We start from the raw sequence: 200,294 nt of genomic DNA, 5'->3' as shown, positions 1-200,294 counted from the left end.
GGGACGAACCGTGGGCGTTGAGCAGGTACTGGACCGTCTTGACCCGCTCGCCGCTCGCGCCCTGCTGGACGGTCGGCCAGCTCGTGGTCGGCGGCGGATTGTAGCCGCTGCCCTTGGCGAAGTTCTGGAGGTCGGTGAGGGTGCCGTTGAAGGTGTCCTGGTCACCGGGGAAGGTGCCGGAGTCGGCGTACTGCCAGATCGTCTGGGCCGACCAGCCGGCCGGCAGCGTGCCGGGGCTGCTGCTGTAACGGGCCACCCACAGCGGGTTGGTGGCGCCGAAACCGCTGTTGTTGCCGGTGCACGACGTCCACCAGTCGGTGGTGGTGTAGATCGTCGGGTAGCGCCCGGTCCTGGTGCGCACCTCGTTGCTGAAGTCCCGGATCCAGCTCACCATCGCGCTCTGGCTCAGCCCGTAGCAGGTGGCCCCGTACGGGTTGTACTCGATGTCCAGGGCGGGCGGCAGCGTCTTCCCGTCGGCGCTCCAGCCGCCTCCGTGGCCGACGAACCAGTCGGCCTGCGCCGTACCGCTCGAATTGTTCGGCAGCGCGAAGTGGTAGGCGCCGCGGACCAGCCCGGCGTTGTAGGAGCCGCTGTACTGCTGGGAGAAGTTCGGGCTCGTGTACGTGGTGCCTTCGGTGGCCTTGACGTAGGCGAAGGCGGCGCCCTTGCTCTTGACGGACGCCCAGTCGACGTTGCCCTGGTAACCGCTGACGTCGAGACCGGCCGGGCCCGTGCCGACGGCCGCCCGCGCCGCGGCCGACAGCGTTCCCGCGCCCGGGCTCCCGAGCCCCGATCCGGCGTGGTCCTGATCCGGGTGCGTCATACGGGTCGGGGTGCCGCGGCCGTCGGCGGCGGCGGTCGACGCGGAGGCGGTGCCGGGCAGGACCAGCAGGGTCACGGCGGCGGCCAGCAGCCCGGCCGCGCACGCCGTCTTCCAGCCCGAGCCCGTACCGCGGGTGGCTGGCCTGAACCGCGAGGGGGTGGTTGCGGACATGATGCTCCCAGGGGTGTGTGGAGGGGGACACGCTCTGACGCGCTGAGCCGGGGGTGTAGCGGTGCGGTCGTCGGCGGTGGGAGTCGGGGTGGGGGTGCCGGGACTGTGAGCGGCCGGTGAGCCCGGTCGGGGCGGCGTCACCAGAGCACGGACAGCACATCAACTCCTCTGCGCCGCAGGCTGTGTCGACGCGCGTCAACCTAAGGGACGGATTGACATGGCCGCAACACGTTCCGGCTCTCGGGGCCCGTGCGGGGGACCGCGTAGGCGCTCGGCCCGCGGGGGCCGGCGAGCGGCGCGCGCCGCGTCGGCGACCATGGATCCGTGGACGAGTTCGAGCGGGCGTATGCGGCGGCGGTGGCCTCCGGCGCGGGGGCGACGGCGGAGGAAGCCGCCGTGGACGCGGCGGCGTCGTTGCTGGCCGCCGCGGGTGAGCGGTGGGAGGGCGCGGCCGGGAAGCTGGCCGGGCGGGTGGTGCGGGAGTGCGGGGCGCGCGGGTGGGAGCTTCGGGACCTCGTACGGATGGCGGGGCGGGAACTCGACGCGCGGCACGAGCGGTTGGCGCGGGCCGCGGGGGACGGCGAGGAACCCTTCCTCGCGGAGTTCGCCCGCAGCGAGCGGCTCGACCGCTTCAGTACGGCGACGGCCCTCGTGGAACTGCTCTGCCTGTACGGGCGGCTGCCCCGCATCACCCCCCTGACGCCGGGCCCCGCGTCGGCGGCCCCGGCCACCGGCCCGCACTCCAAGATGCTCGCCCGCATCCGGGCGCTGCTGGCGAAGGCCGAGTCCACCGGCTTCCCCGAGGAGGCCGAGGCGCTGTCGGCGAAGGCCCAGCACCTGATGGCCAGGCACAGCATCGACGAGGCGCTGGTCGCGGCCACGGGAGCGCCCGGGGCGCCGGGCCGGGGCCCCGGCGCGTGCCGGATCGGGGTGGACCGCCCGTACGAGGGCGCGAAGGCCCTGCTGCTGGACGCCGTCGCGGCGGCGAACCGCTGCCAGGCGGTGTGGGCGGCCGACTTCGGCTTCTCGACGGTGGTCGGTTTCGCGACCGACCTGGAGGCCGTCGAACTCCTCTACACCTCGCTGCTCGTCCAGGCCGACCACGCTCTGCGCGGCGGCACCTCGCGCTCGCGCGACTTCCGCGAGTCCTTCCTGATCGGTTACGCGGGCCGCGTCCGCGAACGCCTGGCCGCCGCCACCCGGGAGGCCCAGGCCGAGACCGCCACCCCGCCCGCCGACCTGCTGCCCGTCCTCGCCGCCCGCGAGGTCGACGTACGCGACGCGACCCGCCGCATGTTCCCGTCCACCACCACCTCGCGGCTCAAGGGCCGCGACGCCGAGGGCTGGCGCCACGGCGAGGCGGCGGCCGACCGCGCCCGCTTCTGAGCCCCGGCCCCACCGCTCGTCCCAGGAGAGCCCCCGCCCGGCCCCCACGGTCGCGTCCGCGTGGACGCCCTCTCACCGCCGGTGACCGCGTACGCCCGCCGTCCGCTCGCTGATCGGCGGTGTTCAGCCGACCGGGCCCGTCGTCGCGCGCGGCCCCACTCACTGATCGGCGGTGTTCAGCCGACCGTGCCTGTCGTCGCGCGCGGCCCCACCGCCGGTTCGAGGAGCGACAACGTCCGCCGTCGCGCGTCGAGGCCGACGCGAATGCCGACCGGCATCGGCAGATTCGGACCGGCGTGCCCGAACTCGACGTTGCCCAGGACCGGGATGTCACGGTCGCCGAGGACGTCGAGGACCAGCTCGGGCAGGGTCGGGGACGCGCCGGGCTCAAGTCCGCCGATCCCGCCCGGAACGCCCACGACCATGCCGGAGATCCGGTCGAGGACGCCGGAGTGCCGCAGCACTTGCAGATAGCTCCACACGTGCGAGGCCAGGCCGCCCGTCTCCTCCCAGAACAGCACCGCGCCGTCGAACCGTTCGAGCGGCAGCGCGAACCGCGTCGCCTGCGCCAGCACGACGCGGTTGATCACCCCTCCGATCAGACGGCCTTCGGCACGGCCGGGACGCCAGCACTCCCACGACGGGCTCGCGGGCAGCGCGCCGATCGCCTCGGTACAGGTCAGCAGCCTGGAGTAGAGCTTCTCGAGTTCCGCCTGGCGCGCAGCGGGCGCGGACCGCCAGTGCCCGCCGAAGCCGGGGACGGCCATGTCGGCGTGGAACCCGACCAGGCCCGTGCGTGCGTGGAGCACCAGATGCAGCAGCGAGATGTCGCTGTAGCCGAGGATCGGCTTGGGGTCGGCCCTGATCGCCTCGACGTCGATCAGGTCGAGGTAGCCGAGCGCCGTCTGGCCGCCGTCACTCGCGACGATCGCGCGCACCTCGGGATCACGCAGAAGGCCGTTGAGCTCTGCGGCGATCTCCGCCGGTGCGGCCGCGCTCCACCAGTGGCTTCGGCCCGCTTCGAGCAGCGGAGCCCGGCGCACGCGGAATCCCATCCGTTCGAGCACCGCCACCGTCCGCTCGACATGGGGCTCGTGCGCGGCGGACAGCGGACCGGACAGCGCCGCGAGGACCACGAGATCCCCGGGCCCCAGCGCGCGCGGTCGCAGCGGGTGAGGCGGTGCGGAACCGGTCATGGCGTCAGTCTCGCCGCTGCCCCTGGAGGCGGTCACGCGATTTACGCCGGTCGTCCGCCCGAGGCGGCCACTGCTCGGCGCGGTCGACACCGGGTGCCGCTCAGGACGACCGGCCGCCCCGGCGCGGGGCCACCGCGTACGCCACCGCGCCGACCGCCGTCACGCCGAGACCGGCCAGCACCGAGGCCGGGGGGAGGCTCGCGGCCAGCACCGCGCAGCCGGTCAGGCCGACGACCGGAACGGCCGGGTGCGGCCGGCGCTCGTCCGCGCCCAGTCGCAGGGCGCTGGCGTTGGCGACGGCGTAGTAGACGAGGACGCCGAAGGACGAGAAGCCGATCGCCCCGGTCAGATCGGTGGTCGCGGTGAGCGCCACGACCAGGGCGCCCGACCGCCGCCTCCGCCCTGACCGGGGTCCCGTGGCGCGGATGGACGGCGGCGAGCGCGTACGGGAAGTGCCGGTCGCGTGCCATCGCCAGGGTGGTACGGGAGACGCCGAGGATCAGCGCCAGCAGGGAGCCGAGGGCGGCCATGGCCGCGCCGACGCGGACCACCGGGGCCAGACCCGGCACCCCGGCCGTACGGACGGCGTCGGTGAGGGGCGCGGCCGAGCGGGCCAGGGCGTCGGGTCCGAGAACGGTCAGCAGGGCGACGGCGACGGCCGCGTAGACCACGAGGGTCACGCCGAGCGCCAGCGGGATCGCGCGGGGGACGGTCCGCGCCGGGTCCTTCACCTCCTCGCCGAGCGTGGCGATCCTGGCGTACCCCGCGAAGGCGAAGAAGAGCAGACCGGCGGCCTGGAGCACGCCGTGCGGGCCGGAGGCGGCACCGTCCCACGCCAGCCGTCCCGCGTCGGCCCGCGTACTGGTCAGGCACGCGGTGACCGCCGCCGCGAGGACCGCGAGGGTCACCGCCACGATCAGCCGGGTCAGCCAGGCGGCCTTCCGTACGCCCAGGCAGTTCACGGCCGTCAGGGCCACCACGGCCGCGACCGCCACCGCGCGGCGGTGCTCGGGCCACGCGTACGCCCCCACCGTCAGCGCCATCGCCGCGCACGAGGCCGTCTTGCCCGCCACGAAGCTCCACCCGGCCAGGTAGTCCCAGAGGGGGCCGAGCCGCTCCGTGCCGTACACATACGTCCCGCCGGAGCGCGGGTGGCGGGCCGCCAGGCGCGCCGAGGACGTCGCGTTGCAGTACGCCACGACGGCAGCGACCGCCAGGGCCGCGAGGAGCGCGGTGCCCGCGGCGCGGGCCGCGGGAGCGAACGCCGCGAAGACCCCGGCGCCGATCATCGCCCCGAGGCCGATCACCACGGCGTCCCCCACACCGAGGCGCCGCCTCAACTCTCCCGCCGCCGCACCCGTCACGCCCGCATGCTCCCAGCCCCCTGGCGCCCCCCGCGATCCCCGCCGACCACATTTCCGCCCCCGGCCACGCCGTGTTCACCTCCGGCGGCCGCGGCGGCGGGAGCCGCGAGGTCCCGCGCCGGTCAGTGGCGAGCGGCGGGCCCGGCTGCTGCAACTGGCGGGAGGTCGGGGGGCGTCCTGGGGGGAGGGGGCGGGTGGGAACACCGGGGGGTGGCATGGGCCGACGGGTGCCGGACGGGGTGGCGGACTGGCTGCGGGCGAGGGACCCGGCGCCGGGCGGGTCGAGGACGACGGGGCCGAAACCGTGGCTGCGGGCCGACGTACCGGGAGCGTGTCCCGTACCGGACAGAGAGCGCGCCTGGACCGAGCGGTGGCTGCGGTGGTGCGCCGAGGAGTTCGGGCCCGCGACCGCGCACCGCGAGATCGCGCTGCCGGGCTTCGTCCCCGCGGACTTCAGCGGCACGCGGGAGCGGGTCGAGCCGCTGGTGCGGCGGATCGGCGCGGTGATGGGCGCGGACGTCTCCGGCGTCCGTGTGCTGCTGGTGGACTTCCCGGAGCGGGTCCCGGGCAAGAGGCACCAGGTCGGTGAGTACCGCAAGGTGCTCGGCCGGGCGGTGATCGAACTGGACCGCGGCGTGGCCGCGCGGCCCGACGCGTTCGCGGGGCTCGTCGCCCACGAGCTGGCGCACGCCCGGCTGGTCGGCGAGCGGCGGGTGGCCGGGCTGGGCATCTCCCGCGCGGAGGAGGAGCGCCTCACCGACCTGGTGACCGTCCACCTCGGCATGGGCGTCCTGACGGCCAACGCCGCGGACGACTACGTGAAGGCGGCCGGGTACTCGGTGGTGCCGGTCGGCGATCTCACCGACCGGATGCTCACCGGCCGCGGGGACGAGCCCTGGTACCGGATGGGGTACCTGAGCCCGGCGGAGTACGGCTACGCCCTCGCCTGCTGGAGCACGGCGCGCGGCGAGACGGACCCGCCCTGGGCCCGGCGGCTGAGGGCGAGCGTGCGGGACGCCTTCGTACGGGGCCTGGCGTACCGGGCCGCGCGCTGAAGGCGCGTCCTGGGAGGGCACCCGCCGTGGGGGGGAGGGTGCCCTCGGACCGCCCTGGGCGTAGGGACCCGGAGGGTTGTCGACGCGGGTGACGGGTGGCTGGTGGTCAATACGCCTAGACCGTCAGGGGGTCGAGGACCATGGGGCGGACCCGGCCCTCGATCATGGCGCCGAGGCCCTGGACGGCGACGGTGTCGGGGCGGGGGGCGATGTGGACGGGCATGCCGGTGGCCTGGCCGAGCATGAGGTCGAGGCCGGGCATGAGGGCGCTGCCGCCGGCCAGCATGATGCCCCGGTCGGCGAGGTCGGCGACCAGGTCGGGCGGGCAGGCGCGCAGCACGGTGGTGATGGCGTCGAGCACGGAGGTGAGCGGGGTGCGCATCGCGTGGCGCACGCCCTCGGTCTCGACGAGGACGGAGCGGGCGAGGCCGCTGACGACGTCGCGGCCGTGGACCTCGGTGGTGACCGTCCCGCCGGTGCCGGGGGAGCCGAGCATCTGGTGCAGCGGCCGTACCGACTGGCTGGGCAGCATCAACTCGTGGTGGTTGCGCAGGTGCTGCACGACCGCGCGGTCGATGGCGTCACCGCCGACCGGCACCGTCTCCGCGGCCACGATGGACCCCAGCGACAGGACGGCGACCTGCGTCGTACCGGCACCGCACACCACGATCATCGTGGCCTCGGGGTGCTCGACGGGCAGCCCGCAGCCGACCGCAGCGGCGATCAGCGTGTCCACCAGCTCGACCTTGCGCGCGCCGAGCCCGTACAGCGTCTCGATGGCCGCGCGCCGCGCGATCGGCTCGCTGCCGTGCGGCATGCACACCGCGGCGCGCAGCACCGGCATGCGCCGCCACCGCTTGCCGAGCTTGTCGCCGAGCACGTGCTTGAGCATGCGCCGCGCCATCTCGATGTCGACGACCGCGCCGCCCGCGACCGGCCTGGCCACCCGGATGTGCCCGGGGGTGCGCCCGGCCATCTGCTCGGCGCGCTCGCCGACCGCGATCAGCGCGCCGGTGCGTACGTCGACCGCGGCCACGCTCGGCTCGTCGGCGACGACGCCGACGTTGCGGACGTAGACGCGGGTACGGGCGGCGCCGATGTCGACGGCGACGGTGCAGCGGCGGAGCTGTTCCAGTGTGGGGCTCGTGTACGTCACAGCCGGCCCCCGGCGCCCGGGGCGGAGGTGCCGTGCCGCCCGCCGTGCGAGCCGCCGTGCGACCCGTGACCGTGCCCGGCCGGTTCGTACGTGGCCAGCGCCCAGATGATGAAGACGTCGATGGCGATCATGACCACGGCCCAGACCGGCTGGTACGGCAGGAACATGAAGTTCGCCACCAGGTTGAGCCCGGCGATCAGGATGCCGCCCCAGCGCGCCCAGGCGGAACCGGCCAGCAGGCCGAAGCCGACGAGGACGGCGACCACGCCGAGCGCCAGGTGGATCCAGCCCCAGGACGTGACGTCGAACTTGTAGACGTAGTCCCGCGTGGAGACGTACACCGAGTTCTTCCTGATGCCGACGATCCCCTCCAGGATCGCCAGCGCGCCGCCGAACACCAGCATCATCCCGGCGAAGACGGTGCCACCGGCGGCCCACGCGGACTCGCGGGGCGTGGGCGGCGGGGGTGTGTACCCCGGCGGGGGCGGCGGGGTGGGCGTCTCCTGGCTCATACGGGCTCCCGAGAGTGCGTCAGCGTCCACGGCGGGACCGAATCCGACTATGACCCGCCTTAATGACAAAAGGATCTGACGTCCTGTCGGATACGGCGACCGGTGATACGCCGAACGGGGGCGGGGCCGCGCCGAGCGGGTGACGCCGTACCGCCGACCGGGGCGGTGCCGCAGCGCCCGTCGCGGGCCCGGCGCCCCTGACGGGGCGCACCCCGTGCGGCGGGCGCTACCCGGCGGAGCCGTCCGTGTCCTCCAGACGGAACCCCACCTTCAGCCCCACCTGGTAGTGCTCGACCTCGCCGTCCACGATGTGCCCGCGGACCTCGGTGATCTGGAACCAGTCGAGACCGCGCAGCGTTTGCGCGGCCCGCTTGACGCCGTTCCTGACGGCGGCGTCCACGCCTTCGTGCGAGGTGCCGACGATCTCGGTGACCCGATAGGTGTGCTCGGCCATGACGGACCTTTCCTTCGGAGGTCCCTCCACCGTGCCGCAGACGGGCGCGGCCCGCATCACCGCGGGACGCATCCGTCCCGTTCCGTCCCGGACGGCTCCGCCGGGGCATCCCCTTCACCCCGAATCGGGCATATTATCCTCAAGTGGACGATGTGCGGACTGTGACCCCTTGGCCCACCGCCATGATGCGCTGGGTCCCGGCCGCCATGATCGTCGGCGGACTGGTCTTCGACCTCGTCACGCCCAATCCCTACACCGGCGACACGATGCTGGCCGGAGCCTGCGTACTGGCCGGCGCGATCCAGTCCGCCCGCATCGCGGTCCTCACCTGTCTGGCGTCGCTGGTGGGCGTCTTCGTGCTCACCGTCCACGGCGGCATCATCCGCGAGGGCGTCGGCGTGGCCGAGATCCTGAACGTGGTGCTCTCCGCCGTCATCGGCCTCGCCGTCAACCGGGCGCTGACCCGTTCGGGGCGGCGGCTCGCCACCGTGCGGGACGTCGCCGAGTCGGCCCAGCGCGCCCTGCTGCCCGACCCGCCGCCCCGGATCGGCCCGCTGGCCATAGCCGCCCGGTACGAGGCCGCCCAGAGCGGGGCGCGGATCGGCGGTGATGTCTACGCGGCCGAGCAGACCCGCTACGGCGTACGGCTGCTGATCGGGGACGTGCGCGGCAAGGGGATGGGCGCGGTCGCCAGCGTCGCGGTGCTGCTCGGCGCCTTCCGCGAGGCGGCCGACGAGGAACCCGACCTGCCGGGCCTCGCGCGGCGCCTGGACCGGGCGCTGGACCGGGACCGGGAACGGCGCGGCGGCGGCAGCGGCGAGGAGTACCTGGAGGGCTTCACCACCGGGCTGCTGGCCGAATTCGTCCACCGCCCCGAGGACCCCGAGGAGGTGTGCGACACCCTGCGGCTGCTCAACCGCGGCCACCCGCCGCCGTACCTGCTCGACGGCGGCACCGTACGTACCCTCGAAGCCGCCGCCCCCGACGTGCCGTTCGGCATGAGCGACCTCGGCGGAGTCCGCACGGTGCCCGAAGAGCTGGCCTTCCCGCCGGGCGCCACACTGCTGCTGGTCACCGACGGCGTGACCGAGACCCGCGACCGCGAAGGCGTCTTCTACGACCCCGAGATCCGGCTCTCCGGCCTCGGCCCGGTGACCGGCCCGCAGCACGCCATCGACGTCCTGCTGCGGGACCTGGTCACCTGGACCGGCGGCGCGCCCGTCGCCGACGACCGCGCGGTGCTGGCGGTGAGCCTCAGCCAGCCGTGAGACCCCCGGACAGCTAGTGGTGGAAGGCGGTCGCCACGTTCTCCGGGCGGTTCAGCGGGTGCGGCTGGCGGCGCAGCTCCGGCAGCAGGCGGCCCAGGTCCTCCATCAGCAGGTCCGCCAGGTCCTCGGAGAAGCCGTTGCGGCAGACGATGCGCAGCACCGCGAGATCGGTGCGGTCGGCCGGATAGGTGTACGCCGGGACCAGCCAGCCGCGTTCGCGCAGCCGCCGCGACACGTCGAAGACGTCGTAGTTCTCCACCCCCGGCGCGGTGGTGAAGGCGAAGACCGGCAACTGGTCACCCGCGCTGACCAGCGTGAAGTCCTCCAGCTTCGCGATCCGCGCCGCCAGCGACATCGCCACGTCCCGGCTGGCCTGCTGCACCGCGCGGTAGCCGTCCCAGCCCAGCCGCAGGAAGGAGTAGTACTGCGCCACGACCTGCGCGCCCGGCCGCGAGAAGTTCAGCGCGAAAGTCGGCATGTCACCGCCGAGGTAGTTCACCCGGAAGACCAGCTCCTCTGGCAGCGCCTCCGTGTCCCGCCACAGGGCCCAGCCCACGCCCGGGTACACCAGGCCGTACTTGTGGCCCGAGGTGTTGATCGACGCCACCCGCGGCAGCCGGAAGTCCCACACCAGGTCCTCGTCGAGGAACGGCGCGATCATGGCGCCGGACGCGCCGTCGACATGCACCGGGATGTGCGTACCGGTCCGCTCCTCGTACGCGTCCAGCGCCGCGCAGATCTCCGCGACCGGCTCGTACGACCCGTCGAAGGTCGAGCCCAGCACGGCCACCACACCGATGGTGTTCTCGTCGCACAGGGCGAGCGCCGACTCCGCGTCCAGGTGCAGCCGGTCGCCCTCCATCGGCGCCAGCCGCGCCTCGACCTCCCAGAAGGCGCAGAACTTCTCCCAGCACACCTGCACGTTCGCGCCCATCACCAGATTGGGCCGCGCGGTCGCCGGATAGCCGGGCGTGCGCCGCATCCAGCGGCGCTTGAGCGCCATCCCCGCGAGCATGCACGCCTCGGACGAGCCGGTGGTCGAACAGCCCACCACCGAGCTGGGGTCCGGCGCGTTCCACAGGTCGGCGAGGATCGCCACGCAGCGGCGCTCCAGCTCCGCCGTACGCGGGTACTCGTCCTTGTCGATCATGTTCTTGTCGGCGCACTCCGCCATCAGCACACTGGCCTGCGGCTCCATCCACGTCGTGACGAACGTCGCCAGATTCAGCCGCGAATTGCCGTCCAGCATCAGCTCGTCGTGCACGATCTGGTACGCGGTGTGCGGCGGCATGGGTCCGTCCGCCAGCTTGTGCTTGGGCGGAGCCGTCATCCGGCCGTCGACCGGGTCCGCCTCACCGAAGAACGGGTTGACGGCGATGTTGCGGGCGGAGTCCGTGCCTTTGTGCAGTGACATGTCAGCCTTCCGTGGCGAGCCCGGCAGCGCGTGCGCGGGCGTCTTTCCCGACCCGCCCAGCCTGCACCCGCCCGCCGCCCCGCGCCCGCTCCCGCCCCGGAACTTCCCCCAGGAGACTGGGCCGCGCGTCCGGCTCAGGACTCGGTGAGCACGAGCCACTTCCTGCCGTCGATCAGCTCACGGACGGCGTCCAGGTGACCCGCGTGGCAGGCCGTCTCCACCGTGACGTGCAGGATCGCCTCGCGCAGGTCCCGAATGCCGCCGTCGGGCCCGAAGAGTTCGGTCGGCCACCAGGCCGGGGCGGCGCTCGGCGCCGTCGAGGTGATCACGGCGTCCGCGAGCGTCGTCTCCTGGCGGTAGAGGTCGAGCACGCCCTTGGCCGAAACCTCCGGGCCCACCTTCCAGGCGTCGTCGGGGCCGGTCAGCGCCGCGTCGATCACGGCCTTCTCCCCGGCCACCACCCCGCGGAACCAGAAGCGCTCCACGTCCAGCGCGAGGTGCCGCACCAGCCCCGCGCAGCTCCACCCCGACGGCAGCACCGGCCGGTGCAGCGCCTCCTCGTCCAGCCCCTCCAGAATCCCCAGCACGTGACGCCGCTGGGCGTCCAGGTACGACAGCAGCATCGTGGTCTCGGGGTCCGGGGACGAGGTGTCCTGCATGGCATCCTCCTTGAGGTCCGCGACGCCCAGCATTCCACCGGGGTACGACAAGACCCCGGACCGGGCGCCGCCCCTCAGGTGCCCCGGACCCCATGCGCCCCGCGGGGGCGGCTACTCGCGGGCGAGGACCACGGCGGTGCCGTACGCGCAGACCTCGGTGCCGAGGTCCGCGGCGTCGGTGACGTCGAAGCGCATCATGAGGACGGCGTTGGCACCGCGCGCCTTGGCCTGTTCGACGAGGCGCTCCATGGCCTGGTTACGGGTCTGCACCAGTGTCTTCGTCAGGCCCTTGAGTTCGCCGCCGATCATGGACTTCAGCCCGGCGCCGATCTGACTGCCCAGGTGCCGCGAGCGGACGGTGAGGCCGAAGACCTCACCGATGACCCGCTCGACCCGGAAGCCGGGCACGTCGTTCGTCGTGACGACAATGATCTCGGCGCCCTGCTCCTGGCCGCCGCCGTACTCTTCGATTCCCATATCGGCAGCCTGCCCCGCACCTCCCCGCTCCGCACCCGCGAATACGCCGACGCGGCTATTCCAGGCGGGGGGCCTGGACCGGGGCGGGACAGATGCGCTGGCCCTCGTGGTCGAAGACGTACAGGTGGGCGAGGTCCACCAGCAGGGGCACGCGGTCACCGCGGCGGACGCGGATGTCGGGGCCGGTGCGGACCACGAGGTCGCCGGTCTGGGTCTCGGGCGCGCCCAGGGGGCGGTCCATCACCGTCACCGGAGCGCGGCCGGGCGCGTGGTGGGGCCGCGGCGGGACGCCGCCGCCGTTGGAGCCGCCGTCCCGCGCCGGCACCGACGCCTGGATGCGCCGCGCGGCCTTCTGGGCGAGCTTGCCGAGGCTGGTGCCCGAGCCGTTCGCCGCGCGCCGGGTGCCCGAGCGGGACGGCGCCTGCGCGGGCCGCGGGGCCTCCAGCTCGGGGACGACGGCGGGCCGCGACCCGGTGTTGAGGTGCACCAGCGATTCGTGGCCCTGGTACTCCACGTGCTCGACGATCCCGCTCAGCACGACCTCGCCCGCGTGCGCCTGGCTCGGCTGCGCGATGCGTACGGCCTCCGAGCGCAGCCCGACGATGATGCGGCGCCCCTGCTGGATGCGGAGCATCTGGTGGTCGAGGCTGAGCGGTTCCGGCATGCCGAGCCGCTGGCGGCCGAAGTCGATCCACATGCCGCCGCCGAGCGGCGCCAGGACCGTCGCCTGGAGGAGATTGATCCGGGGCGTGCCGACGAAAGCGGCGACGAACACGTTCTCCGGCAGGTGATACGCCTCACGCGGCGTGCTGATCTGCTGGAGGACACCGCTGCGCATGATCGCGACGCGGTCGCCCAACGACATGGCCTCGGCCTGGTCGTGCGTCACGTACACCGTCGTGACGCCCATGCCGTGGGTCAGCCGGGCGATCTCGGCGCGCAGGTGCGCGCGCAGCTTCGCGTCGAGGTTGGACAGCGGCTCGTCCATGAGGAAGACCGAGGGGTGCCGGGAGATCGCCCGGCCCATCGCGACCCGCTGCCGCTCGCCGCCGGAGAGCTGTCCGGGGTAGCGGTCCAGGATCTCCTCGATGCCGAGGATGCGGGCGGTCTCGTCGACCCGGGGCCCGTGCTCCTCACCGGGCATCTCGAAGCGCAGCGGGAAGCCGATGTTCTCCCGGCTGGTCATGCTGGGGTACAGCGCGAAGTTCTGGAACACCATCGCCATCCGGCGGTCGCCGGGTGCGAGGTCGTTGGAGTACTCCCCGTCGAGCAGCAGCTCGCCGGTGGTGATGTCCTCCAGACCCGCGATCATGCGCAGGACCGTGGACTTGCCGCAGCCGGACGGGCCGAGCAGCACCAGGAACTCTCCGGGTGCGATGTCGAGCGAGAACCGGTCCACAGCAGGCGACGGCTGCTTCGGGTAGTACTTGGAAACTTCGTGCAGTGCGATGGCGCGAGTCATAACGGGAGCCGCCAGGTGGTCGGACGCGGTGACGGGGCACGTGGGGGGAGAGATGCCAGACTTGCGAAACTTAGGGTGGTGCGTGGATGACGCTGCGGAGAAGGTAGTGCACCAACCGCAGGTTGCGGAACGTTTGTATCAACACTGGATTGATAGTTTTGGTCCGTGACGACCATCGCGCTCGGCCCGAGCTGGCTCGACCCGGACCATCTGATCAACACGTACGGCCTGTGGGGCGTACTGCTGATCGTGTTCGCCGAGTCCGGGCTCCTCATCGGCTTCTTCCTGCCCGGAGACTCACTGCTGTTCACGACCGGTCTGCTGGTGGCGACCGGCACGCTGCACCAGCCGCTCGCGCTGGTGGCCGCGCTGATCGCGGTGGCGGCGGTGCTCGGCGAACAGGCGGGATATCTGTTCGGCCGCAAGGTCGGACCCTCGCTGTTCCGCAGGCCCGACTCACGCTTGTTCAAGATGGAGAATATCGAGAAGGCACATGCCTTTTTCGAGCGCCACGGACCCAAGGCGATCGTGATGGCCTGCTTCGTGCCCATCGTACGAACGTTCACCCCAATCGTCGCAGGCGTCAGCCGAATGAACTACCGCACCTTTGTCACCTTCAACCTCATCGGCGCGACACTGTGGGGTGCGGGTGTCACCGTACTCGGATACTGGCTCGGCCAGATCGAATTCGTGCACAAGAACATCGAAGCGATGCTCGTCCTGGTCGTGCTGCTCTCGGTGGTGCCGATCGGCATCGAATACCTGCGGTCGCGCGGCAAGGCGAAAAAGGAGGCCGTGATTCCGGGGGCGGGCGCCGGTGCGGGCCCGGCGGCGGGCGGCCCCGAGCCGGTTCCGGCCGCGCCGCGCACCCCCGGCCGGCACCGCGCGCAAAAGCGCTGACCTGCGGGAACCGACGCCGTAACGGGGGAACGGGGGCGTCGGCGGGATTCCCGTGATTCACAGGATTCACAGAAACGCGGATTGCGGAAAGGAGAGCACGACCGGTGTCCGACGACGGAAAACCTGAGTCGGACGAGGTCCGCTCCGAATTCACACCCCCCACAGGCACCACATTCCCCCCGGTCGTCACGGGCAGCGCATTCGCCCCGCCCGGCGGAACGGCGGGAACAGCGGGAACAGCGGGAACGCCCGGAGCAACAGGAGCACCGGGAACAGCCGGAGCTTCCGGAACAACGGGTACGACGGGCCCGACAAGCCTCACCAGCACCACCGGGAGCATTCCGATGGTCGTCCTGCCGCCCACCGACGCGCGGTGGCAGGACCGGATGCGGGCCATGGTCCGCATCCCCGTCACCGAGCGCCCCGCACCCGAGACCCCCGCGGACCGCCAGGAAACCGCGCACCTGGTCCCCGTACCGCGCGTCCTCGACCTGACCCTGCGCATCGGCGAACTGCTGCTCGCGGGCGGCGAGGGCGCCGAGGACGTCGAGGCGGCGATGCTCGGCGTCAGCTACGCGTACGGACTGGCCCGCGTCGAGCCGAACGTCACCTTCACGCTGCTGGGCATCTCCTTCCAGCCCTCGCTCACCGACCCGCCGCTGACCATGAGCCGCACGGTGCGCCGCCGCGGCACCGACTACACCCGGCTCGCCGCGGTCTTCCAGCTCGTCGAGGAGATCACCGCGCACGAGGCGACGCTGGAGGACGCGTACCGCCGGCTCGCCGAGATCCGCCGCAACCGGCACCCGTACAGCTCCTGGGCGCTCACCGGCGCCGCCGGGCTGCTCGCGGGCGCGGCCAGCGTCCTGGTCGGCGGCGGCCCGGTCATCTTCGCCGCCGCCGCGCTGGCCGCGATGCTCGGCGACCGGCTCGCGTGGCTGCTCGCCGGGCGCGGGCTGCCGGAGTTCTACCAGTTCGCGGCGGCGGCGATGCCCGCCGCCGCGATGGGCGTCCTCATCGACCGGTACGCGCACTGGATCCCCGGCGCCAACGGCGTCCAGGCGTCGGCGGTGATCACCGGCGGGCTCTTCGCGCTGCTGCCGGGCCGCGCGCTGGTCGCCGCCGTCCAGGACGGCCTCACCGGCTTCTACATCACCGCCTCCGCCCGGCTGCTGGAGGTGATGTACCTCGTCGTCGGCATCGTCATCGGCGTCACCGTCATCCTCTACGCGGGCTTCACCACCCTCGGCGCCGACCTCAACCCCGACCAGGCGCTGCGCGCGTACGACCACCCGTGGGTGCAGCTGCTGGCCGCGATGGTGCTGACCCTCGCCTTCGCGGTGCTGCTCCAGTGCGAGCGCGGCGTCCTGCCGCTGGTCACCCTCAACGGCGGCATCGCCTGGACGGTCTACGGCGTCCTGCACCAGCAGGCGGGCGGCAACCAGGTCGCGGCCACCGCCGCCGCGGCCGGACTCGTCGGCCTCTTCGGCCAGTTGATGGCCCGCTACCGGTACGTGTCCGTGCTGCCGTACGTCACCGCCGCCATCGGCCCGCTGCTGCCCGGATCCGCCACGTACTTCGGGCTGCTCGCCCTCACCAACAACCACTCCGACCAGGCGTTCACCCTGCTCACCCGGGCCGCCGCCCTCGCCCTGGCCATCGCCATCGGCGTCAACCTCGGCGGCGAGCTGGCCCGCCTGGTCCTCAAGCCGCCGGGCCCCGCCGCCCCGCGCGGCGCGGCCAAACGCACCCGCGGCTTCTGACCCCGCTCGGGCACGGAAACGCCGGGCGGCCGACACGTCATCAGCGACGTGCCGGCCGCCCGGCGTTCAGGTGCGGCGGGGCTTCAGTGGCCCGGGCCCTGCTCCTTCAGACGGCGGAAGGACTCCTCGATCTCCGTCTCGGCCTCGGTGCGGCCGACCCAGTTGGCGCCCTCGACGGACTTGCCGGGCTCGAGGTCCTTGTAGACCTCGAAGAAGTGCTGGATCTCCAGCCGGTCGAACTCGCTGACGTGGTGAATGTCACGCAGGTGCTCCACGCGCGGGTCCGACGCGGGCACGCACAGCACCTTGTCGTCGCCGCCGGCCTCGTCCGTCATGCGGAACATGCCGATCGCCCGGCACGTGATGAGGCAGCCGGGGAAGGTCGGCTCGTCCAGGATGACCAGCGCGTCCAGCGGGTCGCCGTCCTGGCCGAGGGTGTTCTCGATGAAGCCGTAGTCGGCCGGGTAACTGGTCGAGGTGAAGAGCCTGCGGTCCAGGCGGATACGACCGGTCTCGTGGTCCACCTCGTACTTGTTCCGCGAACCCTTCGGGATCTCGATCGTGACGTCGAACTCCAAGGCCCTACTCCTCCATGATCAGCGCATACTGCGGGTGATTAAGTGTCTCCCACGCATGTGGGTGGTCGCGAAAGGGGCTGGTCGGGGGTGCCGCACGGCAAGACGTGGCAGGTCGTGGCGGGGTCGGCCGCGATAGGTCTGGCGGTGGCGGCCGGGGCGGTGGCCGCGGCAGGCCCGTGGGACGCAGGCCAGCGTACGGCCGAGCGCGAGCACGCGGCCGGCCGGGACCACGTCGTGGCCTCGGGACCGCGCACCGCCGTGCCCACGCCCCGGATCACCCCGCCCGCGCCCTCCGCCGCCCCCGTACTGGCCCCGGTACCCGCCGCCGCGCCCGGTACGGGCAAGGGCTCGTCCGCCGGTACGCCGCCGGACCCGGCGGCCCTCAAGGCCCTCCTCGACCCGCTGATGGACGCCGACGGGCTCGGCACCGTACGCACCGGGACCGTCATCGACGTGGCCACCGGGACCGTCGTGTACGACCACCGGGCCGGCACGCCGTCCACCCCCGCCTCCACCACCAAGCTCGCCACCGCGACGGCCGCGCTCGGCACGCTCGGGCCCGGCCGCCGCCTCACCACGACCGTGGTGGTCACCGCGGCCGGCCGGGTCGTCCTGGTCGGCGGCGGCGACCCGACCCTCGAACTCGGCGGGCTCGCCGACGACACCGCCGCCGCGCTCAAGGCGCGCGGCACCACGTCCGTACGGCTCGGCTACGACACGTCCCTGTTCAGCGGCACCGCGCTCCACCCCATCGGGCCCAACGAGAACCTCGCGCCGGTCACCGCGCTCATGGTCCGCGAGGGGCGGCTCGACCACAGTTCGAGCGGGCCCGCACAACGCGCCGACGATCCGGCCGAGTCGGCCGCCGACGCCTTCGCGGACCTGCTGCGGGAGCGGGGGATCAGGGTCAAGGGCGAGGCGGCGCCCGCCAGCGGGCACGGGGGTACGCGGCTGGCGGCCCATCAGTCCGCGCCGCTGTCGGAGCTGGTGGAGCGGATGCTGACCGACAGCGACAACGACGTGGCCGAGGCGCTGGCCCGGCATGTGGCCCGCGCGCTCGGGCGGCCCGCCAGTTTCGCCGGGGCGGCCAGCGCCATTCCCGACGCCCTGCGGCGGCTCGGGGTGCCGCTCGCCGGCGCCGCCTTCCACGACGGGAGCGGGCTCGACGGGGACGACGCGCTGTCGGCCACCACGCTGGCCCGGATTCTCGCGCTCGCGGCGAGTCCCGCGCATCCCGAGATGCGGTCGGTCCTGACCGGGCTGCCGGTCGCCGGTTTCACCGGCACGCTCGCCGACCGCTTCCGGGGCGCTGGGGGCGCCGGGGTGGTCCACGCCAAGACCGGGACGCTCACCGGGACCAACACGATCGCCGGCACCGCCGTGTCCCCCGCGGGGCGCCTCCTCGCCTTCGCGTTCCTCACCCACGGCACGGATTCGCCTGGCGGCGCGCAGAAAGCCCTCGACCACCTGGCCGCCGCCCTCACCACCCACCCCTAGCCCGCGTCCCCGATGTCCTCAATCGCCGGACGGGCTCGAAGAAACGGGCGCGGGCCGCGGGCTGGTGTCCTCAATCGCCGGACGGGCTGAAACATTGCTTCCGGCGAGTCCGCCAGGCCCTGGCTTCGTCCGCGAACGCCGGTCGGGCTGAAACGTTGCTTCCGGCGAGTCCGCCAGGCGCTGGCGTCGGCCTTGAATGACGTCTCCGGGTGGGGTGCCCCCCCGGCAGGGGGAAGGGCGGGTGGGTGGGGGGAACAGCCCCGCCGGCGTTTGAGGCGGCGTTAGCCGGAGGGGCTGAAGCCGTATTTCGGGGGGCGGCCGGAGGGGGAACCTGTTGGTGGGGGAGCCCAAAGGGGGAGCGGCAACGTACCGTGAAGGCATGACGAGCATCGGTGGAAGCGAGATGGTCGACTGGAACCTCGCCGTGGCGACCGCGCAGCGGTTGACGCGGCCGGGGCCTGAGGTGAGCCGGGACGAGGCTCGGGCCATCGTGGCGGAGCTGCGGGCGCACGCGCAGGAGTCGGAGGCGCACGTCAGGGAGTTCACCCGGATGTACGGGGACGCGGAGGTGCCACCGCACGGCACCCCGGTGCTCATCGTGGACCGGGCGGGCTGGGTGAAGGCCAACGTGGCCGGGTTCCGGGAGGTGATGAAGCCCCTGCTCGGAAAGATGCAGGCGCGCCGCCCCGGCGGCCCCGGCGGAGTCGTGCTCGGCACGGTCGGCGGCAAGGTGACCGGCGTCGAGGTCGGCATGCTGTTGAGCTTCCTGTCCTCGCGGGTGCTCGGCCAGTACGAGACCTTCGCGCCGCCGAGCCGCGACATGCCCGCGGGACCGGTCAAGCCGGGCCCCGGCGAGTCCCGTGCCGGACGGCTGCTGCTGGTCGCGCCGAACATCGTGCACGTCGAGCGCGAGCTGGACGTCGACCCGCACGACTTCCGCCTGTGGGTGTGCCTGCACGAGGAGACGCACCGCACCCAGTTCTCCGCGGTGCCGTGGCTGCGCGACCACATCGAGGGCGAGATCCAGGCGTTCCTCGGCGAGACCGAACTGGACGCCTCGACGGTGATCGAGCGGGTCAGGGAGGCCGTGCAGTCCTTCACCGGCTCCGGCGGCGGCAAGGAAGAAGACGCCGACAAGGACCGCGACGAGGACCGCAGCCTGGTCGACCTGGTGCAGACCCCCTCCCAGCGGGAGATCCTGGCCCGGCTGACCGCCGTGATGTCGCTGCTCGAAGGCCACGCGGACTTCGTGATGGACGGCGTGGGGCCCGAGGTCGTGGCGACCGTCGCCGAGATCCGGGAGAAGTTCAGCCAGCGCAGGGCCAGCGGGGCGGGCCGCCTGGACCAGGCGCTGCGCAAGCTCCTCGGCCTGGACGCCAAGCTCCGCCAGTACCGCGACGGCGAGCGCTTCGTCCGGGCGGTCGTCGACGAGGTCGGCATGGACGGCTTCAACCGGGTGTGGACCTCGCCCAACACGCTGCCCACCAAGGCGGAGATCGCCAAACCCGCCGAGTGGGTCGCGCGGGTGCACAGCCGTAGCGAATCGTGAGGGCGTAACCGCTCATGAAGGCCGTGTCCGCCCTCGGGTTCACCCGTCCGAGGGACCGTAGGCGCAGGGTAGCGCGTGCGATGCTCGGGTAAGCCCCGAGCTTCTGTCACCATCTGGATACCCTGCGTCACTTCGGCGCTTTCCTCATAGCCTCCTCAGGAGGGAAACCGGACATGGGACCCCACCCCACGGTCGCGGCGATACGCCTGGCGGTCCGCCGCGTCCTGCACGACGTCCTCACCGCGTCCACCGACCCGCACCCGTTGGTGCTCGCCGCGTGCAGCGGCGGAGCCGACTCCATGGCGCTGGCCGCCGCCCTCGCTTTCGAAGCACCCCGGCTCGGCGTGCGCGCCGGAGCCGTCACCGTCGACCACGGCCTCCAGGCGGGCTCCGCCGGCCGCGCCCAAGAGGTCGCCGGGCGGCTGCGCGGCCTCGGCCTCGACCCGGTCGACGCGATCGGCGTCACCGTCGGCCGCCAGGGCGGTCCCGAAGCCGCCGCCAGAGACGCCCGGTACGCGGCGCTCGACTCCGCCGCCGAATCGCACGGCGCCGCCGCCGTCCTGCTCGGCCACACACGTGACGACCAGGCAGAAACGGTGCTCCTGGGCCTCGCCCGCGGCTCCGGCACCCGCTCGCTGGCCGGAATGGCCGCGGTCTCCGGTACCGGCGGCCGGTACCGGCGCCCCTTCCTGCTGCTGGACCGCGACACCGTACGCAAGGGCTGTCTCGCCCAGGGCATCACCGTGTGGGAGGACCCGCACAACCACGACCCCGCGTACACCCGCTCCCGCGTCAGACACGAAGCCCTGCCCGTCCTGGAGAAGTCCCTCGGCAAAGGCGTCGTCGAGGCGCTGGCCCGCACCGCGCAGCTCTCCAGGGACGACGCCGACGCGCTGGACCAGTGGGCCGCGGACGCCGAGGCCGACGCGGCGGGCGACGACGGCAGCCTGGACGCGCTGCGGCTGCACGGCCTGCCCGCCGCCGTACGCCGCCGCGTCCTGCGCCGCGCCGCCATCGCCGCCGGCTCGCCCCCCGGCTTCCTCTTCGCCCGGCACATCGAGGAGGTCGACCGGCTGGTCACCGGCTGGCACGGACAGAAAGCCCTCAACCTGCCGGGCGGCGTCGCCGTTCTCAGGGCCAATGGCAGACTGGTGTTCTCGCCGTCGTAGAGCTGCCGTCGCCCAGCGACCCGGGAGCCGACTACTTGAGGGACATACCGCGCAGTGAACGAGAACGACATGGGCGCCGATCTTGAGAAAGTGCTCATCTCCAAGCCAGAGATCGACGCGAAGCTCAGCGAGCTCGCCGCGCAGATCGACCGGGACTACGCGGGCAAGGACCTGCTGATCGTCGGTGTCCTCAAGGGCGCCGTGATGGTGATGGCGGACCTCGCACGGGCGCTGTCGAGCAACGTGACGATGGACTGGATGGCGGTGTCCTCCTACGGCGCCGGCACCAAGTCCTCGGGTGTGGTGCGCATCCTCAAGGACCTGGACACCGACATCGCGGGCCGTGACGTCCTGATCGTCGAGGACATCATCGACTCCGGGCTGACGCTGTCCTGGCTGATCAGCAACCTGGGCTCGCGCGGCCCCGCCTCCCTGGAGGTCTGCACGCTGCTGCGCAAGCCCGAGGCGGCCAAGGTCCAGCTCGACGTGAAGTACACCGGGTTCGACATTCCCAACGAGTTCGTGGTCGGATACGGCCTGGACTATGCGGAGAAGTACCGCAATCTCCCGTTCGTGGGCACACTCGCCCCGCACGTATACGGTGGCTGACTCCCGTCGGCCCGCCGCCGGCGGTCCGGCGCGGCACAGTCATGACGTCGGCCACACCCCGTTCGGCCCCGGGAACCCCAGTCGGTTTCCCGCCGTTGGAGCAGGGGAAGGCGGGATTGTTAACGGTCGGCGGCAACCTCGGGTGACAATGCTGGGGTACCGTCCGAAGGTCGGGTCATACACCGGCATGCACGCGCGGCCAGCAGGCGGCGGTGCCTCACTGTGGCAGGAGGGACGGGGCGACTTCGCCCCGCATGGATGGACGTGAAGCGCTATTTCCGTGGGCCAGTCATGTGGATCGTGCTGGCTGTCCTCGCCGTGGTCGTGTTGATGCAGGTCGTCGGGTCCGGCGGCGGCTACAAGACGGTGGATACCGGCGAGGTTCTACATGCGATCGAATCAAACCAGGCCAAGTCCGCCGAGCTGACGACAGGCGACGACAACTCCATCAAGATCCAGCTCAGGGACGGATCCAAGGTCGAGGGCAGCTCCAAGGTCCGCGCCAGCTACATCGGCAACCAGGGCTCGGCCATCGCCGCGGAGCTGCAGAACATCGTCGACGGCAAGGTGAAGGGGACCACCCTTCCCGACGGTTACACCGTCTCGCCGTCGAAGCAGAACGCTTTCGTCGGCATTCTGCTGTCGCTGCTCCCGTTCGTCCTCATCGTCGTGGTCTTCCTGTTCCTGATGAACCAGATGCAGGGCGGCGGCTCGCGCGTCATGCAGTTCGGCAAGTCCAAGGCGAAGCTGATCACCAAGGACACGCCGAAGACGACGTTCTCCGACGTGGCCGGTTGCGACGAGGCGGTGGAGGAGCTCCAGGAGATCAAGGAATTCCTCCAGGAGCCCGCGAAGTTCCAGGCCGTCGGCGCCAAGATCCCCAAGGGCGTGCTGCTGTACGGCCGTCCGGGTACCGGCAAGACCCTGCTGGCCCGCGCTGTCGCGGGTGAGGCGGGCGTGCCGTTCTACTCGATCTCCGGCTCCGACTTCGTCGAGATGTTCGTGGGTGTCGGCGCCAGCCGCGTCCGCGACCTGTTCGAGCAGGCCAAGGCGAACGCCCCGGCCATCGTCTTCGTCGACGAGATCGACGCCGTCGGCCGGCACCGCGGTGCGGGTCTGGGCGGCGGTCACGACGAGCGCGAGCAGACCCTCAACCAGCTCCTGGTCGAGATGGACGGCTTCGACGTGAAGGGCGGCGTGATCCTCATCGCCGCCACGAACCGGCCCGACATCCTGGACCCGGCGCTGCTGCGTCCCGGCCGTTTCGACCGGCAGATCGCGGTCGACCCGCCGGACCTCCAGGGGCGCGTGGAGATCCTCAGCGTGCACCAGAAGGGCAAGCCGGTCGCACCGGACGTCGACCTCATGGCCGTCGCCCGCCGCACCCCCGGCTTCACCGGCGCCGACCTGAGCAATGTGCTCAACGAGGCGGCGCTGCTGACCGCGCGCAGCAACAAGAAGGTCATCGACAACGCCACGCTGGACGAGGCGATCGACCGCGTCGTGGCCGGTCCGCAGAAGCGCACCCGGATCATGTCGGACAAGGAGAAGAAGATCACCGCGTACCACGAGGGCGGACACGCCCTGGTCGCGGCGGCCTCGCCGAACTCCGACCCGGTCCACAAGGTGACGATCCTGTCCCGCGGCCGCGCGCTGGGCTACACGATGGTGCTGCCCGACGAGGACAAGTACTCCACGACGCGCAACGAGATGCTCGACCAGCTCGCCTACATGATGGGCGGCCGGGCGGCGGAGGAACTGGTCTTCCACGACCCGACCACCGGCGCGTCGAACGACATCGAGAAGGCCACCGCGACCGCCCGTGCCATGGTCACGCAGTACGGCATGACCGAGCGGCTGGGCGCGATCAAGTTCGGTTCCAGCGACTCGGAGCCGTTCCTCGGCCGTGAGATGGGTCACCAGCGCGACTACTCGGAAGAGGTCGCCGGGCTGGTGGACGAGGAAGTCAAGAAGCTCATCGAGACGGCGCACAACGAGGCGTGGGAGATCCTGGTCGAGAACCGGGACGTCCTGGACAACCTCGTTCTGAACCTGCTGGAGAAGGAGACCCTGAACAAGGAGCAGATCGCCGAGATCTTCGCTCCGATCGTCAGGCGTCCCCCGCGTCCGGCCTGGACGGGCTCCGCCCGTCGTACGCCGTCCACCCGCCCGCCGGTGCTCTCTCCCAAGGAGCTGGCACTGACCAACGGCTCGCAGCCGGCCAACGGCATCACGACGGGTTCGGTCAGCACGACCAAGCCCGTCGCGGAGCCGGTCGACCGTCCCGAGGACGGCACGCCGGAGAGCTGACCGGCGCGAGCCGGTCAGGCACGAGAACAGGCAGTCCGGGCCGGACCCGGAATGCAGGCAGTGGCCCCAGGGTTTTAACCTTGGGGCCATTGCCGTTTTTGGGCCAGCTTTCCCACTTCGCCGAACTTCGGAGGAACGAGGCATCATGACCGACCCCGTGACGATCGACGGCGAGGGTTCGATCGGCGAGTTCGACGAGAAGCGGGCCGAGGCCGCGGTGCGCGAGCTGCTGTACGCGGTCGGCGAGGACCCCGACCGGGAGGGCCTGCGGGAGACCCCGGCGCGGGTGGCGCGCGCGTACAAGGAGATATTCGCCGGGCTCTGGCAGACGCCGGAGGACGTGCTGACCACCACCTTCGACCTCGGGCACGACGAGATGGTGCTGGTGAAGGACATCGAGGTGATGTCGTCCTGCGAGCACCACCTGGTGCCGTTCGTCGGCGTCGCGCACGTCGGCTACATCCCGGCCGTCAGCGGCAAGATCACCGGCCTGTCCAAGCTGGCCCGGCTGGTCGACGTGTACGCCCGCCGCCCGCAGGTGCAGGAGCGGCTGACCACGCAGGTCGCCGACGCCCTGATGCGCATCCTGGAGCCGCGCGGGGTGATCGTGGTCATCGAGTGCGAGCACATGTGCATGACGATGCGCGGGGTCCGCAAGCAGGGCGCGAAGACCATCACCTCCGCCGTACGCGGCCAGCTCCGCGACCCCGCGACCCGCGCGGAGGCGATGAGCCTGATCCTCGGGCGCGGCTGACCGGGCACGCGGCTGACCGGGCACGGGCTGCCTCCGGGCACGGGCCTGCTCGGGCAGGGGCCTGGCGGCTCCGGTAGGCACGGTGCGGTACCGGGCCGCCATAGCCGTTACGTAGACGCGCCGTAGCTGTCACAGTTGCGTTGCCCGCGAAGGAACCCACAGACAGGGTTTCGCGTCCTACTGGGCGCCACTCACTCGCTCGTACTGGACCCTGGTGAAGCATGTCCGCTGACCGTGCCTGTGCCCCGCGTTCGCGCCGCTGGCGGCTGCGACCCTCCGCCGTCCCGGGGATCATCGGCAGCGCCGCCGCGGTCATCGGGCTGCTGGACGTGGTCTCCGCGGTCTTCCCGGCCTTCCGCAACGGCCGGATGCACCACATGGCCGCGGTCTTCCCCGGCACCGTCAGCTCGCTCGCCGCCGCCACCGCGGTCGTCACCGGCGTCCTGCTGCTGATGCTCGCGCACGCGCTCAAGCGCGGGAAGGTCCGCGCCTGGTGGGCGGCCGTCGTGCTGCTGCCGGTCGGCGCGGCCACCCAGCTCGTCTACCGGCACTCGATCTTCGGCGCGCTGGTCTCGCTCGGCCTGCTGTGGGTGCTGATCTCCTACCGCGACGAGTTCACCGCGCTGTCCGACCCGCGCACCCGCTGGCGGGCCCTGCTGAACTTCGTCGGCCTCAGCACCGTCGCTTTCTCCCTCGGCCTGGTCATCACCAGCGCCCACCCGTCCTCCGAGCGCGGCAACCCCGGCTTCCTCGACCGCTGCGAGCACGTCCTGCTCGGCCTGTTCGGCTTCGAGGGACCCGTCACGTACACCAGCGACCGGGTCAACGACCTGGTCGGCTACTCGCTGGGCGGCCTCGGCCTGCTCATCGCGATCTCCACCGCCTTCCTCGCGCTGCGCCCCGGACGCCCGGTCGCCGAGCTGAGCGAGGCCGACGAGGACCGGCTGCGCGCCCTGCTGGCCCGGCACGGCGCCCGCGACTCGCTCGGCCACTTCGCGCTGCGCCGCGACAAGTCCGTGGTCTTCTCGCCCAGCGGCAAGGCCGCCGTCTGCTACCGCGTGGTGTCCGGCGTCATGCTCGCCAGCGGCGACCCGATCGGCGACGTCGAGGCATGGCCCGGCGCCATCGAGCAGTACATGGAGCTGGCCCGCGCGCACGCCTGGCTGCCCGCCGTCGTCGGGTGCAGCGAGACCGGCGGCGAGGTGTGGACCCGCGAGACCGGCCTGGACGCCCTGGAGCTGGGCGACGAGGCGATCGTCACCACCTCCGCCTTCACCCTCCAGGGCCGCGCCATGCGCAATGTCCGCCAGATGGTCAAGCGCATCGAGCGGTCCGGATACGTGTGCCGGGTACGCCGGGTGCGGGACCTCAGCGAGGACGAGAAGCACCGCGTACGGCTGGCCGCGGACGCCTGGCGCGGCACCGACACCGAGCGCGGCTTCTCCATGGCGCTCGGCCGCTTCGGCGAGGAGCTGGACGGGGACTGCGTGGTCGTCACCGCGCACAAGGACCGCGAGCCCGGCGCCCCGCACCCCGAACTGGGCGACCTGCGGGCCGTGCTGCACTTCGTGCCCTGGGGCGCGGACGGCATGTCCCTGGAGCTGATGCGCCGCGACCGGGCCGCCGACCCCGGCCTGAACGAACTGCTGATCGTCGCCGCGCTCCAGGAGGCGCCCGCCCTCGGCATCGCCCGCGTGTCGCTGAACTTCGCGATGTTCCGCTCCGCGCTGGCCCGCGGCGAGCGGATCGGCGCGGGCCCGGTGCTGCGCGGCTGGCGGGGTCTGCTGGTGTTCCTGTCCCGCTGGTTCCAGATCGAGTCGCTGTACAAGTTCAACGCGAAGTTCCAGCCCGAGTGGGTGCCGCGCTTCCTGGTCTTCCCCAACTCCCGTGATCTGCCCAGGATCGGCTTCGCCATCATGCAGGCCGAGGGCTTCGTCACGCTGTCCCTTCCGCTGCCCGACGCCGTCCAGCGTTTCCTGCCCGGGCGCGCCACCCGCCCCCCGCACCGGCACAAGCCCGGCTACGCGACGTCGGTGGACGCGACCGAGCGGAGTGCGGTGGCGTAGGGCGTAGCCCCTACGCTGGGCGCATGAGTACGTTGCTGGGCCGCGTCAGGCCCGTCGGACTGCCGGAGTGGGACCGCTGCGCGGTCATGGGCGTGGTGAACGTCACGCCCGACTCGTTCTCCGACGGCGGGCGGTGGTTCGACCCGGAGCTGGCCGTCAAGCACGGCCTCGATCTCGTGGCGCAGGGCGCCGACATGGTGGACGTGGGCGGCGAGTCCACCCGGCCCGGCGCCAAGCGGGTCGACGAGGCGGAGGAGTTGCGCCGGGTCGTGCCGGTGGTGCGGGAGCTGGCCGCGGCCGGGGTGCTGGTCAGCGTCGACACGATGCGCGGCTCGGTCGCCGAGCAGGCGGTCGCCGCGGGCGCCCGGCTGGTCAACGACGTGAGCGGCGGCCTCGCCGACCCCGCGATGGTCCCCGCGGTCGCCGCCGCCGGGGTGCCGTTCGTCGTCATGCACTGGCGCGGCCAGAGCATCGACATGAACAACCGGGCCGTCTACACCGACGTGCTCGGCGAGGTCGTCACCGAACTGCGCGCGGGCCTGGACCGGGCGGTGGCCGGCGGCATCGACCCCGGCCTGGTGATCCTCGACCCGGGCCTGGGCTTCGCGAAGACCGCGGACCACGACCTGACGCTGCTGGCCCACCTGAGCGCGCTGCGCGAACTGGGCCGTCCGCTGCTGGTCGCCGCCTCCCGCAAGCGGTTCCTCGGCCGCATCCTGGCCGGTGACAACGGCGAACCGCCGCCCGCCAGGGAACGCGACGCGGCCACCGCGGCCGTCACCGCGATCGCCGCCCGCGAGGGCGCCTGGGCGGTCCGCGTCCACGAGGTGCACGCCAGCGCCGACGCCGTCCGCGTCGCCCGCGCCATCGAGATCGGGGGGGTCCGCGCATGACGCCGCGCACCGCGGAGGCCCGCGCCGTCGAGCGGGCCAACCAGGCGTTCTACGACGCCGTGGAGACCTCGGACCTGGACGCGCTGGAGTCGGTGGTCCTGGACGGGCCGCTGGCCGAGTCGGTGGCCGTCGTGCACCCCGGCTGGCCGGTGCTGCGCGGACGCCGCGAGGTCATGCGGTCGTACGCGCTGATCATGGCCAACACGGATTACATCCAGTTCTTCCTGACCGACGTGGAGGTCGCCGTCGACGGCGACAGCGCGGTGGTCACCTGCACCGAGAACATCCTGACCGGCGGCCCCGCCGAGGAGGACGGCTCCGCGGGCTCGCTCGTCGGCGGCCTGGTGGTGGCCACCAACGTCTTCCGACGCACCGCCGACGGCTGGCGGATGTGGGTCCACCACGGCTCGCCGGTGCTGGCCGAGGACGACGACGAGGACGACGAGGACGGCGAGGGCCCCGGCGGATCCGGCGGTCCCGGCGACGATCTGCTGGACGACGAGGGCTTCGACGGGACGGCGGGAGCGTGACCGCGGGCCGCCCGTGACCGGCTCTGTCGGTGACCGACGGTAGATTCGGAGCAGACGACGGGGCGGACCGCCCCGTCCGCCGCCGGCCGGGACACCCCGGACGGCGGCCGTCCGACCGACCGGCGGGAGAGAGTTCGTGGATCGTGTCACGCTGCGGGGCCTGAAGGCCCTGGGCCACCACGGTGTGTTCGAGCACGAGCGCGAGGACGGCCAGGTCTTCGTCGTGGACCTCGTGCTGGGCCTCGACACGGCCCCCGCGGCGGCCGATGACGACCTCACCAGAACCGTGCATTACGGTGTGGTCGCCGAAGAGGTCACGGCCGTCGTCTCCGGCGAACCGGTCGACCTCATCGAAACCCTCGCCCAGCGCATCGCCGACACGTGCCTGGCGCACGACGTCGTGCAAGAGGTCGAGGTGACCGTGCACAAACCGGACGCGCCGATCACCGTGCCCTTCGACGACGTGACCGTGACCATCACCCGGAGGCGCCCGTGAACTCCCCCCGTCGGGAGCACGCCCACAAGCCCGCGTTCGACCCGACCGTGCAGCCCGTACCGGCCTCCGTGGTCGCGCAGGTCGACGCGGCGGACTTCACCCTGAACAACCCCAAGACCGCGGTGATCGCCCTCGGCGGCAACCTCGGCAACCGGCTGGAGACCCTGCAAGGCGCGGTCGACGCGCTGGAGGACACCCCCGGCGTCCGGGTCAAGGCCGTCTCGCACGTGTACGAGACCGAGCCCTGGGGCGTCCCCGAGGGCTCCCAGGCCGCGTACTTCAACGCGGTGGCGCTGGTGCGCACCACGCTGCCGCCCGAGTCGCTGCTGGAGCGCGCCCAGGCCATCGAGGAGGCGTTCCTGCGGGTGCGCACCGAGCGCTGGGGGCCGCGCACCATCGACGTCGACATCATCGCGTACCAGGACGTGGCCTCCGACGACCCGGCGCTGACACTTCCGCACCCGCGCGCCCACGAGCGTGCCTTCGTGCTCGTGCCGTGGTACGACGTGGACCCGGCGGCCGAACTGCCGGGGCACGGCCCGGTCGCGGAACTGATCGGGGCGGTCGGCTCCGCGGGGGTGCGACGGCGCACGGACGTGGAACTCCGGCTGCCCGAATAATCGTTGGGACCTGCGTACCGCGCATCCGCCACGGGCGGGCGCGGGCGGACGAGCGTACACAGGCGCGCGGACGGCGCACTGCACAGAATGTGGAGGCGGGCACTCGGTGAGGACGCTGCGGATCAGGACGCTGGCGGGGCTCTTCGCGGTGGCGGGCGTGCTCTCATGGGCCGCCGCGCGGCTGTGGGACCACGTCGGGACGCTGCCGGGCGTGCCGGTCGCCGCGCCGATCGTGCTCGCGCTGATCGCCGTCGCGCTCCTGGCCACCGCGCTGTCGCTGCGCGCCCGGCTCAAGGCGCAGCGCGAACGGCACCCGGGCGCCAAGGGCGTCGACCCGCTGGCCGCCGCCCGCGCGGTCGTCTTCGGCCAGGCCAGCGCCCTGGTCGCGGCCCTCGTCGTCGGCATGTACGCGGGCACCGGGCTCTACCTGGTGATGTACGACCTCGACATGGACCCGCGCCGCCAGCAGGCCATCTACGCGGGCCTGGCCGTCGTCGCCGGGATCGCGGTGATCGCCGCCGCGATCTTCCTGGAGCGGGTCTGCCGCCTCCCCGAGGACGACGACACGGTGCCGCGCGGCACGACCCCGCACCGCCGCTGACCCGCGCCCGAGGTGCCCGTGTCCCGGCCGCACCTCCCGCCCCGGGGTACGTATCCCACATCCTGAGACGTATCCGACACTCGTGGTCCCCGCCGTTGCGGGGCCGACGCCACCACTCGGACGTCCGGCTTGACCGGCGGGCGGGTGGCGTGGTTCAGTCCGCTACGTGAGCGAACCCGGATGGCATCTGCACCGGAAGGTCCACCTGGACCTCGTCCGGTACGCGGGCTGCATCTGTACGACCGCGCGCTGACGCGCGCCTCCGACGTCCTTCGTTCATCTTTCGCGTCGTAGCCGCAGCCCCGGCCTGATTTTCGTACGAACCCGGCACGCTTCATTCTCAAGGGATCTCTCGTACGCACGCCCCCGCTGCCCGCCGACGCGGCGTATCCCCGGGTGGTGTCCCTTGAATTCCGCTGCTCCCTCGTCCGAACCCGCCGCCGCTTCCGCCTCCGCCGTGTCCACTGTCTCCACCGCGCCCTCGACCGCTCCCGCCGCTCCCACCGCCGCCGATCTCCTCGACTTCGCCCGCAAGGTGGCCGCCGACCCCGCCGTCGTCGGCGATCTGCCGCTCGACCCCGAAGGCCGCACCTGGGTACGGCTGGAGGGCCCCGGCGGCGCGGAGGCGTGGCTGATCGGCTGGCCGCCCGGCGCCGAGACCGGCTGGCACGACCACGGCGGCTCGTACGGCGTCTTCGTCACCGCCGCCGGTGAGCTGACCGAGCAGTCGCTGTCCGTGCCGCTGCCCTCCGAGGGCTGGCGCTCCCTGGAACTGGCCGAGGGCCTGGACCGCAGGCGCGTGCTGCCGGAAGGCGTCGGCCGCGCCTTCGGCCGCAACCACGTCCACCAGGTCACCAACAGCTCCCCGTCCTCGCACGCCGTCTCGGTGCACGCCTACTACCCGCCGCTGCCGCTGATCCGCCGCTACAGCCGCAAGGGCAGCACGCTGCGCCTGGAGCTGGTCGAGCGCCCGGAGGAGTGGTGACCGCGCTCGACGCGCGCCTGGCGGCCGTACGGGCCCGGCTGGACCGGCTGGGCCCCGAGGCCGCCGCCCGCGCCGCGGAACACGACGGCGCCCTGCTGGTCGACATCCGCTACGGCGCGCTGCGCGACCGCGACGGCACGATCCCCGGCGCCGTCATCGTCGAGCGCAACGAACTCGAATGGCGGCTGGACCCCGAGGGCACCCACCGCCTCCCGCAGGCGACGGGCCCCGGCCTGATCGTCGTCGTGATCTGCAACGAGGGGTACGCGTCCTCGCTCGCCGCCGCCTCCCTCCAGGACCTCGGGCTGCGCGCGGCCACCGACCTGGACGGCGGTTTCCAGGCGTGGCGCGCGGCGGGCCTGCCGGTCACCGCGCCGGACGGCACCCCGACGGTCCCCACCGCGCACATCGCGGCACAGGCCGAAGGCGCTTTCTGATCCCGCTACTGATCCCGCTACCGATCGCGGCTCTGATCGCGGCACTGATCCCGTCGCGGGGAAGCTCAAGATCAAATTCCCGGAGTGCGTCGGGGAATACCCCAACAACCCCTTCCGTGAACCGGAGTTGACGTCGGACCCAGGTCGCCGAACCTGGGTATCGGCGCCGCCGTAATCGCCCGCGCGGGCCCGGCACCGGACCCCGCGCCGGGCCCAACGGGGGCGGCCCCGGGGCCCGGTGGGGCGGCGCGCGCGGGGCTCGGCGCCGCCGCGGCGGCACATGAGGACGGCATTGGCCGACGGCACATGGGGGGACACATCGTGCAGCGCCGAATGCCCTCCGTATTCGCCGGACGAATCGCCGTGAGAATCCGCCCAGATATTCGGGACCCGCCTCCCCACGATCCCTTCACACACGCTAAATTTCTGGCCATGCCCCGTGGACGTCACCGCCATTCGCAGCCGCTGCACCGGATGCTGCCGCCGCTGACCGTCGTCGGCAGCGCCGCGGTCCTCGCCGCCGCCGCCCTGTTCTCCGGCGATACGGGCGTGATCCGGGTGCTCACCGTCGCCACCGCGCTGACCGCGTGCGCGGGCGCCGCCCTCGCCCGCACCTGGGACCGCTCCGCCGGCCGTACGGTCGCCGAACTCGAAGCGGCGCGCGTCCGCGAGGAGTGGCGGACCGACGAGCGGGCCGCCGAGTTGGAGACGGACCTGGAGGAGTCCCGCGAGATACGCGGGCGCCTGGAGAAGAAACTCCGGGCCAAGCGCGGGGAATTGGCCAGGCTCCGTACCGAGCACGCCGACCTGCTCCGCCGGTACGCCACCGCCGAGAGCGAGCGCGCCCAGGTGCTGGAGAGCCGCCGTCAGCTCCAACTGGACTCCGCCCCGCGGCAGCTCGCCCTCACCGGCGGTGCCTCGCCGGTCGGCCCCGCCGCCTTCCTCAAGGCCGATCAGGCGCTGCGGGACCTCGGCCGCAACGCCGCCCGCCAGCAGGCCAGGCGCACCGTCGAGGACGCCCGCCGCCGCGACACCGCGGGCCCCGAGGACGAGCCGCAGGGCCGCCACGCGGCGGAGGCCGAGAGCCACACCCGGACCGCCGCGCCCGCCACGTCACCGGCCGGACTGCCGGTCCGCGAACACCGCCTCGTCCCGGCCGTCGCCGCCGCCGTCCTGCCCTACGCGCAGCCCCAGCGCTCGCCGGGCGCCCCCGGCGGCAACGGCAGCCGGGCCATCGGCGGCTTCGACTTCTTCGGCACGCAGAAGCCCGCGGGCGGTGCGGACCCGGAGGACGTCTCCGAGGTGGACGCGCTGGACGACGTGGCCGACCTGGACGACGTCGTGGGGGACGAGGCCGTCGCGGAACACGCCCAGGCCGTCGCGGAGTCGGGCCCCGAGGTCATCGACCTCACGGCCCATGACGAGACCGAACAGCTCGACATGTCGGAACTGCGCGCCCAGGCCTGACGGCGCGGGGGATTCACGCCAGCGGACGCACGTCCAGCGCGGCCAGCCGCCCCGGCTCGGTGACGATGTCGACGGCCGTGATCCGCCCGTCCGCCGCCGAGACAGCGAAGGTCAGGACCCGCGCGTCCGCGGTGTCCAGGTCCACCGCCGCCGCCACGAGTCCGTCGACCAGCACCAGCCGCGCCGTGGAGGCCATCGCGGCGTAACTGACCGCGCCGCGCGCGACGTTGGCCGCGCCCCGGCGGGTGGAGGTGACGCCGGGCCGCCCGGGGACGTCGGAGCGGACGGTGACCTCGGGGTCCAGGACCGCGAGGAGCGCGTCGAAGTCCCCGTCGCGCGCCGCGGCGAGGAACGCCTCGACGGCCGTGCGCCGCAGCGCCGGGTCGGGGTCGGAGACCTCGGTGCCGCCCTGGACGCGGCGCCGGGCGCGGCTGGCGAGCTGGCGGGCGGCGGCGGGGGTGCGCTCCACGATGGGCGCGATGTCGTCGAAGGGCACGGCGAACATGTCGTGCAGCACGAAGGCGAGCCGTTCGGCCGGGTCCAGGGTCTCCAGGACGACGAGCAGGGCGAGCCCCACCGAGTCGGCCAGCAGGGCCTGCTGCTCGGGCCCCGGCGCGGGCAGCGTCACCGCGCCCACGTACCCGTACTCGTATCCGTCCGGCGCGGTGATCGGCTCCTCGCGGCGGGTGCGGCGCGAGCGCAGCATGTCCAGGCAGATCCGGCCGACCACCGTGGTCAGCCAGCCGCCGAGGTTGCGGACCTCGGCGGCGTCGGTGCGGTTCAGCCGCAGCCACGCCTCCTGGACGGCGTCGTCCGCCTCGTCGGCCGAGCCGAGCATCCGGTAGGCCACGGCCCGCAGATGGGCGCGGTTCGCCTCGAACCGCGCCGCCAGCAGCTCTCTGTCGTCCTTGCCGTCGTGCCTGCCGTCTTCCAGGCCGTCGGGCACGCCGTCGTGCCCACCGTCGTCCAAGCCGTCGTCCATGGGTGCGTCCATCGGTCGGTCCTCCGTCACATGCCGTCACTCTCCTGACGGACCAGTGACCCCGAATGTGACGCGCGGACCGCCCGGCGGCGCTACTTGTCGACGTCGCCGACCACGAAGAACATCGACCCGAGGATCGCGACCATGTCCGACACCAGCGTGCCCGGCAGCAGCACCGCCAGCGCCTGGATGTTGTTGTACGACGCGGAGCGCAGCTTCAGCCGGTACGGCGTCTTCTCGCCCTTCGACACCAGGTAGTAGCCGTTGATGCCGAGCGGATTCTCGGTCCACGCGTAGGTGTGCCCCTCGGGGGCCTTGAGCACCTTCGGCAGCCGCTGGTTGATCGGCCCCGGCGGCAGCTCCGCCAGCCGGTCCAGGCACGCGTCCGCGAGGTCCAGCGCGTTGTGCGTCTGCTCCAGCAGCACCTCGAAGCGCGCCAGGCAGTCGCCCTCGGTCCTGGTGACCACCCTCAGGGTGTCGCCCAGCTCCCCGTACGCCAGATACGGCTCGTCGCGCCGCAGGTCGAAGTCGACGCCGGAGCCGCGCGCGATCGGCCCGCTGACGCCGTACGCGTGCACGGCCTCGCGGGACAGGACGCCGACACCGCGGGTCCTGCCGCGGAAGATCTCGTTGCCGAGCACCAGGTCGTCGAAGCGGCCCATCCGCGACCGCACCCCGGCGACCGCCTGGCGCACCCGCCCCTGCCAGCCGTTGGGCAGGTCCTCCTTCAGGCCGCCGACCCGGTTGAACATGTAGTGCATCCGGCCGCCGGAGACCTCCTCCATCACGTGCTGGAGGTTCTCCCGCTCGGAGAAGGCGTAGAAGATCGGCGTGATCCCGCCCAGCTCCAGCGGGTACGAGCCCAGGAACATCAGGTGGTTCAGCACCCGGTTCAGCTCCGCGAGCAGCGTCCGCGTCCACACCGCGCGCTCCGGCACCTCCATGCCGAGCATCCGCTCGACCGACAGCACCACACCCAGCTCGTTCGCGAACGCCGACAGCCAGTCGTGCCGGTTCGCCAGCATCACGATCTGCCGGTAGTCCCGCGCCTCGAACAGCTTCTCCGCGCCCCGGTGCATGTATCCGACGATCGGCTCCGCGCTGCGGATCCGCTCCCCGTCCAGCACCAGCCGCAAGCGCAGCACCCCATGCGTGGACGGGTGCTGCGGCCCGATGTTCAGCACCATGTCGGTGCCCTCGGCCGCCCCGCCGACTCCGATCGTGGTCTCCGTCATGCCGCCATCCTCTCAGGACTCCCCGCCCGTATCCCACGGGCGGTGCCGGGCCCGCGGGCTCAGCGCGCCCGCGGCGACCGCCGTGCCTCCGCCGAGTCCTGAGCCGCCGCCAGGACGCCGGTCACGCCGACCTCCGTCACCAGCCAGGTGAAGTCGCCGAGGCCGCCGCGGGCGGTCAGTTCGGCGGCCTCGCCCGCGGCGGCGAGGCCGCGGACGTAGGCGGCCGGGTCGGCGGCGGCCAGGGCGAGCGGGGGGCGGGCGGCGGAGAGGCCGAGGGAGCGCAGGGCGGCGCGTTGGGGGAGCGCCGTGCCCGGCAGGGCGTCGAGGGCGACATGGGCGGTGAGGTCGCGGGAGCCGTCGGGGACGGGCTCCACCTGGCGGCCGTCGCGGTAGCCGGTGAGCGTGCCGTACGGGGGCCGCGCCGCGCGCGTGTGGGCGTAGTCGACGGCGACGGCCGCCCCGGCGTCCAGCGAGCCGACCGCCTCGGCCCAGGCGGCCTCGCGCGGCAGCCCGATCTCGGCGCGGGCGCCGGGCTCCGGCGACGGCGGCCACCACCGCTCCAGCCACCGCGCGTCGGCGCCGCGCACCGGCTCGCCGAGGCGCTCCGCGCCGTCGGCAGGGCGGACCAGCACCTGGCGGGGCACGCCCGCCCCGTCCGTCTCGGCGACGTCGAGCGGCACATTGTCCAGCCACTCGTTGGCGAAGAGCAGGCCGCGCACACCGCGCGGCGGCCGGTCGCTCCAGGTGATCCGCGGGTCGAGGCCCGGCGGGCGCGGCGCGCGTTCGACGGCGTGGACGCGTACGCGGCCGGCGACCGGCGCGGGGAGCGCGGCCAGCACCCCGGAGCACAGCTCCGCGCGGCCCGCGCCCATGTCGGTGAAGGCCAGCTCGGCCGGGTGCCCGAGGGCCGCGTCGACCCGGACCAGCAGCTCGGCGACGGCCCCCGCGAAGAGCGCGGAGGCGTGCACGGAGGTACGGAAATGCGCCGCGGGCCGCTCCCGCACGAAGAAGCCCTCGGGGCCGTACAGGGCGCGGTCCATGGCCTCCCGCCAGGGCACCCACCGCTCCCGCCACTCGCTGTCCACGGGGTTAACGGTACGTGTCCGGTGAAGTGTGCCTGCTCACAGGGGAACCTTCCTGACCTGGAGATGCGTCGAAGGCTTGAGCGGGGTGTCTCTCGGGGCCGGTAGTGTTCCGGAGATACCACAGGCGCCGCGACGGCGTGTGCAGCGTGTGTGCAGTGCAGTGAGGGAGTGGACAGCGGATGACTGCCGGAAACGACGGCGCCCCTGAGAACGACGACCCGTTCGGTTATCTCTACCGGTCGGAGGGGGGCGAGCAGCAGCCCGAGCAGGCCCCGGTGCAGCAGCCGGGCATGCCGCGTACCTCGCACCACCAGATCCAGCGGGTCGGTGAGCGTCGTCCGCAGCCGCCGCAGACACCCTCGGGCTACGGCTACCCGCAGCAGCAGTCGCCCTCCGGTTACGGCTATCCGCAGCAGACCCAGCAGCAGACGCAGGCGTACGGCCAGCAGCCCGGCCAGCAGCAGTACGGCGGCCAGCAAGGGCAGCAGGGCCAGCAGGGATACCCGGGCCAGCAGGGTTATCCCGGCCAGCAGCCTCCCGCGCAGCCCCCGCACACCCGTCGCGCGGGCGGCGGCGGCCAGCAGGGCGGCGGCGCGCCCAACCGCAAGGGCCTGCTGATCGCGGCGGTCGCCGTGGTCGCGGCCGTGGCCATCGGCATCGCCTTCGCGATGACCAACGGCTCGGGCGACGGCGACAAGAAGGCCAGCGACAAGCCCTCCAGCCCGGCGGTCACCTCGGCCGCGCCCACGGAGACGACGCCGTCGGCCTCCGCGGAACCGACCCCGTACGACTCGAAGAAGACCGACGCCTCGACGCTCGTCCTGACGGGCGGCGCGCAGACGAGCACCGAGCACCCGGGCGCGAGCGCGGCGGGCGGCACCTATGTCGACCACCTGACGCAGGTCGGCGCGACCGTGACGTGGACGGTGACGGTGCCGAAGGACGGCCCGTACACGCTCTTCACGTACTACGGGAACGCGGGCGACGACGCGACGCTCACCCTCGGGGTGAACGGCAAGGCGCGCAGCGGCCCCGTCAATCTGAAGAACTACGGCCACTACACGGACTGGGCGAAGGCGTGGAACAACCACACCTACTCCTGGATCGACCTCAAGGAGGGCTCCAACACCGTGACGCTGAGCTGCCAGCAGGGCAATCAGTGCGCGGTCAACCTGGACCAGTTCGAACTCAAGCAGGGCCAGGTCACCGAGTAGCCGCCGCCGGGGCCCGCCCTCACACCGCCGCGCCGGGCTCCGCGGGCACCACCGTCACCTGGGGCAGCAGCTCCGCGTAGACGGCCGCGTCGAATTCGCCCGCCGCGGGCGCCGCGACCGTGGCCGCCGACAGCGCGACCGCCCGCGCCAGCCGCCGCGGCCACGTCAGGCCCTCCGCGAGCCCGGACAGCAGCCCCGCCACCGCCGAGTCGCCCGCGCCCGTCGGATTGCCCGCCAGGCGCGCGGGCGGCAGCGCCTGCCAGCCGCCCTCCTCGGTCAGCGCCAGCATCCCGTCCTCGCCGAGCGAGGCGGCCACCGCGCGGGCGCCGCGCCGCCGGGCGTCACCGGCCGCGCGGGCGGGCTCGGAGAAGCCGGTCAGGCCGGTCAGCTCCACCGCGTTCGGCTTGATCAGGTCGGGGCGCGCGGCCAGCCCGCGGCGCAGCGGCTCCCCGCTGGTGTCCAGCAGCACGAACACCCCGGCGGCCCGCGCCTCGCGCACCAGCTCCGCGTACGCGCCCACCGGCAGCCCCGGCGGCAGGCTGCCGCACAGCGCCACGGCCGTCGCGCGGCCGTCGGCGAGCAGCGCGCGGTAGCGCTCCAGGAACCCGCCCCACTCGCGCGGGGTGACCGTGGGCCCCGGTTCGTTGAACATCGTCGTGTCGCCGGTCGTGTCGTCCACGACGCCCACCGTGCGGCGGGTGGTGCCCGCGATGGGCACCAGCGCGTCGGTCAGCAGCCCGTCGTCGTACTCGGCGGCCCGCTCGGCGAGCCGTTCGCGCAGCTCGGCGCCGACCGGGCCGCCGACGAAGCCGGTGACGACGGCGGGGCGGCCGAGCGCGGCCAGCACGCGGGCGACGTTGAGTCCCTTGCCGCCGGGGCGTTCCGCGGTGTGGGTGACCCGGTGGGTGGAGTGCGGTCGGAGCGACGGGACCCGGTAGGTCACATCGAGGGCGGCGTTCAGCGTGACGGTGATGATCACCTGACGATGATGACAAAAGTACGGCGGTCGGCCCAGTGCGCGCCGACCGCCGTTACGCAGCTTTTAGCGAGAATCCGCGAAAATCGGGTGAACTCACCGCCCGGACGCCCCCGCACACGCCTGCCGGGCGCCCCCGAACACACCTGCCGGGCGCACCCTCCGGCGACGGCTAGTCGGGCCGGACGACCCACTCGCCCTTGCGCATGACGCCCACCAGGTCGTACGCCGCGTCCAGCACCACCAGGTCCGCGTCCTTGCCGGGCTCCAGCGTGCCGATGCGGTCGTCCAGGCCGAGCAGCCGCGCCGGGTTGGTGGAGATGGCGCGTACGGCGTCGGTCAGCGACAGCCCGTCCAGCGTGACGGCCCGCTTGAAGGCGGTGTCCAGGGTGAGCGTCGACCCGGCGATCGAGCCGCCCTCGACCAGCCGCGCGACCCCGTCGAGCACCTCGACCTTCATCGGGCCCAGGTCGTAGTGGCCGTCGCCGAAACCGGCCGCGTCCATCGCGTCGGTGATGAAGGCGACCCGCCCGGCGCCCGCGCTCCCGAAGGCCAGTTCCAGGACGGCCGGGTGCAGATGCGTACCGTCGTTGATCAGCTCGACGGTCACCCGCTCGTCCTCCAGCAGCGCCGCGATCGGGCCGGGCGCGCGGTGCTGGAGCGGCGGCATCGCGTTGAACAGGTGGGTGGCCACGGTCGCGCCCGCGTCGATGGCCTCCAGCGTCTGCTCGTACGTGGCGTCGGTGTGGCCGATCGCCGCGATCACGCCGAGGTCGGCCAGCAGCCGTACGGAATCGATTCCGCCGGGCAGTTCGGCCGCCAGGGTGACCATCCGGACGGCCCCGCGGCCCGCCTCGACCAGCTTGCGCACATCGGCCGGGTCGGGGTCGCGCAGCAGCGCCTCGTCGTGCGCGCCCTTGCGGCACGGCGAGATGAACGGGCCCTCGTAGTGGATTCCGGCGAGGTCGCCCTGCTCCACCAGCTCGGCCAGCAGCCCGGCCTGCTTGGCCAGGACGTCCAGCGCGTTGGTGACGGTCGAGGCGACCACCGTGGTCGTGCCGTGCGCGCGGTGGGTGCGCACACCGGTGAGGATGTCGTCGGCGGTGCCCGAGGTGAAGGACGCGCCGCCGCCGCCGTGGTTGTGGATGTCCACGAAGCCGGGCACGACGGTGTGGCCCGCGAGGTCCACGGTGGCCGTCGAGACGTGCTCGTCGGCCTCGTTCGCCGCGATCCGGGTGCCCTCGACGGTCAGCCGGCCGCCTTCCACCACACCTGACGGCAGGACCACACGGGCACCCGCCAGCACCGTGCGCTGCGTTGTCGTTACGGGGGCCATCAGGCGGTTACCTCCACGGAGAGTAGATCCCAGGCGAGCAGGCCGGCGCCCAGGCATCCAGCGGTGTCCCCCAGCGCGGCGGGGACGATGAGGGGGAGTTTCTGGAAGGTGATACGTGCCTCCACGGCCGCGCGCAGCGGCCCGAAGAGGGTGTCCCCGGCCTCCGCGAGCCCGCCGCCGATGATCAGCACGCGCGGGTCCAGAAGGGTGAGCCCGGTGACCAGGCCGTCGGCCAGCGCGCCGATCGCCTCGCCCCACACCGCGAGCGCCCGCGGGTCGCCGGTCTCGACGGCGCGCGCGCAGTCCGCGGCGTCCGCGTCCGGGTCGCCGCTCGCCTCGGCCCAGGCGCGCGAGACCGCGCCCGCCGAGGCCAGCGCCTCGAGACAGCCGCGCTGCCCGCAGCCGCACTCCGGGCCGCCGGGGCGGACCACGATGTGCCCGATCTCGCCCGCGTAGCCGTGCGCGCCCGCCTCGATCCGGCCCTCGATGCCGATGGCGCCCGCGATGCCGGTGCCCAGCGGGAGGAAGAGGAAGCGGTCGGCGCCGTTGCCCGCGCCGATCCGGCCCTCGGCGAGGCCGCCGGTGCGGACGTCGTGGCCGAGCGCCACCGGTACGCCGTCCAGCCGCTCGGACATCAACGCCCGCAGCGGGACGTCCTTCCAGCGGAGGTTCGCGGCGTAGACGGCGATCCCGTTGACGTCGTCGACGATGCCGGGCACCGCGACCCCGGCCGCGGCGGCGGGTTCGCCGTACTCGCGCACGCCGTGGTCGCGCAGTTCGGCCGCGAAGTCGAGGATCGCGGCGACCACGGCGTCGGGGCCGCGTTCTCTGCCGGTCGGACGGCGCGCCTGGTGCAGGAGCGTTCCGTCCGCGCCGACCAGCGCGGCCTTCATTCCGGTGCCGCCCACATCGAGAGCGATGACATGTCTCACGGGGACAGTGTCGCGGCTAACACCTAAAAAGGTCTAGTCCACTCCGCGAGGAAAGATCACGCGTCAGGCGGCGTTTGCGGAGCAACGGGACACTCGGGCGCGCCGCGACGGGACATCCGGGGGACACACGACGGACGCCCGCCGGACGTACGCCGGTTCCGTGCCGCTTTCCGGGCCGCTTTCCGGGCCGGTCCCGCGCAGGTCGCGTGCCGCTCGCGTGCCGGTCTCCCGCCGGTCCCGGAGCGCGCCCGTCGCCGGTCCGCGCGCGGACCCGTTGCGCAAGCGATACCACTCATGGTGTAGACCTTGGGCAAAGGTGTGGGGAAGACTCGACGCTTCCGTAGCGGTACGCGAGCAAGTGTGCAAGAAGGCGGTAGGAACGGTGCAGCGGCGACGACTTCACGGCTTGGCGGCGATCGGCATCACGTCGGCCCTGGCGATCACCACTCTTACGGCGTGCGGCAACAGTTCACCGCTGAACAGCGACGTCACCCTGCACTTCGTCGCCGCCGACTACGGCGACCCGAAGACGAACAACAGCTCCAAGACGTACTGGGACGACCTCGCGCGCTCCTTCGAGGCGCGCAACCCGCACATCAAGATCAACGTCGAGATCATCGACTGGGACCACGTGGACGACAAGGTCGCCCAGATGGTCAAGGCGAACAAGGCCCCCGACGTCGCGCAGATCGGCTCCTACGCGGCCTACGCCGCCGGCAAGCAGCTCTACAGCGCCGACGAGCTGTTCCCGATCAGCATGCAGTCGGACTTCATCCCCTCGATGGTCAACGCCGGTTCCGTGGACCGCACCCAGTACGGCATACCCTTCGTCTCCAGCTCGCGCATGTTCTTCTACAACAAGAAGCTCTTCAAGAGCGCGGGCATCAAGCACGCCCCCGAGACCTGGGACGAGCTCAAGGCCGACGCGGTCAAGCTCAAGGCCGACGGCGTGAAGGTGCCCTACGGACTGCCGCTGGCCCCCGAGGAGGCGCAGGCCGAGTCCCTGATGTGGATGCTCGGCGCGCAGGGCGGCTACACCGACACCGTCGGCAGCTACACCTTCGACTCCGCGCCCAACGTCGAGGCGTTCGCCTGGGTCAAGAAGAACCTCGTCCAGACCGGCCTGGTCGGCCCGACCGACCCCGCCAAGACCAACCGCCGCGACACCTTCGCCGCCTTCCTGGCCGGCAAGGCGGGCATGGTCATGGGCCACCCCACCCTGCTCACCCAGGCCAAGGCCGCCGGTATCGACGTCGGCGTCGTCCCGCTGCCCGGCCAGAGCGGCCCCAGCAGCGACACCCTCGGCGTCGCCGACTGGATGATGGCGTTCAAGCAGAACGGCAACCGGGACGCGGACGGCAAATTCCTCCAGTTCGTCTTCAACGAGCAGAATTCGCTGAAGTTCCTCAACCAGTACGGGCTGCTGCCGGTGACCATCACCGCGTCCCAGGCGATGCGGAAGAACCCGGCCAACAAGGACCTGGTCCAGTTCCTGAACCTGCTGCCCGACGCCGTGTTCTACCCCGTCAACAAGACCTCGTGGGGCCCGGTCAGCGACGAGGTCAAGAAGAACATCGGCCAGGCCGTGCACGGCGACCCGAAGACGGTCCTGTCCGACCTCCAGCGCTTCGCGCTCACGACGGACTCCGGCAAGTAGCGGCCCTCGGCGGTACGGTGACGGCCGTCGGGTACGCCGACGGCCCGACCGCACCGACAGGGGAGAGGGGCGCCATGACACGGGAAGAACCGCTCTCCGCGCGCGACATCGCCGTCCTGGCCATCGCCGCCCGCACCTGGACCGGACCGGGACCGCGCGAACGGGCCATACGCGAACGCCTCGGCATGTCCCCGACCGCGTACTTCCAGCTCCTCAACGCCCTGCTGGACGACCCCCGGGCCGTCGCCCACGACCCGGTGACGGTCAACCGGCTGCGCAAGGAGCGCGACGCCCGCCGCGACCTGCGCTGACGGCCCGCGCGGGGCGCGCGTGCCACCGTACGCCGGGCATGCGCCCGGGGGACGCGGGTAGGGTCGGCTGCATGGCCTCCGCCGACATCCCCGCCCCCACCACGCCCGAGGGAAAGGAAGGTCTCGCGGCGCTGCTCGCGCGGCCGGAACGCGCCGTCGTCGCCCTTGACTTCGACGGCACCCTCGCCCCGATCGTGCCCGACCCCGAGCAGGCCCGCGCCCACCCCGGCGCCGTCCCCGCCCTCGTCAGGCTCGCCCCGCACCTCGCCGCCGTCGCCGTCGTCACCGGCCGCCCGGCGGGCGTCGCCGTACGCTACGGCGGCTTCGCCGGGGTCGCGGGACTCGAACACCTCGTCGTGCTCGGCCACTACGGCGCCGAGCGCTGGGACGCGCCCACCGGCTCCGTCCACACCCCCGGCGACCACCCCGGCGTCACCTCGGTCCGCGCCGAGCTGCCCGGCTTCCTCGACCGCAACGGCGCCTGGCGCGGCACCTGGGTGGAGGACAAGGGCCGCGCGGTCGCCGTCCACACCCGCCGCGCCGAGGACCCCGACGCCGCCTTCGAGGCGCTGCGCGGTCCGCTGGCCGAACTCGCCGCCCGGCACGGCCTCATGGTCGAGCCCGGCCGCTTCGTCCTCGAACTGCGCCCGCCCGGCGTGGACAAGGGCGTCGCCCTGGCCGCCTACCTCCGCGAGGTCGGCGCCGGCTCGGTGCTCTACGCGGGCGACGACCTCGGCGACCTCGCCGCCTTCGCCGCCGTCCAGGCCCTGCGCGAGGACGGCCTGCCCGGCCTGCTCGTCGCCAGCGCCGCGCCCGAGACGCCCGAGGAAGTCCTCCGCGCCGCCGACCTCGCCGTCCCCGGCCCCGAGGGCGTCGTCTCCCTCCTCGACGCCCTCGCGGACGCCCTGGACTGAGCCCGGACCCGGTGCTCAGCCGTCCAGGGCGTGCAGCTGGTCCAGGAACCAGCGGGACGGGGGGAGCGCGGTGGCCGCGTCGGCGAGGCGCTTGGTGCGCTCGGCGCGGTCCGCCTCCGGGAGGGTGAGGGCCGTGTGCAGGGCGGCGGCGGTCTCGCGGATGTCGTACGGGTTGACGACGATCGCGTCGTCGCCCAGCTCGGCGAAGGCGCCCGCCTCGCGGGACAGCACCAGGGCCACCCCGTTGTCGGAGACGACGGGGACCTCCTTGGCGACGAGGTTCATGCCGTCCCTGATCGGGTTGACCAGGGCCACGTCGGCGAGCCGGTAGGCGGCCAGGGAGCGGGCGAAGTCGTCGTCGACCTTGAGCAGCACCGGCTGCCAGTCGGGCGTGCCGAATTCGGCGTTGATCTCCTCGGCCAGCCGGGCGACCCCCTCGGTGTACTCGCGGTAGACCGCGAGATCCTGCCGGGAGGGGTAGGCGAAGGCGACGTGGACGACCCGGCTGAGCCATTCGGGGTGCTCCTGGAGGAGCTGCCGGTAGGCGAGCAGGCCGCGCACGATGTTCTTGGACAGTTCCGTACGGTCCACGCGCACGATCAGCTTGCGGTCGGCACCCGTCTCCGACCGCAGCCGCGTGATGCGCTCGGCGACGTCCGGGCGGTGCGAGCGCTCGCGCAGGAAGTCGCCGTCGGCGCCGAGGCCGTGCACGCCGAGCCGGGTCGTACGGCCGCGGTGGGTGACCGCCCGGCCGTCGTCGCGGAGCGTGGCGCCCAGCACGCTGACGCAGCACGCGGCGAAGGCGTCGGCCCAGCGGCGGGTCAGGAACGCGGCGCGGTCCGCGCCGAGGATGCCTTCGAGCAGTTCTGCGGCGATGTCGTCGGGCAGCAGCCGGAAGTAGTCCGGCGGCGCCCACGGGGTGTGCGTGAAGTGGCCGATCCGCAGGTCGGGGCGGCGGGCCCGGAGCAGCGCCGGGACCAGCGACAGGTGGTAGTCCTGCACCAGGACGTGCGCGCCGTCCGCCGCCTCCTCCGCCAGCGCCTCGGCGAACGCCTCGTTGTACGCCTGGTACGCCGCCCACTGGCCGCGGAAGTCCTCGTCGAAGAGCGGCTCGAACGGCGTCTGGTAGAGCAGGTGGTGGACGAACCACAGCACCGAGTTGGCGATGTCGTTGTACGCGGCCTCGAAGACGCTCTCCTCGACGGCGATCATCCGGGCGCCCGGCTCGCCGACCCCGCGCCGTACCGCCTCACGGTCGCCCTCGCCCAGGGCCGCGCACACCCACACCGCGTCCGCCTCGGGGCCGATCGCGCTCAGGCCCGACACCAGGCCGCCGCCGCCGCGTCTGCTGCTCAGCTCCCCGTCGTCCCCCAGCGCATACGAAACCGGCCCCCGATTCGAAGCGACCAGAATCCGTGCCGCACGCGTTTCGACCATGCCGCCAGCCTAGCCGCGTGGGCTCCGCCCCAAACGTCGTGGACCCTCCTGCTCCGTAGGAGACCGCGCCGGTCAGCCCCGCGGCCCCGGCGGCGCGGGGGCCTGGCGGGGGAGCCGTCAGGCGGCGCGGCGGGCGAGGTATTCGGGGAGGTGGGCCATGGGCGGGCGTTCGTCGACGTCGACGGGGTGGGTGAGCGGGGTGAACCCCCCGGAGGGGTCCCGGTGGAACTGGGTGAGGCGGGGGCGGACCAGGGGCGCCCGGGACAGCCGCAGGCTCGCCGTGCGATAGATGGCGGCCGACATCCGCCCGAGCGCCTGCCCGTCCTGATGCCGGTGGTGCCGGACGCCCACGTCCACCTGCCCGAGCGCGTCGAGCCCCGCCAGGGACAGGGCGTCGATGAGCATGCCCAGTTCCACGCCGTACCCGACGGGGAACGGCAGCCGCTCCAGCAGCGAGCGCCGCGCCGCGTACTCCCCGCCCAGCGGCTGGACGAAGCCCGCCAGCCGCGGCCAGTGCAGATTGAGCAGCGGCCGGGCGACCAGCTCGGTGACCCGGCCGCCGCCCGCCGGCACCACCGCGCCGCCGGTCTCCAGCGGCCGGTCGTACATCGCCTTGACCAGCTCCACGTCCGGCTCGGTGAGCAGCGGCCCGACGATCCCCGACACGAAGCGCGAGTCGAACGAGCGCAGGTCCGCGTCCACGAAACAGACGATCTCGCCGCGGGTGACCAGCAGCGACCGCCACAGCACCTCGCCCTTGCCGGGCAGCGCGGGCAGCCGCGGCAGGATCGCGTCGCGCTGCACCACCCGCGCCCCGGCCCGCGCCGCGACCTGCGCCGTACGGTCGCGGGAGCCGGAGTCGACCACGATCAGCTCGTCGACCAGCGGCACCTCGTCGGTCATCAGGTCGCGGCGGATCGCCGCGACGATCTCGCCGACCGTCGCCTCCTCGTCGAGCGCGGGCAGCACCACGCTGACCGTGCCCTGCGGCCCCGCGGCCCGCTTCGCGGCGAGCAGCAGGTCGAGCGGCCGGTCGGCGGCGGACCAGGACCGCCGCTCCAGCCACCGCTCCACCTCATCGAGCACGGTCCCGTCCCCTTTTCGTACGGTGGGAGCCCTCAGAAACCAGCCGGACGGCCGCCCCAGCGGCCATCTCGCCGTTCGGACGACTATCTCAACTGTCACGCTTGTCGGTTACAGTCTTGAACAACGCGTATGACCGCCGCATGCCGGGGGTCGTAGCGCGGGACAAACGCGTCGCCGCCGCACAGAAGGCGGGCAGGCGCCATACCGCTCATCCAGAGGGGCAGAGGGAACGGCCCGTTGAAGCCCCGGCAACCCTCCCGCCGACCGCGAGGTCACACGGTGGGGAAGGTGCCAATTCCGTCTTGTGGCGACGTACGTCACAAGGAAGATGAGGAGAAAGGGCCTCGCCATCATGGCTGTGCAGACCGTCGCCAGCACCCACGACAGCACCAGCACTCCCCCCTTCGGACCCGCCTCCGCGCTGTCCTGCCGGGAGTGCGGCACCCGCTTCCCGCTGAGCCCGGTCTTCGCCTGCGAGGAGTGTTTCGGGCCCCTCGAAGTCGCGTACGACCTGCCGCTCGGCGACCCCGAGTCGCTGCGCAAGCGGATCGAGGCGGGACCCACCAGCATCTGGCGGTACGCGCCGCTGCTGCCGGTCCCCGCCGACGTCACCGACAAGCCCAACCTCCACCCGGGCTGGACCAAGCTCGTCAAGGCCGACAACCTCGCCCGTGAACTGGGCATCACCGGCGGCCTGCACATCAAGGACGACTCCGGCAACCCGACGCACTCCTTCAAGGACCGCGTCGTCGCCATCGCCTTGGAGGCCGCCCGTACCTTCGGCCTCACCACGCTCTCCTGCTCCTCCACCGGCAACCTCGCGGGCGCCGTCGGCGCCGCCGCCGCGCGCGCCGGTTTCCGCTCCTGCGTGTTCATCCCGCACGACCTGGAGGCGGGCAAGGTCGTCATGGCCGCGGTCTACGGCGGCGAACTGGTCGGCATCGAGGGCTCGTACGACGACGTGAACCGCTTCTGCTCCGAGCTGATCGGCGACCCGATCGGCGAGGGCTGGGGCTTCGTCAACGTCAATCTGCGGCCCTACTACGGCGAGGGCTCCAAGACCCTGGCGTACGAGATCTGCGAACAGCTCGGCTGGCGCATCCCCGACAACCTGGTGATCCCGATCGCGTCCGGCTCCCAGCTCACCAAGATCGACAAGGGCCTGCGCGAGCTGATCGCGCTCGGCCTGGTCGAGGACAAGCCGTACAAGATCTACGGCGCCCAGGCCGAGGGCTGCTCGCCGGTCTCGGCGGCGTTCAAGGCGGGGCACGACGTGGTGCGGCCGGTGAAGCCGGACACCATCGCCAAGTCGCTGGCGATCGGCAACCCGGCGGACGGCCCGTACGTGCTGGACATCGCCCGGCGGACCGGCGGCGCGGTCGACGACGTGAACGACGAGCAGGTCGTGGACGCGATCAAGCTGCTCGCGCGCACCGAGGGGATCTTCGCGGAGACCGCGGGCGGGGTGACCGTGGGGGTGCTGAAGAAGCTGATCGAGACCGGGCAGCTCGACCCGGCCGCCGAGACCGTCGTCCTCAACACCGGCGACGGACTGAAGACTTTGGACGCGGTGGCACCGACCACCGGCCCGACCGCCACCATCCGCCCGACCCTTGACGCGTTCCGAGAGGCTGGCCTCGCATGAGTGCTTCTGTTCGTATCCCCACCATTCTCCGCACCTACACCGGCGGCCAGGCCGAGGTTCCGGCCGAGGGCGGCACGCTGGCCGAGGTGATCGACTCGCTGGAGAAGAATCACGCGGGCATTTCGGCGCGCGTTCTCGACGACACCGGAAAACTCCGTCGTTTCGTGAACGTCTATGTCAACGACGACGATGTTCGCTTTTCCGACGGTCTCGCCACCGCTGTCCCCGACGGCGCGAGCGTTTCGATCATTCCGGCGGTAGCGGGCGGCTGATCAACTTCCCGTAACGGCCCGGCTACACCTGCCGTTTTGTGCCCCATTCACCCTTTTGCGGTGGATGGGGCACAGTGCTGTACGGGGGCCGGACCGGGCCGAACGGCCGTGTCCTGGGCGGTAGTTGAAAGGTTGTACTGTTGCCACGGGCAAGTTGCCGCCGCGAACGGTCAGTGCGGCGATTTATCGCCAAATTCACGTGTGGATTGTCGCATAGGCGACGTATGTCCGGTCCGAGATGCCCCGCCATAGCGCCCTATTCTGGTGTATTTCCGATCGGTCGCTCCCCGAATTCTCGTCCGATTGACCTGTTGCAGAGGGCATCCGTGCAGATACATTCAGCCGCGGTCGACGCGTTCCGGCGCACACCACCAGGGATCCCCTGTCGCTCAGACAACGGCTTCCCCGGCGGTGAGGTCTGACCCGGACCCGCGGAGTGCGGGGCCGCGATAGGGCCAGTAATAGGGGAGTTAGGAATGGCTCAGGGCACCGTCAAGTGGTTCAACGCGGAGAAGGGCTACGGCTTCATCGCGGTCGACGGTGGTGCGGATGTCTTCGTCCACTACAGCGCGATTCAGATGGACGGTTACCGCACCCTCGAAGAAGGCCAGCGGGTCGAGTTCGAGATCTCGCAGGGTCAGAAGGGGCCGCAGGCGGACATGGTCCGGCTGGCCACCGCCTGACGGCCCGGCGCGCTCGGCGACCGACACGACGCACTCACGCACCAAGGGTCCGTACCTCTTAGGGGGGACGGGCCCTTCGTGCGTGGCCCGGAGTTGTCCACAGGCGCTTGCACTCGATGGGGTCGAGTGCTAATCATTGGCGTTAGCACTCTCCTAGTGAGAGTGCTGAAGGACCGGGTCGGTGAGGCCCGCCCGGCCGCCGGGAAGGAACCGGCGACCAGGTCGGCCGTCCGTCGCGGGCACCACACGGTCCGAGCCGTCGCCCCCTGCTCCGGTGGGGGAACCCCAGTCCGCGGAGGACACTTCACATGGCAAAGATCATCGCGTTCGACGAGGAGGCACGGCGCGGTCTCGAGCGCGGGATGAACCAGCTCGCCGACGCCGTCAAGGTCACCCTCGGCCCGAAGGGCCGCAACGTCGTCCTCGAGAAGAAGTGGGGCGCCCCCACGATCACCAACGATGGTGTGTCCATCGCCAAGGAGATCGAGCTCGAGGACCCGTACGAGAAGATCGGCGCGGAGCTGGTCAAGGAGGTCGCGAAGAAGACCGACGACGTCGCGGGTGACGGCACCACCACCGCGACCGTCCTGGCCCAGGCGCTGGTCAAGGAAGGTCTGCGCAACGTCGCGGCCGGCGCCAACCCGATGGCCCTCAAGCGCGGCATCGAGAAGGCCGTCGAGGCCGTCTCCGCCGCTCTGCTGGAGCAGGCCAAGGACGTGGAGACCAAGGAGCAGATCGCTTCGACCGCCTCCATCTCCGCCGCCGACACCCAGATCGGCGAGCTGATCGCCGAGGCCATGGACAAGGTCGGCAAGGAAGGCGTCATCACCGTCGAGGAGTCGCAGACCTTCGGGCTCGAGCTTGAGCTCACCGAGGGCATGCGCTTCGACAAGGGCTTCATCTCCGCCTACTTCGCGACCGACCTGGAGCGTATGGAGGCGTCGCTCGACGACCCGTACATCCTGATCGTCAACTCCAAGATCTCCTCGGTGAAGGACCTGCTCCCGCTGCTGGAGAAGGTCATGCAGTCCGGCAAGCCGCTGCTGATCATCGCCGAGGACGTCGAGGGCGAGGCCCTGTCGACCCTGGTGGTCAACAAGATCCGCGGCACCTTCAAGTCCGTCGCCGTCAAGGCGCCCGGCTTCGGTGACCGTCGCAAGGCCATGCTCGGCGACATCGCCATCCTCACCGGTGGCACCGTCATCTCCGAAGAGGTCGGCCTCAAGCTGGAGAACGCGGGCCTGGACCTGCTCGGCCGCGCCCGTACCGTCGTCATCACCAAGGACGAGACCACCATCGTCGACGGTGCCGGTGACAGCGACCAGGTCGCCGGGCGGGTCAACCAGATCCGCGCCGAGATCGACAACAGCGACTCGGACTACGACCGCGAGAAGCTCCAGGAGCGCCTGGCGAAGCTGGCCGGCGGCGTGGCCGTCATCAAGGCCGGTGCCGCCACCGAGGTCGAGCTCAAGGAGCGCAAGCACCGCATCGAGGACGCGGTGCGCAACGCGAAGGCCGCCGTGGAAGAGGGCATCGTCGCCGGTGGCGGCGTGGCCCTGCTCCAGGCGACCGCGGTCTTCGAGAAGCTGGAGCTCGAGGGCGACGAGGCGACCGGTGCCAACGCCGTGAAGCTCGCGCTGGAGGCCCCGCTGAAGCAGATCGCCGTCAACGGTGGTCTCGAAGGCGGCGTCATCGTCGAGAAGGTGCGCAACCTGCCCGTCGGCCACGGCCTCAACGCCGCGACCGGTGAGTACGTCGACATGATCGCCGAGGGCATCATCGACCCGGCGAAGGTCACGCGCTCCGCGCTCCAGAACGCGGCCTCCATCGCCGCGCTGTTCCTCACCACCGAGGCCGTCATCGCCGACAAGCCGGAGAAGGCCGCCCCCGGCGGCGCTCCGGGCGGCATGCCCGGCGGTGACATGGACTTCTGATCCACGGGGCGCGAGCCCGGATCAGCAGGACCGCACGACGGCACCCCCCGGTCACCCGGGGGGTGCCGTCTTTGTGTCCGGCGCATTGTTCGGAACAATTCACCAAGACTGTCCCAAAACGGGGCAATTTTGAATTACCGTCAGATGCCGGTAGCAGGACAAGTACGGGGGGTACCGGGGTCAAACCTGCTGCTAGGCTCTCATTGCTTGGCAAGTGTCATGCGCAAGTGTTCCGCATTTTTGTTCGGATTTGAAAGAGATTCCGCAAATGGCGGCCCCTCGCCTGAAGAGAGCCTCATGACGTCCTACTTACATGATCCAGCACTTTGGGGCCTGATCGCAGGTACTCCTGTCGCCGCGACCGCGATTGCGCTCAGCCGGAAAACTAATGCGAAGCTCCGTGCCGCGCTCGCCGAGCAGTCGGCGCGCCGCGCCTCCCTGGAAGTCGGCCGCGAGCAGATCGTGGATGAGGCCAGACGCCGGGCCGAGGAGGGCACCAAGAGCGTGCTCAAGGCCGCCATGCGCACCCTCCAGGGTCTGGCGGGCGAGCAGCAGGTCGCCATCGCGAAGCTCCAGCGGGAGAACGGCGAGCACGCGGCGCTCCAGGGCCTGTTGGACGTGGACCACGGCAACGCGCAGTTCACCCGGCGCGCCCAGTCCATAGCCGTGCTCTGCGACGGCTGGCTCGGCCGCCGCAAGAACGCGGCGTCCGTCTACGACGTGGTCCGCAGCGCCAAGGGCCGCATCCGGCATTTCACGCGCGTGGAAATCCGTTCGCAGAGCAATTTCGCGGTGGTGAGCCGCGCGGTCGAACCGGTCGCACTCGCCCTTTCCGAACTGCTCGACAACGCCACGAGTTATTCGGCCCCTGAAACGTCCATCGAAATCAATATCCAGCCCGTGCCCAAGGGCGTCTGCATCGTCGTCGACGACGCGGGTGTCGGCATGAGCGACGAAGAGAAGACGCTGGCGGGAGAACTCCTCACCGGCCAGCGCACTCCGGGTGTTTCCGGCCTCGGAAATCCGCCGCAATTCGGTTTCGCGGTGATCGGCGTACTCGCCAACCGTTACGGATTCAGCGTCTCGGTGGATTCCACCTCGCCGTACGGCGGAGTGCGCGCCGTGCTGCTGCTCCCCGACGAACTCCTCACCACCACCATCGAGCCCGAGGAGACTCCCGTCGTGGGTGAAGCGTCCGAGCCGGTGGAGCAGAGCGCGCCCGAGCCGGTGGTGCCCGCCACCACCTTCGGCGGCCTGCCCAAGCGGCGGCGCTTCCGGCACCCGATCTCGATAGTGCCCACGGCCGAGGAGCGGTCCGACGACAGAACCGGTGACAGAGCCGGGGACAGAGTCGAGCGGGCGCCCGAGCCGGTGCGCGACAGCCACGAAGTCGCCTCCCGCATGGGCGCGTTCCAGCGGGGCACTCAGTCCGGCCGCCGTTCCATCGGCGCGAGCAGCGAAGGGCAGGACGCCCAATGAGCCCAATGATCGGAAGAGATCTGTCGTGGATGCTCGACAGCGCCCTTGAGGTGCCCGAGGCCCGGCACGCGATCCTGGTGTCGGCCGACGGTCTGCTGATGGCCCGCTCCAACGAGGTCGGCAGGGACCACGCCGACACCGTCGCGGCGGCGATGAGCGGCATGCAGTCGCTGAGCCGTACGGTGTCCGACTTCGTCGGCGGCGACGACCGCCGCCAGGAGTGGCGGCAGACCCTGGTGGAGTTCGACCACGGCTGGGTCTTCCTCATCTCGGCAGGTGAAGGCGCCTATCTCGCGGTCTCCGCGTCCCCGGACGCGGACCTCGCGGAGATCACCTTCCGGATGCAGCAGCTCGTCGGCCAACTCGGCAAGGTGCTGACCACACCTCCTCGCGAGAACGCTGACGTCAATTGACGGGCGAACCGGAGCTGGAGTTAGAAGCCACGGAATTAGTACGCCCGTATGTGATCACCAACGGTCGTGAGCTTCCGGTCGACGGCGGCTTCACGATGATCACACTGGTCGCCGTATCCGAAAACGCGCCCCGGACAAGGGTTCTTGATCCCGAGAAGCTGCGGGTGATGGAACTGTGCTCGGGCGGTTATCTCGCGGTCGCGGAGATCGCCGCGCACACCGGGCTGCCGATGGGCGTGGTCAAGATCCTTCTGTCGGATCTGGTGGAGGACGGGTATCTGCTCGCGCGGGCACCCGTTCCCCGCGCGCAGTTGGTCGAGAGGGAACTGCTGGAGGAGGTGCTGCATGGGCTCCGGGCTCGCTTCGGATAGGGACAGTGCTCCCCAGACGCCGCGCGAGAACGTCTATCTGCCCAGTTCGGTACGGACGGTCGCCAAGATCCTCGTGGTCGGGCACTTCGCCGTGGGCAAGACGACGTTCATCGGCACCATGTCGGAGATCCCGCCGCTGCGCACCGAGGAAGTGATGACGCAGGCCAGCGCGGACATCGACGACCTCAGGGGCGCGCCCAACAAGACCACCACCACGGTCGCGATGGACTTCGGCCGGCTGACCCTCAGCGACGAACTGGTGCTGTACATGTTCGGTACGCCGGGCCAGCAGCGGTTCGTGCGGCTGTGGGAGGACCTGTCGCGCGGCGCGCTCGGCGCGCTCGTGCTGGTCGACCCGCTGCGGCTCCAGGAGTCCTTCCCCGTGATGGACCTCGTGGAGCGGCACGGTCTGCCGTACGCCATCGCCGTGAACCGCTTCGACGGTGCGCCCCCGCACTCGCTCGAAGAGGTGCGCGAGGCGCTGGATCTGCTTCCCGAGACCCCGGTGGTCTCGTGCGACGCACGCGACGAGCGGTCATCGGCGGGTTCACTGATCGCTCTGGTGCAGTATTTGCAGTCTCGCCTCAACTAGTAGGTCACCGCAGGTAGTTCAGGTAGCTCAGGTATTTCAACGAGGAGCACAGGCATGCAGACCCCTCCGGACTTCCAGGCCCCGCCGCCCGGCTGCCCCGCGCACGACAGCGGCCAGAGTGTGCCGCTGTACGGCCCGGAGTTCGCCGCCGCTCCGGAGGCGTTCTACTCCTACATGCGGCAGTTCGGCCCGAGCGCTCCGGTGGAGCTGGCGCCGGGTGTGGAGGCCGAACTCGTCACGGACTACACCGAGGCGCTGCGGGTCCTCCAGAACCCGGGCACCTTCGCCCGCGACTCGCGCCGCTGGCGCGCGATGAACGAGGGTCAGATACCGGCGGACAGCCCGGTGATGGGGATGATGGCCTACCGGCCGAATCTGCTGTTCTCCGACGGCGCCGAGCACATGCGGCTGCGGCAGGCGGCGACCGACAGCCTGGCCATGGTCGACTCGCACCGGCTGAGCCGGCACGTCGACCAGGTCGCCTCGTATCTGATCAGCCAGTTCAGCGCCAAGGGGCGGGCCGACCTGGTCGCCGACTACGCGCAGCAGGTGCCGCTGCTGGTCTTCAACGACCTCTTCGGCTGCACCGAGGACATCGGCAACCGGCTGGTGTTCGGGATCTCCGGCATCTTCGATGGCATCGATGTCGAGAAGTCGCTGGAGGTGCTGACCGGGGCGCTGGTCGAACTGGTCGAACTGAAGCGGACCACGCCGGGCGAGGACATCACCTCCTGGATGATGCAGCACCGCTCCGCGCTGACCACCGAGGAGATGATCCACCAGCTCTTCCCGATGATCGCCGCGGGTACCGAGCCGGTGCAGAACATGATCTCCAGCGCGCTGCGGCTGCTGCTGTCCGACGACAAGTACGCCGACAGCCAGCACATGGCGGGCCTGCTGGTCGAGGACGCGCTCAACGACGTGCTGTGGAACTACCCGCCGATGGCCAACTACGGCGTGCACTACCCGGTGCACGACGTGGACCTCGCCGGGATCACGCTGCGCGCGGGCGACCCCGTGGTGATCAGTTACGCGGCGGCCAACACCGACCCGAGCCTGGGCGGCGGCGGCCAGACGATGAGCAAGCGGGCGCACCTGGGCTGGGGCGCGGGTCCCCATGTCTGCCCGGCCAAGGACCCGGCCACGCTGATCTCGCTGCGGGCCATCGAGAAGCTGCTCAACACGCTGCCGGACATCGACCTGGCGGTGCCGGTGGAGAGCCTGACCTGGCGTCCGGGCCCCTTCCACCGCGCGCTCACCTCGCTGCCCGCCCGGTTCACCCCGGCGCGGCAGCCGGTCCGCTCGCAGGAGAGCCAGTCGGCTCAGGCTCCGGCCGACCACACGCAGGGCAAGCCGAAGGCGGCCAGCCGCTGGAGCTCGTTCCTCAACTGGCTCAAGGCGTAACACGCGGCGACGCACAAGTCGAAAACCGGCCGACCGCGGCTTCGCGGTCGGCCGGTTTCGATAAAGAACGGACCTGGCCGGAAATCATCGCCGACGGTGTGACGCTTGCCACAATTACGAGCAGTGTCCGATCGGATACGCATCTCGCGCCCGGGGTATGCAGGACAGGTCAATCCGGCCTGGCATTGAGGACCAAGGAGAAATGCCGCCATGGTCACACCGTATTCGGTCGCCCCCACCGACCGGCGAAGAGTTGTATCACTTTTTTCCCGACTCCGTAAGCCCGGCGGACAGGAAAGTCCGCTGCCTCTTTACGACGAGCTTCGCTCGATGGGGGATGTCGTCCCAGCGCCCTGGGGCGGCCACCTGATCACGTCGTTCGGCCTCAGTGACCAGGTGCTGAGGGACCGGGCCTGGCGTGTGACCGACAACGAATGGGCCGCCAGGCAGGGCCAGGGAACGCGCTGGAGCGCGCCTTCCTCACGGCAGATCGGTCAGACTCTGGTCCGGCTCAATCCACCGCATCACACATTGATGCGCCGCTCGGTCGGAAATATGTTCGACCGGAGGGCGCTCGGTGACATTCGGATATCGGTGGAAAAGACAACGGACCGCCTGGTCGGCCGGCTCGCGGAACGCCTGCGCGACGGGGTGGCCGATTTTGTCTCACTGGTGAGCGAGGAGCTGCCGGTGCGCGCGATAGGGGAGTGGATGGGTTTGCCCTCCGCTGACTTCCCCCTTTTGCGGGACTTGACCCACGCCCAGGTGTTCACCCAGGAGCTGCTGCCCACCCCGAGCCAGCTCGCGATCTCCGACGAAGCCACCGTGACACTGCACCAGTACTTCGCCGCGCTGGTGCGCGAAAGGCGCAGGTCACCGGGGGACGACCCGGTCTCGCAGTGGCTGCGCACCTGGGACGGGCTGGAGCCGGACCGCGACCGCGCCGACGAGGCCGTCTACTACCTCGCGCTGCTGGTGGTGCTCGCCGCCCTGGAGACCACCTCCAATCTGCTGTCCACCATGACGTGGCTGATCGCCGAGCACCCCCGCCAGATGGGCTGGCTGCGCGCCCACCCGCAGGACATCCCCGGCGCCGTCGAGGAGGTGCTGCGCTACGACCCGCCGATACACGTCGTGACGCGGGTCGCGGGCGACGACATGACGCTCGCGGGCATCGAGGTGCCCAAGGACGAGACCGTCCACCTGATGCTCGCCGCCGCCAACCACGACCCCGCGCAGTACGCCGACCCTCACATCTTCGACATCCGCCGCAAGGTCAGCCACCTCAGCTTCGGCGGCGGCATCCACTACTGCGTCGGCGCCCCGCTGGCCAGGATGGAGGCCACCGCGCTGCTGACCGCGCTGCTCAGGAAGCTGCCGGGACTGAGCGTCCACCGCGACCCCGAGTGGGCGCCGCGGGTCGCCTTCCGGCGGATGACGACACTGACGGTGTCCGACTCCGCGTCCGCCCGCGTCCCCGAACAGGCGGGCCCCAGAGACCTGTAGGCCGCACACGGCACGACCGTACGAGAGAACCGGTGGCGAACGACAGCATGATGAACTACTTCAAGGTCCTGCGCGTCAGCCAGGAAGGAGCGCTGCTGCGCGTACGGCTGAACACCCCGGAGACCGGGAACGCCGTCACCGGCCCGGTCCTGGACGAACTGCTGGCCGTACTGCGCTCGGTGCAGGACCACCCCGGCATACGGGTGCTCGAACTCTCCGGCGCCGGCGAGCACTTCTGCCTCGGCGGCGACCGCAGGGAATTCGCCGAGTCGCTGGCCGCCGACCCCACGGGGTCCGGCCTGCGGACCATGGGCAACAAGGCGCGGCAGGTGTGCGAGGCGCTCGCCACGCTCGGCGCCGTCACCGTCGCGCGGGTGCACGGCGACGTGATCGGCGCGGGCGTGGCGCTCGCGATGTTCTGCGACCTGCGGGTCGGCGCCGACACCAGCCGGTTCCGGCTGCCCGAGCTGGCGTTGGGCCTGCCGCCCGCCTGGGGCGGCATCCTGCCCCGGCTGCTCAACGAGGTGGGAGCCGCCCGCATCCGCGAACTCGTCCTCACCGGCGAGGCGTTCGACGCGGCCAGGGCCGTCGAGCTGTCCGTCCTGCACAAGGCCGTGCCCGAGGCCGGGCTGGACGCCGCCGTCGACCAGTGGGCGCGGCCGATGCTCCGCCGCTCCCCGGCCGCGCTGCGCGCCGCCAAGACGATGCTCAACGCGTACGGCGGCGCCCACCGCCTGGCGGACGCCACCCTCTTCGACGGCGAATGGCTGGCCTCGGTGCTGATGGCGGCCGAGTCCGCCAAGCGCCAGTGAACTCCCGCTCCCGCGCGGCTACTTCGGCGCGGCCTCCAGCGCCTGCCGCAGGTGGCCGCCCGACTCCGTCAGCAGCCGGGCCGCCGTGGCCGCGTCCACATGGGCGAGCAGCGTCAAGATCGCGTGCTTGACCTCGCCGTCGGTGGCGGTCAGCGCGTCCTCGATCGCCTCCTCGTCCGCGCCGGTGGCCAGCGCGACGATCCGCCGCGAGCGCGCCCGCAGCTTCTCGTTGGAGGCCCGCACGTCGACCATGAGGTTCCCGTAGGTCTTGCCGAGCCGGATCATCGTGATGGTCGAGAGCATGTTGAGCACGAGCTTCTGCGCGGTGCCGGACTTCAACCGGGTGGAACCGGCGATCAGTTCGGGCCCGACGACGACCTCGATGCCGTGGTCGGCCGCCGCCGCGAGCGGCGAGTCCGCGTTGCAGGACAGGCCCACGGTGAGCGCCCCCGTGGCGCGCGCGTACTCCACCGCGCCGACCGCGTAGGGAGTGCGCCCGGAGGCGGAGACGCCGACGACGCTGTCGGCCGGGGTCAGTCCGAGCGCGGCGAGGTCGGCGGCGGCCAGCTCCTTGCTGTCCTCCGCGCCCTCGATGGAGGTGATCATCGCGGACGGGCCGCCCGCGATCAGTCCGAGCACCTCGCGTCCCGGCGTGGTGTTGAAGGTCGGCGGGCACTCGCTCGCGTCGAGCACGCCGAGCCTGCCCGCCGTACCGGCGCCCGCGTAGATCAGCCGTCCGCCGCGTTCCATCCGGGCGGCGATCCCGTCGATGGCGGCGGCGATCACGGGCAACTGCCCGGCGACCGCGGCCGGAACGGTGGCGTCCTCACCGTTCATGGTCCGCGCGATCTCCAGGGTGGGCATCCGGTCGATCTCGGCGAGCTCGGGCCGGAACGCCTCGGTGGTGAGGGTCTCCAGCTCGCGGCGCAGCTCGGTGTAGTGCGACATATGCGGCTCGTTCATCCTTCTGCTGTGGGGGTCGTGGAGTGGTGCGGACCGGCCGTCAGGCGCGGCCCGAGCGGGGACTGTGCCGGTGCGCGAGCGCTTCGTACGAGGCGGACAGCGCCGGGGCCGCGGTCTCGTAGGTGCGCTGCGCGACGCCGATGAACAGACAGTCGACGACGAGGAGCTGACTCGTACGACTGGACATCGCGGCGGGCCGCAGCTCGCTCTCGCGGGAGGTGGACGTGGTCAGCACCAGATCGGCGTACTGCGTGACCGCGCCGTCCGCCCGGCCGGTGATGGCGATGGTCGTCGCCCCCCGGTCGAACGCGGCCCGCAGCGGCTCGATGACGTCGTGCGTACTGCCCGAGTGCGTGATGGCCAGGGCCACATCGCCCGGCTTGAGCTGTACGGCGTTGGTGACCGCCAGGTGCGGGTCGGCGTGCGCGTGCGCGATCAGGCCGATCCGCAGCAGCTTCTGCGCCAGGTCCTGGCCGACCAGCGCGGACGCGGCTATCCCGTAGATGTCGGTCCGCCGCGCGGCGGCCAACGCGGCGACGGCGGCCTCCAGTTGGCCCATGTCGAGCTGGGCGGCGGTGTCGGCGAGGGTCTGCTGCTCCTCCATGGCCAGCTTGGTGACCACGTCGGCGAGCGGGTCGTCGACGGCGATGTCGGCGGTGACGGCGGGCGGCGCCCCGGTGGCCTGCTGGGCGGCGAGCGCGGCCAGCGCCAGCCGCAGATCGCGGTAGCCGGGGTAGCCCAGCAGCCGGGCGGTGCGGACGACGGTCGCCTCGCTGGTGCCGGTACGCACCGCGAGCGCCGTGACGGTCAGATGGGCACAGCCCGCCGGATCACCCGCGACGGCTTCCGCGACCCGGTGCATGGACCGGGTCATCGACGGCGCGAGGGTGCGGACCTTGGCGGCGAGGGCCCCCGGGTCGGGGGGCGTGACGGGGAGGACGGGCGCGCCGGACACGCCGCGGAGGGCGCGGACGCTCGGGGAGAAAGTTTCCTTCACGCTATAGGTCACCTTCTGAAAGGTATTTTCAGAGACGGCCGTACGTCAAGGCACCCGACGATCACGGCGTCCGCGTCCGCCGGGCTTGCGACAATGGAGGGATGGAAGGTGAAACCGTGCTGCATGGTGCCCGCGCTCTCGTGCTGTCCGACCTCAGCGCCCGCGGTGTCGCGGAGGCCGATATCGTCTCGCTGGTCGAGGACGCCGTCAGCAAGCGCCGCTGGTGGCTGGAGCAGTGGCCGGACGGCGCGGAGTACATCCCCGGGCTGCTCGCCCAGGACGTCCAGGACGCCCTGCTCGAACGCTACGGGCGCTGGCCGCTGTGCCCGGACTGCGACGACCCGCACGCCCTGGCCGTCGAACCCGAACTCGGCCCCGACCCGCACTGGGTCTGCGAGGCCCGCGGCGCCGTCGTCGCCCCCGTCGGCGCCCTGACCCCGGTGAACCCGGTATGACCCACGACACCGAGTCGGACCCCTCATGACCCTCTACATCGACCCGCCGACCTGGCCCGGCCACGGCCGCCACTGGTCCCACCTGGTCAGCGACGTCTCCTACGCCGAACTGCACGCCTTCGCCGCCCGCCTCGGCGCCCCGTCCCGCGCCTTCGAACGCGACCACTACGACATCCCCTCCGAGCGGTACGCCGACGCGGTCGCCCTCGGCGCGGTCGAGACCGGCAGCAAGGAGATCGTCCGCCTGCTGACCGCCGCGGGCCTGCGGCGGCGCAAATACGTCAGGCCGTGAGCAGGTCCGGCTCCGTCAGGCCGTGAGCAGCTCCAGCTCCGTCGTCAGATTGCGGCGGGCCGTGCGCTCCCACTGGTCCTTGCCGTAAGGGGTGCGGAACAGGGCGGGGAGGGCGAGGAGTTGGCGCAGGACGGCGGCGCGGCCGGCGCGGAAGGCGTCGTCGGGGACGAAGCCGTACTCGGAGCGGACGGCAGCGGCGTAGGCCGCGTAGGCGGCGGGGTCGCCGGCCAGGACGGCGAGGTCGGCGTCGCAGAGGACCTCGCCGTTGTGGTCGCCCTCGGCCGGGTCGTGGGTGACCGTCAGACGCACCAGGCGGGCGACCTCGGCGGTGCGGTCGGCGGCCACGCCCGCCTCGGGCAGGGCGCGTTCGGCGAGGTGGGCGCTGCGCTCCTCGTTCTCCGAGCGGTCGGGGCGGTAGACCGCGTCGTGGAACCAGGCGGCGAGGGCCACCGCGTCCGGATCGGCGGCGTACGCGGTCAGTTCGGTGGCGTGGTCCAGGACCGCCTGGAGATGGTCCAGCGTGTGGTAACGCCGCTGCGGTTCGGCCCAGCGGCCGAGCAGATCGGCGCCGTACGGCGCGGGGTCGGGGGCGGGCGCGTCGTCCGCTGTCGGCTCCTGGCAGCGGCGCAGCAGGTCGCACCACTCGGCGAGCAGGGCGTCGTAGCGGGGGTGAGGGGCGGCGGGCGTGAAGGACATGCCGGTAATTGTGCGCTACACGTCTCGCGCGGGAGTGACGCATGTGGCACCCTTGCTCATATGTCTAGACCAATCTTCGAGGTGATCGCCCTCGGCGCGGACGATGCCGTAGCGGCCCGGGACGGCGGCGCGGACCGCCTCGAACTGGTCACCGACATGGCCGCGGACGGGCTCACCCCCTCCCGCGCCACCTTCGGGGCGATCAGGGCGGCCGTCGACATCCCGCTGCGCGTCATGCTGCGGCTGTCCGACGGATTCAGCGCCGGTGACGCGCGGGACCTCGACGCCCTGTGCGCCGCCGCGCAGTCCTTGCGGTCCGAGGGCGCCGACGAGTTCGTCCTCGGCTTCCTCGACGACGGCGGGCGCGCCGACCTCGACGCCGTGCACGCGCTGGTCGACGTCATCGACGGCTGCCGCTGGACCTTCCACCGGGCCATCGACCGCGCCGCCGACCGCGACGCGCTCCGCCTCCAGCTCGCCGGGCTGCCGGGCCTCGACACGTACCTCACCGCGGGCGCCGCGGACGGCGTGCCCGCCGGGCTCCCGGTGCTCTGCGACGAGGCCGCGCGCAGCGGCGAGCCGGGGTACGAACCCCAGCTCCTCGTCGGCGGCGGCCTGCTCCTGGAGCATGTGCCGCACCTGCGCGGCGCCGGGCTCGACGGCTTCCACGTCGGCGGCGCCGTGCGCCCCGCGGGCTGGGCCTCCCCGGTCGACGTCCGCGCGGTCGCCCGCTGGCGCGCCGCCCTGGACACCCCGGTCCCGGTCTCCTGAGGCCGGGCGGTACGGCCGTCGCGCCGCCCCGGACGGTCCCGCCGGGCCGGGGCGCGTACCGGCGGTTGTCGTACCCCCGCGCCACAATGGAGCCATGAGCGTCATGGACCTGGGCGAGCTGCGGCTTCTTCGGCGTGCCCGCGACCGTATGGACCGCGAGTACGCCCAGCCGCTCGACGTCCCGGCCCTGGCCCGGACCGCGCTGATGTCGACCGGCCACTTCAGCCGCCAGTTCCGCGCGGCGTACGGCGAGACCCCGTACTCCTACCTCATGACCCGCCGCATCGAGCGCGCCACCGCCCTCCTGCGGCGCGGCGACGTCAGCGTCACCGACGCCTGCTTCGCCGTCGGGTGCACCAGCCTCGGCTCCTTCTCCGCCCGCTTCACCCAGATCGTCGGCGAGACCCCCAGCGCCTACCGCGCCCGCGACCACAGCGACTTGGAGGTCGTCCCCGGCTGCCAGGTCATGCTGGTGACCCGCCCCCGCAAGACGGGCGGCGCCGCCGCGCGCTCGCCGCTGTGAGCCCGCGCCCGTCGCCTCCGATATCGGCCGGACAGCCCCTAGCATCGGCCGTATGACCGTTTCCATCAGTGCCGTGCACGTCTTCGTCGACGATCCCGACGCCGCCCTCGTCTTCTACCGGGACACCCTCGGTCTCACCGTGCGCAATGAGGTCGAGCACGACGGCTTCCGGTGGATCACGCTGACGACCAAGAGCCAGCCGGAGATCCAGATCGTGCTGTCGCAGCCGCACGCGGGGCGGTCGAAGGAGGACGGGGACACGCTGGCGGCGCTGCTGGCCAAGGGGGAACTGCGGCCGCTGCACTTCCGCAGCGACGACCTCGACGCGACGTTCGAGGCCGTCGCGGGGGCGGCGGGGGCCGAGGTGCTCCAGGAGCCCGCCAGCCAGCCGTGGGGGGTGCGGGACGGCGCCGTACGGGATCCGGCGGGCAACTTCTTCCGCATCGAGCAGGCGTAGCGCGCAGCGGCGCGCCAGCCAGACGAGACCTTGCGGACGCGGCCTAGGCCGGGGCCAGGGCCTCGGGGAGCGGCGCGGTGTGCAGCACCGCGAGGCCGGAGACGGCGCGGGTGAGGCAGACGTACAGGCGTCGCAGGCCGGTGCGGACGTCGGGCTCGGCGGCCACGATGTCCGCGGGCTCGTCGAGCACGACGTAGTCGTACTCCAGGCCCTTGGCCAGGGACGCGGGCACCAGCGTGACGCGGGCCTCGGCGGAGGTCTCCTCACCGGGCGAGACGTACTGGATTCCGGCGGCCTCAAGTGCGGTGGCCAGTACGGGAATCCGCGGGTCGGCGGCGATCAGGCCGACGGACCCCTCGTGCCGGAGCGCCGTGTCGCAGGCCGCGAGCACGGCCGCGTCCAGCGCGCCGGCGGCGACGGCCCGTACCGACATCGTGCCGGCCGCCTCACGGACGGACGTGGCGGGCGCGAGGCCCGGCGCGATCTGCGGCAGCAGCCGCGTGGCGTACGCGATCACCTCGCGCGGCACACGGAAACCGGCCGTCAACTCCTCGACGCGGGCGTCCGGTTTGCCGAGATGGCCCAGCGCCTCGGCCCACGAGCCGGTGGCCCAGGGCGTGGTGCCCTGCGCGAGGTCGCCGAGCACGGTCGCGGACCCGGTCGAGCAGCGCCGCCCCACCGCGCGGTACTGCATCGGCGACAGGTCCTGCGCCTCGTCCAGCACGACATGCCCGAGCGACGACGTCCGCTGCACGAGGTCGTACGCCTCGTCGATCAACACCGCGTCGGCGGCTGACCACTTGGCCGACGCGAGCCCCCGCGCGGGCTTCGCCCACAGGATCGTCCGCTGCTCCTCGGCGTCCAGCACCCCGTCCGCCGCCTCGGCCAGGAACTCCGGGTCCGACAGCAGCCGCAGCACCGTCTTGGCCGGATCGACCGCGGGCCAGCACGCCTTGACGGCCGCCTTCACGGCGGGAGTTCGCGCCACCGCGTCCTGCACGCGGTCGTCCGGCGCCTCGCCCGAGCGCTCCATCTGTACGAGGACGACGTGCGCGATCCGCTGCGGCAGCGCGTCGTGCGCGGCGCCGTACCGGATGTCGCGGGCCGCCAACTCCTTGACGATCTCCTCCAGTTCGTACGCCGGGACCCGCCAGCGCCGCGAGCCGCGCACCACCATCACCGGCTCGGTGGGCATCCGGATGCCGGACCGCACCGCCCGTCGCAGCACCTCCGCCATCCGCGCGTCGCCCTTGACCGTGGCCGCCGCCGCCGAGTCGGTGCCGCGCACCTCGACATGGGCCACCAGGTCGTCCACGGTGGCCTGCTTGACCTGCAACTCGCCCAGCGCGGGCAGCACTTGCTCGATGTACTGGAGGAAGGACCGGTTCGGCCCGATCACCAGCGTGCCGGTCCGCGCCAGCCGCTCGCGGTGCGCGTAGAGCAGATACGCGACCCGGTGCAGGCCGACGGCGGTCTTCCCGGTGCCGGGCGCGCCCTGCACGCAGACGCTCCCGGTGATGTCGGCGCGGACGATCTCGTCCTGCTCGGGCTGGATGGTGGCGACGATGTCGCGCATGGGGCCGACGCGGGGCCGTTCGATCTCGCTCTGGAGCAGCTTGCTCGACGTCCCCGGATCCGCCGCGCCCTCCGGCGGGTCGGTGAGGTACTCGTCCTCGTACGCGGTCAGGTCCCCGCCGGTGTAGCCGAACCTGCGGCGCAGCCGTACGTCCATCGGCTTGCGGCGCGACGCCTGGTAGAAGGGCTGCGAGACCGGCGCGCGCCAGTCGATCACCATCGGGTCGCCGTCCGCGTCGTGCACATGGCGGCGGCCGATGTAGAACTGCTCGCCGGTCGCGCCCTCGGCCAGTTCCGTGCCGGGCGCGTGCAGGTAGTCCAGGCGGCCGAAGAAGAGCGGGGTGTCGGCGAGGTCGGAGAGCGCCTTGATGCGGTCGTCGATCTCGGCGGCGAGGATCTTGGCGTTGACCCAGTTTCCCGTCACGTCCGCGATGTCGAGCGACTCCACGTCGTGCCGCATGGCGCGCAGCGCGGTACGGGACGAGGCGAGGTGGGAGCGTTCCCTGCCGAGCGGGTCGGGGGAGTGGTCGGTGCGGTCCTGCGGGCTGGGGCTGCTGCCCTGGGTCGGGACGTGCGAGGGCACGGCTTTGCCTCCGGCTGATACGAGTGCGTACGCGAGGGGTCGTCGGCGAGGCGACGAGCCGACCGGTTTCCGTCCGGCCGGCGGCACTCCCGTGGGGAGGCGGCAAGACCGGCGATCATACGCGTCCGCGCGGGGAGCCGCGAATGAATTTCACCCCCCGTTCGACCTGCGGTCGGGCGGGGCGGGGACGCGGCGCGGGCGGGGCTTTGGCGGGGTGCGGGCGGCGCGGCGGCGCGGGGGATCGGGGCCCGGGGGAGCCGCAGGTCGTAGGGCCTCAGGGGTGACCCTGATACCCGGGTCAGGGTCCGGTGTCAGACCAGAGTCGGACACGGAGCGTGCGAGTTAAGCCCTGAGCCCGACGTAGGCCGTATGCCTGATTTCGTACGGTGGATTCATGACCACCACCACCGTTGCCCCAGGTCCCACCGTCCACGGCGGCACCGCTCTCGGTGCCCGCCCCGATCACCCCCGCCACCTGCTGGGAAGCACGCTGCGCGCGGTCCGTGTCTTCGCCGTCACGGCCGTCGAAGTGGTGCTGCTCGGCAACGAGGGCAAGCGCCACTGAGCGGCGGCCCCGCGCCGCGTTGACGATCACCTGCGGGCAGGTCCACTACTGTCGCCGCGGTGACCGCTCCCGCGCTCGGCCCGGCGCCCCCCGCCGACCGTCCCGCCGACCCTCGCCGTCCCCGTAGCGCCCGCTGTCCCGGCACCACCGCGCTGGCGCTCGCCGCGCTCGCGCTCTCCCTCGCCCTCTTCGCTGCCTGGTGGCTCCGCCGCCCGGTCCCGATGGCCGACCTTCAGGTCTACCGCGCCGAAGGCGCCGCCGTCCTGGGCGGCCGGGACCTGTACGGATTCCGCGTCACACGCTGGCGGCTGCCCGCCACGTATCCGCCCTTCGCGGCCCTGCTCTTCACCCCGGTCGCCCGGCTCCCGCTGTCGGCCGCCCGCGCGGCCTGCGTCGCCGCCAATCTGGCCCTGCTGGCCGCCCTCGTCCGCCTCTCCCTGCGGCTGGCCGCGGACACCGGGACCGCCGCCGCCGACGCCGTACGGTCCCGGCGGTACGCGGCGCCCGTCCTGCTCGGCACCGCGGGCGCGCTCTGGCTCGAACCCGTCTTCCAGACGGTGGTCTTCGGGCAGATCAACCTCGCCGTCGCCGTCCTCGTCCTGTGGGACCTCACCCGCCCCGAGGGCGCGCGCGGCAAGGGGTTCGCGCTGGGCCTCGCGGCGGGCGTCAAGATCACGCCCGCGCTGCTGGCCGTGCACCTCGCGCTCACCGGCCGCCGCCGGGAGGCGGCCCGCGCCGCCGCCGGATTCGCCGCGAGCGCGGCGCTCGGGCTCGCCGTCCTGCCCGGCGCCTCGCTGGACTTCTGGACCGCCCGGCTCTACGAGACCGACCGGGTCGGCGAGGTCTGGATCGTCGACAACCAGTCCCTCCAGGGTCTGCTCGCCCGCGTCCTGCACACCCCGGCCCCCGGCCTGCTCTGGGCCGCGTCCGCCCTGGTCACCGCCGCCGCGGGACTCGCCGTCGCCGCCCGCGCCCACCGCGGCGGCCGGCCCGCGCTCGGCCTGCTCTGCGCGGCCGTCACCGCGCTGCTGGTCTCGCCGGTGAGCTGGTCCCACCACTGGGTCTGGTGCGTGCCCCTCCTGGCGTTCCTGGCCACGCGCCTGTCCGCGGAGGGCCCAGGCCCAGGCAGCGGGCCCGGTCCCGGCCCCGGCTCCCGTACGGCACGGTCGCGCGGCCCGCGCGCCGCCGTCCTGCTCGGCCGCCGCGCCGCGCTCCTCGGGTGCGCCGCCGTCTTCTACGGCCGCAGCATGTGGCTCGTGCCGCACCAGGGCGACCGCGACCTGCACTTCTCCTGGTGGGAACAGCCCCTCGCCGCCCCCTACCCCCTGCTCGGCCTCGCCCTGCTGGCCGGCATCGCCCTGAGTACCCGCCCACGCCGACCTGAGTACGACGCCGGATCCGGCCCGGCCGTCCGGTCCGTTGAATGGATGACATGACCAACAGCCGCCCGTACGTCCCGCAGGACCCGTACGGCCCGCCGCAGCCGCACGAGTGGCAGCACGGCGCGGGCGCCCGTCCGCAGGTCCGGCAGAGCCCCGCCTACGGCCCCGCCCCCGTCATGCCTCCCTTCGTGCCCCGCTTCAGGCCGCCGGACCACGACAGCCACGCCTACGTCGCCCCGCTGATCGCCACCGTCCTCGGCGGCCCGGTCATCGCCTTCTGCGGCCTGATCGCGATGTTCTCCCCGATGGCGACGGACTCCTGCACGCCGAACGGCTGCCAGGCGCTGACCACCATGCTCCTGGCTGCCCCCGCCGTCCTCCTGCTCGCCGTCGTCGCGCTCGTCGTGTCCTGGGCCCTCCCCTGGCGCCTGCGCCACCGCACGACCCGCGCCGTCGCCTCCCTCGCCGCCCCGCTCCTCGCCGTCACCACCCTCCTGATCTACTTCCACCTCCCCGCCGCCGGCTGAGCCCCGTCGTCATGACACCGGGCCCGCACGGCAGCGGTCAGCGGCGGCAGTCGCTGCCGCGGACTCCCGCCTCCGCCTGGATCTACGGCGGCGGCCACCGGACTCCGCTTGCCGCCAAGCGGTTCCGATGCCGCGCGAGTCTGAGCCGCGCGATGCCGAGCCCGATCAGGTACACGGCGAAGAAAGCCAGCCATACGCCCGCGCCGACGAGGACGTGACGCACGGTGTATCCGGGAAAGAAGAGGACGACCGCTATGACGACGAGCAGCACCAGGATGTTCTTCCGCACCCGTCGGCCGTAGCGCAGGCACGCGTCGACGACCATCCGCGAATGGATCAGGCGCACGTCACCCGCCGCCGACTTCGCGGGCCGCAGTCCGCGTCCCTCGACCATCCCCGGCAGCGGACCGCCCCCGGCCGGGTCGGGATACCGGGCCGCGGTCCGCGCGGCGAGATCCCCCGACTCCGGGCTCCCCCGGAAGGTCATCAGCGGCTGGTTCATCGAACGGCTGCCGGGCGCCGGGCCCGCGTACCGGTAGCCGAACTGCTCGGCCACATAGGCGTAGGCGGCGAGTTTCCTCAGGCCCGGAGAGGTGAGCCGCACCTCGTACTGGTCGCGTCCGGTGGCGACGGCGTCCCTCAGCGCGGTGAGCGCAGTCCCGTGTGGCATGAAGCGCTGCTCACCGCCCTCTCCCCGGTCGTCGGACGCCGTGCCCGCGCATACGGAGATCCCCTTCGTGGCCTTGGAGATCGGAAACGGCCCAGGAGATCGGAAACGGTCTAGGCCGTCTCGCCTTCCAGGAGGCCGTCGGCGTCGATGATGCGATAGGCGTAGCCCTGTTCGGCGAGGAAGCGCTGGCGGTGGGCGGCGAAGTCCTGGTCGATGGTGTCGCGGGCGACGACGGAGTAGAAGCGGGCCTCGTGGCCGTCGGCCTTGGGGCGCAGGACGCGGCCGAGGCGCTGGGCCTCCTCCTGGCGGGAGCCGAAGGTGCCGGAGACCTGGATGGCGACGGTGGCCTCGGGGAGGTCGATGGAGAAGTTGGCGACCTTGGAGACGACCAGGACGGAGATCTCGCCGTTGCGGAAGGCGCCGAAGAGCTTCTCGCGCTGGGCGTTGGTGGTCTCGCCCTTGATGACGGGGGCGTTGAGGTGCTCGCCCAACTCGTCGAGCTGGTCGATGTACTGGCCGATGACGAGGGTCTGCTGCCCCTTGTGCTGGGCGACCAGGGCCTCGGTGACGCGCCGCTTGGTGGCGGTCGTGGCGCAGTAGCGGTACTTCTCCTCGGGCTCGGCGGTCGCGTAGGCGAGCCGCTCGGAGTCGGTGAGGTTGACGCGGACCTCGACGCAGTCGGCGGGCGCGATGTAGCCCTGCGCCTCGATCTCCTTCCAGGGCGCGTCGAACCGCTTCGGGCCGATGAGGGAGAAGACGTCGGACTCGCGGCCGTCCTCGCGCACCAGCGTCGCGGTCAGGCCGAGCCGCCGCCGCGCCTGGAGGTCGGCGGTGAACTTGAAGACCGGCGCGGGCAGCAGGTGCACCTCGTCGTAGAGGATCAGGCCCCAGTCGCGGGAGTCGAACAGCTCCAGGTGCGCGTAGACGCCCTTCCGCTTGGTCGTCAGCACCTGGTACGTGGCGATGGTGACCGGCCGGATCTCCTTGCGGGTGCCGCTGTACTCGCCGATCTCCTCCTCGGTCAGCGACGTCCGCTTGATCAGCTCGCTCTTCCACTGCCGCGCCGAGACGGTGTTCGTCACCAGGATCAGCGTGGTCGCCTTGGCCTCGGCCATCGCGCCCGCGCCGACCAGCGTCTTGCCCGCGCCGCAGGGCAGCACGACGACACCGGAGCCGCCGTGCCAGAAGTTCTCCACGGCCTGCCGTTGGTACGGCCGCAGCGCCCAGCCGGTCTCGTCCAGCTCGATCGGGTGCGCCTCGCCGTCCACGTAACCGGCGAAGTCCTCGGCGGGCCAGCCGAGCTTGAGCAGCACCTGCTTGATCTGGCCGCGCTCGGAGGGGTGCACCAGCACCGTGTCCGGGTCGATCCGGGCGCCCACCAGCGGCTGGATCTTCTTCGAGCGCAGGATCTCCTCGAGGACCGGGCGGTCGGTGCTGGTCAGCACCAGGCCGTGGGTGGGGTGCTTGCTCAGCCGCAGCCGCCCGTAGCGGTCCATCGTCTCGGCCACGTCGACCAGCAGCGCGTGCGGCACCGGATAGCGCGAGTACTCGACCAGCGCGTCCACCACCTGCTCGGCGTCGTGGCCCGCCGCCCGCGCGTTCCACAGGCCGAGCGGGGTCAGCCGGTAGGTGTGGATGTGCTCGGGGGCGCGCTCCAGCTCCGCGAAGGGCGCGATGGCCCGGCGGCAGGCGTCCGCCTGCTCGTGATCGACCTCCAGGAGGAGCGTTTTGTCGCTCTGCACGATGAGACAGGACACGCATTACCTCCGCTGACGGGACCGAACAGAGAATTGTACTGCGAATGGCGGTCAAGACCGCGTGTCGCGGTTCACCCCGATGGCGGCCAACCCTGCGCGCAACCGTTCGCCATCCGAGCGAAGCTGCGCCGATCGCGTACGTGGCGACCGGCGCGTCGCACCCGACCTGCTGTTATCTGCCCGCTATGGACAACCCACTGTCTCCTCCCCCCGCGCTTCCCCCCGCAGACCCGCGTGAGCGGGGGAAGCTGCGGGCCGTAGCGGCCTCCACAGCCGTCGTCGGCGCCGCGGTCATGGCCGCGGCCGGGCTGCTGCTCCCCGGTTCGGCGGCCGGCGCGGCCCCGAGCCCGGCGGACGGGCCCTCGTACAGCGATACGGGATGGTCGTCCGCCCCCGACACCGGGTGGCCGTCGCCCAGCGAGAGCACGTCGTGCCCGCCGACGACCCCGCCGTACTCGTCACCGCCCACGACGCCTCCCACGACGCCTCCGACCTCGCCTCCCACGTCCCCGCCCACCACGCCGCCGACGACGGGCTGGACGACGCCTCCGACGACCCCGACGACCTCGCCGCCCACCTCGCCTCCGACCACGCCCCCCACGACCCCGCCCACGACGGGCTGGACGACGCCGCCCACCTCGCCTCCGACCACGCCTCCCACGACGCCCCCGACCTCCCCGCCGACCACGCCCCCCACCTCACCTCCGACGACACCCCCCACGACGCCCCCCACCACTCCGCCCACGACGGGCTGGACGACGCCCCCGACCTCCCCGCCCACGTCACCCCCGACCTCCCCGCCCACGTCCCCTCCGACCTCGCCCCCCGGACACCTCCCGCACACCGGTGCGGAGACCGAGTGGCTGGCCGTCGCGGCGGCCGGAGCGCTGGGAGCGGGCGGGCTGCTCGTCGCGGCGACGCGCCGCAGGGGCCGCCACGGCTGAAGTCCCCTGCCGCCCAAGGAGATCGGCCGTCCGAGTCGTCGTGTGCGGACGGCGTACGGCGGCCGGTCGCGGGTATGCGCCGCCATGACGGTGCCTATCCGAGGGGGGCAAGGGTTCATGGCGGTGAGGATGGCGCTGTTCCGCACGGCGCCGAAGGAACCGAAGGACGGGCCGAAGGCGAAGGCGCCGAAGGCCACGGCGGACCCGGCCCCCACGGCGAAGTCCGCGGCCAAGCCCGCACGCACCCCCGTACGCAAGGCCGCCCAGCCGCGTACCAACGCCCAGGCCAGGACCCGTCAGAAGGCACCGGCGAAAGCACCCGCGAAGACGGCAGCGACGGCACGGACGACGGCTCGGGACACGGCGCCCGCCCGGACCTGGCCCTGGACGAAGGCCGCGCCCCCGGCCGCCGAGGCCGGTCCGAAGGCGACCCCGGAGCCCGAGCCGAGGCCCACGCTGAAGTCCAGGTTCGGGCCGAAGCCCAAGGCCGCGCCCGTCATCGAGCCCGAGCCGGTCGAGGAGCCGTACGTCCCCCTGCTGCAACGCCGTTCGTGGGGCGCGACGCTCGCCCGCGTGGTGGTGCTCGCGGCGGCGATCGTCGGGATGGTGGCCTTCGCGGTGGCGCTGGCGAAGGTCACGCTGGTGCCGTCACCGGCCTCCGTCTCGCTGATCCACTCCAATCTGCATCCGGGTCACTCGATCAGGGCCTACCTCAACGGGCCGAGCACGCGCGACGCGGTGAAGCAGATCGGCGGGAACATCCTGCTCGGCGTGCCCTTCGGAATCCTGCTGCCGATGCTGTTCCCGAAGGCGCGCGGCCTGCTCAGGGTGGGCGTGCTGACCGGTCTGGTGATGCTGACGGTGGAGACCACCCAGGGCGTCATCATCGTGGGCCGGTCCTTCGACATCGACGACGTCATCCTCAACACCGCGGGCGCCCTCATCGGCTACCTGCTGCTGGGCCTGCGCCTCGGCCGCGCCCTCTACCCGCGCCGCCACCACTGGTGGCAGCGCAGGCGTCCGGACAGCGGACCGCGCCAGGACGGGCGCCGCGATGTCCGGCGGGGCCTACGGCAGGAAGGGATCGCGCGGCCGGAAGGGATCGCGCGGCCGGAAGGGACCGTGCGGGCGCGCGTCAGGCCGGGTCGTCGGCCAGCTCCGAAACGCCCGTGACCCGGTGCAGCGCGAAGGTGCGCACCTCGTCCACGGTGTGGTCGTACGCCGTCACATAGCCGCCCTCGACCCGTACCGGCGCGATCACCCGCTGACTCGCCGCGCCGTCCGCGTTGACGTAACCGATCCACAGCGACTCGCCGCTCAGCACCGCCGCCTGCATGGTGGCGAGCGTGTCGGCGGCTGGCGTACGGGGCAGGCCGCCGTCCGCGCTCCCGGCGGCGGCCGAGGACACCGCGGAGTCCGGCGAGCGGCGCACGGCGGTCGAGGCGCGGTCGCCCGCGCGGACCGCCTTCACCGCGGCCCCCAGCAGCGCCCCCGCGGGCACCGGCGGCCCGTCCGTGACGGGCGTGGGCGGCGTACGCGGCGGGGTGCGGCGGGCGTCGGCGCGGGTGATCAGCACATCGCCGTCCGCGGACTCGGCGGCGGGCGCCAGGCCCATCGCGCGCAATTTGTCGAGCAGCACGGCCGGTTCGGACTGGGCCGCGAGCACCGTCGGCGCCAGGCGGCGCAGCCCGAGGCCCGACGCGCGCCGGTCGGCGAGCAGTTCGGTCAGCAGCGCGTCGTCGTCGCAGCGCAGATACGCCGACGCGGCCCCCACCCGCAGCGTGCCGTGCCTGCGCGCCACGTCGTCGATCAGGTAACTCAGCGGCTGCGGCACCGGCGTGCGCGAGTGCGAGGTCAGGAAGTCCTGGAGCTCCGCCGCCGTGCGCCCGGCGTCCAGGGCGCGCCGTACCGACTCCGGTGTGAAGCGGTAGACCGTCGCGCCGCCCTTGGACTCGATGTCGGCCAGCACCCCGAGCGTCTCGGCGAGCGGCGCCATCAGCGGCCCTGGCGCGACCGCCGTCAGGTCGGCCTGGAGCAGCACGTGGTCCAGCGGCTCGGGCAGCAGCGGCGCGAGCATCCCGGCCGCGGCACCGGCCGCCGCTGCGGACTCCGCCGCCGTGCGGGTCCCCGCGCCGCCCAGCAGCGGCCTGGCGTGCGCGGCGAGCGCCCCGCGCCCGGTCAGGCCCAGATTCTCGGCGTCCTGGAGCGTCCAGCGCAGCAGGTCGGCGCGGAGCGCGTCCGCGCCGGGCCGCAGCGGCCGTTCCCAGCGCAGCCGGGCCAGCAATTCGTCGGGGGCCGCCGCCGAGCCCGGCGGCAGATCGGCGAGGACGCGCAGCGCGCGGCGGCGCACCCGGGGCGCGAGCGACCGGTCGAGGTCGGGGCCGAGCGCCGACAGCGCGCGGCCCTTGGCGTCCTTGCTGCCGACCACGCCCGGCGTCCGCGTCGCCGTCAGCCAGGCGGCGGCCAGCGTCGCCCACCGCTCCTGCGCGGGCAGCAGCAGCCACTCGTCGGCCGCGGGCGTCGGCGCGTACGCCTCGTCCAGCTCGCCGTCCGTCGCGATCAGCCCGGCCGCGTAGGCCAGCTCCAGCCAGAAGGCGGCCTGCGCCTCGGTCAGGTCGAGCGCGGTCGCGGTCCGCTTGAGGTCGCGGACGCTGATGCCGCCCGCGCGCAGGACCGAAGGACCGCCGGTCTGCCACTCCTTCAGCAGCTCGCCGACCGTGCTGACGGCCGTGAACGCCTGCCCCGCCGCCGTCATGTCCACGGTCCGCTCGGTACGCGGCACCGGCGCGACGGCGGGCGGCAGCGGCTCCGGGGTACGGTGCGCCCGGCCGCCGCGCAGGCTCAGCGCGGCCTCGCGCGGCAGCAGCACATTGTGCTGGCCCGCGGGCAGCAGCAGGCCGCGGGCGAGCAGCCACTGCACGGGCGTCACCGCGTCCGCGGCCCGCACCGGCACGGTCGCGTCCCGTACCTCGCCGTACGGCGGCCCCCACACCAGCCGGTCGAGCACCTTGCGCGCGTCCCCGTCCGGCGCGGTGTCCAGCAGCGCCGCCGTGCGGTCGCGGTCCGCGAAGAGTCCGGCCAGCGCGGTGACCGCGCTCATCGGGTCGTGCGTCGGATCGAGCCCGGCGTCCGCCAGGATCTCCTGGAGCCGGGAGGGCGACATGCCCGAGGTCGCCTCGCTCACCGAGGGCCCGAGGCCGGTCGCGGACGGCACGGTGGCGGCGGGCGCCAGCACGTCCCGCGCGGTGCGCACCAGCCGCAGCCGGTCGTCGGGACCCCACAGCAGCGCCCGCGCCCGCAGGACGTCCACGGCGCGCGGCAGCGCGGCGGTCACCGCGGCCACCAGCTCCGCGTCCAGCGGCTCCGCGTGGCCGGTGCCCTCGGGGCCGCCCGTCATCAGCATGAGCAGCGTCCCGTACGAGCACGGGTCCCGCGTCACCGACAGGGCCTCGGCGACCTGCTGCGTGAAGCGGTCCAGGTGCTCCAGCGCGCGGACCACCGACGTACGGGTGGAGGCGCGGGTCGCGAGCTGCGTCAGGTCGTTCGGTACGGGGCTCAGCAGGTCCGGCCGGGCGCGCAGCAGCCGCCCCAGCGCCTCGTCGTCACGTGCGCGCAGGTCCTCCGCGAGCGTGCGCGGGACAGATCCTTGCCCTCCGGTCGTCATCCGTTCCACATTAGCCCCCCTCGTCGCGGCGGCCATGGACGGCGGCCGCGGATGAGGACAGCGGTGACGGCGGGCGGGTACGGTCGGTGCAGGGTCGGACACGGGCGCGGACAAAGGGGCTTGGCGGTGGGTGTCGAGAGCGACCAGATGGTGTTCGACTACCTCAGCCGGATCGGCGACCTCGCGCAGACCGCGCTGCCCGCCTCCCAGCGCATGCGGCTGGTCGCGCAGCTCCGCACCGACATCGACCGGGAGCGCAAGGACAGCGACAACCCGGCGACCGTCCGCCGCATCCTGGGCCGGATCGGCAGCCCGGACGCCGTCGTGGAGGCCGCGGCAGGCGGCTCCGGCGACGCCTCGTCCGGCGCCGCCGCCCCCGAGGCCCCGGCACCGCCCTCGTCCCCGTCCGCGCCCGCCGGGGGCCCCTACGGCCCGTACGGCGTGCCGTCGATGCGGAAGACGGCGGGCAGGGACGGTACGGAGAAGGCCGACGGCGGCAAGGGCGGCGGCGGCAGGGGCGGCGGCGGGGGCGCGGGAAAGAAGGACGACTGGTGGGACCGGGACGAGCGCCGCGACGGTCACCTCAGGGCCGGTGACGAACTCACGGGCCTGCCCGGTATGACCGGCGGCGTCTTCATCCCCTTCGACGACGAGGATCTGGACGACGACGGTGACACCCGGGCCAGGGTCAGGCCCGGGGCGCCGCGTGCGCCGGTCGAGGAAGAGGCCGAGGAGGAGGCCGCGTACGAGGAGGAGGTCGTCGCCCGTCCGCGCCGCCGCTGGCTGCCGCGCCGCCGCGCCGCCCGTACCGTCACCTGGGGCAGCCCGCTGCTCCTGCTCGCCGCCGCCCTTCTCGTCGCGGGCGCCGTCATCGGCTCCTGGATTCCCCTCGGCCTCGGCTGGCTCGCCGGTTATCTCTCCCGCCAACTCACCCGACGCCAGGCCAAATTCGGCATCCTCGGGATTCCCGGGGCCGCCGCCCTCGGGCTCGTCGTCTGGGTCTGGGGGCGCGACACCGGCAAATGGGGCGATCCCATCGCCCAGGGGCAGATGGGCCACGCCTTCCAGGACGCCTATCCCTTCGCGGTCCGCGTCGCCGCCGTTGGCTCCGCCCTCTACCTGATCCTCCGCGCCCGCCGCCGCGCCTAGGGCTCCGCCCCGGTACGCCCCCCTCGCGAAGGCCGGTTCTCCCCGGGGCGCGGCCCCGATCGCCCCCTTTGCGCCGGGCGGCGGGCCGATCATTTAGGGGCGCGGGGAACTGCGCGCTCAGCCACGATGCTCCCGCAGGTCACCACCGGCCCTAGAGGGGCAATTCGGTGGTGTCCCGACCACCGGCCGGTGGGGGCGGGCCGCGCAGTTCCCCGCGCCCCCTACGGGGACGAAAATCGGGTTGACCCGGCAGGGGAGAATGGAGGGCGTGACCAGCGACCTCAGCCCCGTACCGCCCCGGCCCACCCTCACGGTGGGCTTCGACCTCGACATGACCCTCATCGACTCCCGCCCGGGGATCAAGGCCGTGTACGACCGGCTCTCGGCGGAAACCGGCGTGTGGATCGACTCGGAGCTGGCGGTCACGCGGCTGGGCCCGCCGCTGGACGACGAGCTGGCGAACTGGTTCCCCGCGGAGCGCGTGGCCGAGATCGGCGATCTGTACCGGGCGCTGTATCCGGACCACGCCATCGCGCCGACGCCCGCGATGCGCGGTGCGGCGGAGGCGGTCGCGGCGGTGCGGGCGGGCGGCGGGCGGCCCGTGGTGGTGACGGCGAAGTACGGGCCCAACGCGGAACTGCACCTGGCGCACGTCGGGATCGAGGCCGAGGTGCGCGGCTGGCTGTGGGCGGAGCAGAAGGCGCAGGCGCTGATCGAGTACGGCGCGAGCGTGTACGTCGGCGACCACGTCGGGGACGTGCGCGGCGCGCGGAAGGCGGGCGCGCTGTCGGTGGCGGTGGCCACGGGCCCGTGTGACGCGGCGGAGCTGCGGTCGGCCGGAGCCGATGTCGTCCTGGACGATCTCACCGAATTTCCGGCCTGGTTCGCGGCCCACACGTCCGCGGCTGCCTGAGCGCACCGGGGACGGCGCAAGCCGCCGCCGGCTTCGGCGGGAGAGCCCGGCGGCCGGTTCAGGAACCGGCCGCGCCCCGCTCCCGTGAGGTCTGCCGCTGCGCGAGGGCGGACCGCAGCAGCCCGCACAGCGCCACCGCCATACCCACGCCCATCAGCATGGACACGAAATACGCGGGCGTCGGCAGCGTATGCGTGCCCAGCAACAGCGGCGCGACGGTGACGAGAGTGCCGACCGCGCCCACGAGGAAGACGATCGCGCCGACACGGACCAGGAGGTCACCGGCGCCCATGGTTTGTTTGCTCACCGGACAAGGGTAGATCCGTTCAGGGGGCGGTCGAACGGCCGGGGAACGGGACCTTGGCGTCTTGTCACACAGCACCAGGCCATTAGCCTTGGTGCCAGCGGGTCTCCGATGGACCCGCTGAAGTCTTATTCAGAGTCGTTTCGAGCAATGAGGACGAGGTCGGACGTGCCTACCGGCAAAGTCAAGTGGTTCAACAGCGAGAAGGGCTTCGGCTTTCTCTCCCGCGATGACGGCGGCGACGTCTTCGTGCACTCGTCGGTGCTGCCTGACGGAGTCGCTGCGCTCAAGCCCGGCCAGCGCGTGGAATTCGGCGTCGTCGCAGGACAGCGCGGTGATCAGGCGCTTTCGGTGACACTTCTGGATCCCGCTCCTTCGGTGGCGGCGGCACAGCGCCGTAAACCCGATGAGCTGCTGCCGATCGTCCAGGACCTCACCACGCTGCTCGAAGACGTCGCGCGTTCCCTCCAGCGCGGCCGGTATCCCGACAAGGCGCACGGACACAAGATCGCTTCCGTACTGCGCGTTGTCGCCGATCAGCTCGACGTATGAGTCCGCTATGACGTAGGGAAGTCGACCGTTTTTAGCGCCGCTTTGCCGGAAGCTCGCCTTCCGGTAAAGCGGCGAAGTGCCGAAGTACGCAAGTGCCGAAGTGCGCAAGTGCGCAACGGGCACGGTGAATTCCGGCCACCCGACGAAAATCTCGGTCAGAATGCGAGCGCGTCGGGGGCGAGCGGCGGCACCAGTCCCTCGGCGGCGGCCCGCGTCAACAGTCCGCGTACGGCGGCGTATCCGTCCTCGCCGAGATCGGCGGTGAACTCGTTGACGTACAGCCCGATGTGCTGGTCCGCGACCGCCGGGTCCATCTCCTGCGAGTTCTCCAGCACGTAGTCGCGCGACGGCTCCGGGTCGTCCCACGCCATCCGCACCGACGTACGGGCCGACTCGGCGAGCGCGTGCAGCCGCTCCTTGCCGAGCGAGCGCTTGGCGATGATCGCGCCCAGCGGGATCGGCAGCCCGGTCGTCGCCTCCCAGTGCTCACCCATGTCCGCGAGCTTGTGCAGGCCGTAGTTCCGGTACGTGAAGCGCGCCTCGTGGATCACCAGACCGGCGTCCACCCGGCCGTCCCGTACCGCGGGCATGATCTCGTGGAACGGCAGCACCACGATCGCCCCGACCCCGCCCGGCACCTCGGTCGCCGCCCAGAGCCGGAACAGCAGATACGCCGTCGACCGCTCGCTGGGCACCGCGACCGTCTTGCCCGCCAGATCCGCGCCAGGCTCCCGGGTCAGCACCAGCGGCCCGCAGCCGCGCCCCAGCGCCCCGCCGCACGGCAGCAGCGCGTACTCGTCCAGCACCCACGGCAGCACCGCGTACGACACCTTCAGCACGTCGAACTCGCCGCGCTCGGCCATCCCGTTGGTGATGTCGATGTCCGCGAAGGTCACGTCGAGCGGCGGCGCCTGCGGCACCAGGCCGTGCGCCCACGCGTGGAAGACGAAGGTGTCGTTGGGACAGGGGGAGTACGCGATCCGCAGCGCGGCGTCGTGCGGCGCCCCGGCCGGGCCCGTGTTCGCGGTGTCAGTCGTCATGTGTGGCTTCAACCTCCAAGGCGGCCGGGAGCTTCCCGAACGCCACCGTCAGGGCCGCCAGCGCGTCGCCGATCCGCCACGCCGCGCGGTCACGGGGGCCGACGGCGTTCGACACCGCGCGGATCTCCAGCATCGGCACGTCGTGCGCCGCGGCGGCCTCCGCCACCCCGAAGCCCTCCATCGCCTCCGCGACGGCGCCCGGGTGACGGCCGCTCAGCTCCGCGGCCCGCTCCCCGCTGCCGGTGACCGTGCTCACGGTCAGCAGCGGGCCGTACGCCGCGCCCAGCGCCCGCGCCACGCCCCGGCTCAGCCGCGCGGGCGGCCGGTGCTCAGAGGTGCCGAAACCCAGCTCCACGACCGGTACGAAGCCCTCGTCGGTCTGCGCGCCCAGGTCCGCCGCCACGACCGTCTCCGCGACCGTCACATGGCCCACGGGCGCGACCGGCGCGAAACCGCCCGCGATCCCGGCGCAGACCACCAGGCCGTACGGAGCGCCCGCTGCCTCGGCCAGCGCCAGCGCGGTCGCGGTGCCCGCCGCCGCTGCCGCCGGACCCACACCGGCGGCGATCACGTCCGCCGTCACGGCGGTGGGCGGTGGCGCCGCGCTCAGCCCGGCCTCGACGGCCGCGCGTTCGGCGTCCACCGCGGTCACGACGAGGAGCCTGCCGTAAGGCGCGGGCGCGGGACCGAGTTCCGGGCCGGGCGCGGGACCGGCGGCGCGGTCGGGTGTCACTTGCCGCGGACGAGCTTGATCTTCCAGATGCCGTACGTCTTGCGGCCCGTCAGGTCGCCGGACTCCACGATGTTCAAGGTGACTTCCTTGACCTGCGTGGACTGGCCGGTCTGCTGGTCCTGCACGGTGAACAGGGTGCCGCTGTCGAGCGTCCAGTACGTCTGGTTCTTGAGCAGTTCCTGCGTGACGAGCTGGGTGCCGTTGGCGAGCAGCCAGCCCTTCTTCGCCAGCTTCGGGTCGACGCCGATGCGTACCTGGTCGCCCAGGCCGACCGTGAGGTGGTGCTTGGGGGCGGCTGTCAGACACGCCTCGAAGATCGCCTGGGGGAGCAGCTTGCCGTGGGCGTAGCACTTGTCCACGGCTTCCGCGGTCACGGACCGGGTGCCCACGGTCACGGTTGCCAGGGGGGTCGGCTTGTCGCAGGCGGTCAGGGCGACGAGCCCGAGGGAGACGGCACCGATGGTGGTGGCAGCGCGGCGAATGCTCATGGCAGGAGGCTACCGGGCTGTTGCCCCCAGGCTGCGCGGGGGTGGGACGTGTCCCGCGACGGCCCGGCGATCACCGCCGCCGTACACCCGTACCGGTTACGGCCGGACCCCTGCCGCGTACGCCACGGCCCGTACCGCGTACGGCCGGTGTCCTTACGCCACCCGTGCCGACGCCGTGTTGCCGCCGCGCCGCGCCGAGCCGAACAGGCCGCGTACCGACACCACGAACGCCACCAGCACCAGACAGGCCGCGACCGACATGCCGAGCTGGCCGTTGAGCGGGAGCACTATGCCCAGGCCGCCGCCGACCACCCAGGAGAGCTGGAGGGCGGTCTCGGAGCGGGCGAAGGCGGAGGTGCGCACCAACTCCGGCACGTCGCGTTGGATCAGCGCGTCCAGGGACAGCTTCGCCAGGGCCTGCGAGATGCCCGCGACGGCCGCCGCGGCGGCGACGGTGACCAGGCCGTACCAGGTGGCCGCGGCGATCGTCGCCGTCAGCGAGCAGATCAGGACGCTGCCGATGATGATCTCGGGGCCGCGCGCCTTCAGCCACGCGCCGAGCGCCGTGCCCAGCGCGTTGCCCGCGCCGGCGGAGACGACCACGACGCCCAGGGAGGTCGCCGCGGTGAGGCCGCCCAGCGGATGCTCGCGCAGCATGAACGCCAGGAACATCGTCAGGAAGCCGGACAGCGAGCGCAGCCCCGCGTTGCCCTGGAGGGCGTGCAGCACCGAGGAGCCGACGCCCAGCAGGCTCGGCCGCTTGCCCGGAATCCCCGACGGCTCCGGCGGCGCCTCCTCGTCGGCCGACAGCCGGACCTTGCCCTCGCCGCGCGAGGAGTCGACCTTCGAGGGCAGCGACATCGACAGCAGCGCGCCGACGATGAAGATCACGAAGGCGCCGTAGAGCGGCCACTGCGGGCCGAAGGCGTGCAGCCCCGCGCCGACCGGGGCGGCGATGGCCGTCGCGAGCAGACCCGCCAGCGTCACCCGTGAATTGGCCTTCACGAGTGTCGTTCTGTCCGGCAGAAGCCGTGGCACCACCGCGCTTCGCACCACGCCGTACGCCTTCGACGCCACCAGGACGCCCAGCGCCATCGGATACAGGCCGAGGCCCGCGGTGCTGATCACCCCGGCCATCGTCCAGGCCAGCACGCCGCGCGCCATCATCGCCATCGCTATGGCCGCCCGGCGGCCGTGCTGGAGCCGGTCGAGCAGCGGACCGATCACCGGGGCCAGGAGCGCGAACGGCGCCATCGTCACGAGCAGGTAGAGCGCGACCCGGCCGCGGGCCTGTCCGGTCGGGACCGAGAAGAACACCGAACTCGCGAGCGCGATCGTGATCAACATGTCGCCCGCCGAGTTCACGGCGTGCAGTTCGATCAGCTTCGCCAGCCCCGACTCGCCCGCGCCGCCCGCGTGTGTCGTACGCCTGATACGACGGCGCAAGGCACCGCCGGACCGCCCCACGCCGTTAGCGAGGGCGCGTCCGGCCCTGCGCACGGGCCCTGGGCCCGCAGTCACCGTTCGTGCCACGACAGCAATCCTGCCCCAATCGGAAGACCACGCACCCCCTCCTTTGCGCACGTGGTGCGCACAGGTAGCGTGCGATCGCGCAGAATGGGTGACAACAGGTGCGCCCGAAGACGCTCGGGCAGGGCCACGAAGGCAGAAAACCAAGGCGTCGAAGCGGTCCGCAGGTCCGCTCCGCCCCGGTTTTCCGCGTCGGGTCCGTCGCGTCGCGGCGCACACGTGAGACGGCGTAGAGAGAGAAACGATTTCTGTGAGTGCTGCGATGCGAAGCCGTACCCCTGACCGCCTGTGCGCCGAGGCGGTCGATGTCGCGCTGGCTGTGACGGAGGAGGCGGCGGGGCCGCAGTCCGTCGGCGAGCACCTCGGCGTCGTCGCCGAGGGGGACCGCGTCGTCACCCACTACTTCGCCTGTAAAGAGCCCGCCTACCGCGGCTGGCGCTGGGCCACCACCCTCACGCGGGCCTCCCGCGCCAAGGTCGTGACCATCGACGAGACGGTGCTGCTGCCGGGCGACGACGCGATTCTCGCGCCCGAATGGGTGCCGTGGAGCGAGCGGCTGCGGCCGGGCGACATGGGCCCCGGCGACCTGCTGCCCACCGAGGCCGACGACCTGCGCCTGGAGCCGGGGTGGACCGGCGAGGACGACGAGCGCTTCCCGGGCTTCCCCGAGGGGTCGGCCGACGCCCCGGACGGCTCCGCGGGTGCCGAGAGCGCCGCGGACTCCTCCGACGCCGACTTCGTGGTGCCCACGCCCGCGACGATCACCGCGGTCGCCGCCGAGATCGGCATGGGACGGCCGCGGGTGCTCTCCCGCTACGGTCTGCACGCCGCCGCCGACCGCTGGGAGGAGCAGTTCGGCGCCAAGACGCCCATGGCCCAGGCCGCGCCCGCCAACTGCGTGAGCTGCGGCTTCCTCGTCGCGATCAAGGGCTCCCTCAGCCAGGCGTTCGGGATCTGCGCCAACGAGTTCTCGCCCGCCGACGGCCGCCTGGTCTCCTTGTCCTACGGCTGCGGCGGCCACTCCGAGGCCGCCGTGATGCCCAAGACCCCCACTCCGCCGCCGATGGTCCTGGACGACATGGAGGAGACCGAGCAGGTCTCCCTGCACCCCGGCCGCGTGTCCCCGGCGGACGACGACGCCGCCGCGGCGGACGGGCCGCGCGGCTCGTAGCCGCGGTACCCCCGGCCGGTGGGCCGGGGGCGGCGGTGAACCCCGTGCGGGCGACCGCGCCGCGCGGGCGCGGCGCCATTGGCGGTACGGTCGCCCCGACAGGGGCCCGGCCGCGGGCCGCAGCAACAACCGGAGGGCCACGTGAGCCGCGCAGGGACCCGACCGACGGTCGTCACGGAAGCCACCAGCGACCCCTTCGGCACCGCCGCGCTCCGCGCGGGCGTGACCACCGCCTGGTCCGCGTCGGCCGCCCGCTTCCGTGAGGACGCGAACGCCGAGGAGGACCTGGCCCTCGGCGGCTACCGCGACCGCCTCGTCGTGGAACTGGCCCAGAACGCCGCCGACGCGGCGGTACGGGTCGGCGTCCCCGGCCGCCTGCGGCTGACCCTCCACGGGGCCGGTGAGGGCGATGACGACCCCGCCCTGCTGGCCGCCGCCAACACCGGCGCGCCGCTCGACGCCGCCGCCGTCGAGTCGCTGTCCACGCTCCGCGCCTCCGCCAAGCGCGACGACGGCCCGGCCGCCGTCGGCCGCTTCGGCGTCGGCTTCGCGGCGGTGCTGGCCGTCAGCGACGAACCGGCCGTGGTGGGCCGCACCGGCGGCGTCCGCTGGTCGCTGGCCGAGGCCCGCGCGCTGGCCGCCGAAGTCCCCGGCCTGACCGATGAGTTGCGGCGCCGCGACGGCCATGTCCCGCTGCTGCGCCTGCCGTTCCCCGCGGAGGGCCGCGCGCCCGACACGTACGACACCGTCGTGCTGCTGCCGCTGCGCGACGGCGCCGCGGGCGACCTCGCGGCCCGGCTGCTGGCGGCCGTGGACGACGCGCTGCTGCTCGCGCTGCCGGGCCTGTCCGAGGTCGTGGTGGAAACCCCGGACGGGGTAAGGACCCTGACTCGCCGTCAGACCGACGACGGCGACGTGGTCATCGAGGACAGCGACCGCGACGGCGCCGCCCGCTGGCGGGTGGCGTCCGCCTCCGGCGCCCTCACCCCCGACCTGCTGGCCGACCGCCCCGTCGAGGAACGGCTGCGCCCCGTCTGGTCGGTGACCTGGGCGGTCCCCGTGGACGAGGAGGGCGCCCCGGCCGCGCCCCGCACCGCGCCCGTCGTCCACGCGCCCACGCCCACCGACGAACCGCTCGGCCTGCCCGCGCTGCTGCTCGCCTCCTTCCCGCTCGACCCGACCCGCCGCCACGCCGCCCTCGGCCCGCTCACCGACTTCCTGCTGGCCCGCGCCGCCGAGTCGTACGTGGCGCTGCTGGCCGGCTGGCGGCCGGTCGGCACCGGCGTGGTCGACCTGGTGCCGGGACCGCTGGGCAAGGGCGAACTCGACGCCGAGCTGCGCCGCAGGATCCTCGCCGAGCTGCCCCGTACCGCCTTCCTGCCGCGCGCCGCCGAGCCGCGCCCCGACGGCGGCCCCGACGGCCCCGAGGCGGCGGAGAAGGCCGCGGACGACGGCTCCTGGGACGGCGGCGGCCCGCTGGCCGGTGAGGCGCCCGCGCTGCGCCCGGTCGAGGCCGAGGTCGTGGAGGGCGCCACCGCGCAGGCCGTACGCGTCCTGGCCGAGGTGCTGCCGACGCTGGTCCCCTCCACGCTCGAACGGCGGCCCGCGCTGCGCCAGTTGGGCGTCGCCCGGCTGACCCTCGCCGACGCCGTGGACCGCCTCGCGGGCACCGAACGCCCCGCGGGCTGGTGGTGGCGCCTGTACGACGCGCTGGCCGGAACCGACGCCGACGTCCTCAGCGGTCTCCCGGTGCCGCTCGCCGACGGCCGTACGGTCGTCGGCCCGCGCCAGGTGCTGCTGCCGGTGCCGGGGGAGGGGGACGACGGCGACACGGGCGCGGTGGACCCCGCCGCGCTGGCCCGCCTCGGCCTGCGCGTCGCCCACGCCGACGCCGTGCACCCGCTGCTCGAAAAGCTCGGCGCGTCCCCCGCCACACCGCGCGCCGTCCTGACCACCCCTCAGGTCAGGGCCGCCGTGGCCGCCTCGCTGGACGACGAGGGCGCCGCCTGGGACGACGAGAACGCCCTGGACACCGAGGAGTTGGCCGACACCGTCCTCGCTCTGGCCCGCGCCGCGGGGCTCGCGCCCGGCGAGGAGCCGTGGCTCGCCGCCCTCGCGCTGCCCGACGAGGAGGGCGAACTCGCCCCGGCCGGCGAGCTGGTCTTCCCCGGCAGCGCCCTGGAATCCGTCCTGCGCGAGGGCGAACTGGCCGCCGTGGACGCCGAGTTGGCCGAGCGCTGGGGCGAACAGCCGCTCGCCGCGGTCGGGGTGCTCGCCACCTTCGCGCTGGTCCGCGCCGCCGACATCGTCCTCGACCCCGACGACCTCGAACCGCGCGACAGCGACTGGGCCGAGCCCGACGACATCGGCCTGCTCGACGCCGTCGACGTGTGGTGCGAGGACGTCCTGGACCGCCTCCCCGAGACCGACGTGCCGCCGGTCGCCACCGAGGTGATCGGCGTCCGCGACCTCGACCTGGTGGACGACGACGCCTGGCCGCAGGCGCTGGCGCTGCTCTCCCGCCCCCCGCTGCGCGACGCGATCACCGCGCCCGTACGCGTCCTGCTCCCCGACGGCACCACCGACTCCGTACGCCCCTACGCCGCCTGGTGGCTCCGCGACCACCCCGTGCTCGACGGCCGCCGCCCGGTCGGCCTGCGCGCGGCGGGCGGCGACCCGCTGCTCGCCGGGCTCTACGACGAGGCCGCCACCGGCACGGCCGTGGACGAGCAGGTGCTGCGGGCGCTGGGCGTCCGCACCTCCGTACGCGCGCTGCTGGACGAACCGGGCGGGGCCGCCGAACTCCTCGCGCGGCTGGCCGACCCCGAGCGGCGGGTCACACCCGCCCAGCTCCACCACCTCTACGCGGCGCTGGCCGAACTCGACCCCGAGCAGGTCACGCTCCCCGACGACCTGCGGGCCGTCGTGGACGGCGTGCCCCGCGTGGTCGACGCCGCCGACGCGTTGGTCGCCGACGCCCCCGACCTGCTGCCGCTCGCCGCGGGCCGCGCCCTGCTGCCCGTGCCGCCGCGGCTGGCCGCGGACCTCGCCGACCTCTTCCAGGTCCGCCGCCTCAGCGACGCCGTCGAGGCCCGTGTCGTCTCCGAGGGGGAGATCCACGACGTGCTGCCCGCCGTCCACGACCTGCTCCCCGGCGCCCCCGCCACGTACATCGAGCACGAGGAACTGCTCGTCACCGGGGACGTCGAACTCTCCTGGCGCTACGTCGACGGCACCCTGCACGCCTCCACGGTCGAGGGCGTGGCCGCGGGCCTGGCGTGGGCCACGGCCCACTGGCACCGCCGCTTCGAACTGGCCGCGCTCCTCGAAGACCCCACCCGTACCGAGGAGTTGGCCATGGACCGCTGGTTCGACTGACGGACCCTCAGGCGTGGGGGCTCACGCCGTGTCGCGCCTGCGCACCCACCCCCACACCACTTCGAGCACCAGTCCGCCCGCCACCGCGATACCGACGGCCGTCCACGGCATCTGCGCGCCCACCAGCTTCAGCGCGAAGAAGGACTGGAGCCACGGGACGACCAGCACGATCAGGAAGCCGACGCCCATCGCGAGCACCAGCGCGATCCGCCACCAGGTATAGGGCCTGGCCACGATCGCCAGCACCCACACCTCCAGCAGGAACAGCGTGAGCGTGGCCGCGCTGGTCTCGGCGTCCAGCGCCCCGCTGCCGGAGTAGTGGTGCCGGGCCAGCAGGTACGACAGCATCGCCGCGAGCCCGCAGATGATCCCCGCGGGGGTCGAGTACCGCATGACCCGCCGGACGAAATGCGGCTTGGCCCGCTCCTTGTTGGGCGCGAGCGCCAGGAAGAAGGCGGGCACGCCGATGGTGAGCGTGGACAGCAGCGTGAGGTGCCGCGGCAGGAAGGGGTACGGCACCTGCCAGCACACCACGAGCACCGCGAGCAGCACGGAGTAGACCGTCTTGGTGAGGAACAGCGTGGCGACCCGGGTGATGTTGCCGATCACCCGCCGGCCCTCGGCGACCACCGAAGGCAGCGTCGCGAAGCTGTTGTTGAGCAGCACGATCTGCGCGACCGCGCGGGTGGCCTCGGAACCCGACCCCATGGAGACGCCGATGTCGGCGTCCTTGAGGGCGAGTACGTCGTTGACGCCGTCGCCGGTCATCGCCACGTTGTGCCCGCGGGACTGGAGGGCGCCGACCATGTCCCGCTTCTGCTGCGGCGTGACCCGCCCGAAGACGGCGCCGTCCTCCAGCACCTGGGCCATCTCGTCCTGGTCGGTGGGCAGTTGGCGGGCGTCCACCGGGGCGTCCGCGCCCGGCAGCCCGAGCTTGCCGGCGACCGCGCCGACCGACACCGCGTTGTCGCCGGAGATGACCTTGGTCTGCACATTCTGCTCGGCGAAGTACCGCAGCGTGTCCCCGGCGTCGGGCCGCAGCCGCTGTTCGAGGACGACCAGCGCGTAGGGGGTGACGGTCTCGGCCACCCGCGGGTCGTCGAGCGGGCGGTCGGTGCGGGCCAGCAGCAGCACCCGCAGGCCCTCGTTGTTGAGCTGGTCGATCTCGGCGAGCGAGCCGTGCCCGGTGGGCAGCAGCACGTCGGGCGCGCCGAGCAGCCACGTACTGCTGGTGCCGTCGGGCTCGTTGAAGGCGGCGCCGCTGTACTTGCGGGCCGAGCTGAAGGGCAGCGCCTCGGTGCAGCGCCAACCGCCGTCCGCGGCGGTGTCCTTGGCGGCGCTGTCGTCCTGGTGGCCGCCCTGGGCGCTGTCCTGGTCGCTGTCCTCGGAGCCTGCCTTGGAGCCGTCCTTCGAAGCGCTGCCGCCCGGCCGGGGGTAGGCGTCGATGATGGCCTGGAGGCTGGCGTTGGGGCGCGGGTCGGAGGCGCCGAGCGCGGACAGGACGCGGGCGACGTAGTCGCGGTCCGCGCCGTCCAGCGGGCGCAGGTCCGAGACGTCCATGCCGCCCTCGGTGAGGGTGCCGGTCTTGTCCAGGCAGACGATGTCCACCCGTGCCAGGCCCTCGATCGCGGGCAGTTCCTGGACCAGGCACTGCTTGCGGCCCAGCCGGATCACGCCGATCGCGAAGGCCACCGAGGTCAGCAGCACCAGACCCTCCGGCACCATCGGCACGATGCCGCCGACCGTACGGCGGACGGCCTCGCTGCCGTCGTGGCTCTCCACCGTGAACTGGCTGATGATCAGGCCGACCGCGGTCGGCACCATCATCCACATCACGTACTTGAGGATCTGGCTGATGCCGTTGCGCAGCTCGGAGTTGACCAGCGTGAAGCGGGACGCCTCGTCGGCGAGCTGCGCCGCGTACGCCTCCCGGCCGACCTTGGTGGCGGTGAAGGCGCCGCCGCCCGCCACCACGAAGCTGCCCGACATCGCCTGGTCCCCGGCGTGCTTGAGCACGGGGTCGGCCTCACCGGTCAGCAGCGACTCGTCGATCTCCAGGCCGTCGGCCTCCTCGATGACGCCGTCCACGACGACCTTGTCACCGGGGCCCAACTCGATGAGGTCGCCGAGGACGATCTCCGAGGTGTGGATCTCGGCCGACGCACCGTCACGGCGCACCGAGGGCTTGGACTCGCCGATCACGGCGAGGCTGTCCAGGGTCCGCTTGGCGCGCAGCTCCTGGATGATGCCGATCGCGGTGTTGGCGACGATCACGAAGCCGAAGAGGCCGTCCTGGATCGGACCGACCACCAAAATGATCAGAAAAAGGAAGCCGATGATCGCGTTGAACCGGGTGAAGACATTCGCCCGGACGATCTCGGAAGTTGAGCGGGAGGAGCGTACCGGTACGTCATTGACCTCGCCGCGCGCGACGCGTTCCGCGACCTCGCCGCCGGTCAGTCCCGGTTTCCGGGTGACGACCTCCGTGTCCGTGCGTTCCGTCATGGGTCCGACGGTACGTGGCGCCCGGCGCTTCTACCCGGCGGAGGTCCCTTCCTGACCGCGCGCCGCGGCGGCGCGACGGATCGCGGCCCGCCGCGCGGTGACGTATTTCAGGCCGATCAGCCCGAGCCCCGCACCCGCCAGACACGTCCAGATCAGCCACGTATGGCCGTGATCCGCGTACCAGCCGTAGAAGGGGAGCTGCACGACGAACAGCACGGCCCAGATGATCGTGCCGACTGTGACAGTGGCCACATCGTTGGCCTCCAGCGGCTCTGGGGCCTCGCGCAGGGGGGTCCGGTTGCTGCTCATGCGCCCATCGTAAGGGGGCCGGTCGCGGTGTCCGCGAGGTGGTGGCGGCCGTGCGGTTCAAGGATCTACGCGCGCAGATGGCGTTTGACAAGTTGTTTATTCATACTGAAGCAGCCACGCGCTGGCCGAATTTGTTCGTATGATCATCCAAGCTGAGCACCTTGAGGACCCGTATGCCGCCCGCCGCCCCCGGCCTTGACCGCTATTTCCGGATCTCCGAGCGCGGGTCCAGCATCCCGAGGGAGATTCGCGGCGGTCTCGCCACGTTCTTCGCGATGGCGTACATCATCGTGCTCAACCCGATCATCCTCGGCTCCGCCGTGGACAAGTACGGCCACCACCTGGTCGGCGGCCAGCTCGTCACCGCGACCGTGATCACCGCCGCCTTCACCACCCTGCTGATGGGCGTGGTCGGCAATGTGCCGATCGCGCTCGCCGCCGGGCTCGGTGTGAACACCGTCGTCGCCCTCCAGCTCGCGCCCAAGATGAGCTGGCCGGACGCGATGGGCATGGTCGTGCTCGCCGGTTTCGCGATCATGATCATGGTCGCCACCGGGCTGCGGGAGCGCGTGATGAGCGCGGTGCCGCTCGGCCTGCGCAAGGGCATCGCGATCGGCATCGGCCTGTTCATCATGCTGATCGGCCTGGTCGACTCCGGCTTCGTCACCCGTATCCCGGACGCCGCTCACACCACCGTGCCGCTCCAGCTCGGCTCCGACGGCCACCTCAACGGCTGGCCCGTGCTGATCTTCATCCTCGGCACGCTGCTCACCCTGGCGCTGATCATCCGCAAGGTCGCGGGCGCGATCCTGATCTCCATCGTCGCGATGACGGTGCTCGCGGTGATCGTGGACGCCGTCGCCGACATCCCCGCCGCCAACTGGGGCCTCACCGTTCCCAAGTGGCCCGGCAACCCGGTCGCCAGCCCCGACTTCGGCCTCATCGGCAAGGTCAGCCTCTTCGGTGGCTTCCACCAGGTCGGCATCCTGACCGGCGTGCTCTTCGTCTTCACCGTGCTGCTGTCCTGCTTCTTCGACGCGATGGGCACCATCCTCGGCGTCAGCGACGAGGCGGATCTGCTCGACGAGAAGGGCGACCTGCCCGGCATCAACAAGGTGCTGATGATCGACGGCATCGCCACCGCCGTCGGCGGCGCCTCCTCCTCGTCCGCCAACACCTGCTTCGTGGAGTCCACGGCGGGCGTCGGCGAGGGCGCCAGGACCGGTCTCGCCAGCATCGTGACCGGCCTGATGTTCGTGCTCGCGCTGTTCTTCACACCGCTGGCCACCATGGTCCCGGCCCAGGCGGCCACGCCCGCCCTGGTCGCGGTCGGCTTCCTGATCCTGGCGGGCTCGGTCCGGGAGATCGACTGGAGCGACTTCACCATCGCGGTGCCGGCGTTCCTGACCATGGTGATGATGCCGTTCACGTACTCGATCACCAACGGCATCGGCATCGGCTTCCTGAGCTTCTGCCTGCTGCGGCTGGCCGCCGGCCGCTGGCGCGAGGTGCCGGTCGCGCTCTACGCCGTGGCCGCGGTCTTCGCCTTCTACTACCTGATGCCCGCGCTCGGCCTGCTCTGAGCCGGTGCCTGAGAGGTGGGGGCGGGTCCGCTCAGCGGCCCGTCCTGCCCGTAGAACCGCTCCGTCTCGTCGACGGCCGTCTTGAACCGTTCGTCGAAGTCGTCACGGATGAGCGCCTGGACCACATAGTCCTGGGCGCTCATTCCGCGTTTGGCGGCATGGTCGCGGATCCGGTCCCACAGGTCTGCGTCTATGCGGAGGCTGAGCACTCTCGATGCCATACGCCCAAAGGTCCCCGGACGGGGGGCCGCCGCGGGGGGCTTTCGGCGGCCATCTCACCCGTATGGGTGAGATAAGGGCACATGAGGGTTGAGTGGGGTCCCGCTTGGCCAAGTTTTACTTAGATTAGCTAATGAGCTAACCTAATGAACGTGACCGAACTGTCCGAGGACGACCGCGCCGCGGTGAATTCGCTGCGCTCCGCCGTGATGCGCCTGTCCCGCCGACTGCGCCACCAGCGTGTCGACGAGACGCTCAGCCCGACCGAGATGGCGGTGCTGGGCACCCTGGCCCGCTGCGGGTCCGCCACCCCTGGCGAACTGGCCCGCAGGGAACACGTGCAGCCGCCGTCGATGACCCGCATCGTGGCGATGCTCGAGGCCAAGGGGCTGGTCCGCCGGGAACCCCACCCCGACGACCGGCGCCAGGTCGTGGTGAGCCAGACCGAGCAGGCCGAGGCGATCCTCGCCGACGCCCGCGACACGCGGAACGCCTGGCTGGCCCGGCTCACCGAGGGGCTGACCGACGAGGAGCGCGCGGTGCTCCGCGAGGCGGCTCCCGTCCTGGAGAAGCTCGCTCACCTGTGACCGGTAGGACGTCGTACGAGGCGCGTGAACCGTATGACCGCATGACCCGCACGAACCGTATGACCGTATGACCAGCACAACCAGCACGAACCGCACGACCGTATGCACCGCACGAGCTGTATGACCCGTACGACACCTGTGCCGCGCGAGCCATCGGACAGCATGACCGACCACCTGTTGAAGGGGAGGCGAGACCCGATTGAGTTCGGCAGCCGGACCAGGCACCGCAACCGAACCTGACCGACCCGCGGACGGCAGGACGAGCACCTTCAGCTCGCTCAAGGTCCGCAACTACCGGCTTTTCGCGACCGGCGCCGTGGTGTCCAACACCGGCACCTGGATGTCGCGGATCGCCCAGGACTGGCTGGTGCTCAGCATCACCGGCTCGTCCTTCGCGGTGGGCATCACCACCGCGCTGCAATTCCTGCCGATGCTGCTCTTCGGCCTCTGGGGCGGCGTCATCGCCGACCGCTACCCCAAGCGGCAGATCCTGATCCTCACCCAGGCCGTACTCGGCCTCCTGGGACTCCTGCTGGCCGCCCTCACCCTCAGCGGTGTCGTCCAGGTCTGGCACGTCTACACGATCGCCTTCCTGCTCGGCATGGTCACCGTGATCGACAACCCCGCGCGGCAGACCTTCGTCATGGAGATGGTCGGCCCGAGCCATGTGCGCAACGCGGTCTCGCTCAACTCCGCGAACTTCCAGTCCGCGCGCCTGATCGGCCCCGCCGTCGCCGGTGTGATGATCACGGCCGTCGGCAGCGGCTGGGCCTTCCTCTTCAACGGCCTGTCCTTCATGGCCCCGCTCGTCGGCCTGCTGCTGATGCGCACCTCCGAGCTGCACCGGGTCGACCGCGTGCCCCGCGGCAAGGGCCAGCTCCGCGAGGGCCTGCGCTACGTGGCGGGCAAGCCGGACCTCATCTGGCCGATCGTCCTGGTCGGCTTCATCGGCACCTTCGGCTTCAACTTCCCGATCTGGCTCTCCGCCTTCGTCAACCAGGTCTTCCACAGCGGCGCCAGCACCTACGGCCTGCTCAACACCCTGATGGCGGCCGGTTCCCTGCTCGGCGCGCTGCTCGCCGCCCGCCGCACCCGCACGCGGCTGCGCATGCTGGTCGCCGCGGCCTGCGTCTTCGGGCTGCTGGAGGCCGCCGCGGCCGTGGCGCCCGCCTTCTGGATCTTCGCCGTCCTGCTGGTCCCGATCGGCATCTTCGGCCTGACCTTCAACACGACGGCCAACGCCACCGTCCAGCTCGCCACCGAACCCGTCATGCGTGGCCGGGTGATGAGCCTGTACATGATGGTCTTCGTCGGCGGCACCCCGATCGGCGGTCCGGTGATGGGCTGGGTGACCGACACCTACGGCGCCCGCGTCGGCTTCCTGTCCGGCGGCCTGATCTCCGCGGCGGCCGCGGTGGCCGTCGCCATCGTCCTGGCGCGGATCGGGGGCCTCCGGCCCCGTCTGAACCTGCGCCGCGGCAGGACCAAGGGCCGGCCCCTGCTCTCCTTCGTACCCCGCGAGCCGGTCACCGGCGACGTGGACGCCGAGGACGCGCCGGAGGCGGCGGGGGAGGGCGCTCCGGCGCCCGGCCCGGACGCGAAGACGCCGACGCCTCAGGGCCAGGCGCGGGACCGGTCCCAGGCCCAGGCCCAGTCCCGGTCCCAGGCGCGGCCTCGGACCCAGCCCCAGGCGCGGCCTCGGACCCAGCCTCAGGACGACGAGTCGGCGCCCCGGCTCACCCCGGCCGTATGACCGCGCGGGCTCACGGGACCGGTGCGGGCGGCGGCCCAGGCGCGGGACCGGTCCCAGGCTCAGTCCCAGACCCGGTCCCAGGCGCGGCCCGTATGAGCCCGCGCGGGCTCACGGGACCGGTGCGGGCGGCTGCCCCCGCCGGGTCGGTTCCGGCACGGTCGGTTCCGGCCCGGTCGGTTCGGGCACGCCTGCCTACGGCATGCCTCGCTCCGGCCCGGTCGGTTCGGGCACGGCTGGTTACGGCACGCCTGCTTACGGCACGCCTCGCTCCGGCACGCCTCGCTCCGGCACGCCTCGCTCCGGGGCGCCCGGTCACGGCTCGCTGGGCCACGGCTCGCCCGGTCCCGGTACGGCCGGTGCCGTGAGGCTCTTCGTCGCGCTGCTGCCGCCACCGTCCGTCGCCGACGAACTGGCCGACGCGGTCGGCCCGTTGAGGCGTCTGCCCAACGCCTCGGCGCTGCGCTGGACCGCCCGGGAGAGCTGGCACTTCACCCTCGCCTTCCTCGGCGAGGTGGCCGACCCCGTCAGACCCGAGCTGGCGGAACGCCTCGGCCGGGCCGCCGCCCGTCACGAACCCTGCGCACTGCGGCTGTCCGGCGGCGGCCGGTTCGGCGACCGCGCGCTGTGGGCGGGCGCCGACGGCGACCTGACCGGTCTCGCCGCGCTGGCCGGCTCCGTACGGGCCGCGGCCCGGCGGGCGGGCGCGCCACCCGACGCGGAGCACGCCTTCCGGCCCCATCTCACCCTGGCCCGCACCCAGCGCGGCCACGCGGTGAGCCTGCGGCCCTTCGCCGACGCCCTCGCCGCCCTCCACGGGGCGGCCTGGAGCGCCGACACCCTCCACCTGGTCAGCAGCGCCCTGCCGCGCTCCGGGGTCCCCGGCGAGCAGCCCCGCTACACGACGCAGGAGTCCTGGCGGCTGGGCCGCCCGGCGGCCCACCGGCCGGAGGGGTGACCGGGGCCGGTTAACCTCGGGGTGTGGACCCCAAGACCCGTACTCGTGTGATGACCGCCGCCTTCGTCCTGATGCTCGTGGTGGTGGTCGTCGCCGCCGCGCTGGGCTGACCCGCGGCGGCACCCCGGACAGTCCGTCCACACCGCCCGGCTGCGCGGGCCGCACGGCCGCACGGCCGTCCGGGCCGGATCACGGCTCGGCGGGCACGGCCGCCGCGGCTGTTCCGAGCGCCGCGCCCGCCGTACCCGCCGTGTTCCTCCGGGCTCCGCCGTGTTCCTCTGGGCTCCTCTGGGTTCCCTCGGTGCCGGGACCTACCAGGCGAAGGCTTCCGGGGACGGCCCAGGACCGGGGAAGATCTCGTCGAGCGCCGCCAGGAACTCCTCCGACAGCTCCAGCTCCAGCGCGCGCAGCGCCGAGTCGAGCTGGTCCTGGGTGCGCGGGCCGACGATCGGACCGGTCACACCCGGACGGGTGAGGAGCCAGGCGAGACCGACGTCACCGGGCTGGAGGCCGTGCTTGTCGCACAGGTCCTCGTACGCCTGGACCTGGTCGCGCAGCTTGCCGTCCTGGAGCGCCTTCGCGGTGTGCCCGCTGGTGGAACGCGCGCCGCCGCCCTCGCGCTGCTTGCGCAGCGCGCCGCCGAGCAGACCGCCGTTCAGCGGCGACCAGGGGATCACGCCGAGGCCGTAGTGCCGAGCCGCCGGGATGACCTCCATCTCCGCCCGCCGCTCCGCCAGGTTGTACAGGCACTGCTCGGTGATCAGACCGAGCGAACCGCGCCGCGCCGCCGCCTCGTTGGCCTGCGCGATGTGCCAGCCCGCGAAGTTGCTCGACCCGGCGTAGAGGATCTTGCCCTGCTGGATCAGGACGTCGATCGCCTGCCAGATCTCCTCCCACGGAGTGTCCCGGTCGACGTGGTGGAACTGGTAGACGTCGATGTAGTCGGTGTTCAGCCGCTTGAGGCTGGCCTCGACGGCGCGCCGGATGTTGAGCGCGCTGAGCTTGTCGTGGTTCGGCCAGGGTTCGTCGGCGGTGCCCATGTAGCCGTTCACCTTGGTGGCCAGCACCGTCTTGTCGCGGCGGTCGCCGCCCTTGGCGAACCAGGTGCCGATGATCTTCTCGGTGCGGCCCTTGTTCTCACCCCAGCCGTAGACGTTGGCGGTGTCGAAGTAGTTGACGCCCGCCGCGAGGGCCGCGTCCATGATCGAGTGGCTGTCCGCCTCATCCGTCTCCGGGCCGAAGTTCATCGTGCCGAGAACCAGACGGCTGACCTTGAGGCCGGTACGTCCGAGCTGTGTGTACTCCATGGCGTTCAGCCAAGCTCTTGGAGTGCGCTCGAATCAAGGGGCAATCCGGGGGGCATCCGCGGCGTCGTCCGCCGTTCGGCCCGCGGTCCTGGCGCCGTTCGGCTCAGTACTCGTTGTAGGGCGCCCCGATGTCCCACGCCTGGTACATCGCGTCCGCGAAAGCCGCCGCCAATTTGTGCTCGCCCGCCGCGTTGGGATGGGTGCCGTCGTAGGTGTGGAGCAGGATGTCGTACCCCTCGGGGCGGGAGGCCAGCAGCAGCGGCGAGGCGGGCGAGTCGTGCTCGGCGACCGCCTTCGCCATGCGGGTGTTCAGCTCCGCGCACTGGTCCGCGAAGCCCGGATCCAGATCGGCCCTGGTGTTGGGGATAACCGGCAACAGCACCATCCGCAGCGCGGGGCCCGCCGCGCGGGCCGCCGCGATGAACCGCTCCACATTGCGCGCGGTCTGCTCGGCGTCCGTGTAGAAGCCGAGGTCGATCAGGCCGAGCGATATCAGCAGCACGTCCGGGCGGTGCTCCCGTACGACGTCGCCGATCATCGGCACCATGTGGTGCCAGCCCTCGCCCCAGCCCGCCAGATGCCGCCTGGCCCGCTCCGGGAACAACGGGTCGGCGTAGTCGGAGGAGACGGCCGCGCCGGCCGCCGTGTCGTACAGCGTGGTGCGCGGCCCCACCACCGTGAACGGCTCGCCCAGCTCGTTCAGGTGCTGCCACATGCGGTAGCGCCACGTGTAGTCGCCCGCGGCGCCCACGGTCATGGAGTCGCCGACGAATAGGTAACGCATGCCGGGCATCATCCCCGACCGCCCGCCGACCAGGGACACTGGGGTGCATGCGTGCGTATCTCCTGACGGCCGCCGCGTGCGCCGCCGTGGCCCTGGCCTGCGGCACCGCCGTACCCGCCGTCGCCGACAGCGGCCCCTCGGTCGCCTTCTCCCTCAGCGACCCGCGGATCACCGAGTCCAGCGGCCTGGCCGCCAGCCGCCTCCACCCCGGCGTGTACTGGACGCACAACGACAGCGACGACGGCCCGTACGTCTACGCCGTCGACTCGGCCACCGGCAAGACCGTGGCCAGGGTGACCATGCGCGGCATCCACGCGCGGGACGTGGAGGCGATCTCCCTGGGCCCCGACGGCGACCTCTACGTGGGCGACATCGGCGACAATCTGGGCGGCACCTGGCCCGAGGTCTGGATCTACCGCTTCCCCGAGCCGAAGCAGCTCGGCGACCGCACCGTCGGCGTCACCCGCTACACCGTCCGTTACGACGCGGGACCCCGTAACGCCGAGGCCCTGATGGTGCATCCGAAGACGGGCCGGGTGTACATCGCCAGCAAGAATCAGGACGGCGGGGCGCTTTACGCCGGTCCGGCCGAGCTCAGCGCGGGCGGCGTCAACACCTTCCACCGCATAGCCGACGTCCCCTGGGTGACCGACGGCGCCTTCTCGCCCGACGGCACCCGCCTGGTGCTGCGCGGCTACCTCGGGGCGACCGGCTACCGCTGGGCCGACGGGGCCCCGCACAAGATCGGCAGCCTCGACGTCCCCATGCAACGGCAGGGTGAGTCCGTCACCTTCACCACAGACGGCCGGAATCTGATGTTCGGCAGCGAGGGCAAGAACAGCGACGTGTGGCGCGCGCCGCTCAGCGGCGACGAACTGCCCGACAGCGTGGCCGCCTCGGCGAGCGCGTCGGCGGACGACCACAAGGGCTCTCAAGCCTCTTCCGGGGCCTCTCCCGGGGCCTCACCGGGCACGGCCAAGGACACCGGCACCACGAGCACCGGCAGCAGGGTCGTGGGCATCGGGGTGCTCGCCGTGATCGGCGCCATCGGCGTGGGCGCCCGCAAGCTGCTGCGCCGCAACCGGGAACGCCACCGCGACTGACGCCGGCTGGGCGCGGCGGTACGGGCGCACGGGCGTAGGGGCGTACGGGCGGTACGAGCGGGACGGGCGGTCCGACAATACGACGGTATGCCGCGACCCCGGCCGTCCTGCCTGGCCGGGGTCGCGGTTGCCGTATGTGTGGCAGCGGTCAGAGCTGACCGATGACGTAGTCGATGCAGGCGGTCAGCGCCTCGACGTCGGCCGGGTCGACGGCCGTGAACATCGCGACCCGGAGCTGGTTGCGGCCCAGCTTGCGGTACGGCTCGGTGTCCACGATCCCGTTGGCCCGCAGCACCTTCGCGACGGCCGCCGCGTCGACGCCGTCCTCGAAGTCGATGGTGCCGATGACCTGCGAGCGCTGCGCGGGGTCCGCCACGAACGGCGTCGCGAAAGAGGACTTCTCCGCCCAGCCGTACAGCCGCGACGCGGAGTCGGCGGTGCGCTTGACCGCCCACTCCAGACCGCCCTGGCCGTTGATCCACTCGAGCTGCTCCTTGAGCAGGAAGAGCGTCGACAGCGCCGGGGTGTTGTACGTCTGGTTCTTCACCGAGTTGTCGATCGCCGTCGGCAGGTCGAAGAACGCCGGGATGTGCCGCCCGGACGCGGCGACCGAGGCCGCCCGCTCCAGCGCGGCGGGGGAGAAGGCGGCAACCCACAGGCCGCCGTCGGCCGCGAAGTTCTTCTGCGGCGCGAAGTAGTAGACGTCCGTCTCGGTGATGTCGACGGGCAGACCGCCCGCGCCCGAGGTGGCGTCCACCAGGACCAGGGCCCCGGCGTCCGCGCCCGCGACCCGGCGCAGCGGCGCCGCGACACCCGTGGACGTCTCATTGTGCGTGAAGGCGTATACGTCGACGCCCGCCTCGGCGACCGGCTCCGGGTGCGTACCCGGCTCCGACTTCACGATCGTCGGCTCCTGGAGCCACGGCGCGAGCTGCGCCGCCTTCGCGAACTTCGACGAGAACTCGCCGAAGGACAGGTGCTGCGACTTGCTGTCGATCAGCCCGTGCGTGGCGATGTCCCAGAACGCGGTCGAGCCGCCGTTCCCGAGCACCACCTCGTAGCCGTCGGGCAGCGAGAAGAGCTCCTTGACTCCCTGGCGGACCTGGCCCACCAGGTTCTTCACCGGCGCCTGCCGGTGGGAGGTACCGAGCAGGGACGTCCCGGTCGCGGCCAGCGCTTCGAGCGCTTCCGTCCGCACCTTGGAGGGGCCCGCCCCGAATCGTCCGTCGGCGGGCTTGATGTCAGCGGGAATCTCGATATCGGCCACGGTCGCAGCGTAGTCCGTCACGGGCGTGTTTCCGGGAGCGTTCCATCGGGTGAGACGGTGTCACACAGGGTGTGCGCCCCGGCCGGCCGGGCACCTGGCCCCACGTCGCGCACCGGCGCGCGAAACGGCGAAGGGGCGCGCGAGGACCGGCCCGACGGCCCTCCCGCGCCCTGCGCCGAAATGCGCCGCGGTTCAGTGCGCGATGCTCGCGAAACCCTCGATGTCCCGCGGTCCGCGGACACCGGGCCCCACGTAGCGCGCCGAGGGCCTGACAAGGCGGCCGGTACGTTTCTGCTCCAGGATGTGCGCGGACCAGCCGGCCGTACGGGCGCAGGTGAACATCGAGGTGAACATGTGCGCCGGGACCTCCGCGAAGTCCAGCATGATCGCCGCCCAGAACTCGACGTTCGTGGCGAGCACCCGGTCGGGGCGGCGGGCGTGCAGCTCGGCGAGCGCCGCCTTCTCCAGCGCCTCCGCGACCTCGTAGCGCGGCGCGCCCAGCTCCCGCGCCGTACGCCGCAGCACGCGCGCCCGCGGGTCCTCCGCGCGGTAGACGCGGTGGCCGAAGCCCATCAGGCGCTCACCCTTGTCGAGGGCGGCCTTCACGTACGCCTCCGCGTCCCCGGTCCGCTCGATCTCCTCGATCATGCCGAGGACGCGGGACGGCGCGCCGCCGTGCAGCGGGCCCGACATGGCGCCGACCGCGCCGGACAGCGCGGCGGCGACGTCCGCGCCGGTCGAGGCGATGACCCGGGCGGTGAAGGTGGAGGCGTTCATGCCGTGCTCGGCCGCCGACGTCCAGTACGCGTCCACCGCCGCGACGTGCTTGGGGTCGGGCTCGCCGCGCCAGCGGATCATGAACCGCTCGGCGATGGAGTGCGCCTTGTCGATCTCCTTCTGCGGCACCATGGGCAGCCCCTGGCCGCGCGCGGACTGGGCGACGTACGACAGCGCCATCACCGCGGCGCGCGCGAGGTCATCGCGCGCCTCCGCCTCGTCGATGTCCAGCAGCGGCCTGAGACCCCACACCGGGGCGAGCATGGCGAGCGCGGACTGCACGTCCACCCGGATGTCGCCGGAGTGCACCGGGATGGGGAAGGGCTCGGCGGGCGGCAGACCGGGGTTGAACTTCCCGTCGACCAGCAGGCCCCACACGTTCCCGAAGGACACATGGCCGACCAGGTCCTCGATGTCGACACCGCGATAGCGCAGCGAACCGCCTTCCTTGTCGGGCTCGGCGATCTCCGTTTCGAACGCGATGACTCCCTCGAGTCCGGGTACGAAGTCGGACATGAGGCGGCTCCTCTTGATGATCACGACAGTGCGGTGGTGCGGCAGTGCCTGATGAATGAGACGACGACGGTGCCCGGGGGTGTGCGGGCGGGAGTGTGCCGGACGGGCCGACCCCACGGTCATGCCCCGCCCGAGGGGCTGTCACCCTGCTCCATCCGGATCAGCCTGGACCGTCCCACGATCCGCCGGACAGGACCTGGCCCCGGCCGGTCATTCTCCTTGCTGCCGGACGCGCCGGACAGCGTGAGTTCCGGCACATTCGCGGACGTCGGCGCCGGGACCCGCCGTCCTGCAAGATGTGCCCGTGCGACAACCACATGAAGAGCGCCAGGTGCGGCCCCTCCCGGCCGCGGACCCGGCGGCGATGCGCGAGCAGTACCGGGCCGCGGGACTGACCGAGCCGGAGCTGGCGGCCGATCCCTACGAGCAGTTCGCCCGCTGGTTCGCCGACGCCGTACGGGCACGGGACGACGGCGCGCTCGCCGAACCCAACGCCATGGTGGTGTCCACGGCCGACGCCGACGGCGTACCCAGCTCCCGTACGGTCCTGCTCAAGGGCTACGACCAGCGCGGATTCGTTTTCTTCAGCAATTACGCGTCGCGCAAGGGCCGCGAGCTGGCCGCCAACCCGCACCTGGCGCTGCTCTTCCCCTGGCATCCGATCGCCCGCCAGGTGATCGTCGGGGGCTCGGCGGCGCGCGTGCCGCAGGAGGAGACGGCGGCGTATTTCCGCAGCCGCCCGTACGGTTCGCGGATCGGCGCCTGGGCGAGCGAGCAGTCGGCCGTGGTGGCCTCGCGCGAGGTGCTGGAGGCGCGCTACGCGGAGCTGTGCGCGCGCTGGCCGGAAGGGACCGACGTGCCCGTACCGCCGTTCTGGGGCGGCTTCAGGGTCGAGCCGCGCACCGTCGAATTCTGGCAGGGCCGGGAGAACCGGCTGCACGATCGGCTGCGCTATACGCGCGGTGCGGACGGCGGATGGGGAATCGAGCGCCTGGCGCCGTAAAACGCGGGTGCCGGAGAGCTGGTGCTGGAGCGCCGGTGCTGGAGCGTGGGTCCCGGAGGCCGGTCCTTGAGGGCCGGTCCTGGAGCGCTGGTCCTGCCGGAACGCGAACGACCCGCGGGCTGCTCCCCGGAGCCAGGAGGCTCCGGGCACCGGCCGGACAAGTCCGACGAGCCCGCGGGTCGGGTGAACTGCGTGGGATTGGCGCGCTTCGCGCACGCCCAGTGCGCGGAGCTAGCCCGCAGCCACCTCACGTGTCCGAGTGCACTTCATGCGTCAGACCACCTCCCTTCGTGTGTCCCGCAACAGTAAGAAGCCGGCCGGAACCGCACAACCTATTTATGGAAATCTCGTGTGACGCAGCCCACACCAGAGTTCAATGTTGCGACGTGCAGCCTTTCGACGCGCAATCAAAGCCGCTCGATGACGGCGGCAGTGGCGACAACAGCGGTGGCGAAGTCCACGGGAGCCAGGGGGGTGGCGACGGCATTGCCCCGGACGGGGCCCATGACGGGCACGAGGGCGACGAGCACTTGCTCGCCGCCCTCCTCGACGGCATGGAAGCGGGCCTGTGCGCCTTCGACCGCCATGGCGTGATCACCCACTGGAACACCGAAGCCGTCCGCATCCTGGGCTGGACCGCGCAGGACGCGATCGGGCGGCACGGATTCGCCGGCTGGGCGGCGCGTACGGCCGACGCCCGCGAGACCGAGGAACGCCTGCTCGGCGCCATGGACGGCCCCGGCCGCCAGGTGCACGAATTCGCGCTCGTCACCAAGGACGGCCGTCGGGTGCTCGTCCGCACCCAGTCGGCGGCCGTGCAGGGCGCCGACGGGCAGCCGAGCGGCGTCTATTGCGCCTTCTCCGAGGTGCACGCGCAGATCGACCTGGAACGGTCGATCGCTCTCAGCGAAGTGCTCTTCACCGACGCCTCATGGGGTGTGGTACTGATCGACGCCGATCTGCGCCCCGCCGTGGTCAACGCGCACGCCGCCCGCCTGCTGCGCACCGGCCGCGACTCGCTGCTCGGCAGGCCGCTGGGCGACCTGCTGGCCCAGGGCGTCGAGGAGCTGGAGAACGTACTCCAGCACGTGCTCTCCGAGGGCGCGCCGCCCGCCACCACCGACCTGTGGGTGACCGTGCGCGGCGACGAGACCGGCGGGCGCTACTGCTGGCGCAGCGGATTCGTCCGCCTCGGTTCGCCGCTGGGCGAGGAACCCGTACCGCTGGGCGTGGGCTGGCTCTTCCTGGACATCACCCGGCAGAAGGCGCTGGAGAAGGACGGGGCCCAGGTGCGGTTCCGCTACCAGCAGCTCCACCGCGCCGACCGCGCCGCCGCCGAGTGCGAGAGCGCCCTTGAGGCCGCGACCTTGCAGCTCGACTTCGCACTGGCCGGATTCGCCGACCACGCCCTGGTCGACATCACCGACGACGCGGGCCGCCTGATCCGGATCGCGGCGACCCCGGCGGGCGAGCCCGGTCCCGCCGACGCCACCGAGGACAACTCCATCCCGGTCGGCTACGACGTCGCCCACCCCGTCCTCCAGGCGCTGGAGCGGATCGGCACCGTACGCGCCAGCTTCGGCGCGCTGACGGCGGACGAACCGGCGACCGGTGAACGGATCGACGAGTGGGCGGCGGCCAGGCGCTGGCCCTCCGGGACCGTGCACGGGCTGGCCACGGTGCTGCGCAGCAGGGGCCGTACGGTCGGCGCGCTCACCTTCCTGCGCGGCTCGGGCCGCAGGCTCTTCGACCGGGCGGACGCGGCGTACGCGGAGGACGTCGCGGCGCGGGTCGCCATGGCGCTGGACCTGGCCGGGCTGACGGGGGACCGCTGAGCGCCGACGCCCTTCGCGGGGCGTCGGCGGGCAGCGGACGAAGGCCGGTGCGGGCGGGCCTGCGGCCGGTCGGTGCCGGAGCGCCGGTGCGGGCGGCCTGCCGTCGGTCGGTGATGCGGGAAGGCCGGTAGGGCGGCCCGTCGCCGGTCAGTGCCGGAAGAAGATCCGCTCCCGGTACTCCTCGAAGATCCGGCCGTTCCAGTCGTGGCCGCCGTCCACGTTGCCCGAGCGCAGCATGGGCGGGGTGACGCCGCGGGCGGCGAGCCCGGTGGCGGCGGTCGCGACGACGGCCTGCATCAGGGCGCTGATGACGACTGTGGAGGCGGGGGCGAAGGGCGCGGGGATGGCGTCGTCGGTCAGCTCCGCGTCGCCGACCGCGATCTTGGAGTCGAGGACGATGTCGCAGTGGTCCTTGAGGAAGGTGCCCGAGGCGTGCCGGGAACGCGTCTCCTTGGCGTACGCGACCGAGGTGACGCCGATCACGGTGAGGCCCAGGGCGCGGGCGTTCTGCGCCATCTCGACCGGCAGCGCGTTGCGCCCGGACAAGGAGATCACGAACAGGACGTCGCCCGGCCGTACGGGGCTGGTGTCCAGGACGGCGCCCGCGAGGCCGTCGACCCGCTCCAGGGCGCTGCCCAAGGTGGCGGGCATCACGTCCACGCCGACGACGCCGGGAACAGCCAGTAGATTGATGAGGGCGAGGCCGCCCGCCCGGTAGACCACGTCCTGGGCGGGCAGCGAGGAGTGGCCGGCACCGAAGACGAAGACCCGCCCGTCCGCGGCGATGGCGTCGGCGACGGCGTCCGCGGCGGCCTGGATTCCGGCGGCCTCCTCGTCCCTGATCCGGTGCAGAAGGGTGATCGCGGCGTCGAAGTATCGGTCGGCCAGGGACTCGCGAGGCTCACTCATGCGGATCACCGTGCGGCCCCCGCGAGCCGGTGTCAAGAAAGGGCGACGACCGGATCGGGGACCGTTGTCGGCGCTATGGGTCAGAATTGGTTGAGGGCCACGCACGAACAAACGAGGGGCGCGCATGTCCGGATTGATCGACACGACGGAGATGTATCTCCGCACCATCCTGGAGCTGGAGGAGGAGGGTGTGGTCCCCATGCGCGCCCGAATCGCCGAGCGGCTCGACCAGAGCGGCCCGACGGTCTCCCAGACGGTGGCGCGGATGGAGCGCGACGGGCTGCTGCACGTCGCCAACGACCGGCATCTGGAGCTGACCGACGAGGGGCGCCGCACCGCCACCCGCGTGATGCGCAAGCACCGCATCGCCGAGTGCCTGCTGGTCGATGTGATCGGCCTGGAGTGGGAGCAGGTGCACGCGGAGGCGTGCCGCTGGGAGCACGTGATGAGCGAGGCGGTGGAGCGGCGCGTGCTCGAACTGCTGCGCCACCCGACCGAGTCGCCGTACGGGAACCCGATTCCCGGGCTGGAGGAGCTGGGCGAGAAGGGCGAGGCCGATCCGTTCCTGGAGGACGGCATGGTCAGTCTCAACGAGTTGCAGCCGGGCGCCGCCGGGGCGAGCGTCGTGGTGCGCAGGATCGGTGAGCCGATCCAGACCGACGCGCAGGTGATGTACACGCTGCGGCGGGCCGGTGTGCAGCCGGGCGCCGTGGTCAGCGTCACGTCGTCGGCGGGCGGAGTGCTCGTCGGCAGCGGCGGCGAGGCGGCCGAACTGGACGCCGAGATCGCCTCGCACGTCTTCGTGGCCAAGCGGTAGCCCCACGGCTTCGTGCCTTCCTGAAGGGTGAGGGCCCCGGCGCCGTCGAACGGCGTCGGGGCCCCTCCTCCCCTTGTCCCTCCCCTTGGGACCCCCTCGAAGGACCCGGGACCCCGAGCCTCCCGAGTGCCTCCCGCGGCCCGCTTCCCCTGCGTGCCGCGCCCCGCAGAAGTCCTCCCCTCGGCCTGAGCCGCCAATCCTTGAGCGTTGTCACTCGAAAGAGCGGTGTTGGGCGCGGGACGAGCTTGTTCGAATAAAAGTTCGATAGCGTGGGGGTTCTGGACGAGCCGACCGCGAGCGTGCGGCCGGACGGACGAGATCTACGGAAGGGGGTGGGGCACATGGCCGGCCACGCGACGCGGCAGGCGGCTCGGCACACGACGCGGCATACGACCCGGCGCACCGAGGTGATCGGGGCCGACGGGGCCCGGCTCGCAGCCTGGGATTACGCGGCCGAGGTGGATTCCGGGGCCGGTTCCGCTTTCCGTTCCGCTGGTGACTCCCCTTCCCGTTCCGGAGCCGGTCCCGGGCCCGGTCCCGAATCCGGTGCCCGGCGTCCCGGCGTGCTCCTCCTGCACGGCCTGCTCGGCCGCGCCTCGCACTGGGCGCCGACCGCCCGCCGTCTCTCCTCGCGCTACCGGGCCGTCGCCCTCGACCAGCGCGGCCACGGACGCAGCGCGAAGCCGGAGGGCCCGTACACCCCGGAGGCGTACGTGGCGGACGCCGTCGCCGCCGTCGAACAGCTCGACCTCGGCCCGGTCACCCTGGTCGGCCACTCCATGGGGGCGCTCACCGCCTGGCAGGTCGCCGCGAGCCGTCCCGACCTCGTGGCCGCGGTGGTCATCTGCGACATGCGCGCGGCGGCGCTCGGCGAGGCCGGGCAGCGCGAGTGGGAGGACTGGACGCGGTCCTGGCCGCTGCCCTTCGACACGCTCGCCGACGCGCGCCGGTGGTTCGGCGTGGAGGACCCGTGGGCCGATCCGCCGAATCCGGCCAGAGGTGACTTCTTCGCCGAGGTCATGGAGGAGCGGGGCGACGGCTGGCGCCCGCTCTACGCGCCCCGCCATCTGCTGCGCTCCCGCGACCCCTGGATACGTGACGCCCACTGGGACGAGCTGGCGCGGGTCGGCTGCCCCGCCCTCGTCGTCCGCGGTCTCGACGGCGAGCTGGGCCGCGCGGAGGCCCAGGAGATGGTCCGGGTGCTGCCCCGGGGCAGTTACGCGGAGATCCCGGACGCCGGTCACCTCGTCCCGTGGGACCAGCCCGACGCGTGGTGCGAGGCGGTCGAGGGCTTCCTGCGGGGCGCGCTGGCGGAGCCGCAGACGGCGGAGAGCCGCTGAGGCCGGGGCGTACGTCCGGCGGCGGGTCGCGGGTGCCGGTCGGGAGGCGGTGGTGGCCGCGGTGCCGTCCGGCCGCCCAGCCGGTGGGGCAGGCGGTGGCGGTCGGTCAGGCGGAGGCGCGGGAGCCGTAGTCGGGGGAGGCGAGCCGACGCGGGTAGTAGCCGGGGTTCGGGCCCTCGGCGGGGCTGGCGGCGCCGGTCAGCCGGTAGCGCTCACCGACGGCGGTGGCGCGCACGATCGTGAGGACGAGCAGGAGGAAGGCGCCGCCGACGAAGCCGGAGAGGACCGGTGAGCCGTCGGTGCGATCGCCGAACGCGGGGGCGGCGATGCCGGAGGGGTCCTGCGTCACGGTGACGTGCTTGCCGACCGACGCCCGGTCGCAGCGGATCTCCCGGTCCACCATGGCGCCGCTGTCCAGCCGGACCCGGCACGACTCCCAGGACGTACGCAGCGTGGTGCGGTTCGTGTACTCGGTGATCACACCGGTGGACACCTCACCGCGCGCCGCGAACAGCGCGCTGGAGACGGCGTAACCACCGACGAACATGCAGAAGAGCATAAGGAGGAAACCGCACATGACCTGACCGATGGAGCCGTGCAGCCAGTACAGCGTCAGCACCATGGTGACCGAGGCGGTCACCACGATCAGGGCGACGCCCGCCACGGCGAAGGAGCCCGCGTAGGTGGCGTGCGACCAGCCGATCGCGACCGCGACGGTGGCGAGCACGGTGAACAGCAGGGTGACGGCGCAGCGTGCCCAGGCGGCGCCGCGGGTCGGGGAGCCGATCCGGCCCGCTTCCCACACGCGGGCGAATCCGGTGGGGGGTCCGGCCGCGAGTCCGGTGGGGGGTCCGGTGGGGGGTCCGGCCGCTTCCGGGTCCTGGGGCGTGCCGGGAAGCGGCGCCGTCATCGGTCGGCCTGCGGTGAGGTCGTGCCGGTGGCTGTGCCGGTGCCGGGGCCCGTGCCCGTGTCGGCGCCCGTGCTCGCGCCGGGGCCGGTCGGCGTCACGGTCTGGCCGTTCCCGTTTCTGTTCCCGCTTGCGGGTCCGTCCTCGGCCGCGGATGCCGTTGCGGTGCCGTCGCCGACGGTGCCGTCGTCGTCCGCGAAGCTGACGCTGCGCAGGATGGCCATCGTCAGCTCGCTGAATTCGCCCCAGTAGTTGACGGCCGCGGTGTCCAGGGTGAAGACCGCGGTGTAGGGGCCGGTGGGGAAGGGCACGTACACCTGCACCTGGCCCATCTGGAGCTTGACCTCTTCGCCGCTGGCGGTGAGTTCGGCGCCGATGACGTATTCGCGCAGGGTCACGCAGGAGACGGCGGGGCCGCAGGGCAGGTCGAGCCAGCGGGCGTCGTTGGTCTCCTCGCGGACCAGGATCTCCCGGATGCCGAGCGCGGCGACCTCGGGGGAGGGGTGGTCGGAGGCGATCGCGGCGACCGTGAAGGAGCAGTGGGCTATGCCCTCGTCTATGGAGAACAGGCCCATCGCGGAGTACGCGAGTCCCCGGTCGCCCATCGCCTCGCCGAGCGCCGCGTAGTACGGGGCGGCGGGCGTCCACAGGTCGTCGTTGCCCTCCGGGTACATCTCCCGTACGAACTCCTCGGCGAGCGCGGCGCGCTCCTCGGGGGTGGCCGCGATCGGCAGTCCGTGGAAGGACTCGGGGACGACGAAGGACAGCGGGGGGACGTCCGACATCTCGACGGCCTGGAGTTCGAGGCCGGTGTCGTCCGCCGCGGCTGTCGGGCCCGCCGCGGCGGGGGTTTCCGGGGTGGTGGCGTCCGGAGGGGGAGTCGTCATGGTGGTCTCGCCTAGAGGTTCTGGACGGCAGAGGTCGTCAAGGGGAGTCGGGGCGTCGGGCGTCGGGGCGTTGGACAGCGGGGCTTCGGGCGGTGGGGCGTTGGACGGCTGGGCGTCGGGCGGTGGGGCTTCGGACGGCGGACGAGGACCGTCGGGGTCAGAGGTCGCCGGGCTGCGGGCGGGCCGGTTCGCCGGACTCGCCCATGATGACGGAGTGGGTCTCGAACAGCCCCTTGCCGGCCTTCGCCGGGACCTGGGACTCGACGAGGACGGCGCCGCTGGCCAGCCGGAAGGCGCGCGGCGGCTGCGCCGCAGCGGGCAGTTCGCCGACGAAACGGGCCAGCCGCTCGCGCTGTCCCGCGGTCAGTTCGGACTCGGGCAGCGGCTTGCGCCGCTCGGCCAGCACCCCGGCGAATTTGTCGGCCGCTCCGGTGGACAGCCGCACCCACGACCCGTCGGTGAAGGTGACGCGCACATCGTGCCCGCCCTCGCTGAACGCCAACTGCTCGGCGCCGCCCACCGACTCGCGGGGCGTCTCCCACAGGACGGTGGCGGACGCCGTGAGGTCGGGCCCGACGCCCAGCAGCAGGAAGCGGCGCTCGGTGACGACCGCGTCCACGCGGGTGCGCTCCGCGCTGCGCGCGGGGTCCAACTGCCACGGCACGGTACGCGCGACGGTCCCCGGCGCGGCCCACATCACCGGGAAGTCCTCGGACTCGTTCGCCGGGTCCTGCGGCGCCGACCGCGACGCCCCGCCGACCTGCACCGAGTTGCCGCCGGTCACCGCCTCGACGGCGACATGCAGCGCGGTCACGATGCCGCCGAGCAGCCCGCCGCCGACCCGGTCGACCTTCTGCGTCGTCTTGGAGTGCAGGGTGTACTCCGGCCCGGCGGGCCAGCCCGGCAGCTCCGCCTGGATGTCGCGCCGCTCGGTGTCCCGGAACCACCGCGAGCCCGCCACCGGATGCGCGTAACCGGTGGCGAAACGGATCGGCGTACGTACCAGCGTGGATTCGTCCTGATCCGGGAACCAGTCCATCGTCGTGCGCCTTTCGGTCGGCTCTGAGCGGAGTCGCTGTGCTGAGTCGCTGAGCGGGGTCACTGTGCGGGGTTCGCTGTCGACGTCGCCGTGGAGTCCTCGTGCGGCGGCCGTGCGGATACGACCGTACGCGGTCGCCGGTCGGCGCCGGTCGTCAGTTGGCGGTGGCCGCCCGGTCGAAGCGGTCGCCGAGGTGGACGGCCTCGCCGATGTGCTGCGGGATCGAGTAGAGCTTCGGCGCGAGCTTGAGCCCCACGTCGATGGAGCGGCCCACGTTGCCCATTGCGTCGATCGCCACCCGGCCGCCGGTGACCATCTTGATGCCCTTCGTACCGATCAACTGGCCACCGTGGTAAAGCTGCTCGGAAACCGTCTGCATACGATTGATGATCTTGCCGTCGGAGATGACCTGCCCGGCGGTCTTGAGGCCGCCGAACTCCAGCGTGACGTTCTTGAACAGCTTTATCTGCTTGCCGCCGGCGATGAAATCGCCCGCTTTGCCGACGAAGTTCCGGCTGATGGTGGTGACTCCGCGGAATCCCTCGCCGAGTTCGGCGGCGCGGGTGGCGGCGATGGCTCCGTCGGCGACCTTGGCGCCCTTGGCGAAGGCGCCGATTCCGGGTATCGCGCCCAGCGCGTCGAAGCCGATGCTGATCCAGCTCACGTCGGCGCCCGCGGCCATGGCGATCAGGTGGGTGATCAGCGCGGCGGCGCTGGTGACGACGGCCGCGGCGGCGAAGATCGCGCCCAGCGGCTCGAAGGGCGCGGTGATGATGGCCAGTACGCCGAGGAGGCCGCTGAGGTCGCTGAGCAGGTCGCCGATGAGTTTGATCATGTCGGCGTGGTCCTTGACCCACTGGATCGTGTCGTTCCAGGCGTCCTCGATGCCGTGCACCATACGGCTGAACAGGCCCGGCTTGTCCGGGGCGATGTCACCGGCCTTGTCCAGGTCGTGGCTGATCGCGTTGGCGGCGCTGGTGAAACGGTTGTGCAGCTCTTCCGCGCGGTGGCGCACGCCGTCCAGCGCGTTGTTCGCGTCGGTGACGGCCTGCTGCTTCTTCTTCGCGTCGGCCGCGGCAGCCGGGTCCGGGTCGGGGGACGCCTGAGGCTGCGGGTGCGGAACGCTGTTGTCCGTGGGGATGCCCGCCGCGGTCTTCGCGTGGTCGAGCGTGCCCTGCTTGGTGGCGGCCTCCCGCTCCAGCGTGTCGGCCTCCGCCTGGAAGCCGTGGAGCTGCTCGGCCCAGCGGCCCAGCGCGCTGGACGCGCGGCCGAAGGAGTCGTGCGCCTTCTTGATCAACGGGGTGACATCGCTGTCGATGTGAGAAATGAAGGCCCTGGCGGCCTCGCCCTTCCAGTAACCGCAGTCGAGCCGGCCCAGTTCGGAGACCGTGGTGCTCAACTCGGTGTGCACATCACCGATCTGCCGGGCCAGTGAGCGGGTGCGCTCGACGTCCCCGGGCGTGGGGTCGAAGCCCAGATGCGGAAAGCTGCGCGTCACGCCCGTCACTTCCCGCCGGTCTTGAGGGAGTTGGCGAGTTGCAGGTCGGCGTCGTCGAAGGTCTTGCCGATCTGGTCGATCATGTGGACCGCGGTGTCGGCGTGCTGGCCGATCTGCTTGATGCCGTAGTGCCAGTCGTCGGCGAAGTCGTGGACGTCGTCTATCAGCTTGGGCGCGCCGACCGACTCGCCGTTGGCATTGCCCATCGCCCGGCTCACCGTGTCCATTCGGTCCGCAATGGTGGAGAACGTCTTTCGCAAGTCCCCCATCACCGTCCCGTTGATCTGCAAGTCCCCCATGGAAAATCAACCCTTTCTCGGCATTACGTAAGATTCCGCGGGCCGCGTGCGGATCTCAGGGCCCCTACTCTATTAGGCGTATGCGGGCCGTCGATGGCCCACTGGTCACGGTCCTGTGGCAGTCGCGTGTGTGCGCGGATTCACCCACGCCTGCTTCGGGGACCTGCTGGTAGCTTGCCGACGCCGGGTCCAGACAGCGACATGGGGGAGTTCAGGTGCTTCGTCGTACGTCCACGGGAGCGGGAATCGCCGCGGTGGCGGTCGTCACCGCACTCGCTGTGAGCGGGTGCGGCAGTGGCGGCGGGAACGAGGCGAAGAAGGCGCCGCCCGCGAGCGCGAGCGCGTCCGCGACCGGCACTCCGGGCACGGCGGCGAGCATGTCGGCCGAGCCGGGCGCGTCGGGCAGTCCCACCGCCTCCTCCGTCGTCGGCGGCGACTCGACGCAGGGCGTCGAGGGCGTCTGGCTGGCGACGCAGGGCTCGACGAAGGTCCAACTCGTCCTCGGCAAGGGCAAGGCCGGGCTGACCAGCAGCCACCTCTGCGGCGGCACCTACACCGACCGCGACGGCCTCGGCCTGACGCTGACCTGCATGGACGGCGACAAGGAACGCACCTCCGGCCGCGGCGAACTGACCGGTGACGGCAAGACCCTCACCGTGCGCTGGACCGGTGGCCCGACCGACACCTTCTCCCGCACGGGACTGCCGAGCAGCTGACCGGCGGCCCGTCAGGCCGCCGGTCTCCACGGCGGTCGCTCAGGTGGTCAGCGGCACCGTCACCGTCAGCGGCTCACCGTCGCCGAGGTGGAGCAGAGCCCGGCCCGGCGTGACCTGCCCGCCGACGCTGCTGCGGCTCAGCCGAGTACCGATCAGTTCACCGCTCATGGTCTGCTGCGGCGAGAGCAGCACACCGCGGCGCGCCTTCTTGGCGTCGACCTGCCAGCCGGAGAAGCCCGAGCAGATGTCCTCCTCGCCGCCCGCGATGACCACGGCCCGGCCGTGGTCGGAACCGCGGGCGATGATCTCCTTCAGCACATCCTTGGCGTCACAGTCCCGCAGCAGCTCCGCGTCGTCGGCCATGACGACCACCGGGCCGCCCTCGGCCTCCTCCAGCGCCTTGCCCAGGTCGTCGGCGGGTATGTCGCTGTCGGTGTACATCCGCAACACCCCTTCGGCGCCCGCCAGTTCACGCAGCGGCGACGGGCGGGGAGCCGCGACGACCAGCTTCACGCCCTGCTGCTGATAGCTGCGCGCGAGGGTGAGCAGCAGCGTCGAGCGGCCCGACTTGCCGGGGCCGCCGATGACGAACGCGGGCAGGCCGTCGGACAGGTTGGGCCCGTAGCCGGTGAGTTCGTCGCCGCCGACGCCGACGAGCGCCCACAGCGGATTGCGCGCCGCGTCGGTGTCGCGCATCTCCCACGCGTCGGCGAACGACAGCCGCGAGGGCAGCACGTCCACCCGGAACGGCCGCCGCGCCCTGGGCAGTGCCGCGTCCCGCTCGGTGGCGGCGGCGCCGATCGCGGCGAGCGCCGCGGCCTGGCCCTGACCGGTGGAGTCGTCGGTGAGCAGCGCGACCTGCGTCTCGATGCCGGACTCCGCCCGGTATGCGCGGCCCGGCTGGATCTCGTCCGGCACCTTGCGCGGATTGACCGAGATCAGCGAGAAGTCCGAGCGGTCCGCGAGCCGGAAGGCGATCTTGTCCTCGGTGAGCGTGGAGATCCGGCCCGCCATCAGCGTGCGGTCACCGGTGATGATCAGGTGGATGCCGACCGAGGCGCCCTCCCGCAGGAACATGAACAGCTCGTCGCTGAGCGCTCCGTGGTCCAGCTCGCCGAGCGAGGGCGTCCAGCCCTCCCAGCGGTCGAGCAGGATCACGATGTGCGGCAGCCGCTCCTCCTCGGTGGTCACCGCCGCGCGCTGCTCACCGATGTCCGCGAACCCGTCACCGGCCAGCAGCTCCTGACGGCGCGTCATCTCCGCCTTGAGCCGACCGATCAGCCGGATCGCCCGCTCCGACTGCGCACGGCCCACGACCGCGCCGCAGTGCGGAAGCTTCGTCAGCGCGTTCAGCGCGCCGTTGCCGCAGTCGATGCCGTACAGGTGCAGATCCGCGGTGGAGTGCGTACGGGCCAGCGAGCCCGCGATCGTCCGCAGGAGTTGGGAGCGGCCGGAGCGCGGGGCGCCCGCCGCCAACAGGTGGCCGAAGGTGTGGAAGTCGATGGCCACCGGGCGCCGGGCCTGGAGCGCGGGCAGGTCCTCGATGCCGTACGCGGCGGGCGGCAGCGCCCCCGCGGCGACCGGCGTCGGCAACTCGTCCAGCAGCAGACTGTCGGGCAGCGCGGGCAGCCACGGGCTGTGCTGCGGCGGGATCGCCATCCGCTCGTTGGCCTCGCAGATCGCCTCGACGAGCACCTTCAGGTCGGTGATCTCGTCCTCCTCGCCCTTGGCGCCCGCGGGGCGGCGGGGGGCCGAACGGCCGAGCTGCGACCAGTCGACGATGCCCACCCAGGGCGCCACCGTCACGTTCTCGACCGCGCCCGGCCGCCGTCCGCCGACCCGGCCGGACTGGAAGGGGACCAGCGAGGTCGCGCCGAGCCGCACATAGGCGCGGCCCGGAGTGGACTTGGAGATGTTTCCCGCGTCCGGGGCGTCGATGACGTCGGAGGACTCGCTGCCGTCGGTGACGCGCAGCGCTATCCGCAGGTTGGTGTTGGCCCGGATCTCCGGCGAGACGACACCGCTCGGCCGCTGCGTGGCGAGGATGAGGTGGATGCCCAGCGAACGGCCTCGCTGGGCGATGTTGACCAGACCGGTGACGAAGTCGGGCAGCTCACGGACCATCGAGGCGAACTCGTCGATCACGATCAGCAGCCGCGGCATCGGCTTCAGCTCGGGCTGGCGCCGCATCAGGTCGGTGTAGTCCTCGATGTCCTTGGCCCCGGCCTCGGCCAGGATGTGCTCGCGCCGCTTCAGCTCCGCGCCCAGCGACTCCAGCGCGCGCTCCACCAGGTGGGCGTCGAGGTCGGTCACCATGCCGACGGTGTGCGGGAGTTGCACACAGTCCTTGAACGCCGAGCCGCCCTTGTAGTCGATGAGCACGAACGTCATCGCCTCGGGGGTGTTCGCCACCGCGAGCGAGGCCACGATGGTCTGCAACAGCTCCGACTTACCCGAACCGGTCGTACCCGCGATCAGGCCGTGCGGCCCGTCCTTGCGGATGTCGATAGCGAACGGACCGTCGTAGGACTCGCCGACCACCGCCTGGGTGGAGATCGGACTCAGCCGCCAGCGCGAGGCGATGGCGTCGGCCGTCGGCGGCTCGATCTCCAGGACGTCCAACAGGCGGCTGGCGGACGGGATCGCGGAGTCCTCGGCGTCACCGCTGATGTCCCGGATCGGCGACAGGCAGCGGGCCAGCCGGGAGCACCAGGCGGGCGAGACGAGGTCGGGCCGCACCTTGCGGATGCGTGCCACCCCCGCCTGCTCGACGCGCAACCGGAAGGCGCCGGAGGCCGGTTCCGCCGCCACCGCCTGGGCCTGCTGCGCGCCCGCGTACCAGGCGTTCACCGAGGGGAAGCCGCCCTGCCGGGGCGCGGCCGCCGCGGCGGTCTCCGGAACGGAAGCGACGGTCGCGTCCACGGCGGGCGCCTCGAACTCCGCAATCACCACGGCCTGGCACTCGCCGGGCAGGAAGCGCTCCTCGGAGTCCAGACAGATGGCGAACATCCCGACACCGGGGCCCTCGCGCAGCAGTTGCACCACGCCGGGCAGCGACCGCATCCGCCGCGACCCGTCGAGGATCACCACGATGTCCGGGTCCTTGAAGAAGGCCGCGTGATTGGCCGCGCTGCCCGCCTTCTGCTTCGCCTTCTGCCGTCCGTCCAGAATGGAGGTCAGCTCCGCGACCCGCGCCGCGACCGTCTCGGCGTCCGTGCCCAGCAGCGCGCTGGCGTCCTGCCCGTCGGTCGGCCGCGAGTGCGGCAGCCACCGCACCCAGTCCCAACTCTGCTGCCCCGACTGCTCGGTGAGCACATAGAACTGCACATCCATCGGGCTGCTCAGCGTCGCCATCTGCGCCACCGCCCAACGGCCCATCGCCCGCGCGTCGTCGCCGGGCGCCGCGAAACCGATCACGCCGAGCCTGCGCAACTCCACCGCGACCGGGGCGTCGTCGATCTCCCAGTTGACCTTGCGGCGGTGCTCCTCCTGCTCCGGGTCGTCCAGGATCACCTCGGACGGCAGCTTCGCCGTGCCGACCCTGATCAGCAGGTGGTCGGCGTCGCCGCGCCGCCGCTCCCACAGCCGGGTGCGCGGCCCCGTCGCGGTGTTGAGCACGGTCGCCGGGTCGGGCGAGGCCGCGGCCCGGTCCTTGCGTTCGAGGTCGAGCGCCTTGTTGGCGTCCTGCTCGATGCGTTCCTTGCGCTCGCGAAACTCGGTGACCGTCTTCGCGTACGACTTACGGCCGTTCTTCTTGTCCATGAAGTGGTTGCCGACCATGACCATCGGGCTGACGACCGCCATGAACAGGTACATCATGCGGTGCATCATGAAGGCCATCATCACGGCCATGAGCAGCGGCATGACCGCCATCAGCCACGGCAGCGGCCGTCCGGCCGGCTCTTTCGGCGGGGTCGGCAGCCGGAAGACGGTGGTCCGCTCGGGCGGTGACAGCCGCGGCGGACGGTTGTAGTCGTAGGTCGCCCCGTCCTCGCCGGGATGCAGCGCCGCGTTCGGCGGGATATAGGGGCCAAGCTCCAGAAGGCTGTTGCCGAGGGAGAGCTGGTCGCCGAGTGGCCATTCCTTCGTGTCGCCGCCGACCGTGACCTGGCACGTGCCGCCCATGCCCACGGTCAGCACCGCGGCGCGCTCCGCCAACTCCGAGTCGTCGATGCGGATCCGGGACGAGGCACCGCGCCCGATCTCCACCTTGCCGATGCCCAGACGGTGGACCGCGCCCGCGTCCGGGCCGCCCGCGACCCGCAGTTCGACCACACCGGCGGGCTCGCCCGGCAGGCAGCCCGCCGGGTCGTAGAGGCTGACCACCGCGCCCTCGCGCAGGGGTGACTGGGCCACCGACCAACTCGGGTCCACCGCGTACCCGTCCACGTACACCGCGGGCGAGCCGGGCGCGCGCGAGGGGCCACCGGAGATCGAGATGATCTCCGCGCCGCCTGCGCCGACTTTCCGTCCGAGCTCGCGCGCGACATCCGCGACGGTCGACGCGGACTCGGTCTCCACCACAACATCGGCGCGGTCCCCGCCGAGCGGGTCGACCACGGTCAACGACAGACGCACGACGTTCCTCGTTCCCCCGGATTCGACTTGGTTTCTCAGGACGATATCCGCTGGAGGCCGGTCGTGGGGCCTCAGGTGCCCGGCCTGTGGATAACCTGCACCGGTTTATCCACAGGCCGGGAACAGGGCTGGACACGGCCCCCGTCGCGGGTGGGACAGTGGTCCTCAGGCCGGAGGGAAGAGGGGTGGACGGGGCGGGTGGGGTAGCGTGCGGCCCGAGCGTGGGCATGTCACGGAAGCCGTTCCGTTCTGTTGCAAGGCTGTGAGTCGCTTGTCACGGGATGCGCCTTGAGGGTGTTTGTAAGGCGCTGATAGCGTGCGGTGACTTGACATCGGCCTGCGGGCTGTCGCCGGACAGGAGCGCGGCAGTCTCTCCCCACGCAACCGATTTCGAAGAAGCACGCCGGCTCGACGGGGGCAGTGACGTGAGGACCAGAGAACGTTCCGCTGCGGGCGGCGGCAGTAACAGCCGTCAGTCCGGATCCGCGCCCATGCATGGGGCGCCGATGGGCGGAGAGCGGCTGCCGACAGTGTCGCGGGAGCGCAAACCCGCGTTGGCCGCACTGGCCGTGCTGCTCATTCTCGTCGGCGCGCTCGGTGCCACCGTGATGGTCATGCGCGCGGGGAACAAGATCTCGGTCGTGAAGATCGACCAGGACATCCCGGTCGGGGACCGGATTCCCGCCTCCGCGCTCCGCGAGGTCATGGTCTCCGACGACTCCGGGGTCAACTTCGTGCTGTGGAAGCAGCGCGGCGACCTGGAGAAGAACTACCGGGCGTCCACGAACATCGTCAAAGGCTCCGTCCTGGTCAAGGAGATGGTGACGAACAGCAGCGCCCTCCCGGCCGGGAAGTCGCTGGTCGGACTCTCCCTCAAGCAGGGCGTGTTCCCCGACGGTCTCGCCAACGGCCACACCGTCGCCGCGTATCTGGTGGGGAACGACGCGGCCAAGGGGCAGAACGGCTCCTCGGGCGACAGCGGCGGAGCGAGCGCCAACACGCTGATCAGCGACAGCCTGATCATCAAGTCCGTGAAGTCCGACTCCTCCGGGCTCGGTGGCGGCGACACCCTGGTCACCGTGATCGCGGACTCCTCCGTCGCGGGCAAACTCACCCTCGCCGCCGCGGCGAACGAAGTGGCGCTCGTGCTCATGCCCGACAGCAAGAACTGAGCGAGCGGGCGAATACGTCATGGCACTGATCGCAATCGCCGCGGACAAGGGCTCACCAGGCGTCACCACCAGCGCCGTCGCGCTCGCCGCCGTCTGGCCGCGCCGTGTCCTGCTGGCGGAGGCCGACCCGGCGGGCGGCGACCTCGTCTACCGCTCACCCGCCGCGCACGGCGGCATGCTCGACCCCAACACCGGCCTGCTCTCGCTGGCCGCCACCGCCCGACGCGGCCTGGCCGCCGAGCAGTTGTGGGACCACGCCCAGCCGCTGGCCGGCGGACTCGACGTCCTCGTCGGCATCGGCAGCGCCGAACAGGCCGCCGGTCTGTCCGGACTGTGGCCGATGCTCGGCCAGGCGTTCGCCACGCTCGCCGAGTCGCCCAACGGCGCCGCCGACGTGATCGCCGACTGCGGCCGGATCGGCTCCGACTCGCCCACCCTCGACCTCTTCTCGCACGCCGCCCTCGTCCTCCTGGTGGCCCGCACCGAACCCGAACACCTCGCGCGGGTACGGGACAGGGCCGGTGCGCTGTCGGCCAAACTGCACGGCTCGCAGCGCGGCGCCGCCGCCGCGCTCGGCTACCCGCCGATCGGCATCGTGCTCATCACCGACCCCAGCCACAGCGCCCGACAGGCCAGCCAGGTCAACGAGATGCTGGTGGCCTCGCAGATCTCCGCACGGGTCGTCGGCACCCTCGCCCACGACACGGCGGGTGCCGACACCCTCAACGGCCGCCGCCGGGGCCGCCTGGACAAGTCCCTGCTGATCCGCTCGGCCCGGCAGATCACCGCCGACGTACCGCACCGGTACGGAGTGCTCCGATGAGCACCGTCGACCACCAGTTGGTCAAGCGGTTCCGACAGGAGGCGGGCGACCGCATCTCGGAACAGCGCCGACTGGACCAGGTGACCGGCGAACCCGCCATGTCACCCGAGGACGAGCGGCAGTTCGCGCGGGCGATCATCGCGCAGATCCTGGAGGACTACGCCCGCGCCGAGATCAACCTCGGCCGCACCCCGCCCGACGCGCAGGCCGAGGAGGCGTACGCGGCAGCCGTGCACGCCGCGCTCTTCGGCGTCGGCAGGCTCCAGCCGCTGCTCGACGACACCGAGGTCGAGAACATCGACATCAACGGCTGCGACCAGGTCTTCGTCGGCTACTCCGACGGCCGCGAGCTCCAGGTCGAGCCGGTCGCCGAGTCCGACGAGGAGCTCATCGAGCTGATCCAGGTGCTCGGCGCGTACTCCGGCCTGTCCTCGCGCCCCTTCGACTCCGCGAACCCGCAACTCGACCTGCGGCTCCCGGACGGCTCCCGGCTCTCCGCCGTCATGGACGTCACGCGCCGCCCCGCGCTGTCCATCCGCCGCGCCCGCCTCGGCAAGGTCTTCCTCTCCGACCTGGTCGGCAACTACACGCTCACCCCGGAGTTGGGCTCCTTCCTGTCGGCCGCCGTCCTCGCCCGTAAGAACGTGATGATCGCCGGCGCCACCAACGCCGGAAAGACGACGCTGCTGCGCGCGCTGGCCAACGTCATCCCGCCGCACGAGCGCCTGATCACCGTCGAGCGCGCGCTGGAACTCGGCCTCGACCAGTTCCCCGAGATCCACCCCAACGTCGTGGCGTTCGAGGAGCGGCTGCCCAACTCCGAAGGCCAGGGCGCCATTTCGATGGCCGAGCTGGTCCGCCGCTCGCTGCGCATGAACCCCTCGCGCGTCATCGTCGGTGAGGTGCTCGGCGACGAGATCGTCACCATGCTCAACGCGATGTCACAGGGCAACGACGGCTCCCTGTCCACCATTCACGCCAACAGCTCGGCCGAGGTCTTCAACCGCATCTCCACCTACGCACTCCAGGCGCGCGAGCGGCTGCCGGTCGAGGCGTCGCAGATGCTGGTGGCGGGCGCCATCGACTTCGTCGTCTTCGTGCAGCGACGCAACGACTTCCAGCGCGGCGGCACCCTGCGCCGTGTGGTCACCTCCGTCCGTGAGGTGAACGGCGTGGACGGCCGCGTACTGTCCAGCGAGGTGTTTGCCGAGGGGCGGGAGGGCGTGGCACTGCCCCACGCCCCGATCTCCTGCCTCGAGGAACTCCTCGCCAACGGCTACCAGCCCACGGGGGTGTGGCGGTAATGACCGGGATCTTCTCCCTGTCCGTGCTCTACGGACTGCTCGCCGGAGCCGCCGTCGGCGGCGGTATCGCGCTGTTCGTCCTCGCGATGCGCGGCTGGGCGCCCAAGCCCGGTGCGACAGCGCCGGGTGAGTCGTCCGGCGACAAAGCGGCGGAGTTCATGCGCTTCCTGTCGCAGCGCGGCTCGCTCGCCATCGTCGCGGGACTCGTCGTCCTCGGCCTGACCCGCTGGGCCGTCCTCGGTGTCTCCACCGCCGTGCTGGTCTTCACCTGGGACAAGCTCTTCGGCGGCGCGGCGGAGGAACGGGCCGCGATGAAGCGTGTCGAGGCGCTGGCGGCCTGGACCGAGTCGCTGCGCGACACCATCGCGGGCGCCGTCGGCCTCGAACAGGCCATACCCGCCTCGGCCCGCGCCGCCGCACCCGCGCTGCGCGGCCACCTGTCGTCGCTCGTCGACCGCCTCAGGTCGCGTACCCCGCTGCCGGAGGCGCTCCAGCACCTCGCCGACGAGATCAACGACGCGTCGGCCGACATCATCATCGCCGCGCTCATCCTCAACGCCCGTCTGCGCGGACCCGGTCTGCGCGAAGTGCTCGGCGCGCTCGCCAAGTCGGCCCGCGAGGAAGTGGACATGCGGCAGCGCGTGATGGCGCAGCGCGCGAGCACCCGGCGCAGTGTGCAGATCGTCGTCGTGGTGTCCGTGGCCTTCGTGCTGGGCCTGGCCATCTTCAACCGCAGCTTTGTCGAGCCGTACGGCACGGCGATCGGCCAGGCCGTACTCACCTTGGTGTGCGCGCTGTTCGCGGCCGGATTCTGGTGGCTGCGGAAGCTGTCGAACATCGAGACGCCGGACCGGTTCCTGGTCCATGAGCCGGAGCGCGTTTCGGCCGCCGACCGCATCGGAGTGCCGCCCGGCCACGGCGCCCACGCACAGGCGACCCCCGGCCAGCCGCTGCCGGGTCACGGAGCGCCGGGGCACGCCGCACCCGGCCACGCGACGGCACCGGGCCGCGGCGGTGTGCCCGGCCACGGCGGCGTACCGGGCCAGGCCATCCCGGGTCAGGGGGCGGCACGATGAACAACATCCTCTTCACCTGCCTGGTCGGCGCGGCCGTCGGCCTCGGCGTCTTCGTCCTCATCCGGGCGCTCATGCCCGGCAAGCGCAGCGCCGTGCACACGGTGGCGCAGATCGACGCGATGCGCGCCGCGGGCCCGGTCAGCAGCGGACCGGCGCACTCCGCGCCGACCGACTTCAAGGGCCGCGTCGGCCAGCGGGTCGCCACCTTCTACCTCCAGCAGGGCTGGGAGCAGCGCTCGCTCCGCGCCGACCTCGCCGTGCTCGACCGGAGCTGGGAGAACTTCCTGGCCACGAAGATCATCCTGGCCGCGGCCGGTGTGATCTTCGGGCCGTTCCTCTTCGCCGTGATCTGGCAGCTCGGCATGGGCAGCAACCCCGTGATCCCGGTCTGGATGGCCCTGATCTGCGGCGGCGTCTTCTTCCTCCTGCCGGACTTCGAAGTGCGCCGCGACGCCGCCGACAAGCGCAAGGACCTGCGCCGGGTCATCGGCGCCTACCTCGACCTGGTGTCGATGAACCTCGCGGGCGGCCGCGGTCTGCCCGAGGCCCTGATGGCCGCCGCCGAGATCAGCGACGGCTGGGCCCTGACCCGTATCCGCAACTGCCTGGCCGATGCCCGGATCACCGGCACCAGCCAGTGGGTGGCCCTCGGCAGACTCGGCGACGAGCTGGGCGTCGAGGAGTTGAGGGACCTGTCCGTCACACTCGGCCTGGTGGCCGACGACGGCGCGAAGGTCCGCGAGTCGCTCGCCTCGCGCGCCGAGACGATGCGGCACCGGGAACTCGCCGAGATCGAGGGATCCGCGGGCGAGAAGTCCCAGTCCATGCTCGTCGCGCAACTCCTGCTGTGCGCGGGCTTCCTGGTCTTCCTGATCTTTCCCGCCGCGATGCGCGTGTTCCAGGTCTGACCGCCAACGTCTCTGAGCACCACTGTCTCCGATCGTCACCGTCCCTCCTGAGCACCACTGTCATCAAAACGCCGAGCGTCGAGTCGAGAGGACTTGAACCATGAACCGCTTGCCCAAGGTCAGCCATCCGGCTGTCGACTTCCTTCTCACCTTCCTCAAGGGGCGCGTCGAGCGCGCCCGTTCCGAGGGCCTGTCCCGCGGTGCCTCCGCCGTCGAGTGGGTGATCATCTCCGCGGTGGTCGTCACCGTCGTCGGCGTGGTCGCCGTCATCATCAACGGCGCCCTCAAGGGCAAGGCATCGGACGTCGGCAACTGCATCTCGAACACCACGGACAGCAAGACCTGCTGAGGCCGGGACCGATATCCGTGATGGAACGACGAATCGACGCGCTGCACCACGCCGTACGCCGCAGGCTGGACGCCGCCCGCGGCGACAGCGGCGTGGGCAGCCGTACGAGCACGAGAGCGGTAAGCGGCGCGGGGGCGCCTACCGGCGATGACCGCGGGATGACCGCGATCGAGTTCGTCTTCCTCACCCCGGTCCTGTTCTTCATGATCTTCGCGACGGTGCAGTTCGGTCTGTACTCCTTCGCCGACCACGTCGCGCAGGCGGCAGCGCACGCCGGTGCCCGCAAGGCGCGGGCGGAGGCCGACGCCGATCCCGGCGGCTGGTCGGGCAAGGCGACCAGCGCGGCCGAGGACCGTATCGACCAGCTCGGACCGAATCTGCTGGACGGCCGCAAGGTGACGTCCTTGCAGCCGGACGCGGCCACGGTCGGCGTGCGCGTCACGGCCGACGTACCGACCATCTTCCCCGGCTTCCACTTCAAGGTGAACGAGAGTTCCCAGGGGCCGGTGGAGCGCTTCGTACCGGACAACGGGGGCTGATCCGATGCGTACCCGACTGCGAACCGCACTGCGCACCAGACGGGTGGGGGAGCGGGCCGACCGAGGGCTGTCCACCATCGAGGTGGTGATCCTCGCCCCGATCATGATCCTGTTCATCCTAATCCTGGTCGCCTTCGGCCAACTCGTCGACGGCCGGGGCGCTGTGGACGGCGCCGCCAGGGACGCCGCCCGCGCGGGGTCGATCCAGCGCAGTCAGGGCGTCGCCATGTCCGAGGCGATCGCGGCGGCCCGGGCGGACCTCGGCGACACCTGCGTGGCCGGCACCTTGTCGGTGAAGAAGACCAGCGAGGGCTTCGAGGCCGACACCCTCTTCAGGGTCGAGGTGAGCTGCACCATCCGCGGCCTCGCCTCGCTCGGCCTCAAGATCAACAAGACGATCACGTCGACGGCGGCCTCACCGCTCGACCCGTACCGACGGGCGGAGTGACCGATGCACGCGACACGGCACGTCGTACGGCGCCTCGTAGGAAGGGTGGCGCGGAGGGTGGTACGCCGCCCCGACCGCGGCTCCGGCACCGCCGCGATGCTCATCTTCGCCGTGGTGTTCATGGCGCTCGCCGCCTTCGTCGTCGACGGCGGACTGTCGATCTCCAAGCGCGAGCGCGCCGCCGACATAGCCGAGCAGGCGGCCCGTTACGCGGCCCAGGACATCGACGTCGAGGCGCTGCGCAACGCTCCCGCGGGCACCCAGCCCGTGATCAACACCGGGGCCTGCACCGGCAGGGTCAGGAATTTCGCCGAGCAGTCGGGGCTGAGCCCGGCCGACGTCATGGCCTCCTACTGCACCTCCGCCCTGCCCAACCGGGTGGAGGTGACCGTCCAGCTCACGTATGAGCCGATGCTCACCGGTTTCTTCTACGACCACAACATCGTCGTCCACGGTACGGCGGCGGCCGAGTCCGTCACGGGACCGGCCAACTAGTCCGTGACAAGCAGCCCTTAGCAGCATTCGTACAGCACCAGTCGTACAGCACCAGCCGTACAGCACCAGCCGTACAGCACCAGTCGTTCAGCACCAGTCGTTCAGCATCAGCCGTTCAGCATCAGCCGTTCAGCCGAAGCACCAGCCGCTCCAACCGAAGGCAGAGGAAGCAGCCATGGCACGCACGACCGCCACGGGACGTAACCGTACGCAGCAGGGTGGGGCGGCGGCGCGCCCGCCGCGCAGGCACCGTACGTTCGGCGACTTCGTGCGCGCGCTCGGCGCGTTCCTGGCGCTCGCCGTGCTCGTGGTGGGGGTGCCGGGCGCGCTCCTGTACTTCATCGGGTCGCCGTTCCCGCACCACTTCGACTCCGACCTGGTGCAACAGCCCATCACCAGCGAGACGTTCGTCAACACACTTGCCGTGATCGTATGGCTGGCCTGGGCGCAGTTCACGGCGTGCGTGCTGGTCGAGACCAAGGCGGCGGTCTCCGGCGTGGGCATGCCGAGCCGGGTGCCGGGCGCGGGCCCGAGCCAGTTGCTGGCACGGCAGTTGATCGCGGCGCTGCTGCTCGTCGGCGTGAGCACCGCGGGCCTCGTCCCCGGTCTGTCCCAACTCGGCCAGGGCAACCAGCACGAGAGCCAGGCGCGGCCGGGCGTGGCCGCCACCGCGCAGCAGACCCCCGGCCAGCAGCACCAGGCACGTACCGTCAGCGCCGCCGTACCGCATCAGCAGGCCGCCCAGCACGCGGCGGGATCGCACCAGAGCGCGGGTCAGTCGGCGCACAAGGACACCAAGTTCTACCGGATCCAGCCGCCCGAGGGCCGGCACCACGACTCGCTGTGGGAGATCGCGCAGCGCCACCTCGGCGACGGCCGCAGGTACAACGAGATCTACCAGCTCAACAAGGACCGCGTGCAGCCGGACGGCTCCAAGCTGTCGCAGGCCAGCCTCATCCGGCCCGGCTGGGTGATGGAGATGCCCTCCGACGCGCACGGCGGCGACCTCGTGGAGATGCCCGTCGCGGCCACGCACGTCGCGCCCGACGTGCAGCATTACGCCGAGCACGGCGGCGCCAAGGACACCACGGCCGAGGGCGCGCACGCCTCCGCCCAGCACGCGGCGGCCGAGCAGGGCGGCGGCGGGACCGGCGCCCAGGGCGGCGGATCGGGCGGTTCCGGCTCCACCGACAGCGCGTCCGCCGAGACCGGCCCCGGCGGTACGGGCGGCCCCGGCGGTACGGGCACGGGCGGTACGGGCGGGTCCGGCGGTCGCCACGCGGCCGTCACCACCCCGGCCCACGCCGAGACGGCACCCGAGCACGGGCCCACCGCCGCCTTCACCGCGAACTCCTCCTCCCACTCGCACGGCTTCGACCTGTCCGAAGCCCTGATCGCCGCCCCGCTGCTGGCCGCGGGCCTGCTCGCCGCGCTCGGCCGCCGCCGTCGTACGGCCCTGTGGCAGTCGGTCACCGCGGGCGGCCTGCGCACGCCGCGCACCCCCACCGGGCCGCAGGCCGACGCCGCCGACGCGCTGCGCGTGGGCGCCGACCAGGACACCGTCGCCTTCCTCGACCGCGCGCTGCGCGCGCTGTCCGGCCGCCTGGACGCCGAGGGCCTCAAGCTCCCGACCGTCTACGCCGCGTGGCTCACCGACGAGGCCCTGCACCTGCAACTGGCCTGGCCCGAGGGCCAGCCGCCGGCCCCCTGGCAGCTCGGCCAGGACCAGACCTTCTGGCGGCTCGACCGCGCCGACCTCACCGAGGACGCGGACGTGTCGGCGGCGGCCCCGTACCCCGGCCTGGTCGCGCTCGGCACGCTCGACGGCGCGCGGCTGCTGCTCAACCTCGAAGCGGTGCCCGGCATCGTCTCGCTGTCCGGAGCCGCCGCCGACCGCGAGGCCGTACTGGCCTCCGTCGCCTCGGAGTTGGCCACCAACGGCTGGTCGGACCGGATGACCGTCACCCTTGTCGGCTTCGCCGAGGACCTCACGGCCCTCGCCCCCGCCCGCGTCCGGCACCTCGCCGACGTGCCCGAGGTCATCGAGACGATGTCCGCGGAGACCGCGCAGCGGGCGGGCGCCCTGCGTACGGCGGGCCAGGACAGCGTCCTCACCGGCCGCACCGGCCGCGCCCAGCACACCCAATGGGCACCGCACCTCGTCCTGCTCGCCGCCGAGCCCACCGAGGAGGAGGCGAACCGGCTGGCCGAACTCGCCTCCGACGCGGGCCGGCTCGGCATCGGCTACCTCGTCGCCTCCAGCCGTCCCGACATGCCGGGCGCCGCCTGGGAGCTGGAGATCACCTCCGCGGGACGGCTGCTCGCCCCGCTGCTCGGCCTCGACCTCGAAGCGCAGGTGCTGCCCGCCGATCAGTACCAGGCCGTGCTGCGGCTGTTCGCCGAGGCGGGCGGCGAGGACGGCCCCGGATCGGGCCCCGACGCCCCGCCGTTCATGGTGGACCTCTCCGACCAGGGACGGCCCGGCGTGTACGCGCGCCTGCTCGGCTCCTTCGAACTCGTCGGCGTCGACGAGCCGTCCGCCGAGCGCAGCCAGCTCCTCCACGAGGCCCTGGCCCTGCTCCTCCTGCACCGCGAAGGCGTCCACCCTCGCGTCCTGGCCTCCGCGCTCTGGCCGCGCGGCGTCACCGAGGACGTACGCGACGCCCTCGTCCAACGCCTCCGCGACTGGCTCGGCACCGACCCCGGCGGCATCGCCCGGCTCACCATCGACGACACCGGCCGGATCGTCCTCGCGTCCTCCGTCGTCTCCGACTGGGACGTCCTCCAGACCCTCCACCACGAGGCCACCGAGGGCAGCGCCGCCTCCGACCCCACCGCCCGCCGCCGCCTGCTCACCCAGGCCCTCTCGCTGGCCCGCGGCCCGCTCCTCCAGGACCGCACCGCGGGCCGCTACGGCTGGCTCTCCCACGAGATAGTCGACGCCCAACACCCCGTCCTCGTCGCCGAGATCGCCCTCGCGCTCTCCGCCCTCCACCTCGACGCGGCCAAGCCGAAGGCGGCCGTCGCGGCCATCGAGACGGCCCTGGTCGTCTCCCCCAACGACGAGCGCCTCTGGCTCGAACTCCTCCGCGCCACCCAGGCCACCGGCGACCCCGCCCGCCTCCAGGCCGCCGCCAACTCCCTCATCGCCCGCAGCGACTCCCTCAGCGGCCCCAGCCGCGGCCTCCCGCCCCGCGTCGAAGCCCTCCTGGACGAACTGCTCCCCGAATGGCGCGGCAGCATCGCCAACTGACCCTCGGAAGGCACTGCCTTACGCGCCGCGCGCCGTCAAATCCGATTCACCCGTAACCCCGAGGCGGATCGGGGTCGTTGTCAGTCCGTAGGTAACGGCATATGACGGCGACAACGAGGGTGGTCGGGGTACGAGGATGGCGGACCTCAAGGTGACGGATCAGGTGCTCGCCGATTCGGAGCGGCTGTTGACGAAGCTGCACTTCGAGTTCAAATGCATCAAGGCCCATCGGGACGACCTGCACCACATCTGGGGGTCGGGCGCGGTGGCGGGCGCGATGGACGCGTTCGTCAACAACTGGGCCTGGTACCGCAAGAAGCTCGTCGGCGGCATCGAGTCCGTCGGCGGACTCGTCGGCGCGGCCCGCGAGACGTTCAAGCAGACCGACGAACACCTCGCCAAGAGCGGCTGACCCCCGTGGCGACGACCACCAGGCCGCGCCCGCGCGACTGGCACCCTCTCACCGACACCGATCCCACCCCCGGTGACCCCGAGTCCATCCGCGACGAGGTCGCCCACATGAAGCACCTCGCGGGCATGCTCAGAGCCGAGGCCGCCGACCTCAAGGTCATCGGCACCGGCGACGGCCTCAAGGGCCGTTACGCCGCCAAACTCCGCGACGAAGCCCGCGAACTGGAAGTCCACCTCCGCGAGACCGCCGGCCGCTACGAACGCGTCCACGGCCATCTCACCGCCTGGGCCGCCGAATTGGAGGCCATCCAGTCCGACGCCGACCGCATCCTGCGAGGCGCGCGCGCCGACGCCGAGACGGCTCCCCCTGAGGATGCCGAATCTGCCTCGGGCGACGACCCGCTCGCCAAGTACCGCCGCTCCCTGACCAGGGTCGAGGCCCATCGTGACGAGCGGGCCTCGCACTACGCGGCGCGTATCCGGCACGAGATCAACGACAAGATCAAGGACAGTTGGTGGGAGCGGCGCAAGAACGAGATTGACGGGGTGAAGGGGGCGATTTCGCTTGTCGCGGACGTGATGAGCTGGGTCGCCACCGTCATCGCGATCGTCGCGATCTTCACCACCCCCGCCGGTTGGATCGCAGGTCTCGCCGTCTGGCTCGCGGTCGGCGTCCTAGCGGGACACATCGCCCTCGCCGCCGCAGGCGACTGCTCCTGGCTCGACGTCGGCATGGACATCTTCGGCCTGCTGACGATGGGCATCGGGGGCGCCGCCCTGAACGGTCTCAAAGACGTACGTGCCGCGACGAAGCTCGCGGCTCAAGCCGCTGCCGACGAGCGGGCCGCCGTCACCGCCACGCGGGCCTCCCGGTCCGTTCTCGACCGCTCGTCCGCCACCGTCAACCGTCGCGGCTCCACAGCAGCGGCGCGTGCCAGGGCCCGCCACGTCCGCAACATCGCCAAAGCCGCAGCCGAGCGGGCCGGTCGCAACGCGGCCGTGGAGGAGGCTGCCACCCCGATGGCTGAGGCTTCCCAACGAGAGGCGGTGCTTGTCGGAGGCGACCGCGAGACGGCGAATCTCTACAAAGACGTGGTCCGGATGCGGTCCGCGTATCCGGAGAGTGCCGCTGTGCAGCGGGCCAGCCAGGGGGCTGAGGGCTACAAGGGCACGTTCCAGGGGACGTGGATTGCGGCCACCGCCGTGGACGGTGCGGATAAAGCCGTTGGTGACAGCGACGCCCTGCCGGAGAAGCCGGACTACGGTCCGTACGGAGCCTTCAAGGATCGGTATACGAGAGAGGTTGGCTCGGCATGGTGACTGTGCCGCGCGGGATGACGAGGTCCACGTGTTCTACGTGAGCAACGCGAATGGCGATCCTGTCCTGGCACGTAGCGACAGGTTGATTCGGACTGGAGGCGTGGTGCCGTTTGCTGGGCTTGGCCTGTTAGCCGTCACAGCGCCGCTACTTCGCCCGAGCAGGTTCACCTTCATCGTCGAGACGTTGTCGCTGTCGGCTACAGGACAACTATTCGTGTGGTGCGGCATGTTCGGCCTGTTCCGCATTCGCGGCTGGGCCTCCGGCGTGCTCGCCTATATCTGGCTCGGAGCCATGTTCAACGCCTTGGCGGTCGCGTCGACCGGCATCGTCTACCTCGCGCCCATCCCCTTACTGGCTCCAGCCACCGCCTGGCTTGCCAAAGTGCGGCTTCGCCGCAAACCCCCGGCGGAGGCGGCCCCGTGACCGCAGAGGCCACCCCCGTCGGGTACACCCTCGTGCTGCCCCCGGGCTGGGCCCGGATCCCTCTGCGCGCGGGCACCGCGACGGCGTTGGACGAGAAGGTGTTTCGGGGGATCGAGCGGATTCCGGCGGGGGTGCCGAGGGATGAGGGGATGGCGTTTCGGGCGGAGGTGCGCCGGAGGGTGGAGGGGATGGCGCGGGAGGCGAGGGCGGGGGGTGGGCTGGACCTGTATGTGCCGGTGAAGGCGCGGGCGGGGCTGGTGGTGGGGGCGTCGTTCGTGGTCGCCGAGGTGGCGGGTGAGTGGGCGGGGGAGGAGACGGGGGCGGAGGCCGTGTTGGGGCGGCTGGTGGGGGAGGAGCGGGGCGGGGCGCCAGGGGAAGTGCGGGAGGTCGCGGGGACGTTGGGCGTGCGGTGGGAGTACGTGGAGCCGCCGGCCCTCCGCGAGAGCGAACCGGTGGAGACGTATGCGCGGCATGTCGACTACGTCGTCCCCGTGCCGAGGCAGGGCGCGGGGCGGTGGCTCGCGGTGGCGTTCTCGACGGTCGGGGACGGGGATCCGGGCAGCGAATTCACCAGGGCGCTGGCCGAGTTGTTCGACGCGCTGATGACGACGTTCCGTTGGAGCTACGCGTGAGCGGGAGCCGGCTGGACGCCCGGCGGGTGGACGGTTCGCGGTGGGTGTGGGTGCCGACGCGGTGGCCGGTGCCGGGGAGCGAGGGGGAGTTCCCGGACGCCGCCGCGTACGCGCGGGTGATGGCCGAGGCGCACTGGGAGGACAGCGCCTTGACGCCGGGCCCCGGCGAGGTACGGGAGTTGGCCGAGGCGCTGACGTACGGGATGGAGCGGTATCCGCGCGTCTATCCGGGGTACGGGCTGCACTTCCACCTGGACGGCCCGCGCGGGAATCCGCTGGCCGTGTACTGGGCGGAGTTCGACATCGAGGGCGAACTGCCCGGCGAATTGCGGGAGCTCACCCACGCGGACGCGGAGTACGCCGTGGAGCCGCCGATCGTCGAGGACTTCGGCAGTGAGCACTTGGGCACCGGCATCCGCGTGATGCGCTACTTCGTCGACCCGGACGACAACGGCATCACCATCGGCCTCCGTTACGCGTGGCGCGTGCCCGAGCACGGTGCGGACGTGCTGGTGATGACGGCTGCGCCCGATCCGGGGCGGGTGCTCCGGGCGATGGACGACATCGACGCCTTCGCGCGGGCCCTGCACTTCGGCCCCTGACGTCACCGGCTACGCGCTCCGCGCCCGTAGCGCCGTCTTCTTGGCCTGGTTGCCGCACACGTCCATGGAGCACCAGCGCCGCGTCCCCGGACGGGACTGGTCGAGGAAGACGGCGCCGCAGGTCGGGGAGGCGCAGGGACGCAGGCGCGGCAGCAGTTCGGGGGTGGCGGCGAGGTCGAGGGCGTCGCGGGCGATCAGGGCGAGGGTCGCGGTGAGGGGGTCGTCCGCGTGCCACTGGAGGTCGCCGGAGGGGGCGAGTCGGGGGGCGGGGACGGCGTGGGCGGCGGCGCGGTTGAGCCGGGTACGGGCGGTGTCGCCGAGGCCGGAGCCGGGGGCCGCGCCGGGTTCCCTGCCGGGGGCCATGGCGGCGCTGACCAGCGCGTGGACCGCCTCGCGCAAGGCGCGGGCCTCGCGCAGCCGGGCGGGTGTGGGCGGGGTGGCGGGTACGTCGGCGCAGGGGCCGCACTGCCGTACCCAGGCGATCAGCGCCTCCGGATCGGCCAGCTCCTCGGTGACCGCGGGCGTGCCCCGGTAGCGCAGTGTCCGCAGGTAGTCGAGGCACAGCCGCCCGGCGCCCTCGCGGAAACGCCGCTGAGCACGGCCGCCGTCGAGGGCCGGGGCGTAGGCGTCGATGCCGTTCGCGGTCATACGGGCCACTCTACCGGGGAACCGGTTTAACTGGTACCTTCGGAACTGGTTAAACCGGTTTCCACTTCGACGAGGTATCGATGTCCCAGCCGTCGTCCGACGCACCGTCCCCAGGGCCCGAACCCGTGCACATACCCGCGTCCGGACCAGCCGCCGCAGGGCCCGGACACGCAGTCGGCGCCACACCGGTCCCCGTGCCGGGCCCGCCCCGCCGCCTCATCGTCCTGCTCGCCGTCGCCTGCGGCCTGACCGTCGCCAACCTCTACTACGCGCAGCCGCTGCTCAGCGAGCTGCGCCAGGCGTTCGGGATCGGCGCGGTCGCCGCGGGCAGCCTCGTCACCGTCTCCCAACTCGGTTACGCCGCCGGCCTGCTGCTCATCGTCCCGCTCGGCGACGTCATCGAGAAGCGCCGCCTCGCCACCGTCCTGCTCGCTCTCACCATCGCCGGTCTGGTGCTGGCCGGTCTCGCACCGGGCTTCGCCGTCCTGCTCGCCGCGCTGCTGATCGTCGGCACGACGCTCGTCGTCGCCCAGATCCTCGTGCCCTTCGCCGCCGACCTCGCGCCGGACGAGAGCCGCGGCAAGGTCGTCGGGCAGGTGATGAGCGGCCTGCTGACCGGCATCCTGCTGTCCCGTACCTTCGGCAGCCTGCTGGCGGACGCGACCAGTTGGCGGGTCGTCTACCTGACCTCGGCCGGGCTGATGACCGTACTGACCCTGGTACTGCGCAGGTCCCTGCCGCGCCGCGCTCCCGGAGCCGACGCTGCCACGCTGTCGTACGGGCTCCTGCTGCGCTCCACCGCCCGCCTGCTGCGCGTCCATCCGGCGCTGCGGCGCAGGGCGCTGTACCAGGCCGCGATGTTCGGCGCCTTCAGCGTCTTCTGGACCACCATCTCCTTCGTTCTGACCAGCGATCCCTTCAACTACAGCCAGTGGCAGGTCGGCCTCTTCGCGCTCGCGGGCGCGGGCGGCGCACTGGTGGCACCGCTCGCCGGACGCTGGGCCGACCGCGGCCTGGTCCGGCCGATGACGGCCGTCGCCTTCGTCACCGCGGCCCTGGCCTTCGGTCTCGCCGGGGTGGGACGGCACAGCGTCATCGCGCTCGGCGCCGCCGCGGTGCTCCTCGACATGGCCGTGCAGACCACCCTGATCCTCGGCCAGCAGGTGATCTACCGGCTCGACGGCCAGGCCAGGTCCCGGCTCAACAGCGCCTTCATGGCCACCTTCTTCGTCGGCGGCGCGGTCGGCTCACAGGCCGGTTCCTACGCCTACCACGCCGGTGGCTGGACCTCGGTGGCCCTGCTCGGCGCCGCCCTGCCCGCCCTCGCGCTGCTCTACTGGATCGCGGAATGGCGCGGCCCGCGGCGCCGCGCCGACCGAGCGGACGGCATCGACACGGCCGGCACCGCCGACAGGAAAAGCAGCACAGGCCGGACAGGCAAGGACGGCAGCACAGGCTGGGCAGGCAAGGACGGCAGCACAGGCCGGGCAGGCAAGGACGGCACCGCCCTCAACGACCACCTGCCACCGGCCCCGTCCGTCACGCCTTCGCCACCACCCCCAGGATCTCCGGAAGACGATCGAGCAGCCGCGGAGCGGTGAACCGCAGCGAGACCGCCGCGACCGCGAGCCCGTACAGCGCGCCCACCGGGAGCACCACCCACAGCAGCGAATGGAGATCGTTGAAGTGGAGGGCGAGGGTCAGCGCGATCACCGGTAGCGACAGGGCCGCGCCGCTGAAGGTGCCGCCGACGACGTTCAGCGCGACGAGACCGCCCTGGCCGGGCGCCGCGTTGGCGAACGGGTTGTCCTGCGGGAGCGCGTACGGGTAGCGGACGCTCGCGTAACTGCCGGTCGCGATGAGCGCGCCCAGGAAGGCGAAGGACAGCCCCAGCGTCTCGGGCAGCGCCGACACCCGGTGGAGCAGCAGCGCCGCGCCGGTGGTGACGACGGTGACGTACGGCACGGCGATGGCGGCCAACGTCAGCGCCCGGCCGCGCAGTTCGAGCGCCGCGTCCCTGCGGGTGGTGATCGTCGCCGACACCGTCCAGAAGGCGGAGCCGTCCATGCCGAACTGGTTGTACATCTGCATGCCGAGCAGCCCCGCCGCCCACAGGCACTGGTAGACGGTGCCGTGCTGTACCACCGCGACCAGCGGCAGCAGCAGCCCGACGGCCAGCCCGGTCGCCCACGCCGCCTTCGACCTCGGGTCGCGCCACAGGTACCGGAACTGCCGCTCCATCACCGTGGCCGTCCGGCCGCCCACCAGCCGCCCGGGCAGCAGCCGGGCCGGCAGCGAAGGGCCCACCGCCGCCCCGCCCCGCGCCTTCGACCCCTCGCGCTCCGGCGCCGCCTGGAGCGTGGACGCGTCGGGCGAGACCATCAGCCGGTGCAGGCTGGCGTGCCACCAGCGCAGGACCAGCGCCAGCACGGCGACGGTGAGGGCCAGTTGCACGACGGCCAGGCCGTACGACCCGCGCGCCGTCGACCGCACCGCGTCCACGGCGGGCGCGGGCGGAATCCAGCGCAGTACGGACGCCACCGAGGTCGCCCGGTGCAGACCGCCGTCGGACGACAGCGAGTTGACGCCGAGGTTGACGAGCTGGGCACCCACCGCCACGAACAGACCGCTGAGCAGGGCCAGGTCGCGGCCCTTGCGGCTGGTCAGCAGCCGGGTGTTGGCGGCGGCCACCGCCCGCGACAGCGCCACGCACAGCAGCAGCGTCAGGGCCACGGCCACGACAGCGACGACCCACGCGGCCCCGCCGTGCGCGACCGCGACGACCGCACCGGTCGACACCAGCAGTGTGAAGAGCGGACCGACGCCGATCAGCGACGACACCAATAGCGCCGTTATCAGCGGGCGCGGCCGTAGCGGCAGCATCGCCAGCCGGGTCGGGTCGAGCGTGTCGTCGCCGCCGAAGAAGAACAGCGGCATGATCGCCCAGCCCACGACCAGGACGACGGTCACGGTGACGGCGGCGGACGGTGCGTAGTGGTTGTTCCGCAGCGCGACCATTCCGGCGCCCATGCCGAGCGCGTACAGCATCGCGAAGGCGACGCCGAGGGACCAGCCGACCGTACGGCCGGTGGACCGGCGCAGGCCGTTGCGGAAGAGGGTGAGCTTGAGCCGTACGAAGACCGGCGTGAGCGAGGAACCGCGACCGGGCGCGGTCGGCGGCGCGGGAGCGGCGAGCGGGGTGGTGGCCGAGGTGGTCATCACTTGCCGCCGCTCAGCCAGTCGAGCGCCTGCCCGTCGCGCCGGTCGGCGCCCACCAGCGACAAGAAGGCGTCCTGGAGCGAGGGAGCGGTGCCGCGCACCTCGGCGAGCGGGCCGCGCGCCACGATCTTGCCCGCGGCCATGACCGCGACCCAGTCGCACAGGCTCTCCACCAGTTCCATCACGTGCGAGGAGAAGACGACCGTGCCGCCCGACTCCGTATAGCGCTCCAGCACACCGCGGATGACCTGCGCGGACACCGGGTCGACGCCCTCGAACGGCTCGTCGAGGAAGAGGACTTCGGGATTGTGCAGCAGGGCGGCGGCCAGGCCGATCTTCTTCCGCATACCGGTGGAGTAGTCGACGACCAGCTTGTTCTGCGCGGCCGACAGGTCCAGGACGTCGAGGAGCTGACCGGCGCGCTTGTCGACCTCGTCGCCCGGCAGACCGCGCAACCGGCCCGTGTAACCGAGCAGTTCACGCCCCGACAGCCGCTCGAACAGCCGCAGACCCTCCGGCAGCACGCCGATCCTGGACTTCACGCCGACCGGGTCCGTCCACACGTCGTGGCCCACGATCCGCACACTGCCGTCGTCCGGCCGCAGCAGGCCGGTGATCATGGACAGCGAGGTCGTCTTCCCCGCCCCGTTCGGCCCCACCAGGCCGATGAAGCGGCCCGCGGGCAGCTCCAGATCGATCCCGGCCACGGCCACTTGCTCGCCGAACCGCTTCCACAGCCCGCGCACACGCACAGCGACCGGATCGGTGTCTCCGGCCGCCTCGGACACCTCCTCGGCGGTCCTCCCGTACGGCACCGGCCGGTACGGCGTCAGCTTCCGCTGCGACTCCTGCTCCCCCTGCGACCTCTGCGGCTCCGACATGGCGGCACCTCTCCCCGTCTCGCGCCCCTGCCCCCGGCGCGCCGCTGGTCGGACGACGCGCGAAGGTCTACGTCCGACAACCCTAGACGCGACCACTGACAGTGACCGAAGGGCTCGGGAGCGTGAGCCTCCGCGCAGGGGTCAGCGGCCCCTCGCGGCCGCCAACTCCCGCCCGCACGCGTACGCCAGCGGACTCAGCAGCTCCTCGACGTCCGGCAGCCACCGGTTCAGGGCGGTCGGCTGCCGCGCCCACTGCACCGAGGCGCCCGGCCCCGTCCGCGTCGGCGGCGCGGCGATCCAGTCGCCCTCGCCGCGCACCCGCAGGTCGAGCGAGCCGGGCGCCCAGCCCAACTTCCGCAGCAGATCGGGCACCTTGACGGTGGCGCCGGGCAGGACGAAGAAGACCAGCCTGCGGTCGGGCGTGCAGATCACCGGGCCCAGCGGCAGATCCATCCGCTCCATCCTGGCCAGCGCCAGGCACCCCGCCACCTCCGGCACGTCGACCGCGTCGAACGTACGGCCCGTCGGCAACAGGACCGAGGCGCGCGGCTGCTTGCCCCACATGCGCCGTACCGCGTCGGCGCTGCCGCTGGCGTGCGCCGCCCAGTCGGGCCGGGTCGGGTGGGCGCCGGGAGCAGGGCAGGTGGGAGACGCGCAGGAGCACAGCGCGGGGCCGCCCGTGTCGTCCTCGATCCAGGAGCCGGGGAGCACGTCCCAGTGCCGCTCCTGCGCGTATCGGACGGCCGTGTCGAGAAGTTGGGCGGTGAGCTGCCGCGGTGCTCCGATGGTGTCTTCCACGCGCTGCACAACTTCCCTCATCAGCGTGAGTTACGGGGGCCGGCCCCTCGGCTCATGGCGGGCGCACTGGTGCACGCCCGGGGGCGCGTGCGCGATCCGGGCCCGTATTCGGGTAGTCACTTGGGGTCCGCGTGTCGTTCCGCTCGTTCCGCTAAAGGCGAAAACGACATGAAATGCCGCTCTAACAGGGCATTTTTCGGTGATGAGATGGGCACCTGTCACCAGGACGAGGTACGCATCGTCGAAGTGGGGGAATTGATGGCCGCACGACCGCTCGTGGCTCGGCAACCGAACGAACGGCTTCAGGCACTTATCCAGGAGGCCGGCTGCTCCAACGCCGGGCTCGCCCGCAGGGTCAACATGTGCGGCGCCGAACACGGCCTCGACCTGCGGTACGACAAGACGTCCGTGGCCCGCTGGCTGCGGGGTCAGCAGCCGCGCGGCCGGGCCCCGGCCATCATCGCCGAGGCGATCGGCCGCAAGCTGGGACGCGCCGTGTCCATCGACGAGATCGGCATGGCCAACGGCAAGAACCTGGCCACCGGCATAGGTCTGCACTTCGCGCCGACCGTCCTCGGCGCGATCGAGCAGGTCTGCGAGCTGTGGCGCAGCGACGTCGGCCGCCGCGACTTCCTCACCGGCTCCACGGTCGCCGCCTCCGCCCTCGTCGAGCCCAGCCGCGACTGGCTGATCACCCGCCCCGACCAGGGCGTCGCCCGCAACGGCGGTGCCAGGGTGGGCATGTCGGACGTCGAGGCCGTCAAGGCGACGACGCAGGCGCTCACCGACCTGGACCACCGCTTCGGCAGCGGACACGTCCGCCCGGTCGTCGTCCACTACCTCAACAGCGTGGTGTCCGGGTTACTCGCGGGCACCTACCGCGACCAGGTCGGCAGGGAACTCTTCGGCGCCGTCGCGCGGTTGACCGAACTGGCGGGCTACATGGCCGTCGACACCGGACAGCCCGGACTCGCCCAGCGCTACTACATCCAGGCGCTGCGCCTGGCCCAGGCGGCGGGCGACCGCGGCTACGGCGGCTACATCCTCGCGGCCAGCATGAGCCACCTCGCCGCCTCGCTCGGCAACCCGCGCGAGATCGCCCAACTCGCCCGCGCGGCACAGGAAGGCGCCCGCGGCCAGGTGACACCCACGGCGGAGGCGATGTTCTACGCCGCGGAGGCCCGCGGCCACGCGCTGCTCGGCGACGCCCGCACCTTCGCCACCGTGGCCAACCTCGCGGTCGAGTCCATGGAACACTCCCGGCCCGACGACGACCCGCCCTGGATCGCCCACTTCGACCACGCCTACCTCGCCGACGAACTGGCGCACTGTCACCGCGACCTCGGCCAGGCCGCGCCCGCCGCGCGCCGCGCGGAGGAAGCGCTCGCCGCGCACCCCGAATCGCGCACCAGGCGCCGTGCCATCGACATGCTGCTGCTCGCCGACGCCCAGGTGCAGCAGCGCGAACTGGAAGAGGCCTGCAACACGGGCACCCGCGCCGTCACCCTTCTGTCCGGTCTGCGCTCCAACCGCGGCGCGGAGTACCTGGACGACTTCCGCCGCCGCCTGGAGCCCTACGCGGCCGAGCCCGTGGTCCGCGAGTTCGGCGCCCGTCTGGAGGAACAGGACGCCGCATAGCGGACCATCACCGAATCGTTACGCGACCGACACCGCGTCCCCGCGCGGTGGCCAAAGCGCTGGAGAGACCTTGCGGGAACGGGCCCGGTACGCCCGGTACTTCCGCCCTCTCGGTGTGTCATGACGTTCACTCGTTCGGGTACGTGGTTGATGGTCCGGTTAACCCGGTAGCGTTGGCGGATGGTTCGGAAGGATCCGGCAACGGACGACAGGGCATAGGCGGGAGTCAGCGGCGATGCACACCGACGGACGCGGCGAGGAGACGCCTGAGGCGTACCGGGGCGTCGTGGTGCCCGCGGGGCGGCAGCAGCCGCCCTACGGGGAACATGTGCAGCCGGCCGGCGGCTCCCCCTGGGGCGAGCCTGCCCCGCTGCCCGAGCCCGCCGACGCCACCCAGATGCTGCCGCCGTATCCCGGGAGCATGCCGCCGCCCGCCGTCCCGGTGGCCGACGCCACGCAGATGCTGCCCCCGTACCCCGGCGGCGACCCCGGTATGCCGATGGCCGCGGCGAGCCAGGGGCCGGGCCCCGTACCGCCGCTGCCGCCCGTACCGCCGCAGGCACCGCCCACGGCCCCGCAGCAGCAGGCCGCCGACGCCACCCAGGCGCTGCCGCTGTCGATCTTCCAGGACCGCGACCAGCAGGAACAGCAGCCGCAGTACGGCGGCCCGCAGTCCCCGCCCCCGCAGCAGTCGTACGAGCAGTCCTATGAGCAGCCTTACGACGGCTACGGGCAGCAGGGGTACGACCAGCAGCAGTCGTACGGCGGCCAGCAGCAGTACGGCCAGCAGTCGTACGACCAAGGTCAGGGCCAGGGTCAGGGCCAAGGTCAGGGTCAGGGCCGGGGCGGCGGGTACGAGGAGCAGCCCCAGACGGGGCCGCAGCACGACAGCGACTACGACCACCTGTTCCGCAGCGACGTGCCCGGCCCGGAACCGCTGCGCCAGCGGATCATCCAGCCGCCGTCCCAGCAACAGCAACAGAAGCAGTACGGGCAGCAGCAGGGCGGCATGGGCCAGCCCCCGCAGCAGCCGTACGACCCCGGTTACGGCTACGACGGCGGGCACGGTCAGGACGACGGTCCGCGCCGCAGGCTGTCGCCCCTCATGGTGATCGGCATCGTCGTCGCCGGGTGCGTCGTCGCGGGCCTCGTGGTCGGCGGGCTGTTGAACAAGGGCGGCGACGCCAAGACGGACAACACCGCGTCGAAGAGCGGCACCCCGGCGTCCTCCGCGCCGAGCGCGTCCGCGAGCGGCAGCACCGACTCCGCGGCCGACGACGCCGTCAAGCAGCAGGCGCAGGGCCTCGACGCGCTGCTGAAGACCAGCGGCAACAGCCGCAGCTCCGTGGTGAGCGCGGTCGAGTCGATCAAGAACTGCAAGAATCTCGGGCCCGCCGCCGCCGACCTGCGGTCCGCCGCCACCCAGCGCACCGGCCTGGTCACCCAGCTCGGCGGCCTGTCGGTGGACAAGCTGCCCAACCACGCCGACCTGACCGAAGCCCTCACCAAGGCGTGGCAGGCGTCGGCCGCCGCGGACGGCCACTACGCGAACTGGGCCGACCAGGCCGCGCACAACCACAGCGTCTGCAAGGGCGGCCACGCCCGCAGCACCGGCGAGGCCCAGGACGGCAACCGCGAGAGCGGCACCGCCACCGAGCAGAAGAAGCGCGCGGTCCGGCTGTGGAACGCCATAGCGAAGCAGTACGGGCTCACCGAGCGGCAGTACAGCCAGCTCTGAGCCGGGGCCGTTGGTGGACGGGGCCACGCGCGTATACGCGTCACCGCGCGTTTCCTTGCGCGCCTGTGCGCTCCCGTGCGCTTATATGCGTGCGTATGCGGACGGACGGTGACGGACCCGACACGTCCGCGCCCGACCGATGAATCCGCGCCGACGCTGGAGTCTTCCTCTCGACCGCACCATGCGAGAGGTGGACCGATGACGCATCCCACGAACAGTTCCACGACCGATCCGGCGGCGGGCCTGCGCGGCGTCCTGGAGCCGTACATCGACAACGGCACGATTCCGGGTGCGGTGGGTCTGGTGGCGCGCGGCGACCGGGTGGAGGTCGCAGCGGTCGGTTCCGCGCACCTTGAGGGCGCCGTGCCGATGGCCAGGGACGCGATCTTCCGGATCGCCTCCGTCAGTAAACCGATCACCGCCGCCGCCGTGATGATGCTCGTCGACGACGGCCGGATCGCGCTGGACGACCCCATCGCGACCTGGCTGCCGGAACTGGCCGCGCCGGTCGTCGTCCGCACCCCGGACGCCCCGGTCGACGACGTGGTCCCGGCCGCCCGGCCGGTCACCGTGGCCGACGTGCTCACCTTCAGGGCCGGGTACGGCATGCCCAGCGACTTCTCACTCCCCGCCCTGCAACCGCTGTTCACCGAGCTGAAGCAGGGTCCGGCGCGGCTGTCGGGCTTCGCGGGCCCCGACGACTGGCTGGCGGCGCTGGCCCGTATCCCGATGCTCCACCAGCCGGGAGACGCCTGGCTGTACAACACCGGCTCGGACATCCAGGGCGCGTTGATCGCCCGGGTCTCGGGCCGCTCCTTCGCCGAGTTCCTCGCCGAGCGGATCTTCGAACCGCTCGGCATGGCCGACACCGGCTTCACCGTGGCCGCGACCGCGCTCGACCGGCTGACCAGCGCCTACGGGACGGGCGCGGACGGCGGTATCGAACTGTCGGACCCGCCGGGCGAGGAGTGGACCAAGGCGCCCGGTTTCACCTCGGGCGCGGGCGGCCTCGTCTCGACCGTCGACGACTGGTTCGCCTTCGCCCGCATGCTGCTCGCCGAGGGGACCGTGGACGGCCGCAGGCTGCTGTCCGCGCGGTCGGTACGGATGATGGCCACCGACCACCTGACGCGGTCCCAGCGCGACGCGAGCGAGCTGTTCCTCGAAGGCCAGGGGTGGGGCTTCGGCGGCTCGGTGGACGTCGCGGAGACCGACCCCTGGAACGTCCTCGGCCGCTACGGCTGGGTCGGCGGCAGCGGCACCACGGCGCACATCACGCCCTCGACCGGCGCTGTCAGCATCCTCTTCACGCAGCGCTCGATGACCGGCCCGACGCCGCCCCAGGTGATGCGGGACTTCTGGCGGTACGCGGCGGGGGTGTGAGGGCGCGTCCTGGACACGCCCTAGGGGTCGTACGGGCCGCTCGTGGGCGCTCAGTTCTGCGCGGACGAGTTCTGCCGGAGCGTCTTGGTCAGGTCCACGAAGCCCGGCCGCGCCAGCACGAGCCGCCCGTCGCGTACCACCTGATAAGTGACCTTGGAGTTCACCATCCGGGAGTGGCTCGGGATGCCCAGCAGATCGGTCTGCGTCCAGCCGAGATTCGGGGTGAGGCCGCCGGTCGACAGGTGGGTCGTGGTGTCCATCGCGCGGTGCAGATTGTCCGCGTTCACGCTGACCTTCTCGTCCATCGCCCGCACCACCTTGGCGAAGACGGTGTACGCGACCCAGGTGGTCTGCACCCCGGGGTCGGCGACGTCGATCCGGTCGTCGCCGAACGCGTACTTCTTCACCACCGACTTCATCTCGGCCCACTTGGCGTCGGACGCGGGCGGGTACCAGCCGGTCACGTACGCGTTCTCCAGCGGGCTGCCCGCGCCGCCGGTCGAGTCCACCACCGACTGCTGCACGCTGCCGAGCACCGAGGACAGCCGCACTTTCGGCTGCTCCTCGCCGACCCGGCGCAGGGAGTCGAAGAAGGTGCTGGTGCGGTCGCCGAGCACCGCGGAGACGCAGGTGGACGGCTTGTTGCTGCCGACCGCGGCGGTGGCGATGTCGGTGTAGTCGTTGGAGTCGTCGGCCGTGAGCATGTCGCGCGCGGGCGGCCGGCCGCCGCTCTTGAGCCCCTGGTCGAGGAAGATCGGGAACTGGTCACCGGTGATCGTGTCGGGCCGCACCAGATTGACCTTCTTGCACAGGTCCGCCAACTGCCGTCCGCTGCCCGCCAGCAGCGCGGGCAGACCGCCGTTGACCGGGTACGACAGCAGGCTCTGGAACTCGTCGGCGGTGATGCCGTAGCCGCCGATGTACGGGATGCCGTTCGACTCCAGGGCGGTGGTGAAACTGCCGCCCTCTTCGCTGTAGGAACCGACAACCGCGACCGCGCCCGCCTTCGCCGCCTGCTGCGCGCAGTCCGTGACGGCGACCGCGTCATGGCGTTCGTTGCAGGTCAGCACCTTCAATTTGCGGCCGTTGAGACCGCCCTGCTCGTTGGTGTACTTCTCGAATGCCTGCGCCATGGCGAGCATTCCCGGCATATTGGTCGATTTCGTGTCGACCGGCGCCCACGTCATCACGACGAGCGGTCCCGTGGAGCCGCCCGAACCTCCGGGAAGCACACCGCACCCGCTGAGCAGCGCACTTGTGGCCAGCAGCGCGACGGCAGCCGTGCGGACCCTGCGGATACGCCGTTCCCTCATGTCATGCGAAGATTCCGGCCCGCGCCCAACGCCGGGGTGACCGCAAGCGAACGGACGGTCACTATCAGGTGAATTACGGGTGGCGTCGGTGGAGAACGTACGATGCGCCATTGTGCAAGGTTCGGAGAAGTCTTCCCGTCGCGGCCGTCACTCCTCCACGATGGGGGGCATGCCGCTCAATGACATGCCCTGGTGGCGCTGGCGCAGCAATGTGCGCTCCGCGCTGCACATGATCAGCGACCCGGTGTTCCAGCGGGAGGTCTGGCAGACCGGCCGCGAGGGATACGGGGACGTCACGGACGCCGTGTACCGGCTCGTCGAGGACACCTGGCTCGACAACTGGTCCGCCGAGAAGTACGTGGGCACGATCTTCCGCGACTCGCAGGAGGCCGCGCTCGTCGACGTCGCCGTGCTGCGCGTCCTCAAAATCCTGCACCAGGTGGGTGCCGACGCACCTGTCGCCGCCTATCTCGACCACCACGCCTGGCCGGAGGCGGTCCGCGCCGCCCGCGACGCCCACATACGGATGTCCGCCGCCGACGGCGACGACCCGGACACGCCGCCGCGCTCGCTGGAGGTGCTGGCGATCTACATACGGTCGGCGTGACCGTTGGATGTTCGTACGTCCCCGGGCCGCACCTGGTGCGTGTTTTCCGGTGGCACCTGTTTTTCCCCGCGCCACCTGGCGCGCGATATTCGCGGCTTCCGCTTGACGGACACTCCGACCTGAGGGGGTCGGTTTGTGCGAGGCTGACGGCGTGACCGAACAGCAGCCGCCGCAGCCAGACCCGCAGTACGTCCTCACCCTGTCCTGCCCGGACAAACAGGGCATCGTGCACGCGGTCTCCAGCTATCTCTTCATGACCGGTTGCAACATCGTCGACAGCCAGCAGTTCGGCGACCAGGACACCGGCCTGTTCTTCATGCGGGTGCACTTCTCGGCCGAGCAGGCGGTGACCGTGGACAAGCTGCGCGCCAGCTTCGCGGCGATCGCCGAGGCATACCACATGGACTGGCGGATCCACCCGTCAGACGAGCGCATGCGGGTCGTGCTCATGGTCAGCAAGTTCGGGCACTGCCTCAACGACCTGCTCTTCCGCACCAGCATCGGCGCGCTGCCGGTCGAGATCGCCGCCGTGGTCTCCAACCACACCGACTTCCAGGAACTTGTGGGTTCCTACGGCGTTCCCTTCCACCATGTGCCGGTCACCAGGGACACCAAGGCCGAGGCCGAGGCGCGGCTGCTGGAGATCGTGCGCAAGGAGGGCGTCGAACTCGTCGTGCTCGCGCGCTACATGCAGGTGATCTCCGACAACCTGTGCCGTGAGCTGTCCGGTCAGATCATCAACATCCACCACTCCTTCCTGCCGAGCTTCAAGGGCGCCAAGCCCTACCACCAGGCGCACGCCCGCGGTGTGAAGCTCATCGGCGCCACCGCGCACTATGTGACGGCCGACCTCGACGAGGGGCCGATCATCGAGCAGGAGGTCGAGCGGGTCGGCCACGAGGTCACGCCGGAACAGCTCGTCGCCATCGGGCGCGATGTGGAGTGCCAGGCGCTGGCCCGCGCGGTGAAGTGGCACAGCGAGCACCGGGTGCTGCTCAACGGCCACCGCACGGTCGTCTTCGCCTGAGCGGGCTCTTTGCTTGAGCCTTCTGTCCGAGCTCTTCGCCTGAGCCTTCTGTCCGGGCTCTTCGCTTGAGCTCTCTGTCCGAGCGGGCTCTTCGCCCGGCCCTCGTCAGGGCACAGGCGTCCGTCTCAGAGGCGGGACAGGGACGCCGTGGCGAAGAGCACATCACGGATGACGTCGCGGTCGCCGATCTGGCCGACCGCGATCCGCTCCGGCTCGATGTGACCCGCCGCCAACTGGCAGAACTCGACGCAGTCCATCGCCACATGGGCGACCATCTCCTCCGGCGACGCGACGGCGCCGGGTGAGTCCAGCGGCAGATACCACTGGCCGCCGCCCTTGCCCTCGACTTCGAGCAGCAGCGAGCGGCCCGGCGTACCGGCCGTCACCAGATGCGTCGGCGAGGTGGTCAGACCGGCCCTGCGCCGGTCCGCCAGCGCCTCGGGCAGCAGCCGCGCGGCGAGGTCGATGATGCGGTTGAGATTGCGCGGCGCCGGGGGATCGTACGGATAGTCCACGGCCTCGGCGATGTCCGACGCGTGGATCCAGCACTCGAAGGCCCGGTCCAGGAAGGCGTCTTCCAGCGGCAGCGCGAACGAGCCGTAGTCGACGTCGAGCCCGCCCGCGCCGCCGCCCGCGAAGGAGACCGTACGCACCAGGCTGTGGCTCTGCTCGCGCCACAGGGAGCGCACGGTCGCTCCGGGCAGCATGCTGTGCGTCGCCCAGTGCGCGGCGGTGCGCTCGACCGGGGTGAGCGGGAAGTCGCCCATAGTGCGGGCGTTGCGCAGCCGGGCGCGGGAGGCGATGCCCATTCCGATGCCCAGGCCCAGACCGCCGAGCCCGGAACGCGGCGGGTCCGCCGACGGGTCGCCGCCGTCCGGCGGCAGCCCGAGCGACCTGGCGATCAGGCTGTCCACGGCGGTGAGATGACCGATGACCTGCGCGACCGTGAACTCCGTCGACCGCTGCTCGCCGTCGTGCCACTTCAGCTCGACCGGTGCCTTCCAGTAGCCGTCGCCGAGGTCGCGCAGCAGCGCGTCCAGCCGGGCGGCCTCCGCGTCGAACGGTCCGGCCCACTCGGGCACCGGGATACGCGCCGGCCGACGGCCGAGGCAGCCTTCCAACACCCGTGCCCGCAGCAGCGGATCGAGGTCGAGCGAATCCTCCTGGTGCAGCAGACCCACCGCGTCCCGCAGTCGCAGCGCCTCATCCGCACAGGTGGCGCAGTCCGTCAGATGCACTTCGACCGCCAGCGCCTCGTCCTGCGAGCACACCGACAACGCCCACGCGCCGAGCAGCGACTTGAGGGTGCGGTGGTCGTAGTGCGGCAGTTGGGGCATCGGCTGGTGCGACTCCGCGGGCGGCTGCCGGTGCGCGGTCTCCCGCGTCTCGGGCTGCTCGCGCTGGTACGGGACGCGCGGCTCGCCGTCGTCCCCGCCGTGCGGGCCGTCGCCGTTGTGGAACGCGGGACCGCTCATCGTCGCCCTCGCTGTCCCCTGGGATCCAGCGGGTGGTCGTCGCCCTGCTCGCCCGGTTCCATGGCCGTGGACAGCAGTTGCAGCCCGAGCCGGAGCCGACGGCGCGCCTCGTCCTCGCTCACCCCGAGCCCGGCCGCCGCGGTGCGGTAGTCGACCCTTTCCCGGTAGGCCAGTTCGAGGGCGGCGCGCAGCGGGGCGGGCATCGAGGTGACGATGAAGTCGGCGCGGGCCGCCGTGTTGGCCTCGCGTACCCGGGCCTCCACCTCGTCCGGCGTGGAACGGCCCCGGTTCGACTGCTGTCGCAGCCGGTGCACGGCCTGCCGCTGGGTGAGTGTCGCGATCCACGACCGCAGCGAGCCGTGCTTCGGGTCGTAGGCGTCCGGATTTTCCCAGATGTAGCCGAACACCTCGCGGGTGATGAGGTCGGCCGCGTCGTCGTCGTCCATCACGCGATAGGCCAGGCCGTGCACAAGTGAGGCGTACCGGTCGTACAGCTCGCCGAGTGCGGCTTCCTCACCGCGCGCCAGCCGCTGCTGCATCTTGCGGTCCCAGCGCGGTGGTGCGGGTGTCGCCATCTGCCGCCCCCTTGCCTCGTCGCCTGCCCTGTCGCCCCTTGCCCGGCCACCGACCGTAGCCGAGTGTGTTCAGCGTGCCCGAATGCGCTCAGGTCGAATGTAACGGGCACCTCCTGCGACGTGCGTCGCTTTGCACCAACCTGCTGCTGACTGTGATCGATTTTGGCGGTCTGTTATCCGGGTGTGACCGGAACATTGCAGAGTTACGACGGAGAACGGGCATAGGGTCATGGTGATGATGTTCCTGAAGTCGACGGCGAGGCGAGGTGGGAACCGGTGCTGGTGACCCAGGCCGAGCGAGACGGCTGGGTGGTGGTGACGGTCGCGGGTGAGATGGACCTGATCTCGTCTCCCGCGGTCCGGCAGAAGGTTCACGACGCGGTCGCCGCAGGGCGGCGCCGGGTGGTACTCGACCTCGTTGACGTGCGCTTCTGCGATTCCAGCGGAGTCGGTGTCCTGATCGGTGCCCGGCGGCTGATGCGGTCCTGTGCGGGCCGCCTGCGCATCGTGCTGCCCGAGGACGTTCCCACGGTGACGGCGCCCACCGAGGGCTACGGCGGCGGCGCGCACGTCAACCGGGTGCTGGCCGCCCTCGGCGTACGACGGCTCTTCGAGGTCTATCCGGATCTGGAAGCCGCGACGGACGACACCGCCAGGCCCCTCTCGGCCTGAACCGGCCTCTGCCGGCGGCCCCTTTCGGCCAATCTCGCTCGACTTCGCTCGCCTTCACCATTCCTCTCCTTTCCCCTTTCCTCCCCGTCCGTCTTCACTCGTGCGGGGACTCCCGCACCGCGTACGCGCCCAATGACGGCTCCAGTCGCGTGAACGCCTCCCGCGCAATCCGCCCCAGCGCGTCGAACAACTCCCTTTCGGTCGTGCCCTGTCGCACCCGGCGCTGCGCCTCACCGAACAACAGCCTGAGCACCGTGCTGAGTTGGGCGGCGGCATGCCGCGGCTCGAAGGCGTCCGGCTCGTCGCCCACGGCCTCGGCGAGCGTGACGGACAGTGCCTGCTCCTGGTGGTCGTACATCTCGCGGAGGCGGGCGCGCAGCACCGGACTCTCGTCGATCAGCCGCGTGAATCCGGGCTGGGTCCAGCCGAGCAGCGCGTCGTGCCGCTCGACCGCTTCGAGGTAGTCCCGGCGCACCGCGTCCAGTGCGGACTCGCCGACGGGGCGGGCGGCGAAGGCGCGGGCGGGGCCGGTGATCACCTCTTCGTGCATGTCGAAGAACAGGTCCTCCTTGCGCGGGAAGTAGTTCGTGACGGTCATCTTCGAGACCCCGGCCGCCTCGGCGACGTCGGCGATCGTCGTCCCCTCGAAGCCCCGCTCGACGAAGAGGGCGGTGGCAGCGTGGGTGATGGTCTGCCGGGTCTGTTGCTTCTTGAACTCGCGGAGCTGGGCCATGGTTCCCACTTTAGTAGGTCGGACCTAAAAAAAGTCTTGACGGGTTGAGTGGGTCCGTCCTAACTTTAGGTCCAACACAAGAAATAGAGGAAGAGGAGACCGTGATGACACTCCGACTGATGGCCGTCCACGCCCACCCCGACGACGAGTCCAGCAAGGGCGCCGCCACGCTCGCGCACTACGCGGCCCATGGGGCCGATGTCCTGGTCGTGACCTGCACGGGCGGGGAGCGCGGTGACGTGCTCAACCCGCTGCTGGACACACCGGAGGTCAGGGCCCGGCTGCCGGAGGTGCGACGACGGGAGACGGCCGCCGCGGCGGCCGTCCTCGGGGTGCGCCAACGGTTCCTCGGTTTCTCCGACTCGGGACTGCCCGGGCAGGGCGAGGCGCTGCCGGACGGCTGCTTCGCCCGCGAGGATCCGCCGGTCGCGGCCGAGCGGCTGGTCGCGGTGGTCCGGGAGTTCCGGCCCCATGTCCTCGTCACCTACGACGAATCCGGCGGCTATCCGCATCCGGACCATGTCCAGACCCATCGCGTCGCCGTCGAGGCGTTCGACGCGGCGGGGGACTCGGCACGCTTCCCGCTGGCGGGTCCGGTCTGGCAACCGCTGAAGCTGTACTACCAAGTGGCCTTCTCGCGCGCCTGGTTCGAGACCCTGCACCACGGCATGACGGCCCGAGGGCTCTCCTCCTCGATGGGCCAGGTGCTGGACGAATGGCCCGACTGGGCGGTCGAGCTGCACCCGACGACCCGGATCCGCTGCGAGGACCACTTCGCCACCCGCGACCGCGCCTTTCGCGCGCACGCCAGCCAGGCCGCTCCGGACAACCCCTTCTTCTCCCACCCTCGGGACCTCGAACGGGCCCTGTGGCCCACCGAGGACTACGTTCTCGCCCGCTCCTACATCCCGGCCAAGCTTCCGGAGACCGATCTCTTCGCCGGAATCAAGGAGTGACGGGCGGTGCGGGGAGGAGGGAGCGCGGGACGCGCGCCGCCGGTCGGGGCCTGGCCGGCCGGTCCGCTCAGTTCGGCCGCTCGTGAGTGTCGGCGAAGCGCTCGCGGAGCTTGAACTTGAGGACCTTGCGCAGGGTCTCGTTGCGGGGCAGGGCGTCCACGATCTCCAGTTGCTCGGGGAGTTTGTGGACGGCGAGCCCCGAGCGGCGCAGGTGGTCGGTAATGGTGGCCAGGGTGAGGGGATCGGCGCCCGGGGGCTGTTCGACCACGGCGCAGACGCGTTCACCACGGTCGGGATCCGGCAGGCCGATGACGGCGACATCGCCCACCGCCGGGTGCTGGTAGAGGAGTTCCTCGATCTCCTTGGCGGAGATGTTCTCGCCCTTGCGGATGATGACGTCCTTCAGGCGCCCGGTCAGGACGAGATGACCGGTCTCGGTGAGGCGGCCGAGGTCACCGGTGTGGAAGTAGCCCTGGGCGTCGAAGGATTCAGCGGTCAAGGCGGGATCGGTGTAGCCGAGGCACACGGCCTCACCGCGCAGCAGCACCTCGCCGTCGTCGGCGATCCGGATCTCCATCGCGGCGGGCGGGCGGCCCTCGGTGGTGGCCCTTTGGTCGACGGTGTCACGGGGGGAGCCCATGGTGATCATCGGTGCCTCGGTCATGCCGTAACCGTGGGCGAGATCGCAGCCGAGTTCCCGGACGATCTCGTGGTAGAGCTCCGGCGGCTTGGGGGCGCCGCCTCCGGAGAGCAACCGCAGGGTGGGGATGAGTGTGCGGCCGGGCCGCTTGCGCTGCTCGGTGAGGAAGAGCGAGTAGAAGGCGGTGGAGCCGCCGGCCATGGTGACGCCGTGGGACCGGTAGGCGTCCAGAGAGGCGGGGAGGGCGAACTGTTCGAGGAGCAGGGCTGGAAAGCCGTACAGCAGCAGCATCACCAGATAGTCGGGTCCACCGATGTGAGCGAAGGGGAAGGCGATGGAACCGATGTCCTCGGGCCGCATCTCCAATGCGTGGGCGAGACAGGAACCGCCCGCGATCAGACCGCGGTCGCAGTGCAGCACACCCTTGGGGTCCGAGGTGGTGCCCGAGGTCCAGTAGATCCAGCGGACGGTGGTCCCGTCGGACGGCGGCGGGGGCAGGGTGCCGGGATCGCCTTCGGGAAGGGAGTCGTAGGCGACCAGGACGGACGGGCGGTCGGCGAGATCGAGGCGGTCGGCCATGGCGGTGTAGTCGAAGCCGCGCCAGGTGCCGGGTACGGCGAAGAACTCGGCCCGTGTGCGGCTGAGGGCGTAACCGACCTCGCGGTCGCGGTAGATGGGGATGACCGGGATCTGCACCGCCCCGAGCCGGGCCAGAGCCAGGGAGAGGACGACGGTCTCGACGCGGGTGGGCAGTTGCCAGGCGAAGCGGCTGCCGGGCCGCACCCCGAGTCCGTACAGGCCGGCGGCCACGCGCAGCGCCCGTGCGCGCAGTTCGCCGAAGGTGACGCGGCGGTCCTCGGTGTCGAACAGCACGGGGGTGTCGGGGCTGAGGGCGGCGCGGCGGTCCAGCAGCTCCCACAGGGTCCGGGAGTCGCTGAGTGTCGCGATGGTCGGATCCATGCCGATCGCCTCCCCGCACCGTAGCTGACGAAGCGTCAGATTTCTCAGAAGGGTAAGTCGCCGCCGCTTGTCGGTCCAGAGGTGGGTCGATACGGTGGATCTGACGGTCCATCAGATCAGATGCCTCGTCAGATCGGCGATCGGAAGCGTCATCCGGATGCAGTGAGGGAGTGGCCGATGGAACTGCCCAGGATCATCAGCGTCGACGACCATGTCATCGAGCCCGCGCATCTCTTCTCGACCTGGCTGCCGGAGAAGTTCCGCGAGCGGGGACCGCAGCCGCTGACGGCGGGGATCGGTGAACTGGCCTACATCGGCGGGAAGTACCGGATCACGATGGATCCGGATGGACCGCCCGCCGACTGGTGGATTTACGAGGACCTGAAGTTCCCGTACAAGCGGAACATCGCGGCGGTGGGTTTCTCGCGGGACGAGATGACGCTCGACGGGATCACGCGGGAGGAGATGCGGCGCGGGTGTTGGGACCCGGTCGAGCGGCTGAAGGACATGGACCTCAATCATGTGGAGGGGTCGCTGTGCTTCCCGACGTTCCCGCGCTTTTGCGGGCAGACGTTCGCGGAGGCGCACGACAAGGAGGTGGCTCTGGCGTGTGTGCGGGCCTACAACGACTGGATGGTGGAGGAGTGGTGCGGTGACAGCGGGGGTCGGCTGATCCCGTTGTGCCTGATCCCTTTGTGGGACGTGGAGTTGGCGGTGGCGGAGATCCGCCGGAACGCCGCGCGGGGGGTGCGGGCGGTCACCTTCAGCGAGATCCCGACGTATCTGGGGCTGCCGTCGATCCACTCGGGCTACTGGGACCCGTTCTTCGCTGCCTGCGAGGAGACCGGCACGGTGGTGAACATGCACATCGGGTCGTCGTCGCAGATGCCCGCCGCGTCCCCCGACGCGCCTCCGGCGGTGCAGGCGAGTCTGAGCTTCAACAACGCGATGGCGTCGATGATGGACTTCCTGTTCTCCGGGGTGCTGGTGAAGTTCCCGCGCCTGACGCTGGCCTACAGCGAGGGCCAGATGGGGTGGGTGCCCTACGCGCTGGAGCGGGCCGACGACGTGTGGCGCGAGCACCGGGCCTGGGGCGGGGTCAAGGACCTGATACCCGAGCCGCCGTCCACGTACTACCGCAGGCAGATCTACTGCTGCTTCTTCCGCGACATGCACGGTGTCGCCTCGCTGGACACCATCGGCGAGGACAACGCGATGTTCGAGACCGACTACCCGCACGTCGACTCGACCTGGCCCCACACCAAGCAGGTCGCCGCCGACCACATGGCGGGGCTGTCGGACGAGGTCACGTACAAGCTGCTGCGCGGCAACGCCATCCGGATGCTGGGCCTCGACCTTGACCGGTGAGGCAGTTGGCGAAGCCGCCGGCGGTGCCGGGATCGCCCACGGCTTGGTGGTCGCCGTCACCGGGGCCGCGCGCGGGATCGGCAGGGAGCACGCACTGGCCTTCGCCGCCGAGGGCGCCCGGGTCGTCGTCAACGACGTGGAGTCAGCAGCCGAGGTGGTGGCCGAGATCCGGGCGGCGGGCGGTGAGGCGGTCGCGCACGAGCGGTCGGTCGGGGAGTGGGCGGGCGCGCGGTCGCTGGTGGGCGCGGCGGTGGAGCACTGGGGCCGGCTGGACGTGCTGGTCAACAACGCGGGGGTGCTGCGGGACCGGATGCTGGTCTCGATGACGGAGGAGGAGTGGGACACGGTCGTACAGGTCCATCTCAAGGGGCACTTCGCGACGTTGCGGCACGCGGCGGCGCACTGGCGGGAGCGGAGCAAGGCGGGTGAGAAAGTGAACGCGAGCGTGATCAACACGACCTCGGGCGCGGGGCTGCTCGGCAGCGTCGGCCAGGCCAACTACGCCGCAGCCAAAGCCGCGATCACCGCGCTCACCCAGGTCGCGGCGGTGGAGCTGGCGCGCTACGGCGTCACCGTCAACGCCATCGCGCCCGCCGCCAGGACGCGGATGACCGAGCAGGCGATGCCGGACCTGGTCGCCCGGCCCGCCACCGGCTTCGACGTCTACCACCCGGCCAACGTCTCCCCGCTGGTCGTCTGGCTCGCGGGACCCGAGGCACGCGAGGTCACCGGGCGGGTCTTCGAGGTCGAGGGCGGCGCCGTATCGGTCGCCGACGGCTGGCGGCACGGCCCTCGGACCGACGTGGGACGCCGTTGGCGGCCGGTCGAACTCGGTCCCGTGGTCGGCGCGTTGCTCGCCGAGGCGACCCCGCCGGAACCCGTCTACGGAACGGGGTGAGCGGACCGTGGACCTCGCATACACCGACGAGGAAGAGGAGTTCCGCGCCCGACTGCGCGCCTGGCTCGGCAAAGCGCTGCCCACCCTGCCTCCACCACCCGACCCCCGCGACTGGCCGGGGCGGCGCGCGTACGACACGGGCTGGCAGCGGCTGCTGTACGACGCCGGGTACGCGGGACTGCACTGGCCCGAGGACGCCGGGGGCCGCGGCGCCACCCCCACCCAGCACCTGATCTACCTGGAGGAGACCGAGCGGGCCGGAGCGCCGTACGTGGGCGCGAATTTCGTCGGGCTGCTGCACGCGGGGCCCACCATCGCGGCCGAGGGCACCGAGTGGCAGCGCCGCCGCTGGCTGCCGCCGATCCTGCGGGGCGAGGAGGTGTGGTGCCAGGGGTTCAGCGAGCCGGACGCCGGTTCCGACCTCGCGTCCCTGCGTACCCGCGCGGTCCGCGACGGCGACGCGTACGTCGTCACCGGCTCCAAGATCTGGACCTCGCACGCCGAAGTCGCCGACTGGTGCGAGCTGTTGGTGCGCACCACCCCGCGCGTCGACGGCACGCCCAAGCACCACGGCATCAGCTGGCTGGCGATGCCGATGGACGCGCCGGGAGTACGGGTACGGCCGCTGCGGACACTCGCCGGGTCGACGGAATTCGCGGAGATGTTCCTGGACGAGGTCCGGGTGCCGGTCGGCAACCGATTGGGGGCACAGGACGACGGCTGGCGGGTCACCATGGTGACGCTGTCCTTCGAGCGCGGCACCGCGTTCGTCGGCGAAGTCGTCGCCTGTCGCCGCACCCTCGGCGAGGTCGCCCGCGCGGCCCGCGCCAACGGCACATGGGACGACCCCGCCGTCCGCCGCGCGCTCGGCCGGCTCGCCGCCGAATTCTCCGTCCTGTGGCGCCTCACCCAGTGGAACGTCAGCGCCTCCCAGCACGCTCTGCGCACCGGCGGCAGCGCCGTCCCCGGCACCGGCGCCTCCGTCTTCAAGCTCCGCTACTCGCAGGCGAGGCAACTCCTCTACGACACCGCCGCCACCGTCCTCGGCCCCCTCGCCCCCGACGCCGACCACCCGTGGACGGCCGAACGCCTCAGCTCGCTGTCCTACACGATCGCCGCGGGCACCTCGCAGATCCAGCGCAACATCGTCGCCGAACGCGTCCTCGGCCTGCCCAAGGAGCCGAGAGGGTTACCGGAGAGGAGCGCACCGCCATGGACTTCCGGCTGACCGACGACCAGCGCGCCCTGGTCGGCGCGTTGCGGGACCTGCTGGCCGCCCGCTTCGACCGGACCGCCCTGCGCGCCGCCGTGGACGCGGCCGAGGCGGAAGGCGGTACCGCCACCCCTCCACGGGACATCTGGCGAGCCCTCGGCGAGACCGGCTTCTTCGGGCTGCGCCTGCCCGAGGCGGACGGCGGCGTCGGGCTCGGGCTGCCGGAGGCCGCGCTGCTCTTCGAGGAGGCGGGCGGCGCGCTGGTGCCCGGCCCGCTGACCGCCACCCACCTCGCGGCGGGAGTGGTACCGGGGGCCGCGACCGGCGAGGCCGTGGTCACCCTGCTCGACGCGAGGGGAGCGGGCCCGCACTCCGTCGCCCACCTCGACGCGGCAGACGCCGTCCTCGTCCTCGCCGGCACCGGCAGCGCTACAGCCCAAGCCGCGGCCGAGGCCGAGGTCACGGTCACGGTCGCCGAGGCGTCCGCCGTACGGCGGCACGCCGAGCCGCTGCGGTCGGTGGACCCGCTGACCCCGCTGCATCTGCTCGCCATGGCGGACATATCAGAAATAACGGTGAGCGGGACCGTGCCCGTGCGGGCCGTCGCGTTACGGCGTGAGGCGGCCGTGCTGGAGGCCGCGCAACGGGTGGGGAGCGCGGGGCGGATGGTGCGTATGGCAGTGCAACACGCCCGGGAGCGCGAGCAGTTCGGACGTCCGATCGGCTCCTTCCAGGCGGTCAAGCACCTCTGCGCCGAGATGCTGGTCCGCGCCGAACTGGCCCGTACCGCGCTCTACGCGGCGGCCGTCACCGCCGACCCGTACGAGACCGCCGCCGCGCGCCTGCTCGCCGACGAGGCGGCGACCCGTAACGCACGCGACTGCCTGCAGGTCTTCGGCGGCATGGGCTTCACCTGGGAGGCGGATGTGCAGCTGCACATCAAGCGCTCCTGGATACCCTCCGTGTGCGGCCAGGAGTCAGCGGCTGACGAGGACATGCTCGCCGAATGGCTGCTGTGATGACGCTGCGCACACACCGTGGCCGTTCGCTGACCCTCCGATTACGGAGTGTCCGCACGGTGTTGTGTCCGATGCGTGACTTGCCACGCAGTGGAGTCGGCGAACACCTCGGGTACGCTCCATCGGGTGCGTGTTGGTTCCAGGCTGCCCAGAGGCGCCGTCCGGCTGAGTCGGACGGGCGTCACGGCTGGGCGTTCGAATCCCCGTCGGAAGTGCCGCACAGTATGCAGCACACGTACTCCGTTGCGCTGGAATATGCCCGAAGCGCTTGTTGGCGTGACTGTAGGTCAATCATGCTGTGTTGTGCCGGGGTCACGCACGGTGATCTCGGGCAGAAGCGAGGCGTTGTGTCCGCCGGTTCGGATGGTGTGAGCGGTGCAGGTGCTTCAGGTGCAGCTTGAGGTCGGTGTGGACCCCGCGGAGGTGGGACGGGCGCGTCGCTGGGCGCGGTCCCGGCTCGTGGGTTCGGGTATAGGAGCCGACGAGCCGGTCGCGGAGACGCTGATCCTGCTCATCTCCGAACTGGTGACGAACGCGGTGGTGCACACCGGCTGCCCTGCCGTCCTGCGGATGCTGTTCCCCTCGGCGCCCGCCTCTCCGGTGCGGGTCGAGGTGTCCGACAGCAGCGAGGCCCCGCCCGCCCCCCGGCACGCGCACCGCGACGAGACCGGCGGTCGCGGCCTGGAGCTGGTCGACGGCCTCGCCGACCGCTGGGGCTGGCAGCCGGAAGGCGCGGGCAAGCAGATCTGGTGCGAGGTCGACCGCCGTCAGGCCACGGTCCTCACCTAGGACGCGGGGGCGTCGGACCGCACGCCCCGCCGTACAGCCACCGCACCGCGCGCCCGACTCGTAGGACCAGCACCAGCACCCCCGCCTGCCCCGTGCCATCCCAGGGGCCGGGGCCAGGGCCAGGGCCACCGCACCGCTCACAGCACCGCCACCGGAGCCACCGGCGCGCCCGTCCCGCCCACGAAGGGCTCCGGCGTGGCATCGAGCCAGAACGCGTAACGCCCCTCCTCGGCGCAGGCCGCCGACAGGCCCTCCAGATTCCAGTTCTGGCCCTGGAGCATGCCCATCTCGACCAGGTCGAGCCCGTGCACCGCCAGCCACAGATTCTCGACCTCCGGCGGGAAGATCTCGAAGGTCAGCGTGTCGTTGGCGACCGCCGCCACATCCCGCGCGTGGAACCACTCCGGTGTGCGGATCGACAGGCCGGGCGACGGATACGCGTACGCCTCCTTGTCGCCGCCGAGATACGCCCGCATCTGGCCGGTCCGCACCAGCACCACATCCCCGGCCCGTACCGCCGTGCCCGCCAACTCCTCCGCCGCGCAGAGGTCTTCCGGGGTCACGGCGTGGTCGCCGGGCAGCCGGTCGACGCCGAGCGCGCGCGCCACGTCCAGCAGTACGCCGCGCGACACCACGGAGGTCACCTTCTCGATGCCGCTGAAGGCGGCGCCCGCGTGCGCGGTCACCGAGTCGGCCCGGCGCCCGTTGTAGATCAGGCCCGAGTGCGAGACGTGGGGGAGGCCGTCCCAGTGCGTCCCGGCCTGAAGGCCGAGGGTCACCACGTCGTCGCTGGTCGCGATGGTGCCGGGCCCGAAGATCTCCTGGTTGAGCGCGACCATCGTGCGCAGCGGATTGACCCGGCCGGGGATCAGCCCGGTCTGTACGCCGTCCTGCCGCAGCGGCAGCGCGAGCGGCACGCGGCGGCCACTGCGTACGGTCGCGGCGGCGGCGCGCACCACCTCGTCGGTGATCAGGTTGAGGGTGCCGATCTCGTCGTCGGCGCCCCAGCGGCCCCAGTTGTTGACCCGGCGGGCGATGTCGAGGAACGCGTCGGGGAGGGCCACCGGAATCTCCAGATCGTGTGAGGGGTCGCGTACGCGGTCGTGTACGGGTCTTGTGCTGGACGGGGTCCGCACTCGTAATATCTAACGACCCGTCAAATCTAACGGTCCGTCAGAAACGATGAGAAGGGGCGGGACGTGGGCAACTTCCTGGCCGGAAAAGTCGTGGCCGTCACCGGCGCCGGGCGCGGCATCGGACGCGCGGTCGCCATCGCCTGCGCCGCGCAGGGATCGAAAGTCGTCGTCAACGACTACGGCGTCGCCATGGACGGCGCGGGCCAACCGGCAGGCGACGTCGCCGAGTCGGTGGTGAAGGAGATCGAGGCGGCGGGCGGCGAGGCGGTCGCCGTGGCCGACGACGTGTCCACGATGGCGGCGGGCGAAAGGATCGTGTCGGCCGCGACGGACCGCTGGGGACGGCTCGACGGCGTCGTCTGCGTCGCCGGCATCCTGCGCGAACGCATGCTCTTCAACATGGCGGAGGACGAGTGGGACCCCGTCATCGCCACCCACCTCAAGGGCACCTTCACCGTCTTCAGGGCCGCCAGCGCGGTCATGCGCCGCCAGGGCCACGGCACGCTGATCGGCTTCACCAGCGGCAACCACCAGGGCAGCGTCTCGCAGGCCAACTACTCCGCCGCCAAGGGCGGCATCATCTCGCTCGTCCGCAGCGCCGCCCTCGGCCTGAACAAATACGGCGTCACCGCCAACTGCGTGGCCCCCGTGGCCCGTACCCGGATGTCCGCGGGCGTGCCCATGGAGCTGAAGGAGATCGGTGAGCCGGAGGACGTCGCCGCGCTCGTCGTCTACCTGCTCTCCGACCGCGCCGCCGACACCACCGGGCAGGTCTACACGGTCGCGGGCCCCAAGATCGCGCTGTGGGCGCAGCCCAGGGAGATACGTTCCGCCTGGTCGCAGGACGGGCCCTGGACGCCGGAACGGCTGGCCGACGTCATCCCGGCCACCATCGGCACCGACCCCATGCCCCTGCTGGAACAGCTCGACGCCATGCGCAGAGCCGCCGCGGCCAAGGACCGCCCCAACGCCTAGGGAGCGCCATGGACTTCACCTTCGGACCCGAGGTCGACGCCTTCCGCGCGGAGGCCCGCCAGTGGCTCGCCGCCAACGCCCCCGCCAACGCCCTCGCCGACACTCCGGCCGCCACCGACATGCGCGCCGCGCCCGACCGCCGGGCCTGGGAACGTACCCTCGGCGCGGCGGGCTGGATCGGCCTCGGCTGGTCCGGAACGTACGGCGGCAACCGGCGCGCGACGCTCGCCCAACAGGTCGCGTGGGGCGAGGAGTACGCCCGCGCGGGCGCCCCGGTACGCACAGGACACATCGGCGAGAAGCTGCTCGCGCCCACCCTGGAGGCGCACGGCACACCCGAGCAGTGCGAGCGCTTCCTGCCGCCGATCGCGCGCGGCGAGGAGCTGTGGTGCCAGGGGTACAGCGAGCCGGGCGCGGGCTCCGACCTGGCGGGCGTGCGGACGGCGGCCGTACGCGATCCGGCGGACGGCTCGTACCGGGTGTCGGGGCAGAAGATCTGGACGTCACTGGCGCGTGACGCCGACTGGTGCTTTCTGCTCGCGCGCACCGAGCCCGGCTCGCGCCGCCATCACGGCCTGAGCTTCCTGCTGCTGCCGATGGACCAGCCGGGGATCGACGTGCGCCCGATCCGGCAGATGTCCGGCGCGGCCGACTTCAACGAGGTGTTCTTCGACGGCGCCCGCGCCGTCGGGGTCGTCGGCGCGGAAGGCGACGGCTGGCAGGTCGCCATGGCGCTCCTCGGCCACGAGCGCGGCGTGTCCACACTGGTCCAGCAGATCGGCTTCGGGCGGGAGTTGGCGGAGGTCACAGAGGCGGCGCGGCGCACAGGGGCCGACACCGATCCGATGATCAGGCAGCGGCTGATACGGCTGTGGGCGGAGTTGCGGACGATGCGCTGGAACGCGCTGCGCACCCTCGGCACCGCCGACCTCGCCGCGCCCAGCGCGGCCAAACTCCTCTGGTCGGCCTGGCACCAGCGGCTCGGCGAGCTGGCGATGACCGTACGCGGCCCGTCCGCCGCCACCGGTCCGCGCGACTGGACACCGGCCGCGCCGTACGAACTCGACGCCGCCCAGCACCTGTTCCTCTTCTCCCGCGCCGACACCATCTACGGCGGCTCGGACGAGGTGCAGCGCACGATCATCGCGGAGCGGGCGCTGGGGCTGCCGAGGGAGCCGAAAGGGTGAGCGCGTCCGAGGAGGAAGAGGCCATCAGGGTGAGCGCGTCTCCCCAGCACGCCCAGCACGCCCAGCACGCCCAGCACGCCCCGCATCCCCCGCACGGCCCTGGGCGCGAGCCGCCCTACGAGCCCGCGCACGGCCTCCTGCGCGGCCGTACCGTCCTGATCACGGCCGCCGCGGGCAGCGGCATCGGCTTCGCGACCGCGCGGCGCTGCGCCGAGGAGGGCGCGGTCGTGGCGATCAGCGACCGGCACGAGCGGCGGCTGGCCGACGCGGCCGCGGAGTTGGAGAAGCTGACCGGCCAGGCGCCGCTTGCCGTGCCGTGCGACGTGACGGTCGAGGACGATGTGCGGCGGCTCTTCGCGGCCGTCACCGAGCGGTTCGGCGGCCTGGACGTCCTGGTCAACAACGCGGGCCTCGGCGGTACCGCCGCGCTCGTCGACATGACGGACGCGCAGTGGTCGACCGTCCTCGACGTCACCTTGAACGGCACCTTCCGCTGCACCCGCGCCGCCCTGCGCCACATGCGGGAACGCGGCACAGGGGTGATCGTCAACAACGCGTCCGTGCTGGGCTGGCGCGCCCAGGCCGGACAGGCGCACTACGCGGCGGCCAAGGCGGGCGTGATGGCGCTGACCAGGTGCGCGGCCGTGGAGGCGGCCGAGTTCGGCGTACGGGTCAACGCGGTCGCGCCGTCGCTGGCGATGCACGCCAACCTCGCGAAGGTCACCAGTGACGAATTGCTGGCGGAACTGACCGCGCGCGAGGCGTTCGGGCGGGCCGCGCGGCCCTGGGAGGTCGCCAACGCGATCGTCTTCCTGGCCAGCGGCTACAGCTCCTATCTGACGGGCGAGGTGGTCTCCGTCTCGTCCCAACACCCTTGACACCCTTGAGGGGGCGCACATGAGCGGGCACGGCGGCACGGTAGGCAGCACTAATGGTGACGCGCACGCGGACGGCACCAAGGGGGGCGCCGCGCTGGACAGCACTTATGGTGACGTCCGGGGACGTGTGCGGGGCGTCGTCTTCGACGGCAAGCAGGCACAGGTCGTGGACGACCTGGAGGTCCGCGCGCCGGGGCCCGGTGAGGTGCGGGTACGGATCGCGGCGGCCGGGCTGTGCCACAGCGACCTGTCGGTGATCGACGGGACGATCCCGTTCCCGGTGCCGGTCGTGCTCGGCCACGAGGGCGCGGGAGTGGTCGAGGCGGTCGGCGCGGGGGTGACCCACGTGGTGGTCGGCGACCATGTGTCGCTCTCGACGCTCGCCAACTGCGGGACGTGCCCCGAGTGCGACCGTGGCCGCCCCACGATGTGCCGTCAGGCCATCGGCCGCCCGGGAAAGCCCTTCAGGCGGCAGGGGAAGCCGCTCTTCAACTTCGCCTCGAATTCCGCCTTCGCGGAGCTGACCGTGGTCAAGGCCGTCCAGGCGGTGAAAATCGCACCGGAGATCCCGCTCACCTCGGCCGCCCTGATCGGCTGCGGTGTGCTGACCGGCGTCGGCGCCGTCCTGAACCGGGCGCGCGTCGGCCTCGGTGAGAGCGTCGTCGTCATCGGCACCGGCGGCATCGGCCTCAACGTCCTCCAGGGCGCGCGGATCGCGGGCGCCTCCCGCATCGTCGCCGTCGACACCAACCCGGCCAAGGAAGCGCTGGCCCGGCGGTTCGGCGCCACGGACTTCGTCGCCGACGCCGCTTCCGTACGCGACCTGCTGCCGCACGGCGCCGACCACGTCTTCGAGTGCGTGGGCCGCACCGCCCTGATCCGGCAGGCGATCGACCTGCTCGACCGGCACGGCCAGGCGCTGCTGCTCGGAGTGCCGCCCGCCGACGCCGAGGCGTCGTTCCGCGTCTCCTCGATGTTCCTGGACAAGGCGATCCTCGGCTGCCGATACGGTTCCTCGCGCCCGCAGCGCGACATAGCGCTCTACGCCGACCTCTACCGGCAGGGGCGGCTGCTGCTGGACGAACTCGTCACCGAGACCTACCCGGTGGAGGACTTCGCCAAGGCTGTGGACGACGCCGCGCACGGGCGGGTGGCGCGCGGCGTGCTCACCTTCTGAGCCCTCTCTCCCGGCCGTCCGAGTCCTACGGGCCCTCCGCGCCTTCCGGACCCTCACGGCTTACCGTCCGGCCGCGCTATGGAACGTGCGGCGGTACGCCGTCGGTGACACCCCGAGCGCGGCCTGGAGGTGCTGACGCATCGACGCCGACGTGCCGAAACCCGCCTGCCCGGCGATCTGGTCGACCCCGAGATCGGTGGACTCCAGCAGGTGGCGGGCGTGTTCGACGCGCTGCTGCGTCAGCCACTGTCCCGGGCTCATCCCCACCTCCTCGCGGAACCGCCGGGTGAAGGTGCGTACGCTCATCGACTCGCGCTCGGCGAGCTGCCGCAGTGTGAGCGGCGCGTGCAGCCGGTCCAGCGCCCAGGAGCGCGCCCGCTCCGTGCTGGCCAACTGCGGCTCCGGCAGCGGCCTGCGGATGTACTGCGCCTGGCCGCCCTCCCGGTGCGGCGGGACGACGGTGCGGCGCGCGACCCCGTTCGCCACCGCCGTACCGAAGTCGCGGCGCACGATGTGCAGGCACAAGTCGATGCCCGCGGCGACCCCGGCCGAGGTCAGGACGTCGCCGTCGTCCACGTAGAGGACATCGGGGTCCACCTTGACCTGCGGGAAGAGCCGCTGGAAGTGGTCCGCGCTGCGCCAGTGGGTGGTCGCGGGGCGGCCGTCGAGCAGGCCCGCGGCGGCGAGCAGGAAGGAGCCGGTGCAGATCGAGACCGTACGGGTGCCGGTCCGCATCCGGCGGAAGGCGGCGGCCAGTGCGGGCGTCAGCACCCCCTCGGTGTAGACGGTCCCCAACTCGTGCGAGGCGGGCACGACCACCGTGTCCGCCTCGGCCAGCGCTTCGAGCCCGTGCTCGACGACGACGCTGAAATCGGCGTCGGTACGGACGCTGCCGGGGGCGACGCTGCACGTCACGACCTCGTACAGCTTCCTGCCGTCCTCGACGCCCTGTGCGGCGCCGAAGATCCGCAGCGGGATGCCCAGTTCGAACGGGATCACGCCGTCGAGCGCGAAGACGGCGACCTTGTGCCGGTCGCGGTGCTGGAAAGCGGCCATGGCCCGATCCTTTCACATCATGGCCATCGGGCCACTCGTCCGGCGGTACCGATCTCCGGAGACTGTTCGAGTGACGCAGACATCGCACTCCACCGGTCAGGTCCCTGACACTGTGACCGCCGCACCAGGGCCGGCCGCCACGCCTGGCGAGGCCGCCGCGCCCGGTGTCGTGCCGGGTGCCGTACCCGGTGTCATGCCCGGTGTCGGTGTCGGTGTCGCGCCTGGTGCCGTATCCGGCGTCGCTCCTGACCTCGGTCCCCGCCCCGGCGCCCGCGTACGACCGCACCGCGCCTGGGCCGTCGCCGTCGTCACCTTCGTGACCCTCGTCGGCGCCGCCGCCTTCGCCTCGCTCCCCGGACTGCTGATCGACCCGCTGCACACCGAATTCGGCTGGTCGCGCGGCATGATCGGCTTCGCGGTCTCGGTGAACCTCGCGCTGTACGGGCTCACCGCGCCCTTCGCCGCCGCGCTGATGGACCGCTTCGGCATCCGACGCGTGGTGGCGTGCGCGCTGGTCACCATCGCGCTCGGCGCGGGACTGACCGTCTACATGACGCAGGTGTGGCAACTCGTGCTGTGCTGGGGCGTGCTCGTCGGCCTCGGCAGCGGCTCGATGGCGCTGGCCTTCGCCGCCACCGTCACCAACCGGTGGTTCGTCGCCCGCCGCGGCCTGGTCACCGGCATCCTCACCGCGGGCGGCGCGGCCGGACAACTGGTCTTCCTGCCCGTGCTGTCCTGGATCACCGAACACCACGGCTGGCGCCCGGCCGCCGCGGTAGTGGCCTGCGCCGCGCTCGCCGTCGTCCCCTTCGTCTGGTTCCTGCTGCGCGACCACCCCGCCGACGTGGGCCTCGCGGCCTACGGCGCCGCCGAGTTCACCCCCAAGCCCGCACCGGTCGCGGGCGCCGCGGGCCGGGCGCTGCGGGCCCTGCGCGACGCGGCGCGTACCGGACCGTTCTGGCTGCTCGCGGGCACCTTCGCGATCTGCGGCGCGTCCACCAACGGCCTGGTCAAGACCCACTTCGTGCCCGCCGCGCACGACCACGGCATGCCCGTCACCGCCGCCGCCTCCCTGCTGGCCGTGATCGGCGTCTTCGACATCGCGGGCACGGTGGCCTCCGGCTGGTTCACCGACCGCGTATCACCGCGCCGCCTGCTCGCGATCTACTACGGCCTGCGCGGACTCTCCCTGATGTTCCTCCCCATCCTGCTCGCGGACAGCGTCCATCCGCCGATGGTGCTGTTCATCGTCTTCTACGGCCTCGACTGGGTCGCCACGGTCCCGCCGACCATTGCCCTGTGCCGCGAGCACTACGGCGAGAACAGCGCGATCGTCTTCGGCTGGGTCCTCGCCTCCCACCAGATCGGCGCCGCCCTCGTCGCCTATCTGGGAGGTGTCGCGCGTGACGCGTTCGGCTCGTACGACGTCGTCTGGTACTCCTCCGGTGCCCTGTGCGCGGTGGCCGCGCTGATGTCCCTCGTCATCCGCCGCCGACCGGTCGCCGCGGTACCGGCGTTGGCGGTTACGGGGTGAACGGGCCGAAAGGAGCGAAAGTTCCGAATCCGCCCCGGTAGAACAGCAAAGGTCCGGAAGGGTCCTCGGGGCCGGCCGGGGCGTCCGGGCCGTTGGCGCCGTCCGTCGCGCCCAGCGCGACCACCCGGCCCACCACTACGAGGTGGTCGCCCCCGGTGTGCACCGCGTGGACCGCGCAGTCGATCCACGCGGACGCGCCGCCGATCCGGGGCGACCCCGAAACGGGCGCGGGCGTCCAGTCCACGCCCGCGAACTTGTCCGAGCCACTCACCGCGAACTGCCTGCACAGCGGGGCCTGCCCCGCCGTCAGTACGTTGGCGCAGAAAACGCCCGCACGGGCGATGCGCGGCCAGGTCGTTGACGCACGCCCGACCATGAACGCCACCAGCGGCGGATCCAGCGACAGCGACACGAACGACTGGCAGGCGAAGCCGGCCGGCCCGTCGGGGCAGGCCGCCGTCACCAGTGTCACGCCGGTCGCGAAACGGCCGAGCACCCCGCGGAATTCACCCTGATCCACCGGTGCCCGCTCGTCCGGGCCCACCGCCCGCAGCGCGGCACGCGCCCCGGCCAGTGGTGCGGCGCCCGGCAGTGCCGTGGGCGCCGCCGGACCTCCGGCGCCCGGCGCCGCGGCCGTCGCCGCCCCGACCGACCTCAGGTACCGCACGGCGGTCTCCGCCATTCCCGCGTGTCCCATCACCCCTCCATTGAATCTGATGGACCGTCAGATAGGAAGAGTGAGGTGAGGCCAGGGTGAGGTCGGGGCGCTGTCGATCGGCGGGAACCGGGTTTCTCGGCGGGGGCGTGCTCGTCGGCCGGTGGCGGGCGGCGGGTGGCGGGTGGCGAGCGCCGGACGTCGGGAATCGGGTCACCGGCCCCGGAAGTGCGGCTGCCGCCGCTCGGTGAAGCTGCGGACGCCCTCCAGCGCGTCGGCGGTGGTCATGACGATCTCCTGCGCCGCCGCCTCGGCGGCGAACGCGGTGGCGCGGTCGGTGTCGAGGGAGGCGTTGACGAGCTGTTTGGCCAGCGCCGTCGCGCGCGTGGGCCCGGCGGCCAGGCGGTCCGCCCAGGCGCGCGCGGTCTTGTCCAACTCGGCGGCGGGCACGACACGGTTGACCAGTCCGAGGCGTTCCGCCTCGGCGGCGGGCAGCGTGTCGCCGAAGAAGAGCAGTTCCTTCGCGCGCTGCGGGCCGATCAGCCGCGGCAGCAGATACGCGCCCCCGCCGTCGGGGGCCAGGCCGCGCCGGACGAACACCTCGATGAACGTGGCCCGTTCCGAGGCGAGGACGAGGTCGCAGGCGAGGGCGAGGTGGGCGCCGATCCCGGCGGCGGTGCCGTTGACCGCCGCGACGACCGGCTTCTCGCAGTCGAGCACGGCCGCGATCAGCCGCTGCGCGCCGCGCCTGATCGTCCGCGCCACATCGCCCGGCACCCGCTCGGCCGGTGCGCTCGCGCCTCCGCTCAGATCCGCGCCCGCGCAGAACGCCCGGCCGGTCGCGGTCAGTACGACGGCCCGCACGTCCGGTTCCGCCGAGGCCGCTTCGAGCAGGCCGATCAGGCGTTCGCGCTGGTCCCAGGTCAGGGCGTTCATGGCGTGCGGGCGGTCGAGCGTGATCCACGAGACCCCGTTGTCAGTGGCGTGACGTACAACTGACTCAGCGGAATCGTCTGGTGACTCAGCGGAGTCGGCGGCGGTGTTGTCGGAGTCGGTGGAGGGGGAGTCGGCCATGGGAATCCTCGGTCGGAGCGGGAAGAGCGGGCACGGGGTATGCGGGCACGGGGCACGCGGGCACGGGGTGTTCGAGGGCTGGGCATGGGGGTGCGCGGCGTCCGGGAGCGGGTCGTGTCGGCGTGCGCCCTTCCGGCGCGGACCGTTCCGGCACGGACCCGGGAGGGGCGAATCGTCGGCGTACGGGTCGGCGCGGTCAGTAGCAGACGGCCAGTGCGTCGAGCGCGACCGCGCCCTGCCCGCGCGGCAGCACCATCAGCGGGTTGATGTCGAGTTCGGCGAGCGAGTCGCCCAGTTCCATCGCCATCCGCTGCACGCGCATGACCACGTCGACGAGCGCGTCGGTATCGGCGGGCGGCGCCCCCCTGACCCCGTCGAGGATCCTGCGGCCCCGCAGGTCGTCCAGCATGCCGCGCGCGGTGTCCGGCCCGAAGGGCGGCACGCGTACGGCGGTGTCGGCGAGGACCTCGACCAGGATTCCGCCGAGTCCCACGGTGACGGTCGGGCCGAAGAGCGGGTCGGGCGAGACGCCGACCACCATCTCCACGCCGCGCTCGACGAGTTGGCAGACGAGGATGCCGTCCAGGTCGATGTCGGCGGCGCGGGCGGTGTCGGTGAGTTCGCGGTAGGCGTCCCTGACCTGGCTGGCCGAGGTGAGGCCGAGCCTGACCAGGCCCAGCTCCGTCTTGTGCCCGAGCTGCGCCGCGGAAGCCTTCATCACCACCGGGTAGCCGACCAGGCCCGCGGCCCGGACGGCGCCCGCCGCGCTGGTCACCAACTGCTCGCGCGGCACCCGGATCCCGTACGCCCGCAGCAGTTGCTTGGCCGCGTGCTCGCTGAGCTGGTGGCCCGCGCGCAGCAGGCCGCGCGCCTTGCGCGCCGAGGACGACGGTGTGCGCGGCGCTTCGTCGAAGGGCGAGCGGTAGGCGGCGGTGAAACGGTGGTGGTCGAGGTAGGACTTCACGGCGGTGACGCAGTTGCCGAAGGTGCGGAAGGTCGCCAGCCGGGAGGAGCCGAGCAGGGTGGTGCGGTAGGCGTCCTCGGTGCCGACCGGGGAGCCCCATACCACGCAGATCAGCTTGTCCGTCTCCTCGGCCGCGTCCGCCAGGTCGCGGGCCAGCTTGTCGCTCATCGGCGGGAAGGGGCCGGTGATGGGACAGATCAGTACGCCGACGGCCGGATCGGCCAGGATCGCGTCGATGATCTTCCGGCCGCGCCAGTCGCCCACCGGGTGGCCGCCGTTGTCGACCGGGTTGGCGACGTTCAGGTAGTCCGGGATCCACTGGTGGAGTTCGGTGCGCTTGGCCTCCGACAGCGCGGGCAGCCGCAGCCCGGCCGAGGTGGCCAGGTCGGCGAAGTGCGCGCCGGTGCCGCCGGATATGGAGTAGACGACGACCCCGTCCGCGGCGGGCGGCCGGGCGCGGGCCAGCAGGGCCGCGGTGTCCTGGAGTTCGTCGAGCCCGTCGACGCGGATCACGCCGAACTGCCGCAGGGCGGCGTCGATCACGGAATCGGTCCCGGTGAGCTTGCCGGTGTGCGAGGCGGCGGTCCTGGCCCCGGCGTCGGTGCGGCCCACCTTGACCATCACCACCGGCACCTTGCGCCGGGCGGCGCGGTCGGCGGCGAGGCAGAACGACCTGCCGTCCTTGAGCCCTTCCACATATGCCGCGATGGCGCCGACCTCGGGCTGCCCGGCGAAGTAGGAGATGAAGTCGGCGGTCTCCAGGTCCGCTTCGTTGCCGGTGGGCGCCCAGTGGCTGAGCCGGATGCCGAGTTGCTGGAGGGAGTGCAGGGGGCGGCCCTGGTGGCCGGACTGGGTGATCAGCGCGATGGCGGGTCCCGTGAGGTCCTCGCGGAACTCCTCGAAGGCGTTGAGGTTGGTGTTCGGTCCGAGCAGCCGCATGCCGGAGCGGGCGACGACCTCGGCCAGCCGGGTCTGGGCCGCCGCGCCCTCGGCGCCGGTCTCGGCGAAGCCGGAGGCGAAGGCCACGGCGAAGGAGACCTTCGCCTCGCCCAGTTGCTCGATCACCGGCAGCGGGTCGGCGACCAGCAGCACCGCCAGGTCCACGTCCTCGGGGAGATCGGCCACCGAGGCGTGGCAGGGCAGGCCGAAGACGGTCTCCCGGCCGGGGTTGACCGGCAGCAACTGGGCGCCGACCCGCTGCGACCAGGTCAGGAGCTGTCGCGTGATGCCGGTGTTGGGCCGCCCCTCGGTGTCGGACGCGCCGACCACCGCCACCGTCCGTGGCCGGAAGAACCTGTCGAGGTCGGGTACGGGGGCGTGCAGCGGACGGCCGCCGACATCGGTGTCCGACCCGCCGCGCGCGACGGGCCCCGGGCCGGGACTGCGGGTGCTGAACGTGGATCCGAGCATCGGTCTCGCCCCCTCCTGCTGCTGGGTCTACAGAACTGACGCATAGTCAGATTACTGAACTGACGACCTGTCAGGAACAGTCGGGTCACGGAAAAGAAATGTGCGGCCCTGTGCGGGGTGCGGACGCGCGGCGTCCGGTTCGCTCGCGGGGACGCGGGAACGCGGGGACGCGGGGTTCCGGCGTCCCGAGCGGGTCGGCGGCCTGCGTATGGAGAGAGGGGGATGTGGGAGCGGGGGTGTGGGAGCGGGCGTGCGGCAGCGCGCGCACGCCCGGGTGCCGCGGCGGTACGTACGAAGCGGGCGCGTACGGGTCAGCGGGTGTGGGACACCTTCCGGGCGATCCGGCGGGCGTCGATGGCCATTTCGCGGAACATGCCGCTGATGGGGTTGGTGAAGCCGGTGAAGTACAGGCCGGGGGCGCCCTTGGGCGAGCGGGCGCCGTGCACGACCGGGCGCCCGCGCCCGTCGAGTACGCCGAGGTGGCCGACGAGCGGTTCGAGGCCGCGCCGGTACCCGGTGGCGGCGATGACGACCTCGGGGCTGATCTGCGAGCCGTCGGCCAGGTGCACCTTGTCCCCGTCGAAGCGCTCGACGGCGGCGACGGGTTCGACCCGCCGGGCGCGTACGGCCTCGATCAGGCCCACGTCCTGGACGGGGATGGAGCCGTCGAGCACGCGCGCGTACAGGCCGGTCTCCGGGCGGGGCAGGCCGTACGCCGACAGGTCGGGCACGCTGGCCCGCTCGATGTACGGGGCGACGCGGTCGACGACGCGGGTCGGCAGCCGTCGGCACAGGATGCCGCTGGCCTGCGCGGGCCAGCCCGCCGTGGACCGGCGCATGATGTGCGGCGGGGTGCGGACGGCGAGCCGTACCCGGGCGGCGCCGCCTTCGACGAGGTCGACGGCGATCTCGGCGCCGCTGTTGCCGACGCCGACGACGAGCACGTCGCGCCCGGCGTAGGGTGCGGCGTTGCGGTAGGCGGCGGAGTGCAGGAGTTCGCCGGGGAAGGTGTCGCGGCCCTCCCAGTCCGGTATGTGCGGCGCGTGGTTGTGGCCGGTGGCGACGACGACCACGGGGGAGGTGAGCACCCGGCCGCCGTTGGCGGGCAGCTCCCAGCCCGCGCCCGACGCCGCGCGGTCGACGCGCTCCACCGCTATGCCGGTGGTGATGTCCAGGTCGTGGTGCTCGGCGTACTGCTCCAGGTAGCGCACCACGTCGTCGCGGGCGACCCAACGGCCGTACGCGCGCGGGATCTGGAGACCGGGGAGCGCGGACAGCCGGCGCGTGGTGTGCAGGCGGAGCCGGTCGTAGTGGGCGCGCCAGGAGGCGCCGAGGTGCTCCGAGCGCTCCAGTACCAGGGGGCGCACCCCTCGCGCTCTGAGCGCGGCAGCGGCGGCCAGGCCGCCGGGTCCCGCGCCGATGACGATGGCGTCCGGCTCGGCGGTCGCGCTGCTCGCGGGTGTGCCCGAACCGGCGTTGCTGGGGTGGGACATGGAGAACTCCCGGGGCCTGAAAGTCGTACGAGAAACGAGTTGCGGCGGTACCGGAAGGTAACTGCTCGCGCGCGTGTGAGCGTAGCCCGGAACGGATCGGTCGGCGAGGTTCGGTCCGGCCTCTTGCGCATACCGCCCGCCGTCCGCTGAACTGACGTACCGTCAGATTTGGAGGAGGTCCGGCATGCGCGCGATCTGGCTCAGCGGCCCGGAATGGCTGGCCGTACTGCGCATAGGGCTGGGGCTGTGGTGGCTGGAGAGTTGGCGGCACAAGGACAAGAAGGCGTGGTTCGCGCGCGGTACGGGCATCGCCTGGGCCGCCGACGTGGCCGAGCGGCACCGCTGGCCCTTCGTGCGCACCGGCTTCGCGGCGGTCGTCGCCCCGCGACCTCGCCTGATGGCGTACGTCGTCGTCTACGCCGAACTCGCCCTCGGGCTCGGGCTGATCACCGGCCTGCTCACCCCCGTCGCCCTCGTGGGCGGTCTGCTGCTGAACCTGCTCTACCTCGTCCTGATGATCCACGACTGGGCCGAGCAGGGACAGAACGCGATGATGGCGCTGATCTCGGTCGTGGCGTTCTTCGCCGTGAGCTGGCAGACATGGTCGCTGGACGACGCCTTCGGGCTGTTCCGGTGAGCGGCGCGGCGCGGTTCGACCTGCCGCGAACCGACGCCTTCACCCGGACCTATTGGGACGCGGCGGCCGAGGGGCGGCTGCTCATCCGGCGCTGCCGGGCCGACGGATGCGGCGCCGCGCACCACTACCCGCGCGAATTCTGCCCGCACTGCTGGAGCGAGGACGTGGTCTGGGAGACCGCCTCCGGCCTCGCCACCCTCTACACCTGGTCGGTCGTCCACCTCAACGACCTGCCGCCGTTCCGCGACCGGCTCCCCTATGCGGCGGCCGTCGTCGACCTCGCCGAAGGGCCGCGCATGATGACGGAAGTCATCGACTGCGCGGCGCAGGGATTACGGATCGGGATGCCGCTGAGGGTGGATTTCCGCCGTGGCGCGGACGCGGGAACCCCGCCCGAGGACGAGCCCGCGATCCCCGTCTTCCGCCCGGCCTGAGCCCCTGCCGCCCGCGTGAGACGGGCGTCAGCGCTTGGCCGTCACCATGTGCGGCGTACGCGACCGGGCCCGTACCGCCTTCCGGTACAGCGCCTGGATCGCGTCGTCGAAGAACGGGCTGTACGAGATCCGGTCGGACAGCCCGCCCTCGTCCTCGCCACCGATCAGACCGATGACGCTGCCGCTCTTGGTGCGGGTGTTGTAGTCGAGCAGCCACGGGCTGCCGGAGGTGCCGGCGAAGTACCCCGCGCACACCAGCTGCAATTGGCGCAGCCCTTCGAGCCGCGAGGTGGTCGTCGTGCAGGTGATCGCCTCGTCGGACGGGTCGTCGGAGGTGCGCGGGTAGCCGATGACGGTGACGCGGTTGTGGAAGCCGGGCGTACGGATCAGGCGGTTGCCGCCCGTCACCTCCTCGATCCGCCGCCCGTCCGCGTCCGGCGCGACCCGGGCGAAGGCGAAGTCGTAGGCGGATTCGGCGTCGTCCGCGGGTGCCCAGCGCGCGTCGGTGAAGACCTGCGAGACGGCCCAGATCCCGTACGGCTGCCGGGCCGCACCCGCGCGGAACTGCGGTACGAAGCCGATGTTCGCGCCCGGCCGGCAGTGCGCGGCGGTCAGGATCAGGTCGCGGCCGGGGCTGTGCACGACGCTCGCGGTGCAGAAGTGCGCGGTCATGTCGCCGTCGACCGAGAAGAGCATGCCGACGGTCGGGACGCCCCCGAAGTGCGTCGCGGTCTCGGAGCGGGTGAACGGTCCCGGCACGGTGCCCGGTTCCGCCGCCGGACCGAGCTGCCGGACCGACGACGGCATGGAGTCGGCCATCCGCTCGGGGGTCCAGAAGCGCGCGGCGGCCCTGTTCGTCCAGTGCGGCGCCGTACGCGGGCGTCCGGCACCGGGCAGCAGCACCGACACCAGGACCAGCGCGGCGGTGCACACGGCGGGCAGCAGGAGACGTCGCAGCACGCGGGAAGGGTATCGGGCGCACCCGGCCGCGTACGGCCGGGACACCGGCGCTGACCGGTGCGGATTGCCCGGCCTCAGCCCCGGCCGAGCACCATCGTGCCGGAGGAGCAGAACCAGCCGCCCGTCCCCGAGGCGACGGCCAGCTCCGGCAGCCGCCCGCCTGCCTTGCGCACTTGCCGCTCACCCGCCTCGCCGCGCAATTGCCGTACGGCCTCGACCAGCAGGAAAAGACCGCGCATACCGGGGTGGCAGGCGGACAGGCCGCCGCCGTCGGTGTTCACCGGCAGCGCGCCGTCCACCGTCAGCCGCCCGTCCGCCACAAAGGCGCCGCCCTCGCCCTTGGCGCAGAACCCCAGATCCTCCAGCGTTACCAGCGTCATATAGGTGAAGGCGTCGTAGATCTCCGCCAGGTCGATCTCCGCGGGCGTCACCCCCGCGCGCTCGAAGGCCAGCCGTCCCGAGGCCGCGGCGGGGGAGACAGTGAAGTCCGGCCACTCGGCCATCGATGTGTGCGACACCGACGTGCCGCTGCCCAGCACCCATACCGGCGGCTTGGCGCAATCCGGCACATATTCCTCGGCCGCCAGCAATACGGCGCCGCCGCCGTCGGAGCGCAGGCAGCAGTGCAGCTTGGTGAACGGGTCCGCGATCATTGGCCCCGACAGCACCTCGTCCACGGTGATGGGCGCGCGGTACATGGCGTCGGGATTGCGGGCCGCGTTCGACCGCGCCTGGACGGCGACTTCGGCGAGCTGCTCCAAGGTGGTGCCGTACTCGTGCATATGGCGCCGCGCGGCCATCGCGTACTTGGAGATCAGCGTGTGGCCGTACGGGACCTCGAACTGGAGCGGGCCGCCCGCGCCGAAGGACAGATTGGCGGTACGGCGGCCCGCTTTGAGATCGGCGCGGGCGGTGGAGCCGTAGACGAGCAGCACGGCGTTGGCGTGGCCCGCGGCTATGGCGTCCGCCGCGTGCGCGGCCATCACCTCCCACGTCGAGCCGCCCACGGCCGTGGAGTCCACCCAGGTCGGCCGCAGCCCCAGATACTCGGCCACCTCGACCGGCGCCAGCGTGCCGAGCCCGGCGGAGGCCAGGCCGTCCACCACGGCCCGGTCGAGACCGGAGTCGGCGAGCGCGCGCCTGGCCGCCTGCGCGTGCAGCGCGTACGCGGTGGCGTCGTCCACCCGTCCGCAGTCCGACAGGGCGACACCGACGACCGCCACAGCACGTTGTCCACGGGGGCGTTGAGCCATGAATCTGACGGTACATCAGATTCGCGTGGCGGCGATACGGTCCCGGTACGGGTTCAGCGCCGCCTGTCCGACCGCTTGCTCAGCAGTGCGAGCGCGCTCAGCGCCTGCGTGATCGAGACCAGCGACAGCAGGATGTACAGCGCCCTGCGCAGCCCGTCCGGATGCGCCCAGAACTGCGCGCTGATCCACACCACCAGCAAGATCGCCCACGTCCACGCGTACGCCTTGAGCTGGGTCGTCGAGGAGTCGGGGCCGGGTGAGAGGAAGCGGCGGAGGGCGCTGCGCCGCGGCGCCCCCGGCGGCTGGCTGCTGCTGGTCATGCGGGACATGATGCCCCGCCGGGGCGCGCGCGTCGGTGCGCGGGGGTCCGGGGTGGGTCGGGTTCACGGTCTCAGGCGGGCGCTCTTGTGGGGCCGCGCACGGGTGGCGGCCGTGGGGTGCCGCGGGTTGGCGTATCCGCCCGGGTCCTCGCCGGGTGGCCGTCACCAGGTGCGGCCTTGGCGCCGGCTCGCGTATCGGCGGTGCACGGGCCTGGGCATCGTGGCGGGGGGCACCTAAGATGACGGCCCGTCAGATCGCAGTCGCGGCAGGGAGGAGCGGCCGATGGACGCCGCGTTCACCGACGAGCAGGCCGAAATCCGTCGCACATTGCGGGACCTGCTGCACAAACGCTGTGGTCCCGACGATGTGCGGGCCGCCGTCGCCACGGCGGCGGGGCACGACGAGGCGCTGTGGCGCCATCTCGCGCAGACGCTCGGCCTGCCGGGGCTCGCGCTGCCCGCAGCGGTCGGCGGCGTCGGCTGCGGCCCCACCGAACTGGTCCTCGCCTGCGAGGAGACCGGCCGGGCGCTGCTGCCGTCCCCGCTGCTCGGCACCTCCGTCCTGGCCGCGCCCCTGATCGCGGCCCTCGGCAATCAGGAGCAGCGGGCTCGCCTGCTGCCGCGGATCGCCGACGGCACCCTGACCGCCGCGCTGGTCACCGCTGGCCCGCCGGCCACCGCTCTGGCCCTCACCGGGCCCAACGACGGCGACTGGGCGGGTGGCGGCCGGGCGGGCGGCGTCCAGGCCCGCGCGGCGGCCGACGGGCCGCCAGGACGGCACCTGCTCTACGGGCAGGCGGACCGCGCGCTCGGCGCGCACAGCGCGGACCTGCTGATCGTGGCGGCCCACACCGGCGGATACGCGGCCACCCGTACCCGGCTCTTCCTCGTCGAATCCACCGCACCGGGGCTCGTGCGCACCCGCCTGACCGCGCTCGACGAGACCCGGCCCCTGGCCCGCGTCGAGCTGCGCGACACTCCCGCCGAAGCGCTCGGCGACGCCCCCGCCGCCGCCCTGGCCGACGCCGGCCGCCTCGCCGCCGCCGCGCTCGCCGCGGAAGCCGTGGGCGCCGCCGATCACGCGCTCACCTCGACGGTGGAGTACGTGAAGGTCAGAGAGCAGTTCGGGCGCCCGATCGGCTCCTTCCAGGCGGTCAAGCACCGGCTCGCCGACCTGTACGTACAGCTTCAGGCGGCGCGGTCCGCCGCCTATTACGCCGCCTGGGCGGCCGGGGCCTCCTCCGGGGCGGACGACACCGAGGCGAGCGCCGAATTCGAGCTGGCCGCGCCCGTAGCCCTCGCCCAGGCGCTGGAAACGCTGCACATGGTGGCGGGGGCGGCGATCCAGTTGCACGGCGGCCTCGGCTTCACCTGGGAGCACCACGCGCATCTGTACTTCAAGCGGGCCACCGCCGACGAACTGCTCTTCGGACCGGTCGACGCCCTGCGCGCGCACGCCGCGGACCGGGCGGGGCTCTTCGCGCCCTCGGTGATCAGGAGCGCGGCGTGAGCGGCGCGGCCGACGCCGACGTGAAGGGCGCCGTCAGCGGGCGCGGTGTGGTCAGCAGGACCGGCGTTCTGGGCAGGTCCGTGCAGAAGGTGTCGGCCACCCGGGCCTTCGCCAAGATCGCGCCGCATGTGGTGCCGGTCATGGACAGCGCGGTCCACCGGCTGACCGGCGGAAGGTTCCTGGTCAGCGCGAGCCTGCTGCCCGGCGTCGTCCTCACCGCGACCGGCGCACGCAGCGGACTGCCGCGGCGTACGCCGCTGGCGTGCATGCCGGAGGACGGCGGCACCCTCGTTCTCGTGGGCAGCAACTTCGGCCGTCCGGGGCATCCGGCCTGGTCGGCCAATCTGCTGGCGCATCCCGACGCCGTGGTCAGCGGCCGGGGCCGCGACCTCCAGGTCACCGCGAGCCTGCTGACCGGCGACGACCGCGCCGCCGCCTGGAAGGCGCTGGTCGCCTTCTGGCCGCCCTACGCGGTCTACGCCTCCCGCGTGACGCGCGAGATCCGGGTGTTCCGGCTGACGCCGCGCGAGTGAGGCGGGGGTGAAGGGTCACCCACACGAAGACGCGGATAGGGGGGCGTCACCCACACGAAGACGCGGGCAGAAGTCGCGCGCACGGGAGCGTGAACACGGAGGCGTGCGCGCGGGAGCGTGTACACGAAGCCGGGGATCCGTGCCGTCACCCACACGAAGACGCGGGCGCCGCGTACCTCCCCCGAGGACTGTGCGGCGCCCGCGTCAGGGCGTGACTTTCTGGCAGGACGGCGAAACGTCAACGCGAAAAAGCGGTGCGTGCCGCGTCCGCTACTTGGCGGGCTTCTTTCCGGTCACACCGAGGTGGACCAGCAGCGCGAGATTCGGCTTCAGCTCGGCCTGCTTGACGCCCCAGCTCGTGAAGCCCTTCTGGTGAGCGGCGACAGCGGCCAGCATGGCGACCAGCGATCCGGCGACGGCCGCCGGGCTGACCTCCTTGTCGACCTTGCCCTTGCTCTGAAGGTCCTTGATGGAGTCGGTCAGGGAATTGGTGACGGCGTTGAGGATCTTCATGCGGATCTTGTAGAACCGCTTGTCCCCTTCCGCTGCTCCGAGGTCGACGACGCGCAAAATGGCGTCGTGCTTCCGCCAGAAGGAGAGGAAACCGTCGACGAGTTCCTCGGCCGCCTGGGCGCCTGATTTGCCGACCCAGGAGCGGCCCGCGACCAATTCGGTCAGGCCCGCTCCCTCCTTGGCCATCTCGTCGGCGAGTTCGAGAACGGCGCCCTCGACGTCGGGGAAGTACTGGTAGAACGTTGCGGGGGAGGTGCCCGCCATCCGGGCGACGTCGATGACCTTGACGTCCCGGTACGGCGACGTGCTGAGCATCTCGCCCAGGCAGTCGAGCAGCTTCTGCCGCGTCGCCTGCCCGCGGCGACCGGCAACACGGCCGTCGACGGTGCGAACTTGTCCTGTCATGCCGTCAGTTTACCGACGGGTGATCAGCGCGCGATTCGGCCGCCTGCAAATGGGGAGGCAGCTCACCGCCACCATGAACATGCAGCTCAGCGCCGGTTACATAGCGTGCTGACGGGGAGGCCAGAAAGAGGACGGGACCGGCGATGTCGGCCGGTTCCGCGAATCTCCCCAGCGGTATGGCGGCGGCCACCGCGCGCTGTACGGCGGGGTCGCCGTCCCCGTAGTGCGCCGCCGAGCGGTCCGTCAGCACCAGGCCCACGACCAGGCAGTTCACCCGGATCGCGGGGCCCCACTCGGCGGCCAGCGAGCGGGTGAGGGAGGCCAGGCCCGCTTTGGCGGCGCCATATGCGGCGGTTCCCGGCGAGGGGCGGCTGCCGCTGACGCTGCCGATGTTGACGATGGAGCCGCCGTCCGGCTGGCGGGCCATCAGGGCGTACGCGGCCTGCGCGCAGTACAGCGGCGCCAGCAGATTCAGCTCGACGACCGCCCGCGAGAAGCGCGGCGAGACGGTGGCGGCGTCGGCGGCGGGGGAGCCGCCCGCGTTGTTCACCAGCAGGTCGAGCCGCCCGTACGCCTCGGCGACGTGCGCGAAGAGCGCCCACACCGCCTCGGGGTCGCGGACGTCCACGGCCCGGAAGGCGACACCGGGCGGCAGGTCCGCGGGCGGTGTGCGCCCGCACACCAGCACCCGGGCGCCGGCCGCCGCCAGCGCCTCGGCGATGCCCCGGCCGATGCCGCGGGTGCCGCCGGTCACGACCGCCACTCGCCCTTCCAGGTCGTCCGTCACGTGGGCTATCGTGCCAGAGGAACTGACGATCCGTCAGATCTGTGCCGGACATCGGTCGGGATCCCGATCCGTACATCCGTAAAAGGCCAACGAGCGGGCGGAGGACGGCGCATGGCGATACAGGTGGCACGCCCCGGGACCGGCGTCGCGGAAGTGGTGATCGACGCGCCGCCGGTCAACGCGATCGACGTGAAGGGCTGGTTCGCACTCGCCGACGCGCTCACCGCGCAGGGCGCGGACCCCGAGGTGCGGGCGGTGGTCCTGCGCGCGGAGGGCCGCGGATTCTGCGCGGGGGTCGACCTCAAGGAGATGCAGAGCACCGCCGGATTCGACGCGTTGCTCGGCGCCAACGCCGGATGCGCCGCCGCCTTCTCCGCCGTCTACGACTGTCCGGTCCCCGTGATCGCCGCCGTGCACGGCTTCTGCCTCGGCGGCGGCGTCGGCCTGGCCGGGAACGCCGATCTGGTCATCGCCTCCCATGACGCGTACTTCGGCCTGCCCGAGGTCGACAGGGGCGCGCTCGGCGCCGCCACGCACCTGGCCAGGCTCGTACCGCAGCAGCGCATGCGGCACATGGTCTACACGTCGCAGAACGCCACGGCCGCCGAGCTGCACGGCTACGGCACGGTCCTCGCGCTCACCCCCAGGGATCGTCTGCGCGACGCAGCCGTCGAGATCGCCACCGCGGTCGCCGCCAAGGACCCGCAGGTGGTCAGGGCCGCGAAACAGTCGCTCAACGGCATCGACCCGGTCGACGTCAAGCGCTCCTACCGCTACGAACAGGGCTTCACCTTCGAACTCAACCTGGCGGGCGTCGGCGACCGGCTGCGCGACGCCTTCACCGAGGGAGGCGCCGGATGACGGACAAGCGCATGACCGCCGACGAGGCGATAGCGCACCTCGCCGACGGCATGACCGTCGGCATCGGCGGCTGGGGCTCGCGCCGCAAACCGATGGCCCTGGTGCGCGCGATCCTCCGCTCCCCGCTCACCGACCTCACCCTGGTCTCCTACGGCGGCCCCGATGTCGGCCTGCTGTGCGCGGCGGGCAAGGTCCGCAAGGTCGTCTACGGCTTCGTCACCCTCGATTCCGTCCCCCTGGAGCCGCATTTCCGCGCCGCCCGCGAGAACGGCACCGTCAAGGCGCTCGAAATGGACGAGGGCATGTTCCTGGCCGGGCTGCGCGCCGCCGCCCTCCGGCTGCCCTTCATGCCGGTACGCGCCGGGCTCGGCGCCGACGTGCTGCGGTACGCGCCCGAGCTGCGGGTGCTCCCCGACCCCTACGGCACCGGGGACGAGGTGGTCGCCGTACCGCCGCTGCGGCTGGACGCCGCCCTGGTGCACGCCAACCTCGCCGACCCCGCGGGCAGCGCCGCACTCACTGGGCCCGACCAGTTCTTCGACGACCTGTTCTGCCAGGCCGCGGACGCCGCCTATGCGTCGGCCGAACGCGTCGTGCCCACCGCGGACCTGCTCAAGGAGGCGGGGTGCGTGCACGCCCTCGTCCTGCACCGCTACCTCACCCATGGCGTGATCGAGGCACCGCGCGGCGCGCACTTCACCGAGTGCCCGCCCGAATACGGCCGCGACGAGCCGTTCCAGCGCGCCTACGCGACCGCCGCGGCCGACCCGGCGGCCTGGGCCGCCTTCGCCGAACGCTTCCTCAGCCATATGGATGAATCGTCTTATCAACAGGCTGTGGATAACTTCCACGAGGAGGCGGCCCGATGACCGCGCCCCCGAACGGCCCGACCGCGCCCCCGAACGACTCGACCGCCGCGGCGACCGGCCCCGCCACCAGGGCCGAGATCTGCGTCACCGCCTGCGCCGACGCCTGGCGCGGCGACGGCGAGATCCTGGCCAGCCCCATGGGCGTCGTGCCCACCCTCGGCGCCCGCCTCGCCCGCGCCACCTTCGCCCCCGACCTGGTGCTCAGCGACGGTCTGGCCTATCTGCTGGCCGGTGACATCCCCCTCGGGGCGGCACCCGACGCGCTCACCGTCGAGGGCTGGCTGCCCTACCGCGCGGTCCTCGACCTGGCCGCGCGCGGGCGGCGCCACGTCATGATGGGCCCCAGCCAGATCGACGCGTACGGCAACGCCAACATCTCCTGCATCGGCCCCTGGGCCCGCCCCACCCGGCAGCTCCTCGGCGCGCGCGGCGCCCCCGGCAACACCGTCAACCACACCACCAGCTACTGGGTGCCCCGGCACGCCCCGCGCGCCTTCGTCGAGCGCGTCGACGTCGTCTGCGGCATCGGCTACGGCCGCGCCGCCGCCGTCGGCCGCGCCGCGCGCTTCCACGGTCTGCGCACGGTCGTCACCAATCTGTGCGTCCTGGACTTCGGCGGACCCGGCCACCACATGCGGCTCGCCTCGCTGCACCCCGGCGTCACCCTGGAGCAGGTCGTAGCGGCGACCGGCTTCCGCCTCACCGTCCCGGCCCGCGTCCCCACCACCCGACAGCCCACCGACGCCGAACTGCGCGTCCTGCGCGACGTCCTCGACCCGCGCTCCGCCCGCGACCGCGAGGTCCCCGCATGACCGCCGACGGTCCGCTGAGCACCCGCCTCACCGACCTCACCGGCATCCGCCACCCCATCGTGCAGACCGGTATGGGATACGTCGCCCGCCCCCGCCTCGTCGCCGCCGCGGCCAACGCCGGGGCCCTCGGCGTACTGGCCGCCGCCACCTTGTCGTACGACGAACTGACCGCGGCCGTCGCCGAGGTCAAGGCGGCGGCCCCCGGACGGCCCTTCGGGGTCAACCTCAGGGCCGACGCGCCGGACGCGGCACGGCGGATCGCGCTGATGGGCCGCGAGGGCGTACGGGTGGCGTCCTTCGCCCAGGCGCCGACCAGGGAGCTGATCCGCGCCGCACACGACGAGGGGATGGTCGCGGTGCCGTCGGTCGGGGCGCGGCGGCACGCGGAGAAGGTCGCCGAGTGGGGCGCGGACGCGGTGATCGTGCAGGGCGGCGAGGGCGGCGGGCACACCGGCCGGGTGCCGACCACGCTGCTACTGCCGCAGGTGGTGGACGCGCTGCGGGGCAGCGGGGTGGCCGTGGTCGGCGCGGGCGGCTTCTTCGACGGGCGCGGCCTCGTCGCGGCCCTCGCCTACGGCGCGGACGGCATCGCGATGGGCACCCGCTTCCTGCTGACCTCCGACGCGCCCGTGCCGCGCGCCGTCCAGGACCGCTACCTGGCCGCCGACGTCACCGGCACCCTCGTCACCACCGAGGTCGACGGGGTGCCGCACCGGGTCCTCGCCACCGACTTCGTCCGCTCGCTGGAACGCGGCGGCCCCCTCGTCCGCTACCCGCGCGCGCTGCGCAACGCCGTCCGCTTCTCCCGGCTGTCCGGGACGCCGCTGCGCGCGATGCTCCGGGAGGGACGGGCGATGCGCGGCGCCCGCGAGCTGAGCTGGCCGCAGGTCCTGATGGCCGCGAACACCCCGGTGCTGCTCCGCGCCGCGATGGTCGAAGGGCGCGCTGACCTGGGCGTCATGGCCTCGGGGCAGGTGGCGGGAGTGATCGCCGACCTGCCCTCGTGCGCGGAGCTGGTGGACCGGATCATGGCCGAAACCGAGGGAGTCCTGGGCCGTCTCAAGAATTGACCATATGTTCGAATTCTCTCTCGTGCGGGCGGGAAGATCACTGGTTACGGTGGCATTCCAGACATTCGCGAGAGGAACCAGCTCATGTCCGCATTCGGTGAAGGCGCTCCCTGTTGGGCCGACGTCTCGCTTCCCGACCTCGCGGCCGGGCGGCGTTTCTACGGCGAGCTGTTCGGCTGGACGTTCGAGGACCAGGGCGAGCAGTTCGGGCACTACACGCTGGCCAAGCTCGACGGGAAGAACGCGGCGGCCCTGATGGGCAAGATGGACGAGTCGATGCCCACGGCCTGGGGCATACACCTGGCCACCGCGGACGCCGCGAAGACCGCGGCCAAGATCACCGAGGCGGGCGGGCACGTCGTCTTCGGCCCCGACGAGATCGGCGACACCGGTGTGCTGGTCGGCGCCGTCGACCCGGGCGGCTCCTTCTTCGGCGCCTTCCAGCTCCGCGGCCACCCCGGCTTCGACGTGGTCAACGTGCCCGGTGCCTACTGCTGGACCGAGAACCACACGCGGGACGCGGCGGCGGTCGACGCCTTCTACGAGACGGTGTTCGGCTACGACGGCGTGCAGGTCGGTGACGGCGTCCACTTCGACTACAAGGTGTGGTCCCGCCCCGGCGACCCCGAGGGCCAGCTCGCCGGCCGGATGAACAGCGCGTCCGGCGGCGGGGACGAGCCGCCCGCCTTCCAGGTCTACTTCGTGGTCGCGGACTGCGACGCCGCCGCCGACACCGTGGGACGGCTCGGCGGACGGGTCGTCATGGGACCGGAGGACTCGCCGTTCGGACGGATGGCCGTCGTCGCCGACGACCAGGGCGCGAGGTTCGCGATCATCGACGTGACGCGCAGGAGCGGCTCGATACCCGGCGCGTGAGCCGGATCAGAGCCGTTCGATGACGGTGACGTTGGCCTGGCCGCCGCCCTCGCACATGGTCTGGAGGCCGTAGCGGCCACCGGTGCGCTCCAGGTGGTGCAGCAGGGTGGTCATCAGCCGGGCGCCGGTCGCGCCCAGCGGGTGGCCGAGGGCGATGGCGCCGCCGCACGGGTTGACCACGTCGGGGTCGGCGCCGGTCTCCTTCAGCCAGGCCAGCACCACGGACGCGAACGCCTCGTTGATCTCCACCGCGTCGAAGTCGCCGATGGACATGCCCGTCCTGGCCAGGGCGTGTTCGGTCGCGGGGATCGGCCCGGTCAGCATGCGGATCGGGTCGGAGCCGCGGGCGGACAGATGGTGGATCCGCGCGCGGGGGGTCAGGCCGTGGTCGCGCACCGCCTGTTCGCTCGCGACGAGCAGTGCGGCGGCGCCGTCGGAGATCTGTGAGGACAGGGCCGCGGTGAGCCGGCCGCCGGGCACGATCGACGGCAGGGCGGCCATCCGCTCCGCCGAGGTGTCGCGGCGGGGGCCCTCGTCGGTGGCGAGTTCGGGGAGGGCGGCCGTTTCGCGGGCGAACCAGCCGCTGTCGAGCGCGTGCAGGGCGCGACGGTGGCTCTCCAGGGCGAAGCGCTCCATGTCCTCGCGGCTGATGTCCCAGTCGCGGGCGATGAGTTCGGCCCCGCCGAACTGGCTGACGGGCTGGTCGCCGTAGCGGGCGCGCCAGCCGGTGGACCCGGAGAACGGATCGGTGAAGCCGTACTCGCGGCCCACCACCATGGCCGCGCCGATCGGTATCCGGGACATGCTCTGGACGCCGCCCGCCACGACCAGGTCGCTGGTGCCGGACAGCACGGCCTGCGCCGCGAAGTGCACGGCCTGCTGGGAGGAGCCGCACTGCCGGTCGACGGTCACGCCCGGTACGTGCTCGGGCAGTCCGGCCGCCAGCCAGCAGGTGCGGGCGATGTCACCGGCCTGGCCGCCGATGGCGTCCACGCAGCCGAAGACGACGTCCTCGACGGCGCCGGGGTCGAAGCCGCCGCGTTCGACCAGGGCGGTCAGCACATGGGCGCCGAGGTCGGCGGGGTGGACGGGGGCGAGCGCGCCGTTCTTGCGGCCGACGGGGGTGCGTACCGCTTCGACGATGTAGGCCTCGGGCATCGGGGGCTCCGTTCTCGCAGGGCTGGGAGGTGACGAGAGGTGACGTGAGGGTGATGAGAGAGGTGAGGCGATGTGAGGTGACGTGCCTTGAGGTGAGGGCGCGGTGGCGTGCGATGAGGTGCGTCCTGGCCGTACCGAGATCTGACGATCCGTCAGATAGTCGGTTATCCTAGCGCGGTGACGGACCTTTCCTTCAGTGCTCAACAGGACGCGTTCCGGCGGGAGATACGGGACTGGCTCGCCCGTCGGGTGCCGCGTGAGCCGCTGCCGTCGATGGACACGGCGGACGGTTTCCGCGCGCACCAGGAGTGGGAGCGGACGCTGTACGAGGCCGGGTGGGCGGTCGTCGGATGGCCGGAGGAGTACGGGGGAAGGGGCCTCGGCCTGGACGAGTGGCTGATCTTCGAGGAGGAGTACTGGCGGGCGGGCGCGCCGGGGCGCGTCGGGCAGAACGGCATCTTCCTGTTCGCGCCCACCGTCTTCGCCTTCGGTACGGAGGAGCAGCGGGCGCGGGTGCTGCCGCCGATGGCCAGCGGGGAGGAGGTGTGGGCGCAGGGCTGGTCGGAGCCGGAGGCGGGTTCCGACCTGGCGAATCTGCGGGCGCGGGCGGTACGGGACGAGGCGCGCGGCGGGTGGCGGCTGAGCGGGCAGAAGACGTGGAGTTCGCGGGCGGCCTACGCGCACCGGCTCTTCGGCCTCTTCCGGAGCGACCCCGACTCGCGGCGGCACCACGGCCTGACGTACTTCATGGTCGACCTGGCGGCGCCGGGCGTGACGGTACGGCCGATCCGGCAGCTCGACGGGGAGGCCGGATTCGCTGAGGTGTTCCTGGACGACGTGTTCGTGGCCGACCGGGACGTCCTGGGGGAGGCGGGGGAGGGGTGGCGGATCGCGATGTCCACCACGGGGAGCGAGCGGGGGCTGAGTCTGCGGAGCCCCGGACGGTTCCTGGCGGCGGCCGACCGGTTGCTCGACCTGTGCCGCCTGCGCCCGGAACAGGCGGCGCCGCACCGGGACGCGGTGGCGGACGTGTGGATGCGGGCGGAGGCGTACCGGCTGTACACCTACCGGACGGTGACGCGGATGCGGGAGGGCAGGGAGAGCGGGCCGGAGTCCTCGCTGAACAAGGTCTTCTGGTCGGAACTGGACCTCGACCTGCACGACATCGCGCTGCGCGTGCTCGGCGCGGAGGCGGAGCGGTGCGGGCCGTGGCTGGACGGCTACCTCTTCGCGCTCGCCGGACCCATCTACGCGGGCACCAACGAGATCCAGCGCAATGTGATCGCCGAGCGGCTGCTCGACCTCCCCCGGGAGCCCCGCCGATGAGACTCGCGCCCACGCCCGACGAACAGCTCTTCGCCCGCACCGCCCGCGAGCTGCTGGCGGCGCGCTGCACCCCGGCCGACGTGCGCGCCGGGTTCTCGCGGGACCGCTGGCGGGCGCTCGCCGGGATCGGGGCGACCGGGCTGCTGGTCCCCGAGGAGTACGGCGGCCTCGGTCTCGGTTCCGGTCCCGGTGCCGACGGCTACGGTCCCGGCGGCCACGGTCCCGGCGGCTACGGTCCCGGCGGCTACGGTTCCGGCAGGCAGCACCTCGGAGGGCGGCGCCTCGACGAGCCGCCCCTGGGCGCGCAGGCGCTCGTCGCGCTCGCCGAGGAGGCGGGCCGCGCGTGCCTGCCCGAGCCGTTGCTGGAGGCGGCGGTCGCGGCGGAACTGCTCGGGGGGCTGCCAGAAGGGGCGGATCTGCTGCGCGGGCTGGCGGAGGGCGCGGTGACCGTCGCCGTGTCCCTTCCCGCCCGGGTTCCGGCGCCGGGACCCGTACCCACGTCCGCATCCGTACGCACGTCCGTACCCACGTCCGCATCCGTATCCGTATCCGAACCAGCAGGTCAGCCCGTTGTCGCGCACGCCGCCCACGCTGATCACGTGCTGGTGGTCACGGAAGACGGTGAGCTGCGGGAGGCGGGGGCCGGGCCGCGTACGCCTGTTGTCGGGGTCGACCCGAATCGGGGGCTGGCGCGTGTGGCGGACGGAGGCGGGCGGGTGCTCGCGCGGGAGTGGGGGGAGGCGGCCGGGAAGGCGGCGCGACTCGGGGCGATCGGGGCGGCGGCCGACCTGGTGGGCGCGGCGGCGGCGATGCTGGAGCGGACGGTGGAGTACGCCAAGGGCCGTGTGCAGTTCGGGTCGCCGATCGGCGAGCGGCAGGCGGTGAAGCACCGGCTGGCGGACGTCCTGCTGGCCGTGGAATTCGCGCGGCCGGTGGTGGCGCGGGCGGCGTACGCGTACGACCACGGGCTGCCCAGTGCGGCGCGGGACGCGGCCATGGCGAAGGTCTTCGCGAACGACGCGGCGGGGAAAGCGGCGCGCGGGTGCCTCCAGGTGCACGGTGCGATCGGTTATACCGACGAGTACGACCTCTCGCTCTGGCTGCGCCGGGTGTGGGCGCTCTCCGCCGCGTGGGGCGATTCCACCCGGCATCGCGCCGCCGTGGCGGCCGACCTCTTCGCGCCGGGCGGCCCGTCCCCGTCCTGCCCGCCGCGCTGAACCCCGCCGCCCCGGGACCGCCCCGCGACCGACCCGCGCGGCCCCCCGTCCACCGGCGCCTGCCCCGACTCGCCCGCCCCGTACGGCACTTGGACGCCGCCGGTGCGCCACGTGCGTCCCATGCCTCCCTCCCGGACGCCTCGTTCGGCGCGCCGCGCGCCGGAGACGGTGCGAATGGCGGATGATAACGAGTTCGCTCTCCGGGCGTGTCGCGGCGGCCCCGGGTTCGCAACCGGCGCCCATCCCAGGAAGAATCAGGCCCGTACCCTGGCGCTTGGGCCGGTCGAACGGGGTACGGAGCGCGCAGAGCGGGCAAAGCAGTACAGGCGGGCGCAAGCGCTCGATCACGACAGCACGGCACGAGCACGGCGACAACGGCAGAGCGACCACAGCGCAACAGCACCAAACAGCACCACAGCACGACGGCAGAGCGACAACGGAACGACGGTACGGCGCGCAGCACGGGGTAAGGCCGCGACAGCGCGGGCAACGCGGGCACGGGGAGGTGGCAGGGCAGTGGTGGAGCAGCTTACGCAGCACGACCCGAGACGGATCGGCCCTTTCGAGGTGCTGGCGCGGCTCGGCGCCGGCGGCATGGGGCTGGTCTATCTCGCCCGCTCGGCTTCCGGCCGCCGGGTGGCGATCAAAACCGTGCGCGCCGAACTGGCCGAGGACCAGCTCTTCCGGGTCCGCTTCACGCGTGAGGTGGAGGCCGCCCGCGCGGTCTCCGGCTTCTACACCGCGGCCGTTGTCGACGCCGACCCCCGCGCCGCCGTCCCGTGGCTCGCCACCGCCTACGTCCCGGCCCCGTCGCTGGAGGAGATCGTCAACGAGGCGGGCCCGATGCCCGCACAGGCCGTACGGTGGCTGGCCGCCGGAATCGCGGAGGCGTTGCAGTCGATCCACGCAGCCGGTCTCGTGCACCGCGACATGAAGCCGTCGAACGTACTCGTCGTGGAGGATGGGCCGCGCGTCATCGACTTCGGCATCGCGTCCGGCGTCTCCAACACCCGCCTGACCATGACGAACGTGGCCGTCGGCACGCCCGCCTACATGTCGCCCGAGCAGGCCCGCGACTCCCGCAGCGTGCGCGGCGCGAGCGACATCTTCTCGCTCGGCTCCACCCTGGTGTTCGCCGCGACCGGCCACGCGCCCTTCCACGGCGCCAACCCCGTCGAGACCGTCTTCATGCTGCTGCGCGAGGGCCCCAATCTCCACGGCCTGCCGCCCGAGCTGCGCCCGCTCATCGAGTCCTGCATGCGGATGGAGGCGGACCGGCGGCCCACCCCCGCCGACCTCCAGGCGCAGCTCGCACCGCATCTGTACTCCACCGGCGGCGACGACACGGGTACGGCGTCGGCCTGGCTGCCGCCCGGCGCGGTCGCGTTGATAGAGCAGCGCCGCAGCGGACGGCCCGCCGTCGCCTCGGGCGGCAGCCGGGGCGCGCACGCCGCGGGCCCGCAACTGCCCGGCAACGCGCCGCCGCTCCCGCCGAACTCCCCGCCCCGGCCGCAGCAGCCGCCGAACAACGCACCGGCGCACGCGGGCGCGCCCGACGGCCGCGGCAACCACCGCGCGCCCGTACCCGTATCCGGCCCCGCGGCGGGACCCGCGGCGGGCCCCGGCTCCGGTCCCACCTCGGGTCCCGCCTCCGCCGTTCCCGTACAGCTCGCCGGTTCCGCGCCGATCGGTCCCGGGATGCGGGTCGCGGACGCGGCGGACCACAAGGCGGGGGCCGCGCCCGGTACGGACTGGGTACGCCGCCGCGCGGGCGCGCACCGCGCGAACGCCAACGCGGGCGCCAACGCCGGTGCCGTGGCGAACGGCGGCGCGGCCCAGGCCCCCGCCGCCCTCCCGGCGCAGCAGGGCCAGCAAGCGCAGCAGGCTCCGCAGTCACAGCAGCAGTCACAACAGCAGCAATCACAGCCGCAGTCGCAGCAGGCCCAGCACGCCGCCCAGTCGGGCCTCCAGTCCCAGGCCGCCGCTCCCGGCGAGTGGCGGCCGTGGCGTTTCCGCATGTCGAACGACGTGTGGGGCACCCCCGTCGTCTCCGGCGGACTCCTCTACGTCACCTCCTTCGAGGTGCACGCGCTCGATGTGGCCAGCGGGCGCCGCCAGTTCAAGACCCGCGACGTCGCCTGGACGATGGCCGTCGACGGCGGCCGTATCCACGCCTCTGACGGCCCCAGCCTCTTCGCGCTCGACGCGGTCGACGGCGGCGAGCGCTGGCGTACGGCGATCGACGGCTGGGTGTACGCGCTGCGCGCCGACTCCGGCACGGTCGTGACCGCCACCCGCGGCGGCGGCATCCAGGCGTGGGACGCGGCGCGCGGCGGACTGCGCTGGGAGCGGTCGGGCGCCCAGACCGAATTCGAGTCCCCGGACTCCGGGCCCACCGTCCTCGGCCGCGCCGTCTACTACCAGGGCGGCGGCCACCTGCACGCCGTCGACTCCCTCACCGGTGCCGAGATGTGGTCGTACCCGGTCGGCGAACCCGGCGTCGCGGGCTCCGTGCCCACGCGGCCGGTCGTCGCGGACGGCATCGTGCACCTCACCGCCGGGACGCGGGTCGTCGCGCTCGACGCCCGCAGTGGCGCCGAGCGCTGGCATTTCGACGCCCCCGCCGTCATGTTCTCGCCGCCCGCGCACGTGCCGGGGCCCGGCGTCTCGGGCGGCGGCGTGTACGTCGCCGACCACCTCGGCACCGTCTACGCCCTCGATCCCGCCGACGGGCACGCGCGCTGGCGCGTCGCCACCGAGCCGCGGCAGTCGCTGGAACCCGTCATCGTCGCCAATGGTGCGCTGCACCTCGGCGCGGGGAGCGCGCTCTACACGCTGGACGCCGTCAGTGGCGCGCCGCGGTGGCGCTTCGCGGCGCAGAACGAGATCGTCGGCTCGCCCGCCGTGGCGGCCGGGCGGGTGCACTTCGGGTCCAAGGACCACTGTCTGTACACGGTCGACGCGGCCGGGGGGCAGTTGCGGTGGCGGCTTGAGACCGGCGGGGAGATCACCGGGTCGCCGGTGACGTCGGAGGGGGTGGTGTACGCGTGCTCGAAGGACCGGTGCGTGTACGCGCTCGACGCGACGAAGGGGACCGGGGCGACTTCGCGTCGGGCGTGAGCCCGTGGGCCCTCAAACGCCGGGCGGGCTGATGCCCTCAGGCGCCGGGCGGGCTGGTAGGCGGGGGTTGCGCGCCGCTGGGCAGGTCGTCGGTGCCGGGCCGGGGCACCTCCTCGAACTGCGTCTGCCTGGTCGTGTCGTAAGCGTCGTCCACTTGTCGACGCAGTTCTGCGGGGGCACCCCGCCCCGTCTCCTCCTCCTCGTAGCGGGGTTCGTCGTACCGGCCGTACGTCGGCTCGTCGTACCGGGGCTCCTCGAAAACCGGCGTGGCGCGGCGCGGCCGGTGGCGGCCGGGGAGGACGGCGGCGGCGAGGAGGAGCAGGAGGCCGGAGGCGAAGGCGGTGGCGACGCCGTAGTCGAGGCCGTTGCCGCCGGCGGTGAGGGAGCCGGAGGCTTGGCCCTGGCGGACCATCCAGAGGATGGTGATGCCGAGAACGAGGAGGGCGGCGAGGGCGAGGGTGAGGCGGGAGCGGAGGAGGACGCCCAGGAGGGTGAGGAGGGCGGCGAAGGCCATGGGGAGGAAAAGGGAGCCGAGGAGGGCCGCCTTGTCAGGCGTCACGCCGACCCCGGTGAAGAGGTCGTCGACCCGGATGCCGGAGCCGTGGCGGCCGCCGTACCAGGCACGGAAGGGGCTCCAGACGGCGCCCGCCGCTCCGATGAGGGCGAGAAGCGACCCGACGACGGTGCGGAACATCTCGTGGTCGCCTCGCTTCGCTCGCTCAGCCCCCTCGGGGCCGACGCTACGCCGCGACCGTCGCACCCGCCACGTGAGCCGCGCTCACCTCAACCGGAAGGCGGCGGGCCCCCGGGCGCGCCCGGTGAACAGCTCCGCCTGCCGCTCCGGCGGCAGATTGCCGAGGGCGATGAGGTGCGGCGCGAGCGCGGTGGCGTGCGCGCGGGCCGCCTCCCGGGCCGACCACACGGCGCGCACGGTGCCCTGGACGGCCTCGGTCGGGTAGGAGGAGAGGACGGCGGCGGCGCGCAGGGCGGTGGCGAGGAGGTCGGGGCCGGGCACGACCTCGGAGACGAGACCGGTCTCGTAGGCCCGTCGCGCGCTCACCCGTTCGGCGGTGCCCATGAGGGACATGCGCATGGCCTCGCCGTAGGGCATGCGCTGCGCCATGAGGACGGACTCGTAGGCGCTGACCATGCCGTAGGCGGTGTGCGGGTCGAAGAAGGTGGCGTCTTCGGCGGCGATGAGGAATTCGGCCTCGCCCAGGAGGTAGAAGGCGCCGCCGCAGGCCATGCCGTTGACGGCGGCGACGACCGGCTTCCACAGGTCGTTGGCCTTGGGACCCGCGGTGAGCAGGGGGTCGTCGACGCAGTACGGGGACGACGGCTGCGGTACGTCGAGGCCGCGGTCGACGCCGGTGCAGAACGCCCGGTCGCCCGCGCCGGTGAGGACCACCGCCCGTACCGCGTCGTTGAAGCGCAGGTCGCGCCACACCTCGCGCAGCCCGTCCACGGTCGCGCCGTCCAGGGCGTTGTGCCGCTCGGGCCGGTCGAGGGTGACGAGCGCGACCCCGTCACCGGCCTCCGTGCGCCGGACGCTCATGGCCGCTCCAGCAGCCAGCGCGGTACGACGACGCCGTCCGTGGCGGCCGGGTCGGGGAAGGCCACCTTCACGGCGGCGCCGATCCGCAGCCGCGCCGGGTCCACGGAGTCGAGGCGCGCGTCGGCGCGGGCGACGAGGTTGCCGACCAGCCGGATCCGGCCGCCCTCGGGGGTGGCCTCCTCGGCCAGTTCCACCACGATCACGTTGTACGGGGCCTGCTCGGCGTAGTCGGGCAGCAGCGGGGGGTGGGCGACGACGTACGACCAGATCCGGCCGCGTCCGCTCATCTGCTCCCAGCGGGACCCGAAGGACCGGCAGTACGGGCAGCAGGGGCGCGGCGGGAAGCGGAGCCGTCCGCAGTCGGCGCACGCCTGGACGCGCAACTCGCCCTGGCGCGCGTACTCCCAGAAGGGCGCGCCGTCCTCGTCGATGACCGGCAGCAGCATCGCGGCTGTCAACTCCTCAGCAGCAGAGCGGATGTGGGGACGCACTCGCCCGCCGTGACCAGGCAGGTGGCGGCGTCGGGAACTTGGGCGGTGGAGGTGCCGCGCAGTTGCCTGACGCCCTCGGTGATGAGGTTGAAGCCGTGGACGTACGCCTCGGACAGGCCGCCGCCACCGGTGTTGATCGGCAGCCGTCCACCGGTCTCCAGGGCGCCGCCCTCGGTGAAGGCGGCGCCCTCGCCGCGTCCGCAGAAGCCGTAGCCCTCGAGGGAGAGCGGGATCAGCGGGGTGAAGGCGTCGTATATCTGGGCGACATCGACGTCCTGCGGCCCGAAGTCGGCCTGTTTCCACAGGTGTCGGGCGGCGGTCCAGGACGGTCCGGTGAGCGGGTCGTCGGTCCAGTAGTTGACCATGCCGTGATGCTGCGCGGGCAGGCCCTGCGCGGCGGAGTGCACGTAGACGGGCTTGCGGCGGCAGTCGCGGGCGCGTTCGGCGGAGACCACGACGCAGGCCAGGGCCCCGTCGGTCTCCATGCAGTTGTCGAACAGGCAGAGCGGTTCGCTGATCCAGCGCGCGGTCATGTACATCTCGCGGGTCAGCGGGCGCTCGTACATCAGAGCGGCCGGATTCTGGTTGGCGCGGTTGCGGCAGGCGAGCGCCACATTGAACAAGTGGTCGCGGGTGGCGCCATATTCGTGCATGTAGCGGCGGGCGAGCATGCCGATCTCGTCGGCCGGGCGGAGCAGACCGTACGGCCGGGACCACTGCGCCGGGATGGGGAGCTGGACGGTGGTGCTGCTCCACGGGCGCGGTCCCGAGCCGCGTTTGCGCGACCGCCAGGCGACGCCGACCGACGCCTGACCGGTGGCGACGGCCGCCGCGAGGTGCGCGACGGTCGCGCACGAACCGCCGCCGCCGTAACCGGACTTGGCGAAGAAGGTCACATCACCCGCGCCGATCGCCTTGGCCAGCTCGACCTCGTCGGTGTCCTCCATCGTGTACGAGGCGAAGCCGTCGACCTCGCCGGGGTCGATGCCCGCGTCGTCGAGCGCGGCGAGCACCGCCCGGCACGCGAGCGTCTTCTCCGACTCCGGGAGCGACTTGGCGAACGGTGTCTGGCCTATCCCGACGATGGCCGTCGCGTCTTTCAGGGCAGCGCCGCCCATGGGCACACACCTCCGCGGGTCCCCGGATGCACTGACGAACTGCTGACAGGTCGTCAGGCTACCGTTAATCTGACGGGTAGTCAGCTACGGGAGAGGACGTCATGGATGTGGACCTGCGGGACGACGATCCGCGCGACACCTCGTACGGCGACACCTCGTACGGCGACACCTCATCCGAGGGCGGCGCCTTCAACGACGGCTCATCCACGGCCGGTTCACCCGCCGACGACCCCCGCGCCGACCTCCGCTGGGGCACCCTGCCCCGCCTGGTGCGCGCCGCCGCCCGCGCCCACGGCGAGCACGAGGCCGTCGTGGACGGCCGCACCCGCGTCAGCTACGCCGAACTCGGCGCCCGCGTCGAAAGTGCCGCCGCCGCGGCCGTCGCCTCGGGACTGCGCCCCGGCGACCGGGTCGCGATCTGGGCGCCCAACTCGCTGAACTGGATCGTCGCCGCGCTCGGCGCGGTCAGCGCGGGCGGCGTCCTCGTCCCGCTCAACACCCGCTTCAAAGGCGCCGAAGCGGCCTGGATACTCCAACGCACCCGCGCCAGGCTGCTGTTCGTCACCGGCACCTTCCTCGGCACGTCGTACGTGGCCGCGCTGCGCCGCGCCGCGGGAGAGGGAGACGGCGAGGGACCGCTGCCCGGCCTGCCGCACCTGCGAGACGTCGTCGTCCTCGGCGACGACGCGCCGCCCACCGGATTCCTGTCCTGGCACGGCTACGTGGCGGCCGGCGCCGACGTACCCGCCGCGACCGTACGCGCCCGCGCCGACGCCGTGGCGCCCGGCGACCCCTCCGACATCATCTTCACCTCGGGCACGACCGGACACCCCAAGGGCGCCGTCATCACGCACACCCAGACGCTGCGCGTGTACGGCGTCTGGAGCGCGCTGGCCGGACTGACCGCGGGGGACCGCTACTTGGTGGTCAACCCCTTCTTCCACACCTTCGGCTACAAGGCGGGCGTCATCGCCTGCCTGATGCGCGGCGCCGTGATCGTGCCGCAGCCCGTCTTCGACGTGGACACCGTCCTCGCCAACATCGCCGCCGAGCGGATCTCCGTACTGCCGGGCCCGCCCACCCTGCACCAGTCGCTGCTCGACCATCCGGCGCGCGCCGCCCACGACCTGTCCGCGCTGCGGCTCGTCGTCACCGGGGCCGCCGTCATCCCGCTGGAACTCGTCGAACGGCTGCGCGCCGAACTGCGGATCGCCACCGTCCTGACCGCGTACGGCCTCACCGAGGCGTCCGGCACCGTCACCATGTGCCGCAGGGGCGACCCCGCCGCGACCGTCGCCGTCACCTCGGGGCGCGCCATCCCCGACACGGAGGTACGGGTCGACGCCGCGCCCGGCGCGCCCGGCGAAGTCCTGGTCCGCGGCTACCACGTCATGTCCTGCTACTTCGAGGACCCCGAGGGCACCGCCCGCGCCGTCGACCCCGACGGCTGGCTGCACACCGGCGACATCGGCGTCCTGGACCCCGAGGGAAATCTGCGGATCACCGACCGCCTCAAGGACATGTACATCGTCGGCGGCTTCAACGCCTACCCGGCGGAGATCGAGCAACTGCTGCTGCGCCACCCCGACATCCGCGACGCCGCCGTCATCGGTGTCCCCGACCCCCGCCTCGGCGAGGTCGGCCGCGCCTACGTCGTCCGCCGCCCCGGCTCCACCCTCACCGCCGACGACCTCATCGCCTGGTCGCGCCGCGAAATGGCCAACTACAAGGTCCCGCGCGGCGTCCGCTTCGTCCCCGAACTCCCGCGCAACGCGGGCGGGAAGGTCAAGAAGAACGAGCTGCGTACGGCCGCGGACCGACCTGCGCGCGGCCCGGCCCCTGACGAGGCTTGATTTGCGAGCGGCCCCGGCCCGCGGAAGCGGACTGACCCGCGCCCGGCACCGGACCCGGACGCGGACTGACCGCGGCGCCCCCTCCGCGCCGCGGTCAGTCTTTGGTGCGCCCCCGGGTGCGTGCTGTGGAACCCCCCGCAGTCACCCGGCCCCCCCTTGGGCGGCTTTCACCGGTCCCCCTCGGCCCCCACCGAGGTTCCCCGGTCCCCCGATCCCCCCTGTTCCCCTGTTGCCCCGTGCTGTTTTCCCCTGATCAACCCCGTGGGTCCCCCTGCGGTCCCCTTGGGGTCCTCCGCGGCCCCGCCCTCCCCAGAGCGGGGTACGGAAGCTACTTGGTGGTGCCGTCCGTGTGGAAGTTGTCCGGCTTGACGACGGGCTTCTTCGGCGTGAGGAGCCCGTCCGGAGCCGTCTGCTCGGTGCCGTCGGTGTGGAAGTTGTCCGGGTCGACCGGCGGGTCCGTCTTCGGAAGCTTCGGAACTTCGGTGCTCATGGTGCTCTCCCTGTGTGCTTGGGGACGTGCTGTCGTGAAAGCCCGCCCGGTGGCGACCCCCGTACACCACCGAGCGGGCAGCTCGTGCAGTGATGGAATCGTGGCATCCACCGATAATCAACTGATAAACGGGCGCGTTGAGCGAATCGACCTGGGCTTATACCGCGACAGAGGGGGATGATTCGTCCCCCAACAGGCGCCGTACATCGGCCGCTTCGGGCGAACCGAGCGCGGTGAAGACGGCCAGGGCGTCGTGCCAGCAGGCGTGGGCACGGACCGGCTGGCCCATGCCGTCGAGCGCGCTGCCGAGTACGGTCAGGGCGTTGGCGGTGCGCCACTCGCCGCCGACCTCGCGGAGGATGACGAGCGACTGCTCGGTGTGGGCGGCGGCCTGCCGCCAACTGCCGCCCGCGAGGTGAACCTTGGAGAGCCGGAAGAGCGTCATGCCCTCCCAGAACTGCTGCCGCGCCTCCCGGAAGATGCCCAGTGCCTCGGTGAGGCAGCTCAACGCGTCGTCGAGGCGGCCCTCCGCGGTGAGCGCGATGCCCATCGCGTACAGGCCGTTGCCGAGCCGGAAGCCGGCGCCCAGTTCGCGGTAGATCGCGACGACCCGTTCGGTCGCCGCCACCGCGGCGGCGATGTCGCCCAGTTCGATCTGCGCGCGGGAGAGATTGCTGAGCGCCGCCGCCTCGCCGTGCTTGTTGCCGTCGGCGCGGAAAGCCTCAAGGGCGGTGGTGTGGTACTCCGCGCACGCCTCGAAGCGCTGGCCCTGGTGGGCGATGCTGCCGCGCAGATTGGGCGCGTAGCTCGACGTCATCGGGTCCTCGGCGGCCAGGCCGAGCACCAGGGCGCGCTTGGCCTCGGTCTCGGCCTCCTCGAACCGGCCCGACATCCGCAGGAGTTGGCCGAGCCAGATCCGCCCGCGCCCCTCCACCAGCGTGTCCCCGCAGTCGTGCGCCGTCGTCACCAGTGTCCGCGTCGCCTGCTCGTATTGCCGCGCGTAGACACCGGACTCCATCAGGTCCTGGGCGACCAGCAGCAGGTCGACGGCGCGGCGCATCGGGCCCTCGCAGCCGCCGTCCGCGGCCTGCTGGACGGCCGCCAGCAGATTCTGCGCCTCGGAGAAGAGCCATTCCAGGGCCTCGTCCGGGGCGCCGAAGGTCAGGCCGGAGTGCGCGGTGAGGGCGAGGTGGTCCAGGACGCGGTCGCCGGGGTTCTCCAACTCGTAGGCGCAGGAGGCCGAAGCGAGGTAGAAGTCCAGCACCCGCGACAGCGCCGCGCAGCGCTCCCGCGGTGTCTCGTCGCGCTCCGCGCACTCGCGGGCGTACAGGCGCAGCAGGTCGTGGAAGCGGTAACGGGCGGGCGCGGCGGACTCGATGAGGCTGATGTCGACCAGCGCCTCCAGCAGCTCCTCGGCCTCGTACGGGTCCAGGTCGAGGGTGGCCGCCGCCGCGTGCAGCGAGATGTCCGGGCCGTCGGCGAGCGAGAGCAGCCGGAAGGCGCGGGCCTGCGGCGCCGACAGGTGGCCGTAGCCGAGGGCGAAGGTGGCCTTCACCGCGAGGTCCCCGGCCCGCAGTTCGTCCAGCCTGCGCCGCTGGTCGGCCAGTTTGTGGGCGAGTACGGAGACGGTCCAGGTGCGGCGGGCGGCCAGCCGGGACGCGGCGATCCGGATGGCCAGCGGCAGGAAACCGCAGGCCGCGACGACGTCGAGGGCGGCCTGGCGTTCGCTGGTGACGCGCTCCTCGCCGACGATCCGGGTGAAGAGCTGGAGCGCCTCCTCCGGCGACATCACGTCGAGGTCGACCAGATGCGCGCCCGCCAGGTCGACCATCCGCACCCGGCTGGTGACCAGGGCGGCGCAGCCGGGGGTGCCCGGCAGCAACTGGCGGATCTGCGCGGCGTCGTAGGCGTTGTCGAGCAGCGCGAGCACGCGGCGGCCGTCGAGGGTGGAGCGGTAGAGCGCGGCGCGGTCGGCCAGCGACTCGGGGATCGCGGAGTCCGGGGTGCCGAGCGCGCGCAGGAACGAGCCGAGTACGGCCTCGGGTTCCGCCGGGCGCGGGTCGGTGCCCTGGAGGTCGACGTACAACTGCCCGTCGGGGAAGGAGTCGCGGGCCGCGTGGGCGACATGGACGGCGAGCGTGGTCTTGCCGACGCCGCCGATGCCCGCGACGGCGGAGACCGCCATCACCCCGCTGCCCTGCGACGCCTGGGCCAGTTGCTCGCTCAGTTCCCTGACCACATTGCGGCGGCCGGTGAAGTCCGCGACGGTCGCGGGCAGTTGCGCGGGCCGTACGATCTCGGCCGGTCCGGCGGCGGAACCGGCCGGGGCGGCGAGCGAGGGGTCGGCCTCCAGGATCTTCTGGTGCAGGTCCTTCAGTTCGGCCGACGGGTCGATGCCCAGCTCCTCGGCGAGCAGGCGGCGGGTGTCGGCGTAGACGCCGAGCGCCTCGGCCTGCCGGCCGCTGCGGTAGAGGGCCAGCATCAGCAGGGCGCGCAGCCGCTCGCGCAGCGGGTGTTCGGCCGAGACCGCGGTGAGTTCGGAGACGGCCTCGGCGTGCGCGCCCAGCTCCAGGTCCAGTTCGAGACGGGTCTCGATCAGGCCGAGGTGCCATTCGGCGAGCCGGTTGCGCTGCGTCTCGGCGTGCGGCCCCGGAAGGCCGGCCAGCGGCTCGCCGTGCCACATCTCCAGCGCGGTGCCCAGCAGTTCGCGGGCGCGGACCGGGTCGACGGCGCGCTGCTTGTCGGCCTCGGCGGCCAGCCGCTCCACGACGGCGCAGTCCAGCGCGTCGTCGGCGACCCGCAGCGAGTAGCCGCCGGAGTCGGTGACCAGGGCCTCGGGGCCGAGCGCCTTGCGCAGCCGGAAGGCGTACGAACGCAGCGCGGCGAGCGCGGTGTTGGGCGGTGACTCTCCCCAGACGGCGTCGAGCAGTTCCGACGCGGTCGCCGTGCGCCCGCCGCGCAGCAGCAGCGCGGCCAGCAAGGCGCGCTGCTGTGGTGCGCCGGTGACGATCGGCTCGTCGTCTCGCCAGGCGCGCACCGGACCGAGGACCGCGAACCGCAGGCTGTTGCCCGGTTCCGTCCTGCTTTCCATCTCTGCCCCCTGAACGTGGACCTGCTCATTGTGTACCCGCGCCTGGAGCGGCGCACTGCTTGTGCCAGCCTCCGGCGGTGGTCGGCCGCCGGGCGCTGATTGGTGCGTGACCCGATTATTCGCGAAGCCGGGCGCCCCCGCGGCCCGTCGCCCGCACGTATATCAATCGTTCATCGCCGGACGGAACAGTTGTCCGCATGGCGCACGGGACCGAGGGTTCGGCACCGTCCGTGCCAGTTTGCCGTGTCGGGCCGCCGGGGTCACCCCGTGCAAGGACCCGAACCGGACTTGCAGCAAAAGTTGGGCTGGAATTTGAGGTTCCGTCTGTGCGTGCGCGGAGGTTGTGCTGTGTGGGACTGGTCCATGCCGGTGTGTGTCCTGCGAAAGAACAGGTAGCGGGCGTTTCATGTGTGCTGAGTGCACGAGTCATGCGGCAGGTGCCGGTGAGCCGGACGGGCCGATCGGGTCACTGCCTGTCAGGCCGGGGCACCTGCCGTCGGCCGCCGGGTCCGAGCTGTTCCGGGCTCCGGTACGCGAGGTGCGCCCGGTGCGCCCGGCCGGATCCGTACGACGGATGCCGGCCCCGGCCGCGGGGCCCGCGATGAGCGGCGAGGGCCGCGAGCGGCCCGGCGGCGGGGGCGGCGGCAACGGCGGCACGCGGCGGCTCGGGGACGCCGGACGGCTGCCCGGCGAACTGCTGCGCCGCCGCGCCGAGCGCGCCCCGCAGGCCGTGCCCGCGCTGCCGTATCCGCGGACGACCGTCAGCGGCACCGCGGGGTGCAGCTTCGCCGAACTCGACCGGCGGGCCCGCGCGGTGGCCGCCCGGCTCGGCAGCCTGCTGGCTCCCGGCGCGCGCGTGCTGCTCGCCTATCCGCAGGGCCCGGACCTCGCGGGCGCCTTCTTCGGCTGCCTGTACGCGGGGATGGCCGCGGTGCCGCTGGTGCTGCCGGGACCGGGCGCCAACGACGCGGTCTCCCGCGCGGTCCGCCGCTGCGACCCCGACCTGGTGCTGACCGGCTCCGACGGCTGGTCCGCGCTGGCCGTCGACCGCACCCGTACCCAGGTGATGGAGGCGGACGGCGTCCGCGTCGCGGGCGAGCCCGTGTGGCGGCTGGCGCAGAACTGGCGGCCGGTCGGCGTCCTGCGCAGCGCGCCCGCGTACCACCGCTACTACGACGACGGCGTGGTCGGCGGGCGGCTGGAGCCCGCGATGGCGCACGCCGATCTCACCGAGGTGATGGGGGAGTTGGCGCAGGCGGTACGGCTGGGCACCGACGAGGAGAACGTCGGCTGGATCGCGGCCGTGCACGGCGTGGAGGACGCGGTGTGGCGGATTCTGCTGCCGGTGCGGGTGACCGACTGACGTCCGCCGCAGCCGGGAAGTCCCGGAGGCCGGTAGTGCCAACGATGTGACGACACGTTAGCTGACGGATCGTCAGATCGGCGCTACCGTTGTGCCCATGGAGACCTTCCCGAAGATCATCTCGGTGGACGACCACACCGTGGAGCCCGGCAACGTCTGGCGGGACCGGCTCCCGTCGAAACACCACGACACCGCGCCGCGCATCGTGCGCGCGCCCCTGAAGGAAATGACCTTCCTCGGCGGCCGGTTCGCGCCCACGATGGGCGAGCCGGGGGACGAGGGACCGCTCGCCGACTGGTGGCTGTACGAGGGCCTGCGCCGCCCGCTGACCCGGCTCGACACCGCCGTCGGCTACTCGCGCGACGAGATCAGGCTCGAAGCGATCACGTACGAGCAGATGCGGCCGGGCTCGTACTCGGTGCCCGAGCGGCTGGCCGACATGGACGTCAACCATGTGCAGTCCGCGCTCTGCTTCCCCACCTTCCCGCGCTTTTGCGGCCAGACCTTCACCGAGGCCGAGGACCACGACCTCGGGCTGCTGTGCGTGCGCGCGTACAACGACTGGATGGTCGAGGAGTGGTGCGGCCCGCAGGCGGGCGGGCGGCTGATACCGCTGACCCTGATACCGCTGTGGGACGCCGAGTTGGCCGCCGCCGAGGTACGGCGCAACGCGGCGCGCGGCGTACGCGCGGTCTGCTTCTCCGAGATCCCGCCGCACCTCGGACTGCCGTCGGTGCACACCGACTACTGGGACCCCTTCTTCCGCGCCTGCGACGAGACCGGCACCGTCATCGCCATGCACATCGGCTCCTCCAGCCGGATGCCGTCCACCTCCGCCGACGCGCCGCCCGCGGTCGGCTCCACCATCACCTTCGCCAACTGCTGCTTCTCGATGGTCGACTGGCTGATGTCCGGCGCCCTCGAACGCTTCCCGAACCTCAAGATCATGTACGCCGAGGGGCAGATCGGCTGGATCCCGTACATCCTGGAGCGCGCCGACGTCGTCTGGGAGGAGAACCGCGGCTGGGGCGGGGTCGCCGACAAGGTGCGGCGCCCGCCGTCCGAGACCTTCGCCTCGCACGTCTACGGCTGCTTCTTCGACGACGCGGTCGGCCTGCGCAATCTCGACGCGGTCGGCGTCGGCAACGTCCTCTACGAGACGGACTACCCGCACTCGGACTCCACGTGGCCCACGTCGCGCGAGGTCGGCGAGGCGCAGATGGGCCACCTCTCCCAGGACGTGGTGGAGCGGATCGTGCGCGGCAACGCCATCGACCTGCTCGGCCTGACCCCCGACGGCCTGTGGCCCGGGCCCGGTTCGAGCGCCGGGCCGGTCCCGGGACCCGGCGCGGGGGCGTAGGCCATGGGCGTCCCGCGCGTGCTGCCGCCAGGGCGGCTCTCCTACGGCATGCAACTCCCCGTCCAGTCGCAGAGCACGATGTACGCCGAGGGCTGGGAGGCCGACGCGGGCCCGGCCGAACTCGCCGCCGTCGCCCGCGCCGCCGACCGGCACGGCTTCGCGTACGTGGCCGTCTGCGACCACATCGCGGTGCCGCGCAGGCTGGCCGCCGCGATGTCCACCACCTGGTACGACCCGGTGGCCACCCTCGGCTATCTCGCCGCCGTCACCGAACGCGTGCGGCTGCTCAGCCATGTCGCCGTCGTCGGACTGCGGCACCCGCTGGCCACCGCCAAGCAGTACGCGACGCTCGACCGGCTCTCCGGCGGGCGGCTGATCCTCGGTGTCGGGGCCGGGCACGTGGTCGAGGAATTCGACGCGGTCGGCGCGGACTTCGCCGGGCGCGGCGGCGTACTCGACGAGACCATCGACGCGCTGAAGGCGGCGCTCGGTGAGGACGAGTTCCCCGAACACCACGGCGAGCGCTACGACTTCGCCGGACTCGGGCAGCGGCCACGCCCGGTGCAGACGCCCCGGCCGCCGGTCTGGGTCGGCGGTTCGTCACCGGCCGCCGTCCGCAGGGCCGCCCTCAGGGGTGACGGCTGGCTGCCGCAGGGCGACCCGCGCGACCGGCTGCCGGGCCAGATCGACCGCGTCCGGCGGCTGCGCGCCGAGGCCGGGATCGCCGACCCGATCGAGATCGGCGCGATCGCGGAACCGCTCTACGTCGGCGAGCCCGGCTGGCACGTCGGCCGGTACACCCTGCACGGCAAGCCGGACGCGCTCGCGGAGAGCCTGCGCGCCTACCGGGCCATGGGCGTCGACCAGATCCAGGTGCGCTTCCGCAGCCGGGGCGTGGCCGAACTCCTCGACCAGATGGCGGCGTTCGCCGCCGATGTGGCACCGCACCTCGACACGTGAGTCCCGTTGACCCCCCCGTTGCCCCCCCCGTTGTCCCACCACCCCCGGAGGCCCGGATGGGCAAGCTCGACGGCCGTACCGTCCTGATCACCGGCGCCGCGCGCGGCCAGGGCGAGCAGGAGGCCCGGCTCTTCGCCGCGGAGGGCGCGCGCGTGCTGCTCGCGGACGTGCTGGACGACCAGGGCGCGGCGCTGGCCGAGGAGATCGGCGACGCGGCCCGCTACACCCGGCTCGACGTCGGCAGCGAGGACGACTGGACGGCGGCGCTGGCGTACGCCGACGAGCAGTTCGGGGGCCTCGACGGACTGGTCAACAACGCCGGGATCCTGCGCTTCAACGCGTTGGCGGACACCCCGCTGGAGGAGTACCTCCAAGTCGTCCGGGTCAACCAGGTGGGCGCCTTCCTCGGCATGCGGGCCTGCGCGCCCGCGCTGACCGCCGCGGGCGGCGGCACGATCGTCAACACCGCGTCGTACACGGCGCTCAGCGGCATGGCGCTGCTCACCTCGTACGCGGCGACGAAGGCGGCGATCGTCGCCATGACGCGGGTGGCGGCGCTGGAGCTGGCGCCGCACGGGATCAGGGTGAACGCGATGTGCCCCGGCGCCGTGGACACCCCGATGGCCAATCCCGCGGTGCTCGACCCGGCCGCCGACCAGGAGGCGATGGCGGCGGCCACCGCCCGCTTCTACCGCAAGCTGCTGCCGCTGGGCCGGATGGGCCGGGCCGACGAGATCGCCAGGCTCGCGCTCTTCTTGACCAGTGAGGACTCCTCGTACGTCACCGGGCAGCCGTTCGTCATCGACGGCGGCTGGCTGGCGGGAGTCGCGGCGCTCTGAGTCCGCCGTCGAGCGTATCTGACGGTCCATCAGCTATTGACGCCCCACCGTGCCGGTGGAAGAGTCGGATCAGATCTGACGGAGCGTCAGAAACCGGAGGATGGTGACCCCTTGGAATTCGGGCTCTTTGTACAGGGATATGTGCCCGCCGCGCGGGCCAAGGCCGACCCCGAGGCCGAGCACCACGCGCTGATCGAGGAGACCGAGTACGTCATCCAGGCGGACCGCTCCGGCTTCAAGTACGCCTGGGCCTCCGAGCACCACTTCCTGGAGGAGTACTCGCACCTGTCGGCCAACGACGTCTTCCTCGGCTACCTCGCCCACGCCACCGAGCGCATCCACCTCGGCTCCGGCATCTTCAACCCGCTCGCGCCGGTCAACCACCCGGTGAAGGTCGCCGAGAAGGTCGCCATGCTCGACCATCTCTCCGGCGGACGCTTCGAGTTCGGCTCGGGGCGCGGCGCGGGCAGCCACGAGATCCTCGGGTTCATGCCGGGCATCACCGACATGAACCACACGAAGGAGATCTGGGAGGAGACCATCGCGGAGTTCCCCAAGATGTGGCTCCAGGACGAGTACCCCGGCTTCAGCGGCAAGCACTGGTCGCTGCCCCCGCGCAAGATCCTGCCCAAGCCGTACGGCCGCTCCCACCCGGCGATGTGGTACGCGGCCGGCTCGCCGCCCTCGTACGCGATGGCCGCCCGCAAGGGCCTGGGCGTGCTCGGCTTCAGCGTGCAGAAGGTCTCCGACATGGAGTGGGTCGTCGAGTCGTACAAGTCGGCGATCGGGCAGGCCGAGCCGGTCGGCGACTTCGTCAACGACAACGTGATGGTGACCTCGACCGCGATCTGCGCAGAGACCACCGAGAAGGCGCGGCAGATCGCCGTGGGCGGCGGCCTCAACTACCTCCAGTCGCTGCTCTTCCGCTACCACGACACCTTCCCGCGCCCCGACGGCATCCCGGTCTGGCCCGAGCTTCTGCCGGACTACACCGAGGAGTTGATCGATCTGCTTATCTCCGAGGAGCTGATGATCTGCGGCAACCCCGACGAGGTGCTGGCGCAGTGCAAGCGCTGGGAGCAGGCGGGCGCCGACCAGTTGACCTTCGGGCTGCCGATCGGCATCGGCTACGAGGACACGATGAACACGATCAAGCTGATCGGCGAGCACGTCATACCCGTCATCGACACCGACCCGGTGCACCGCACGACCCGGTTCCGGCAGGCGGCGGCGTAACGCGACCGGGCGGCACGCGCCAGCGCGACGTACGAGAGGAGCACACCCGTGTTCGACCATGTGATCAAGGGCGCCACCGTGGTGGACGGCACGGGCGCGCCCTCCCGTACCGCCGACGTGGCGCTGCGCGGCGGCCGGATCGCGGCCGTCGCCGAACCCGGCGGCCTCGGCGAGAGCGGGCGCTCCCAGGAGGACGCCACCGGCCTCGTCCTGACCCCCGGCTTCGTCGACCCGCACACCCACTACGACGCCCAGCTCTTTTGGGACCCCTTCGCCACGCCCTCGATGAGCCACGGCGTGACCACCGTCGCGGGCGGCAACTGCGGCTTCACGCTCGCGCCGCTCCACCCCGACCGGCCCGAAGACGCCGACTACACACGGCGGATGATGTCCAAGGTCGAGGGCATGTCGCTGGCGGCGCTCGAAGAGGGCGTCGACTGGACGTGGTCGTCCTTCGGCGACTACCTCGACGCCCTGGAGGGGCGGGTCGCCGTCAACGCCGGTTTCATGGTGGGCCACTGCGCGCTGCGCCGCCACGTGATGGGCGCCGACGCGGTCGGCGGACAGCCCACGCGGGACCAACTCGACGCCATGCTGCGGCTCTTCCACGAATCCATGGAAGCCGGCGGCTGGGGTCTTTCCACCACGCAGTCCAGTACGCACTCCGACGGCGACGGACGGCCGGTCGCGTCCCGGCACGCCCGGCCGGACGAACTCCTGGCCCTGTCACGGGCGGTGGGCGAACACGAGGGCACCCAGATCGAGGCCATCGTGGCGGGCTGCCTCGACCAGTTCGCGGACGAGGAGATCGACCTGCTCGTGGAGATGAGCGCCGTCGCCGGGCGCCCGCTCAACTGGAACGTCCTCACCATCGACGCCGCCGTCCCCGAACGCGTCCCGCGCCAGCTCCTCGCCTCGGAGCGGGCCCGCAAGGCGGGCGGCCGGATCGTCGCCCTCACCATG

At 72.3% G+C, this 200,294-nt stretch carries 182 protein-coding genes, 4 pseudogenes and 1 riboswitch (1 of these 187 running past the window's edge); of the genes and pseudogenes, 113 read left to right on the top strand and 73 right to left on the bottom strand.

Going from position 1 to position 200,294, the window contains the following annotated elements; all coding sequences use genetic code 11:
• Positions 1-109: 109 nt before the first annotated feature.
• Positions 110-994, bottom strand: a pseudogene (locus ACZ37P_RS05555) (lysozyme); the annotation flags it as partial.
• A 324-nt stretch (positions 995-1,318) separates the two neighbouring features.
• Between ACZ37P_RS05555 and ACZ37P_RS05550 the strand changes: the two are divergent.
• Entirely contained in the window at positions 1,319-2,380 is a 1,062-nt protein-coding gene (locus tag ACZ37P_RS05550; protein ID WP_467344976.1) for a DUF2786 domain-containing protein, read from the top strand.
• A gap of 176 nt (positions 2,381-2,556) precedes the next feature.
• On the opposite strand, the gene ACZ37P_RS05545 is transcribed toward ACZ37P_RS05550, so the two are convergent.
• Together ACZ37P_RS05545 and ACZ37P_RS05540 are read right to left on the bottom strand one after the other, a co-directional pair.
• Entirely contained in the window at positions 2,557-3,576 is a 1,020-nt protein-coding gene (locus ACZ37P_RS05545) for a S66 peptidase family protein (RefSeq protein ID WP_467344975.1), read from the bottom strand.
• A 100-nt stretch (positions 3,577-3,676) separates the two neighbouring features.
• A pseudogene (locus ACZ37P_RS05540) lies at positions 3,677-4,940 on the bottom strand (APC family permease).
• A gap of 215 nt (positions 4,941-5,155) precedes the next feature.
• Here ACZ37P_RS05540 and ACZ37P_RS05535 point away from each other — a divergent pair.
• Positions 5,156-5,995 (top strand): hypothetical protein, encoded by an 840-nt coding sequence (locus ACZ37P_RS05535; protein WP_467344974.1) that lies wholly within the window; start codon positions 5,156-5,158, stop codon positions 5,993-5,995.
• A 115-nt stretch (positions 5,996-6,110) separates the two neighbouring features.
• On the opposite strand, the gene mreB is transcribed toward ACZ37P_RS05535, so the two are convergent.
• The 3 genes from mreB to ACZ37P_RS05520 form a co-directional block, all read right to left on the bottom strand.
• Positions 6,111-7,151 (bottom strand): rod shape-determining protein, encoded by a 1,041-nt coding sequence (mreB, locus tag ACZ37P_RS05530; RefSeq protein WP_355336408.1) that lies wholly within the window; start codon positions 7,149-7,151, stop codon positions 6,111-6,113.
• Positions 7,148-7,663, bottom strand: a complete 516-nt coding sequence (locus ACZ37P_RS05525) for a DUF7144 family membrane protein (RefSeq protein WP_355336409.1) — start codon at positions 7,661-7,663, stop codon at positions 7,148-7,150. The genes mreB and ACZ37P_RS05525 overlap by 4 nt, the downstream gene beginning before the upstream one ends.
• Positions 7,664-7,889: 226 nt before the next feature.
• A complete protein-coding gene (locus tag ACZ37P_RS05520; protein WP_355336410.1) occupies positions 7,890-8,117 on the bottom strand; it encodes a dodecin in 228 nt (75 codons plus the stop codon).
• Between the two features lie 143 nt (positions 8,118-8,260).
• On the opposite strand from ACZ37P_RS05520, the gene ACZ37P_RS05515 reads away from it, so the two are divergent.
• The gene (locus ACZ37P_RS05515) at positions 8,261-9,385 is read left to right on the top strand and encodes a PP2C family protein-serine/threonine phosphatase (RefSeq protein WP_391043015.1); all 1,125 of its coding nucleotides are present in this window, start codon (positions 8,261-8,263) and stop codon (positions 9,383-9,385) included.
• A gap of 13 nt (positions 9,386-9,398) precedes the next feature.
• Here the strand turns inward: ACZ37P_RS05515 and ACZ37P_RS05510 are convergent, their stop codons facing one another.
• From ACZ37P_RS05510 to ACZ37P_RS05495, 4 genes are all read right to left on the bottom strand, one after another.
• The gene (locus ACZ37P_RS05510) at positions 9,399-10,799 is read right to left on the bottom strand and encodes a glutamate decarboxylase (RefSeq protein WP_355336412.1); all 1,401 of its coding nucleotides are present in this window, start codon (positions 10,797-10,799) and stop codon (positions 9,399-9,401) included.
• 134 nt (positions 10,800-10,933) lie between these two features.
• Entirely contained in the window at positions 10,934-11,458 is a 525-nt protein-coding gene (locus ACZ37P_RS05505) for a DinB family protein (protein ID WP_467344972.1), read from the bottom strand.
• Positions 11,459-11,569: 111 nt separating this feature from the next.
• Complete coding sequence (locus ACZ37P_RS05500; protein ID WP_355336414.1) at positions 11,570-11,935, bottom strand: YbjQ family protein; 366 nt, start codon at positions 11,933-11,935, stop codon at positions 11,570-11,572.
• A gap of 55 nt (positions 11,936-11,990) precedes the next feature.
• Complete coding sequence (locus tag ACZ37P_RS05495; RefSeq protein WP_467344970.1) at positions 11,991-13,397, bottom strand: ABC transporter ATP-binding protein; 1,407 nt, start codon at positions 13,395-13,397, stop codon at positions 11,991-11,993.
• A 165-nt stretch (positions 13,398-13,562) separates the two neighbouring features.
• On the opposite strand from ACZ37P_RS05495, the gene ACZ37P_RS05490 reads away from it, so the two are divergent.
• Together ACZ37P_RS05490 and ACZ37P_RS05485 are read left to right on the top strand one after the other, a co-directional pair.
• Complete coding sequence (locus ACZ37P_RS05490) at positions 13,563-14,297, top strand: DedA family protein (protein WP_355336416.1); 735 nt, start codon at positions 13,563-13,565, stop codon at positions 14,295-14,297.
• Between the two features lie 344 nt (positions 14,298-14,641).
• Positions 14,642-16,060 (top strand): threonine/serine exporter family protein, encoded by a 1,419-nt coding sequence (locus ACZ37P_RS05485; protein ID WP_391043026.1) that lies wholly within the window; start codon positions 14,642-14,644, stop codon positions 16,058-16,060.
• An 83-nt stretch (positions 16,061-16,143) separates the two neighbouring features.
• On the opposite strand, the gene ACZ37P_RS05480 is transcribed toward ACZ37P_RS05485, so the two are convergent.
• Positions 16,144-16,638: an inorganic diphosphatase gene (locus ACZ37P_RS05480; protein WP_188283474.1), complete on the bottom strand. Its 495-nt coding sequence runs from the start codon at positions 16,636-16,638 to the stop codon at positions 16,144-16,146.
• An 87-nt stretch (positions 16,639-16,725) separates the two neighbouring features.
• On the opposite strand from ACZ37P_RS05480, the gene dacB reads away from it, so the two are divergent.
• The 15 genes from dacB (at position 16,726) to ACZ37P_RS05405 (ending at position 32,621) form a co-directional block, all read left to right on the top strand.
• Positions 16,726-18,135 carry a D-alanyl-D-alanine carboxypeptidase/D-alanyl-D-alanine endopeptidase gene (dacB, locus tag ACZ37P_RS05475; protein WP_467344967.1) on the top strand — a complete coding sequence of 470 codons (1,410 nt, stop codon included), beginning with the start codon at positions 16,726-16,728 and terminating at the stop codon, positions 18,133-18,135.
• Positions 18,136-18,514: 379 nt separating this feature from the next.
• Positions 18,515-19,684, top strand: a complete 1,170-nt coding sequence (locus ACZ37P_RS05470; protein ID WP_355337274.1) for a zinc-dependent metalloprotease — start codon at positions 18,515-18,517, stop codon at positions 19,682-19,684.
• Positions 19,685-19,857: 173 nt separating this feature from the next.
• A complete protein-coding gene (gene tilS, locus ACZ37P_RS05465; RefSeq protein WP_355337277.1) occupies positions 19,858-20,853 on the top strand; it encodes a tRNA lysidine(34) synthetase TilS in 996 nt (331 codons plus the stop codon).
• Positions 20,854-20,907: 54 nt separating this feature from the next.
• Complete coding sequence (gene hpt / locus ACZ37P_RS05460) at positions 20,908-21,462, top strand: hypoxanthine phosphoribosyltransferase (RefSeq protein ID WP_355337280.1); 555 nt, start codon at positions 20,908-20,910, stop codon at positions 21,460-21,462.
• Positions 21,463-21,720: 258 nt separating this feature from the next.
• Positions 21,721-23,772 carry an ATP-dependent zinc metalloprotease FtsH gene (ftsH, locus tag ACZ37P_RS05455; RefSeq protein WP_355337283.1) on the top strand — a complete coding sequence of 684 codons (2,052 nt, stop codon included), beginning with the start codon at positions 21,721-21,723 and terminating at the stop codon, positions 23,770-23,772.
• A gap of 145 nt (positions 23,773-23,917) precedes the next feature.
• On the top strand, positions 23,918-24,526 hold the full coding sequence (folE, locus tag ACZ37P_RS05450; protein ID WP_188283469.1) for a GTP cyclohydrolase I FolE: 609 nt from the start codon (positions 23,918-23,920) through the stop codon (positions 24,524-24,526).
• A gap of 221 nt (positions 24,527-24,747) precedes the next feature.
• Positions 24,748-26,592, top strand: a complete 1,845-nt coding sequence (locus ACZ37P_RS05445; protein WP_391162505.1) for a phosphatidylglycerol lysyltransferase domain-containing protein — start codon at positions 24,748-24,750, stop codon at positions 26,590-26,592.
• A 23-nt stretch (positions 26,593-26,615) separates the two neighbouring features.
• Entirely contained in the window at positions 26,616-27,485 is an 870-nt protein-coding gene (gene folP, locus ACZ37P_RS05440; RefSeq protein WP_391043034.1) for a dihydropteroate synthase, read from the top strand.
• A complete protein-coding gene (locus ACZ37P_RS05435; protein ID WP_355337292.1) occupies positions 27,482-28,015 on the top strand; it encodes a nuclear transport factor 2 family protein in 534 nt (177 codons plus the stop codon). Before folP ends, ACZ37P_RS05435 begins: the two co-directional genes overlap by 4 nt.
• 136 nt (positions 28,016-28,151) lie before the next feature.
• The gene (gene folB, locus ACZ37P_RS05430; RefSeq protein WP_355337295.1) at positions 28,152-28,511 is read left to right on the top strand and encodes a dihydroneopterin aldolase; all 360 of its coding nucleotides are present in this window, start codon (positions 28,152-28,154) and stop codon (positions 28,509-28,511) included.
• Entirely contained in the window at positions 28,508-29,131 is a 624-nt protein-coding gene (folK, locus tag ACZ37P_RS05425; RefSeq protein ID WP_402710631.1) for a 2-amino-4-hydroxy-6-hydroxymethyldihydropteridine diphosphokinase, read from the top strand. The genes folB and folK overlap by 4 nt, the downstream gene beginning before the upstream one ends.
• Positions 29,132-29,237: 106 nt before the next feature.
• Positions 29,238-29,732 carry a DUF3180 domain-containing protein gene (locus ACZ37P_RS05420; RefSeq protein ID WP_467344960.1) on the top strand — a complete coding sequence of 165 codons (495 nt, stop codon included), beginning with the start codon at positions 29,238-29,240 and terminating at the stop codon, positions 29,730-29,732.
• A gap of 457 nt (positions 29,733-30,189) precedes the next feature.
• Positions 30,190-30,717, top strand: coding sequence for a cupin domain-containing protein (locus ACZ37P_RS05415; protein ID WP_355337304.1), 528 nt, complete (start codon positions 30,190-30,192; stop codon positions 30,715-30,717).
• A complete protein-coding gene (locus tag ACZ37P_RS05410) occupies positions 30,714-31,154 on the top strand; it encodes a rhodanese-like domain-containing protein (protein WP_467344959.1) in 441 nt (146 codons plus the stop codon). Before ACZ37P_RS05415 ends, ACZ37P_RS05410 begins: the two co-directional genes overlap by 4 nt.
• A gap of 432 nt (positions 31,155-31,586) precedes the next feature.
• Positions 31,587-32,621, top strand: a complete 1,035-nt coding sequence (locus ACZ37P_RS05405; protein WP_401309953.1) for a hypothetical protein — start codon at positions 31,587-31,589, stop codon at positions 32,619-32,621.
• Positions 32,622-32,634: 13 nt separating this feature from the next.
• Here ACZ37P_RS05405 and ACZ37P_RS05400 read toward each other — a convergent pair whose 3' ends face one another.
• From ACZ37P_RS05400 to ACZ37P_RS05390, 3 genes are all read right to left on the bottom strand, one after another.
• Positions 32,635-33,615 carry a sigma-70 family RNA polymerase sigma factor gene (locus ACZ37P_RS05400; protein WP_467344958.1) on the bottom strand — a complete coding sequence of 327 codons (981 nt, stop codon included), beginning with the start codon at positions 33,613-33,615 and terminating at the stop codon, positions 32,635-32,637.
• Between the two features lie 80 nt (positions 33,616-33,695).
• Positions 33,696-34,838, bottom strand: coding sequence for an NADH-quinone oxidoreductase subunit D (locus tag ACZ37P_RS05395; protein WP_355337313.1), 1,143 nt, complete (start codon positions 34,836-34,838; stop codon positions 33,696-33,698).
• A gap of 59 nt (positions 34,839-34,897) precedes the next feature.
• Positions 34,898-35,878 carry an SAM-dependent methyltransferase gene (locus tag ACZ37P_RS05390; protein ID WP_467345230.1) on the bottom strand — a complete coding sequence of 327 codons (981 nt, stop codon included), beginning with the start codon at positions 35,876-35,878 and terminating at the stop codon, positions 34,898-34,900.
• Positions 35,879-36,102: 224 nt separating this feature from the next.
• Here ACZ37P_RS05390 and ACZ37P_RS05385 point away from each other — a divergent pair, with 224 nt between their 5' ends.
• Entirely contained in the window at positions 36,103-37,137 is a 1,035-nt protein-coding gene (locus ACZ37P_RS05385; protein WP_355337316.1) for a carbohydrate-binding protein, read from the top strand.
• Positions 37,138-37,156: 19 nt separating this feature from the next.
• Here the strand turns inward: ACZ37P_RS05385 and ACZ37P_RS05380 are convergent, their stop codons facing one another.
• From ACZ37P_RS05380 to ACZ37P_RS05370, 3 genes are all read right to left on the bottom strand, one after another.
• On the bottom strand, positions 37,157-38,116 hold the full coding sequence (locus tag ACZ37P_RS05380; RefSeq protein WP_355337319.1) for a 1-phosphofructokinase family hexose kinase: 960 nt from the start codon (positions 38,114-38,116) through the stop codon (positions 37,157-37,159).
• Positions 38,117-38,285: 169 nt separating this feature from the next.
• On the bottom strand, positions 38,286-39,449 hold the full coding sequence (gene nagA, locus ACZ37P_RS05375) for an N-acetylglucosamine-6-phosphate deacetylase (RefSeq protein WP_355337322.1): 1,164 nt from the start codon (positions 39,447-39,449) through the stop codon (positions 38,286-38,288).
• Entirely contained in the window at positions 39,449-40,381 is a 933-nt protein-coding gene (locus tag ACZ37P_RS05370; RefSeq protein WP_355337325.1) for an ROK family protein, read from the bottom strand. Before ACZ37P_RS05370 ends, nagA begins: the two co-directional genes overlap by 1 nt.
• Positions 40,382-40,787: 406 nt before the next feature.
• On the opposite strand from ACZ37P_RS05370, the gene ACZ37P_RS05365 reads away from it, so the two are divergent.
• From ACZ37P_RS05365 to otsB, 3 genes are all read left to right on the top strand, one after another.
• Positions 40,788-42,038 (top strand): extracellular solute-binding protein, encoded by a 1,251-nt coding sequence (locus ACZ37P_RS05365; protein ID WP_355337328.1) that lies wholly within the window; start codon positions 40,788-40,790, stop codon positions 42,036-42,038.
• Between the two features lie 74 nt (positions 42,039-42,112).
• Positions 42,113-42,349: a DUF3263 domain-containing protein gene (locus ACZ37P_RS05360; RefSeq protein WP_188285385.1), complete on the top strand. Its 237-nt coding sequence runs from the start codon at positions 42,113-42,115 to the stop codon at positions 42,347-42,349.
• 71 nt (positions 42,350-42,420) lie between these two features.
• Positions 42,421-43,263: a trehalose-phosphatase gene (gene otsB, locus ACZ37P_RS05355; protein ID WP_391043051.1), complete on the top strand. Its 843-nt coding sequence runs from the start codon at positions 42,421-42,423 to the stop codon at positions 43,261-43,263.
• 15 nt (positions 43,264-43,278) lie between these two features.
• Here the strand turns inward: otsB and ACZ37P_RS05350 are convergent, their stop codons facing one another.
• Together ACZ37P_RS05350 and ACZ37P_RS05345 are read right to left on the bottom strand one after the other, a co-directional pair.
• Positions 43,279-44,700 (bottom strand): alpha,alpha-trehalose-phosphate synthase (UDP-forming), encoded by a 1,422-nt coding sequence (locus ACZ37P_RS05350; RefSeq protein WP_401856171.1) that lies wholly within the window; start codon positions 44,698-44,700, stop codon positions 43,279-43,281.
• Between the two features lie 117 nt (positions 44,701-44,817).
• Positions 44,818-45,786 (bottom strand): glucosyl-3-phosphoglycerate synthase, encoded by a 969-nt coding sequence (locus ACZ37P_RS05345; RefSeq protein ID WP_355337338.1) that lies wholly within the window; start codon positions 45,784-45,786, stop codon positions 44,818-44,820.
• Positions 45,787-45,991: 205 nt separating this feature from the next.
• A riboswitch (SAM riboswitch) is annotated at positions 45,992-46,121 on the top strand.
• A gap of 17 nt (positions 46,122-46,138) precedes the next feature.
• Between ACZ37P_RS05345 and thrC the strand changes: the two genes are divergently transcribed.
• The 11 genes from thrC (at position 46,139) to ACZ37P_RS05290 (ending at position 56,897) form a co-directional block, all read left to right on the top strand.
• Positions 46,139-47,431, top strand: coding sequence for a threonine synthase (gene thrC / locus ACZ37P_RS05340; RefSeq protein ID WP_401309971.1), 1,293 nt, complete (start codon positions 46,139-46,141; stop codon positions 47,429-47,431).
• Complete coding sequence (locus ACZ37P_RS05335) at positions 47,428-47,703, top strand: MoaD/ThiS family protein (protein WP_188285379.1); 276 nt, start codon at positions 47,428-47,430, stop codon at positions 47,701-47,703. The genes thrC and ACZ37P_RS05335 overlap by 4 nt, the downstream gene beginning before the upstream one ends.
• A 476-nt stretch (positions 47,704-48,179) precedes the next feature.
• A complete protein-coding gene (locus tag ACZ37P_RS05330; RefSeq protein ID WP_093715500.1) occupies positions 48,180-48,386 on the top strand; it encodes a cold-shock protein in 207 nt (68 codons plus the stop codon).
• Positions 48,387-48,694: 308 nt separating this feature from the next.
• Positions 48,695-50,320 (top strand): chaperonin GroEL, encoded by a 1,626-nt coding sequence (groL, locus tag ACZ37P_RS05325; protein ID WP_188285378.1) that lies wholly within the window; start codon positions 48,695-48,697, stop codon positions 50,318-50,320.
• Positions 50,321-50,617: 297 nt separating this feature from the next.
• Positions 50,618-51,799: an ATP-binding protein gene (locus tag ACZ37P_RS05320; RefSeq protein ID WP_355337346.1), complete on the top strand. Its 1,182-nt coding sequence runs from the start codon at positions 50,618-50,620 to the stop codon at positions 51,797-51,799.
• A gap of 8 nt (positions 51,800-51,807) precedes the next feature.
• Positions 51,808-52,212, top strand: coding sequence for a roadblock/LC7 domain-containing protein (locus ACZ37P_RS05315; protein ID WP_355338031.1), 405 nt, complete (start codon positions 51,808-51,810; stop codon positions 52,210-52,212).
• The gene (locus ACZ37P_RS05310) at positions 52,209-52,583 is read left to right on the top strand and encodes a DUF742 domain-containing protein (RefSeq protein WP_355337348.1); all 375 of its coding nucleotides are present in this window, start codon (positions 52,209-52,211) and stop codon (positions 52,581-52,583) included. Before ACZ37P_RS05315 ends, ACZ37P_RS05310 begins: the two co-directional genes overlap by 4 nt.
• Positions 52,558-53,175 carry a GTP-binding protein gene (locus ACZ37P_RS05305; protein WP_355337351.1) on the top strand — a complete coding sequence of 206 codons (618 nt, stop codon included), beginning with the start codon at positions 52,558-52,560 and terminating at the stop codon, positions 53,173-53,175. The genes ACZ37P_RS05310 and ACZ37P_RS05305 overlap by 26 nt, the downstream gene beginning before the upstream one ends.
• Positions 53,176-53,229: 54 nt before the next feature.
• Positions 53,230-54,579, top strand: a complete 1,350-nt coding sequence (locus ACZ37P_RS05300; protein WP_355337354.1) for a cytochrome P450 — start codon at positions 53,230-53,232, stop codon at positions 54,577-54,579.
• A 594-nt stretch (positions 54,580-55,173) separates the two neighbouring features.
• Complete coding sequence (locus tag ACZ37P_RS05295) at positions 55,174-56,085, top strand: cytochrome P450 (protein ID WP_355337357.1); 912 nt, start codon at positions 55,174-55,176, stop codon at positions 56,083-56,085.
• A gap of 47 nt (positions 56,086-56,132) precedes the next feature.
• Positions 56,133-56,897, top strand: coding sequence for an enoyl-CoA hydratase/isomerase family protein (locus ACZ37P_RS05290; protein ID WP_355338034.1), 765 nt, complete (start codon positions 56,133-56,135; stop codon positions 56,895-56,897).
• An 18-nt stretch (positions 56,898-56,915) separates the two neighbouring features.
• On the opposite strand, the gene murQ is transcribed toward ACZ37P_RS05290, so the two are convergent.
• Together murQ and ACZ37P_RS05280 are read right to left on the bottom strand one after the other, a co-directional pair.
• Positions 56,916-57,860 carry an N-acetylmuramic acid 6-phosphate etherase gene (murQ, locus tag ACZ37P_RS05285; RefSeq protein WP_355337360.1) on the bottom strand — a complete coding sequence of 315 codons (945 nt, stop codon included), beginning with the start codon at positions 57,858-57,860 and terminating at the stop codon, positions 56,916-56,918.
• 40 nt (positions 57,861-57,900) lie between these two features.
• On the bottom strand, positions 57,901-58,869 hold the full coding sequence (locus ACZ37P_RS05280) for a MurR/RpiR family transcriptional regulator (RefSeq protein WP_391043062.1): 969 nt from the start codon (positions 58,867-58,869) through the stop codon (positions 57,901-57,903).
• Positions 58,870-58,958: 89 nt separating this feature from the next.
• Here ACZ37P_RS05280 and ACZ37P_RS05275 point away from each other — a divergent pair, with 89 nt between their 5' ends.
• Positions 58,959-59,312 carry a hypothetical protein gene (locus ACZ37P_RS05275; RefSeq protein ID WP_391043064.1) on the top strand — a complete coding sequence of 118 codons (354 nt, stop codon included), beginning with the start codon at positions 58,959-58,961 and terminating at the stop codon, positions 59,310-59,312.
• 25 nt (positions 59,313-59,337) lie between these two features.
• Positions 59,338-59,604: a DUF4031 domain-containing protein gene (locus tag ACZ37P_RS05270; RefSeq protein ID WP_355337366.1), complete on the top strand. Its 267-nt coding sequence runs from the start codon at positions 59,338-59,340 to the stop codon at positions 59,602-59,604.
• A gap of 15 nt (positions 59,605-59,619) precedes the next feature.
• Here the strand turns inward: ACZ37P_RS05270 and ACZ37P_RS05265 are convergent, their stop codons facing one another.
• Positions 59,620-60,300, bottom strand: coding sequence for an HD domain-containing protein (locus tag ACZ37P_RS05265; protein ID WP_355337369.1), 681 nt, complete (start codon positions 60,298-60,300; stop codon positions 59,620-59,622).
• 60 nt (positions 60,301-60,360) lie between these two features.
• Between ACZ37P_RS05265 and ACZ37P_RS05260 the strand changes: the two genes are divergently transcribed.
• The 3 genes from ACZ37P_RS05260 (at position 60,361) to ACZ37P_RS05250 (ending at position 62,051) form a co-directional block, all read left to right on the top strand.
• A complete protein-coding gene (locus ACZ37P_RS05260) occupies positions 60,361-61,071 on the top strand; it encodes a copper homeostasis protein CutC (protein ID WP_391162496.1) in 711 nt (236 codons plus the stop codon).
• Between the two features lie 103 nt (positions 61,072-61,174).
• Positions 61,175-61,594, top strand: coding sequence for a helix-turn-helix transcriptional regulator (locus ACZ37P_RS05255; protein ID WP_355338040.1), 420 nt, complete (start codon positions 61,175-61,177; stop codon positions 61,592-61,594).
• Between the two features lie 52 nt (positions 61,595-61,646).
• A complete protein-coding gene (locus ACZ37P_RS05250) occupies positions 61,647-62,051 on the top strand; it encodes a VOC family protein (protein ID WP_188285367.1) in 405 nt (134 codons plus the stop codon).
• A 43-nt stretch (positions 62,052-62,094) separates the two neighbouring features.
• Here ACZ37P_RS05250 and ACZ37P_RS05245 read toward each other — a convergent pair whose 3' ends face one another.
• Complete coding sequence (locus ACZ37P_RS05245) at positions 62,095-64,209, bottom strand: HelD family protein (protein ID WP_401309987.1); 2,115 nt, start codon at positions 64,207-64,209, stop codon at positions 62,095-62,097.
• 394 nt (positions 64,210-64,603) lie between these two features.
• Between ACZ37P_RS05245 and ACZ37P_RS05240 the strand changes: the two genes are divergently transcribed.
• The 3 genes from ACZ37P_RS05240 to ACZ37P_RS05230 are packed head-to-tail and all read left to right on the top strand — an operon-like array spanning position 64,604 to position 66,683.
• Positions 64,604-64,774, top strand: coding sequence for a hypothetical protein (locus tag ACZ37P_RS05240; RefSeq protein WP_391162493.1), 171 nt, complete (start codon positions 64,604-64,606; stop codon positions 64,772-64,774).
• Between the two features lie 59 nt (positions 64,775-64,833).
• The gene (locus ACZ37P_RS05235; protein ID WP_467344945.1) at positions 64,834-66,210 is read left to right on the top strand and encodes a glycosyltransferase 87 family protein; all 1,377 of its coding nucleotides are present in this window, start codon (positions 64,834-64,836) and stop codon (positions 66,208-66,210) included.
• Entirely contained in the window at positions 66,207-66,683 is a 477-nt protein-coding gene (locus ACZ37P_RS05230; protein WP_401309993.1) for a hypothetical protein, read from the top strand. The genes ACZ37P_RS05235 and ACZ37P_RS05230 overlap by 4 nt, the downstream gene beginning before the upstream one ends.
• Before the next feature lie 82 nt (positions 66,684-66,765).
• On the opposite strand, the gene ACZ37P_RS05225 is transcribed toward ACZ37P_RS05230, so the two are convergent.
• The 3 genes from ACZ37P_RS05225 to ACZ37P_RS05215 all read right to left on the bottom strand — a co-directional run bounded on the left by ACZ37P_RS05225 (position 66,766) and on the right by ACZ37P_RS05215 (position 69,798).
• Positions 66,766-67,353, bottom strand: a complete 588-nt coding sequence (locus ACZ37P_RS05225) for a hypothetical protein (protein WP_467344944.1) — start codon at positions 67,351-67,353, stop codon at positions 66,766-66,768.
• 110 nt (positions 67,354-67,463) lie between these two features.
• Positions 67,464-69,110: a DNA repair helicase XPB gene (locus ACZ37P_RS05220; protein WP_355337392.1), complete on the bottom strand. Its 1,647-nt coding sequence runs from the start codon at positions 69,108-69,110 to the stop codon at positions 67,464-67,466.
• 172 nt (positions 69,111-69,282) lie between these two features.
• Positions 69,283-69,798, bottom strand: coding sequence for a hypothetical protein (locus ACZ37P_RS05215; protein WP_467345243.1), 516 nt, complete (start codon positions 69,796-69,798; stop codon positions 69,283-69,285).
• Positions 69,799-69,934: 136 nt separating this feature from the next.
• Here ACZ37P_RS05215 and ACZ37P_RS05210 point away from each other — a divergent pair.
• Both ACZ37P_RS05210 and ACZ37P_RS05205 read left to right on the top strand, forming a co-directional pair.
• Positions 69,935-70,054: pseudogene (locus ACZ37P_RS05210) on the top strand (LPXTG cell wall anchor domain-containing protein); the annotation flags it as partial.
• A 117-nt stretch (positions 70,055-70,171) separates the two neighbouring features.
• On the top strand, positions 70,172-71,227 hold the full coding sequence (locus ACZ37P_RS05205; RefSeq protein ID WP_467344943.1) for a VanZ family protein: 1,056 nt from the start codon (positions 70,172-70,174) through the stop codon (positions 71,225-71,227).
• Here ACZ37P_RS05205 and ACZ37P_RS05200 read toward each other — a convergent pair.
• The gene (locus tag ACZ37P_RS05200) at positions 71,190-73,718 is read right to left on the bottom strand and encodes a helicase-associated domain-containing protein (protein ID WP_467344942.1); all 2,529 of its coding nucleotides are present in this window, start codon (positions 73,716-73,718) and stop codon (positions 71,190-71,192) included. The two genes, ACZ37P_RS05205 and ACZ37P_RS05200, sit on opposite strands and share 38 nt — an antisense overlap.
• A 126-nt stretch (positions 73,719-73,844) precedes the next feature.
• Between ACZ37P_RS05200 and ACZ37P_RS05195 the strand changes: the two genes are divergently transcribed.
• Both ACZ37P_RS05195 and ACZ37P_RS05190 read left to right on the top strand, forming a co-directional pair.
• On the top strand, positions 73,845-74,867 hold the full coding sequence (locus ACZ37P_RS05195; protein WP_467344941.1) for a hypothetical protein: 1,023 nt from the start codon (positions 73,845-73,847) through the stop codon (positions 74,865-74,867).
• Positions 74,868-75,126: 259 nt separating this feature from the next.
• A complete protein-coding gene (locus ACZ37P_RS05190; protein ID WP_467344940.1) occupies positions 75,127-75,780 on the top strand; it encodes an HAD family hydrolase in 654 nt (217 codons plus the stop codon).
• Between the two features lie 58 nt (positions 75,781-75,838).
• On the opposite strand, the gene ACZ37P_RS05185 is transcribed toward ACZ37P_RS05190, so the two are convergent.
• The gene (locus tag ACZ37P_RS05185) at positions 75,839-76,087 is read right to left on the bottom strand and encodes a hypothetical protein (protein WP_355337403.1); all 249 of its coding nucleotides are present in this window, start codon (positions 76,085-76,087) and stop codon (positions 75,839-75,841) included.
• A gap of 165 nt (positions 76,088-76,252) precedes the next feature.
• Here ACZ37P_RS05185 and ACZ37P_RS05180 point away from each other — a divergent pair, with 165 nt between their 5' ends.
• On the top strand, positions 76,253-76,636 hold the full coding sequence (locus ACZ37P_RS05180) for a cold-shock protein (protein ID WP_033173507.1): 384 nt from the start codon (positions 76,253-76,255) through the stop codon (positions 76,634-76,636).
• A gap of 155 nt (positions 76,637-76,791) precedes the next feature.
• Here the strand turns inward: ACZ37P_RS05180 and ACZ37P_RS05175 are convergent, their stop codons facing one another.
• From ACZ37P_RS05175 to ACZ37P_RS05160, 4 genes are all read right to left on the bottom strand, one after another.
• Complete coding sequence (locus ACZ37P_RS05175) at positions 76,792-77,676, bottom strand: 1,4-dihydroxy-6-naphthoate synthase (RefSeq protein WP_355337408.1); 885 nt, start codon at positions 77,674-77,676, stop codon at positions 76,792-76,794.
• On the bottom strand, positions 77,666-78,328 hold the full coding sequence (locus tag ACZ37P_RS05170; RefSeq protein ID WP_401310017.1) for a futalosine hydrolase: 663 nt from the start codon (positions 78,326-78,328) through the stop codon (positions 77,666-77,668). Before ACZ37P_RS05170 ends, ACZ37P_RS05175 begins: the two co-directional genes overlap by 11 nt.
• Before the next feature lie 77 nt (positions 78,329-78,405).
• The gene (locus tag ACZ37P_RS05165) at positions 78,406-78,897 is read right to left on the bottom strand and encodes a hypothetical protein (RefSeq protein ID WP_355337414.1); all 492 of its coding nucleotides are present in this window, start codon (positions 78,895-78,897) and stop codon (positions 78,406-78,408) included.
• A gap of 153 nt (positions 78,898-79,050) precedes the next feature.
• A complete protein-coding gene (locus ACZ37P_RS05160) occupies positions 79,051-80,430 on the bottom strand; it encodes an MFS transporter (RefSeq protein ID WP_391043088.1) in 1,380 nt (459 codons plus the stop codon).
• Between the two features lie 259 nt (positions 80,431-80,689).
• On the opposite strand from ACZ37P_RS05160, the gene ACZ37P_RS05155 reads away from it, so the two are divergent.
• Both ACZ37P_RS05155 and ACZ37P_RS05150 read left to right on the top strand, forming a co-directional pair.
• Entirely contained in the window at positions 80,690-81,598 is a 909-nt protein-coding gene (locus ACZ37P_RS05155) for a DUF3027 domain-containing protein (RefSeq protein ID WP_467344934.1), read from the top strand.
• A 141-nt stretch (positions 81,599-81,739) separates the two neighbouring features.
• Entirely contained in the window at positions 81,740-84,976 is a 3,237-nt protein-coding gene (locus ACZ37P_RS05150; RefSeq protein WP_467344933.1) for a sacsin N-terminal ATP-binding-like domain-containing protein, read from the top strand.
• A 21-nt stretch (positions 84,977-84,997) separates the two neighbouring features.
• Here ACZ37P_RS05150 and ACZ37P_RS05145 read toward each other — a convergent pair whose 3' ends face one another.
• Together ACZ37P_RS05145 and ACZ37P_RS05140 are read right to left on the bottom strand one after the other, a co-directional pair.
• Positions 84,998-87,481 (bottom strand): HAD-IC family P-type ATPase, encoded by a 2,484-nt coding sequence (locus ACZ37P_RS05145; RefSeq protein WP_467344931.1) that lies wholly within the window; start codon positions 87,479-87,481, stop codon positions 84,998-85,000.
• Between the two features lie 30 nt (positions 87,482-87,511).
• Positions 87,512-87,790, bottom strand: coding sequence for a DUF2530 domain-containing protein (locus ACZ37P_RS05140; protein WP_355337425.1), 279 nt, complete (start codon positions 87,788-87,790; stop codon positions 87,512-87,514).
• A 173-nt stretch (positions 87,791-87,963) separates the two neighbouring features.
• Here ACZ37P_RS05140 and ACZ37P_RS05135 point away from each other — a divergent pair, with 173 nt between their 5' ends.
• Positions 87,964-89,373, top strand: a complete 1,410-nt coding sequence (locus tag ACZ37P_RS05135; RefSeq protein WP_391043570.1) for an NCS2 family permease — start codon at positions 87,964-87,966, stop codon at positions 89,371-89,373.
• On the opposite strand, the gene ACZ37P_RS05130 is transcribed toward ACZ37P_RS05135, so the two are convergent.
• A complete protein-coding gene (locus ACZ37P_RS05130; protein WP_401716557.1) occupies positions 89,343-89,594 on the bottom strand; it encodes a ribbon-helix-helix protein, CopG family in 252 nt (83 codons plus the stop codon). The genes ACZ37P_RS05135 and ACZ37P_RS05130 overlap by 31 nt on opposite strands.
• A gap of 144 nt (positions 89,595-89,738) precedes the next feature.
• On the opposite strand from ACZ37P_RS05130, the gene ACZ37P_RS05125 reads away from it, so the two are divergent.
• The 4 genes and pseudogenes from ACZ37P_RS05125 to thpR all read left to right on the top strand — a co-directional run bounded on the left by ACZ37P_RS05125 (position 89,739) and on the right by thpR (position 92,887).
• A complete protein-coding gene (locus tag ACZ37P_RS05125; RefSeq protein WP_355337431.1) occupies positions 89,739-90,179 on the top strand; it encodes a MarR family winged helix-turn-helix transcriptional regulator in 441 nt (146 codons plus the stop codon).
• Positions 90,180-90,378: 199 nt separating this feature from the next.
• Entirely contained in the window at positions 90,379-91,932 is a 1,554-nt protein-coding gene (locus tag ACZ37P_RS05120; protein WP_467344929.1) for an MFS transporter, read from the top strand.
• A 129-nt stretch (positions 91,933-92,061) separates the two neighbouring features.
• Positions 92,062-92,208, top strand: a pseudogene (locus ACZ37P_RS05115) (hypothetical protein); the annotation flags it as partial.
• 85 nt (positions 92,209-92,293) lie between these two features.
• The gene (thpR, locus tag ACZ37P_RS05110) at positions 92,294-92,887 is read left to right on the top strand and encodes an RNA 2',3'-cyclic phosphodiesterase (protein WP_467344927.1); all 594 of its coding nucleotides are present in this window, start codon (positions 92,294-92,296) and stop codon (positions 92,885-92,887) included.
• Positions 92,888-93,198: 311 nt separating this feature from the next.
• On the opposite strand, the gene ACZ37P_RS05105 is transcribed toward thpR, so the two are convergent.
• Both ACZ37P_RS05105 and ACZ37P_RS05100 read right to left on the bottom strand, forming a co-directional pair.
• The gene (locus ACZ37P_RS05105; RefSeq protein WP_391043100.1) at positions 93,199-94,194 is read right to left on the bottom strand and encodes an aldo/keto reductase; all 996 of its coding nucleotides are present in this window, start codon (positions 94,192-94,194) and stop codon (positions 93,199-93,201) included.
• Between the two features lie 103 nt (positions 94,195-94,297).
• Positions 94,298-94,978, bottom strand: a complete 681-nt coding sequence (locus ACZ37P_RS05100) for a GDSL-type esterase/lipase family protein (protein ID WP_391043103.1) — start codon at positions 94,976-94,978, stop codon at positions 94,298-94,300.
• Between the two features lie 47 nt (positions 94,979-95,025).
• On the opposite strand from ACZ37P_RS05100, the gene ACZ37P_RS05095 reads away from it, so the two are divergent.
• Positions 95,026-96,081 carry an SdiA-regulated/phytase-like domain-containing protein gene (locus tag ACZ37P_RS05095; protein WP_467344925.1) on the top strand — a complete coding sequence of 352 codons (1,056 nt, stop codon included), beginning with the start codon at positions 95,026-95,028 and terminating at the stop codon, positions 96,079-96,081.
• 148 nt (positions 96,082-96,229) lie between these two features.
• Here ACZ37P_RS05095 and serC read toward each other — a convergent pair whose 3' ends face one another.
• Both serC and ACZ37P_RS05085 read right to left on the bottom strand, forming a co-directional pair.
• Positions 96,230-97,348 carry a phosphoserine transaminase gene (serC, locus tag ACZ37P_RS05090; protein ID WP_355337449.1) on the bottom strand — a complete coding sequence of 373 codons (1,119 nt, stop codon included), beginning with the start codon at positions 97,346-97,348 and terminating at the stop codon, positions 96,230-96,232.
• Between the two features lie 192 nt (positions 97,349-97,540).
• Positions 97,541-98,641, bottom strand: a complete 1,101-nt coding sequence (locus ACZ37P_RS05085) for a citrate synthase 2 (protein ID WP_355337452.1) — start codon at positions 98,639-98,641, stop codon at positions 97,541-97,543.
• Between the two features lie 364 nt (positions 98,642-99,005).
• Between ACZ37P_RS05085 and pdxH the strand changes: the two genes are divergently transcribed.
• Positions 99,006-99,644 carry a pyridoxamine 5'-phosphate oxidase gene (gene pdxH / locus ACZ37P_RS05080; RefSeq protein ID WP_401310145.1) on the top strand — a complete coding sequence of 213 codons (639 nt, stop codon included), beginning with the start codon at positions 99,006-99,008 and terminating at the stop codon, positions 99,642-99,644.
• Positions 99,645-99,982: 338 nt separating this feature from the next.
• Positions 99,983-101,479, top strand: coding sequence for a PAS domain-containing protein (locus ACZ37P_RS05075; protein ID WP_467344924.1), 1,497 nt, complete (start codon positions 99,983-99,985; stop codon positions 101,477-101,479).
• Positions 101,480-101,626: 147 nt separating this feature from the next.
• Here the strand turns inward: ACZ37P_RS05075 and ACZ37P_RS05070 are convergent, their stop codons facing one another.
• On the bottom strand, positions 101,627-102,388 hold the full coding sequence (locus ACZ37P_RS05070; protein ID WP_355337455.1) for an SIS domain-containing protein: 762 nt from the start codon (positions 102,386-102,388) through the stop codon (positions 101,627-101,629).
• 124 nt (positions 102,389-102,512) lie between these two features.
• On the opposite strand from ACZ37P_RS05070, the gene ACZ37P_RS05065 reads away from it, so the two are divergent.
• Together ACZ37P_RS05065 and ACZ37P_RS05060 are read left to right on the top strand one after the other, a co-directional pair.
• Complete coding sequence (locus ACZ37P_RS05065) at positions 102,513-103,205, top strand: metal-dependent transcriptional regulator (protein ID WP_188279958.1); 693 nt, start codon at positions 102,513-102,515, stop codon at positions 103,203-103,205.
• A 341-nt stretch (positions 103,206-103,546) separates the two neighbouring features.
• Positions 103,547-104,545 (top strand): alpha/beta fold hydrolase, encoded by a 999-nt coding sequence (locus ACZ37P_RS05060; RefSeq protein WP_467344922.1) that lies wholly within the window; start codon positions 103,547-103,549, stop codon positions 104,543-104,545.
• 106 nt (positions 104,546-104,651) lie between these two features.
• Here ACZ37P_RS05060 and ACZ37P_RS05055 read toward each other — a convergent pair whose 3' ends face one another.
• The 5 genes from ACZ37P_RS05055 to ACZ37P_RS05035 form a co-directional block, all read right to left on the bottom strand.
• A complete protein-coding gene (locus ACZ37P_RS05055; RefSeq protein ID WP_467344920.1) occupies positions 104,652-105,455 on the bottom strand; it encodes a hypothetical protein in 804 nt (267 codons plus the stop codon).
• Positions 105,452-106,339, bottom strand: a complete 888-nt coding sequence (locus ACZ37P_RS05050; RefSeq protein ID WP_391043114.1) for a hypothetical protein — start codon at positions 106,337-106,339, stop codon at positions 105,452-105,454. The genes ACZ37P_RS05055 and ACZ37P_RS05050 overlap by 4 nt, the downstream gene beginning before the upstream one ends.
• A gap of 157 nt (positions 106,340-106,496) precedes the next feature.
• The gene (locus ACZ37P_RS05045; protein WP_401716533.1) at positions 106,497-107,378 is read right to left on the bottom strand and encodes a hypothetical protein; all 882 of its coding nucleotides are present in this window, start codon (positions 107,376-107,378) and stop codon (positions 106,497-106,499) included.
• A 154-nt stretch (positions 107,379-107,532) separates the two neighbouring features.
• Positions 107,533-108,876: a putative T7SS-secreted protein gene (locus ACZ37P_RS05040; protein WP_355337470.1), complete on the bottom strand. Its 1,344-nt coding sequence runs from the start codon at positions 108,874-108,876 to the stop codon at positions 107,533-107,535.
• Positions 108,877-108,881: 5 nt separating this feature from the next.
• The gene (locus ACZ37P_RS05035) at positions 108,882-109,103 is read right to left on the bottom strand and encodes a hypothetical protein (protein WP_317452509.1); all 222 of its coding nucleotides are present in this window, start codon (positions 109,101-109,103) and stop codon (positions 108,882-108,884) included.
• A 287-nt stretch (positions 109,104-109,390) separates the two neighbouring features.
• On the opposite strand from ACZ37P_RS05035, the gene ACZ37P_RS05030 reads away from it, so the two are divergent.
• On the top strand, positions 109,391-109,891 hold the full coding sequence (locus ACZ37P_RS05030) for a hypothetical protein (protein WP_391043120.1): 501 nt from the start codon (positions 109,391-109,393) through the stop codon (positions 109,889-109,891).
• Between the two features lie 39 nt (positions 109,892-109,930).
• On the opposite strand, the gene ACZ37P_RS05025 is transcribed toward ACZ37P_RS05030, so the two are convergent.
• Positions 109,931-114,469: an FtsK/SpoIIIE domain-containing protein gene (locus ACZ37P_RS05025; protein ID WP_391162467.1), complete on the bottom strand. Its 4,539-nt coding sequence runs from the start codon at positions 114,467-114,469 to the stop codon at positions 109,931-109,933.
• Positions 114,470-114,975: 506 nt separating this feature from the next.
• Here ACZ37P_RS05025 and ACZ37P_RS05020 point away from each other — a divergent pair.
• The 15 genes from ACZ37P_RS05020 (at position 114,976) to ACZ37P_RS04950 (ending at position 128,225) form a co-directional block, all read left to right on the top strand.
• Positions 114,976-115,641 carry a hypothetical protein gene (locus ACZ37P_RS05020; protein ID WP_355337480.1) on the top strand — a complete coding sequence of 222 codons (666 nt, stop codon included), beginning with the start codon at positions 114,976-114,978 and terminating at the stop codon, positions 115,639-115,641.
• A 19-nt stretch (positions 115,642-115,660) separates the two neighbouring features.
• Entirely contained in the window at positions 115,661-116,464 is an 804-nt protein-coding gene (locus ACZ37P_RS05015) for a hypothetical protein (RefSeq protein WP_467344914.1), read from the top strand.
• Complete coding sequence (locus ACZ37P_RS05010) at positions 116,461-117,768, top strand: CpaF family protein (protein WP_391162465.1); 1,308 nt, start codon at positions 116,461-116,463, stop codon at positions 117,766-117,768. The genes ACZ37P_RS05015 and ACZ37P_RS05010 overlap by 4 nt, the downstream gene beginning before the upstream one ends.
• The gene (locus tag ACZ37P_RS05005; RefSeq protein WP_401856192.1) at positions 117,768-118,844 is read left to right on the top strand and encodes a type II secretion system F family protein; all 1,077 of its coding nucleotides are present in this window, start codon (positions 117,768-117,770) and stop codon (positions 118,842-118,844) included. The genes ACZ37P_RS05010 and ACZ37P_RS05005 overlap by 1 nt, the downstream gene beginning before the upstream one ends.
• Positions 118,841-119,752: a type II secretion system F family protein gene (locus tag ACZ37P_RS05000; RefSeq protein WP_391162464.1), complete on the top strand. Its 912-nt coding sequence runs from the start codon at positions 118,841-118,843 to the stop codon at positions 119,750-119,752. Before ACZ37P_RS05005 ends, ACZ37P_RS05000 begins: the two co-directional genes overlap by 4 nt.
• Before the next feature lie 100 nt (positions 119,753-119,852).
• Positions 119,853-120,101 carry a hypothetical protein gene (locus ACZ37P_RS04995; RefSeq protein ID WP_355337495.1) on the top strand — a complete coding sequence of 83 codons (249 nt, stop codon included), beginning with the start codon at positions 119,853-119,855 and terminating at the stop codon, positions 120,099-120,101.
• A gap of 20 nt (positions 120,102-120,121) precedes the next feature.
• Positions 120,122-120,640 carry a TadE family protein gene (locus ACZ37P_RS04990; RefSeq protein ID WP_355337498.1) on the top strand — a complete coding sequence of 173 codons (519 nt, stop codon included), beginning with the start codon at positions 120,122-120,124 and terminating at the stop codon, positions 120,638-120,640.
• A gap of 4 nt (positions 120,641-120,644) precedes the next feature.
• Entirely contained in the window at positions 120,645-121,088 is a 444-nt protein-coding gene (locus ACZ37P_RS04985; RefSeq protein WP_401310066.1) for a TadE/TadG family type IV pilus assembly protein, read from the top strand.
• Positions 121,089-121,091: 3 nt separating this feature from the next.
• Positions 121,092-121,583, top strand: coding sequence for a Tad domain-containing protein (locus ACZ37P_RS04980; protein WP_391043130.1), 492 nt, complete (start codon positions 121,092-121,094; stop codon positions 121,581-121,583).
• 175 nt (positions 121,584-121,758) lie between these two features.
• Complete coding sequence (locus tag ACZ37P_RS04975) at positions 121,759-124,836, top strand: BTAD domain-containing putative transcriptional regulator (RefSeq protein ID WP_467344910.1); 3,078 nt, start codon at positions 121,759-121,761, stop codon at positions 124,834-124,836.
• A gap of 136 nt (positions 124,837-124,972) precedes the next feature.
• Positions 124,973-125,248, top strand: a complete 276-nt coding sequence (locus ACZ37P_RS04970; RefSeq protein WP_467344908.1) for a hypothetical protein — start codon at positions 124,973-124,975, stop codon at positions 125,246-125,248.
• Between the two features lie 5 nt (positions 125,249-125,253).
• The gene (locus ACZ37P_RS04965; RefSeq protein ID WP_467344907.1) at positions 125,254-126,567 is read left to right on the top strand and encodes a hypothetical protein; all 1,314 of its coding nucleotides are present in this window, start codon (positions 125,254-125,256) and stop codon (positions 126,565-126,567) included.
• Positions 126,568-126,595: 28 nt separating this feature from the next.
• Positions 126,596-126,991 carry a hypothetical protein gene (locus ACZ37P_RS04960; RefSeq protein ID WP_467344905.1) on the top strand — a complete coding sequence of 132 codons (396 nt, stop codon included), beginning with the start codon at positions 126,596-126,598 and terminating at the stop codon, positions 126,989-126,991.
• Between the two features lie 86 nt (positions 126,992-127,077).
• On the top strand, positions 127,078-127,623 hold the full coding sequence (locus tag ACZ37P_RS04955; protein WP_401310087.1) for a hypothetical protein: 546 nt from the start codon (positions 127,078-127,080) through the stop codon (positions 127,621-127,623).
• Positions 127,620-128,225 carry a hypothetical protein gene (locus ACZ37P_RS04950; RefSeq protein WP_467344903.1) on the top strand — a complete coding sequence of 202 codons (606 nt, stop codon included), beginning with the start codon at positions 127,620-127,622 and terminating at the stop codon, positions 128,223-128,225. Before ACZ37P_RS04955 ends, ACZ37P_RS04950 begins: the two co-directional genes overlap by 4 nt.
• Positions 128,226-128,234: 9 nt before the next feature.
• Here ACZ37P_RS04950 and ACZ37P_RS04945 read toward each other — a convergent pair whose 3' ends face one another.
• Positions 128,235-128,873 (bottom strand): CGNR zinc finger domain-containing protein, encoded by a 639-nt coding sequence (locus ACZ37P_RS04945; protein ID WP_467344902.1) that lies wholly within the window; start codon positions 128,871-128,873, stop codon positions 128,235-128,237.
• 194 nt (positions 128,874-129,067) lie between these two features.
• Between ACZ37P_RS04945 and ACZ37P_RS04940 the strand changes: the two genes are divergently transcribed.
• Positions 129,068-130,474, top strand: a complete 1,407-nt coding sequence (locus tag ACZ37P_RS04940; protein ID WP_401310095.1) for an MFS transporter — start codon at positions 129,068-129,070, stop codon at positions 130,472-130,474.
• On the opposite strand, the gene ACZ37P_RS04935 is transcribed toward ACZ37P_RS04940, so the two are convergent.
• From ACZ37P_RS04935 to ACZ37P_RS04925, 3 genes are all read right to left on the bottom strand, one after another.
• A complete protein-coding gene (locus ACZ37P_RS04935; protein ID WP_467344900.1) occupies positions 130,413-132,092 on the bottom strand; it encodes a transporter in 1,680 nt (559 codons plus the stop codon). The two genes, ACZ37P_RS04940 and ACZ37P_RS04935, sit on opposite strands and share 62 nt — an antisense overlap.
• Positions 132,092-132,973 carry an ABC transporter ATP-binding protein gene (locus ACZ37P_RS04930; protein WP_467344899.1) on the bottom strand — a complete coding sequence of 294 codons (882 nt, stop codon included), beginning with the start codon at positions 132,971-132,973 and terminating at the stop codon, positions 132,092-132,094. The genes ACZ37P_RS04935 and ACZ37P_RS04930 overlap by 1 nt, the downstream gene beginning before the upstream one ends.
• A 141-nt stretch (positions 132,974-133,114) precedes the next feature.
• Positions 133,115-133,792 carry a bifunctional DNA primase/polymerase gene (locus ACZ37P_RS04925; protein ID WP_401310104.1) on the bottom strand — a complete coding sequence of 226 codons (678 nt, stop codon included), beginning with the start codon at positions 133,790-133,792 and terminating at the stop codon, positions 133,115-133,117.
• A 237-nt stretch (positions 133,793-134,029) separates the two neighbouring features.
• Between ACZ37P_RS04925 and ACZ37P_RS04920 the strand changes: the two genes are divergently transcribed.
• The 3 genes from ACZ37P_RS04920 to ACZ37P_RS04910 all read left to right on the top strand — a co-directional run bounded on the left by ACZ37P_RS04920 (position 134,030) and on the right by ACZ37P_RS04910 (position 138,530).
• The gene (locus ACZ37P_RS04920; protein ID WP_188279929.1) at positions 134,030-135,409 is read left to right on the top strand and encodes a transcriptional regulator; all 1,380 of its coding nucleotides are present in this window, start codon (positions 134,030-134,032) and stop codon (positions 135,407-135,409) included.
• Positions 135,410-135,644: 235 nt separating this feature from the next.
• The gene (locus tag ACZ37P_RS04915; RefSeq protein WP_467344897.1) at positions 135,645-137,147 is read left to right on the top strand and encodes a hypothetical protein; all 1,503 of its coding nucleotides are present in this window, start codon (positions 135,645-135,647) and stop codon (positions 137,145-137,147) included.
• A 198-nt stretch (positions 137,148-137,345) separates the two neighbouring features.
• The gene (locus ACZ37P_RS04910; protein WP_467344895.1) at positions 137,346-138,530 is read left to right on the top strand and encodes a serine hydrolase domain-containing protein; all 1,185 of its coding nucleotides are present in this window, start codon (positions 137,346-137,348) and stop codon (positions 138,528-138,530) included.
• A gap of 50 nt (positions 138,531-138,580) precedes the next feature.
• Here the strand turns inward: ACZ37P_RS04910 and ACZ37P_RS04905 are convergent, their stop codons facing one another.
• The gene (locus tag ACZ37P_RS04905) at positions 138,581-139,843 is read right to left on the bottom strand and encodes an ABC transporter substrate-binding protein (protein WP_467344893.1); all 1,263 of its coding nucleotides are present in this window, start codon (positions 139,841-139,843) and stop codon (positions 138,581-138,583) included.
• Between the two features lie 160 nt (positions 139,844-140,003).
• Between ACZ37P_RS04905 and ACZ37P_RS04900 the strand changes: the two genes are divergently transcribed.
• Positions 140,004-140,450: an SCO4402 family protein gene (locus ACZ37P_RS04900; protein WP_391043159.1), complete on the top strand. Its 447-nt coding sequence runs from the start codon at positions 140,004-140,006 to the stop codon at positions 140,448-140,450.
• A gap of 151 nt (positions 140,451-140,601) precedes the next feature.
• Entirely contained in the window at positions 140,602-141,477 is an 876-nt protein-coding gene (purU, locus tag ACZ37P_RS04895) for a formyltetrahydrofolate deformylase (RefSeq protein ID WP_188279924.1), read from the top strand.
• Between the two features lie 125 nt (positions 141,478-141,602).
• Here the strand turns inward: purU and ACZ37P_RS04890 are convergent, their stop codons facing one another.
• Positions 141,603-142,952 carry a maleylpyruvate isomerase N-terminal domain-containing protein gene (locus ACZ37P_RS04890; RefSeq protein ID WP_355337552.1) on the bottom strand — a complete coding sequence of 450 codons (1,350 nt, stop codon included), beginning with the start codon at positions 142,950-142,952 and terminating at the stop codon, positions 141,603-141,605.
• Positions 142,949-143,527 (bottom strand): sigma-70 family RNA polymerase sigma factor, encoded by a 579-nt coding sequence (locus ACZ37P_RS04885; protein ID WP_355337555.1) that lies wholly within the window; start codon positions 143,525-143,527, stop codon positions 142,949-142,951. Before ACZ37P_RS04885 ends, ACZ37P_RS04890 begins: the two co-directional genes overlap by 4 nt.
• Positions 143,528-143,809: 282 nt before the next feature.
• Between ACZ37P_RS04885 and ACZ37P_RS04880 the strand changes: the two genes are divergently transcribed.
• Entirely contained in the window at positions 143,810-144,199 is a 390-nt protein-coding gene (locus tag ACZ37P_RS04880; RefSeq protein WP_391043574.1) for an STAS domain-containing protein, read from the top strand.
• Between the two features lie 94 nt (positions 144,200-144,293).
• Here the strand turns inward: ACZ37P_RS04880 and ACZ37P_RS04875 are convergent, their stop codons facing one another.
• A complete protein-coding gene (locus ACZ37P_RS04875; RefSeq protein WP_355337558.1) occupies positions 144,294-144,932 on the bottom strand; it encodes a TetR/AcrR family transcriptional regulator in 639 nt (212 codons plus the stop codon).
• A gap of 104 nt (positions 144,933-145,036) precedes the next feature.
• Here ACZ37P_RS04875 and mca point away from each other — a divergent pair, with 104 nt between their 5' ends.
• Positions 145,037-145,888, top strand: coding sequence for a mycothiol conjugate amidase Mca (mca, locus tag ACZ37P_RS04870; protein WP_467344891.1), 852 nt, complete (start codon positions 145,037-145,039; stop codon positions 145,886-145,888).
• A gap of 67 nt (positions 145,889-145,955) precedes the next feature.
• Here the strand turns inward: mca and ACZ37P_RS04865 are convergent, their stop codons facing one another.
• Complete coding sequence (locus tag ACZ37P_RS04865) at positions 145,956-147,488, bottom strand: class I adenylate-forming enzyme family protein (RefSeq protein WP_467344890.1); 1,533 nt, start codon at positions 147,486-147,488, stop codon at positions 145,956-145,958.
• Between the two features lie 177 nt (positions 147,489-147,665).
• On the opposite strand from ACZ37P_RS04865, the gene ACZ37P_RS04860 reads away from it, so the two are divergent.
• The 5 genes from ACZ37P_RS04860 to ACZ37P_RS04840 all read left to right on the top strand — a co-directional run bounded on the left by ACZ37P_RS04860 (position 147,666) and on the right by ACZ37P_RS04840 (position 152,775).
• Entirely contained in the window at positions 147,666-148,856 is a 1,191-nt protein-coding gene (locus ACZ37P_RS04860; protein WP_391162446.1) for an amidohydrolase family protein, read from the top strand.
• Complete coding sequence (locus ACZ37P_RS04855) at positions 148,846-149,754, top strand: SDR family oxidoreductase (RefSeq protein WP_467344889.1); 909 nt, start codon at positions 148,846-148,848, stop codon at positions 149,752-149,754. The genes ACZ37P_RS04860 and ACZ37P_RS04855 overlap by 11 nt, the downstream gene beginning before the upstream one ends.
• A gap of 7 nt (positions 149,755-149,761) precedes the next feature.
• Positions 149,762-150,982 carry an acyl-CoA dehydrogenase family protein gene (locus ACZ37P_RS04850; protein ID WP_467344888.1) on the top strand — a complete coding sequence of 407 codons (1,221 nt, stop codon included), beginning with the start codon at positions 149,762-149,764 and terminating at the stop codon, positions 150,980-150,982.
• Positions 150,967-151,986: an acyl-CoA dehydrogenase family protein gene (locus ACZ37P_RS04845; RefSeq protein ID WP_467344886.1), complete on the top strand. Its 1,020-nt coding sequence runs from the start codon at positions 150,967-150,969 to the stop codon at positions 151,984-151,986. Before ACZ37P_RS04850 ends, ACZ37P_RS04845 begins: the two co-directional genes overlap by 16 nt.
• Positions 151,987-152,361: 375 nt before the next feature.
• Positions 152,362-152,775: an ATP-binding protein gene (locus ACZ37P_RS04840; RefSeq protein ID WP_355337579.1), complete on the top strand. Its 414-nt coding sequence runs from the start codon at positions 152,362-152,364 to the stop codon at positions 152,773-152,775.
• Between the two features lie 137 nt (positions 152,776-152,912).
• Here the strand turns inward: ACZ37P_RS04840 and ACZ37P_RS04835 are convergent, their stop codons facing one another.
• Complete coding sequence (locus tag ACZ37P_RS04835) at positions 152,913-153,839, bottom strand: cyclase family protein (protein ID WP_467344885.1); 927 nt, start codon at positions 153,837-153,839, stop codon at positions 152,913-152,915.
• Between the two features lie 135 nt (positions 153,840-153,974).
• Between ACZ37P_RS04835 and ACZ37P_RS04830 the strand changes: the two genes are divergently transcribed.
• The 4 genes from ACZ37P_RS04830 (at position 153,975) to ACZ37P_RS04815 (ending at position 158,128) form a co-directional block, all read left to right on the top strand.
• Complete coding sequence (locus ACZ37P_RS04830) at positions 153,975-154,886, top strand: SDR family oxidoreductase (protein WP_355337585.1); 912 nt, start codon at positions 153,975-153,977, stop codon at positions 154,884-154,886.
• 8 nt (positions 154,887-154,894) lie between these two features.
• The gene (locus tag ACZ37P_RS04825; RefSeq protein ID WP_467344884.1) at positions 154,895-156,073 is read left to right on the top strand and encodes an acyl-CoA dehydrogenase family protein; all 1,179 of its coding nucleotides are present in this window, start codon (positions 154,895-154,897) and stop codon (positions 156,071-156,073) included.
• Entirely contained in the window at positions 156,070-156,951 is an 882-nt protein-coding gene (locus tag ACZ37P_RS04820; RefSeq protein ID WP_467344883.1) for an SDR family oxidoreductase, read from the top strand. The genes ACZ37P_RS04825 and ACZ37P_RS04820 overlap by 4 nt, the downstream gene beginning before the upstream one ends.
• Positions 156,952-157,078: 127 nt before the next feature.
• On the top strand, positions 157,079-158,128 hold the full coding sequence (locus tag ACZ37P_RS04815) for a Zn-dependent alcohol dehydrogenase (protein ID WP_467345228.1): 1,050 nt from the start codon (positions 157,079-157,081) through the stop codon (positions 158,126-158,128).
• A 60-nt stretch (positions 158,129-158,188) separates the two neighbouring features.
• Here the strand turns inward: ACZ37P_RS04815 and ACZ37P_RS04810 are convergent, their stop codons facing one another.
• The gene (locus ACZ37P_RS04810; protein ID WP_467344882.1) at positions 158,189-159,184 is read right to left on the bottom strand and encodes a GlxA family transcriptional regulator; all 996 of its coding nucleotides are present in this window, start codon (positions 159,182-159,184) and stop codon (positions 158,189-158,191) included.
• A gap of 193 nt (positions 159,185-159,377) precedes the next feature.
• Here ACZ37P_RS04810 and ACZ37P_RS04805 point away from each other — a divergent pair, with 193 nt between their 5' ends.
• Positions 159,378-160,718 carry an MFS transporter gene (locus ACZ37P_RS04805; protein ID WP_401310727.1) on the top strand — a complete coding sequence of 447 codons (1,341 nt, stop codon included), beginning with the start codon at positions 159,378-159,380 and terminating at the stop codon, positions 160,716-160,718.
• Here ACZ37P_RS04805 and ACZ37P_RS04800 read toward each other — a convergent pair.
• From ACZ37P_RS04800 to ACZ37P_RS04785, 4 genes are all read right to left on the bottom strand, one after another.
• Positions 160,708-161,400, bottom strand: a complete 693-nt coding sequence (locus tag ACZ37P_RS04800; protein WP_467345226.1) for a flavin reductase family protein — start codon at positions 161,398-161,400, stop codon at positions 160,708-160,710. The genes ACZ37P_RS04805 and ACZ37P_RS04800 overlap by 11 nt on opposite strands.
• A gap of 186 nt (positions 161,401-161,586) precedes the next feature.
• Positions 161,587-162,447 carry an enoyl-CoA hydratase/isomerase family protein gene (locus tag ACZ37P_RS04795; protein WP_467344881.1) on the bottom strand — a complete coding sequence of 287 codons (861 nt, stop codon included), beginning with the start codon at positions 162,445-162,447 and terminating at the stop codon, positions 161,587-161,589.
• A gap of 196 nt (positions 162,448-162,643) precedes the next feature.
• Positions 162,644-164,821, bottom strand: a complete 2,178-nt coding sequence (locus ACZ37P_RS04790; RefSeq protein WP_402710683.1) for an acetate--CoA ligase family protein — start codon at positions 164,819-164,821, stop codon at positions 162,644-162,646.
• 311 nt (positions 164,822-165,132) lie between these two features.
• On the bottom strand, positions 165,133-166,314 hold the full coding sequence (locus tag ACZ37P_RS04785; protein WP_355337603.1) for a flavin-containing monooxygenase: 1,182 nt from the start codon (positions 166,312-166,314) through the stop codon (positions 165,133-165,135).
• Between the two features lie 184 nt (positions 166,315-166,498).
• Here ACZ37P_RS04785 and ACZ37P_RS04780 point away from each other — a divergent pair, with 184 nt between their 5' ends.
• On the top strand, positions 166,499-166,951 hold the full coding sequence (locus tag ACZ37P_RS04780; RefSeq protein ID WP_355337606.1) for a DoxX family protein: 453 nt from the start codon (positions 166,499-166,501) through the stop codon (positions 166,949-166,951).
• Positions 166,915-167,385 carry a Zn-ribbon domain-containing OB-fold protein gene (locus tag ACZ37P_RS04775; RefSeq protein WP_467344879.1) on the top strand — a complete coding sequence of 157 codons (471 nt, stop codon included), beginning with the start codon at positions 166,915-166,917 and terminating at the stop codon, positions 167,383-167,385. The genes ACZ37P_RS04780 and ACZ37P_RS04775 overlap by 37 nt, the downstream gene beginning before the upstream one ends.
• Before the next feature lie 27 nt (positions 167,386-167,412).
• Here ACZ37P_RS04775 and ACZ37P_RS04770 read toward each other — a convergent pair whose 3' ends face one another.
• The 3 genes from ACZ37P_RS04770 to ACZ37P_RS04760 form a co-directional block, all read right to left on the bottom strand.
• Positions 167,413-168,345, bottom strand: coding sequence for a trypsin-like serine peptidase (locus tag ACZ37P_RS04770; RefSeq protein ID WP_467344878.1), 933 nt, complete (start codon positions 168,343-168,345; stop codon positions 167,413-167,415).
• A gap of 74 nt (positions 168,346-168,419) precedes the next feature.
• On the bottom strand, positions 168,420-169,598 hold the full coding sequence (locus tag ACZ37P_RS04765; RefSeq protein WP_467344876.1) for an acetyl-CoA acetyltransferase: 1,179 nt from the start codon (positions 169,596-169,598) through the stop codon (positions 168,420-168,422).
• A gap of 53 nt (positions 169,599-169,651) precedes the next feature.
• Positions 169,652-169,918, bottom strand: coding sequence for a hypothetical protein (locus ACZ37P_RS04760; protein WP_467344875.1), 267 nt, complete (start codon positions 169,916-169,918; stop codon positions 169,652-169,654).
• A 283-nt stretch (positions 169,919-170,201) separates the two neighbouring features.
• Here ACZ37P_RS04760 and ACZ37P_RS04755 point away from each other — a divergent pair, with 283 nt between their 5' ends.
• Both ACZ37P_RS04755 and ACZ37P_RS04750 read left to right on the top strand, forming a co-directional pair.
• Positions 170,202-171,428 (top strand): acyl-CoA dehydrogenase family protein, encoded by a 1,227-nt coding sequence (locus tag ACZ37P_RS04755; protein WP_467344874.1) that lies wholly within the window; start codon positions 170,202-170,204, stop codon positions 171,426-171,428.
• A 47-nt stretch (positions 171,429-171,475) separates the two neighbouring features.
• Complete coding sequence (locus ACZ37P_RS04750; RefSeq protein WP_355338068.1) at positions 171,476-171,961, top strand: nitroreductase family deazaflavin-dependent oxidoreductase; 486 nt, start codon at positions 171,476-171,478, stop codon at positions 171,959-171,961.
• Positions 171,962-172,231: 270 nt separating this feature from the next.
• Here the strand turns inward: ACZ37P_RS04750 and ACZ37P_RS04745 are convergent, their stop codons facing one another.
• Positions 172,232-172,879, bottom strand: coding sequence for a TetR/AcrR family transcriptional regulator (locus ACZ37P_RS04745; protein WP_355337624.1), 648 nt, complete (start codon positions 172,877-172,879; stop codon positions 172,232-172,234).
• A 4-nt stretch (positions 172,880-172,883) separates the two neighbouring features.
• Positions 172,884-173,666: an SDR family oxidoreductase gene (locus ACZ37P_RS04740; RefSeq protein ID WP_467344872.1), complete on the bottom strand. Its 783-nt coding sequence runs from the start codon at positions 173,664-173,666 to the stop codon at positions 172,884-172,886.
• Between the two features lie 111 nt (positions 173,667-173,777).
• Here ACZ37P_RS04740 and ACZ37P_RS04735 point away from each other — a divergent pair, with 111 nt between their 5' ends.
• The 5 genes from ACZ37P_RS04735 to ACZ37P_RS04715 all read left to right on the top strand — a co-directional run bounded on the left by ACZ37P_RS04735 (position 173,778) and on the right by ACZ37P_RS04715 (position 178,154).
• Entirely contained in the window at positions 173,778-174,527 is a 750-nt protein-coding gene (locus tag ACZ37P_RS04735) for an enoyl-CoA hydratase family protein (RefSeq protein WP_391043208.1), read from the top strand.
• Positions 174,524-175,396 carry a CoA transferase subunit A gene (locus ACZ37P_RS04730; protein WP_467344871.1) on the top strand — a complete coding sequence of 291 codons (873 nt, stop codon included), beginning with the start codon at positions 174,524-174,526 and terminating at the stop codon, positions 175,394-175,396. The genes ACZ37P_RS04735 and ACZ37P_RS04730 overlap by 4 nt, the downstream gene beginning before the upstream one ends.
• A complete protein-coding gene (locus ACZ37P_RS04725; RefSeq protein ID WP_467344869.1) occupies positions 175,393-176,208 on the top strand; it encodes a CoA-transferase subunit beta in 816 nt (271 codons plus the stop codon). Before ACZ37P_RS04730 ends, ACZ37P_RS04725 begins: the two co-directional genes overlap by 4 nt.
• A complete protein-coding gene (locus ACZ37P_RS04720) occupies positions 176,205-177,278 on the top strand; it encodes an NAD(P)H-dependent flavin oxidoreductase (protein WP_391043216.1) in 1,074 nt (357 codons plus the stop codon). The genes ACZ37P_RS04725 and ACZ37P_RS04720 overlap by 4 nt, the downstream gene beginning before the upstream one ends.
• Positions 177,279-177,362: 84 nt before the next feature.
• On the top strand, positions 177,363-178,154 hold the full coding sequence (locus tag ACZ37P_RS04715) for a VOC family protein (RefSeq protein ID WP_355337642.1): 792 nt from the start codon (positions 177,363-177,365) through the stop codon (positions 178,152-178,154).
• Between the two features lie 6 nt (positions 178,155-178,160).
• On the opposite strand, the gene ACZ37P_RS04710 is transcribed toward ACZ37P_RS04715, so the two are convergent.
• Positions 178,161-179,312, bottom strand: coding sequence for an acetyl-CoA C-acetyltransferase (locus tag ACZ37P_RS04710; RefSeq protein WP_391043218.1), 1,152 nt, complete (start codon positions 179,310-179,312; stop codon positions 178,161-178,163).
• A 177-nt stretch (positions 179,313-179,489) separates the two neighbouring features.
• On the opposite strand from ACZ37P_RS04710, the gene ACZ37P_RS04705 reads away from it, so the two are divergent.
• The 3 genes from ACZ37P_RS04705 (at position 179,490) to afsK (ending at position 184,975) form a co-directional block, all read left to right on the top strand.
• On the top strand, positions 179,490-180,638 hold the full coding sequence (locus ACZ37P_RS04705; protein WP_467344868.1) for an acyl-CoA dehydrogenase family protein: 1,149 nt from the start codon (positions 179,490-179,492) through the stop codon (positions 180,636-180,638).
• On the top strand, positions 180,635-181,855 hold the full coding sequence (locus ACZ37P_RS04700; RefSeq protein ID WP_467344866.1) for an acyl-CoA dehydrogenase family protein: 1,221 nt from the start codon (positions 180,635-180,637) through the stop codon (positions 181,853-181,855). Before ACZ37P_RS04705 ends, ACZ37P_RS04700 begins: the two co-directional genes overlap by 4 nt.
• Positions 181,856-182,371: 516 nt before the next feature.
• Positions 182,372-184,975, top strand: a complete 2,604-nt coding sequence (gene afsK, locus ACZ37P_RS04695) for a protein serine/threonine kinase AfsK (protein WP_467344865.1) — start codon at positions 182,372-182,374, stop codon at positions 184,973-184,975.
• 37 nt (positions 184,976-185,012) lie between these two features.
• On the opposite strand, the gene ACZ37P_RS04690 is transcribed toward afsK, so the two are convergent.
• The 4 genes from ACZ37P_RS04690 to ACZ37P_RS04675 form a co-directional block, all read right to left on the bottom strand.
• On the bottom strand, positions 185,013-185,669 hold the full coding sequence (locus ACZ37P_RS04690; RefSeq protein ID WP_355337657.1) for a hypothetical protein: 657 nt from the start codon (positions 185,667-185,669) through the stop codon (positions 185,013-185,015).
• A gap of 84 nt (positions 185,670-185,753) precedes the next feature.
• Positions 185,754-186,530 (bottom strand): enoyl-CoA hydratase/isomerase family protein, encoded by a 777-nt coding sequence (locus tag ACZ37P_RS04685; protein ID WP_391162419.1) that lies wholly within the window; start codon positions 186,528-186,530, stop codon positions 185,754-185,756.
• A complete protein-coding gene (locus ACZ37P_RS04680) occupies positions 186,527-186,976 on the bottom strand; it encodes a Zn-ribbon domain-containing OB-fold protein (RefSeq protein ID WP_467344863.1) in 450 nt (149 codons plus the stop codon). The genes ACZ37P_RS04685 and ACZ37P_RS04680 overlap by 4 nt, the downstream gene beginning before the upstream one ends.
• Positions 186,977-186,984: 8 nt before the next feature.
• The gene (locus tag ACZ37P_RS04675; RefSeq protein ID WP_391043232.1) at positions 186,985-188,139 is read right to left on the bottom strand and encodes a lipid-transfer protein; all 1,155 of its coding nucleotides are present in this window, start codon (positions 188,137-188,139) and stop codon (positions 186,985-186,987) included.
• A 101-nt stretch (positions 188,140-188,240) separates the two neighbouring features.
• Here ACZ37P_RS04675 and ACZ37P_RS04670 point away from each other — a divergent pair, with 101 nt between their 5' ends.
• Positions 188,241-189,992 carry a FadD3 family acyl-CoA ligase gene (locus ACZ37P_RS04670; RefSeq protein ID WP_467344861.1) on the top strand — a complete coding sequence of 584 codons (1,752 nt, stop codon included), beginning with the start codon at positions 188,241-188,243 and terminating at the stop codon, positions 189,990-189,992.
• A 328-nt stretch (positions 189,993-190,320) separates the two neighbouring features.
• On the opposite strand, the gene ACZ37P_RS04665 is transcribed toward ACZ37P_RS04670, so the two are convergent.
• Positions 190,321-190,482, bottom strand: a complete 162-nt coding sequence (locus ACZ37P_RS04665; RefSeq protein WP_355337672.1) for a hypothetical protein — start codon at positions 190,480-190,482, stop codon at positions 190,321-190,323.
• A 157-nt stretch (positions 190,483-190,639) separates the two neighbouring features.
• The gene (gene afsR / locus ACZ37P_RS04660) at positions 190,640-193,573 is read right to left on the bottom strand and encodes an SARP-family global regulator AfsR (protein ID WP_355337675.1); all 2,934 of its coding nucleotides are present in this window, start codon (positions 193,571-193,573) and stop codon (positions 190,640-190,642) included.
• Between the two features lie 601 nt (positions 193,574-194,174).
• On the opposite strand from afsR, the gene ACZ37P_RS04655 reads away from it, so the two are divergent.
• The 6 genes from ACZ37P_RS04655 to ACZ37P_RS04630 form a co-directional block, all read left to right on the top strand.
• A complete protein-coding gene (locus ACZ37P_RS04655) occupies positions 194,175-194,936 on the top strand; it encodes an AMP-binding protein (protein ID WP_355337678.1) in 762 nt (253 codons plus the stop codon).
• 97 nt (positions 194,937-195,033) lie between these two features.
• Positions 195,034-196,296, top strand: coding sequence for an amidohydrolase family protein (locus tag ACZ37P_RS04650; protein ID WP_355337681.1), 1,263 nt, complete (start codon positions 195,034-195,036; stop codon positions 196,294-196,296).
• Between the two features lie 3 nt (positions 196,297-196,299).
• Positions 196,300-197,256, top strand: a complete 957-nt coding sequence (locus ACZ37P_RS04645) for an LLM class F420-dependent oxidoreductase (RefSeq protein ID WP_467344858.1) — start codon at positions 196,300-196,302, stop codon at positions 197,254-197,256.
• 56 nt (positions 197,257-197,312) lie between these two features.
• Positions 197,313-198,095 carry an SDR family NAD(P)-dependent oxidoreductase gene (locus ACZ37P_RS04640; RefSeq protein WP_355337686.1) on the top strand — a complete coding sequence of 261 codons (783 nt, stop codon included), beginning with the start codon at positions 197,313-197,315 and terminating at the stop codon, positions 198,093-198,095.
• A 111-nt stretch (positions 198,096-198,206) separates the two neighbouring features.
• Positions 198,207-199,331, top strand: coding sequence for an LLM class flavin-dependent oxidoreductase (locus ACZ37P_RS04635; RefSeq protein WP_391043245.1), 1,125 nt, complete (start codon positions 198,207-198,209; stop codon positions 199,329-199,331).
• Positions 199,332-199,379: 48 nt separating this feature from the next.
• Positions 199,380-200,294: the 5' portion of an N-acyl-D-amino-acid deacylase family protein gene (locus tag ACZ37P_RS04630; RefSeq protein WP_467344857.1), read on the top strand. 828 nt of this gene lie beyond the right edge of the window; 915 of the gene's 1,743 nt are visible here — the first part of the coding sequence; the start codon lies at positions 199,380-199,382; the stop codon falls past the right edge of the window.

The organism is Streptomyces sp. NPDC024632, assembly GCF_055559175.1.
Note: the sequence above shows the minus strand (reverse complement) of the source record. Positions and strands in the feature narration are given on the sequence as shown.

Bases quoted from the DNA above. Each gene is read 5' to 3' on its own strand.
- ACZ37P_RS05545 (WP_467344975.1), bottom strand. From the start codon at position 3,576: ATGACCGGTTCCGCACCGCCTCACCCGCTGCGACCGCGCGCGCTGGGG.
- ACZ37P_RS05535 (WP_467344974.1), top strand. From the start codon at position 5,156: ATGGGCCGACGGGTGCCGGACGGGGTGGCGGACTGGCTGCGGGCGAGG.
- ACZ37P_RS05525 (WP_355336409.1), bottom strand. From the start codon at position 7,663: ATGAGCCAGGAGACGCCCACCCCGCCGCCCCCGCCGGGGTACACACCC.
- ACZ37P_RS05520 (WP_355336410.1), bottom strand. From the start codon at position 8,117: ATGGCCGAGCACACCTATCGGGTCACCGAGATCGTCGGCACCTCGCAC.
- ACZ37P_RS05510 (WP_355336412.1), bottom strand. From the start codon at position 10,799: ATGTCACTGCACAAAGGCACGGACTCCGCCCGCAACATCGCCGTCAAC.
- ACZ37P_RS05505 (WP_467344972.1), bottom strand. From the start codon at position 11,458: ATGCAGGACACCTCGTCCCCGGACCCCGAGACCACGATGCTGCTGTCG.
- ACZ37P_RS05500 (WP_355336414.1), bottom strand. From the start codon at position 11,935: ATGGGAATCGAAGAGTACGGCGGCGGCCAGGAGCAGGGCGCCGAGATC.
- ACZ37P_RS05495 (WP_467344970.1), bottom strand. From the start codon at position 13,397: ATGACTCGCGCCATCGCACTGCACGAAGTTTCCAAGTACTACCCGAAG.
- ACZ37P_RS05485 (WP_391043026.1), top strand. From the start codon at position 14,642: ATGGTCGTCCTGCCGCCCACCGACGCGCGGTGGCAGGACCGGATGCGG.
- ACZ37P_RS05470 (WP_355337274.1), top strand. From the start codon at position 18,515: ATGACGAGCATCGGTGGAAGCGAGATGGTCGACTGGAACCTCGCCGTG.
- tilS (WP_355337277.1), top strand. From the start codon at position 19,858: ATGGGACCCCACCCCACGGTCGCGGCGATACGCCTGGCGGTCCGCCGC.
- ftsH (WP_355337283.1), top strand. From the start codon at position 21,721: ATGGACGTGAAGCGCTATTTCCGTGGGCCAGTCATGTGGATCGTGCTG.
- folE (WP_188283469.1), top strand. From the start codon at position 23,918: ATGACCGACCCCGTGACGATCGACGGCGAGGGTTCGATCGGCGAGTTC.
- ACZ37P_RS05445 (WP_391162505.1), top strand. From the start codon at position 24,748: ATGTCCGCTGACCGTGCCTGTGCCCCGCGTTCGCGCCGCTGGCGGCTG.
- folP (WP_391043034.1), top strand. From the start codon at position 26,616: ATGAGTACGTTGCTGGGCCGCGTCAGGCCCGTCGGACTGCCGGAGTGG.
- ACZ37P_RS05435 (WP_355337292.1), top strand. From the start codon at position 27,482: ATGACGCCGCGCACCGCGGAGGCCCGCGCCGTCGAGCGGGCCAACCAG.
- ACZ37P_RS05405 (WP_401309953.1), top strand. From the start codon at position 31,587: ATGCCCCGTGGACGTCACCGCCATTCGCAGCCGCTGCACCGGATGCTG.
- ACZ37P_RS05400 (WP_467344958.1), bottom strand. From the start codon at position 33,615: ATGGACGCACCCATGGACGACGGCTTGGACGACGGTGGGCACGACGGC.
- ACZ37P_RS05395 (WP_355337313.1), bottom strand. From the start codon at position 34,838: ATGACGGAGACCACGATCGGAGTCGGCGGGGCGGCCGAGGGCACCGAC.
- ACZ37P_RS05390 (WP_467345230.1), bottom strand. From the start codon at position 35,878: ATGGACCGCGCCCTGTACGGCCCCGAGGGCTTCTTCGTGCGGGAGCGG.
- ACZ37P_RS05385 (WP_355337316.1), top strand. From the start codon at position 36,103: ATGACTGCCGGAAACGACGGCGCCCCTGAGAACGACGACCCGTTCGGT.
- nagA (WP_355337322.1), bottom strand. From the start codon at position 39,449: ATGGCCCCCGTAACGACAACGCAGCGCACGGTGCTGGCGGGTGCCCGT.
- ACZ37P_RS05360 (WP_188285385.1), top strand. From the start codon at position 42,113: ATGACACGGGAAGAACCGCTCTCCGCGCGCGACATCGCCGTCCTGGCC.
- otsB (WP_391043051.1), top strand. From the start codon at position 42,421: ATGGCCTCCGCCGACATCCCCGCCCCCACCACGCCCGAGGGAAAGGAA.
- ACZ37P_RS05350 (WP_401856171.1), bottom strand. From the start codon at position 44,700: ATGGTCGAAACGCGTGCGGCACGGATTCTGGTCGCTTCGAATCGGGGG.
- thrC (WP_401309971.1), top strand. From the start codon at position 46,139: ATGGCTGTGCAGACCGTCGCCAGCACCCACGACAGCACCAGCACTCCC.
- ACZ37P_RS05335 (WP_188285379.1), top strand. From the start codon at position 47,428: ATGAGTGCTTCTGTTCGTATCCCCACCATTCTCCGCACCTACACCGGC.
- ACZ37P_RS05330 (WP_093715500.1), top strand. From the start codon at position 48,180: ATGGCTCAGGGCACCGTCAAGTGGTTCAACGCGGAGAAGGGCTACGGC.
- groL (WP_188285378.1), top strand. From the start codon at position 48,695: ATGGCAAAGATCATCGCGTTCGACGAGGAGGCACGGCGCGGTCTCGAG.
- ACZ37P_RS05320 (WP_355337346.1), top strand. From the start codon at position 50,618: ATGACGTCCTACTTACATGATCCAGCACTTTGGGGCCTGATCGCAGGT.
- ACZ37P_RS05305 (WP_355337351.1), top strand. From the start codon at position 52,558: ATGGGCTCCGGGCTCGCTTCGGATAGGGACAGTGCTCCCCAGACGCCG.
- ACZ37P_RS05300 (WP_355337354.1), top strand. From the start codon at position 53,230: ATGCAGACCCCTCCGGACTTCCAGGCCCCGCCGCCCGGCTGCCCCGCG.
- ACZ37P_RS05290 (WP_355338034.1), top strand. From the start codon at position 56,133: ATGATGAACTACTTCAAGGTCCTGCGCGTCAGCCAGGAAGGAGCGCTG.
- murQ (WP_355337360.1), bottom strand. From the start codon at position 57,860: ATGAACGAGCCGCATATGTCGCACTACACCGAGCTGCGCCGCGAGCTG.
- ACZ37P_RS05275 (WP_391043064.1), top strand. From the start codon at position 58,959: ATGGAAGGTGAAACCGTGCTGCATGGTGCCCGCGCTCTCGTGCTGTCC.
- ACZ37P_RS05270 (WP_355337366.1), top strand. From the start codon at position 59,338: ATGACCCTCTACATCGACCCGCCGACCTGGCCCGGCCACGGCCGCCAC.
- ACZ37P_RS05265 (WP_355337369.1), bottom strand. From the start codon at position 60,300: ATGTCCTTCACGCCCGCCGCCCCTCACCCCCGCTACGACGCCCTGCTC.
- ACZ37P_RS05260 (WP_391162496.1), top strand. From the start codon at position 60,361: ATGTCTAGACCAATCTTCGAGGTGATCGCCCTCGGCGCGGACGATGCC.
- ACZ37P_RS05255 (WP_355338040.1), top strand. From the start codon at position 61,175: ATGGACCTGGGCGAGCTGCGGCTTCTTCGGCGTGCCCGCGACCGTATG.
- ACZ37P_RS05250 (WP_188285367.1), top strand. From the start codon at position 61,647: ATGACCGTTTCCATCAGTGCCGTGCACGTCTTCGTCGACGATCCCGAC.
- ACZ37P_RS05240 (WP_391162493.1), top strand. From the start codon at position 64,604: ATGACCACCACCACCGTTGCCCCAGGTCCCACCGTCCACGGCGGCACC.
- ACZ37P_RS05230 (WP_401309993.1), top strand. From the start codon at position 66,207: ATGACCAACAGCCGCCCGTACGTCCCGCAGGACCCGTACGGCCCGCCG.
- ACZ37P_RS05225 (WP_467344944.1), bottom strand. From the start codon at position 67,353: ATGCCACACGGGACTGCGCTCACCGCGCTGAGGGACGCCGTCGCCACC.
- ACZ37P_RS05205 (WP_467344943.1), top strand. From the start codon at position 70,172: ATGGCGGTGAGGATGGCGCTGTTCCGCACGGCGCCGAAGGAACCGAAG.
- ACZ37P_RS05200 (WP_467344942.1), bottom strand. From the start codon at position 73,718: ATGACGACCGGAGGGCAAGGATCTGTCCCGCGCACGCTCGCGGAGGAC.
- ACZ37P_RS05190 (WP_467344940.1), top strand. From the start codon at position 75,127: ATGGAGGGCGTGACCAGCGACCTCAGCCCCGTACCGCCCCGGCCCACC.
- ACZ37P_RS05175 (WP_355337408.1), bottom strand. From the start codon at position 77,676: ATGACGACTGACACCGCGAACACGGGCCCGGCCGGGGCGCCGCACGAC.
- ACZ37P_RS05165 (WP_355337414.1), bottom strand. From the start codon at position 78,897: ATGAGCATTCGCCGCGCTGCCACCACCATCGGTGCCGTCTCCCTCGGG.
- ACZ37P_RS05155 (WP_467344934.1), top strand. From the start codon at position 80,690: ATGCGAAGCCGTACCCCTGACCGCCTGTGCGCCGAGGCGGTCGATGTC.
- ACZ37P_RS05145 (WP_467344931.1), bottom strand. From the start codon at position 87,481: ATGACGGAACGCACGGACACGGAGGTCGTCACCCGGAAACCGGGACTG.
- ACZ37P_RS05140 (WP_355337425.1), bottom strand. From the start codon at position 87,790: ATGAGCAGCAACCGGACCCCCCTGCGCGAGGCCCCAGAGCCGCTGGAG.
- ACZ37P_RS05135 (WP_391043570.1), top strand. From the start codon at position 87,964: ATGCCGCCCGCCGCCCCCGGCCTTGACCGCTATTTCCGGATCTCCGAG.
- ACZ37P_RS05130 (WP_401716557.1), bottom strand. From the start codon at position 89,594: ATGGCATCGAGAGTGCTCAGCCTCCGCATAGACGCAGACCTGTGGGAC.
- ACZ37P_RS05125 (WP_355337431.1), top strand. From the start codon at position 89,739: ATGAACGTGACCGAACTGTCCGAGGACGACCGCGCCGCGGTGAATTCG.
- ACZ37P_RS05105 (WP_391043100.1), bottom strand. From the start codon at position 94,194: ATGGAGTACACACAGCTCGGACGTACCGGCCTCAAGGTCAGCCGTCTG.
- ACZ37P_RS05100 (WP_391043103.1), bottom strand. From the start codon at position 94,978: ATGCGTTACCTATTCGTCGGCGACTCCATGACCGTGGGCGCCGCGGGC.
- ACZ37P_RS05095 (WP_467344925.1), top strand. From the start codon at position 95,026: ATGCGTGCGTATCTCCTGACGGCCGCCGCGTGCGCCGCCGTGGCCCTG.
- ACZ37P_RS05085 (WP_355337452.1), bottom strand. From the start codon at position 98,641: ATGTCCGACTTCGTACCCGGACTCGAGGGAGTCATCGCGTTCGAAACG.
- pdxH (WP_401310145.1), top strand. From the start codon at position 99,006: ATGCGCGAGCAGTACCGGGCCGCGGGACTGACCGAGCCGGAGCTGGCG.
- ACZ37P_RS05075 (WP_467344924.1), top strand. From the start codon at position 99,983: ATGGAAATCTCGTGTGACGCAGCCCACACCAGAGTTCAATGTTGCGAC.
- ACZ37P_RS05070 (WP_355337455.1), bottom strand. From the start codon at position 102,388: ATGAGTGAGCCTCGCGAGTCCCTGGCCGACCGATACTTCGACGCCGCG.
- ACZ37P_RS05065 (WP_188279958.1), top strand. From the start codon at position 102,513: ATGTCCGGATTGATCGACACGACGGAGATGTATCTCCGCACCATCCTG.
- ACZ37P_RS05060 (WP_467344922.1), top strand. From the start codon at position 103,547: ATGGCCGGCCACGCGACGCGGCAGGCGGCTCGGCACACGACGCGGCAT.
- ACZ37P_RS05055 (WP_467344920.1), bottom strand. From the start codon at position 105,455: ATGACGGCGCCGCTTCCCGGCACGCCCCAGGACCCGGAAGCGGCCGGA.
- ACZ37P_RS05050 (WP_391043114.1), bottom strand. From the start codon at position 106,339: ATGACGACTCCCCCTCCGGACGCCACCACCCCGGAAACCCCCGCCGCG.
- ACZ37P_RS05045 (WP_401716533.1), bottom strand. From the start codon at position 107,378: ATGGACTGGTTCCCGGATCAGGACGAATCCACGCTGGTACGTACGCCG.
- ACZ37P_RS05035 (WP_317452509.1), bottom strand. From the start codon at position 109,103: ATGGACACGGTGAGCCGGGCGATGGGCAATGCCAACGGCGAGTCGGTC.
- ACZ37P_RS05020 (WP_355337480.1), top strand. From the start codon at position 114,976: ATGGGCGGAGAGCGGCTGCCGACAGTGTCGCGGGAGCGCAAACCCGCG.
- ACZ37P_RS05015 (WP_467344914.1), top strand. From the start codon at position 115,661: ATGGCACTGATCGCAATCGCCGCGGACAAGGGCTCACCAGGCGTCACC.
- ACZ37P_RS05010 (WP_391162465.1), top strand. From the start codon at position 116,461: ATGAGCACCGTCGACCACCAGTTGGTCAAGCGGTTCCGACAGGAGGCG.
- ACZ37P_RS05005 (WP_401856192.1), top strand. From the start codon at position 117,768: ATGACCGGGATCTTCTCCCTGTCCGTGCTCTACGGACTGCTCGCCGGA.
- ACZ37P_RS05000 (WP_391162464.1), top strand. From the start codon at position 118,841: ATGAACAACATCCTCTTCACCTGCCTGGTCGGCGCGGCCGTCGGCCTC.
- ACZ37P_RS04995 (WP_355337495.1), top strand. From the start codon at position 119,853: ATGAACCGCTTGCCCAAGGTCAGCCATCCGGCTGTCGACTTCCTTCTC.
- ACZ37P_RS04990 (WP_355337498.1), top strand. From the start codon at position 120,122: ATGGAACGACGAATCGACGCGCTGCACCACGCCGTACGCCGCAGGCTG.
- ACZ37P_RS04985 (WP_401310066.1), top strand. From the start codon at position 120,645: ATGCGTACCCGACTGCGAACCGCACTGCGCACCAGACGGGTGGGGGAG.
- ACZ37P_RS04980 (WP_391043130.1), top strand. From the start codon at position 121,092: ATGCACGCGACACGGCACGTCGTACGGCGCCTCGTAGGAAGGGTGGCG.
- ACZ37P_RS04975 (WP_467344910.1), top strand. From the start codon at position 121,759: ATGGCACGCACGACCGCCACGGGACGTAACCGTACGCAGCAGGGTGGG.
- ACZ37P_RS04970 (WP_467344908.1), top strand. From the start codon at position 124,973: ATGGCGGACCTCAAGGTGACGGATCAGGTGCTCGCCGATTCGGAGCGG.
- ACZ37P_RS04945 (WP_467344902.1), bottom strand. From the start codon at position 128,873: ATGACCGCGAACGGCATCGACGCCTACGCCCCGGCCCTCGACGGCGGC.
- ACZ37P_RS04935 (WP_467344900.1), bottom strand. From the start codon at position 132,092: ATGACCACCTCGGCCACCACCCCGCTCGCCGCTCCCGCGCCGCCGACC.
- ACZ37P_RS04930 (WP_467344899.1), bottom strand. From the start codon at position 132,973: ATGTCGGAGCCGCAGAGGTCGCAGGGGGAGCAGGAGTCGCAGCGGAAG.
- ACZ37P_RS04925 (WP_401310104.1), bottom strand. From the start codon at position 133,792: ATGAGGGAAGTTGTGCAGCGCGTGGAAGACACCATCGGAGCACCGCGG.
- ACZ37P_RS04920 (WP_188279929.1), top strand. From the start codon at position 134,030: ATGGCCGCACGACCGCTCGTGGCTCGGCAACCGAACGAACGGCTTCAG.
- ACZ37P_RS04915 (WP_467344897.1), top strand. From the start codon at position 135,645: ATGCACACCGACGGACGCGGCGAGGAGACGCCTGAGGCGTACCGGGGC.
- ACZ37P_RS04910 (WP_467344895.1), top strand. From the start codon at position 137,346: ATGACGCATCCCACGAACAGTTCCACGACCGATCCGGCGGCGGGCCTG.
- ACZ37P_RS04905 (WP_467344893.1), bottom strand. From the start codon at position 139,843: ATGAGGGAACGGCGTATCCGCAGGGTCCGCACGGCTGCCGTCGCGCTG.
- ACZ37P_RS04900 (WP_391043159.1), top strand. From the start codon at position 140,004: ATGGGGGGCATGCCGCTCAATGACATGCCCTGGTGGCGCTGGCGCAGC.
- ACZ37P_RS04890 (WP_355337552.1), bottom strand. From the start codon at position 142,952: ATGAGCGGTCCCGCGTTCCACAACGGCGACGGCCCGCACGGCGGGGAC.
- ACZ37P_RS04885 (WP_355337555.1), bottom strand. From the start codon at position 143,527: ATGGCGACACCCGCACCACCGCGCTGGGACCGCAAGATGCAGCAGCGG.
- ACZ37P_RS04875 (WP_355337558.1), bottom strand. From the start codon at position 144,932: ATGGCCCAGCTCCGCGAGTTCAAGAAGCAACAGACCCGGCAGACCATC.
- mca (WP_467344891.1), top strand. From the start codon at position 145,037: ATGACACTCCGACTGATGGCCGTCCACGCCCACCCCGACGACGAGTCC.
- ACZ37P_RS04865 (WP_467344890.1), bottom strand. From the start codon at position 147,488: ATGGATCCGACCATCGCGACACTCAGCGACTCCCGGACCCTGTGGGAG.
- ACZ37P_RS04860 (WP_391162446.1), top strand. From the start codon at position 147,666: ATGGAACTGCCCAGGATCATCAGCGTCGACGACCATGTCATCGAGCCC.
- ACZ37P_RS04845 (WP_467344886.1), top strand. From the start codon at position 150,967: ATGGACTTCCGGCTGACCGACGACCAGCGCGCCCTGGTCGGCGCGTTG.
- ACZ37P_RS04825 (WP_467344884.1), top strand. From the start codon at position 154,895: ATGGACTTCACCTTCGGACCCGAGGTCGACGCCTTCCGCGCGGAGGCC.
- ACZ37P_RS04810 (WP_467344882.1), bottom strand. From the start codon at position 159,184: ATGGCCGCTTTCCAGCACCGCGACCGGCACAAGGTCGCCGTCTTCGCG.
- ACZ37P_RS04805 (WP_401310727.1), top strand. From the start codon at position 159,378: ATGCCCGGTGTCGGTGTCGGTGTCGCGCCTGGTGCCGTATCCGGCGTC.
- ACZ37P_RS04800 (WP_467345226.1), bottom strand. From the start codon at position 161,400: ATGGCGGAGACCGCCGTGCGGTACCTGAGGTCGGTCGGGGCGGCGACG.
- ACZ37P_RS04795 (WP_467344881.1), bottom strand. From the start codon at position 162,447: ATGGCCGACTCCCCCTCCACCGACTCCGACAACACCGCCGCCGACTCC.
- ACZ37P_RS04790 (WP_402710683.1), bottom strand. From the start codon at position 164,821: ATGCTCGGATCCACGTTCAGCACCCGCAGTCCCGGCCCGGGGCCCGTC.
- ACZ37P_RS04785 (WP_355337603.1), bottom strand. From the start codon at position 166,314: ATGTCCCACCCCAGCAACGCCGGTTCGGGCACACCCGCGAGCAGCGCG.
- ACZ37P_RS04780 (WP_355337606.1), top strand. From the start codon at position 166,499: ATGCGCGCGATCTGGCTCAGCGGCCCGGAATGGCTGGCCGTACTGCGC.
- ACZ37P_RS04775 (WP_467344879.1), top strand. From the start codon at position 166,915: ATGGTCGCTGGACGACGCCTTCGGGCTGTTCCGGTGAGCGGCGCGGCG.
- ACZ37P_RS04765 (WP_467344876.1), bottom strand. From the start codon at position 169,598: ATGGCTCAACGCCCCCGTGGACAACGTGCTGTGGCGGTCGTCGGTGTC.
- ACZ37P_RS04760 (WP_467344875.1), bottom strand. From the start codon at position 169,918: ATGACCAGCAGCAGCCAGCCGCCGGGGGCGCCGCGGCGCAGCGCCCTC.
- ACZ37P_RS04755 (WP_467344874.1), top strand. From the start codon at position 170,202: ATGGACGCCGCGTTCACCGACGAGCAGGCCGAAATCCGTCGCACATTG.
- ACZ37P_RS04745 (WP_355337624.1), bottom strand. From the start codon at position 172,879: ATGACAGGACAAGTTCGCACCGTCGACGGCCGTGTTGCCGGTCGCCGC.
- ACZ37P_RS04735 (WP_391043208.1), top strand. From the start codon at position 173,778: ATGGCGATACAGGTGGCACGCCCCGGGACCGGCGTCGCGGAAGTGGTG.
- ACZ37P_RS04730 (WP_467344871.1), top strand. From the start codon at position 174,524: ATGACGGACAAGCGCATGACCGCCGACGAGGCGATAGCGCACCTCGCC.
- ACZ37P_RS04725 (WP_467344869.1), top strand. From the start codon at position 175,393: ATGACCGCGCCCCCGAACGGCCCGACCGCGCCCCCGAACGACTCGACC.
- ACZ37P_RS04720 (WP_391043216.1), top strand. From the start codon at position 176,205: ATGACCGCCGACGGTCCGCTGAGCACCCGCCTCACCGACCTCACCGGC.
- ACZ37P_RS04715 (WP_355337642.1), top strand. From the start codon at position 177,363: ATGTCCGCATTCGGTGAAGGCGCTCCCTGTTGGGCCGACGTCTCGCTT.
- ACZ37P_RS04710 (WP_391043218.1), bottom strand. From the start codon at position 179,312: ATGCCCGAGGCCTACATCGTCGAAGCGGTACGCACCCCCGTCGGCCGC.
- ACZ37P_RS04700 (WP_467344866.1), top strand. From the start codon at position 180,635: ATGAGACTCGCGCCCACGCCCGACGAACAGCTCTTCGCCCGCACCGCC.
- ACZ37P_RS04690 (WP_355337657.1), bottom strand. From the start codon at position 185,669: ATGTTCCGCACCGTCGTCGGGTCGCTTCTCGCCCTCATCGGAGCGGCG.
- ACZ37P_RS04685 (WP_391162419.1), bottom strand. From the start codon at position 186,530: ATGAGCGTCCGGCGCACGGAGGCCGGTGACGGGGTCGCGCTCGTCACC.
- ACZ37P_RS04680 (WP_467344863.1), bottom strand. From the start codon at position 186,976: ATGCTGCTGCCGGTCATCGACGAGGACGGCGCGCCCTTCTGGGAGTAC.
- ACZ37P_RS04675 (WP_391043232.1), bottom strand. From the start codon at position 188,139: ATGGGCGGCGCTGCCCTGAAAGACGCGACGGCCATCGTCGGGATAGGC.
- ACZ37P_RS04670 (WP_467344861.1), top strand. From the start codon at position 188,241: ATGGATGTGGACCTGCGGGACGACGATCCGCGCGACACCTCGTACGGC.
- ACZ37P_RS04665 (WP_355337672.1), bottom strand. From the start codon at position 190,482: ATGAGCACCGAAGTTCCGAAGCTTCCGAAGACGGACCCGCCGGTCGAC.
- afsR (WP_355337675.1), bottom strand. From the start codon at position 193,573: ATGGAAAGCAGGACGGAACCGGGCAACAGCCTGCGGTTCGCGGTCCTC.
- ACZ37P_RS04655 (WP_355337678.1), top strand. From the start codon at position 194,175: ATGAGCGGCGAGGGCCGCGAGCGGCCCGGCGGCGGGGGCGGCGGCAAC.
- ACZ37P_RS04650 (WP_355337681.1), top strand. From the start codon at position 195,034: ATGGAGACCTTCCCGAAGATCATCTCGGTGGACGACCACACCGTGGAG.
- ACZ37P_RS04645 (WP_467344858.1), top strand. From the start codon at position 196,300: ATGGGCGTCCCGCGCGTGCTGCCGCCAGGGCGGCTCTCCTACGGCATG.
- ACZ37P_RS04640 (WP_355337686.1), top strand. From the start codon at position 197,313: ATGGGCAAGCTCGACGGCCGTACCGTCCTGATCACCGGCGCCGCGCGC.